This is a genomic window from Pseudomonas sp. SORGH_AS_0199 (genome assembly GCF_031453735.1).
Lineage (GTDB): Bacteria > Pseudomonadota > Gammaproteobacteria > Pseudomonadales > Pseudomonadaceae > Chryseomonas > Chryseomonas aestiva.
Genome location: NZ_JAVJAE010000001.1, coordinates 4,192,600 through 4,417,500 on the forward strand (window position 1 = coordinate 4,192,600; position 224,901 = coordinate 4,417,500).

The 224,901-nt window shown below is 66.2% G+C and carries 198 protein-coding genes, 2 rRNA genes, 1 other RNA gene and 5 pseudogenes (1 of these 206 only partly in view); 97 read left to right on the forward strand and 109 right to left on the reverse strand.

Annotation, left to right across the window (positions count from 1 at the left end):
• Positions 1–20: 20 nt before the first annotated feature.
• Complete coding sequence (locus QE444_RS19670; protein ID WP_187980031.1) at positions 21–1,367, reverse strand: tryptophan--tRNA ligase; 1,347 nt, start codon at positions 1,365–1,367, stop codon at positions 21–23.
• A 33-nt stretch (positions 1,368–1,400) separates the two neighbouring features.
• On the reverse strand, positions 1,401–2,036 hold the full coding sequence (locus tag QE444_RS19675; RefSeq protein WP_309741138.1) for an alpha/beta fold hydrolase: 636 nt from the start codon (positions 2,034–2,036) through the stop codon (positions 1,401–1,403).
• A 185-nt stretch (positions 2,037–2,221) separates the two neighbouring features.
• On the opposite strand from QE444_RS19675, the gene QE444_RS19680 reads away from it, so the two are divergent.
• From QE444_RS19680 to QE444_RS19700, 5 genes are all read left to right on the forward strand, one after another.
• Positions 2,222–2,662, forward strand: coding sequence for a YhcB family protein (locus QE444_RS19680; protein WP_064307427.1), 441 nt, complete (start codon positions 2,222–2,224; stop codon positions 2,660–2,662).
• Between the two features lie 131 nt (positions 2,663–2,793).
• The gene (locus QE444_RS19685) at positions 2,794–3,156 is read left to right on the forward strand and encodes an ArsC family reductase (RefSeq protein ID WP_133862670.1); all 363 of its coding nucleotides are present in this window, start codon (positions 2,794–2,796) and stop codon (positions 3,154–3,156) included.
• 73 nt (positions 3,157–3,229) lie between these two features.
• On the forward strand, positions 3,230–4,264 hold the full coding sequence (dapD, locus tag QE444_RS19690) for a 2,3,4,5-tetrahydropyridine-2,6-dicarboxylate N-succinyltransferase (RefSeq protein ID WP_158892591.1): 1,035 nt from the start codon (positions 3,230–3,232) through the stop codon (positions 4,262–4,264).
• 50 nt (positions 4,265–4,314) lie between these two features.
• Entirely contained in the window at positions 4,315–5,523 is a 1,209-nt protein-coding gene (locus tag QE444_RS19695; RefSeq protein WP_133862668.1) for an aminotransferase class V-fold PLP-dependent enzyme, read from the forward strand.
• Positions 5,520–5,918: a SufE family protein gene (locus tag QE444_RS19700; protein ID WP_187980032.1), complete on the forward strand. Its 399-nt coding sequence runs from the start codon at positions 5,520–5,522 to the stop codon at positions 5,916–5,918. The genes QE444_RS19695 and QE444_RS19700 overlap by 4 nt, the downstream gene beginning before the upstream one ends.
• Here QE444_RS19700 and tadA read toward each other — a convergent pair.
• A complete protein-coding gene (tadA, locus tag QE444_RS19705) occupies positions 5,915–6,418 on the reverse strand; it encodes a tRNA adenosine(34) deaminase TadA (RefSeq protein ID WP_187980033.1) in 504 nt (167 codons plus the stop codon). The genes QE444_RS19700 and tadA overlap by 4 nt on opposite strands.
• Before the next feature lie 251 nt (positions 6,419–6,669).
• Between tadA and QE444_RS19710 the strand changes: the two genes are divergently transcribed.
• Both QE444_RS19710 and QE444_RS19715 read left to right on the forward strand, forming a co-directional pair.
• Positions 6,670–8,892 (forward strand): ATP-binding protein, encoded by a 2,223-nt coding sequence (locus tag QE444_RS19710; protein ID WP_309741147.1) that lies wholly within the window; start codon positions 6,670–6,672, stop codon positions 8,890–8,892.
• 202 nt (positions 8,893–9,094) lie between these two features.
• Positions 9,095–9,682 (forward strand): LysE family translocator, encoded by a 588-nt coding sequence (locus QE444_RS19715; protein ID WP_309741150.1) that lies wholly within the window; start codon positions 9,095–9,097, stop codon positions 9,680–9,682.
• Here QE444_RS19715 and QE444_RS19720 read toward each other — a convergent pair.
• Positions 9,668–10,489 (reverse strand): AraC family transcriptional regulator, encoded by an 822-nt coding sequence (locus tag QE444_RS19720; RefSeq protein WP_309741151.1) that lies wholly within the window; start codon positions 10,487–10,489, stop codon positions 9,668–9,670. The genes QE444_RS19715 and QE444_RS19720 overlap by 15 nt on opposite strands.
• Positions 10,490–10,919: 430 nt before the next feature.
• On the opposite strand from QE444_RS19720, the gene QE444_RS19725 reads away from it, so the two are divergent.
• Positions 10,920–11,828: an AEC family transporter gene (locus QE444_RS19725; protein WP_273861356.1), complete on the forward strand. Its 909-nt coding sequence runs from the start codon at positions 10,920–10,922 to the stop codon at positions 11,826–11,828.
• Positions 11,829–11,967: 139 nt separating this feature from the next.
• Complete coding sequence (gene mqo / locus QE444_RS19730; protein WP_273861355.1) at positions 11,968–13,479, forward strand: malate dehydrogenase (quinone); 1,512 nt, start codon at positions 11,968–11,970, stop codon at positions 13,477–13,479.
• A 40-nt stretch (positions 13,480–13,519) separates the two neighbouring features.
• Here the strand turns inward: mqo and QE444_RS19735 are convergent, their stop codons facing one another.
• From QE444_RS19735 to QE444_RS19750, 4 genes are all read right to left on the reverse strand, one after another.
• Complete coding sequence (locus QE444_RS19735) at positions 13,520–14,401, reverse strand: NAD(P)-dependent oxidoreductase (RefSeq protein ID WP_309741155.1); 882 nt, start codon at positions 14,399–14,401, stop codon at positions 13,520–13,522.
• A 304-nt stretch (positions 14,402–14,705) separates the two neighbouring features.
• Positions 14,706–15,461 (reverse strand): molybdopterin-dependent oxidoreductase, encoded by a 756-nt coding sequence (locus QE444_RS19740; protein ID WP_187980039.1) that lies wholly within the window; start codon positions 15,459–15,461, stop codon positions 14,706–14,708.
• Entirely contained in the window at positions 15,448–16,074 is a 627-nt protein-coding gene (locus tag QE444_RS19745) for a cytochrome b/b6 domain-containing protein (RefSeq protein WP_133862660.1), read from the reverse strand. Before QE444_RS19745 ends, QE444_RS19740 begins: the two co-directional genes overlap by 14 nt.
• 63 nt (positions 16,075–16,137) lie before the next feature.
• Complete coding sequence (locus tag QE444_RS19750) at positions 16,138–16,749, reverse strand: hypothetical protein (RefSeq protein ID WP_017640014.1); 612 nt, start codon at positions 16,747–16,749, stop codon at positions 16,138–16,140.
• A gap of 120 nt (positions 16,750–16,869) precedes the next feature.
• Between QE444_RS19750 and QE444_RS19755 the strand changes: the two genes are divergently transcribed.
• The 3 genes from QE444_RS19755 (at position 16,870) to QE444_RS19765 (ending at position 24,199) form a co-directional block, all read left to right on the forward strand.
• Positions 16,870–17,541, forward strand: coding sequence for a heavy metal response regulator transcription factor (locus QE444_RS19755; protein WP_093254533.1), 672 nt, complete (start codon positions 16,870–16,872; stop codon positions 17,539–17,541).
• Positions 17,538–18,920: a heavy metal sensor histidine kinase gene (locus tag QE444_RS19760; RefSeq protein ID WP_273861353.1), complete on the forward strand. Its 1,383-nt coding sequence runs from the start codon at positions 17,538–17,540 to the stop codon at positions 18,918–18,920. The genes QE444_RS19755 and QE444_RS19760 overlap by 4 nt, the downstream gene beginning before the upstream one ends.
• Positions 18,921–19,060: 140 nt before the next feature.
• On the forward strand, positions 19,061–24,199 hold the full coding sequence (locus tag QE444_RS19765) for a DUF4011 domain-containing protein (RefSeq protein WP_309741160.1): 5,139 nt from the start codon (positions 19,061–19,063) through the stop codon (positions 24,197–24,199).
• Positions 24,200–24,869: 670 nt separating this feature from the next.
• On the opposite strand, the gene QE444_RS19770 is transcribed toward QE444_RS19765, so the two are convergent.
• Positions 24,870–26,225: an OprD family porin gene (locus tag QE444_RS19770; RefSeq protein ID WP_187980042.1), complete on the reverse strand. Its 1,356-nt coding sequence runs from the start codon at positions 26,223–26,225 to the stop codon at positions 24,870–24,872.
• Between the two features lie 153 nt (positions 26,226–26,378).
• Between QE444_RS19770 and QE444_RS19775 the strand changes: the two genes are divergently transcribed.
• Positions 26,379–27,317: a DNA/RNA non-specific endonuclease gene (locus tag QE444_RS19775; protein ID WP_309741165.1), complete on the forward strand. Its 939-nt coding sequence runs from the start codon at positions 26,379–26,381 to the stop codon at positions 27,315–27,317.
• Between the two features lie 139 nt (positions 27,318–27,456).
• On the opposite strand, the gene QE444_RS19780 is transcribed toward QE444_RS19775, so the two are convergent.
• A complete protein-coding gene (locus tag QE444_RS19780; RefSeq protein ID WP_309741168.1) occupies positions 27,457–28,638 on the reverse strand; it encodes an MFS transporter in 1,182 nt (393 codons plus the stop codon).
• A 95-nt stretch (positions 28,639–28,733) separates the two neighbouring features.
• On the opposite strand from QE444_RS19780, the gene QE444_RS19785 reads away from it, so the two are divergent.
• Complete coding sequence (locus QE444_RS19785) at positions 28,734–29,291, forward strand: TetR/AcrR family transcriptional regulator (RefSeq protein WP_309741171.1); 558 nt, start codon at positions 28,734–28,736, stop codon at positions 29,289–29,291.
• Between the two features lie 97 nt (positions 29,292–29,388).
• Here the strand turns inward: QE444_RS19785 and QE444_RS19790 are convergent, their stop codons facing one another.
• Together QE444_RS19790 and QE444_RS19795 are read right to left on the reverse strand one after the other, a co-directional pair.
• Positions 29,389–30,402 carry a YrzE family protein gene (locus QE444_RS19790; protein ID WP_133862652.1) on the reverse strand — a complete coding sequence of 338 codons (1,014 nt, stop codon included), beginning with the start codon at positions 30,400–30,402 and terminating at the stop codon, positions 29,389–29,391.
• 124 nt (positions 30,403–30,526) lie between these two features.
• On the reverse strand, positions 30,527–31,873 hold the full coding sequence (locus QE444_RS19795; protein WP_187980046.1) for an Nramp family divalent metal transporter: 1,347 nt from the start codon (positions 31,871–31,873) through the stop codon (positions 30,527–30,529).
• Between the two features lie 218 nt (positions 31,874–32,091).
• Here QE444_RS19795 and mntR point away from each other — a divergent pair, with 218 nt between their 5' ends.
• The 3 genes and pseudogenes from mntR to QE444_RS23700 form a co-directional block, all read left to right on the forward strand.
• Positions 32,092–32,541 carry a manganese-binding transcriptional regulator MntR gene (gene mntR, locus QE444_RS19800; protein ID WP_017640022.1) on the forward strand — a complete coding sequence of 150 codons (450 nt, stop codon included), beginning with the start codon at positions 32,092–32,094 and terminating at the stop codon, positions 32,539–32,541.
• A gap of 101 nt (positions 32,542–32,642) precedes the next feature.
• A pseudogene (locus QE444_RS23695) lies at positions 32,643–33,419 on the forward strand (PAS domain-containing protein); the annotation flags it as partial.
• Positions 33,420–33,518: 99 nt separating this feature from the next.
• Positions 33,519–33,956, forward strand: a pseudogene (locus QE444_RS23700) (methyl-accepting chemotaxis protein); the annotation flags it as partial.
• Positions 33,957–33,976: 20 nt separating this feature from the next.
• On the opposite strand, the gene QE444_RS19810 reads toward QE444_RS23700, so the two are convergent.
• Positions 33,977–35,137, reverse strand: coding sequence for an MFS transporter (locus tag QE444_RS19810; protein WP_309741184.1), 1,161 nt, complete (start codon positions 35,135–35,137; stop codon positions 33,977–33,979).
• Positions 35,137–35,670: an N-acetyltransferase family protein gene (locus tag QE444_RS19815; RefSeq protein ID WP_309741186.1), complete on the reverse strand. Its 534-nt coding sequence runs from the start codon at positions 35,668–35,670 to the stop codon at positions 35,137–35,139. Before QE444_RS19815 ends, QE444_RS19810 begins: the two co-directional genes overlap by 1 nt.
• A gap of 65 nt (positions 35,671–35,735) precedes the next feature.
• Between QE444_RS19815 and QE444_RS19820 the strand changes: the two genes are divergently transcribed.
• The 13 genes from QE444_RS19820 to QE444_RS19875 all read left to right on the forward strand — a co-directional run bounded on the left by QE444_RS19820 (position 35,736) and on the right by QE444_RS19875 (position 49,858).
• Positions 35,736–36,659: a LysR family transcriptional regulator gene (locus QE444_RS19820; protein WP_309741189.1), complete on the forward strand. Its 924-nt coding sequence runs from the start codon at positions 35,736–35,738 to the stop codon at positions 36,657–36,659.
• Between the two features lie 69 nt (positions 36,660–36,728).
• Positions 36,729–37,052 (forward strand): helix-turn-helix transcriptional regulator, encoded by a 324-nt coding sequence (locus QE444_RS19825; RefSeq protein ID WP_187980051.1) that lies wholly within the window; start codon positions 36,729–36,731, stop codon positions 37,050–37,052.
• A gap of 45 nt (positions 37,053–37,097) precedes the next feature.
• On the forward strand, positions 37,098–38,183 hold the full coding sequence (gene arsB / locus QE444_RS19830) for an ACR3 family arsenite efflux transporter (RefSeq protein WP_280305965.1): 1,086 nt from the start codon (positions 37,098–37,100) through the stop codon (positions 38,181–38,183).
• Complete coding sequence (gene arsC / locus QE444_RS19835) at positions 38,180–38,605, forward strand: arsenate reductase (glutaredoxin) (protein ID WP_187980052.1); 426 nt, start codon at positions 38,180–38,182, stop codon at positions 38,603–38,605. Before arsB ends, arsC begins: the two co-directional genes overlap by 4 nt.
• A 10-nt stretch (positions 38,606–38,615) precedes the next feature.
• A complete protein-coding gene (chrA, locus tag QE444_RS19840; RefSeq protein WP_273861347.1) occupies positions 38,616–39,791 on the forward strand; it encodes a chromate efflux transporter in 1,176 nt (391 codons plus the stop codon).
• 177 nt (positions 39,792–39,968) lie between these two features.
• Complete coding sequence (locus QE444_RS19845; protein ID WP_309741199.1) at positions 39,969–41,219, forward strand: hypothetical protein; 1,251 nt, start codon at positions 39,969–39,971, stop codon at positions 41,217–41,219.
• 146 nt (positions 41,220–41,365) lie between these two features.
• Entirely contained in the window at positions 41,366–42,043 is a 678-nt protein-coding gene (locus QE444_RS19850; RefSeq protein ID WP_187980055.1) for a type 1 glutamine amidotransferase domain-containing protein, read from the forward strand.
• Between the two features lie 413 nt (positions 42,044–42,456).
• Complete coding sequence (locus QE444_RS19855) at positions 42,457–44,403, forward strand: EAL domain-containing protein (protein ID WP_309741203.1); 1,947 nt, start codon at positions 42,457–42,459, stop codon at positions 44,401–44,403.
• 584 nt (positions 44,404–44,987) lie between these two features.
• Complete coding sequence (locus QE444_RS19860) at positions 44,988–46,274, forward strand: hypothetical protein (protein ID WP_309741206.1); 1,287 nt, start codon at positions 44,988–44,990, stop codon at positions 46,272–46,274.
• A 421-nt stretch (positions 46,275–46,695) separates the two neighbouring features.
• Positions 46,696–47,607, forward strand: a complete 912-nt coding sequence (locus tag QE444_RS19865; protein WP_309741209.1) for a hypothetical protein — start codon at positions 46,696–46,698, stop codon at positions 47,605–47,607.
• Positions 47,608–47,855: 248 nt separating this feature from the next.
• Positions 47,856–48,338 carry an HIT family protein gene (locus QE444_RS19870; protein ID WP_309741212.1) on the forward strand — a complete coding sequence of 161 codons (483 nt, stop codon included), beginning with the start codon at positions 47,856–47,858 and terminating at the stop codon, positions 48,336–48,338.
• 90 nt (positions 48,339–48,428) lie between these two features.
• The gene (locus QE444_RS23705) at positions 48,429–48,944 is read left to right on the forward strand and encodes a GNAT family N-acetyltransferase (RefSeq protein ID WP_405046450.1); all 516 of its coding nucleotides are present in this window, start codon (positions 48,429–48,431) and stop codon (positions 48,942–48,944) included.
• Between the two features lie 422 nt (positions 48,945–49,366).
• Positions 49,367–49,858 (forward strand): GNAT family N-acetyltransferase, encoded by a 492-nt coding sequence (locus QE444_RS19875; protein WP_309741215.1) that lies wholly within the window; start codon positions 49,367–49,369, stop codon positions 49,856–49,858.
• Positions 49,859–49,879: 21 nt separating this feature from the next.
• On the opposite strand, the gene imm45 is transcribed toward QE444_RS19875, so the two are convergent.
• The 3 genes from imm45 to guaB form a co-directional block, all read right to left on the reverse strand.
• Positions 49,880–50,233 carry an Imm45 family immunity protein gene (gene imm45, locus QE444_RS19880; protein ID WP_309741218.1) on the reverse strand — a complete coding sequence of 118 codons (354 nt, stop codon included), beginning with the start codon at positions 50,231–50,233 and terminating at the stop codon, positions 49,880–49,882.
• A 536-nt stretch (positions 50,234–50,769) separates the two neighbouring features.
• The gene (gene guaA / locus QE444_RS19885; RefSeq protein WP_263259443.1) at positions 50,770–52,347 is read right to left on the reverse strand and encodes a glutamine-hydrolyzing GMP synthase; all 1,578 of its coding nucleotides are present in this window, start codon (positions 52,345–52,347) and stop codon (positions 50,770–50,772) included.
• 227 nt (positions 52,348–52,574) lie between these two features.
• Complete coding sequence (gene guaB, locus QE444_RS19890) at positions 52,575–54,044, reverse strand: IMP dehydrogenase (RefSeq protein WP_059315777.1); 1,470 nt, start codon at positions 54,042–54,044, stop codon at positions 52,575–52,577.
• Between the two features lie 165 nt (positions 54,045–54,209).
• Here guaB and QE444_RS19895 point away from each other — a divergent pair, with 165 nt between their 5' ends.
• From QE444_RS19895 to QE444_RS19920, 6 genes are all read left to right on the forward strand, one after another.
• Positions 54,210–56,336 (forward strand): TonB-dependent siderophore receptor, encoded by a 2,127-nt coding sequence (locus QE444_RS19895; protein ID WP_309741223.1) that lies wholly within the window; start codon positions 54,210–54,212, stop codon positions 56,334–56,336.
• A gap of 294 nt (positions 56,337–56,630) precedes the next feature.
• A complete protein-coding gene (locus QE444_RS19900; protein WP_309741226.1) occupies positions 56,631–57,575 on the forward strand; it encodes an iron-siderophore ABC transporter substrate-binding protein in 945 nt (314 codons plus the stop codon).
• Positions 57,576–57,634: 59 nt separating this feature from the next.
• Positions 57,635–58,612, forward strand: a complete 978-nt coding sequence (locus tag QE444_RS19905) for a FecCD family ABC transporter permease (RefSeq protein WP_405046485.1) — start codon at positions 57,635–57,637, stop codon at positions 58,610–58,612.
• Complete coding sequence (locus tag QE444_RS19910) at positions 58,609–59,622, forward strand: iron chelate uptake ABC transporter family permease subunit (protein WP_309741231.1); 1,014 nt, start codon at positions 58,609–58,611, stop codon at positions 59,620–59,622. Before QE444_RS19905 ends, QE444_RS19910 begins: the two co-directional genes overlap by 4 nt.
• A complete protein-coding gene (locus QE444_RS19915; protein WP_187980062.1) occupies positions 59,604–60,410 on the forward strand; it encodes an ABC transporter ATP-binding protein in 807 nt (268 codons plus the stop codon). The genes QE444_RS19910 and QE444_RS19915 overlap by 19 nt, the downstream gene beginning before the upstream one ends.
• Before the next feature lie 145 nt (positions 60,411–60,555).
• The gene (locus tag QE444_RS19920) at positions 60,556–61,527 is read left to right on the forward strand and encodes a D-2-hydroxyacid dehydrogenase family protein (protein ID WP_309741235.1); all 972 of its coding nucleotides are present in this window, start codon (positions 60,556–60,558) and stop codon (positions 61,525–61,527) included.
• Positions 61,528–61,748: 221 nt separating this feature from the next.
• On the opposite strand, the gene QE444_RS19925 is transcribed toward QE444_RS19920, so the two are convergent.
• The 3 genes from QE444_RS19925 to QE444_RS19935 all read right to left on the reverse strand — a co-directional run bounded on the left by QE444_RS19925 (position 61,749) and on the right by QE444_RS19935 (position 64,784).
• Positions 61,749–62,636, reverse strand: a complete 888-nt coding sequence (locus QE444_RS19925; RefSeq protein ID WP_309741238.1) for an alpha/beta hydrolase — start codon at positions 62,634–62,636, stop codon at positions 61,749–61,751.
• A gap of 212 nt (positions 62,637–62,848) precedes the next feature.
• Positions 62,849–63,619 carry a sulfite exporter TauE/SafE family protein gene (locus tag QE444_RS19930; RefSeq protein WP_133863164.1) on the reverse strand — a complete coding sequence of 257 codons (771 nt, stop codon included), beginning with the start codon at positions 63,617–63,619 and terminating at the stop codon, positions 62,849–62,851.
• A 100-nt stretch (positions 63,620–63,719) separates the two neighbouring features.
• Positions 63,720–64,784 (reverse strand): SDR family oxidoreductase, encoded by a 1,065-nt coding sequence (locus tag QE444_RS19935; protein ID WP_309741242.1) that lies wholly within the window; start codon positions 64,782–64,784, stop codon positions 63,720–63,722.
• A gap of 166 nt (positions 64,785–64,950) precedes the next feature.
• Here QE444_RS19935 and QE444_RS19940 point away from each other — a divergent pair, with 166 nt between their 5' ends.
• The 4 genes from QE444_RS19940 to QE444_RS19955 all read left to right on the forward strand — a co-directional run bounded on the left by QE444_RS19940 (position 64,951) and on the right by QE444_RS19955 (position 69,187).
• Complete coding sequence (locus QE444_RS19940; RefSeq protein ID WP_309741245.1) at positions 64,951–65,883, forward strand: LysR family transcriptional regulator; 933 nt, start codon at positions 64,951–64,953, stop codon at positions 65,881–65,883.
• Positions 65,884–66,119: 236 nt separating this feature from the next.
• A complete protein-coding gene (locus tag QE444_RS19945) occupies positions 66,120–67,187 on the forward strand; it encodes an NAD(P)-dependent alcohol dehydrogenase (RefSeq protein WP_133863167.1) in 1,068 nt (355 codons plus the stop codon).
• 118 nt (positions 67,188–67,305) lie between these two features.
• Complete coding sequence (locus QE444_RS19950; RefSeq protein WP_133863168.1) at positions 67,306–68,166, forward strand: neutral zinc metallopeptidase; 861 nt, start codon at positions 67,306–67,308, stop codon at positions 68,164–68,166.
• Positions 68,167–68,185: 19 nt separating this feature from the next.
• On the forward strand, positions 68,186–69,187 hold the full coding sequence (locus QE444_RS19955) for an alpha/beta hydrolase (RefSeq protein ID WP_309741249.1): 1,002 nt from the start codon (positions 68,186–68,188) through the stop codon (positions 69,185–69,187).
• 2 nt (positions 69,188–69,189) lie between these two features.
• Here the strand turns inward: QE444_RS19955 and QE444_RS19960 are convergent, their stop codons facing one another.
• On the reverse strand, positions 69,190–71,379 hold the full coding sequence (locus QE444_RS19960) for an ATP-binding protein (RefSeq protein ID WP_309741251.1): 2,190 nt from the start codon (positions 71,377–71,379) through the stop codon (positions 69,190–69,192).
• 92 nt (positions 71,380–71,471) lie between these two features.
• Entirely contained in the window at positions 71,472–72,059 is a 588-nt protein-coding gene (locus tag QE444_RS19965) for an HAD family hydrolase (protein WP_133863171.1), read from the reverse strand.
• A gap of 100 nt (positions 72,060–72,159) precedes the next feature.
• Between QE444_RS19965 and QE444_RS19970 the strand changes: the two genes are divergently transcribed.
• The 6 genes from QE444_RS19970 to QE444_RS19995 all read left to right on the forward strand — a co-directional run bounded on the left by QE444_RS19970 (position 72,160) and on the right by QE444_RS19995 (position 78,738).
• Positions 72,160–72,903, forward strand: a complete 744-nt coding sequence (locus QE444_RS19970) for a haloacid dehalogenase type II (protein WP_280305930.1) — start codon at positions 72,160–72,162, stop codon at positions 72,901–72,903.
• Positions 72,904–72,957: 54 nt separating this feature from the next.
• Positions 72,958–73,584: a CatB-related O-acetyltransferase gene (locus tag QE444_RS19975; RefSeq protein ID WP_309741256.1), complete on the forward strand. Its 627-nt coding sequence runs from the start codon at positions 72,958–72,960 to the stop codon at positions 73,582–73,584.
• Positions 73,585–73,653: 69 nt separating this feature from the next.
• Positions 73,654–73,926 carry a hypothetical protein gene (locus QE444_RS19980; RefSeq protein ID WP_309741258.1) on the forward strand — a complete coding sequence of 91 codons (273 nt, stop codon included), beginning with the start codon at positions 73,654–73,656 and terminating at the stop codon, positions 73,924–73,926.
• A 31-nt stretch (positions 73,927–73,957) separates the two neighbouring features.
• Entirely contained in the window at positions 73,958–74,653 is a 696-nt protein-coding gene (gene tsaA, locus QE444_RS19985) for a tRNA (N6-threonylcarbamoyladenosine(37)-N6)-methyltransferase TrmO (RefSeq protein WP_133863175.1), read from the forward strand.
• A gap of 119 nt (positions 74,654–74,772) precedes the next feature.
• Positions 74,773–76,149: a nucleotide 5'-monophosphate nucleosidase PpnN gene (gene ppnN / locus QE444_RS19990; RefSeq protein ID WP_280305924.1), complete on the forward strand. Its 1,377-nt coding sequence runs from the start codon at positions 74,773–74,775 to the stop codon at positions 76,147–76,149.
• Between the two features lie 351 nt (positions 76,150–76,500).
• Positions 76,501–78,738 carry a bifunctional diguanylate cyclase/phosphodiesterase gene (locus QE444_RS19995; RefSeq protein ID WP_208692259.1) on the forward strand — a complete coding sequence of 746 codons (2,238 nt, stop codon included), beginning with the start codon at positions 76,501–76,503 and terminating at the stop codon, positions 78,736–78,738.
• On the opposite strand, the gene QE444_RS20000 is transcribed toward QE444_RS19995, so the two are convergent.
• Positions 78,735–79,421: a dihydrofolate reductase family protein gene (locus tag QE444_RS20000; protein ID WP_187980073.1), complete on the reverse strand. Its 687-nt coding sequence runs from the start codon at positions 79,419–79,421 to the stop codon at positions 78,735–78,737. The genes QE444_RS19995 and QE444_RS20000 overlap by 4 nt on opposite strands.
• A 137-nt stretch (positions 79,422–79,558) precedes the next feature.
• Entirely contained in the window at positions 79,559–80,338 is a 780-nt protein-coding gene (fpr, locus tag QE444_RS20005; RefSeq protein ID WP_007160677.1) for a ferredoxin-NADP reductase, read from the reverse strand.
• 120 nt (positions 80,339–80,458) lie between these two features.
• Here fpr and QE444_RS20010 point away from each other — a divergent pair, with 120 nt between their 5' ends.
• Positions 80,459–81,391, forward strand: coding sequence for a LysR family transcriptional regulator (locus QE444_RS20010; protein ID WP_187980075.1), 933 nt, complete (start codon positions 80,459–80,461; stop codon positions 81,389–81,391).
• An 18-nt stretch (positions 81,392–81,409) separates the two neighbouring features.
• Here the strand turns inward: QE444_RS20010 and QE444_RS20015 are convergent, their stop codons facing one another.
• Positions 81,410–81,847 (reverse strand): DUF4345 family protein, encoded by a 438-nt coding sequence (locus tag QE444_RS20015; protein WP_133863180.1) that lies wholly within the window; start codon positions 81,845–81,847, stop codon positions 81,410–81,412.
• Positions 81,848–82,031: 184 nt separating this feature from the next.
• On the opposite strand from QE444_RS20015, the gene pdxY reads away from it, so the two are divergent.
• On the forward strand, positions 82,032–82,925 hold the full coding sequence (gene pdxY / locus QE444_RS20020) for a pyridoxal kinase PdxY (protein ID WP_273861331.1): 894 nt from the start codon (positions 82,032–82,034) through the stop codon (positions 82,923–82,925).
• Between the two features lie 558 nt (positions 82,926–83,483).
• Here the strand turns inward: pdxY and dksA are convergent.
• A complete protein-coding gene (dksA, locus tag QE444_RS20025) occupies positions 83,484–83,888 on the reverse strand; it encodes an RNA polymerase-binding protein DksA (protein WP_280305917.1) in 405 nt (134 codons plus the stop codon).
• A gap of 192 nt (positions 83,889–84,080) precedes the next feature.
• On the opposite strand from dksA, the gene QE444_RS20030 reads away from it, so the two are divergent.
• The 7 genes from QE444_RS20030 to QE444_RS20060 all read left to right on the forward strand — a co-directional run bounded on the left by QE444_RS20030 (position 84,081) and on the right by QE444_RS20060 (position 91,355).
• Positions 84,081–84,785: a FadR/GntR family transcriptional regulator gene (locus QE444_RS20030; protein WP_044341678.1), complete on the forward strand. Its 705-nt coding sequence runs from the start codon at positions 84,081–84,083 to the stop codon at positions 84,783–84,785.
• Positions 84,786–84,807: 22 nt separating this feature from the next.
• Positions 84,808–85,701 carry an L-threonate dehydrogenase gene (ltnD, locus tag QE444_RS20035; RefSeq protein ID WP_158892799.1) on the forward strand — a complete coding sequence of 298 codons (894 nt, stop codon included), beginning with the start codon at positions 84,808–84,810 and terminating at the stop codon, positions 85,699–85,701.
• Positions 85,702–85,706: 5 nt separating this feature from the next.
• Positions 85,707–86,999 carry a 3-oxo-tetronate kinase gene (otnK, locus tag QE444_RS20040; protein WP_309741275.1) on the forward strand — a complete coding sequence of 431 codons (1,293 nt, stop codon included), beginning with the start codon at positions 85,707–85,709 and terminating at the stop codon, positions 86,997–86,999.
• Positions 86,996–87,634 (forward strand): aldolase, encoded by a 639-nt coding sequence (locus tag QE444_RS20045; protein WP_309741278.1) that lies wholly within the window; start codon positions 86,996–86,998, stop codon positions 87,632–87,634. Before otnK ends, QE444_RS20045 begins: the two co-directional genes overlap by 4 nt.
• A 139-nt stretch (positions 87,635–87,773) precedes the next feature.
• Complete coding sequence (locus QE444_RS20050) at positions 87,774–89,234, forward strand: SLC13 family permease (protein ID WP_133863186.1); 1,461 nt, start codon at positions 87,774–87,776, stop codon at positions 89,232–89,234.
• A gap of 15 nt (positions 89,235–89,249) precedes the next feature.
• A complete protein-coding gene (gene otnI / locus QE444_RS20055) occupies positions 89,250–90,029 on the forward strand; it encodes a 2-oxo-tetronate isomerase (protein ID WP_133863187.1) in 780 nt (259 codons plus the stop codon).
• Between the two features lie 357 nt (positions 90,030–90,386).
• Entirely contained in the window at positions 90,387–91,355 is a 969-nt protein-coding gene (locus tag QE444_RS20060; protein WP_309741283.1) for an IS110 family transposase, read from the forward strand.
• Between the two features lie 64 nt (positions 91,356–91,419).
• Here QE444_RS20060 and QE444_RS20065 read toward each other — a convergent pair whose 3' ends face one another.
• The gene (locus QE444_RS20065) at positions 91,420–91,971 is read right to left on the reverse strand and encodes a sugar ABC transporter ATPase (protein WP_133863188.1); all 552 of its coding nucleotides are present in this window, start codon (positions 91,969–91,971) and stop codon (positions 91,420–91,422) included.
• 105 nt (positions 91,972–92,076) lie between these two features.
• Here QE444_RS20065 and xseA point away from each other — a divergent pair, with 105 nt between their 5' ends.
• Both xseA and QE444_RS20075 read left to right on the forward strand, forming a co-directional pair.
• Positions 92,077–93,456 (forward strand): exodeoxyribonuclease VII large subunit, encoded by a 1,380-nt coding sequence (xseA, locus tag QE444_RS20070; RefSeq protein WP_273862348.1) that lies wholly within the window; start codon positions 92,077–92,079, stop codon positions 93,454–93,456.
• 73 nt (positions 93,457–93,529) lie between these two features.
• Positions 93,530–94,567, forward strand: a complete 1,038-nt coding sequence (locus QE444_RS20075) for a purine nucleoside permease (protein ID WP_309741286.1) — start codon at positions 93,530–93,532, stop codon at positions 94,565–94,567.
• An 11-nt stretch (positions 94,568–94,578) separates the two neighbouring features.
• Here QE444_RS20075 and QE444_RS20080 read toward each other — a convergent pair whose 3' ends face one another.
• Positions 94,579–94,758 (reverse strand): hypothetical protein, encoded by a 180-nt coding sequence (locus QE444_RS20080; protein WP_309741288.1) that lies wholly within the window; start codon positions 94,756–94,758, stop codon positions 94,579–94,581.
• 159 nt (positions 94,759–94,917) lie between these two features.
• On the opposite strand from QE444_RS20080, the gene QE444_RS20085 reads away from it, so the two are divergent.
• The 3 genes from QE444_RS20085 to QE444_RS20095 all read left to right on the forward strand — a co-directional run bounded on the left by QE444_RS20085 (position 94,918) and on the right by QE444_RS20095 (position 97,227).
• Positions 94,918–96,024, forward strand: coding sequence for an L-dopachrome tautomerase-related protein (locus QE444_RS20085; protein WP_273862344.1), 1,107 nt, complete (start codon positions 94,918–94,920; stop codon positions 96,022–96,024).
• A gap of 76 nt (positions 96,025–96,100) precedes the next feature.
• Complete coding sequence (locus QE444_RS20090; protein ID WP_187980086.1) at positions 96,101–96,922, forward strand: peptidoglycan DD-metalloendopeptidase family protein; 822 nt, start codon at positions 96,101–96,103, stop codon at positions 96,920–96,922.
• 98 nt (positions 96,923–97,020) lie between these two features.
• The gene (locus tag QE444_RS20095; RefSeq protein WP_173149536.1) at positions 97,021–97,227 is read left to right on the forward strand and encodes a hypothetical protein; all 207 of its coding nucleotides are present in this window, start codon (positions 97,021–97,023) and stop codon (positions 97,225–97,227) included.
• A gap of 246 nt (positions 97,228–97,473) precedes the next feature.
• Here QE444_RS20095 and QE444_RS20100 read toward each other — a convergent pair.
• Positions 97,474–97,692, reverse strand: a pseudogene (locus QE444_RS20100) (DUF6491 family protein); the annotation flags it as partial.
• Positions 97,693–97,804: 112 nt separating this feature from the next.
• Between QE444_RS20100 and QE444_RS20105 the strand changes: the two are divergent.
• The 3 genes from QE444_RS20105 (at position 97,805) to QE444_RS20115 (ending at position 101,157) form a co-directional block, all read left to right on the forward strand.
• Complete coding sequence (locus tag QE444_RS20105) at positions 97,805–99,085, forward strand: mechanosensitive ion channel family protein (RefSeq protein ID WP_173149538.1); 1,281 nt, start codon at positions 97,805–97,807, stop codon at positions 99,083–99,085.
• Between the two features lie 27 nt (positions 99,086–99,112).
• The gene (locus QE444_RS20110; RefSeq protein WP_309741296.1) at positions 99,113–99,781 is read left to right on the forward strand and encodes a glutathione S-transferase; all 669 of its coding nucleotides are present in this window, start codon (positions 99,113–99,115) and stop codon (positions 99,779–99,781) included.
• Positions 99,782–100,188: 407 nt separating this feature from the next.
• Positions 100,189–101,157 carry an IS110 family transposase gene (locus QE444_RS20115; RefSeq protein ID WP_309741299.1) on the forward strand — a complete coding sequence of 323 codons (969 nt, stop codon included), beginning with the start codon at positions 100,189–100,191 and terminating at the stop codon, positions 101,155–101,157.
• A gap of 87 nt (positions 101,158–101,244) precedes the next feature.
• On the opposite strand, the gene QE444_RS20120 is transcribed toward QE444_RS20115, so the two are convergent.
• Positions 101,245–101,676 (reverse strand): DUF4174 domain-containing protein, encoded by a 432-nt coding sequence (locus QE444_RS20120; protein WP_133862751.1) that lies wholly within the window; start codon positions 101,674–101,676, stop codon positions 101,245–101,247.
• 363 nt (positions 101,677–102,039) lie between these two features.
• Here QE444_RS20120 and leuA point away from each other — a divergent pair, with 363 nt between their 5' ends.
• From leuA to QE444_RS20135, 3 genes are all read left to right on the forward strand, one after another.
• Positions 102,040–103,710, forward strand: coding sequence for a 2-isopropylmalate synthase (gene leuA / locus QE444_RS20125; protein ID WP_133862752.1), 1,671 nt, complete (start codon positions 102,040–102,042; stop codon positions 103,708–103,710).
• Between the two features lie 140 nt (positions 103,711–103,850).
• Entirely contained in the window at positions 103,851–107,162 is a 3,312-nt protein-coding gene (locus tag QE444_RS20130) for an EAL domain-containing protein (protein ID WP_309741302.1), read from the forward strand.
• Positions 107,163–107,215: 53 nt separating this feature from the next.
• A complete protein-coding gene (locus QE444_RS20135; RefSeq protein WP_309741304.1) occupies positions 107,216–108,166 on the forward strand; it encodes an aldo/keto reductase in 951 nt (316 codons plus the stop codon).
• Positions 108,167–109,004: 838 nt separating this feature from the next.
• Here the strand turns inward: QE444_RS20135 and QE444_RS20140 are convergent.
• Positions 109,005–109,466: an Lrp/AsnC family transcriptional regulator gene (locus QE444_RS20140; RefSeq protein ID WP_133862755.1), complete on the reverse strand. Its 462-nt coding sequence runs from the start codon at positions 109,464–109,466 to the stop codon at positions 109,005–109,007.
• Positions 109,467–109,597: 131 nt separating this feature from the next.
• On the opposite strand from QE444_RS20140, the gene QE444_RS20145 reads away from it, so the two are divergent.
• Positions 109,598–110,746 carry an aminotransferase class V-fold PLP-dependent enzyme gene (locus tag QE444_RS20145; protein ID WP_309741306.1) on the forward strand — a complete coding sequence of 383 codons (1,149 nt, stop codon included), beginning with the start codon at positions 109,598–109,600 and terminating at the stop codon, positions 110,744–110,746.
• On the opposite strand, the gene QE444_RS20150 is transcribed toward QE444_RS20145, so the two are convergent.
• The 20 genes and pseudogenes from QE444_RS20150 to trmJ all read right to left on the reverse strand — a co-directional run bounded on the left by QE444_RS20150 (position 110,747) and on the right by trmJ (position 128,825).
• Positions 110,747–111,538 (reverse strand): amidohydrolase, encoded by a 792-nt coding sequence (locus tag QE444_RS20150; RefSeq protein WP_187980092.1) that lies wholly within the window; start codon positions 111,536–111,538, stop codon positions 110,747–110,749.
• Positions 111,526–112,674, reverse strand: coding sequence for a pyridoxal phosphate-dependent aminotransferase (locus QE444_RS20155; RefSeq protein WP_309741308.1), 1,149 nt, complete (start codon positions 112,672–112,674; stop codon positions 111,526–111,528). The genes QE444_RS20150 and QE444_RS20155 overlap by 13 nt, the downstream gene beginning before the upstream one ends.
• A 449-nt stretch (positions 112,675–113,123) precedes the next feature.
• Positions 113,124–114,611 carry a ribosome biogenesis GTPase Der gene (gene der, locus QE444_RS20160; protein WP_158892845.1) on the reverse strand — a complete coding sequence of 496 codons (1,488 nt, stop codon included), beginning with the start codon at positions 114,609–114,611 and terminating at the stop codon, positions 113,124–113,126.
• Between the two features lie 78 nt (positions 114,612–114,689).
• Positions 114,690–115,832 (reverse strand): outer membrane protein assembly factor BamB, encoded by a 1,143-nt coding sequence (gene bamB / locus QE444_RS20165; RefSeq protein ID WP_133862759.1) that lies wholly within the window; start codon positions 115,830–115,832, stop codon positions 114,690–114,692.
• Complete coding sequence (locus tag QE444_RS20170) at positions 115,832–116,473, reverse strand: tetratricopeptide repeat protein (protein ID WP_133862760.1); 642 nt, start codon at positions 116,471–116,473, stop codon at positions 115,832–115,834. Before QE444_RS20170 ends, bamB begins: the two co-directional genes overlap by 1 nt.
• 11 nt (positions 116,474–116,484) lie before the next feature.
• Positions 116,485–117,792, reverse strand: coding sequence for a histidine--tRNA ligase (gene hisS, locus QE444_RS20175; RefSeq protein ID WP_309741312.1), 1,308 nt, complete (start codon positions 117,790–117,792; stop codon positions 116,485–116,487).
• A gap of 24 nt (positions 117,793–117,816) precedes the next feature.
• Entirely contained in the window at positions 117,817–118,929 is a 1,113-nt protein-coding gene (ispG, locus tag QE444_RS20180) for a flavodoxin-dependent (E)-4-hydroxy-3-methylbut-2-enyl-diphosphate synthase (RefSeq protein WP_133862762.1), read from the reverse strand.
• 27 nt (positions 118,930–118,956) lie between these two features.
• On the reverse strand, positions 118,957–119,934 hold the full coding sequence (locus tag QE444_RS20185; protein WP_133862763.1) for a helix-turn-helix domain-containing protein: 978 nt from the start codon (positions 119,932–119,934) through the stop codon (positions 118,957–118,959).
• On the reverse strand, positions 119,931–120,701 hold the full coding sequence (gene pilW / locus QE444_RS20190) for a type IV pilus biogenesis/stability protein PilW (protein ID WP_133862764.1): 771 nt from the start codon (positions 120,699–120,701) through the stop codon (positions 119,931–119,933). The genes QE444_RS20185 and pilW overlap by 4 nt, the downstream gene beginning before the upstream one ends.
• A gap of 10 nt (positions 120,702–120,711) precedes the next feature.
• Positions 120,712–121,851 carry a 23S rRNA (adenine(2503)-C(2))-methyltransferase RlmN gene (gene rlmN, locus QE444_RS20195; RefSeq protein WP_273862940.1) on the reverse strand — a complete coding sequence of 380 codons (1,140 nt, stop codon included), beginning with the start codon at positions 121,849–121,851 and terminating at the stop codon, positions 120,712–120,714.
• Positions 121,852–121,944: 93 nt separating this feature from the next.
• Positions 121,945–122,376, reverse strand: coding sequence for a nucleoside-diphosphate kinase (gene ndk / locus QE444_RS20200; protein WP_158892855.1), 432 nt, complete (start codon positions 122,374–122,376; stop codon positions 121,945–121,947).
• A gap of 91 nt (positions 122,377–122,467) precedes the next feature.
• Complete coding sequence (gene iscX, locus QE444_RS20205) at positions 122,468–122,668, reverse strand: Fe-S cluster assembly protein IscX (protein ID WP_133862767.1); 201 nt, start codon at positions 122,666–122,668, stop codon at positions 122,468–122,470.
• An 11-nt stretch (positions 122,669–122,679) separates the two neighbouring features.
• Complete coding sequence (gene fdx / locus QE444_RS20210; RefSeq protein ID WP_133862768.1) at positions 122,680–123,018, reverse strand: ISC system 2Fe-2S type ferredoxin; 339 nt, start codon at positions 123,016–123,018, stop codon at positions 122,680–122,682.
• A 7-nt stretch (positions 123,019–123,025) separates the two neighbouring features.
• Positions 123,026–124,885 (reverse strand): Fe-S protein assembly chaperone HscA, encoded by a 1,860-nt coding sequence (gene hscA / locus QE444_RS20215; protein ID WP_187980096.1) that lies wholly within the window; start codon positions 124,883–124,885, stop codon positions 123,026–123,028.
• Between the two features lie 45 nt (positions 124,886–124,930).
• Positions 124,931–125,452 (reverse strand): co-chaperone HscB, encoded by a 522-nt coding sequence (hscB, locus tag QE444_RS20220; RefSeq protein ID WP_309741320.1) that lies wholly within the window; start codon positions 125,450–125,452, stop codon positions 124,931–124,933.
• 8 nt (positions 125,453–125,460) lie between these two features.
• Positions 125,461–125,784 (reverse strand): iron-sulfur cluster assembly protein IscA, encoded by a 324-nt coding sequence (gene iscA, locus QE444_RS20225; protein WP_133862771.1) that lies wholly within the window; start codon positions 125,782–125,784, stop codon positions 125,461–125,463.
• Between the two features lie 9 nt (positions 125,785–125,793).
• Complete coding sequence (gene iscU, locus QE444_RS20230; RefSeq protein WP_007162419.1) at positions 125,794–126,180, reverse strand: Fe-S cluster assembly scaffold IscU; 387 nt, start codon at positions 126,178–126,180, stop codon at positions 125,794–125,796.
• A gap of 27 nt (positions 126,181–126,207) precedes the next feature.
• Positions 126,208–127,422, reverse strand: coding sequence for an IscS subfamily cysteine desulfurase (locus QE444_RS20235; protein ID WP_309741325.1), 1,215 nt, complete (start codon positions 127,420–127,422; stop codon positions 126,208–126,210).
• 31 nt (positions 127,423–127,453) lie between these two features.
• Positions 127,454–127,952: pseudogene (iscR, locus tag QE444_RS20240) on the reverse strand (Fe-S cluster assembly transcriptional regulator IscR).
• Positions 127,953–128,036: 84 nt separating this feature from the next.
• Positions 128,037–128,825, reverse strand: coding sequence for a tRNA (cytosine(32)/uridine(32)-2'-O)-methyltransferase TrmJ (gene trmJ / locus QE444_RS20245; RefSeq protein ID WP_027598346.1), 789 nt, complete (start codon positions 128,823–128,825; stop codon positions 128,037–128,039).
• Between the two features lie 140 nt (positions 128,826–128,965).
• On the opposite strand from trmJ, the gene suhB reads away from it, so the two are divergent.
• A complete protein-coding gene (suhB, locus tag QE444_RS20250; RefSeq protein ID WP_133862774.1) occupies positions 128,966–129,781 on the forward strand; it encodes an inositol-phosphate phosphatase in 816 nt (271 codons plus the stop codon).
• A 94-nt stretch (positions 129,782–129,875) separates the two neighbouring features.
• Here suhB and QE444_RS20255 read toward each other — a convergent pair whose 3' ends face one another.
• The 16 genes from QE444_RS20255 to QE444_RS20330 all read right to left on the reverse strand — a co-directional run bounded on the left by QE444_RS20255 (position 129,876) and on the right by QE444_RS20330 (position 143,676).
• Positions 129,876–130,280 carry a ClpXP protease specificity-enhancing factor gene (locus QE444_RS20255; protein WP_133862775.1) on the reverse strand — a complete coding sequence of 135 codons (405 nt, stop codon included), beginning with the start codon at positions 130,278–130,280 and terminating at the stop codon, positions 129,876–129,878.
• An 11-nt stretch (positions 130,281–130,291) separates the two neighbouring features.
• Positions 130,292–130,906, reverse strand: coding sequence for a glutathione S-transferase N-terminal domain-containing protein (locus QE444_RS20260; RefSeq protein WP_158892870.1), 615 nt, complete (start codon positions 130,904–130,906; stop codon positions 130,292–130,294).
• Positions 130,907–131,138: 232 nt separating this feature from the next.
• Positions 131,139–131,804 carry a cytochrome c1 gene (locus QE444_RS20265; protein WP_187980099.1) on the reverse strand — a complete coding sequence of 222 codons (666 nt, stop codon included), beginning with the start codon at positions 131,802–131,804 and terminating at the stop codon, positions 131,139–131,141.
• On the reverse strand, positions 131,801–132,994 hold the full coding sequence (locus tag QE444_RS20270) for a cytochrome bc complex cytochrome b subunit (protein ID WP_309741332.1): 1,194 nt from the start codon (positions 132,992–132,994) through the stop codon (positions 131,801–131,803). The genes QE444_RS20265 and QE444_RS20270 overlap by 4 nt, the downstream gene beginning before the upstream one ends.
• A complete protein-coding gene (gene petA / locus QE444_RS20275; protein WP_187980101.1) occupies positions 132,991–133,569 on the reverse strand; it encodes a ubiquinol-cytochrome c reductase iron-sulfur subunit in 579 nt (192 codons plus the stop codon). Before petA ends, QE444_RS20270 begins: the two co-directional genes overlap by 4 nt.
• Positions 133,566–134,588 (reverse strand): UDP-N-acetylmuramate dehydrogenase, encoded by a 1,023-nt coding sequence (murB, locus tag QE444_RS20280; protein ID WP_309741337.1) that lies wholly within the window; start codon positions 134,586–134,588, stop codon positions 133,566–133,568. Before murB ends, petA begins: the two co-directional genes overlap by 4 nt.
• Positions 134,578–135,045 carry a low molecular weight protein-tyrosine-phosphatase gene (locus QE444_RS20285; protein WP_187981249.1) on the reverse strand — a complete coding sequence of 156 codons (468 nt, stop codon included), beginning with the start codon at positions 135,043–135,045 and terminating at the stop codon, positions 134,578–134,580. Before QE444_RS20285 ends, murB begins: the two co-directional genes overlap by 11 nt.
• Positions 135,046–135,051: 6 nt before the next feature.
• Positions 135,052–135,816 (reverse strand): 3-deoxy-manno-octulosonate cytidylyltransferase, encoded by a 765-nt coding sequence (kdsB, locus tag QE444_RS20290; protein WP_309741340.1) that lies wholly within the window; start codon positions 135,814–135,816, stop codon positions 135,052–135,054.
• Complete coding sequence (locus QE444_RS20295) at positions 135,813–135,998, reverse strand: Trm112 family protein (RefSeq protein ID WP_007162406.1); 186 nt, start codon at positions 135,996–135,998, stop codon at positions 135,813–135,815. The genes kdsB and QE444_RS20295 overlap by 4 nt, the downstream gene beginning before the upstream one ends.
• A gap of 14 nt (positions 135,999–136,012) precedes the next feature.
• On the reverse strand, positions 136,013–137,020 hold the full coding sequence (gene lpxK / locus QE444_RS20300) for a tetraacyldisaccharide 4'-kinase (RefSeq protein WP_309741350.1): 1,008 nt from the start codon (positions 137,018–137,020) through the stop codon (positions 136,013–136,015).
• A complete protein-coding gene (locus QE444_RS20305; RefSeq protein ID WP_133862784.1) occupies positions 137,017–137,457 on the reverse strand; it encodes a biopolymer transporter ExbD in 441 nt (146 codons plus the stop codon). The genes lpxK and QE444_RS20305 overlap by 4 nt, the downstream gene beginning before the upstream one ends.
• Positions 137,454–138,089: a MotA/TolQ/ExbB proton channel family protein gene (locus QE444_RS20310; RefSeq protein WP_059315847.1), complete on the reverse strand. Its 636-nt coding sequence runs from the start codon at positions 138,087–138,089 to the stop codon at positions 137,454–137,456. The genes QE444_RS20305 and QE444_RS20310 overlap by 4 nt, the downstream gene beginning before the upstream one ends.
• 48 nt (positions 138,090–138,137) lie before the next feature.
• A complete protein-coding gene (locus tag QE444_RS20315; protein WP_187980106.1) occupies positions 138,138–140,378 on the reverse strand; it encodes a DNA internalization-related competence protein ComEC/Rec2 in 2,241 nt (746 codons plus the stop codon).
• 104 nt (positions 140,379–140,482) lie between these two features.
• Positions 140,483–141,724, reverse strand: coding sequence for a lipoprotein-releasing ABC transporter permease subunit (locus tag QE444_RS20320; RefSeq protein WP_309741359.1), 1,242 nt, complete (start codon positions 141,722–141,724; stop codon positions 140,483–140,485).
• Positions 141,725–141,731: 7 nt separating this feature from the next.
• Positions 141,732–142,433, reverse strand: coding sequence for a lipoprotein-releasing ABC transporter ATP-binding protein LolD (lolD, locus tag QE444_RS20325; RefSeq protein WP_026083696.1), 702 nt, complete (start codon positions 142,431–142,433; stop codon positions 141,732–141,734).
• Complete coding sequence (locus QE444_RS20330; RefSeq protein WP_133862787.1) at positions 142,426–143,676, reverse strand: lipoprotein-releasing ABC transporter permease subunit; 1,251 nt, start codon at positions 143,674–143,676, stop codon at positions 142,426–142,428. Before QE444_RS20330 ends, lolD begins: the two co-directional genes overlap by 8 nt.
• A gap of 107 nt (positions 143,677–143,783) precedes the next feature.
• Between QE444_RS20330 and QE444_RS20335 the strand changes: the two genes are divergently transcribed.
• From QE444_RS20335 to QE444_RS20345, 3 genes are read left to right on the forward strand one after another with little or no spacing between them, the layout of a single operon-like run.
• Positions 143,784–144,335, forward strand: a complete 552-nt coding sequence (locus tag QE444_RS20335; RefSeq protein WP_133862788.1) for a PilZ domain-containing protein — start codon at positions 143,784–143,786, stop codon at positions 144,333–144,335.
• Positions 144,332–144,622, forward strand: a complete 291-nt coding sequence (locus tag QE444_RS20340; RefSeq protein WP_273862949.1) for a phosphodiesterase — start codon at positions 144,332–144,334, stop codon at positions 144,620–144,622. Before QE444_RS20335 ends, QE444_RS20340 begins: the two co-directional genes overlap by 4 nt.
• Before the next feature lie 8 nt (positions 144,623–144,630).
• Positions 144,631–145,347 carry a glycerophosphodiester phosphodiesterase gene (locus QE444_RS20345; protein ID WP_187980109.1) on the forward strand — a complete coding sequence of 239 codons (717 nt, stop codon included), beginning with the start codon at positions 144,631–144,633 and terminating at the stop codon, positions 145,345–145,347.
• Between the two features lie 305 nt (positions 145,348–145,652).
• On the opposite strand, the gene sthA is transcribed toward QE444_RS20345, so the two are convergent.
• Both sthA and QE444_RS20355 read right to left on the reverse strand, forming a co-directional pair.
• On the reverse strand, positions 145,653–147,047 hold the full coding sequence (gene sthA, locus QE444_RS20350) for a Si-specific NAD(P)(+) transhydrogenase (protein WP_133862791.1): 1,395 nt from the start codon (positions 147,045–147,047) through the stop codon (positions 145,653–145,655).
• Positions 147,048–147,257: 210 nt separating this feature from the next.
• Positions 147,258–148,700: a glyceraldehyde-3-phosphate dehydrogenase gene (locus tag QE444_RS20355; protein WP_158894588.1), complete on the reverse strand. Its 1,443-nt coding sequence runs from the start codon at positions 148,698–148,700 to the stop codon at positions 147,258–147,260.
• A 154-nt stretch (positions 148,701–148,854) separates the two neighbouring features.
• Here QE444_RS20355 and mfd point away from each other — a divergent pair, with 154 nt between their 5' ends.
• A complete protein-coding gene (gene mfd / locus QE444_RS20360) occupies positions 148,855–152,304 on the forward strand; it encodes a transcription-repair coupling factor (protein WP_309741366.1) in 3,450 nt (1,149 codons plus the stop codon).
• A 46-nt stretch (positions 152,305–152,350) separates the two neighbouring features.
• Here mfd and QE444_RS20365 read toward each other — a convergent pair whose 3' ends face one another.
• From QE444_RS20365 to QE444_RS20375, 3 genes are all read right to left on the reverse strand, one after another.
• Positions 152,351–153,091, reverse strand: coding sequence for an S-methyl-5'-thioinosine phosphorylase (locus QE444_RS20365; protein WP_187980110.1), 741 nt, complete (start codon positions 153,089–153,091; stop codon positions 152,351–152,353).
• A gap of 11 nt (positions 153,092–153,102) precedes the next feature.
• The gene (gene nagZ, locus QE444_RS20370) at positions 153,103–154,095 is read right to left on the reverse strand and encodes a beta-N-acetylhexosaminidase (RefSeq protein ID WP_187980111.1); all 993 of its coding nucleotides are present in this window, start codon (positions 154,093–154,095) and stop codon (positions 153,103–153,105) included.
• A gap of 80 nt (positions 154,096–154,175) precedes the next feature.
• Positions 154,176–154,886: a TetR/AcrR family transcriptional regulator gene (locus QE444_RS20375; protein ID WP_133862796.1), complete on the reverse strand. Its 711-nt coding sequence runs from the start codon at positions 154,884–154,886 to the stop codon at positions 154,176–154,178.
• A gap of 236 nt (positions 154,887–155,122) precedes the next feature.
• On the opposite strand from QE444_RS20375, the gene lexA reads away from it, so the two are divergent.
• Together lexA and sulA are read left to right on the forward strand one after the other, a co-directional pair.
• Positions 155,123–155,734 carry a transcriptional repressor LexA gene (gene lexA / locus QE444_RS20380; protein ID WP_133862797.1) on the forward strand — a complete coding sequence of 204 codons (612 nt, stop codon included), beginning with the start codon at positions 155,123–155,125 and terminating at the stop codon, positions 155,732–155,734.
• A gap of 181 nt (positions 155,735–155,915) precedes the next feature.
• Positions 155,916–156,416: an SOS-induced cell division inhibitor SulA gene (gene sulA / locus QE444_RS20385; RefSeq protein ID WP_158894147.1), complete on the forward strand. Its 501-nt coding sequence runs from the start codon at positions 155,916–155,918 to the stop codon at positions 156,414–156,416.
• 63 nt (positions 156,417–156,479) lie between these two features.
• On the opposite strand, the gene QE444_RS20390 is transcribed toward sulA, so the two are convergent.
• The 6 genes from QE444_RS20390 to fadB all read right to left on the reverse strand — a co-directional run bounded on the left by QE444_RS20390 (position 156,480) and on the right by fadB (position 163,844).
• Entirely contained in the window at positions 156,480–156,716 is a 237-nt protein-coding gene (locus QE444_RS20390) for a hypothetical protein (protein ID WP_007162387.1), read from the reverse strand.
• Between the two features lie 130 nt (positions 156,717–156,846).
• On the reverse strand, positions 156,847–157,365 hold the full coding sequence (locus QE444_RS20395; protein ID WP_187980112.1) for a DUF6586 family protein: 519 nt from the start codon (positions 157,363–157,365) through the stop codon (positions 156,847–156,849).
• Between the two features lie 58 nt (positions 157,366–157,423).
• Positions 157,424–160,030 carry a type I DNA topoisomerase gene (gene topA, locus QE444_RS20400; RefSeq protein WP_309741376.1) on the reverse strand — a complete coding sequence of 869 codons (2,607 nt, stop codon included), beginning with the start codon at positions 160,028–160,030 and terminating at the stop codon, positions 157,424–157,426.
• Between the two features lie 149 nt (positions 160,031–160,179).
• Positions 160,180–160,431 carry a DUF1653 domain-containing protein gene (locus tag QE444_RS20405; protein WP_309741378.1) on the reverse strand — a complete coding sequence of 84 codons (252 nt, stop codon included), beginning with the start codon at positions 160,429–160,431 and terminating at the stop codon, positions 160,180–160,182.
• Positions 160,432–160,502: 71 nt separating this feature from the next.
• Positions 160,503–161,681 (reverse strand): acetyl-CoA C-acyltransferase FadA, encoded by a 1,179-nt coding sequence (gene fadA, locus QE444_RS20410; RefSeq protein ID WP_133862801.1) that lies wholly within the window; start codon positions 161,679–161,681, stop codon positions 160,503–160,505.
• 15 nt (positions 161,682–161,696) lie between these two features.
• On the reverse strand, positions 161,697–163,844 hold the full coding sequence (fadB, locus tag QE444_RS20415; protein WP_309741383.1) for a fatty acid oxidation complex subunit alpha FadB: 2,148 nt from the start codon (positions 163,842–163,844) through the stop codon (positions 161,697–161,699).
• A 415-nt stretch (positions 163,845–164,259) separates the two neighbouring features.
• Here fadB and QE444_RS20420 point away from each other — a divergent pair, with 415 nt between their 5' ends.
• Positions 164,260–164,700: a universal stress protein gene (locus QE444_RS20420; RefSeq protein WP_007162381.1), complete on the forward strand. Its 441-nt coding sequence runs from the start codon at positions 164,260–164,262 to the stop codon at positions 164,698–164,700.
• Between the two features lie 18 nt (positions 164,701–164,718).
• Here the strand turns inward: QE444_RS20420 and QE444_RS20425 are convergent, their stop codons facing one another.
• Positions 164,719–166,635 (reverse strand): ATP-binding cassette domain-containing protein, encoded by a 1,917-nt coding sequence (locus QE444_RS20425; RefSeq protein WP_309741386.1) that lies wholly within the window; start codon positions 166,633–166,635, stop codon positions 164,719–164,721.
• A gap of 220 nt (positions 166,636–166,855) precedes the next feature.
• On the opposite strand from QE444_RS20425, the gene QE444_RS20430 reads away from it, so the two are divergent.
• The 5 genes and pseudogenes from QE444_RS20430 (at position 166,856) to phnE (ending at position 172,226) form a co-directional block, all read left to right on the forward strand.
• Positions 166,856–168,784: a transglycosylase SLT domain-containing protein gene (locus QE444_RS20430; protein ID WP_309741389.1), complete on the forward strand. Its 1,929-nt coding sequence runs from the start codon at positions 166,856–166,858 to the stop codon at positions 168,782–168,784.
• 198 nt (positions 168,785–168,982) lie between these two features.
• Positions 168,983–169,831 (forward strand): putative selenate ABC transporter substrate-binding protein, encoded by an 849-nt coding sequence (locus QE444_RS20435; protein ID WP_309741392.1) that lies wholly within the window; start codon positions 168,983–168,985, stop codon positions 169,829–169,831.
• Positions 169,828–170,637, forward strand: a complete 810-nt coding sequence (locus QE444_RS20440) for an ATP-binding cassette domain-containing protein (protein ID WP_309741395.1) — start codon at positions 169,828–169,830, stop codon at positions 170,635–170,637. The genes QE444_RS20435 and QE444_RS20440 overlap by 4 nt, the downstream gene beginning before the upstream one ends.
• A pseudogene (locus QE444_RS20445) lies at positions 170,631–171,443 on the forward strand (PhnE/PtxC family ABC transporter permease); the annotation flags it as partial. The gene QE444_RS20440 and the pseudogene QE444_RS20445, both read left to right, overlap by 7 nt.
• A 51-nt stretch (positions 171,444–171,494) precedes the next feature.
• Positions 171,495–172,226: a phosphonate ABC transporter, permease protein PhnE gene (gene phnE, locus QE444_RS20450; protein WP_252977325.1), complete on the forward strand. Its 732-nt coding sequence runs from the start codon at positions 171,495–171,497 to the stop codon at positions 172,224–172,226.
• Positions 172,227–172,411: 185 nt separating this feature from the next.
• Here phnE and selA read toward each other — a convergent pair whose 3' ends face one another.
• Positions 172,412–173,821, reverse strand: a complete 1,410-nt coding sequence (gene selA / locus QE444_RS20455; RefSeq protein ID WP_187980118.1) for an L-seryl-tRNA(Sec) selenium transferase — start codon at positions 173,819–173,821, stop codon at positions 172,412–172,414.
• A 276-nt stretch (positions 173,822–174,097) separates the two neighbouring features.
• On the opposite strand from selA, the gene QE444_RS20460 reads away from it, so the two are divergent.
• The 3 genes from QE444_RS20460 to QE444_RS20470 all read left to right on the forward strand — a co-directional run bounded on the left by QE444_RS20460 (position 174,098) and on the right by QE444_RS20470 (position 175,975).
• Positions 174,098–175,189 carry a hypothetical protein gene (locus QE444_RS20460; RefSeq protein ID WP_309741397.1) on the forward strand — a complete coding sequence of 364 codons (1,092 nt, stop codon included), beginning with the start codon at positions 174,098–174,100 and terminating at the stop codon, positions 175,187–175,189.
• A gap of 61 nt (positions 175,190–175,250) precedes the next feature.
• A non-coding RNA gene (locus QE444_RS20465) (sX9 sRNA) lies at positions 175,251–175,327 on the forward strand.
• Between the two features lie 123 nt (positions 175,328–175,450).
• Positions 175,451–175,975 (forward strand): ankyrin repeat domain-containing protein, encoded by a 525-nt coding sequence (locus tag QE444_RS20470; protein WP_280305824.1) that lies wholly within the window; start codon positions 175,451–175,453, stop codon positions 175,973–175,975.
• A gap of 143 nt (positions 175,976–176,118) precedes the next feature.
• Here QE444_RS20470 and QE444_RS20475 read toward each other — a convergent pair whose 3' ends face one another.
• The 7 genes from QE444_RS20475 to fdnG form a co-directional block, all read right to left on the reverse strand.
• Positions 176,119–177,042 (reverse strand): SdiA-regulated domain-containing protein, encoded by a 924-nt coding sequence (locus QE444_RS20475; protein WP_309741401.1) that lies wholly within the window; start codon positions 177,040–177,042, stop codon positions 176,119–176,121.
• A gap of 67 nt (positions 177,043–177,109) precedes the next feature.
• Positions 177,110–181,105 (reverse strand): Pls/PosA family non-ribosomal peptide synthetase, encoded by a 3,996-nt coding sequence (locus tag QE444_RS20480; protein WP_285388369.1) that lies wholly within the window; start codon positions 181,103–181,105, stop codon positions 177,110–177,112.
• A gap of 231 nt (positions 181,106–181,336) precedes the next feature.
• On the reverse strand, positions 181,337–183,598 hold the full coding sequence (katG, locus tag QE444_RS20485; protein WP_309741404.1) for a catalase/peroxidase HPI: 2,262 nt from the start codon (positions 183,596–183,598) through the stop codon (positions 181,337–181,339).
• A 494-nt stretch (positions 183,599–184,092) separates the two neighbouring features.
• Positions 184,093–185,010: a formate dehydrogenase accessory protein FdhE gene (fdhE, locus tag QE444_RS20490; protein ID WP_187980124.1), complete on the reverse strand. Its 918-nt coding sequence runs from the start codon at positions 185,008–185,010 to the stop codon at positions 184,093–184,095.
• Between the two features lie 192 nt (positions 185,011–185,202).
• The gene (locus tag QE444_RS20495) at positions 185,203–185,826 is read right to left on the reverse strand and encodes a formate dehydrogenase subunit gamma (protein WP_133862815.1); all 624 of its coding nucleotides are present in this window, start codon (positions 185,824–185,826) and stop codon (positions 185,203–185,205) included.
• A gap of 46 nt (positions 185,827–185,872) precedes the next feature.
• A complete protein-coding gene (fdxH, locus tag QE444_RS20500) occupies positions 185,873–186,832 on the reverse strand; it encodes a formate dehydrogenase subunit beta (protein ID WP_309741406.1) in 960 nt (319 codons plus the stop codon).
• A complete protein-coding gene (fdnG, locus tag QE444_RS20505) occupies positions 186,832–189,912 on the reverse strand; it encodes a formate dehydrogenase-N subunit alpha (protein ID WP_187980125.1) in 3,081 nt (1,026 codons plus the stop codon). Before fdnG ends, fdxH begins: the two co-directional genes overlap by 1 nt.
• A 493-nt stretch (positions 189,913–190,405) precedes the next feature.
• Between fdnG and QE444_RS20510 the strand changes: the two genes are divergently transcribed.
• The gene (locus QE444_RS20510) at positions 190,406–191,866 is read left to right on the forward strand and encodes a SulP family inorganic anion transporter (RefSeq protein ID WP_187980126.1); all 1,461 of its coding nucleotides are present in this window, start codon (positions 190,406–190,408) and stop codon (positions 191,864–191,866) included.
• A 60-nt stretch (positions 191,867–191,926) separates the two neighbouring features.
• On the forward strand, positions 191,927–192,772 hold the full coding sequence (locus QE444_RS20515) for a universal stress protein (protein WP_309741410.1): 846 nt from the start codon (positions 191,927–191,929) through the stop codon (positions 192,770–192,772).
• Here the strand turns inward: QE444_RS20515 and QE444_RS20520 are convergent.
• A complete protein-coding gene (locus QE444_RS20520; RefSeq protein ID WP_309742039.1) occupies positions 192,769–193,599 on the reverse strand; it encodes a DMT family transporter in 831 nt (276 codons plus the stop codon). The genes QE444_RS20515 and QE444_RS20520 overlap by 4 nt on opposite strands.
• Before the next feature lie 180 nt (positions 193,600–193,779).
• Here QE444_RS20520 and QE444_RS20525 point away from each other — a divergent pair, with 180 nt between their 5' ends.
• Positions 193,780–194,661, forward strand: a complete 882-nt coding sequence (locus QE444_RS20525) for a LysR substrate-binding domain-containing protein (RefSeq protein ID WP_309741411.1) — start codon at positions 193,780–193,782, stop codon at positions 194,659–194,661.
• Between the two features lie 5 nt (positions 194,662–194,666).
• Here the strand turns inward: QE444_RS20525 and arfB are convergent, their stop codons facing one another.
• The 5 genes from arfB to QE444_RS20550 all read right to left on the reverse strand — a co-directional run bounded on the left by arfB (position 194,667) and on the right by QE444_RS20550 (position 197,742).
• Positions 194,667–195,077 (reverse strand): alternative ribosome rescue aminoacyl-tRNA hydrolase ArfB, encoded by a 411-nt coding sequence (gene arfB, locus QE444_RS20530; RefSeq protein WP_133862845.1) that lies wholly within the window; start codon positions 195,075–195,077, stop codon positions 194,667–194,669.
• Positions 195,078–195,079: 2 nt separating this feature from the next.
• Positions 195,080–195,715, reverse strand: a complete 636-nt coding sequence (locus QE444_RS20535; RefSeq protein ID WP_309741412.1) for a DsbA family protein — start codon at positions 195,713–195,715, stop codon at positions 195,080–195,082.
• 1 nt (position 195,716) lies between these two features.
• Complete coding sequence (locus tag QE444_RS20540; protein ID WP_309741414.1) at positions 195,717–196,670, reverse strand: rhodanese-related sulfurtransferase; 954 nt, start codon at positions 196,668–196,670, stop codon at positions 195,717–195,719.
• A 123-nt stretch (positions 196,671–196,793) separates the two neighbouring features.
• The gene (locus QE444_RS20545) at positions 196,794–197,105 is read right to left on the reverse strand and encodes a BolA family transcriptional regulator (protein WP_282283092.1); all 312 of its coding nucleotides are present in this window, start codon (positions 197,103–197,105) and stop codon (positions 196,794–196,796) included.
• A gap of 100 nt (positions 197,106–197,205) precedes the next feature.
• Positions 197,206–197,742, reverse strand: a complete 537-nt coding sequence (locus tag QE444_RS20550; protein WP_133862822.1) for a DUF2059 domain-containing protein — start codon at positions 197,740–197,742, stop codon at positions 197,206–197,208.
• A gap of 172 nt (positions 197,743–197,914) precedes the next feature.
• Between QE444_RS20550 and QE444_RS20555 the strand changes: the two genes are divergently transcribed.
• The 3 genes from QE444_RS20555 to QE444_RS20565 all read left to right on the forward strand — a co-directional run bounded on the left by QE444_RS20555 (position 197,915) and on the right by QE444_RS20565 (position 200,705).
• Entirely contained in the window at positions 197,915–199,309 is a 1,395-nt protein-coding gene (locus tag QE444_RS20555; protein ID WP_187980129.1) for a class II fumarate hydratase, read from the forward strand.
• Positions 199,296–199,916 carry an NAD(P)H-dependent oxidoreductase gene (locus QE444_RS20560; protein WP_133862824.1) on the forward strand — a complete coding sequence of 207 codons (621 nt, stop codon included), beginning with the start codon at positions 199,296–199,298 and terminating at the stop codon, positions 199,914–199,916. Before QE444_RS20555 ends, QE444_RS20560 begins: the two co-directional genes overlap by 14 nt.
• A 228-nt stretch (positions 199,917–200,144) precedes the next feature.
• Entirely contained in the window at positions 200,145–200,705 is a 561-nt protein-coding gene (locus QE444_RS20565; protein ID WP_285388383.1) for an alpha/beta hydrolase, read from the forward strand.
• Between the two features lie 171 nt (positions 200,706–200,876).
• On the opposite strand, the gene QE444_RS20570 is transcribed toward QE444_RS20565, so the two are convergent.
• The 7 genes from QE444_RS20570 to QE444_RS20600 form a co-directional block, all read right to left on the reverse strand.
• Complete coding sequence (locus QE444_RS20570; protein ID WP_010795839.1) at positions 200,877–201,092, reverse strand: molybdopterin-binding protein; 216 nt, start codon at positions 201,090–201,092, stop codon at positions 200,877–200,879.
• A 23-nt stretch (positions 201,093–201,115) separates the two neighbouring features.
• Entirely contained in the window at positions 201,116–201,925 is an 810-nt protein-coding gene (gene ssuB / locus QE444_RS20575) for an aliphatic sulfonates ABC transporter ATP-binding protein (protein WP_273862968.1), read from the reverse strand.
• On the reverse strand, positions 201,922–202,710 hold the full coding sequence (gene ssuC, locus QE444_RS20580; RefSeq protein WP_133862827.1) for an aliphatic sulfonate ABC transporter permease SsuC: 789 nt from the start codon (positions 202,708–202,710) through the stop codon (positions 201,922–201,924). The genes ssuB and ssuC overlap by 4 nt, the downstream gene beginning before the upstream one ends.
• Before the next feature lie 11 nt (positions 202,711–202,721).
• A complete protein-coding gene (gene ssuD, locus QE444_RS20585) occupies positions 202,722–203,870 on the reverse strand; it encodes an FMNH2-dependent alkanesulfonate monooxygenase (protein WP_273862969.1) in 1,149 nt (382 codons plus the stop codon).
• Positions 203,871–203,893: 23 nt separating this feature from the next.
• Positions 203,894–204,859 (reverse strand): sulfonate ABC transporter substrate-binding protein, encoded by a 966-nt coding sequence (locus QE444_RS20590; RefSeq protein ID WP_273862970.1) that lies wholly within the window; start codon positions 204,857–204,859, stop codon positions 203,894–203,896.
• Positions 204,860–204,874: 15 nt separating this feature from the next.
• On the reverse strand, positions 204,875–205,462 hold the full coding sequence (gene ssuE / locus QE444_RS20595; RefSeq protein ID WP_208692342.1) for an NADPH-dependent FMN reductase: 588 nt from the start codon (positions 205,460–205,462) through the stop codon (positions 204,875–204,877).
• Positions 205,463–205,626: 164 nt separating this feature from the next.
• Positions 205,627–206,265, reverse strand: a complete 639-nt coding sequence (locus QE444_RS20600) for a peroxiredoxin (RefSeq protein ID WP_059315912.1) — start codon at positions 206,263–206,265, stop codon at positions 205,627–205,629.
• 297 nt (positions 206,266–206,562) lie between these two features.
• On the opposite strand from QE444_RS20600, the gene QE444_RS20605 reads away from it, so the two are divergent.
• Together QE444_RS20605 and mnmC are read left to right on the forward strand one after the other, a co-directional pair.
• Complete coding sequence (locus tag QE444_RS20605) at positions 206,563–206,778, forward strand: DUF6316 family protein (RefSeq protein WP_133862831.1); 216 nt, start codon at positions 206,563–206,565, stop codon at positions 206,776–206,778.
• A 55-nt stretch (positions 206,779–206,833) separates the two neighbouring features.
• Complete coding sequence (gene mnmC / locus QE444_RS20610) at positions 206,834–208,771, forward strand: bifunctional tRNA (5-methylaminomethyl-2-thiouridine)(34)-methyltransferase MnmD/FAD-dependent 5-carboxymethylaminomethyl-2-thiouridine(34) oxidoreductase MnmC (protein ID WP_309741434.1); 1,938 nt, start codon at positions 206,834–206,836, stop codon at positions 208,769–208,771.
• Here mnmC and QE444_RS20615 read toward each other — a convergent pair.
• The gene (locus QE444_RS20615) at positions 208,768–209,601 is read right to left on the reverse strand and encodes an aldo/keto reductase (RefSeq protein WP_309741436.1); all 834 of its coding nucleotides are present in this window, start codon (positions 209,599–209,601) and stop codon (positions 208,768–208,770) included. The two genes, mnmC and QE444_RS20615, sit on opposite strands and share 4 nt — an antisense overlap.
• Positions 209,602–209,768: 167 nt before the next feature.
• On the opposite strand from QE444_RS20615, the gene QE444_RS20620 reads away from it, so the two are divergent.
• Positions 209,769–210,752: a DctP family TRAP transporter solute-binding subunit gene (locus QE444_RS20620; protein WP_273862972.1), complete on the forward strand. Its 984-nt coding sequence runs from the start codon at positions 209,769–209,771 to the stop codon at positions 210,750–210,752.
• Here the strand turns inward: QE444_RS20620 and QE444_RS20625 are convergent.
• A complete protein-coding gene (locus QE444_RS20625) occupies positions 210,749–210,967 on the reverse strand; it encodes a hypothetical protein (protein WP_187980135.1) in 219 nt (72 codons plus the stop codon). The genes QE444_RS20620 and QE444_RS20625 overlap by 4 nt on opposite strands.
• A gap of 91 nt (positions 210,968–211,058) precedes the next feature.
• Here QE444_RS20625 and QE444_RS20630 point away from each other — a divergent pair, with 91 nt between their 5' ends.
• Positions 211,059–212,165, forward strand: a complete 1,107-nt coding sequence (locus QE444_RS20630; RefSeq protein ID WP_187980136.1) for an alpha/beta hydrolase — start codon at positions 211,059–211,061, stop codon at positions 212,163–212,165.
• 51 nt (positions 212,166–212,216) lie between these two features.
• Here the strand turns inward: QE444_RS20630 and QE444_RS20635 are convergent, their stop codons facing one another.
• From QE444_RS20635 to QE444_RS20655, 5 genes are all read right to left on the reverse strand, one after another.
• Positions 212,217–212,654: a DNA methylase gene (locus tag QE444_RS20635; protein ID WP_187980137.1), complete on the reverse strand. Its 438-nt coding sequence runs from the start codon at positions 212,652–212,654 to the stop codon at positions 212,217–212,219.
• Between the two features lie 78 nt (positions 212,655–212,732).
• Positions 212,733–213,158, reverse strand: a complete 426-nt coding sequence (locus QE444_RS20640) for a group 1 truncated hemoglobin (protein WP_187980138.1) — start codon at positions 213,156–213,158, stop codon at positions 212,733–212,735.
• A complete protein-coding gene (locus tag QE444_RS20645; RefSeq protein WP_187980139.1) occupies positions 213,158–214,009 on the reverse strand; it encodes a DUF3034 family protein in 852 nt (283 codons plus the stop codon). Before QE444_RS20645 ends, QE444_RS20640 begins: the two co-directional genes overlap by 1 nt.
• Positions 214,006–216,324, reverse strand: coding sequence for a bifunctional diguanylate cyclase/phosphodiesterase (locus QE444_RS20650; protein ID WP_273862977.1), 2,319 nt, complete (start codon positions 216,322–216,324; stop codon positions 214,006–214,008). Before QE444_RS20650 ends, QE444_RS20645 begins: the two co-directional genes overlap by 4 nt.
• The gene (locus QE444_RS20655) at positions 216,308–216,937 is read right to left on the reverse strand and encodes a methylamine utilization protein (RefSeq protein WP_133862847.1); all 630 of its coding nucleotides are present in this window, start codon (positions 216,935–216,937) and stop codon (positions 216,308–216,310) included. The genes QE444_RS20650 and QE444_RS20655 overlap by 17 nt, the downstream gene beginning before the upstream one ends.
• 264 nt (positions 216,938–217,201) lie before the next feature.
• Here QE444_RS20655 and lon point away from each other — a divergent pair, with 264 nt between their 5' ends.
• From lon to cmoB, 4 genes are all read left to right on the forward strand, one after another.
• Positions 217,202–219,592 (forward strand): endopeptidase La, encoded by a 2,391-nt coding sequence (lon, locus tag QE444_RS20660; protein ID WP_273862978.1) that lies wholly within the window; start codon positions 217,202–217,204, stop codon positions 219,590–219,592.
• A gap of 61 nt (positions 219,593–219,653) precedes the next feature.
• Entirely contained in the window at positions 219,654–220,043 is a 390-nt protein-coding gene (locus QE444_RS20665) for a protease inhibitor I42 family protein (protein WP_309741443.1), read from the forward strand.
• Between the two features lie 63 nt (positions 220,044–220,106).
• The gene (gene cmoA / locus QE444_RS20670) at positions 220,107–220,844 is read left to right on the forward strand and encodes a carboxy-S-adenosyl-L-methionine synthase CmoA (RefSeq protein ID WP_309741444.1); all 738 of its coding nucleotides are present in this window, start codon (positions 220,107–220,109) and stop codon (positions 220,842–220,844) included.
• Positions 220,841–221,809: a tRNA 5-methoxyuridine(34)/uridine 5-oxyacetic acid(34) synthase CmoB gene (gene cmoB / locus QE444_RS20675; RefSeq protein WP_133862843.1), complete on the forward strand. Its 969-nt coding sequence runs from the start codon at positions 220,841–220,843 to the stop codon at positions 221,807–221,809. Before cmoA ends, cmoB begins: the two co-directional genes overlap by 4 nt.
• Positions 221,810–222,297: 488 nt before the next feature.
• Here cmoB and rrf read toward each other — a convergent pair.
• Both rrf and QE444_RS20685 read right to left on the reverse strand, forming a co-directional pair.
• Positions 222,298–222,413, reverse strand: a 5S ribosomal RNA gene (rrf, locus tag QE444_RS20680).
• A 159-nt stretch (positions 222,414–222,572) separates the two neighbouring features.
• Positions 222,573–224,901, reverse strand: a 23S ribosomal RNA gene (locus QE444_RS20685); it runs 564 nt beyond the window's last position.

Below are 224,901 nucleotides of genomic sequence, written 5' to 3' on the forward strand. Positions count from 1 at the left end.
CCGGGGACCACGGGTGCCCTTTAGGACTCGGCCAGTTGTGCGAGCGCGGCCCTAGTGCGCTCGATCAGGGCATCGCGCGCGGCGGGGGAATCGCTGGCGACGCCCTCAGCCATCACCTGATCGTCCAGCAGCAGCTGGAAGCCGTTGCCCTCGCCTGCCACGACACTGGCCGGCGTCGCGACCAGCTGCTTGCTGGTGATGCCGGCGGTCTTGGCTTCGGCGAAGGGGATCGACAGCGCCAGTTCAGTGCCGTCGGCGTCGAGCAGGCGGAACCGGAAGCTATCGCCTTCACGGAAGCTGACGAAGCGAGCGGTCTTGCTGGCCTTCTTCTTGGTGCTGCCGGCAGCGACCTGGGTCTTGAGCGAGCGCAGGCCCACGGCTTCGCGCAGTTCGCCGAGGAAGGGCGTGGCATCGCGGCGGGCCTTGGCGGCGCCGGCCAGCAGGATGTCTTCCAGATCGTCGGGACGGGCGATCAGCGCCGCATAGCGCTCGCGGGCTTCGCCCAGCTCGGCATCCAGTACCTCGAACAGCTGACCCTTGGCTTCGCCCCAGGCCAGGCCATCCTGCAGGGCCGCGCGGAAGGCCGCGCTCTGCTCGGGGGTAGCGAAGGCCTGGTAGAGGGCGAAGAGATGGGCGCTGTCAGGATCCTTGGGCTCGCCGGGCAGGCGCGAGTCGGTGACGATCCGGGCGATGGCGTCCTTGAGCTGCTTGGCGCTGCCGAACAGCGGGATGGTGTTGTCGTAGCTCTTCGACATCTTGCGGCCATCGAGACCGGGCAAGGTGGAGACGCTTTCCTCGATGACCGCCTCGGGCAGGGCGAAATAGTCGCGCCCGTTGCCGAACAGGTGATTGAAGCGCTGACCGATGTCGCGGGCCATCTCCACGTGCTGGATCTGGTCACGCCCGACCGGCACGCGCAGGGCATTGAACATGAGGATGTCCGCGGCCATCAGCACCGGGTAGCTGTAGAGGCCCATGGTCACGCCCGCGTCGGGGTCTTCGCCCTGTTCCAGGTTGCGGTCGACCGCGGCCTTGTAGGCATGGGCGCGATTGAGCAGGCCCTTGCCCGCGACGCAGGTGAGCAGCCAGGTCAGTTCGGGGATCTCGGGGATGTCGGACTGGCGATAGAAGGTCACCCGCTCCGGATCCAGGCCGCTGGCCAGCCAGGTGGCGGCGATCTCCAGGCGCGAACGCTGGATGCGCGCGGGGTCGTCGCACTTGATCAGGGCATGGTAGTCGGCGAGGAAATAGAAGGAGTCGGCATCGGCGGCCAGACTGGCGCGGATGGCGGGACGGATGGCCCCGGCGTAGTTGCCCAGGTGCGGGGTGCCGGTGGTGGTGATGCCAGTGAGAATGCGAGTGGTCATGGAGGCGCTGGGAATCCGAGAGACTAACGAGGGTCAGGCCTGCAGGCGCGGCAGGACCAGATCTTTGAGTTCGACGAGTTTGCCATGGAAGAAATGACTGCACTCGGCGACGCGAAGCAATTCGTGCGGCTGTTCGAGCGCGGCGGACCAGACGTAGACCCGCTCGGGGGTCACCACCTCGTCGGCTTCGGGCTGGATCACCGTGAGGCGCGCCCGCTGTGGCAGGCGACCGTCGACCGCGAAACGCTCCACCGGCGGCGCCAGCATGAACAGCCGTTCCACCGCCACGCCTTCGCCTTCCAGGCGGCCGCCCAGGCAGGCGGCGACACAGGAACCGAAGGAGAAACCGCAGAGGGTCAGCGGCAGGTCGGGGTGGCGGTCGCGCAACCAGGCCACAGCGGCCGCGGCATCGTCGATCTCGCCTTCACCGCCGGCATGCACGCCGGTGCTGGCGCCGACGCCACGAAAGTTGAATCTGAGGGTCGCCTGGCCGGCGTCCCGGGCGATGCGCTGCAGGGTGGCGACCACCTTGTTCTGCATGGCGCCGCCATGGAGCGGATGGGGATGACAGAGCAGGACCGCGCCGGTGGCGGCATCCGGGCTCTGGTACAGCGCTTCCAGAGTGCCGGCGGGGCCCTCCAGCAGCAGGGTTTGTTCACGGGCTGACACGCTTGACTCCGTGATCCCGGACGAACAGTGCTCATCCAAGGAGTTGATTTTGATAGGGTCGATCCTGCGCGATGCCTGACTGCGGGGTATGATGACGCCCAGCGAATGGCAGATGACGCAACCCAGTGTACAGGCTCGCCGGTCTGCCGTTACCGTAAAGCAAAGCCGCTCATAGAGGAAGTTTCGTGGAACAGTCGCTCACTACCTGGTTGTTGCCCCTGATCGCGCTGCTGATCGGGGTCGGGATAGGTTTTCTGCTGGCGCGCCTGGTGCCGGGTGCCGCGCCGAGCCGCGTGCAGCGCCAGCTGGATGACCTGCAGAAGAAGTTCGACGACTACCAGCACGAGGTCACCAGCCACTTCAGCACCACCGCCGGCCTGGTGCGCAAGCTCACCCAGACCTACCAGGACATGCAGTCGCACCTGTCCGAAGGCGCCGAGCGTCTGGCCCAGGACGAGCTGACCCGTCAGCACCTGCTGGCCTCGCTGCACAGCGCCGAGCAGCGTTACCCCTCCAGTCGCGAGCGCATCGACGGTCCGACCGAAGCGCCGCGGGACTATGCGCCCAAGGGTGACGGCACCCCGGGCACCCTCGACGAAACCTACGGCGTGAAAAGCCGCGGTTGATCGCCAAGGCCGGGGACTCCCCGGCCTTCTGCTTTCCGGCGCCTGCCCTCGTCACTCGGGGCGCGACGCCCGGCCCTTTTCCGGCCCGTCATGGCATAATCTGCGGTTGCAGTCTTTCGCAGGAGAACGCCATGCCCGCAGCGGCCAGTGGCCTGAGCCTCTACGGCATCAAGGCCTGTGACACCATGAAGAAGGCCCGCCAATGGCTCGATGAGCATGGCCAGGCCTATCACTTCCATGACTACAAACAGAGCGGCATCGACCGCGAACGGCTGGCGGCCTGGTGCGCGGAACATGGCTGGGACAAGGTGCTCAATCGCGCCGGCACCACCTTCCGCAAGCTCGACGACGCCCAGAAGGCCGACCTCGATACCGCCAGGGCCATCGACCTGATGCTGGCGCAGCCTTCGATGATCAAGCGACCCGTGCTCGATCTCGGCGACCGTACCCTGCTGGGCTTCAAGCCCGAGCTCTATGCCGCGGCCCTGAACTGACTCCGCGGCCACCGCCCCCACTACCGCACATCTCGCACCGACCGGATCGGTGCCTTTGCAAAGGAACAGTCACATGTCGAATGCCCTCTTCAGTATCGCCTTCGGTGTCGGCACCCAGAATCGCCAGGACGCCTGGCTGGAAGTCTTCTATGCACAGCCTCTGCTGAATCCCCCGGCAGCGCTGGTCGAGGCGGTCGCGCCACTGCTGGAGTACCAGGGTGGCAACCAGGCCATCGCCTTCGCTCCGGCCCAGGCCCGCGGTCTGGCCGAAGCCCTCAAGGGCATCGATGCCGTGCAGTCGGCGCTGCTGACCCGCCTGGCGGAAAGCAACAAGCCGCTGGTGGCCACCCTGCTGGCCGAAGACGCCGCACCCGCTTCTACCCCCGAGGCCTACCTGAAGCTGCATCTGCTGTCCCATCGCCTGGTCAAGCCCCATGGGCTGAACCTGACCGGCATCTTCGCCCTGCTGCCCAACGTGGCCTGGACCAACCAGGGCGCCGTGGACCTGGCCGAGCTGCCGGCCGAGCAGCTGGAAGCCCGTCTGCGCGGCAAGCTGCTGGAAGTCTTCTCGGTGGATAAATTCCCCAAGATGACCGACTACGTGGTGCCGGCCGGCGTGCGTATCGCCGATACCGCCCGCGTGCGCCTGGGTGCCTATGTGGGTGAAGGCACCACGGTGATGCACGAAGGCTTCGTCAACTTCAACGCCGGTACCGCCGGCCCGGGCATGATCGAAGGCCGCGTCTCCGCGGGCGTCTTCGTCGGCAAGGGCTCGGACCTGGGCGGCGGCTGCTCGACCATGGGCACCCTGTCGGGCGGTGGCAACATCATCATCAGCGTCGGCGAAGGCTGCCTGATCGGGGCCAACGCCGGCATTGGCATCCCGCTGGGCGATCGCTGCACCGTGGAATCCGGCCTCTATGTGACCGCGGGTACCAAGGTCGCCGTACTGGATGACCAGAACCAGCTGGTACGGGTGGTCAAGGCGCGCGAACTGGCCGGTCAGAGCGACCTGCTGCTGCGCCGCAATTCGGAAACCGGCGCGGTCGAGTGCAAGACCAACAAGACCGCCATCGAACTCAACGAAGCGCTGCACGCGCACAACTGAGTCCACAACCGGGCAGCCCGCCTCACGCGGGCTACCCCGGAGCTGTCGCCATGTCGCTACCCTCTCCCTGGAGAGCCGAGTTTCCGGCTTTCACCGCCTTCGCCGCCGACGGCATCACCTACCTCGACAGCGCCGCCACGGCGCAGAAGCCCCAGGTGGTGCTGGATGCCCTGCTGGCCAGCTACAGCCTGGGTGCAGCCAATGTGCACCGCGCCCAGCACTGGGCCGCCGAGCGGACCACCGCTGCCTACGAAGGCGCCCGTGGACGGATCGCCGCCTGGCTGGGCGCGGCCGCGCCGCACGAGGTGGTGCTGACCCGCGGCGCGACCGAAGCCCTCAATCTGCTGGCCTATGGGCTGGAAGACGCCTGCGCGGCGGGTGACGAGATTCTCATCAGCGCCCTCGAGCACCATGCCAATCTGCTGCCCTGGCAGCAGCTGGCCCGGCGTCGGGGCCTTGAACTCAGGGTCATCCCGCTGACCCCGAGCGGTCATCTGGACCTGGAAGCCGCCGAGCGGCTGCTGGGCCCACGAACGCGCGTGGTCGCGGTCAGCCAGCTGTCCAATGTGCTCGGCACCTGGCAGCCACTGGCGGAACTCGCGGCCCTGGTACGGGCGCGCTCGCCGGCCTGGCTGGTGGTGGACGGCGCCCAGGGCGCGGTCCATGGCCGTCATCGCCCGGGCGACTTCGACGCCGACTTCTATGTCTTTTCCGGGCACAAGCTCTATGCCCCCGAGGCCATTGGCGTGCTCTGGGGCAAGGCCGCTGGCCTGGCGCGGCTCAAGCCCTGGCAGTTCGGCGGCGAGATGGTGCAGCACACCACCTTCACCGACGCCCGCTTCCATGCCGCGCCCATGGGCTTCGAAGCCGGGACGCCGCCCATAGGCGCGGCCATCGCCCTGGGCGCCGCGGTCGACTGGCTACAGGGTCAGGACGAGACGCTGATCCGCGGTCACGAGCAGGCGCTCAGTCTGAAGCTCCTGGCCGGGCTGGCCGCCCGCGACGGCGTCCAGGTGCTGGGTGAACCCCAGATCGCCCTGGCCAGCTTCCAGGTCGCGGGCATCGATGTCGGCGACCTCTCTCACCTGCTGGGTGAACAGGGCATAGCGGTGCGCGCCGGTCAGCACTGCGCCATGCCGCTGTTCCAGACCCTGCAGACCCCCGGTGCGCTGCGGGTCTCCCTTGGCCTGTACAACGATGCCGAGGACCTGCAGCGCTTTTTCACTGCCCTCGACAACGCCCTGGAGCTGCTGCGATGAATCTGCTTCCCGATGCGGCGGAAGCCCGCCGCGCCTTCATCATCGCCAAGGGCTGGGAAGCGCGCTCGCGACTGCTGCTGCAGTGGGCCGAGCGCCTGCCGGCGGTGCTCGCGGAACGCGACGAGGATCTGGTGCAAGGCTGCGAGAGTCGGGTGCGCCTGACCCATGAAGCCCAGGGTGATCGTCATTTCTTTCGCGCCAGCAGCGAATCCCGGGTGCTCAAGGGACTGCTCGCCGTGGTGCTGGTGCGCGCCAATGGCCTGACCCGCGAAGAGCTGGGCCGCCTCGACATCCACGGCTGGCTGAGCGAACTCGGGCTGGAACGGCAGCTGTCGCAATCGCGCAGCAACGGCCTGAACGCCGTGCTCACGCGGATGCGCGAACTGGCGGCCTAGCCTTCGCTGGCCGCGGGATTGCGCCGCGCGCGGAAGAATTCGGTCAGTACCTGGCCACAGGCCTCGGCCAGTACCCCGCCGTCCACCAGGACCCGGTGATTGAGAAAGTCCTGCTCGAAGAAGCGCCCGCGACTCTGGGCCATGCCGGCGCGTGGCTCGCTGGCGCCATAGACCAGCCGCTGGATGCGACTGTGGACGATGAGGCCGGCGCACATGCTGCAGGGCTCAAGCGTCACATAGAGCGTCGCGCCGGGCAGCCGGTAATTGGCCAGACGCGTGGCGGCATCGCGGATGGCCTCCATCTCGGCATGGGCGCTGGGATCGTGAGCACCGATGGGCCGATTGAAACCGCGGCCGATGACCTCTCCGTCGAGCACCACCACGGCTCCGACCGGCACCTCGCCCTGCCCGGCGCCCTGCTCTGCCAGGACCAGGGCCTCGCGCATGAACAGGTCATCCCGGCTGCGATCGATGATGGGCAAGGGGCGGAAGCGGGCCATGACTGAACTCTGCGCAAAGCGCCATGATACCGCCGTCAGCCCGGGAGGCCAGCCATGGGATCCGACACCAAGAATGAATCCTTCGGCAAAAAATGATCGCAATAATGGTTATCGGATACAGCCGATGCGAAACTGGTGCGAGGTCTGGGAGCCGTGCGTGATCGGCATCACATTCACAGCCATTCGGTGCTAAAGCTTTAACAGGACCGCCTTGGTGCGGTCCTATTCAAGAGTTCATCTGAGACAGTCGCATGATTGCTGCACCTTCCGGTCAGTCGCTGCAAAGCTGCGAAAGCGAGCCGATCCGCATTCCAGGCGCCATCCAGGCACACGGTTACCTCATCGCCTTCGATGAGGCGGAGTGGCTGACCAAGCATGTCAGCCGCAATCTGCCCGAGTTGCTGGGCAAGCCGCAGGTCGAGCTGCTGGGTCGGCCACTGCAGCAGGTGCTGCCGCTCGAGCTGTTCGAGCAGGTGCGGCAGGCGTTGACCCTGGAGCATCTGGAAGAAGCCAATCCGCTGAGCTGGACACGTCCGGTCCGCGACATGGACGTGATCCTGCATCGCAGCCGCGGCCTGGTGTTTCTGGAATTCGAGCCGGACGACCATGGCGGTGTCGAGCCCGCCGGGCTGGCGCGCGCCCTGGCCCGCCTGCAGCAGGCTCGCACCCTGCCTGAGCTGTGCGAAGGTGCGGTGCGCGAGGTGCGTGCCCTCACCGGCTTCGATCGGGTGGTGGTCTATCGCTTCGATGACGGCGGCGATGGCCAGGTGGTGACCGAGGACCGGGTCGACGACATCGACAGCTATCTGGGCATGCACTTTCCGGCGGCCGATATTCCTGCCCAGGCCCGCGCGCTCTATCACGAGAACTGGATTCGCAACATCCCCGACGCTCAGTACGAGGCGGTCCCGCTGGTACCGGCCTTTCTGCATGGCACCGGGCGGGATCCGATCGACCTCACCCACGCCGTGCTGCGCAGCGTATCGCCCATCCATTGTCAGTACGTGCGCAACCAGGGCCTGCGTGCGTCCATGAGCGTATCGCTGATCAGCGACGACAAGCTCTGGGGGCTGATCAGCTGTGGCCATCGCGAACCGCTCTATCTGCCCTTCCGTACCCGGATGGCCTGCCGCTCGGTCGGGGTGCTGGTGTCGCTGATGATTCGCGCGCTGGAAAACCGCCAGGTGCAACGCGAGATCGATGCGCGCGAGGCGCAACTGGCGGCGCTGATCCAGGGCATGTGCGACAGCCGTGGCGAGGTACTCAGTGGCCTCAGCGAAAGACCCACCGATCTCCTGGAGCTGGTGAATGCCGCCGGTGTCGCGGTGCTGGTGGAGGATGAGCTCAGCACCCTGGGCGAATGCCCGAGCGCGGAAGACATTCGCATCCTCGCCGCCTGGGTGACGGCCGAGATGGATGCCTCGGGCATCTATGCGACCCGCTGCCTGGCCGACGAACTGCCCGAGGCCCGTCGCTACAGCGATCGGGTCAGCGGCGTCCTGGCACTGGCGCTGCCCAAGCCGGTGCGCAATCTGGTGCTCTGGTTCCGCCCGGAGATCGTCACAACCGTGGTCTGGAGTGGTAATCCGGCCAAGCTTGAAGCCACGTCGCCCACGCCGGGCCCGGGACTCAACTATCCGCATCCGCGGCGTTCCTTCGATGCCTGGAAGGAACTGGTCCGCCTGCGCTCGGAGCGCTGGCGCCCGGCCGATCTGTTTGCCGCCAAGGACCTGCGTCGCTCGGCCATCGAGCTGGACCTGGCGCGCCAGGTCGAACGCGAACGCCAGGCGGTGCGCCTGCGCGACGAGATCGTCGCGGCGGTTTCCCATGACCTGCGCAGCCCCATCACCATCATCCTGATGAAGGTCGGGATACTGCAGCGCCAACTGGAAAAGCTGGCGCTGGGCGATGACCGCCTGCCCAGTTCGTTGCAGGTGATAGAGACCGCGGCCAACCGCATGAACGCCCTGATCAGCGACCTGCTGGACCTGTCGAAGATCGAGTCGGATCGCCTGGCACTGAACCTCAACCCGGCGCGCCTGGCGGACGTCTGCGCGCAACCCATCCTGCTGTCGCGGCCACTGGCGGAGATCAAGAACATCAGTCTGGAATACGCCGCCGATCCGGATCTCCAGGTGCTGGTGGAAGCCGAGCGCATCTTCCAGGTGCTGATGAACCTGCTGGGCAATGCCATCAAGTTCACCGCGCCAGGTGGTCTGGTGCAACTCAGCATGCGCCAGATCGGCAACCTGGCCGAGATCAGCGTGACCGACAACGGCCGCGGCATGAATCAGGCGCAACAGGCACGGGTATTCGAGCGCTTCTGGCACGTGCAGGAAGACAATCCCACCGGTCACGGCCTGGGACTGTACATCGCCAAGGGCATCGTCGAGGCCCACGGCGGTGAGTTGAGCGTCACCAGCGCCCTGGGTCAGGGCAGCACCTTCAGATTTACCCTGCCTATCGCACCCTAGCGCGCCAGGATCCGAGAAGAGAAAGCCCCGGTGGCCGACAGCGACGTTGAAACCACCGGGGGAGCGCTAAGCTCGCTGTAATGGACGTCAGCGAAACGCTGCGAATTCCCGCCTTTCGTCGGGTCGGAAGGGTCATTTTCTTCAATACCGCCAGGGGTCACCCTCGCTAGGTTCAGGTCTCCACAACTGTCGAGACCTTGCGATGACCCTGATCCTGTCCATGGCCGCCTTTGCCCTGGTGGCATCCCTTTCTCCTGGCCCGGTCAATCTGGTGGGCTTCAATACCGGCCTTGTCCATGGCTGGCGACCGGCCCTGTGGCATGTCGCCGGCGCCACCCTGGGCTTCGTCGTCCTGCTGCTGGCGGTCGGCCTCGGCCTGCACCAGATACTGGCCGCCTGGCCGGCGCTGCTCTGGATCCTGCGCGTGGCCGGCGCGCTCTTCCTGCTGTACCTGGCGTGGAAACTGGCACGGACCGCGGGAGACCTGGGCAGTGGCGCGGTGGCCGCCTGCCCGGGCTTTCGCGACGGCGCCCTGCTGCAGTGGCTCAATCCCAAGGCCTGGCTCGCCGCCGTGGCCGGGGTGGCGCTGTTCGTCGGCGAAGATCGCGGGCGCCTGATGCTGTTCGCCGGTCTTTACCTAGTGATCTGCTTCGCCTCCCTGGCCTGCTGGGCCGTGGCCGGCCAATGGCTGCGCGGCCATTCACCGTCGGCGGCCCGCCTGCGCCTGCTCAATCGCGCCCTCGCGGCGCTGCTGGTGCTGTGCGCCGCTTCGCTGCTATGGGAGGGCTGACGCGGCGCGGTACTGACCGGGGGTGGCCGCCACCAGGCGCTTGAAGGTGCGCTGCAGATGGGCCTGGTCAGCGAAGCCGGTGGCCAGGGCGACCTCGGCCAGGCCATCGCCCTGACGCAGGTGTTGCCGTGCCAGGCGAATGCGCCGGTCGATAAGGTAGGCATGGGGCGTCAGGCCATAGCGCCGGCGAAAGCTGCGAATCAACTGGGTGGGCGAGAGATCCGCCACCTGGCTGAGCTGGTCCAGGCTGACACCCTCGCTGCAGTGGGCATCGAGAAATTCGGCGGCGCGCCTCAGGCGGCGATCCTCGCGGGCCCGCGCTGCCGCGACCGGGGTACGCCCCAGGCGCGCCAGTACGGCCTCGAAATACAGCAGCGCCTGACTCTGGCGCTGCAGGGTAAAGCTATCCGGGTCGATCAGGCAGGCATGCAGGGCTTCCAGACCGGCGTACAGCTGGCCGTCACGGGACAGCTGTACGGCCAGCGGCTGGAAGTCGTCAGCCCCCGGGCGCTGCAGCTCGGCCAGCCAGCCGGCGTCCACGTGCAGCATGCGATAGCGCCAGGCGTCCTCGCCCTGCGGATTGCAGGCATGGACGTCACCGGGATTCATCAGCACCAGGGTGCCCGCCCCCACCAGTTCGCGGGTCGAGCCGTTGTGATAGCGACTGCGCCCACCCAGCACGGTACCTATGGAGAAGGTCTCGTGGGAATGCGGGGCATAGCAGAGCGCGCGGCCGTCCTGGATGGAACGGGCTTCGAGGAAGGGCAGCGCGGGATCGCGCCAGAAGCGTGAGGTGGTCGCTGTCATGCCGTCTCCTTGCACCGGGTATTTCCGCTGGACACCAGTATCCGGCCAGGCCAGCCAGCTTAGCGGACGCTCGCTTGCGCTGCACCCGGCTGGGCGGGTGGTCTTGCGCCGACTTCGGCGAAGACATGACGCGACCGCCTAGGGAATCCGACAAAGGTCTATATGCGACAAAATGTCGCACTAACAGATATAAACAAACGTTTCACTTTGCCCTCAGAGAAAGGGTAAACCCGCATTACAGAGCCCTTCAGGCGTAACGGCTGGTATCTCGAAGCTGGCGCTACCCGGAAAGAGGCCGCGATGAATCTATCAATCGAAGACCCGCATCTGGGCGGGCACAGGAGTTTCGGATGCCTTGCTGTTCATTCGATGATCCAACGCCATTCAGCCAGTCTTTCGCCGTGTCCCCGGCTCTCATGGGGCCTCGCTCATGATCGAGACCATTTCCGAGGCACTCGCCCCTATCATCTTCGTTACCTTACTGGGCTGGGGCGCCGGCCGCTGGAAGGTGCTGCCGCAGACGGCAAGCAAGCCCCTGGCAACCTTCGTGGTCACCTTCGCCCTGCCTATCGCTCTGTTCCTCGCCGCCGCCCACACCCGCCCCGAGCAGATCCTCAACCTGCCTTATGTCGCGACCCTGGCTACCGGACTCATCGGCGTCTGGCTGCTGGGCTTGCTACTGGGTCGCTACCGCGGTGGGCGGACGTGGCGTGAAGGAGCCATGCGAGGCATCACGGTGGCCTTTCCCAACATGGCCTATTGCGGGCCGCCGGTGCTGACCGCCGCCATCGGCCCCTCCGCCGTGCTGGCGGTGATCGTCGGCAACCTGATCTTCACCCTGGTGGTCATCCCGCTGTCGCTGCTGTTGTTGAGCGGCGGCGGGGCCCGCCAGGCGCTCGGCAAGGCGCTGCGCCAGCCGCTGGTGATCCTGCCGCTGCTGGGATTGCTCTGTGCGCTGCTGGGTATCCGCCTGCCCCAGTTGCTGGTGACGGCGACGGACGAGATAGGTCGGGCAGCCGGGGGCGTCGCGCTGTTCACCCTGGGCCTGATTCTGTCCGGCATCCAACCGCGTCTTGATCGCGACATCGGGCTCAATGTGGCCCTGAAGAACCTGCTGCAACCGCTGGTGATGCTGGGCGTCGGCCTGGCCGTGGGCCTGCAGGGCGGGCTGCTCCAGCAGGTATTCCTGCTCGGCGTACTGCCGGCGGCCACGGCGGCGCCCACGTTGGCGATGGCCCACGGCGTCTACACCGAGGACGCCGCGCGGAGCGTGCTGTTCAGCACCCTGGTCGCCATCCCGGGTATCGCCCTGGGTATCGCCTTGACCACCCTGCTCTAGCCCGTCGGGGGCTCGCGAGGCGCAAGCCGTGAGCCCCGGCAAATCAGAGCGGTTGCAGGAGCGCGCCATGACCTGTTGGCCGCTCGGCCGCCCAGTCGTATTGCGCCACCATCAAACCCCTGACCGCGAGGAACCTGGCATGTCGTTATCTTCCACGGATTCACCCGACGTCGTGTTGATCGGCGCCGGCATCATGAGCGCCACCCTGGGCACCCTGCTCAAGGAGCTCGACCCCAGCCTGAGCGTGACCCTGTTCGAGAGTCTGCACGATTGCGCCCAGGAGAGCTCTCAGGGCTGGAACAACGCCGGGACCGGCCATGCCGCCAACTGCGAGCTGAACTACACCCCACAGCGCGACGACGGCAGCGTCGACATCGCCAAGGCGCTCAAGGTGAACACCCAGTTCGATCTCTCGCGCCAGCTGTGGGCCCATCTGGTTCGCAAGGGTGCCATCCCCGATCCGCAGGCCTTCATCCACGCCTGCCCGCACCTGAGTTTCGTCTGGGGGGCGGAAAACGTCGCCTTCTTGCGTGAGCGCTATCGGACGATGAGCGCCCATCACTGCTATCACGGCATGGAATACAGCGAGGACGGAGCCCAGATCGCTCAGTGGGCACCGCTGATCATGGAAGGACGCGGTGCCGACGAGCCGGTTGCCGCCACGCGCATGGTGACCGGGACCGACGTCGACTATGGCGCCCTCACCCACCTGCTGGTGCGCCAGCTCAGTCAGCAATCCGGTTTCGCCGTGCACTATCACCAGCGGGTGGTGGACCTGGCGCGTACCGACAGCGGTCGCTGGCGGGTGACGGTGGAGGACGTCGAGCACGGTGGGCGGACGGAAGTCATCGCCCGGTTCGTCTTCATCGGCGCCGGTGGCGGCTCGCTGCCGCTGCTACAGAAGTCCGGCATTCCGGAAGGCCACGGCTTCGGCGGCTTTCCCATCTCCGGCATCTGGCTGCGCTGCGACGTCCCGGCACTGGCCGAACGGCACCAGGCCAAGGTCTATGGCAAGGCGCCCTCGGGCTCGCCACCCATGTCGGTGCCACACCTGGATACCCGTATCGTCGGCGGCCAGCGCTCGCTGCTGTTCGGGCCCTATGCGGGCTTTTCCTCGCGCTTTCTCAAGCACGGTGCCCTGACCGATCTCTTCACCTCGCTACGCCACGACAACATCCTGCCACTGCTGAACGTGGCCAAGGACAATGTGGACCTGACCGAATACCTGATTGGACAGATCTTCCAGAGCTCCAACCAGCAGTTCGCCATGCTGCAGCAATTCTTCCCCCTGGCGCTGAAGCGCGACTGGCAGGAAGCCGTGGCCGGGCAGCGGGTGCAGACCATCAAGCCCACCGGTCAGCACGGCCTGCTGAGCAAGAAGGGTGAACTGGAATTCGGCACCGAACTGGTGAGCGCCGCGGACAGATCCATCGCCGCACTGCTCGGCGCCTCGCCCGGTGCCTCGACGGCAGCGGCCATCGCCCTGGAAGTGCTGGAAACCTGCTTCCCGGAGCGTCTCACCGAAGACGCCTGGCTGCCGGCGCTGCGGCGCATTCTGCCGACCTATGGCATCGACCTGAAGTTCGATGCGGCAGCTTGCCGGCAGAGTCGCGCCGAAACCGCCAGGGTCCTGGGAATCGCTGACGTCTGAGGCGCCCTTGGCCGCACGCCTGGGCATGCGGCTAAGTCCGTCAGCGGGTGGCGGCGTCTTCGGCTTCTTCCAGCAGGATGTCGGCGGTGATCAGGTAATCGGCATCCGGATGCAGCTCGGCGCCCAGCGCCAGTTGCTGCGCCGCGGCGGCCAGGGTCGGCGCGCCCTGGAAGGTGGCGTTGAGTTCGGCCAGCAGGAGGCCCATGTCCTTGTGCATCAGCGCGGCCGGGAATTGCGGGGCGAAGTCGCCATCGCGCAGGGCCGCCAGCTTGCGCTGGTGATGGGGCGAGAGCACCGCCAGATCGCCGAACACCTCGAACAGCACCTCGGCATCCAGGCCGGCGCGGGTGGCATAGGCCAGCGCCTCGGCCAGGGCGGCGAGCCCGGCGCCCATCAGGCCGTTGATGGCCAGCTTGATGGCCGCGCCCTGCCCGGTCGGACCGACGTGGTGCACGGTCTTGCCCAGGACTTCGAGGATCGGCCGCGCCCGCTCCACCGCTTCGGGCTCGCCGGCGGCCAGGACCACCAGCTGCGCCTTTTCCGCTTCGGGCGTGCTACCGGACACCGGCGCCTCGACCACGGCGATACCGCGAGCCCGGCCGGCCGCTTCCAGACGCAGCGACAGCGCGGGCGAATTGGTGCTGGTGTTGATCAGCAGCCGACCGCTTTCCAGGCGGGCGAGGACGCCGTCGGGACCGAGTAGCACCTGTTCGAGAGTGGCGTCGTTGGGCAGGGAGACGATCACTGCCTCGGCCTGGGGCAGCAGGGTCGCCAGGGATTCCATCGGCGTGCCATGGCGCTCGCCGTCCTGCTGGTGTTCGGCATAGGCGCTGACCATATAACCGGCCTCGCGCAGGTTGGCGCCCATGCGCTGGGCCATGGCGCCGAAGCCGATGAAACCGATCGAGGGATGAGCGGACATGAGGGGAGCTCCCGGTAGAGGATGGTGGTATCTCGACTCCACCTCCAGGCCGGGGTTCCGCCACCAGAAGCTTGGGCAACGTCTCGCGAGCTAGAGCCAGACCAGGCGCAACGACCAACGGGAGTAACAGCCAAAGGCTGGCCCGAAGGGTGAGCGCCAGCGAATCAAAGACCTGAGGAAGCGGATCGGACCCGCGCTCGGGTTTACGAGTGGTAAATGAGCATTGCGACGGGGCCGCCTAGGCCGGGCTGGCGACCCAGGGTCTTTTCAACGCAGTTCGGCCGACGCGAAGCAGAGGTTGTCCCTAGATGCCGCTGAACCAGTTGTAGCCCTGGTCTTCCCAGTAGCCACCGGGATAGTCGTTGGTCACGAACAGCGCCTGGATGTGCTTGGGATTCTTGAAGCCGAGCTTGGTGGGTACCCGCAGCCGCAGCGGATAGCCGTAGTCCGGCGGCAGGGCCACGTCGCCGAAGTCCAGCGCCAGCAGGGTCTGGGGGTGCAGCGCCGAGGCCATGTCGATGCTGGAGTAATAGCGGTCGGCGCACTTGAAGCCGACGTACTTGGCGCTGGTGTCGGCGCCGATGCGTTCGAGGAAGGTGCGCAGGGGCACCCCGCCCCACTGGCCGATGGCGCTCCAGCCCTCAATGCAGATGAAGCGGGTGATGTCGGCGCGTTGCGGCAGGCGGCGCAGGTCTTCCAGGGTCCAGGCCTGCTTGTTGGCAACCAGGCCGGAGACCTCCAGGCGATAGTCGCTGAGGTCCACTTCCGGAACGTTGTATTCGGGGTAGAAGGCGTTGAAGGGGAAGGGATTGGTGATCTGGCTGGCGGCATAGGTCGGCGCCAGGCGCTCACGGCCGAACAGCCAGGCCTGCACCCGGTCGTTGAAGCGCGACATGGACCAGAGCACCTTGTCGACGCTGTCGCCGTCCTGCAGGTTGCAGCCGCTGAGCATGGCCAGGGCGCCCACCGTCAGACCCTGCTTGAGCAGCAGGCGTCGTTGCAGATTTTCCACCTGCCGCTGTTGCGCCGGCTCCAGGCGCAGGCGTTCACGCCGACTCATCGTTAACCTCCTCATGCGCCCGACCGGTGATCATCGGCGGCAGGGTGCGGGGTACCAGGATGACCAGGGCCAGGTGCACGACGACGAAGGCGCCGATGCCGGCCATGGCGAAGAAGTGCACGTAGCGGGCGGTGTCGAAACCGCCGAGCAGAGCGGCCAATCCCTGCAGCTGCACGGGTTTCCAGATGGCCAGGCCCGAGAGCACTACCAGCACCCCAAGGGCCAGCACGCCCCAGTAGAGCAGGCGTTGCACGGCGTTGTAGGTGCCCAGCCGATGACCCAGGCGCAGCCGTGCGGCGGCGACGAAATCGCGGCCGATGGCGCGTGGCGACAGCGGCAGGAAATCGCGCCGGAAGTGGCCGCTGAAAAGGCCATAGAGCAGATAGATCAGGCCATTCACCAGCAGCAGCCAAAAGACCGCCAGGTGCCAGGCGATGGCGCCGCCCAGCCAGCCGCCAAGGGTTGCCCAGGCGGGAAAGGTGAAGGGGAAAAGCGGCGAGGCGTTGTAGATCGCCCAGCCGCTCATGAACATGCAGGGCATCGCCAGGGCGTTGAGCCAATGGGTGAGGCGCACCGGCCAGCGGTGCACCAGACGCCGTCGCGAGGTGGTCATGACATTTCCCTCTTCACCGCGAGATGGAGGCGGTCGCCGTCAAACCAGGCGACCGCGTGGGGCTTACATGGGCGGGGTGAAACCGTCTTTACCGACAGCCACGCCCTTGGCGTGCTTGCCGTCTTCGGCGGGGAACAGCACCACCTTGGCGCCGGGCTTGAGCAGGCTGCGGTCGCCCTTCTCGACATAGGCGATGGGCACGTCTTCCGGCACCACCAGCTGCTTCTCGCCGCCCTTGTACTGCACGGTAAGGGTGCGGCCGTTGGCCTTCTTGAGTTCGCCCACGGTGCCGTTGGTCATGGTGCCGGTGCTGCCATCGGCGTTTTCCCAGCCGTAGTGGCCTTCGCCGGAGCCGCGCAGGCTGGCCTCGAACACCGTCACCTCCAGCGCCTTGAGGGTGCCGTCGGGCTGCGGCGTGGCGGCCGAGCCGATGAAGCTGTTGGCTTCGATGCGATCCAGGTTGGCCTTGGACACGGCGCGGTAGCTGGTCTTGTCATCCAGCATCAGGGTCTGGTGGGCACCGTTGCGGGTGGTGAAGGCCAGGGTGTCGCCCTGGACGCTGTCCACGGTGCCACGCATGGGCTTGACGGTGGGCATGGGCGCGGCCTGGGCCAGCAGGGCGCTGCTGGCGAGCAGCAGGGCAAGGGAACCGCGGAGCAGAGTCTGGGTACGCATGAAACCTCCTGGGATAGGGAATCGCCCCGCCACAGTGCGACGCGTGGGGGGTCAGCAAGATGACCGGCGAATGACAAAAATGTCACCCAGCGAAGCGACCGGAGGCCCTACCATGACGTCATGCATATTCTCCTCATCGAAGACGACCAGAAGACCGGCGAGTACCTGAAGAAGGGCCTCGGCGAATCCGGCTACGCGGTCGACTGGACCCAGCACGGCGCCGACGGCCTGCACCTGGCGCTGGACGGCCGTTACGACCTGGTCATCCTCGATGTGATGCTGCCCGGCATCGACGGTTGGCAGATCATGGAAGTCCTGCGCAAGAAGCTCGACGTGCCAGTGCTCTTTCTCACCGCCCGCGACGGTCTGCAGGATCGCATCCGCGGCCTGGAGCTGGGCGCGGACGACTACCTGGTCAAACCCTTCTCCTTCGTCGAGCTGCTGCTGCGCATCCGCACCCTGCTGCGCCGTGGCGTGGTGCGCGAGCCCGAGCACTTCCACCTGGCCGACCTGCAGCTGGACCTCCTGCGGCGACGGGTGACCCGCGGTGACGACCTCATCGTGCTGACCAACAAGGAATTCGCCCTGCTGCACCTGCTGCTGCGCCGTGAAGGCGAGGTGCTGTCGCGCACCCTGATCGCCGCCGAGGTCTGGGACATGAATTTCGACAGCGACACCAATGTGGTGGACGTGGCCATCAAGCGGCTGCGCGCCAAGGTCGACAACCCCTACCCGGTCAAGCTGATCCATACCGTGCGCGGCATCGGCTACGTCTGCGAGGTGCGGCCTTGAGCGCGCGGTCACCCTCGCTGATCCTGCGCGCCACCCTGGGTTTCGCCCTGGTGGCGCTGCTCGCCGTGGGCGGCGCGGGGGCCTTTCTCTACCACAGCCTGGAACGTACCGTGCTGGAGCGCGCCGACTACGCCCTGCTCGGCCGGCTCGCGCATTTTCGCAGCCTGCTCAGCGCCGACCTGTCGCTGGAAACCCTGGGCCGCAGTCCGCAGCTGTTCGCCAACATGCTGGGCAACGAGCAGGACGTCTTTCTCATCGGCACGCCGGGCGCCAAGCCGGTGATCGCCTCCAATCCGCTGCAGATCGCCCTCCCCGACCTGGCCGTGGTGCCACAGACACGACGACCGACACGGGCCGATCTGCGCGAAGGCCAGCTGGCCGACGGGACCCGCTGGCGCGCGGCGCGGGTCGCGGTCAACACCCCCGAAGGCCCGGTGGAACTGACCGCCGCCCATGTGCTGCGCAACGAGGACACCACCCTGGCCGATTTCCGGCTGGGGCTGCTCGGCGCCGTGACCCTGGCCTTCCTCGCCACCGCCGGGCTCGGCTATCTGCTGCTGCGGCGCGGCCTGGCGCCGCTGCGGCGCATCGCCCGCCATGCCGGCGGCATCACCCCGACCCGACTGGCCGCGCCCCTGGAGCTGGCCGATGCCCCGCGTGAACTGCAGCCGCTGGTGGAAAACTACAATGCCATGCTGGCGCGGCTGGCCGACGGCTATGGCCGGCTGGTGCAGTTTTCCGCCGACCTCGCCCACGAGATCCGCACCCCGATCAATGCCCTCATGGGCCATACCGAGGTCGCCCTGCGTCAGGTGCGCAGCAGCGAGGACTACCAGACGCTGCTGGCATCCAACCTGGAAGAGCTGGAGCGCATCTCGCGGCTGGTGGAGAGCATCCTCTTCCTCGCCCGCGCCGACGACGCCCAGGCGGTGCTGACCCCGCAGCCGCTGCAACTGGACGAAGAACTGGCGCGCATCGCCGACTATTTCGAAGGCCCGGCCGACGAGCGCGGCCTGCGCCTAGTGGTGGCCGGTGGCGGCCAGGTGGTCGCCGATCCGCTGATGCTGCGCCGCGCCCTGAGCAACCTGGTGGCCAACGCCATCCGCTACGCCGAACCGGATGGCGAGATCCGCCTGCAGGCGGAGGGCGAGCGTATTCGCGTCAGCAACACCGGCCCCGCCCTGGCGCCGGCGCATCTGCAACGGCTGTTCGACCGCTTCTATCGCGCCGATCCCTCCCGCCATCAACCCCATGATTCCAACGGCCTGGGCCTGGCCATCGTCGCGGCGATCATGCGTCTGCATGGCGGTCGTGCCGAGGTCGAGCAGAATGAACGGGGCATCCATTTCAGCCTGGTCTTCCCGACCCCGGCAGCCTGAACCGCGACCTATCGCTCAAACCACGCAACCGCCCGTCACCAAAGGACTTTTTCCGCTTGCCCAGGCGGGCTATGGGCTGCATCGACCCGCCCACTACTGTACATTCATCTACCTTAGGCAATAAGCAAGGGTGGTAGGCGATGAGCGTGGATGTCGAACTGGTGCTGGCCGGCAAGATCGGCTTCGCGGCGCACCAGAACGCGGTGCCCGTGCTGCGCGAATTGCGCCTCACCCACAGTGGCCAGGAAGCCCTCGCCGACCTCAGTCTGACGGTCACGGCCGAGCCGGCCTTCGTGGTCCCGCGCACCTGGCACCTGGAGCGCCTCGATCCCCAGGGCACCCTCTACCTCGATGATCGCGACCTCGAATTCGACGCCGCGCTGCTTGGCAGCCTGCAGGAGAGCCTGGTCGCCCAGCTGACCTTTACGGTGCGCCAGGGCGAGACGATCCTGCAGACGCGGCGCTATCCGGTCGAGTTGCTGGCACGCAACCAATGGGGTGGCGTGGACAGCATGCCGGAACTGGCGGCGGCCTTCGTCATGCCCAATGATCCGGCGGTGGATCGCCTGCTGGGCGCAGCCGCCGAGGTCTTGCGTCGCGCCGGCAAGTCCACGGCGCTGGACGGGTACGAGAGCGGCTCGCGGCGGCGCGTCTGGGAACTGGGCTCGGCGCTCTGGTCGGCGCTGTGCGGTCTGCAGCTGACCTATGCGGTGCCGCCCGCCAGCTTCGAGCGCCAGGGCCAGAAGATCCGCACGCCGGGCAGCATCCTCGACGGTGGCCTGGCCACCTGCCTGGATCTCGCCCTGCTCGCCTGCGCGGCGCTGGAACAGGCCGGCCTCAATCCACTGCTGGTCATCACCCGCGGCCATGCCTTCGCCGGGGTCTGGCTGCAACCCCAGGAATTCGCCCAGCTGCTCACTGACGACGCCGAGCCGGTGCGCAAGCGGGTGGCGCTCAAGGACCTGCTGGTCTTCGAGACCACCCAGGCCACCGCTTCGCCGCCGCCGTCCTTCAGTCAGGCCATGCAACTGGCCGAGCGGCAGCTGGACGACGAGACCTTCGTACTGGCCCTGGACGTCCGCCGTGCCCGCCTGCAACGCATCCGCCCGCTGGCGGTGCCCGGCCAGCCGGCCAGCAACGCGGACGGTCTGCTGCTGCCGGGCGAGGCCCTGGAAGAGGCCCCGCCGCTGCCGGCGTTCGACGTGGACGTCGAGGCGGCACCGACCACCCCGGTCGGGCGCCTGGCGCTGTGGCAGCGCAAGCTGCTCGACCTCACCACCCGCAATCGCCTGCTGCACGTGCCGGACAACGCCCGCAGCGTGCCCCTGCTCTGCCCCGAGCCGGCGGCGCTGGAAGATCGCCTGGCCGAGGGCCGGGCGCTGCGCCTGGTGCCGCTGCCAGACCTGGCGGTGAGCGGCCGCGACGCCGTGCTGCACGAGGCCCGCGAACACGAGAATCTCGACGACGAATACGCCCGCGGCGCCCTGGCCCGCGGCGAGGTGGTCGCCCCCCTGGATGCGACCAGGCTGGACGCGGCGCTGGTGGAACTCTATCGCCGCGCCCGCAGCGATCTCGACGAGGGCGGCGCCAACACCCTCTACCTGGCGCTGGGCTTCCTGCGCTGGAAAAAGGCCGCCGACGATCCCAAGCACTACCGCGCGCCGCTGATCCTGCTGCCGGTGCGCCTGGAACGGCAGAGCGCCGCCAGCGGCATTACCCTGCACCTGTTCGAGGACGAGCCGCGCTTCAACCTGACCCTGCTGGAGCTCCTGCGCCACGACTTCGACCTGGACATCCCCGGGCTCGACGGCCCGCTGCCCGGCGATGGCAACGGCATCGACGTGGACGGCATCTGGACCAGGGTGCGGCGTGCGGTGCGCGACCTGCCCGGCTTCGAGGTCAGCAGCGAATTGCTGCTGGGCCAGTTCTCCTTCGCCAAGTACCTGATGTGGAAGGACCTCACCGAACGCAGCGACCAGCTGCTGGAAAGCCCGCTGGTGCGCCACCTGCTGGAACGTACCGCGGAATCCGGCGCCTACCTGGGCGGCGGCAGCTTTCCCCGCGAGCGCGAGCTGGATCGCCAGGTCACCCCGGCCGAACTCTTCACCCCGCTGCCGGCGGATTCCTCGCAGCTGGCGGCGGTGCTGGCCTCGGCCGGTGGCCAGGATTTCGTGCTAGACGGCCCACCCGGCACCGGCAAGTCCCAGACCATCGCCAATATGATCGCCCACAACCTGGCGCTGGGTCGGCGGGTGCTGTTCGTCGCCGAGAAGCGCGCGGCGCTGGACGTGGTGTATCGCCGCCTGGAGGCCCAGGGGCTTGGCGAGTTCTGCCTGGAACTGCATTCGAGCAAGGCCTCCAAGGCCGAGGTGCTCAAGCAGCTGGAGCGCGCCTGGGATACCCGCGACGGCCTCGACGAAGAGGAATGGCTGGTCGAGGCCGCCGAGGTGGAACGCCTGCGCGATCGCCTCAATGCCGTGGTCGAGCGCCTGCACCGGCGCTGGCCCAACGGCCTGACCCTGCAACAGAGCATCGGTCGGGTACTGCGCGACGCCGCCCCCGATACCCCGCGCCTCGCCTGGTCCCAGGCCGACGCCCACGACGCCGAGGGCCTGGCCGAGTTGCGCAACGCCGTGCGGCGCCTGGCCCTGCACGCCGAGACCGGCCGCAGCCTGGCGGCGGATTTCGCGCTCTTGCCGGCCCATCCCTGGTCCAACGCCTGGCAGGATGCCCTGGTCAGCGCCGCCGAACGGCTGCGCGACACCCAACAGGCATTGCAGCAGGCGCGGCAACGCCTGCGCGATGTCCTCGGTCTGCCACTGGCGGACCAGGTGGCACCCCGTCGCCTGCTGGACTTCGCCGAGTTGCTGCAGAACGCCGCTGGCCAGGACCTGGCCTTCGCCTTCGGGCCTGGCGCTGCCGAGCGTCAGCGCCAGCTGGGGCGCGCCCTGGAGTTGCTGCGCGACTACCAGATGCTGGAGCGCGAGCTGTCGGTACCCTATGCCGCCGAAGCCTGTCGCCGTGTCGCCCTGACCCAGCTGGAAACCGCCTGGGACGCCGCCGGGCAGCGCTTCTGGATCTTCGCCAGCCGCGCCCAGCGACAGGTCACCCAGGATCTCGCCCGCCAGGGCGAAACCCAGGGTCAGCCCGATGTGGCTGCCGATCTGCCGCGGCTGCGGCGTCAGCGCACCCTGCTCACCGAACTGGACGAGTTGACGCCCACCCTGGCCGGCATCAGTGGCTGGCAGGGTGTCACCAGCGATCTCGACGCCCTGCTCGCGCGCCGCGTCCTGGCGGAAAGACTGAGCGCGGCGCTGCCGACCCTGGCGGAAACGCCCGAGCAGCTGCTGGCCCTGCGCCAGGCGGCAGCGCGCCGGTTGCAGCATCCCGAGGATCAGCCGGTGGACACCACCCTGGCCCCGGCCAGCGGCGCCTTCGCCGAGGCCCTCGACGCGGCCGAAGCCGCCCGCCAGGCATTCGCCACTCAGGCGGGATTGGCCGGTGACACCGCTGCCGCCGAGCTGGTGCGTACCGCTGCCGCGCTGCTGCGTCAGCCGGGTCGGCTCAAGGCCTGGTGCGACTGGCAGCGGGTCCGCGAAGAAGCCGATGCCCTCGGCCTGGCAACACTGATCGCGCGCGCCACGGCCGCTTCGGTCGAGGACCTGGCAGCCCTGTTCGAGACCGCCTATGCCCGCTGGTTCGCCGCCACCGCGCTGGACGCCGAGCCGCTGCTGCGCGATTTCGTCCCGGCCGAGCACGAGAGCGATATCCAGGCCTATCGCCGGCTGGACGATCGCCTGCAGACCCTGGCCGTGCGCCATATCCGCGCCCTGCTCTGCCACGGCCTGCCAGCGAAGAACGACGCGGCGCGTCAGGGCGGCGGCTTCGCCGTGCTCAAGCACGAACTGCAGAAGCAGCGCCGACACAAGCCGCTGCGCCAGCTGGCCCTGGAAATGGGCGACGCCCTGGCGCGACTGGCGCCCTGCATGCTGATGAGTCCGCTGTCCATCGCCCAGTACCTGCCGCCGGACGGCGGTCTGTTCGACCTGGTGATCTTCGACGAAGCCTCGCAGATCGCGCCCTGGGACGCGGTGGGTGCCATCGCCCGCGGCGTGCAGGTGGTGATCGCCGGCGACCCCCGGCAGATGCCGCCAACGCGCTTCTTCGACCGCGCCGCCGGCGAGGACGACACCGCCGAGGACCTGGAAAGCATCCTCGACGAATGCCTGGGCGCCGGCATCTACAGCCACAGTCTCAACTGGCACTACCGCAGTCGCCACGAGAGCCTGATCGCCTTTTCCAACCACCACTACTACGACGGCAAGCTCATCACCTTTCCTGCACCGGAGATCCGTCCGAGCGCGGTGGAATGGCGGCGGGTGGACGGCGTCTACGCCAAGGGCAAGGGCCGCCACAATGCCATCGAGGCCCAGGCCATGGTCGCCGAAGCGGTCAAGCGCCTGCTCGATCCGGCCTTTGCCGGCCTCAGCCTGGGCATCATCACCCTCAACAGCGAACAGCAGCGGCTGGTCACCGACCTGCTCGACCGCGCGCGCCAGCAGCACCCGGAGATCGAGGCGCACTTCGCCGAAGACCTGGCCGAGCCGGTGGTGGTGAAGAACCTGGAAACGGTCCAGGGCGACGAGCGCGACCTGATCATGCTCGGCATCGGCTTCGGCCCCACCGAGCCCGGCGCCAATACGATGTCGATGAACTTCGGTCCGCTGAACAAGGACGGTGGCTGGCGGCGCCTCAACGTCGCCGTGACCCGGGCGCGGCGGGAGATGCTGGTGTTCTCCTCCTTCGATCCGGGGCTGATCGACCTCAATCGCACCAATGCCCGCGCCGTGCGCGATCTCAAGCTGTTCCTGGAATTCGCCCAGCGCGGCCCCCAGGCCCTGGCGGCGGCGGTCAAGGGTTCACTGGGTGGGCACGACTCGCCCTTCGAGGAAGCCGTGGCCCAGGCGCTGCAGGCCAAGGGCTGGCAGGTGGTGCCGCAGATCGGCGTGTCGCGTTTCCGCATCGACCTGGGCATCGTCCATCCCGACCGCCCGGGCGACTACCTGGTCGGTATCGAATGCGACGGCGCCACCTACCACAGCGCCGCCACCGCCCGTGACCGCGACAAGACCCGCAGCGCCATCCTCCAGGGCCTCGGCTGGACGCTCCTGCGCGTCTGGTCCACCGAATGGTGGATCGACCGCGCGGGCGCGACCGAACGATTGCATGGGGAGATCGAGCGGCTGCTGGAGGCGTCGCGGACGAAGGGTTTAGGGTGAGGTCTGTTGGGCTTCGCTGCGCTCAACCCAACCTACCAGGCCCACACCCGTAGGTTGGGTTGAGGCGGCCTTATCGCCGAAGCCCAACGATCCGCGCTCGACCCTGGCGCCGTTGGTGGGGGCAACCCTCACCCCAGCCCTCTCCCGGAGGGAGAGGGGGCGATTGGGTCCGGCGCAGGTGGTGGCTTGCCCCCTGGTATCACGCTGCCAGGGCGTCCGTAGCGTGGAAAACCGCGCCGCGTTTTCCACTGATCAACGCACCTGAACGTGGATAAGGCTGCGCCGTTATCGACTCTACGCGACTACCCCCTCTCCCCTTGGGAGAGGGCTGGAGTGAGGGTATCCCGGACATGCCGATGGCCAAAGGACTGTTGGGCTTCGCTGCGCTCAACCAACCTACGAGATACCTGCTCACACCGAACTAACCCCCCTCTCCCCTTGGGAGAGGGCTGGAGTGAGGGTATCCCGGACATGCCGATGGCCAATGGACTGTTGGGCTTCGCTGCGCTCAACCCAACCTACCAGGCACCTGCTCACACCGAACTACCCCCTCTCCCCTTGGGAGAGGGCTGGGGTGAGGGCATTCCCGGGCATGCCGATGGCCAATGGACTGTTCGGCTTCGCGACGCTCAACCCAACCTAAAAGGCCCAACCTACGGAGCGCGATCAATTACAGGATATTCAGCGGGTACTCGGTGATCAGCCGGGTCTCGGCCACGGTGCCGCCGGTGCTCTGGCTGCCGGAATGCCAGGCCTGGCGCAGGCGGAAGCTCAAGTCCTTGGCCGGGCCGTTCTGCAGCACGTACTTGGCCTCCAGATCGGTCTCGTGTTCCTTGTCGCCGTCGCCATAGAGGCCGGCATAGGCCGAATCGGCGGCCACGTGGCTGCCGTCGATGCCGCTGCCGCGGGTATGCCGCACCATCAGGCTCAGGCCCGGCACGCCGTAGCTTTCCATGTCCAGGTCATAGCGGGCCTGCCAGCTGCGCTCGCCCGGACCGTTGAAGTCGGAGAACTGCATCGAGTTGCCGAGCAGGATGGAGTCACCGAAGGACCCCGGCACCGGCGCGCCGAAGACCGCGTAGTCGAAAGGCTGGTCGCCATGGATACGCTGGTGGATCAGGGTGAAGGTGTGGGCGCCGGTCTGGAAGGCGGCGGCCAGCGAGCCGGCGGTGTTGGCGATGCTGCCGGCCTTGGCGCTGCCGGCGTCCAGGGTGCGATAGAGGTTGGCGTCGAAGGTCAGGCTCTGCTCGGCCGCCAGCGGTACAACATAGTTGAGGTTGCCGTAGTACTGGTCCCAGACGTCTTCGAAGTGCCCGGCATAGAGCGAGGCGCTGAGGTGATCGCTGAACTTGTAGACGCCCCCGGCATAGCTGGCCGAGGCCGCTTCCACACCCGCGTAACCGGCGAAGATGCCGCCGTCCGAACCGGTGGTGCGCGGCGCCGTGGCGGCGGTGAAGTGTCCGCCTTCGAGCATCAGGTGATCGACTTCCTGACTCACCAGGCTCCAGCCACGGGCGGTCTGGGGAAACAGCCAGTTGCCGCCCGCCGCCAGCACCGGCGCCGTGGGTTGCTGGTCACCGTACTTGAGCACGGTGTTGGAGACGCGCAGCTTGACCGCCGCCCCGCCCTTGCTGAATTCGCTGCGCTGGCTGCCGTCGCCGTCCACCGGCATGTTCGGGGTATTGGCGTGGCCATCACCGCCATCCAGCTTGAGGCCCAGGTAGCCATAGGCATCCACGCCCACGCCCACGGTGCCCTGGGTGAAGCCCGAGGTGTAATTGAGCAGGAAGGCCTGGGTCCAGCTGCGCGGATCGCGACTGTTGCGCGCGGCGGCGCCATGACCGTCGCCTTCGTTCTGGCGCAGGTAGTAGTAGTTGCGCAGCAGCAGGGTCAGGTCACCGTCTTCGACGAAGCCCTTGGCATCGGACTGCTGACTGGCCAGGGCGGCGCCGCTGAGGAGCAGGCCGGGCACGCCGAGCAGCCAGGTACGCCGACGGGCAAGGGGGGAAAACAGCGATAGCTTCATGGGCGGTTCACTCGGGGATCTCGGTGGGAATCGTTAGGTCGCGAACGAGTTTGCCAGCTAGCGCCGGCGCATACCACTTCGCTGACCGTGGTCATCGTCCGGTCACCTTCCTGTGCTGCGCTGACGGTTCGCCCTCTGCGCCCGAGATAACTCATGCCCAGCCAGCCCTTTGCCGTCGATCTCGCCTATCGCCCGCGCCTCGCCGACCTGCGTCCCCTGTTGCCGGCGCAACCCGCCGGTTTGAGAAGCACCGAGCCGCGCATCACCCCCGCCGCCAGCCTGGCGGATCGCCAGGGTTACCAGGCCGACTTCCTGGGCGCCTTCCAGGTCCCCTGGCCCCGTCCGAGCGCGGCCCTGGCCGGCGACGTCTATCCGCTGCCCGCCTCCGGCGATCGCCTGGACTACACCCACTTCTCGGTCACGCTCTCGCGCAGCCGGCGAATGGCGCTCTGGGTCGGCGTCAATATCGACGGCGACCAGCACGTCGAGGTGCCCCGTAGCCGCGATGCCTGGGCCTACGACGGCCGGGTGCCGCTAGAGGCTCAGCTCGGCGAGGCGCTCTATGCCGACAACCTGCTCGACCGCGGCCACCTGGTGCGCCGCCAGGACCCCAACTGGGGCGCCGCCGCCACCCAGGCCAACCGCGACACCTTCCACTTCACCAACTGCGCACCACAGATGGCCGCCTTCAACCAGCGGACCTGGCTGGAGCTGGAGGACTATCTGCTCGACAACACCCAGCGCTGGCAGGCGTGCATCACCGTCTTCAGCGGCCCGGTCCTGCGCGCGGATGACCGCTCCTACCGCGAGGCCCGGATTCCCGAGGCCTTCTGGAAGGTGGTGGCCTTTCTCGGTGACGACGGCAAGCCCTCCGCCAGCGCCTATCTGATCGACCAGCGCCGCGAACTCGACGAGCTGTCCATCGCCTTCGGTCGTCTGCGCACCTATCAATGCAGCGTCCTGCGCATCGAGCAGCTGACCGGCATCGACTTCGGCCCGCTGCGCGACCATGACGGCTTTTCCAATGAGGAGCGGGCCACCGGCAGCCCCGTCGAGCGGGCCATTTTCGGTCCTACCGACATCCTGCTCTAAGGCTCGTCTGTAAAGTCGCCGAGCGAAGGTCAGGCAAGGCAAAAATCCGTGAGGAAGCGGAGTTTACAAATGGTAAATGAGCATTCCGAACGGATTTTTAACGCCGCATGACCAAGCACAGGCACTTTTCAGACAAAGCCTATCCCGGCTGCACGCAGGCGCGCGGCAGGCTGTTGCGCACGCCCAGCGCCGCCAGCAGGATCACCCCGCCCAGATAGAGTTCGGCGGCGCCGGCCAGGCCCAGCAGCGGCACCAGGGCGCTGACCGCCAGGGCGGGCAGGCAGAACGCCAGGTAACTGAGCACATAGAAGGCGGCCAGCAACCCGGCGCGCTGGGTCGGTTCGGCCAGCGGCAGCAGACTGCGGGTGGCGCCGAGAAAACCGCTGCCAAAGCCGACGCCGGTCACCAGGGTACCCAGGGCGAAGAAACCCAGCTGACCGCTGGCCACCGCCAACCAGAGCACGGCCGGACCGGCCACCAGGGTGACCGCGCCCAGGCGCAGCAGGCGCATGGGCGGCCAGCCACGCAGGCCGTGCAGACAGGCCGCACCGGTGAGCGTCAGACCGGCCACCACCACCCCGCCGACCAGGATCGACGTCGTACCGGTCGCCGCCTTGACCAGCCCCGGCATCAACGACAGATAAAAGCCGCCCACCGCCCAGACCGCCAGTTCCAGCGGCAATACCCGCCAGAGCATGACGCGAGCCTGGGGCGGCACCGCCAGCTGGGGACGCAAGGCGGCGAGCAGGCCCGGCCGGCACGGTACGCGATCGGGCAGGCGCAGCAGCGCCAGGCCCTGCAACACGAACAGCAGCAGGAACAGCCGATAGACCAGTTGCAGCGGCGCCGGCGCGAATTCCACCAGCAGACCGCAACCCAGCGCGCCGACCGCCATGCCGAGCAGGGGCGTCAGGCTGTTCAACCAGGGGCCGCGCTCGGCATCCACGTCCAGCAGCGCCGCACCCAGGGCACTGGTGGCGATCCCGGTCGCCAGGCCCTGCAGGGCGCGGGCAAGGACCAGATCAGCCAGACCGTGGGCCTGATGGAACAGCAGCATGGAGCCCGCTTCCAGCACCAGCGCCGCCAGGATCACCGGCCGGCGCCCCAGGTGATCGGACAGCCGCCCGCCCACCAGCAAGGCGGCCAGCAGGGCAAAGGCATAGACGGCGAACACCAGCGTCAGCCAGAAGGTGGAAAAGTCCCAGGCCTGCTGGTAGCTGGCATAGAGGGGGGTCGGCGCGCTGGACGCGGCGAGGAAGGTCAGCAGCACCGAGCCCAGCAGCGCCAGGCGTGCGGAGGAAGAGCCGTTCAGTGAAGACATGCCCACACCTTAAAGCTAATTAATTGCTTTAAAGCCTGAACCCTTCCTGCAGCAAAAGCAATGCGTTTGCGTTAAGAGCCGGGTATCCTGTCAGCATGACCAACAAGCAAGCCCGCCCCGGCGGCCGCAGTGCCCGCGTTCAACAAGCCATCCACGAGGCCGTCCTGGCGCTCCTGCAGGAGCAGCCCCGGGAAGCCCTCACCGTCCCCCTGATCGCCGCGCGCGCCGGGGTCACGCCTTCGACCCTCTATCGTCGCTGGGGCAACCTGCCCAGCCTGCTGGCCGACGTCGACCTGCAGCGCCTGCGCCCGGACCAGCCGCCGGAAGACACCGGTAGCCTCAGAGGCGATCTCGAACGCTGGCTGGAACACTATGTCGACGACCTTGCCTCCACCCCTGGCCAGGCCATGCTCAGGGACGCTTTGGCCGCCACCGATCCGGGATGCGCGGTGCGCTGCACCGAGCCGACCCGAGAGCGCCTGGAGCTGCTGCTCGAACGCGCCCACCGACGTGGCGAGCCGGCACCGCCCCTGGACGCCCTGCTCGACGGCCTGGTCGCTCCGCTGATCTATCGCACCCTGTTCGGCGCCGAACGCCCCGACCTGGCGCTGTGCCTGCAGCTGCTCGCCCGGGTACTGCGGCCAGACCGCTAGGAAAAGCACCGGCCCCTAAACGACGAGGCCCGGACTGTCGCCAGTCCGGGCCTCGTGCCTTGTCAGCGGGTCCCAGGGGATCCGCCAGAGGTTGCGCTTAGGCGGCGACCACCTTGTTGGCCGGCTGGGTACGACGACCCAGGGCACCACCGATGGCACCGACGATGCCACCGATCACCAGGCTGATCAGCAGGACCCAGCTGGCCTGGGAGACCTTGCGGGCAGCCACGTCAGCCGCTTCGCGGGCCTTCTGCTCGGCCTGGGCCTTGAGCTCCTGGTACTTGGCATAGGCCTGCTGGTAGGTCTGCTGGGCCTTGTCGACGATGGCATTGGCCTCGGCGTCGCTCTTGCCGGTGCGGGCCTTGATCAGGTTCACCAGAGCCTGACGGTCAGCGGCGTTCCAGGCCTGGTCGCCACGCTGCTTCAGACGATCCAGCAGGGCACCCAGCTGGTCATCGGTCTGCTGCGGATTGTTGGCGCTGTTCTGGGCAGTGTTCTTGGCATCCTGTTCGGCGCCCTGAGCCTGCTGCTGCAGATTCTCCGGCTGCAGCTCGGTCTTGCCGGTCTGGCGCAGCGCGGTTTCCAGTTCGTTCTGCAGATCACCCAGGTCGAGCTGGATGCCCTGCTGACGCAGTTGGTCCTGAACCTGGTTGGTCAGGGCCGGTGCCGCCTGGGACAGGCCGCTGCCGACCATCGACAGGCCACTGCCCGCCACGTTCAGACCGGTACGCACCACGCCGCTCACGGCACTGGACACCAGATAGACGCTGACCAGGGTCACGCTGGCCCAGACCAGGATGCCGTGCAGGGCGCCTTCGCGCTGCGCCAGGCGACCGGCGATCCAGGCGCCGACGAAGACCGAGACCACGGCGCTGACGCCGACCCAGATACCGGTGCCCTTGCCCAGGCCGGACAGCGGATTGGCTTCCTGTTGCGGATCGATGGAAGCCGAGCCGATGGCGGTGCCGAGCAGGCTCAGCAGCAGCGAAACGGTCAGGGCGATGACCACGCCGGCGATGATCGAACTCCAGGAAATGCGCTTCAGCAGAGGCGCGGTGGCGGTGGCCGTGGTGGCTGCATAGGCTGGGGTGTGACGGGCGTCATAGGACATGGCAAGTGCTCCGGGTGGTTATGGGAAGAACTTATTGTGGTAACGGATTGATACCGTCACGCTTTCGGAAGTTCCAAGACCCTTGTTCCAGAGCCCTCAGAGGTCGTAGGACCTCAGTTGTCCGCTATCCGAGCAGGATGTCGGCCAGCAGCTTCACATTGAGCACCACGATCAGCCCGGCGATCGCCCAGGCCAGCACCTGCGTGACCCGACCGATCACGAAGCTGCCCATCAGCTGGCGGTCCGAGACGAAGCGTACCAGCGGGATCACCGCGAAGGGCAGTTGCATGGACAGCACCACTTGGCTCAGCACCAGCAGCTTGGCCGTACCGCTCTCGCCATAGAGGCCGGTCACCACCACCACCGGGATCACGGCGATGCCCCGGGTGATCAGCCGCCGCGCCCAGTCGGGAATGCGCAGCGACAGGAAGCCCTCCATGACGATCTGGCCGGCCAGGGTCGCGGTGACGGTGGAGTTGATGCCCGACGCCAGCAGCGCCACCGCGAACAGCAGCGAGGCGATGCCGACGCCCAGCATCGGCGACAGCAGGTGGTAGGCGTCCTGGATCTCGGCCACGTCGGTGCGCCCGGCGCTGTGGAACACCGCCGCGGCGGTGATCAGGATGGCGGCGTTGACGAACAGCGCCAGCATCAGCGCCAGGGTACTGTCGGCCACCGCCCAGCGCAGGCCCATTCGCCGCCCGGCCTCGGTGCGCGGATAGGCGCGGGTCTGCACGATGGACGAATGCAGATAGAGGTTATGGGGCATCACGGTGGCACCGATGATGCCGATGGCCAGGTACAGCGCGGCCGGATTGGTGACGATCTCCGCCTTGGGCAGGAAGCCGTCGGCAATCGCCGCCAGTGACGGCTGGGCCAGCACCATCTGCACGCCGAAGCAGACGAAGATCAGCGTCAGCAGGGCGATGACGAAGGCTTCCAGCCAGCGAAAGCCGCGATTCATCAGCAACAGGATGAGAAAGACGTCCAGCGCCGTGAGGATGGCGCCCCACATCAGCGGGATGCCGAACAGCAGATTCAGCGCGATGGCGGTGCCGATCACCTCGGCCAGGTCGCAGGCGATGATGGCGATCTCGCAGGCGATCCACAACAGCAGGCTCACCGGCCGCGAATAGCGCGCGCGGCAGGCCTGGGCCAGGTCCAGCCCGGTGGCGATGCCCAGGCGTGCGGCCAGGGCCTGCAGCAGGATGGCCATGAGATTGGAGAGCAGGATCACCGACAGCAGCAGGTAGCCGAATTGCGAGCCACCGGCCAGGTCCGTGGCCCAGTTGCCCGGATCCATGTAGCCCACCGAGACCATGTAGCCGGGGCCGATAAAGGCCAGCAGCCGGCGCAGCCAGCTGCCGCCTTCGGGCACCGGCACGCTGGCATTCATCCGCCCCAGGCTGGGCCGGGCGGACGGCGCAGGCTCCTGCCAGGCAGGCTCGACGTAGCTGGCGGACTCTTTCATGGCGGACTCGTGCGGCAAGGTAGGACTACCCTTTGGAGAATTTAGCCTAGGCTAAAATTCACACATCCAGCAATAAAAAATCTCTATCTCATCCGTCGATAACGCCCATTGGCGAAGGAATCTTTGGTATTCGCTCGCAACTCGGTCAAAATGGCGCCCGCACGCGTCCTCTCGACGCGCCTCAGGTCTTTGCGTAGAAGGTCATTCAGGTGGGCAACATGACAAAGGACGACGAACTGCTGAATCGGTTGGTCGATCCATCCATTCATATGGAAGGTTTTCAACAGGTCCGCGAAGCCCATCGTCAGGAGCTGATCGAAGACTATGTCGAGCTCATTTCCGACCTCATCCGGGACGGCGGTGAAGCCCGTCAGGTGGATATCGCCGCGCGCATCGGCGTCGCCCAGCCGACCGTGGCCAAGATGCTCAAGCGCCTGGCCGCCGCCGGCCTGATCGTGCAGCGTCCCTATCGCGGCGTCTTCCTCACCCCCGAAGGCGAAGCCCTGGCCGAAGCCAGTCGCGCGCGCCACCACGTGGTGGAGACCTTCCTACTGACCCTGGGCGTGGACGCCGATACCGCACGGCGCGATGCCGAGGGCATGGAGCACCATGTCAGCGAGGCCACCCTGGCCGTCTTCCGCCGTTTCATCGCCAGCCGTCAGGCCTGACGCCTGCGGCTTTAGTCGAAAGTCGCTCAGCTTCCCTTAAGAAAATCCCGGCACCGTCGAAGTAGTGGAAGTCATACTTTCACTCCTCTCGGTGCCCTGCCATGTTCAATCGCCCCCTCAAGACCGAACTCGCCCAACTGCGTGCCGAAGTCGCCGAATTGCGTCAGTTGCACGCGGGCTTCGAAAGCCAGGCGCTCAGTCTTACCGTGGATGACCGTGGCAACATCGAGAAGGTCAACGAGCGCTTCTGCCGCGAGATGGGCTATCGCGCCGAGAACGTGGTGAGGCGTCCGCTGGATGCCTTCATTCCCGAATACGTCAAACAACTGCCCTGCTATCGCGATCTCAAGAGCGCGCTCAGCCAGGGCCAGCAGACCAGCGGCATGTATCGCCTGCTGCGGGCCAACGGCCAGGAAGCCTGGCTCTATGCCACCTGGCAGCCGCTGCGTGACGCCGATGGCTGCATCCACAAGACCATCTGCTACGGCAACGACCGTACCGAACAGGTGGAGACCTCCACCGAGCACTCCGGCCTGATCAACGCCCTGCTGAGATCCACCGCGGTCATCGAATTCAACCTGGCCGGCGAGGTGCTCACCGCCAACGACCGCTTCCTGCAGGGCATGGGCTATTCGCTCAAGCAGATCCAGGGCAAGCACCACCGCATGTTCTGCACCAGCGAAGAGAGTCACTCCGCCGACTACCAGGCATTCTGGGCACGGCTGAATCGCGGCGAATTCATCGCCAGCCGCTTCAAGCGCATCGACAGCCACGGTCGCACCGTCTGGCTGGAAGCCTCCTACAACCCGGTGCTCAACACCCGTGGCGAGCTGTACAAGGTGGTGAAATTCGCCACCGTCATCACCGCCCAGGTGGAACAGGAACAGGCGGTGGCTGAAGCCGCCAAGGTCGCCTTCGACATCTCCCAGCAGACCGATGAAAGCGCCCGTGAAGGCGCCGAGGTGGTGCAGGACACCGTCGCGGTGATGCGCAAGATCGCCGAGGAATTGCAGGTCGCGTCCAACGGCATCGAGGCCCTGGGCGAGCAGTCGCTGGTGATCAGCACCATCGTCAAGACCATCAGCGGGATCGCCGAACAGACCAACCTGCTGGCACTCAACGCCGCCATCGAGGCGGCACGGGCCGGCGAACAGGGCCGCGGTTTCGCCGTGGTGGCCGACGAGGTACGCCAACTGGCCGGCCGCACCAGCAAGGCCACCGAGGAGATCGTCGGGGTGGTGCAGCAGAACCAGCAACTGGCGCAGACCGCCGTGGCCAACATGGCGGCGAGCAAGCACCAGGCGGAACAGGGCCTGCAACTGGCCAACGCCGCGGGCACCCGCATCACCGAGATCCAGGACGGGGCCCAGCGTGTGGTCGGGGCGGTGGGGCAGTTCGCCCGCCGCCTGAACTAGCCCACGGACCGGCGCCCGCCTCAGGCCGGCGCCGGACGCCGCCACCCGAGCAGCCCCAGCGCCGCCAGGGTTACCCCCAGGCTGACCAGCAGGCACAGCCCGAGCAGGCCACGGTCACCCCAGCTCTCCCGTGCCAGGGCATAGCACCAGGGCGCGGCCGCCGAGAGCAGGAAGCTCGGCGCCAGCAGCTTGCCGGTCAGGCGCGCATAGAGCGCCCGATCGAACAACTCCAGCGGCAGGCTGGCCCGCAGCACCGCCACCAGGCCGTTGAGGGCGCCATAGAGAAAGACGAAGCCGGCGGTGAGACCGAGATGGCCTTCGCTCGCCAGCGCCAGGGCGAAACTCAGCGGCAGGCCGAGGCCCAGCACCAGATTGAGCTGACGCGCCGAAAGCCGCTGGCCGGAAGCCAGTTCCGCCAGCCGCGCGCAGACCTGGCCGATCCCCCACAGCGCCGCTACCCCCACCGGCACCCCGCGTTCGGCCAGCAGCGCCGGTAGATGGGCCGACAGCCCCGCCGACAGAAAGCCGATCAACGCCATCCCGGTGGCGAACAGCACGCCGGCCAGGCGCGGCGAGCCGCCCCCTGCCGCGGGCGGCAATTCGGCACCGGGCAAGCGCCCACGCACATTGGGCAGCGGCAAGAGCAGCAGCACGCCGGCCAGGGCGATGCTGGCATAGACCACCAGCCCCAGGCGCCAGCCCAGCACCTCCAGCAGCCAGTGCCCCAGCGGCCAGAACACCGCCGAGGCCAGCCCGCCGAGCAGGGTGATGCGCACCATCACCGCCCGCGAGCGCTCGCCGGCCAGGCGCGCCAGGGTGGCGAAGGCGGCGTCGTACAGCGACAGGCGCATGCCCACGCCCAGGGTCACCCAGGCCAGGTAGAACAGCGGCGCCGACTGGGCCGCCGCCAGGCCCAGGCAACCCAGGGCATCGAGCACCAGGCCGAGTTGCAGGGTGCGACAGCCGCCCAGGCGTTCGATCACCGCGCCGCTGAAGGGCGAGACCAGCCCCATGGTCAGCATCGCCAGGGAAAAGCCGCCATAGACCCAGCGCGCGTCCCAGCCCAGTCCCGCGGCCATCGCCGGGCCGTAGACACCCGGCAGATAGAAGGCCAGCCCCCAGGCCAGCAACTGCATCAGCCCCAGCTGCCAGATGGCGCGATCGCTCGGCATCGGCGTCATCAGCGCGTACCCGGGGTCCGCTCGCCCTCAGCCAGGCTACGTTGCATGAGGACCGTATCCACCCAGCGCCCATGCTTGAAACCCACCGCCTCGAAGGTGCCAACGGTGCGAAACCCCAGGCGCTGGTGCAGGGCGATGGAGCCCTGGTTGGCGCTGTCACCGATCACCGCCACCAACTGGCGAAAGCCCGCCGCCGTGCAGGCCGCGACGATCTCTTCCAACAGCCGCCGGCCGATACCCTGGCCACCCAGGCCGTCGCGCACATACACCGAGTCTTCCGCGGTATGGCGATAGGCCGGTCGCGGGCGATAGAGCACCGCATAGGCATAGCCCACCACCGCGCCGTCCCGTTCGGCCACCCGGTAAGGCAGCCCGGCCTGGCGCACCGCTGCCAGCCGGCGCTCCAGCTCGGCCAGGTCCGGCGGCTCCAGCTCGAAACTGGCGCAGCTGCGCAGCACGTGTTCAGCATAGATGGCCTGGATGGCCGGCAGATCGGCGGGGGTGGCATCGCGCAACTGCAGAGCGGTGTTCACGGGAGAGGTCCATTCGCGAGGTCGATGAAGCGATCATGCCGGGACGGCCAGCCAAAGATAAAGCTATGCTTGGTTATCACCGGTATAAGCGAAACCTTGGCATGGCCGACCTTAATCTCACCCAGCTGCAGACCTTCGTCCAGGTCGTCGCCACCGGCAGCTTTTCCGCTGCGGCCGATCGCCTGGGGCTGAGCCAGCCGGCGGTCAGCCTGCAGATCCGCCAGCTGGAACGGCGCCTGGGTCTCAAGCTGCTGGAGCGCCTGGGACGGGGACTCAAGCCCACCGCCGCGGGCAGTCTGCTGCTTGACCACGCCGAACAGATCCAGACGGCGGTGGACCAGGCCCTGCAGGCCCTGGCCAGCCATGGCGAGACGGTCAGCGGTCGGGTCGCCATCGGCACCGGCGCCACCGCCTGCATCCATCTCCTGCCGCCGCTGCTGGGCCAGTTGCGCCAGCGCTTTCCCCAGCTGGATGTGCGGGTCAGCACCGGCAACACCCTGGACGTCTTGCGGGCAGTGGAAGACAACCGCCTCGACCTGGGCCTGGTCACCCTGCCCGCCAGTGGCCGCAACCTGCAGGTGGAGCCGCTGCTGGAGGATGCCTTCGTCGCCCTGCTGCCGCCTGCCAGTCCGTTACCGACAGGTGCGCTAGCCCCGGCGGAACTGGCCGAGGCGCCGCTGCTGGCCTTCGAGACCGGCAGCAGCACCCGGTTGCTGATCGACGACTGGTTCCGCCGCGCCGGCCAGGCCAGCCGGCCAGTGATGGAGCTGGGCAGCATCGAGGCGCTCAAGGAACTGGTGGCCGCCGGCCTCGGCTACAGCCTGGTGCCCGGCATCGCCGTGGCCACCGAGCACCATCGCCACGGTCTGAGGGTCCAGCCGCTGGCGCCGCCCCTGACCCGCACCCTGGCCCTGGTGCTGCGCCGCGACAAACCCCTGAGCCGCCCGCTGCAGCAGGTGCTGGAAGCGCTCCGGCGGTTGCGTCGCTGAGCAGGGCTCGACCAGGCGGCCGCCACGGCTTATGATTCGATAATTCAACGATCATTGAATTATCGAATCATGCAGGAAGAACTCGCCGTATCCGCCCTCGCCGCCCTGGCCCATGCCCAGCGCCTGAGGGTCTTCCGCGCCCTGGTGGTCGCCGGCACGGCCGGCCTCATGCCCAGCCAGTTGGCCGACCAGCTCGAGGTGGCTCGCAGCAACCTCTCCTTCCACCTCAAGGAACTGGCCAATGCCGGTCTAGTCACGGTGGAGTCCCAGGGACGCAACCTGATCTATCGGGCGGCCTACGCGCACATGAATGCGCTGCTCGGCTATCTGACCGAGCACTGTTGCGCCGGCGGCGACTGCGTGGTCAGCGAATCGCCGCGCTGTGCCTGCTGATCCGCTGACCCGCACCCATCCACCGATCATCCGACCAGGCCCGCCATGCACAGTCCCCACGCCTGCCCACCGGCAGCACCCGCCATGAACACCTTCGAGCGTTACCTCAGCCTCTGGGTGGCGCTCTGCATCGTCGCCGGCATCGCCCTCGGCCAGCTGGCACCGGGCCTGTTCCGCTTCATCGGCCGGATCGAGCTGGCCCAGGTCAATCTTCCGGTCGGCCTGCTGATCTGGATCATGATCGTGCCGATGCTGCTCAAGGTGGATTTCAGCGCCCTCGGTCAGGTCCGCCAGCACTGGCGCGGGATCGGCGTCACCCTGTTCGTCAACTGGGCGGTCAAGCCCTTCTCCATGGCGCTGCTCGCCTGGCTGTTCATTCGGGAGCTCTTCGCGCCCTGGCTGCCGACCGAGCAGCTGGATAGCTACATCGCCGGACTCATCCTGCTGGCGGCGGCGCCCTGCACGGCCATGGTCTTCGTCTGGAGTCGACTCACCCAGGGCGATCCGCTGTTCACCCTGTCCCAGGTCGCACTGAACGACACCCTCATGGTGTTCGCCTTCGCGCCTATCGTCGGTCTGTTGCTGGGCCTGTCATCGATCGCGGTGCCCTGGGCCACCCTGCTGCTTTCGGTGATCCTCTACCTGGTGCTGCCGGTGATCCTCGCCCAGCTCTGGCGGCGCACGCTGCTGCGCCAGGGCCAGGCCGCCTTCGACAGCACCCTGGCCCGCCTGGGGCCCTTCTCGATGGGTGCCCTGCTGGCCACCCTGGTGCTGCTGTTCGCCTTCCAGGGCGAGGCGATCCTGGCGCAGCCGCTGGTGATCGCCCTGCTGGCCGTGCCCATCCTGATCCAGGTGCTGTTCAATTCGGCCCTGGCCTACTGGCTCAATCGCCTGGTGGGCGAGAGCCACAGCGTCGCCTGTCCGTCGGCGCTGATCGGCGCCAGCAACTTCTTCGAACTGGCGGTGGCCGCCGCCATCAGCCTGTTCGGCTTCCACTCGGGCGCCGCCCTGGCTACCGTGGTGGGGGTCCTTATCGAGGTACCGCTGATGCTGCTGGTCGTGCGCCTGGTGAACGGCTCGCGCGGCTGGTACGAACGCGGCGCCCTTTCCTCCCGTCGAGATCGCCCATGAACGACGCCGTCACGATCTACCACAACCCCGCCTGCGGCACCTCGCGCAACGTGCTGGGCCTGATTCGCAACAGCGGCGTCGAGCCGACGGTCATCCACTACCTGGAGACACCGCCCAACCAGGCGCAGCTGGAGCGGCTGATCGCCGACCTGGGCATGCCGGTACGGGAGCTGCTGCGCCAGCAGGGTACGCCCTACGCCGAGTTGGGCCTGGACGATCCGCGGCTGGATGACGCGGCCCTGATCGCCGCCATGCTCCAGCACCCTATCCTGATCAATCGGCCCATCGTGGTGACCGCCTTGGGTACGCGGCTCTGCCGCCCCTCGGAACGGGTGCTGGAGATCCTGCCCGAGCCGCAGCGCGGACCCTTCGTCAAGGAAGACGGCGAGGTGGTGGCTCCTTCTGCGACGCCGCGCGGCTGATCGGGCCGCCATGCGCGACATCGCCCGCGATAAGGACAGCGCCTGGCAGGTCTTCATGATCTTTCTGCGCCTGGGCTGCACCAGCTTTGGCGGGCCCATCGCCCACCTGGGCTATTTCCGCCAGGCCTTCGTCACCCGCCGCCAATGGCTGGATGAAGCCGCCTATGCCGAGCTGGTCGCGCTCTGCCAGCTGCTGCCCGGTCCGACCAGCAGCCAGGTCGGCATGGCCCTAGGACTGGGGCGCGCCGGCGGCTGGGGTCTGCTGGCAGCCTGGCTCGGCTTCACCCTGCCCTCCGCCCTGCTGCTGATCCTGTTCGCCCTGGGCCTTGGCCACTTTCCGGGATTGGCCGACTCGGGCGCGGTGCATGGCCTCAAGGTCTTCGCCGTGGCCGTGGTGGCCCAGGCGGTCTGGAGTATGGGCCGCAGCCTGTGCCCGGATACGCCGCGTCGCGTCCTGGCGCTGGTCGCCGCCGGCCTGGCGCTCTGGCTGCCCGGTTCGGCGGGGCAACTGCTGGGGCTGGGCCTGGCCGCCCTGGTCGGTCGCCTGGCACTGGCGCCGACCGCCACGCCGCCGGCCCTGGTCCTGCGAACCGGACTCTCCCGGCACCTTGGGGTCGTCGCCCTGCTGCTGTTCCTGCTGCCGCTGCTGCTATTGCCCGCCTGGAGCCACCTGGCCGAGGGTGTCTATCGAGCGGGGGCCCTGGTCTTCGGCGGCGGCCATGTGGTGCTGCCGCTGCTGCAGGCGGTGGTGGTGCCCGTCGGCCTGGTCAGCGATGGTCAGGTCATGGCCGGCTACGGCCTGGCCCAGGCGGTGCCCGGACCGCTGTTCACCTTTGCCGCCTACCTGGGTGCCCTGGTGCCCGCCACCCTGCCCGCCTGGCTCAATGGCCTGCTCTGGACCCTGCTGATCTTTCTGCCCGGCGCGCTCATCCTGCTCGCCGCCCTGCCCTTCTGGCAGACCCTGCGCCAGCACCCCGGCTGGCAACGCGCCCTGACCGGACTCAACGCGGGGGTGGTCGGCCTGCTGCTGGCGGCCCTCTACGATCCGGTCTGGACGGGAGGCATCCGCGGCCCGCTGGACGTCGCGCTGGCCGCGCTGGCCCTGGTGCTGCTCCTGAGCACCCGCTGGTCGCCCGTGCTGATCGCGCTATTGGTCGTTCTGGCCGCCTGGTTGTTGAACTTTTAGCGCACTACCGTTTAGCGGCGTGCCACTAGTGGCCCGATGAAATTGCGGCGTGGTTCGCTGTAGCTCCGTGGAAAGCTAGGCACTGTCGGCGTGACGTTCAGCTGTATGAAACGTCTTGCCCTGCGCGAGAACGTGTCCAGCGAGCGCTCGGCCTGACCTGCATTAAGGATGACCGCCATGACCTACAAGAATCCCCTGGACACCACCGCCCCCCTGTTCACCGCTGCCCTTGCCAAGGCGCCCCTGGCCGCCGCGCCCGCCAAGCCGGCCGGCACCTTTGATGGCGTTACCTACTACGCCTTCCAGAGCCAGCCGCGCCTTACCCTGGATATCAATGCCGCGCCCGAATACGTCGGCTTCGCCAAGACCTTCGACGCCAAGGGCCCGCACTATGCGGCCGGCTCGACCCTGAACGAACTGACCCTGACCGGTCATTGGGAAGACCAGATCACCCGCCTCGAAGGCCATACTCGCGGCGCCACCACCAGCGACAGCACCCTGGATTCGAGCATCGCCAAGCTGACCGTCAGCCTCACCGACGTGCCGACCAATCAGTTCAATGAAGGCGACATCATCACCCTGGACAACTTCGATGGCCTGCAGACCTTCGACGGCTCTACTTCCACTGCCGGCCTGTCGATTGACTTCCTGCATGGCTACACCGAAGGCGATGACTACACCTATGCCAGCCAGAGCGCCTTCCTGAAGAGCGTGATCACCGGCAGCGGCAAGGACTCGGTGAGTGTCAGCACCATCGCCGCCGCGGAACTGGATAGCGTCGCCTCCCTCGCCCACTCGCGGGTCAAGGCCATCACCGTCGATACCGGCGCCGGTAGCGATCAGATCAGCGCCCATATCCAGCAGGCTGATGTCACCATCAACGCCGGCGCTGGCAACGATTACGTGGACCTGCTGTTCACCAAAGGCGTGGCCGCCCACAACGCCAACCTGAGCGGCAGCTACGGTCACGGGGCCACCATTACCCTGGGCGAAGGGCCCGATTACCTGAGCCTCGAACCCAGTCTGGTCAACTTCGATGGCAGTAGCAGCGCCGCCGCCAACCGTTCCCTGGCCGCCAACCATGTGACGGTCACCGACTACAACGCGAACGATGACCACATCATCTTCGGCTTCGCGGTGTACGACGAGAAAGCCGTGGTCACCATCCAGGACGCCGCCCTGGCGAAGGCGACCAGCCTGTTCGCCGCGCTCAACACCGTGACCCAGTCCACCACCGGCCTGGTTAATGCCGCCGTCTTCCACTACGGCCAGGACACCTATGTCTTCCGGGACGCAGGCTACGAAGGCCAGGTCGACAACCTGGACTCGCTGATCAAACTGGTAGGCGTTCATAACCTCGATGACGTCGCCAGCACCGTCTCCGCTCGTGAGCGCTATGAGCCGGGCGGCACGCTTGGCTGGGGCTGATCGCCCCTGAATGCCACGGCCGCCCCAACCGGGCGGCTCGCCGGCCGCTTCTGTGAGGTACTCGTGTCTTACCACAAGAGCCGGGCACTCACGGCAGGAACCCAGGGTCTGTCTAGCGATACCCTTCCGAACACGAGGAACGCGCGATGAAGATCCTGATGGTCCTGACCTCCCACGACCAGCTCGGCGACACCGGCAAGAAAACCGGTTTCTGGCTGGAAGAATTCGCTGCCCCCTACTACGTCTTCAAGGATGCCGGTGCCGAGATCACCCTGGCCTCCCCCGCCGGTGGTCAACCGCCGCTGGACCCCAAAAGCGACGCCCCCGACGCCCAGACCGAGTCCACCGAGCGCTTCAAGAACGATCCCGAGGCGCAGCAGGCCCTGGCCAATACCGTCAAGCTCGCCAAGGTAGAGGCCGAGGACTACGACAGCCTCTTCTATCCCGGCGGCCACGGCCCGCTCTGGGACCTCGCCGAATCCCGCGACTCCATTGCCCTGCTCGAAGCCTTCGCCCAGGCCAACAAGCCCTTCGGCCTGGTCTGCCACGCCCCTGGCGTGCTGCGCCACGTCAAGGCCGCCGATGGCACGCCGCTGGTCAAGGGCCGCACCGTCACCGGTTTCACCAACAGCGAAGAAGCCGGCGTGCAACTCACCGACGTGGTGCCCTTCCTGGTGGAGGACGAGCTGAAGAAGCTTGGCGCCCGCTACGAAAAAGGCCCGGACTGGGGCGAGTTCGTAGTGGAGGACGGCAACCTGGTCACCGGCCAGAATCCGGCCAGTTCGGAAGCGGCGGCGGATGCCCTGCTGACCAAGCTGGGCTGAGCAACCCGAACCTGAAAAAGCCCGCCTAATGGCGGGCTTTTCGTTGAGGTCCATCACCACCAACCTGGCCGCTCCTGCGCGGGAGAGCTGAGCACAAGGCTGCGTCCCGTTCCCGACTACTCAGGCGGACCGGCCAGGTGCCCCTGTCTTCATCGCTGAACGACAACTGGAGGTCTACGCCAAGCGTTTGATCGCCGGCAACCGTCGAGGCTGTTCACCAGCGCTCGCCTCGCCTATAACTATGACGATTGGCAATTCGAACAAGATCAAAGTGCCATTAGTCGCCAAGGTTGCAGAAATCCAAGCGCCAGCCGACACCCTCCCATGAGCGCAGCCTTCAACCCTGCTCCGCCCAGGCTGGAAAGGATATCCGTGCAGTTGGTTACCTGGTCGTATTTTCAGAGCATTGCCCGATGAAGAGAATCCTGCTCGGCGTGCGCGTCCTGATGTCCGTGCCCAAGGACAATCCCGGCCTGGTCAAGGCGCAATACCTCGCGCTGTCGCGCCAGCTGCCGATGATGTACTTCATCCTGCTGACCAACACCCTGATGCTGGCCGGCACCCACTACGCCGTCGCGCCACGCTGGCTGGTGCTCTACTGCCCGTTGATCATGACCCTCTTCGGCGTGATCCGGGCGGCCGAATGGTTCCGCACGCGCAATCAGCCACGCAGTCCGGCGCAGATGCTGACGGCCTTGAAGCGCACCAACAGGCTCGCGCCCATCGTGGCCTCGGCCTTCACCGCCTGGGCGCTGGCACTGTTTCCCTATGGCGACAGCTATACCCAGGCGCATGTGGGCTTCTACATGGCGATCACCGTGATCGGCTGCATCTTCTGCATGATGCACCTGCTGCCTGCGGCCCTGGCCACCACCGCCGTGGTCAACACCGCCTTCGTGGTGTTCTTCGCCTCCACCACCATCAGCACCTTCGTGGCCACGGCGATCGACGTCCTGCTGGTGTCCATCGCCATGCTGGTCATCCTCAAGGCGCAATACGGTGACTTCACCCGCCTGGTGAACATGCAGGCGCAAACAGCCAAGCTCAGCGAGGAAAATCTCAAGCTCGCCAATCAGGACAGCCTGACCGGCCTCGCCAACCGCCGGCAGTTCTTTGCCCGCCTCGATAGCCTGCTGGCCGATGCGCGCGCGCAGGGGACCCGCCTGGCCGTGGGCCTGATCGATCTGGACGGCTTCAAGCCGGTCAACGATATCTATGGCCATAGCGTGGGCGACCGGCTGCTCTATCAGGTCGGCCAGCGCCTGAGCGGACGGCTCGACGAGGACGTCCACCTGGCCCGCCTGGGCGGCGACGAATTCAGCCTCATCATCACCCGGGTCTTGAACGACGAGCAGCTGCGGACCTTTGGCGAAAAGGTCTGCGCCAGCCTGCGCGAGCCCTTCCTGCTGGTGGACATGCCCATCCAGATCAGTGGCTCGCTGGGCATCGCGACCTTTCCCGACCAAGCCTTTACCGCCACGGACGTCTATGAACACGCCGACTACGCCCTGTACCAGAGCAAGCGCCACCGCCCCGGCACGGCCTGCCTGTTCAGCACCGCCCATCGCCAGCAACTCAATCGTGAAGGCCTGACCGAACAGGCCCTGCGCCGAGCCGACCTGGAGCGCGAGTTCTACATGGTCTTCCAGCCCATCGTGGACATCCACAGCAAGCAGACGGTGGCCTTCGAGGCCCTGGCGCGCTGGGAAAGCCCGGAGCTGGGCAACGTGCCACCGGGTGATTTCATCGCCACCGCCGAGCGCGTCGGCATGGTCAATCGCCTCACCCTGCCCCTGCTGAGCAAGGCCCTGAACGCGGCCGTGCGCTGGCCCACGGGCATCCGCCTGGCCTTCAACCTCTCCGCCCACGACTGCGGCTCGGAAGAGGCGGCCCAGCAGATCGTCGAACTGATCAAGCACAGCGGCTTCGACCCGGCCTGCCTCGACCTGGAAATCACCGAAACCGCCGCTATCCAGGACCTGCCCCAGACCCAGCGCGCCATCAGCCGCTTTCGCGAACTGGGCTGCGGCATCTCCCTCGACGACTTCGGCACCGGCTATTCCAGCCTCAGCCAGATCCACGCCCTGCCGCTGACCAAACTGAAGGTGGACCGCACCTTCGTCACCGACCTTCACCTCGACCCGGCCAGCTTTAAGATCGTCAAATCCCTGATCGCCCTGTGCCAGGACATGCAGCTGGAATGCATCGTGGAAGGGGTGGAGACCGCTGCGGAACTGGGGGCGCTGAAGAATCTAGGCTGTACTTGGGCCCAGGGCTATCTGTTCGCCAAGCCTATGCGCGCGAGTGATATCAGGGGTTGGTTGGAAGGGGAGCATTTGGCTGAGGTGTTGGCGGTTTGATTCGCAAAGGTATCAGGTGCGACGCGAGCTCTTGTCCAGGCAGCGACCTCTGGTTCAGCCACGCCCGTTCACAACCGTACCCCTCAACACCTTGCTCTGCTTGGGTTACTTAGGCACTCATGCCACTTCATTCAGAATCTTCAAGAAGTTTAGGTTAGGCCGTTGAGCATGGGCTTAACCCTGCAATCCTGAAGCCCCCGGAAAGCCGATAGAGACATACTCGCTTACGCGACACACTTGGCCCGCCGGGCCTAGAACATGAATACCGTGATGTGATCAGCCCATGGCTGCTGGCGACAAGAAGCGGACGTCGACAAGCGACCGCTATCGACCCAAAGCAGCCGTTAGCGTAGGGCGGCTAGCGGCTAGAAGCTGTCATGCCCGAAGTTTACCAAGATGATGACGAGGGCTCGCCCCTTCATTCCCTCAACATCTTCCAAGCTTTCAGCCTTGGTTGAAACGACGAACCTTTGATGTACGTTACTGGATAGCCGCGACCCCAAGGCATGAGCAGTTTCTATCAGATAGCCAATTGCAGCTTATTAGGCCAAAGGATAGGATGTGGGAATCATAAGGGAGGTGATATGAACGTACATGATGTATTTGGAATACAGCCCGCAGTGCAAGAGCATTCGTACATTGATCGAGGCAAACTCGACCAAGCACTACGTAAATTGCTAGATAGAAAACAGACCCATGTTGCTATTCGCGGCGCATCTAAATCCGGCAAATCATGGTTGCGACAGCGCGTTCTTGAAAATCCGATAGTAGTCCAATGTCGATTCAATTACACGACAGTCGACATATACAAAGATGCCCTTTCACGACTTGATATACAACTTGAGACTGAACGTACGAGCTCCAGTGCATTTGGAGGAAAAATCACGGCTTCGGGTGAAGCTGGCATGAAACTCTTAGCAAAGGTCCAAGGTGGCGGCGAAGCAAACTACTCCGAAGTCAACACCACGAAAAACCAAAGTGTTGGCAAGGACGCGACCGACTTAGAGTTTGTGGCTGCCCTGATCAGGGGGTCAGGCAGGACGCTCGTAATCGAAGATTTTCACTATCTTCCCGAGCTTGAGCAGAAAAAGTTCTCTTTCGATCTCAAAACGCTATGGGACTATCGAACGTTTGTGGTGGTGGTTGGAGTATGGATAAGTTCAAACATGCTTATCACCCTCAACACTGATCTTTCAGACCGAATAGAAGAACTATCAGTTACTTGGTCAGACGAAGAGTTGGGTAACGTGCTAGACAAAGGCTGCCTTGCCTTGAATTTGAGGATGAAGAGAGAGATCAAATCTCAGTTGGCGGAGATTTCCTACGGCAGCGTTGGCTTACTTCAGAAGCTCGCACTGCGATATATCGATGATGAGCTGGGTATCACCCAAGCAGCGCCCGAGGGCACTGAGATTGTTCTTGATGATGCCTCAAAGGTTCAGGACTCTGCTATGCACGTAGCAGACCAACTCAACCAGCTTTATCAAAATTTTGCTAGACGAGTTAGTGAAGGTATTAGAACACGCAGTAATGCGACGGGGATCTATGCCCATGCAATGGCGGCCATCATGGCCGCAGATGATAAATCTCTCACCGAAGGCTACAGCGCCAAGAGCATTCATGCTGTAGCTCATACCCGGCAGAGCCGTATTCAATTACCCAACCTGAAAACCGTGTTATTGAAGTTTCCTCAGCTCCAAGTAGACCAGGACGGCCGAGGACTGGTACTAGCGTATGACTCTCATAACGAGCTAATCAGCGTTGTAGACCGACAGTTGCTACTGTATCGAAGATTTGCCACCATCCGCTGGCCATGGGAAGAGATCATTGCAGAAGTGGGTGAAGCTGAAGGGGTGTACGAGGCAGAGTAAGGACCATGTCCCTTACTTTGCTGATGGGGCTTGTAGCTCAGCATACCCCTGATTGAATCGGTCTTACTTGCGTTGACGGTTTCGAAGAACCGCTTTTAGTCGATTTCAGCGGGTAACAACAGTCAGCCCTTGGCCGATTGATGTCTGTCGTGGAGGACAGAAATTGACGATTGATGTCTACGTATCAGATGGTTGCCGTGGGCGTATAGCCGCCAATTGTGACTAGAATAAAATAACCGAGAATGGCATATAGACACTCGTCTAATGAACGCAAAAATCGACTGCAATGTCGCCTTCAAGCTACTGAAATTAGCTTGAGATGCATTCAATCAAGAGGTCAGTAACTTTATGCAGCAAAATGCTTAAATCAAGATCTTGATTATATTGCCTGATTGAAAAACACATACAATTAAGGATTTCTATGTCAAATGCAAGTGAGACCAGAACAAAATTCAACAATGTTTGGCCTGCAAGTTTTTTGTTTCCTACGGAAGAATCCGTAACTCAACGTCTTGCGAAGCATAATTTGGCATCTGTCTTTCTTCCGATTCAGGTAAAACACTCCGACAATCACAACTTCCAGACATTTCTTTCGCACTGTATCGATTCGCTGGATTATCTGCCTCTCCGTCCTGATTTTTCGTTTGATCAAGTATGGAAAGCGCTTGATGCGGAATTTTTCCGAGTGAAGGCCATCCCTGGAACTCCTGCTAATCAATCTAGATTTTCCGCATTCTCACTACATGTATCAAATAGCAGCTTCACTTCAAGGTCGCATCATAACTTAGCCGCATATATCCCTTTGCAAACTTGCGAGTTCTTTGCGAAAAGGATTCTCGACAGCACCTCCAACCCAAACGAGCATTCCGAAGCCTTTACCAAAAGAGTGAAAAGCACGTTGGGCGCGGGACTGCTTAGTGATATCCACAATAAATACGACAGTGGATGGCTTACTCCGAGCAAAAGAGCTGAAACCCAAAGGAAACTTGGAGGGCTGCTCAAGATTATAATATCCGAAAGAGAAGTCACAGTGGGTGCGAACACATACCAGCTCTCTGCCGATGAAGTTTCTCATCTAATGATAAGTACAATTCTCCCGCAATTTAGAAATGAGCGCTTTCATGGAAGTGTACGCCCTCCATTTAGGTCAAGTAAAGCGACACTTAAGACATATGCCCACGCTTACTTTTTATTTATGTATGCATATTCTTTGATGTGCGAAGTGTTTCTATATCGTCAGTTTGATGTAGTGCAAGCAGCAGATGTGCTCGCATCTACGAAAAATAATCTCGATAGATTTCTCAAGGTTTTTGGCGACCAGTTGCAGGCTTGAAAATTACAAATTTAAATGAGTAGTTTCCGAAGAATGATGAGCTCAATTGGATGGGAGCTCAACGGGGTAATAAACGTCGCTAGCGTGCGCTTCATCTAAATCAGGTTTGAATCGACGCTACTTTTGTAGACACATTGAATGACCGTTTAGGGCCGCTAGCGGCCCTATGGCACCGGCGGCTTTTGGCCGAAAACAGACATTGATCTGTCGCAATGCTACCCTCGGTCGGATGCACTCAAGGCAGGCCCATGGACATACCGTCAAACTTCATCATTTATCAATCCAAGCACTGGATTCTCAACCACCGGATGGATAGTGCGTTGGCGGGCTACCTGATGCTCAGCGCAAAACAGTTGACCAATTCCCTGTCAGCGCTGCCGATCGAAGCGCAAGCAGAGCTGGGTGTGTTGCAGGCGCGAATCCAAAATGCCATCGAAGCTCATCTTCAGCCCAAACACCTGTATTTTGGTCGCTTTGGGCATGATGCGGGTTACTCCATTCACTTCCACTTCATCCCGGTGTATGACTGGGTGGAGGCCTTATTCTGGCTGGACGAAAGGTACAGGCTACTTCAAACCTTCGGCTCCATCGATAGCGCGCTACTGCAAACAGACGGGGCAGAACTGATGCTGTTTGTCTGGCGGGAATTTTGTGAACGCGCTGTGCCGCCACCGATACAAGGCCCCTGTGTTGATGAAGTTATCGCCGCCTTGCGCAGTGCTTTTGATTAAATGCGGTCGCGGACCCAGAAGGTCAGGAGACTGCTAAGCTATTACTCAATATTAGGCGCCCAGATGTGATCTTCAGTTAGCCATGTACCGATGACTATTGACGAGGTAAATTTGGAAGTTCGGCAAATCACCCTAAGTGACATTAAAGGATTTCACTCGCTTTTTTGTGAAGTGAACGCCGAAGGCAGTTACTCGGCTCGATCAAATCCGCCCCCGCTAGAGGTAATAGAGCGAGCAATAATGCAAGCGGTAAAAAAATGCTGGCCTGTATACGTTATAGAACATCATGGTCAAATAGTGGGTTCGGCGGAGGCCTACCCGGAAAGCTGCTGCCGACCTGGCGGTAGCGATAGCATCGGTGTTCTGGGGATGCAAGTGAAACGGGAATATCGCCGCAATGGCCACGGCTCAGCTCTCCTTTCGGCAGTAATTGAGCATTGTCGAGGTGCGGGCTTCACTTCGGTGGACCTCAGTGTCTTTGAGTCAAACAAGCCAGCCAGATCACTTTACGAAAAGCTTGGTTTTACCCGCCTGGAAGACCTTCCGCCGTGCACTCTGGCGTGCGGCAAGATTGAGCAGCCCATTAAAATGCGATTAGCGCTCTGACCAATATTCAGATCGCTCGGCTCAGGGCTGACAATGTCAATGTGTGATGCCTAGACGATTATGAATATACGTAATTCCGAAGCAATTGATGATTGTGAATTGCCCCTAATTTCATAGACACTGCTATGCCCCTGTGCTCGACGAGACGTTAGAGCAAACGCTGATAGCAGCCTGTTTGGCCGGTATCTGCCCCCCGCCAACGGCAGCTTTGGTTCGTTTTCGGACACTCCAGATGAAGCTCATCGATCGGCGGCTGGTATCGTCCACTCTTATGTGTACCGGTTTTTCCGGCTGCTGAAAAAACATGCTTAGGCGTGTCCCCAAGCTTTCGATATCCTATCCCTGCTGCGCGAAGCGTCGCCACTGCGCTCGTGAATGCCAAAAATTTTTATCTTCGATACCTATCCCAAAACGAGACGCTGATGATCGAACCACAAGGACGTATCGAGCTTTCCGGCCTTGAATGCCGACCTCTTGGGCCAGATGACGCCGAGATGATTGACTTGCACCGTCAAACAATGTTCCTTGAAGCTGGAGGAGATCCGGACAAATTACTAGTTATGGCTGGACATTTTCTCCCATGGCTGGAGGAGCGGCTGGATGACGGTCGGTACTACGGATTTGCACTCTGCGATGCCGATCAGGTTGTAGGAGCTATCGGTCTCATGACCATCGACTGGCCACCCCATCCATCGCACCCAACCATGGATCAGCGTGGCTACGTGCTCAATGTATTTGTCGAGCCGACCTACCGTCGTCGGGGCCTGGCTTCTGCTTTGATGCAAATCGCTGAGGCTGAGTTTGCTAGAAGAGGAATCACCTACGCCGTGCTACACGCAACTCAGGTTGGAAAGCCCGTGTACGAGCAAATAGGCTGGGTGGGAACCTCGGAAATGGCCAAATCCATAACTTAATAATGGCCGCTTTTGGCCGTCCTATGCCAACCCATGGGCGCTAATACTGACCCCTGGCTCATAGCCCTCAAAGACGGCTACCTGCGATACATCGCAGTCTGGATAGATCCACTTGGCCCAGTTTGTTATCACCCATTCCTTGCTCAGCCCACACGTACCATGGTTGCTCTCGACAGGTAGACGAACCAGGGTCAAGCCAGCTTTATAGCCGGTGGTAACCATCAATCCAAGACGGCGGTCTTCTTCCAGTGTTTCGAAAACCATGAAATCCACCGTTGCTTCGTACGGGTATTTCCCAGGGGCCCTAAACACGCTTCCACGCTGAAAAGCATCGCTGGCGCAATCGATAAGCTTTGTCACTGGCTTCCACTCCATCCTGCGGACGATAGATTGTGCCCTATAGGACGCGCCCCAACCTATTTGGCCCGGGTAGCCGAAAAGCTGCGTTAGCAGGGGGCACTGTGCTCCACGCTCCTAGTTAGCGTTCAGACCGGCCAGCACGAACCTGAGGAGCGCCGCTACTACCACAGCCTGGGCCTCCAGATGGCGGACCCGACAGGCTTTGCCGAATCTCGGTGCAGGCCGTGCTTGGCTGCTAGCCGCCCTTCGCGAATGGCTGCTATGGGTCGATTCCTGCCGGTCAAGACCTACCCGTGGGGTTAGTCACATCCGATGCAAATGGCTGGTCAAGTCAGATGCAACTTTCCACCTAAGAGTCTAGACACTCCTGTGGCGCGCTCGACGTATGATCGCTGGCCGTGCGGCGCAATTCGTAGAGCCTGCCAGGATTCACCCTCATCAAAAAGCCAAAAGCCAAAAACCAAAAACCAAAAACCAAAAACCAAAAGCCCGCAATTACGCGGGCTTTTGGTTTCTTCTGCTAGACGTACCGGTCTATGCCGGACGCGGGATCACTCCCACTCAATCGTCGCCGGCGGCTTGCTCGAGACGTCGTAGGTGACGCGGGAGATGCCGTCGATTTCGTTGATGATGCGGTTGGAGACCTTTTCCAGCAGCTCGTAGGGCAGATGGGCCCAGCGGGCGGTCATGAAGTCGATGGTTTCCACCGCGCGCAGGGCGACGACCCAGGCGTAGCGGCGGCCGTCGCCGACCACGCCGACGGATTTCACCGGCTGGAAGACGACGAAAGCCTGGCTGACCTTGTGGTACCAGTCGGCCTTGCGCAGTTCACTGATGAAGATATCGTCGGCGCGACGCAGCAGGTCGGCGTATTCCTTCTTCACTTCGCCGAGGATGCGCACGCCCAGGCCCGGACCCGGGAAGGGGTGGCGGTAGACCATGTCGTAGGGCAGCCCCAGTTCCAGGCCGATCTTGCGCACCTCGTCCTTGAACAGTTCGCGCAGCGGCTCGACCAGCTTGAGGTTCATCTCCTCGGGCAGGCCGCCGACATTGTGGTGGGACTTGATGACGTGGGCCTTGCCGGTCTTGGCGCCGGCCGACTCGATGACGTCGGGGTAGATGGTGCCCTGGGCCAGGAACTTGATGTTGTCGAGCTTGCTGGCTTCGGCGTCGAAGACGTCGATGAAGGTGCGGCCGATGATCTTGCGCTTCTTCTCCGGGTCGGCTTCGCCTTCCAGGTTGGTCAGGAAGCGCTGCTCGGAGTTGGAGCGGATCACCTTGACGCCCATGTTCTCGGCGAACATGGCCATCACCTGGTCACCCTCGTGCAGGCGCAGCAGGCCGTTGTCGACGAAGACGCAGGTCAGCTGCTCGCCGATGGCCTTGTGCAGCAGGGCCGCGACCACAGAGGAGTCGACGCCGCCGGAGAGGCCCAGCAGCACGTTGGCGCTGCCGACCTGGGCGCGCACCTGGGCGATGGCGTCCTCGACGATGTTGGCCGGGGTCCAGAGGGCTTCGCAGCCGCAGATGTCCTTCAGGAAGCGCGAGAGGATGCGCCCGCCCTGCTTGGTGTGGGTCACCTCGGGGTGGAACTGCACGCCGTACCAGCCGCGCTCGTCGTCGCCCATGGCGGCGATGGCGCAGCTCGGGGTGCTGGCGACGATGTGGAAGCCTTCCGGCAGCTTGCCGACCTTGTCGCCATGGCTCATCCAGACGTCCAGGCCGAGCACGCCGTCGTCGTCGAGGTGGTCCTGGATGCCTTCGAGCAGGCGGCTCTTGCCGACCACGTCGACCTTGGCATAGCCGAATTCACGGATGTTGGAGCCTTCGACCTTGCCGCCGAGCTGCTCGGCCATGGTCTGCATGCCGTAGCAGATGCCGAACAGCGGTACGCCCAGGTCGAACACCGCCTTGGGTGCGCGCGGGCTGCCGGCCTCATGGACCGACTCGGGCCCGCCGGCGAGGATGATGCCGCGCGGAGCGAAGGCGCGGATGTCGGCGTCGTCCATGTCGAAGGGGTGCAGCTCGCAATAGACGCCCAGTTCGCGCACGCGGCGGGCGATGAGCTGGGTGTACTGGGAGCCGAAGTCGAGGATGAGGATGCGGTGGGCGTGGATGTCTTGGGACATGGCCAGGTCTCGATAGCGCTAGGTTCAGACGATTCGGGGCTGTAAGACAGCCCCGAATCGCAACGTAAGAACTAAGAGCCTGTTAGAAGTCCGCTGCGCGTCGGCCAAACCGCGTTGAAAATGGCTTCGGAATGCTCATTTACCCTTTGTAAACTTCGCTTCCTCAGCCATTTTCGCCTTGTTTGTCACTAGCTCGCGGCGCTTTTAACAGGCTCTTGAATCAGGAATCAGCTAACGCGGTAGTTAGGCGCTTCCTTAGTGATCTGCACGTCGTGGACGTGGGATTCGGCCATGCCGGCGCCGGTGATGCGCACGAACTGCGGTTTGGTACGCATCTGCTCGACGGTGGCGCAACCGGTGTAGCCCATGGAGGCACGCAGGCCGCCCATCAGCTGGTGGATGATCGCCGCCAGCGGGCCCTTGTAGGGGACGCGGCCTTCGATGCCTTCCGGGACAAGCTTCTCGGCGCCGGAGGCGGAGTCCTGGAAGTAGCGGTCGCTGGAGCCCTGGGTCTGGGACATGGCGCCCAGGGAGCCCATGCCGCGATAGGACTTGTAGGAGCGGCCCTGGAACAGCTCGACCTCGCCCGGGGCCTCTTCGGTACCGGCGAACATGGAGCCCATCATCACGCAGTAGCCACCGGCGACGATGGCCTTGGACAGGTCACCGGAGAAGCGGATGCCGCCGTCTGCGATCAGCGGCACGCCGGTGCCTTCGAGGGCGGCGGCGACGTTGGCGATGGCGGAGATCTGCGGCACGCCGACACCGGCAACGATGCGGGTGGTGCAGATGGAGCCCGGGCCGATGCCGACCTTGACCGCGTCGGCGCCGGCGTCAGCCAGGGCCTTGGCGGCTTCGGCGGTGGCGATGTTGCCGCCGATCACCTGCACCTGCGGATAGGTTTCCTTGACCCAGCGCACGCGCTCGATCACGCCCTTGGAGTGGCCGTGGGCGGTGTCGACGACGATGACGTCGACGCCAGCGGCGACCAGGGCGGCCACGCGCTCGGGGGTCTCGGAACCGGTACCGACGGCGGCACCGACGCGCAGGCTACCGGCGTCGTCCTTGCTGGCGTTGGGGTAGGCCTTGGCCTTCTCGATGTCCTTGACGGTCATCATGCCCTTGAGGGCGAAGGCTTCGTCGACGATCAGCACCTTCTCGATGCGGTGCTTGTGCAGCAGCTCGCGGACTTCCTGCTTGTCGGCGCCTTCGCGCACGGTGACCAGGCGATCCTTGGGGGTCATGACTTCGCGCACCGGCACGTCGAGACGGGTCTCGAAGCGCACGTCGCGGGAGGTGACGATACCCACCAGGTCACGGCCGGAGATCACCGGGACACCGGAGATGTTGTGCAGGCGGGTCAGGTCGAACAGATCGCGCACGCTGGCGTCGGCGTCGATGGTGATGGGGTCCTTCACCACGCCGGCCTCGAAGCGCTTGACCTTGCGGACTTCCGCGGCCTGCTGCTCGACGGTCATGTTCTTGTGGATGATGCCGATGCCGCCTTCCTGGGCCATGGCGATGGCCAGACGGGACTCGGTCACGGTGTCCATGGCGGCGGACACCAGGGGAATGTTCAGCTCGATGCCACGGGTCAGGCGGGTCTTGAGACTGACGTCTTTCGGCAGGACATCCGAATAGCCGGGGATGAGGAGAACATCGTCGAACGTCAGGGCTTCTTGGCTGATGCGCAGCATGGCGGGCGCTCCCGGGCGGGAAAATTTAGGAGCGCGACATTATACCTGCGCTTGGGGATGGGCGGCAACGCACTCGGACACCAACGGTAAGAGGATTCGATTTACGTGAGAATGACTATCAACATAGAATCGCCGCCACTTTACCCGCCCCTGCCGAGAACGCCCTTGAACACGCCGCCCAGAGCCCTTCGCCGTTTCGCGCCCTTCGCCTTCAGCACCCTGGCCCTGGCAACCAGTTCGGGCCTGCTGGCCGCGGAAAACGCCAGTCTCGCCCCCATGGACATTTCCGCCACGGCCAGCGAGGCGGACGACAGCTATCGGGCGGCTACCGCTTCCACGGCGAGCAAGAGCGATGTGCCGATCAGGGAAGAGGCGCAATCGGTGCAGACCGTGACCCCGCAGCTGATCCAGGACTACGAGGTGCGGACCCTGGACGACGCCTCGAAATTCGTGAGCGGCGTGACCCAGGGCAACACCCTGGCCGGGACCAAGGATGCCTTCGTCAAACGCGGCTTCGGCAGCAACGCCGATGGCTCCATCTTTCGCGATGGGGTGCGCTCGAATCTGTCGCACAACTTCGACGCCACCGCCGAGCGCGTGGAAGTCCTGAAGGGCCCCGCCTCGCTGCTCTATGGCGCCCTGGAGCCCGGCGGTCTGATCAACGTGGTCAGCAAGCAGCCGCAGTACCAGCAACGCACCACCCTGAGCGGCTCGGCCTATAGCGAAGGCGGCGGCAATCTCGGCATCGACACCACCGGCCCCCTGGGTGACAGCGGCTTCGCCTATCGGCTGATCGCCGAGCGCCAGAGCGAAGACTATTGGCGCAACTATGGCGTGGATCAGCACAGCCTGGTGGCGCCGTCGCTGTCCTGGACCGGCGAGCGCGCCAGCCTGACCCTGGCCTATTCCTATAACGATTACACCGGCCCGGTGGATCGCGGGACGGTGTTCGTCAATGGGCATCCCAGCAGCGCCAGCTACGACAAGCGCCTCGACGAGAAATGGTCCGAGAGCAAAGGCATCACCGAGACGGCTAGCGCTCGCTACGAGTACCAGCTCAGTGATGACTGGAAGACGCGGCTGATCTACGCCTGGAACAACGACAGGTACAGCCTGGACTTCGCCCAGCCGGTCTCGTTGGCCGCGAATGGCAATCTGCTGCGGACGGCCAATGGCGCCCATTACGATTACGAGACGACGTACGCCAGTTGGGACTTCATCGGCCGGCAGGATCTGCTGGGCCAACGCCATGATCTGCTAGTGGGCCTCGATCACGAGGATAACGACCAGTACCGTGGCAACACCTACCGCAACAACAATGCGTCGCGCCGCAACATCAATATCAACGCGCCGGTGTACGGCAGCCTGGCAGCACCCAGCCTCCTGAGCACGACCCAGAGCGATCAGGACAGCAGCCTGGAATCCACTTCGCTGTACTTCAAGGACAACTGGCACCTGAACGATCGCTGGATCCTGGTGCTGGGCGGCCGCTACCAAAGTTTCAAGCAGTACAGCGATCAAGGCCTAGGCCGGGATTATGTCGTCAATCTGGACAAGCGCGATCACGCGGCCCTGCCGCTGGCCGGCGTGGTGTTCCAGGCCACCGATACCCTGTCGCTATACGGTAACTACAGTCGATCCTTCGTACCGAACACCACCGTCGACGACCGCGGCAACACCTTCGATCCCGAAGAAGGCCGCAGCTTCGAGGTGGGTGCCAAGTACGACCTGACGCCTGGTCTGAATCTGAACGTGGCGCTGTACGACATCCAGAAGAAGAATGTGGTGACCACCAGCAACGTGGCGGGTGTGAGCGTGAGCGAAGCCGCCGGCAAGGTCGGCTCGCGGGGCCTCGAAGTGGACCTCACCGGCCATCTGGCCGAGCGCTGGGACATGATTGCCACCTACGCCTACGATCATACCGAGGTGCTCGACGATCCCAGCAACGAGGGCAAGCGCCTGCCCCAGGCACCCAAGCACAGCGGCAGTCTCTACCTGACCCACCACCTGCTGGTCCCCTCCAACCTCGGTGGCTGGCACCTCGGCGGCGGCGCGCGCTACGTCGGAGAGCGGGCCGGCGATGCGGCCAACAGCTTCTACATGAGCAGCTACACCGTGGCCGACGCCTTCCTGCGCTGGGACCTGCCGGTGACCGGCTACCAGACCCGCCTGCAGCTCAACGTCGACAACCTGTTCGACAAGCAGTACTACCCGTCGAGCGCCAACAGTCCGCTGCAGGTGGCGGTGGGCGAGCCGCGGACGGCGCGGCTGAGTGCCACGGTGAGCTTCTAAGCCAGCGGCCTGCCCTCACCCCAGCCCTGTCCCAAGGGGAGAGGGGGCGGATCGAAACGTGCAACACAGTGGAAAACGCTTCGCGGTTTTCCACGCTACGCCCAAGTTTGCATCACCTGTAGGAGCGGCCCATGGCCGCGATCCGATAGCAGCCTGCGCTCACACCAAAGGGAGAGGGACCGGCCCGGCGTCCTTAGCGGATGCCAGGCCCGTAGCGATGCTCTATCCTAGCCGCCCCGCTCGGGGCCTCGGCCCGCCTGACGGGGCTCTTTCAGTCTTCAGCCAGTCGCCTTCATGCTCGATCGTCGCGCCTTTCTCCAGCTCGCCACCGGTACCGTCCTGCTCGCCGGCCTGTCCGGTCGGGTGTCCGCGCGTGCAGCGGTCGTCGATGGCGAGTTCCCGCGGCAGGTGGAGCATGTGGTGGGCAGCACCCTTATCCCCCGCCAGCCCCTGCGGGTGGCCGTGATCTCCACCGGCCAGCTGGACGCCGCCCTGAGCCTGGGCGTGATCCCGGCGGGCACCACCCGGGTGGACAATCGCGAACTGGCCCCCGGCTATCTGCGCAGCGCCCTTGCCGGCCGCGCCGGCGAGCTGGACGCCATGGTCGATCTGGGCAGTCGCCAGGCGCCGGATCTGGAAGCCCTGGCGCGCCTGGCGCCGGATCTGATCGTGCTCAACCGCACCGTGCTCAAGGCCGGCGGCCTGGAGCTGTTTTCGCGCATCGCCCCCACGGTGGTGGCGCGCGGCACCGGTGGCAACTGGCGGCCGGACTTCCTCGTGCTGGCTGATGCCCTGGGGCGGCGCCAACAGGCCGAGCGCCTGTTGGCGGACCTGGATCGGGATCTCGCCGGCATCACGCAGCGCCTGGGAACTCAGCCGCCCTCCGCCTCGCTGCTGTTTTCCAGCGGCGCCCGGCTGCGTCTGATGGGCGCGGATTCCTTTGCCGGCGGCTTGCTGCAGGCCATGGGCGTGACCCGCCCGGCGGCGCAGCGCTTCAAGGGCACCTCGCGGGATGTCAGCGCCGAGTTGCTGGATCTGGCCGACGCCGACTGGCTGTTCTACGCCGAGCAGGGCACCGCCCTGGCCAGCCTGGAGCGGCAACCGCTGTGGCCGCGGCTGACTGCGGTGAGTCAGTCCCGGGCCGTTCGCGTGGATACCGACGCCTTCTATCTCAACGCCGGGCCCCTCGCTGCCCGCCAGGTGATCGGCACGGTCGCCGGCGCCCTGGGGATGACATGACCCCGCCGGCCCGCCCCGCGCCTCTTGCGCAACGGGCATCCGCCGCCCGCGGTGGCCTGGTGCTGGTCCTGCTGCTGAGCGTCCTGGCGCTGGCGGTGGTGGCGAGTCTGGGCATAGGCGCACGGTCGCTGTCGGCGGCGCAGATCCTGCACCTGCTGGTTGCGCCCGATGACTCCACCGAGGCCGTGGTGCTCTGGGAGCTGCGTCTGCCGCGTACCCTGCTCGGGCTGCTGGTGGGCGCCGCCCTAGGCCTGGCCGGCGCCCTGATGCAGGCGTTGACGCGCAATCCCCTGGCCGACCCCGGACTGCTGGGCATCAATGCCGGAGCGGCCTTCGCCGTGGTGGCCGGGTTGTCGCTGGCAGGGCTTGACGACGCCCCGACGCGCCTGGCCTGCGCCCTGCTGGGGGCAGGCCTGGCCGCCGGCCTGGTCTATCTGCTCGGTGGCAGCGCTCCGGCCCGTGGCCAGCCGCTGCGACTGATCCTGGCCGGCATCGCCCTCAGCGCCAGCCTCAACGCCTGCACCGGCATCATCACCCTGTTCGACAGCGCGGTGTTCGACAGCTACCGCTTCTGGGCGGTGGGCGCCCTGAGCGGCCAGACGCCGGGTGGCGCCCTCGGCATCCTGCCGCTGCTGCTGATCGGCCTGCTGCTGGGCCTGCCCCTGGGGAGCCGTCTCAATGCCCTGGCCCTGGGCGACGACCTCGGTCGCGCCCTCGGCGCCCGCCCCGGACAACTGCGGCTGCTCGCCTTCGTCGCCATCGTGCTGCTGTGCGGCGCCGCCACTGCGGTGGCCGGACCCATCGGCTTTCTCGGCCTGGTAGTGCCCCACGCCCTGCGCCTGCTGGTGGGCGCCGACTGGCGCTGGATCCTGGCACTGGCCCCGCTGGCCGGGGCCAATCTGCTGTTGCTGGCCGACACCCTGGGCCGCCGCGTGGCCCTGCCGGGCGAGCTGGAGGCGGGAATCGTCTGCGCCCTGCTCGGCACCCCGGTGCTGCTCGCGCTGATCATCCGTTCCACCCGGCGGGTGCGCCCTTGAGTCGTCATCGCTTCGCCCCCCGCCGCTCGGCGCGCTTCAAGGCCTGCCTGTTGCTGCTCCTGCTGGCGGCCATCGGCATCTGCGCCCTGACCCTCAGCGGCGGTGCCTTCGCCCCGGCGCCGCACCGGGTGGCGGCCACCTTGCTCGGTCGGGGCGACGCCCTGGCCAGTCTGATCCTGCTGGAGCTGCGCCTGCCGCGACTGCTGGCGGCCTTTGGCGTCGGCGCGGCCCTGGGTGCCAGTGGCGCCATCTTCCAGCGGCTGGCGCGCAATCCCCTGGCCAGTCCGGATCTGGTGGGCTTCACCGTCGGCTCGGCCAGCGGTGCGCTGATCACCCTGCTCTGGCTGCAACTGGGCGGCGCGGCGCTGATGCTGGGCGCCCTCAGCGGCGGGCTGCTGGCCGCGGTACTGGTCGCTGGCCTGGCGGCTCTGGCGGGTATCCGTGGCGAGCGGATGATCCTGCTGGGCATCGCCGTCAGCGCCCTGCTCGCTTCGCTCAACGAATACCTGCTGACCCGCGCCGAGCTGGATGAAGCCCAGGAGGCCCGGCTCTGGCTGTTCGGCAGCCTCGACATGCTGACCTGGAGTCGCACCCTGACCCTGCTCGCCGGTTGCCTGCTGCTCCTACCGCTGGCCGCCTGGCTGGCGCGGCGGCTGCGCCTGCTGGAGCTGGGCGACGACCTGGCCCGCGCCCTGGGCCTGGCCGTGCTGCCCAGCCAGAATCTGCTGCTGGCGGTCGCCGTGGCCCTCGCCGCCCTGGCCATCGCCACCGCCGGCCCCATCGGCTTCGTCGCCCTGGCGGCGCCCCAGCTGGCCCGCCGCCTGACCCGCAGCGCCGATCTCGGCATCCTCGCCCCCGCCCTGCTCGGCGCCTGCCTCACCGCCCTGGCCGACCTGCTGGCCCAGCGGCTGCTGGCGCCCTTCCAGATTCCGGTCGGGCTGCTGACCGGCGCCCTGGGCGGCCTCTATCTGATCTTCCTGCTGAGCCGCGAATGGCGGCGGACCCCATGAGCCAAGACGCCCCCTCCAGTCGCCTCGCCGCCCACCGCCTCACCGTGGGCTACGGCGGCCAGCCGATCTGCGCCGACCTCGATGTGCGCCTGCCCGATGGCCGCTTCACCGTCATCATCGGCCCCAACGGCTGCGGCAAGTCGACCCTGCTGCGCAGCCTGGCGCGGCTGATCCGCCCCAGCGCCGGCGAGGTGCGCCTGGACGGCCGGCTGATCCAGGACCTGCCGACCCGCGAGGTGGCCCGCCGTATCGGCCTGCTGCCGCAGAGCGCGGTGGCGCCGGACGACATCCTGGTCAGCGACCTGGTGGCCCGCGGGCGCCATCCCCATCGCCAGGCCTTCGCCGGCTGGACGGAGGCCGACGAGCGCGCGGTGCAGCACGCCCTGGAAGCTACCAATACCCTGGCACTGGCCGAGCGCGCGGTGGACAGCCTTTCCGGCGGCCAGCGCCAGCGGGTGTGGATCGCCCTGGCGCTGGCCCAGGAGACCCCGCTGCTGCTGCTCGACGAGCCCACCACCTTTCTCGACATCGCCCACCAGGTGGAGCTTATGGAGCTGCTCTGCCGGCTCAATCGGGAGGGTGGCCGCACCCTGGTGGCGGTACTGCACGACCTCAACCAGGCCTGTCGCTACGCCGACCACATCATCGCCCTGCGCGCCGGCCGCATCCTCGCCGAAGGGCCACCCGCGGAGATCATCACCCCCGAGCTGATCGAGGCGCTGTACGGCCTCAGGTGCGCGGTGATCGAGAATCCCCTGGCGGGCACGCCGCTGGTGATTCCCTATTAGCCGCAGGCCCCGGAAAACGCTGCGCGGTTTTCCAGGCTACCGCTAGGGTGGACAAGGGCGCCGCCTCGTCCACCGTTGCACCCCATCTTGTCGGACGACCCCGCAGGTGCTCCACTGGCGATCCAGAACAACAACGGAGCCCGCCATGCATATCGTCATCCCGGACGACTACCAGCACGTCGTCGAAACCCTGGATTGCTACCCCCTGCTCCAGCGCGCCGGGCATCAGGTGACGCTCTATCACGACGCCGAGCGTGATCCCAAGGTGCTGGTGGAGCGCTTCCGCGATGCCGATGCCCTGGTGCTGACCCGCGAGCGCACCCGTATCGACGCCGAGCTGCTGGCGCATCTGCCACGCCTCAAATTGATCAGCCAGACCGGCAAGGCCACCGCCCACCTCGATGTGGCCGCCTGCACCCACCGGGGAATAGCCGTCTGCGAAGGCAGTGGTTCGCCGGTCTCCACCGCCGAGCTGACCTGGACGCTGATCCTCATGGCCCGGCGCAAGCTCAAGCCGGCCATCGACGCCCTCTATGCCGGACGCTGGCAGGTCAACCTGGGCGAACGGCTGGATGGGCAGCTCCTCGGCATCTGGGGCTACGGCAAGATCGGCCAGCGCCTGGCGCGCTACGGGCAGGCCTTCGGCATGCCGGTGCTGGTCTGGGGCAGCGAGGCCTCGCGCGCCCGCGCCGAAGCCGACGGCCATCGCGCGGCGCCCAGTCAGGCGGCCTTCTTCGCCGAGGCCGATGTCATCAGTCTGCACCTCAGGTACAGCGAGCGCAGCCGCGGCTGCGTACGCGCCGAGGACCTGGCGCGGATGAAGAAGAGCGCCCTGCTGGTCAACACCGCCCGCGCCGGCCTGATCGAACCCGGCGCCCTGCTCACGGCGCTGGAACGGGGGCATCCCGGCCAGGCGGCGCTGGATGTCTTCGAGCAGGAGCCGGTGGCGCCGGACGATCCCCTGCTCGCCCATCCCCAGGTGCTCTGCACCCCGCACCTGGGGTACGTGGAAAAGCACAGCTACGAACTCTATTTCGGCGAGGCCTTCGCCAACCTGGTGGGCTTCTTCGCCGGCGAACCGACGGGGCTGGCCAATCCGGAGGTGTTGGGGCGGTAGGCTTGGGGGCGCGTGGATAAGGCTGCGCCGTTATCCACTCTACGCAGCGCTCTGTTGGGCGCAGCGAGGCCTGACAACTGCACCCTCACCCCAGCCCTCTCCCAGAAAGAGAGGGGGAAAAGCGGTGTACACCTCGCAGGTTGGGTTGAGCGCAGCGAAGCCCACCATTGTCCAGGCTTGAGCGCTGTTGGGTTTCGACGATGAAGCCGTCTCAACCCAACCTACGACAACCGCTCCCTTATCGCAGCGGCGAAGGCGGCGGGGGCTTCCTGGGGGATGTTGTGGCCGCAGCCGGGTAGCACCTCGTAGCGGAAGGGTCCGCTGAAGTGCTGCGCCACCCTGGCCTCCCCCTGCACCGTGGTGACGCCATCGTCGGCACCGGCCAATACCGTGGTGGGCACGGGGATGGGTGGCTGCGCCGCCAGCCGGCGCTCGGTCTCGGCATAGGCCGGAGCGTCCGGGGCCAGGCCGTAGCGGTGGCGATAGGAGTGGATCACGGTGTCGACGAAGTCGGGATTGTCGAAGGCCGCAGCGGTAAGCGCATAGGTGGCATCGCTGAAGCGCCAGCTGGGTGACCACAGCGACCAGAGCAGTCGACAGAAGTCGCGGCGATGTTCCGCCAGGCCGGCGCGCCCTCGTTCACCGTGGAAATAGTACTGGTACCAATAGCGCAGCTCCGCCGCCGGCTCGGCCGGCTGGGTCGCCGCGGCGGCGATGTCCTGGATCGGATAGCCGTCGCCCAGCACCAGCCCCGCGACCCGTTCGGGCCAGAGGGCGGCGACGATGCCGGCGGCGCGGCCACCCCAGTCGTAACCGGCCAGGGTCGCCCGCTCCAGGCCCAGGGCATCGAGCAGCGCCAGGACGTCATGGGCCAGGGCCGCCTGCTGGCCGGAGCGCGGGGTATCGGCGCTCAGGTAGCGGGTGGCGCCGTAGCCACGCAGAAAGGGGACATAGACCCGGCAGCCAGCGGCGGCCAGTTCATCGGCCACCTCGGCGTAGGCGTGGATGTCGTAGGGAAAGCCATGCAGCAGCAGGACCGGCGCGCCGCCGTCCGGTCCCTGGACCTGATAGGCCACGTCCAAGACGCCGGCCTGGATGGAGGTGAGCATCAGAGTTCTCCGCAAAGGGTGTTGTAGAGCGGAGAGGTGGGTGGGCCTGGGAGTTCCCAAGGTGGCCACTTCGCGTGGAAAACGCTGCGCGGTTTTCCACCCTACCGGGCTACGGCGTCTGAGAGCATCGCGGCCATGGGGCGCTCCTACAGCGAAGGGTGACTCCGTAGGAGCGGCCCATGGCCGCGATCGACATGACCATGACAGGTCCGCTACCCCGCCAGATACCGCCCGATCAGGGTCACGCCCGAGACCAGCACCAGCCAGGTCACCAGGCGGGTGAAGCGTTCGCGGGACAGGCGGCGTTGCAGGTGGCGGCCGATCCAGCCGCCGAGCAGCATGGCGGGCAGCAGGCAGACCGCGAGGAGCAGCAGGCGGCCGTCGCTGTAGGCGCCGGCGATCAGCAGCAGGACGATGCGGATGGAGGCGCTGCAGCCGATGAGAAAACTCTGGGTGCCGCGGATGGCGTTCTTGTCTTCCAAGCGACCGTTGAGATAGAGCGCATAGAGAAAGCCGCCGCTGCCGAACAGGGCGCCACAGAGGCCCCCAACCCCGCCCGCCGGGATCGACCAGGCTGGCGCCAGCTGGCGAAAGCCCTTGGGGGTGAGCAGGCTGTAGGTGGAATAGACGACCACGAAGAGGCCCAGCCAGAGCATCAGCAGCCGGGCATCGGTGCGCATCAGCAGGTAGGTGCCCAGGGCCGCGCCGAGCAGCAGCATCGGCAGCAGCCGTCCGAGTTCGCGGCCGGCGATGGCGCGGCGATCCGGCAGCCAGTTGTGGAAGGAGGCGAGGAAATCCAGCATCACAAGCAAGGGCACGATGCGCGACAGGGGCATCCAGCTGGTGAGCAAGGGACCGGCGACCAGGGCGCTGCCAAAGCCGGCGACGCCAAAGATCAGATAGGCCAGGACCACGATGGCTTCGATGAACAGCCAGTCGATGGGGCTGAAGGCGGGAATCAGGGCAGCGAGGGTTTCGAGCATGGGGCGCATCCTGCGACAGAAAGCTCATTCTGCGCCCCGGAAACAGCCGGTGAAAACCGCCGGCTGCCCGCGTTCACGGCAACCGGCGATCCAGAGCGCCTCAGGGAATCAGGCGCTGGGCCCGCAGCCGGGTGAAGAGGTCGAGAAAGCTCGCCCGGGTGTCGCGATAGCCGAAGAAGCCCAGGTCACGACTCTTGGTCATGTCGTTGAGGCACTCGATCTCGCGGCCCAGGTCGGCGTCGCTGTGCCACCAGGAGGCCAGCTTGTCGACGTCGGCTTCCACCAGGTCGTGCTCCTCGGCGAGCTTGCGCCACTGCGCCGGCGCCACGTCCTTCAGCCGCGCTTCCAGCGGCATGGGCTGCTCGGGATAGGGTGCCGGCTCCAGGTCGAAGCAGGCGGCGATCTCGCCCCACAGCCAGCGCCAGCGAAAGACGTCGCCGTTGACGGTGTTGAACGCCTGGTTGCGCGCGGCCGGCGCCAGGGCGGCCCATTCCAGCTGCTCGGCGAGCAGACCGGCGTCGGTGACGTCGGTGATGCCGTCCCACTGGGTACGGGAACCGGGGAAGACGAAGGGCTGGCCAGTGGCCTTGCACAGGGAGGCATAGACCGCCAGGGTCAGGCCCATGTTCATGGCGTTGGTGCCCTTGGCCTGGCCGATCATGCTGTGGGAGCGGTGCACGCTCCAGCCGAAGCCGTGCCGCTCGGCGGCGGCGAAGAGGATGTCTTCCAGGGTGTAGTAGAAGTTGGCGCCGGCCTGGCGCGGCTCGCTTTCACGGAAAGGCGTCTCGGCCTTGCCACTGCCGTATTCCTCGAAGGAACCCAGGTAGTGCTTGGTACCGGTGACCAGCGCCAGGTGCTGCAGCGGCGCGCCGTCCAGGGCCTGGCAGAGGTTGTCCATCATGGCGCCATTGGCCTCGACGTTTTCCTTCTCGGTGGCACGCCGGGTCCAGGTGCAGAAGAACACATGGCTGATCGGCAGACCGGCCAGGGCCTGGCGGGTGGACGCGGCGTCGAGCAGGTCGGCGGCGACCGGGATGACGCCTTCCTGCGCCACCGGCTTGCGTGCCAGACCGTAGACGGTCCAGCCTGAGGCGACCAGGGTGTTGGCCAGGTTGTAGCCGGAAATGCCGGTCACGCCGACGATGAGAGCGGTGCCCTTGCGCATGAAACCTCCAGATAGGGGTGAGAGACGGCCTGCGACGGTCGCAGGCGCTGTAGATAAGGGAGTGCCTTGTCTCAGGGTTGATTCCAGCCTATTGGAGAATTAACGGCGTATCCTGGGTATAAATTCCTGTTTAACAGGAATCAGATTCCGCAATCGGGAGCCAGCCTTGTATTCCTCCGAACGCCTCAAGGGCCTCGACGTCTTCGTCACCGTGGCCGACCTCGGCAGCTTCACCGCGGCCGGCGAGCGCCTCAATCTCACCGGCTCGGCCATCGGCAAGAGCGTGGCCCGCCTGGAAAGCCGCCTGGGCGTGCGGCTGTTCCAGCGCACCACCCGCCGCCTGACCCTGACCGAGGCCGGCGCCAGTTTCTATCGCACCTGCACCGGGGTGCTGGCCGAGCTGGAACAGGCCGAGCTGGGGCTGACCGCTCAGGAGGGCGAGCCCCATGGCCGGGTGCGCATCGACCTGCCCGCCTCCTATGGCCGCCTGCATGTGCTGCCACTGATCCTGGAGCTGCTGCATCGCTATCCGCTGTTGCAACCGGATCTGTCGCTGTCGGATCGCTTCGTCGATCCGGTCCACGAGGGCATCGACATCCTGGTGCGCATCGGCGGCTCCGACGCCTGGCCGGCCAGCCTGGGGCATCGGTTCCTCGGCACCCAGCGCCAGGTCTTCTGCGCCGCTCCGGCCTATCTCGCCCAGCATGGCCGACCCCGGACCCCGGCGGAGCTGGTCGATCACCAGTGCATCGGCTTTCGCCAGGCCGACGGCCTGATCAGCCCCTGGCAGTTGCGCGGCGAGCAGCCGGGCGACAGCGAACGCTGGGTGTTCCAGCCGCGCCTGGTGGTGGGTGATGGCGAAGGCGAGGTGCTGGCCGCCCTGGCCGGGCATGGCATCGCCCAGCTGCCGACCTGGCTGATCGCCGAGCACCTGGCCACTGGCGCCCTGGTCGATGTGCTGCCCGAGCATGCCGTCGACGGCTCGCCGATCAACCTGGTATGGCCGCGCAGTCGCGAGACCCTGCCCCGGGTCCGGCTGCTGCTCGACCACCTGGCCACGCGCCTGTTGCCTACCGTGGCGCCGCGGATGTCCCGCTAGGCACGACCGGTCGACGGCTGCGGCGCACCAGCCCGTGCGCTACGGGAACATCGTCCCAGACACCCCGGTCGTAAAACCTCGTACCCCTGCCTGACCCGAGTTCCATCGATGGGCGGCATGACGAATATCGAGACGATCGATTGGCGCCGCCGTGCCTGGCTGCGCAGGATCGATGGTTTGCTAGCTGGCCAGGCCCGCCTGGCCGCCCCTGTTCCACCACCTAGATGAGGTATCTCATGAGCCAAGCCCAAGGCTACGCTGCCCAGTCCGCCGACCAGCCCCTGGCGCCCTACTCCTTCGAGCGGCGCGAACCCGGCGCCCACGACGTGCAGATCGACATCCTCTTCTGCGGCGTCTGCCATTCGGACCTGCACACCGCACGCAACGAGTGGAACAACACCCTCTTCCCCTCCGTGCCCGGCCACGAGATCGTCGGCAAGGTGACGGCGGTCGGTGCCCACGTGAAGAACTTCAAGGTCGGCGACAGCGTCGGCGTCGGCTGCATGGTCGACAGCTGCCAGCACTGCGCCCCCTGTGATGCCGGCGAAGAATCCTATTGCGAGAACGGCTTCACCGGCACCTACAACGGCAACCTCTACGGCGGCAGCGAGAACACCCAGGGCGGCTACTCCGACCACATCGTGGTCAACGAGAAGTTCGTGCTCAAGGTGAGCCACACCGAGAACCTGGCCGCCGTGGCGCCGCTGCTGTGCGCCGGCATCACCACCTATTCGCCGCTGGCCCACTGGAAGGTCGGTCCGGGCAAGAAGGTCGGCATCGTCGGCCTGGGTGGCCTGGGCCACATGGGCGTGAAGATCGCCCATGCCATGGGTGCCCACGTGGTGCTCTTCACCACCAGCGCCAACAAGAAGGACGACGCCCTGCGCCTGGGCGCCGACGAGGTGGTGGTGTCGAAGAACGAAGACGAGATGGCCGCCCACGCGAACAGCTTCGACTTCATCCTCAACACCGTGGCCGCGCCGCACAACCTGGACGCCTTCCTCACCCTGCTCAAGTGGGACGGCACCATGACCCTGGTCGGCGTACCCGCCGAGCCGCACCCGGCGCCCAGCGTGTTCAACCTGGTGATGAAGCGCCGCCAGCTGGCCGGTTCGCTCATCGGTGGCATCCGCGAGACCCAGGAGATGCTGGACTTCTGCGCCAAGCACGGCATCGTCTCGGATATCGAGCAGATCGCCATCCAGGACATCAACGAAGCCTATGAGCGCATGCTCAAGAGCGATGTGAAGTACCGCTTCGTGATCGACATGCAAAGCCTCAAGCAGGGCCAGACCGCGGCCTGATCCCGCGCTCCGCTCCGCCGTCAACGCCCGCGCCCGTCGCGGGCGTTGTCATTTCCGGTAACGCATTTTTGGCGTGCCCTGCGGTCCTAGCGATGACGACAATCACGAGGCGGCCGCCATGCAGTGGGACAAGGGACAACGTAGCGACAACGTGCAACAGGCCAGCGGTGGACGCGGCATGAAGATCGGCGGCGGCCTCGGGCTGGGTGGCGTGGCCCTGGTGGTGGTGTTCGGCCTGCTCAGCGGCCAGAGTCCGACGCAGATCCTCGGCAACCTGATCAGCCTCAGCGGCCAGAGCGCGCCGAGCCAGCAGGAGACCACCGCGCCGGCCGACAATCGCCAGGTGGACTTCGTCCGCGTGGTGCTGGGCGAGACCGAAAACACCTGGACGCGCATCTTCCAGGCCCATGGCGAGCAGTATCAGCCGCCCAAGCTGGTGCTGTTCAACGGCCAGGTGCAGTCCGGTTGCGGTGGCGCCACCGCGGCCAGCGGTCCCTTCTATTGCCCGGTCGACAGCAAGGTCTACCTGGACCTCACCTTCTTCCAGGAACTGCAGCAGCGCTTCGGCGCCGATGGCGATTTCGCCCGTGCCTACGTGATCGCCCACGAGGTCGGCCACCATGTGCAGAACCTCACCGGCACCACCAGCAAGATGGAAGCGGCGCGCCGTCGCGGCATTCCCACCGAGGGTGCCACCGGATTGTCGGTGCGCCTGGAATTGCAAGCCGACTGCTATGCCGGGGTCTGGGCCAACGATGCCCAGAAGCGGCTGAACTGGCTGGAGCCGGGTGACCTGGAGAAGGCGCTGAACGCCGCCAACGCCATTGGCGACGACCGCCTGCAACGCCAGTCCCAGGGCCGCGTGGTACCGGATTCCTTCACCCATGGCAGCTCCGCGCAACGGGTCAAGTGGTTCCGCGCGGGCTTCGACAGTGGCAAGGTGGAGAGCTGCGACACCTTCGCCGCCAAGACGCTCTGACCTCTACCGGGAGCCCTCGATGCGTCGCCTGCTCGCGCTGTGCCTGGCCCTGGCCTGGGGCTCCGCCCTGGCGGCGCCTCGTGAGGGGGTCGCCCGCATCGTCAGCGACCGGCTACCGATCGGCCAGGCGCAGGCTACCCTGCAGCTGTCGGCGGACTGGAGCCAGCCCCATCCGGAAATCCGCCGCGCCCTGGTGATCGTGCATGGCCGTCTGCGCAATGCCGCGACCTATTTCCGTTCCGGCGAGACGGCCACGGCGGCGGCCGGCGCCGCGGCGGACACCCTGGTGATCGCCCCACAGTTCCTCAACGAAACGGATGTCCAGCGGCATCAGCTGCCGGACACCCTGCTGCGCTGGCAGGGCAATGCCTGGATGGGTGGCGAACCCGCCCTGGGTCCGCAGCCGCTGAGCAGCTTCGCCGTGTTCGACGCCCTGCTCGCACGGCTGGCGGAGCGCCGGTTGCTGCCCAATCTGCAGGAGGTGGTGATCGCCGGGCATTCCGGCGGTGGCCAGGTGGTGCAGCGCTATGCCGTGCTCGGTCAGGGCGAGCGCGCCCTCGCCGCCCGCGGCATCCGCCTGAAATACGTGGTGGCCAATCCGTCGTCCTATGCCTATTTCGATGCCCGCCGTCCGGATGCCCAGGGCCAGCCCGGGCCCTTCGCCGACGCCGCCAGCTGCCCGGATTTCGACACCTGGAAATACGGCATGCAGGGCCTGCCGGCCTATGCCGAAGGACGCCCGGCGGCGAGCCTGGAGCAGCACTATGCGGGACTCGACCTCACCTATCTGCTGGGCGCCGAGGACACCAATCCCAACCATCCGGCGCTGGACAAGGGCTGCGCCGCCGAGGCCCAGGGTCCCTATCGCCTGGCCCGCGGGCTGAATTACTACCGTTACCTGCAAGGCCGTCATCCGGGGCTGCGCCAGCGGCTAGTCGAGGTCCCCGGCGTCGGCCACAACGGCGACGCCATCTTCACCTCGCCCGCCGGACGCCGGGCGCTGTTCGGCGCCGACGACTAGCCTCAGCGCTCCAGGGCCGCAGGCGCGTCCAGCAGCTCCTGCACCTGGGCGACCAGGGCCTCCAGGGTGAAGGGTTTGCCCAGCAGCGCCATGCGCTCGCCGACCAGGGGCACGGGCGGTTCGTTGCCCGCCGCATAACCGGTGATGAAGAGAATCGGCAGGTGGGGTCTGAGGGTACGGCCCGCCCCGGCCAGCAAGCGGCCGTTCAACCCCGGCAATCCGACATCGGTGATCAGCAGGTCGAAGCCCTCGCCTTCGCGCAGCGCCGCCAGCGCCGCTTCGGCATCGACGGCGTCGCGATAGCGCCAGCCGAGGTCGACGCACAGCTGCGCCAGCAACTGGCGAATGACCGCATCGTCTTCCACCAGCAGCACCCGCACATCGGGCAGCGCACGGGCGGTCGGGGCGCTGGCCATGGCAAGGGACGCCTGGACGGCCAGGGCCGGATGGCGCGGCAGCAGCAGCCTCACCTGGCAGCCCTGCCCCGGCGCGCTGGTCACGCTGACCTGGCCACGGGACTGGCGGACGAAGCCATAGATCATGGACAGCCCCAGGCCCGAGCCCTGGCCCACCGGCTTGGTGGTGAAGAAGGGCTCGAAGACCCGTTCCAGCACCGCTGGCGTCATGCCCACGCCATCGTCGCCCACCTCGATCAGCAGGTAGTCGCCCGCCGGCAGCGCCGGATCGGCGTCGGACTGCACCCAGTTGCGTGCGCGGATGGTCAGGTTACCCCCCGCCGGCATGGCATCGCGGCTGTTGATGGCCAGGTTGAGCAGGGCATTTTCCAGCTGGTGCGGATCGGCATCGACCAGCCAGAGTTCGGCGTCCAGTTCGAGCTGGCAGCGGATCTGCGGCCCCAGGCTGTGCCGCAGCAACTCCTGGAAATCGCCGATCAGCCGGGTGACATCCACCGCCTGGGGATTGAGCGTCTGGCGGCGGGAAAAGGCCAGCAACCGATGGGTCAGACTGGCGCCTCGGCCCACCGACTGGGTGGCGGTATCGAGCAGACTGCAGACCCCGTTCAGCGCCTCCGGCGCCAGGCGGCGGCGCATGAGATCCAGGCTGGCCTGGATGCCGGCCAGCAGGTTGTTGAAGTCATGGGCGATGCCGCCAGTGAGCTGACCCACGGCTTCCATCTTCTGCGCCTGGCGCAGCAGCTCCTCGGCCTGGGCGCGATTCTGCATCTCTTCGCGCAGCTGGCGATTACGCTCCTCCAGTTCGGCGGTTCGTGCCCGCACCTGGAGCTCCAGGGTGGCGCGTTCGCGGCGCAGGGCTTCCTCGGCCTCGCGGCGGTCATCGATGTCTTCGCTGGTGCCATACCAGCGGATCACGGCGCCCGCTTCATCGCGCCGCGGATAGGCACGGGTGCGCAGCCAGCAGTGGCTGCCATCCGCCACCCGTACCCGGTGCTCCCGGTCGTAGGCCTGACCGGCGCTGCGCGCGGCGTCCCAGGCCTGCCGGGTCGTCCGGCGGTCGTCCGGATGCAGCAGCGCCCAGAAGCTCTCGGCTTCCAGTACCGGCTGGCCGGTCAGCTGCTGCCAGCGCGGCGAGAAAACCATGCGCCGACCACCGGGATCGCAGGTCCAGGTGTATTGGGGATTGAGTTCCACCAGGTGCCGATAGTGGTCTTCACTCTCGCGCAGCAGCAGATCCGCCTGATGGCGCTCGATGGCCAGGGCGGCGGTCTCGGTGACCAGGCGGAAGGCGTCGCGCTCGGCGGCCAGGGGGCGTCGCGGCTCGAGGAAATAGTTGGCGAAGGTGCCCAGCAACCGACCATCCAGGGCCAGCAGCGGCATCGACCAGCAGGCGCGCAGGCCATAGCGCAGCGCCAGGTCGCGAGCGCCAGCCCATAGCGGATCGCAGGCGATATCCTCGACATAGACGGCTTCGCGGCGGTAGGCGGCGGTGCCACAGGAGCCCGCCAGCGGGCCGATCTCCAGGCGACCGAGATCGCGGCTGTAGGCGTCCGGCAGACTCGGCGCGATGCCGTCCTGCAGATAGCGACCATCCTCGCTGAGCAACAAAATGCAGGCATGCAGGCGGACCTGGGCCAGGGCCTCCACCCGCTGCAGCAGCGCGTGCAGCACCTGGGTCAGGGGCAGCCCGGTGGCAAGGCTTTCCAGCGTCTGCCGCTCGTACTGGCGCAGATCGCCGGAGAACGGCTGATCGCTCGAAAGCGTGTGGAGGCTCATACGGCTGGCACGACCTGGACCCGAAGTCGGCATCTTAGCCAGCGACCCGGTAAACAACAGACTATTTACGCCTAACGGGCAGATTTCCAGCGTCAGAGCGCCGCCAGGATCTCCGCGCAGGTGTCGAAGCGCTGGTCACGCGCCGCCGGCCAGGGATCGCCCGGCTGATTGACCTGCAGGGTGTGGCAGCCCACGGCCCGTCCGCACTCCAGGTCGTAGCGGTGATCGCCGACCATCACCAGCCGGGCCGGCGCCACCTGCCAGAGGTCGGCCAGCCGCAGCAGGCCACCCGGATCGGGCTTGGGCGCCGCCTCGTCGCGCCCCAGCACGGCTGGCGGATCGAAGCAGTCCTCCAGGCCGATGGCGGCAAGGGTCAGCAGCGCCAGATCCCGGGCATTGCGGGTGAGGATGCCCAGCGGGCGACCCTCTTCGTGCAGGCGACGGATCAGGGCCACCGCACCCGGTGCCGGGCGGGCGGCGACGGCCAGTTCGCGTTCGTGCTCGAACAGCCAGGCGTGCTTGGCCTCGCGCTCGGTGGCCGGCAGCTCGGCCAGGTGGTGGAGGATGTCGGCCTGCTCGGGAATGCCCAGGTGCCGGCGAATGGCGGCGAAGTCGTGTACCGCCAGGGTCAGGGTGCCGTCCAGGTCGAACACCCAGTGGCTGAGGTGACGCAGTGTCATGCAGGGATCCTTTGGCGAGAGGTGACCTTCGGGCACTCCGGGGGAACCCCGGTCATGCGTGCTCCGTCTGGTGGAGACAACCTTCCGCAGGAGTCTACCCATGACGACGACCGTTCGGGCGCTACTTTTCGATGTCTTCGGCACCGTGGTGGACTGGCGCGGCAGCCTGGTCGAGGGCCTGCAGGGGCTGTCGGCCAAGCATGGCGTCCGGGGCGACTGGGAGCGGCTGGCCGATGCCTGGCGCGCCGAAGCCTACGAGGCCATCCTGCCGCAGATCGCCGCGCGCAGCCTGCCCTGGCTGCCCCTCGACGAGGTCCATCGCCTGGCGCTGGACGAATTGCTGCCACGCCATGGGCTGGTCGGCCTGACCACCGCCGAGGTGGCCTGGATCAATCGCCTCTGGCACCAGCTGACCCCCTGGCCCGATGCCGTGCCGGGTCTCGCGCGGCTGCGCCAGGGCTATCCGGTCTGCGCCCTCTCCAATGGCAACGTCAGCCTGCTGCTGGACATGGCCCGTCATGCCGGACTGCCCTGGGACATGCTGTTTGGCGCCGACCTCTTCCAGCGCTACAAACCGGCCGCTGAGGTCTACCTGGGTGCCTGCGCCCTGCTCGACCTGCAACCGGAACAGGTGATGCTCTGCGCCGCCCACAACGGCGACCTGCAGGCGGCCAAGGAGCTTGGGCTGGCCACCGCCTTCATCCAGCGCCCCCGGGAAAAGGGCCCGGCCGGTGGCGAGGTGTCCAGCGGCGGCTGGGATCTGGAAGCCAGTGATCTCCAGGATCTCGCCGACCAGCTGGGCCTACCGGTGCTCGCGGGCGATCAACCTGACCCCGACGATTGAGCGCGGCCCGGGCGCTTCGGTATCCTGCCGGATACTTTTCGCCAGGGCATCGCCATGAGTTTTCTCGACAAGCTGCGCAAGAAACGTGAACGCCAGGCCCTGGCCGCCCTGCCCCGCCTGCATCAGCGCACGGCGCGCCTGCGCCGCGAGTTGCCCGACTACGAGATCGGCGCCGGCACCTATGGTGCGCCAAAGGTGTTCGATCTCAAGGAAGGCGCCACCCTGCGCCTGGGTCGCTACACCTCCATCGCCGAGGGCGTGCGCATCCTCCTCGGCGGCCTGCACCGGCTGGACTGGGTGACCACCTATCCCTTCCCCGCCTTCGTCGACGATCTGGCCCATATCAGGGACTACGGCGGCACCCGCGGCGACGTGGTGATCGGCAGTGACTGCTGGATCTGCACCGATGCGCTGATCCTCTCCGGCGTCACCATCGGCCATGGCGCCGTGGTGGCCGCCGGTGCCGTGGTCACCCGCGACGTACCGCCCTATGCGGTGGTGGGCGGCAATCCGGCGCGCTTCATCAAGGGGCGCTTTGCCGAGGCCACCTGCCAGGCGCTGCTCGACATCGCCTGGTGGGACTGGCCCGAAGCCGAGATCCTGGCTGCCGGCGAACACCTGTGCAGCGCCGATATCGACGGCTTCATCGCCTACGCCCGAGCGCGCCACCCGGCGCCCTGAATCCGGCGCCCGGAACTCGGGACGCCTTCCAGGGCTCACCTTCATTAGTCAATCTTTTGAAGGTTTTCCATGGAAGCACTCGATCTGCTGCAATGGCCGGCGATGGCCATCACCCTGCTCGCCGCCTGGCTGGTGGCCTCCCAGCGCCAGGGCCGGCGCAACCTCGGCTTCTGGGTGTTCCTGCTGAGCAACGGCCTGTGGATCGCCTGGGGCCTGCAGGCCGATGCCTATGCCCTGATCGTGCTGCAGCTGGGCCTGGCGGCGATGAATCTGCGCGGGGTGCGCCGCAACGCCGGCGAGGCGTCGGCCGCGGCGGTCGCGGAGGCTTCGGGCAGGGCATAATGACCGGCCCTGCGTCAGACGGCCCCGCCCCATGCAGTACAGCGTCACCCCCATCGGCCACGTCCGCTCCTGCTTCAAGGAGAAATTCGCCATTCCCCGGCAACCCGCGCTAGCCCCGGCCGCCCGTGGCGTGCTGGAACTGCTGCCGCCCTTCGACCGGCCCGAGGCGGTGGAGGGCCTGGCAGGCGTCAGCCATGTCTGGCTGCTGTTCCTCTTCCACCAGGCGCTGGAAAGCCAGCCGCGCCTGCGGGTGCGGCCACCGCGCCTGGGGGGCAATCGCTACCTGGGCGTCTTCGCCACCCGCGCCACCCACAGGCCCAACGGCATCGGCCAGTCGGTAGTCCGCCTCGACGGCCTGGAACCGGGGCGGCTGCTGCTCTCGGGGATCGATCTGCTCGACGGCACCCCGGTGCTGGACATCAAGCCCTATGTCCCCTACGCCGACAGCCCGCCGGGCGCCCACAACGCCATCGCCGAGGCGCCGCCGCCAGCCCTGGCGGTGGGCTGGGCGGATGCGGCGCGGGTGCAGGCCGAGGCCCATGGCCAGCGCCTGGGCGAGCCCCTGGCCGAGCTGATCGAGCAGTGCCTGGCCCAGGACCCCCGGCCGGCCTACCAGGTGCCAGCGCCCGAGCGCCGCTACGGGGTGCGCCTCTGGGATGTGGAGGTGCACTGGCACTATCCGACCGCGCACCAGATCCGGGTGCTGGACGTGACCGCGGCGTCCTGACGCCGCCCGGTTTGCATTCCGGCGGCCAAGGCCCCAACAATGACATTGCCGGATCGCATGAGGCGATCCGCACCCGGCTACGGCCGCCGTTCGGCCGTATCACCGATAGGGAAGCATCTATGGCTCCAAGCAGACAGGTCATCAACGCTCAGGTCAGCCCCAAGGGCAGCCTGGAGACCCTTTCCCAGCGCGAGGTCCAGCAGCTCAGCGCCGCCGGCTCGGGCAACCTCTACCAGCTCTTTCGCCAGTGCGCCCTGGCCATCCTCAACACCGGCGCCCACAGCGACAACGCCAAGACCATCCTCGAGGCCTACCAGGACTTCGAGATCCGCATCCATCAGCAGGACCGCGGCGTACGCCTGGAACTGATCAACGCCCCGGCCGACGCCTTCGTCGACGGCGAGATGATCGCCAGCACCCGCGAGATGCTGTTCAGCGCCCTGCGCGACATCGTCTACACCGAGAGCGAACAGAGCAGCCTGCGCATCGATCTGGAAAGCTCCGAAGGCATCACCGACTACGTCTTCCACCTGCTGCGCAACGCCCGCACCCTGCGCGCGGGCGTCGAGCCGAAGATGGTGGTGTGCTGGGGTGGTCACTCCATCAGCACCGAGGAATACAAGTACACCAAGAAGGTCGGTCACGAACTCGGCCTGCGCAGCCTGGACATCTGCACCGGCTGCGGCCCGGGCGTGATGAAGGGGCCGATGAAGGGCGCCACCATCGCCCACGCCAAGCAGCGCCTGCAGGGCGGTCGCTACCTGGGCCTTACCGAGCCGGGCATCATCGCCGCCGAGGCGCCCAATCCCATCGTCAACGAACTGGTGATCCTGCCCGACATCGAGAAGCGCCTGGAGGCCTTCGTCCGCGCGGGTCACGGCATCATCATCTTCCCGGGCGGCGCCGGCACGGCGGAGGAGTTCCTCTACCTGCTGGGCATCCTCATGCACCCGGACAACCAGGACATCCCCTTCCCGGTGGTGCTCACCGGGCCGCAGAGCGCCGCGCCCTACCTGGAGCAGCTGCACGCCTTTATCGGCGCCACCCTGGGCGAAGCCGCCCAGCGCCACTACCAGATCGTGGTCAACGATCCGGTCGAGGTGGCCCGGCAGATGGCCCAGGGCCTCAAGGCGGTCAAGCAATTCCGTCGCGAGCGCCACGACGCCTTCCACTTCAACTGGCTGCTCCGTATCGAGGAAAGCTTCCAGCGCCCCTTCGATCCCACCCACGCGAACATGGCCGCGCTGCAGCTGACCCATGCCGTGCCGCCCCATGAGCTGGCCGCCAACCTGCGCCGCGCCTTTTCCGGCATTGTTGCCGGCAACGTCAAGGCCAAGGGCATCCAGCTGATCGAGGAGCGCGGGCCCTACGAGATCCATGGCGATCCCGACATCATGCGTCCGCTGGATCGGCTGTTGCAGGCCTTCGTCGAGCAGCACCGCATGAAGCTGCCGGGTGGCGCGGCCTACGAGCCCTGCTACCGCGTGGTCAGCTGAATCCTTTCACGTCGACTCTTTCTGGCCGGTTTCCCGCTTCCATGACCGTTCGTCAGCACCCTGTTCGACGAACGGTCATTATGCTAGCCAGGTGATATCAAAAAGTCCCTAGCTAGCTATCCAGAGCGCTTCGCTGACCTGCGTCTTCTGGGTGGCGAAGTGACTTTTCCGCTCCAAAAACACCTCGCGCGCTAACTGCATGACGCTGGCCTCAAGCCCCTCTTCACCACGCCGATAGGGCAAGGCAAGCTAACCTCAGAGCGCAGGTTGCCGTGGTGAAACCTACCCGGACGGAGATCCCGCCGGGCCGTCTTCCTCCAGCCGCGCCAGACTTCCTGCCGAGGCCACGGAATGAACAATTGGCTGGGACTCGACTTCCTTGTCGCCCCTCTTGCCCAGGAGCAGGTGCACCTGCACGGCCAGCATGATGGCTGGCTGGTGACGCTCGCCTATCTCGTCGCGGTCAGTGCCTGCTACGTCACCCTGGTGTTCGCCGAGCGCATCGGCCAGACCCGTACCCTGGCGCGGCGCCGTGCCTGGAGTCTGATGGGCGCCCTGAGCTTTGGCTTTGGCGTCTGGGGCATGCACTTCATCGCCATGCTGGCCTTCACCGTGCCCACCCGGGTGCACTACGACCTCTTCATCACCGTGGCCTCGCTACTGATCGTGGTGCTGGCCGGACTCATGGCCATGCCCGCCCTCAGTCAGCCCGACCTCACCCTGGGTCAGCGGCTCAAGGCCGGCACGGTGCTGAGCCTGGGCATCGTGCTCATGCACTACACCGGCATGGCCGCGGTACACACCGAGGCGGTGGTGCTCTATCGCCCGCTACCCTTCCTGTTGTCGATCGGCATCGCCGTAGGGGCCAGCTTCGCCGCCCTGCAACTGATCCAGATCTTTCGCCGCCACTACACCGGCATCTATCGCTGGCTGCGCATTGCCACCGCCCTGGTGATGGGCCTGGCCATCGCCGCCATGCATTTCACCGGCATGTGGTCCATGGTGCTGATCGCCCCCGCCGAGACCGAAAGCACCCTGCAGGGCGCCAGCAATTCCTGGCAGCTCGGCGTCGGCATCGCCATCATCGCCCTGCTCCTGGGGATCGGCGGCCTGGGCGCGGCCTGGGCGGATCGCCAGCTGCAGCGCAAGGAAAACGACCTGGAGCGGGTCAATTCCCTGGTCGGCCAGCTCGACGAAGCCCGCGCCTCGCTGCAACAGGCGGCGCACTACGATCCCCTCACCGACCTGCACAATCGCCGCGCCTTCAACCAGGCCTTCGCCGAGATCCTCGAACGCCACGCCCAGCAGGGGCGCAGCCTGGGGGTGATGTTTCTCGACATCGATCACTTCAAGCGCATCAACGACAGCCTCGGCCACGACGCTGGCGACCAGTTGCTGGTGGCCATGGCCAGGATCATTCGCGACGCGGTGCGCGAAGGCGATCTGGTGGCCCGCTTCGGCGGCGACGAATTCTGCATCCTCGCCAGCCTCGCCGGCCCCGACGAGGCCCGGCACCTGGCCCAGCGCATCCTGGAGCGGCTGCGCAATCCGGTCACCATCGGCAACCGCACCCTGGTGATGACCACCAGCATCGGCATCAGCCTCTATCCCCGCGACGGCGGCTGCTGCGAAGAACTGCTCAAGAGCGCGGATCTCGCGCTCTATCTGTCCAAGGGCAATGGCCGCAACACCTACAGCTTCTTCGACGAGACCCTGCGCGAGAAGATCTCGCTGCAACTGGAGCTGGAAGCCGAATTGCGCGAGGCGCTGGTCGAGGAACGTGGTCTGCAGCTCTACTACCAACCGATCCTCGACGTCGCCAGCGGCCAGCTGGACAAGGCCGAAGCCCTGATCCGCTGGGATCATCCGCGCCTGGGCATGCTGGCGCCCAACTGCTTTCTCGGCGTGGCCGAGGCCAACGGCTTCATCGAGGAGCTGGACGCCTGGGTGCTCAAGCGCGCCTGCCAGGACCTGGCCGAGCTGAGCGCCGCCGGCCTGGCGGACCTGCGCATCGCGGTGAATTGCTCGGCGCTCAGCCTGAGCAACGACGCCCTGCCCGGGCAGATCGCCTGGCGCCTGGACGACCACCGACTATCGCCGCGACGGCTGGAGCTGGAGGTCACCGAGAACGCCCTGGTCAAGAACGTCCAGCCCACCGCCGAATTGCTGCAGCGCATCCGCGACCTGGGCGTGACGGTGTCCATCGACGACTTCGGCACCGGTTACTCCTCGCTGGCCTATCTCAAGCGCCTGCCGATCGACACCGTGAAGATCGATCGCTCCTTCGTCACCGGGCTGGCCGAGGGCAATGCCGATCACCAGATCGTCCAGGCCATCATCGGCATGGCCCGACCGCTCAAGCTCAAGGTCACCGCCGAGGGCGTCGAACACCTGGAGCAGCTACGGCTGCTGTGCGCCCTGGGCTGCGACTTCATCCAGGGCTACCACATCAGCCGCCCGGTGCCCCTGGCCCAGGTGCCCGAGGTGATCGCCCGCTATGCCAGCGGGGTCTGTCCGTTGCAGGCCCAGGCAGAAGCCCAGGCGGAAGCGGATGCCGACGCCCTGGCCCTGGCCAAGGCGCTCGGCTAGCCGCGGCGATAACGCAGCCAGACGCTGCCGTCGTCCTGGGCTTCGGCCGCGTCCAGCTTGAGGTAGAGCGGCTGTTGCCAGGCCTGCTCGGCGATCTCGAAGGAGGCCGGATGGGCACCGCGGCCATCCACCAGCGGGATGATCAGCACGCTGATCTCGTCCACCAGGCCGGCGGCGACAAAGGAGCCGCTGACGTGGGGGCCGCCCTCCACCACCAGTCGCTCGATGCCCAGTTCGGCGTTCAGCAGCTCCAGCACGGCGCTCAGATCCAGTTCGTCCTTGCCGCCGAAGACATAGGAGGCGTCGATGTTCTGCAGGTGCGTCAGGTAGTCGTCGCTGACCCCTTCGGTGAGCACTGCCACCACATGGGAATCCAGGGCCTCATTCTTCTTCCAGGCCACCTTGCCCTGGGGATCGATGGCGATGGCGTACTTCGCGGCGTCGCGCCGGGCGAAATGGTGGGTACGCGGGATGGGCGCCTGGGCGACGCCGGTGGGATAGCCCTCGCCGTGGGCGATCTCTTCCATGGTCACCCGGCCACAGGCCCAGGCGTCGAATTCGAAGCGCTCGGCCAGGCGCTCGTAGGTGGCATCGGCCTGTTTCTTGACAGCGCGGTCCCAGCCGTCGGTGAGGGCGTGACCGTCGACCGACGACATCATATGGCAGATCACATAGGGCTTCATGGGGGCTCCCGGCAATGGCGTGTCGCCATGACACGCCTTGCAGCAACCGACCGGTCCGGCGCCGGGGGAGTTCAGCCCACCGGGCCGCGGAAACGAAAAACCCGCCGGAGGGCGGGTTTTCGGGGAGCCGGGTCGCGTTACTTCTCGACGAAGGCGCGCTCGATCAGGTAGTCGCCCGGATCGCCCATGCGCGGCGAGATGGTCAGGCCGAATTCGTTCAGCACGGCGCTGGTCTCGTCCAGCATGCTCGGGCTGCCGCAGATCATGGCGCGGTCGTCCTGCGGATTGATCGGCGGCAGGCCGATGTCCGCGAACAGCTTGCCGCTGCGCATCAGGTCGGTCTGACGACCCTGGTTGCGGAATTCCTCGCGGGTGACCAGGGGGTAGTAGATTAGCTTCTCGCGGACCAGGTCGCCGATGAATTCGTGCTCCGGCAGGGTCTTGGTGATGAAGTCGGCGTAGGCCAGCTCGTTCACGTAACGCACGCCGTGGACCAGGATCACCTTCTCGAAGCGCTCGTAGGTCTCCGGATCCTGGATGGTGCTCAGGAAGGGCGCCATGCCGGTGCCGGTGCTCAGCAGATAGAGGTGCTTGGCGGGCTTCAAGTCACTGAGGATCAGGGTGCCGGTGGGCTTGCGGCTGACCATCAGGTTGTCGCCTTCCTTGAGGTGCTGCAGGCGCGAGGTCAGGGGGCCGTCCGGCACCTTGATGCTGAAGAACTCCAGGTGCTCTTCATAGTTGGGGCTGGCGATGCTGTAGGCACGCATCAGCGGACGACCGCCTTCGGTCTCCAGGCCGATCATCACGAACTGACCGTTCTCGAAACGCAGGCCCGCATTGCGGGTGGTCTTGAAGCTGAACAGGGTGTCGTTCCAGTGATGAACGCTCAGGACGCGCTCGGTGTACAGGTTGCTCATCGATGACTCCAGGAAAAATCGGTACAGCCCGGGGCTGGATAGAAATTGCGCGACAGTTTATAGAGGGGGAAAATATCCGTGAAATGAATAATTCGAATATAGGTTATCCAAAAGGCAGATATGAGATTCACGTTGCGTCAACTCGAGGTCTTCGTCGCCGTGGCCCGCCAGGAAAGCGTTTCCCGGGCGGCCGAGGCGCTCAGTCTGTCGCAGTCGGCCACCAGTACCGCCCTCGGCGAACTGGAACGGCAATTCGACTGCCGGGTGTTCGACCGCGCCGGCAAGCGTTTGACACTCAACGCCCTGGGCCGCCAGTTGCTGCCCAAGGCGGTGGCCCTGCTCGATCGCAGCGCCGAGGTGGAAAACCTGCTGCGCGGCAAGACCGGCTTCGGCTCCCTGGAGGTCGGCGCTACCCTTACCATCGGCAACTACCTGGCCACCCTGCTGCTGGGCGACTTCATGCAGCGCCATCCCGACTGCCGGGTGCGGCTGCACGTGCACAACACCGCCAGCGTGGTGCAGCGCATCGCCAACCATGACATCGACCTCGGCCTGATCGAGGGCGACTGCCAGCATCCCGATCTGGAGGTGCAACCCTGGATCGAGGACGAACTGGTGGCGTTCTGCGCGCCCGGACACGCCCTGGCAGGCAGACAGGCCGCTCAGGCCGAGCTGGAAGCCCAGGCCTGGATCCTGCGCGAACAGGGCTCCGGCACCCGCCTGACCTTCGACCAGGCCATGCGGCACCATGCCCAGCCACTGGACGTGCGCCTGGAACTGGAACACACCGAGGCCATCCTGCGCGCGGTGGAGTCGGGGCTGGGCATCGGCTGCCTGTCGCGGCTGGCGCTGCGCGATGCCTTCGCCCGCGGCACCCTGGTGCCCATCGCGACGCCGACCCTGGATCTGCGTCGCCAGTTCTGCTTCATCTGGCACAAGCAGAAGTACCAGACCGGGGCCATGGTCGAATTCCTCGACCTCTGTCGCCAACTGACCCTGGGCCTGAGCCGCAGCGATCAGATCGACACCGCGCGGCCCCGTCCCGGACGCTAGCGGCTGGCGCCGGTCCGCTTACTGGCCCTGGTAGAGGCGGCGATTCTCCAGCTCCCGCTGCTCGTGGCGGCGGTGGGCGCGCAGCGCCAGCAGCGCCAGGATGCCGATCACCAGGCGATAGCCCTGGGAATAGAGATCCAGCTCGGCGGTGGCCGACTCGCCCAGTACGCCGCTGATCAGCCGCACCACGAACAGCGTCAGCTGCACGAAGGCCACCAGCAGCAGGCCGGCCGACAGCCATTCCGCTCGGCGAAAGGCCAGCACGGCGAACAGCGCCAGGGCGAATTGCATGCCGCCGTACCAGACCCGCGCCTCGGCCACCGACGCAGAATCCATCAGTACCATGCCGCGGGCATTGGCCATCTCGTAGGGATAGAACCAATGCGCCAGGGCGAGGCCAAACCAGACCAGGGCCTGCAGACCCAACACCAGACGTGCGAAGCGAAGCTCGGACATTCCCCGTTTCTCCTTGGGGCTAGAGACGAATGACAGCCGCTCCAGTGTAGCCAGCGCCGGGAGCGATCTGCACTGCCGATGCAGACCGCCACAGGCGGGTTAGGGTTCGCCGGAAGGGCTGGGGTAAGCTGCAGGCCTCCACCCTTCCGGCTCCTGCCCCGAGCCCGCCGCCCGAGAGATCGCCATGCCCGCCGCCCTGCCCGCCCAGCCGCCGCTGGTGCTGTCCATCCAGTCCCATGTCGCCTACGGCCACGTCGGCAATGCCGCCGCCACCCTGCCGCTGCAACTGCTCGGCCTGCAGCCGGTGGTGGTCAACACGGTGCAATTCTCCAATCACACCGGCTACGGCGAATTCAAGGGCCAGGTCTTTCCGCCCGAACACATCCACGACGTGCTCGACGGCCTGCGCGCCCGCGGCGTGCTGGAACGCTGCGTGGCCGTGCTCTCCGGCTACCTGGGCGACGCCGCCATCGGCGAGGTGATCCTCGGCGTGGTGCAGGAGATCCGCCGTCAGCGCGGCGACCTGCAGTATCTCTGCGATCCGGTGATGGGCGACGTCGGCCGCGGCATCTTCGTGCGCCCCGGCATCCCCGACTTCCTGCGCCGCCGCGCCATCGAACAGGCCAGCCTGATCACTCCCAACCAGTACGAATTCGAGCTGCTGCACGGCCAGCCACTGGCCGACACCGCCGACGCCGTGAACGCCGCCCGGCTGCTGCTCGGTCGCCGCGGCCAACCGGGCCCCACGACCATCGTCATCACCAGCCTGCGCACCCCGGACCTGCCCACCGACGTCCTCAGCACCCTGGTGGTGGAGGCGGCGGATGCCTGGCTGGTGCAGACGCCCTACCTGGACCTGCAGCCGCTGCCCAATGGCATGGGCGACGTCTTCTCCGCGGTGCTGCTGGGCCAGCTGCTCAACGGCCAGTCCACACCCGCCGCGGCGTCCCATGCGGTCAGCGCCCTCTACGCCCTGGTCGCCCGCACCGGCCCCGGCAGCCGCGACCTGCCGCTGATCGCCGCCCGCGAGCAGATCGTGCGGCCAGGCGAATTGTTCGAAGCGCAGCGGCTTTCGTAGGTCGGGTCGAGCGCCAGCGAAGCCCAAGGGTGCCGGGCGCTGTTGGGCTTCGACGATGGGGCTGTTTCAACCCAACCTACGGGTTCGCTTTGCCTCTTCTCCCCCTGGGAGAGGGCTGGGGTGAGGGTAACCCCTGAACGCGTGGAAAACGCTGCGCGGTTTTCCACCCTACCCGCCTGTTGGGCTTCGACGGTGGAGCTGTCTCAACCCAACCTACGGGTGCGCTTTGCCCCCTCTCCCCCTGGGAGAGGGCTGGGGTGAGGGTAACCCCTGAACGCGTGGCAAACGCTGCGCGGTTTTCCACCCTACCCGCCTGTTGGGCTTTGACGATGGAGCTGTCTCAACCCAACCTACGGGTGTACTTTGCCCCCTCTTCCCCTGGGAGAGGGTTGGGTGAGGGTAACTCCTGAGCGCGTGGCAAACGCTGCGCGGTTTTCCACCCTACCCGCTCTGTTGGGCTTCGACGATGGGGCTGTCTCAACCCAACCTGCGGGTCCGCTTTGCCCCCCTCTCCCCCTGGGAGAGGGTTGGGGTGAGGGAAAGCCCGGCTACCGCTGCTCACGACGACTGCAGATGCCGCTCGCGCTGCTCCTGGCGCTCCTTGGCTTCTACGCTGAGGGTCGCAGTAGGCCGCAACAGCAGGCGGGCAAGGCCTATGGGTTCGCCGGTCTCCTCGCACCAGCCGTAGTCGTCGCGGGCCAGGCGCTCCATGGCTTCGTCGATCTTGTCCAGCAGCTTCTTTTCCCGTTCCAGCTGGCGCAGTTGCCACTGGCGTTCCCGCTCGGCATTGCCGACATCGGCCGGATCGCCGTGGGTGTCCAGGCCGCGCAGGTCCTCCACCTGCTCGTCGATCAGGCGTTGCAGGTCGCCACGCTGGGTCAGCAGCAGTCGACGAAAGAATTCCCGCTGGACCTCGTTCATGTAGTCCGCGGCAGGTTGTGCCAGGAGTTCTTCAGAAGTCATGAGGCAGCCCTCAACCGGTAAATGTTATATTATAACACTTATCAGTGGCTCTAGCTTGCATCTGCCAGTCGTAGAACCCATCACAAAAATTCCGTAGTGCCTCCGCCAAAACCACTACACAACGGCAAAAGCCTGTGCGAAAGTAGCGTCACAACCTGTATGACAACCTTACAACCACATAAGCAGGTCTCCATGTTCGCCAAGGTTCCCGCCAATGTGCTGAGCGACAGCGTCGCTCAGCAGCTGCTGGACAAGATCGAAGCCGGCGTCTTCGCCCCCGGCAGCAAGATTCCCAGCGAAGCCCTGCTCTCCGAAGCCTTCGGTGTCAGCCGCACCGTGGTGCGCGAGGCCATCTCGCGGCTGAAGAACGAAGGCGTGCTGCAGCCCCAGCAGGGGCGCGGCATCTTCGTCACGGCCCACGCCAGCATCCGCCCGCTGCGCATCGACGCCGACGAAGCCAGCCTGCCCGGCAGCGTCTTCCACCTGCTGGACCTGCGCCGCGCCATCGAGGCCGAGATCGCCTCCGAAGCCGCCATCAATCGCAGCGAGACCGATCTGGTGGCCATCGACGAGGCCCTGGCCGCCATCGACGAAGAGGTCGCCGACGGCCATGACGGGGTACGGGCCGACGTGGCCTTCCATCGCACCATCGCCCAGGCCACCGGCAATCCCTACTTCATCAGGACCCTGGAATTCGTCAGCCAGTACCTGGAGACGGCCACGCGCATCACCCGCACCAACGAGGCGCGGCGCGAGGACTTCTCCCGCCAGGTGCATGAAGAACACCAGGCCATCGTCGCCGCCATCCGCCTCGGCGATCCCCTGGCCGCCGCCAACGCCGCCCGCCAGCACATCTACAACGCCGCCCGCCGCCTGCGGCAGGCCGGCTTCGCCTGACCTTTTTACGGAGAACAACAAGATGCAAGACAACGTCGGTGTCATCGGTCTCGGGGCCATGGGTCTGGGCGTCGCCCGTTCGCTGCTGCGTGCGGGTTTCGCCGTGCATGCCTGTGACGTGCGCGCCAGCGTGCTGGAAAGCTTCGCCAGCGAAGGCGGCGTAGCCTGCACCTCGCCTGCGGCCCTGGCCGACAGCTGCGACATCCTCATCACCGTGGTGGTCAATGCCGAGCAGACCGAAGCCGTGCTGTTCGGTGAAGGCGGCGCCGCCTCTGCCCTGCGTCCGGGCAGCCTGGTGATCGCCTGCGCCACCGTGGCCCCGGCCTACGCCGTCGAGCTGGGCGAGCGCCTGGCCGAGCGCGGCATCCTGCTGCTGGACGCCCCGCTCTCCGGGGGCGCCGCCAAGGCCGCCAGTGGCGAGATGACCATGATGACCTCCGGCACTGCGGAAGCCTATGCCAAGGGCGAGGCGGTACTGGCCGCCATGGCCGGCAAGGTCTATCGCCTGGGCGATGCACCCGGCCAGGGTTCCAAGGTCAAGATCATCAACCAGCTGCTGGCCGGGGTACATATCGCCGCCTCCGCCGAGGCCATGGCCCTCGGCCTGCGCGAAGGCGTCGATCCGGACGCCCTCTACGAGGTCATCACCCACAGCGCCGGCAATTCCTGGATGTTCGAGAATCGCGTACCGCACATCCTCAAGGCCGACTACACCCCGCTGTCCGCCGTGGATATCTTCGTCAAGGACCTGGGCCTGGTGCTGGATACCGCGCGCACCTCGAAATTCCCGCTGCCGCTGTCGGCCACCGCCCACCAGATGTTCATGCAGGCCTCCACCGCAGGCTTCGGTCGTGAAGACGACTCGGCAGTGATCAAGATCTTCCCGGGCATCGAGTTGCCCAAGGCCGCGGAGTGAAACCCATGAGCCAGACCGAGACCCGCCCGCTGCTGGGCTGCATCGCCGACGACTTCACCGGCGCCACCGATCTCGCCAACATGCTGGTACGTGGCGGCATGCGCACCGTGCAGGTGATCGGCGTGCCCGCGGCCGACGCCGAACTCGAAGCGGCCGACGCCGTGGTAGTGGCGTTGAAATCCCGCACCACGCCGGCCGCCGAGGCGGTGAGCGAATCCCTGGCCGCCCTCGCCTGGCTGCGCCAGCGCGGCTGCCGGCAATTCTTCTTCAAGTACTGCTCGACCTTCGATTCCACCGCCGCAGGCAACATCGGCCCGGTAGCCGAGGCCCTGCAGGAGGCACTGGACTGCGATTTCACCCTGGCCTGCCCGGCCTTCCCGGAAACCGGGCGTACCCTGTTCCGCGGCCACCTGTTCGTGCAGGACCAGCTGCTCAGCGAGTCCGGCATGCAGCACCACCCGCTGACGCCCATGGGCGACGCCAACCTGGTGCGGGTGCTGCAGGCGCAGAGCCGTGGCAAGGTAGGGCTGCTGCGCTACGATCAGGTCGCCAAGGGCCCCGAGGCCGTGCGCGCGGCCATCGCCGAACTGCGTACTTCGGGTCATCGCCTGGCCATCGCCGATGCCCTGTCCGACGCCGATCTGCATACCCTGGGCGCGGCCTGTGCCGAGCTGCCCCTGGTCACCGGTGGTTCGGGCATCGCCCAGGGCCTGCCGGAGAATTTCCGCCGCGCCGGCCTGCTCCAGGCCCATGACGCTGCCGCCCTGGCGCTGCCCGCCGGTGGCGAAGCCGTGCTGGCCGGCAGCGCGTCCCAGGCCACCAATGGCCAGGTCGCCGCCTGGCTGGAAGCCGGTCGCCCGGCCCTGCGCCTGGACCCGCTGGCCCTGGCCCGGGGTGACGACAGTATCGACGCCGCCCTCGCCTGGGCGCGTGAGCAGGGCCAGGCCGTGCTCATCTATGCCACCAGTCCCGCCGACGAGGTCAAGGCCATCCAGCGCGAGCTGGGCGTGGCGCGCGCCGGTGAACTGGTGGAACGCGCCCTCGGCCTGATCGCCCGCGGCCTGTTCGACCAAGGCGTACGCCGCCTGGTGGTGGCCGGCGGCGAAACCTCCGGCGCCGTGGTCCAGGCCCTGGGCGTACAGGCCCTGCGTATCGGCGCCCAGATCGATCCGGGCGTGCCGGCCACCCTCGGCCAGGTGCAGGGCGACCCCCTGGCCCTGGCGCTCAAGTCCGGCAACTTCGGCAGCCGCGACTTCTTCGCCAAGGCGTTGCGCCAGCTGGCAGGAGAGCAGGCATGAGCGTCGAAGCCCGTCTGCGCGAAGAGATCTGCACCGTCGGCGCCAGCCTCTATGCCCGCGGCTACACCGTGGGCAGCGCCGGCAACATCAGCGCCCGCCTGGAAGACGGCTGGCTGATCACCCCCACCGACGCCTGCCTGGGTCGCCTGGATCCGGCGGCCATCGCCAAGGTCGGCCTGGAAGGCGACTGGGTCTCCGGGGACAAGCCATCCAAGACCCTGGCCCTGCATCGCCAGGTCTACGACCGCAATCCCGGCGTGGGCGGCGTGGTGCACACCCACTCCACTCACCTGGTGGCCCTGACCCTGGCCGGCGTCTGGTGCCCGGACGACATCCTGCCACCCATCACCCCCTACCAGGTGATGAAGGTCGGCCATATCCCGCTGATCCCCTATGCCCGCCCCGGCGCCGCCAGCGTCGCCGAGCAGGTGGCGCAACTGGCCAACCGGGTAAGGGGCGTGATGCTCGAACGCCTCGGTCCGGTGGTCTGGGAAAGCAGCGTGAGCAAGGCCAGCTTCGCCCTGGAGGAGCTGGAAGAAACCGCGCGGCTGTGGCTGCTCAGCGAACCGCGCCCGGCGCCGCTCGATGCCGCCGCGCTGGCCGAACTGGCGGAGACCTTCGGCGCCGTCTGGTGACCTGAAGCCCGCGCTACCGCAACACCCCCACGATGGCCCTCGCCGGCCGTCGCGGGATCGGCTTGCCCTGGAAAAACAACAATAGCGAGGAAAGTGCCATGTCCCACGTCGTCAGCCCTACCCGCCCGGAGTTCCGCTCATGAGTCCGTTGCTGCTGGTCCTCATCGCCGCGGCGGGCATCGCCCTGCTGCTGTTCCTGGTTCTCAAGTACAAATTCCAGCCCTTCGTGGCGCTGATGCTGGTGAGCATCCTGGTGGCCCTGGCCGCTGGCGTGGAACCGTCCAAGCTGGTCGCCACCATCGAAGGCGGTATGGGCAAGATCCTCGGCCACATCGCCATCATCATCGCCCTGGGCGCCATGATCGGCCGCATCATCGAACTCTCCGGCGGTGCCGAGGCCCTGGCCAAGACGCTGATCGAGCGCTTCGGCAACAGACGCACGCCGCTGGCCCTGACCCTGGCCGGCTTCCTGGTCGGCATCCCGGTGTTCTTCGAAGTCGGCGTGATCGTGCTGATGCCGCTGGCCTATGGCATCGCCCGCACCGCGCGCAAGCCGCTGATCGTCTTCGCCCTGCCGATGTGCGCCACCATGCTCACGGTGCACGCCATGCTGCCGCCCCACCCGGGCGCCGTGGCCGCCGCCGGCCAGCTGGGCGCCGATCTGGGTCGGGTGCTGCTGTTCGGCCTGCCGATCACCGCCGTACTGGCCCTGATCGGCTGGTGGGTGGCCGGGCGCATGACCCGTCGTCACTACCCCATGACCGACGACATCCGTAGCGACGTCTATGGTCCGCAGATCACCGACACCCACCTGCAGCAGTGGGGCCGCGGCCAGGACATGGCCCCCGGCCTGCCCAGCCTCGGCGCCGCCGCGGTCAAGGTCGACGAGACCCCGGCCGGCCTCGCCGCCGGCCTTCCGCCCGCCCCGGCCCCCGGCTTCGGCCTGGTGGTGACCCTGATCCTGCTGCCCATCGTGCTGATCCTGCTGGGCACCCTGGCCACCAGCTGGCTTCCGGCCGGCAACCTGCTGCGCGACATCTTCACCGTGATTGGCGCGCCCCTGGTGGCGCTGCTGATCGACACCCTGCTGTGCGCCTATGTGCTGGGCTTCCGCCGCGGCTGGTCGCGCGAGCAGGTCTCGGACGTCATCGGCTCGGCGCTGCCCGGCGTGGCCATGGTCATCCTCATCGCCGGGGCCGGCGGCGTCTTCGGCAAGGTGCTGGTGGACACCGGCATCGGCGCGGTGGTCTCGGAGCTGCTGCGCGCCACCGGCCTGCCGGTGCTGGCGCTGGGCTTCGTGCTGACCCTGCTGCTGCGCGCGGTCCAGGGTTCCACCACCGTGGCCCTGGTCACCACCGCCGGCATCCTCGGCCCGCTGATCGCCACCCTGGACCTCTCGGCCAACCACATGGCCCTGCTCTGCCTGGCCATGGGCGCCGGTGGCCTGGCCGTGTCGCACATCAACGACGCCGGCTACTGGATCTTCACCAAGCTGGTCGGCCTGAGCGTCGCCGACGGCTTGCGTACCTGGACCGTCCTGACCACCCTGCTGGGGTGCCTGGGCTTCGCCATCACCCTGCTGCTCTGGCCCTTCGTCTGATCTGGGAGACAAGCCATGCCCCGTTTCGCCGCCAACCTCAGCATGCTCTACCCCGAGCATGCCTTCCTCGATCGCTTCGCCGCCGCCGCGGCGGATGGCTTCCAGGCCGTGGAATACCTCTTTCCCTATGAGCACAGTGCCGCCGAGATCAAGACACGCCTGGACGCCGCGGGCCTGACCCAGGTGCTGTTCAACGCCCCGCCCGGTGACTGGGCCGCGGGCGAACGTGGCCTGGCCGCCCTGCCCGGTCGCGAAGCCGAATGCCGCGCCGGCATCGACCGCGCCCTGGACTACGCCGCCGTGCTGGGCAATCGCCTGGTGCATGTGATGGCCGGCCTGCTGCCCGCCGGAGTCGACCGGGCCCGCGCCCGCGACACCTACCTGGGCAACCTGGCCCATGCTGCCGAACAGGCGGCCAAGGCCGGGGTGACGATTCTCATCGAGCCGATCAACCCGCGCGACATGCCCGGCTATTTCCTCAATCGCCAGGATGACGCCCAGGCCATCCGCCAGGCCATAGGCGCTGACAATCTGAAGGTGCAGTTCGACTGCTACCACTGCCAGATCGTCGAGGGCGACGTCAGCAAGACCTTCGAGCGCGACTTCGCCGGCATCGGCCACGTGCAGATCGCCGGGGTACCCGATCGCCACGAACCGGATCTGGGCGAGCTGCACTATCCCTATCTGTTCGAGCGCTTCGACGCCCTCGGCTACGACGGCTGGATCGGCTGCGAATACCGTCCGCGGGGCGATACCTCGGCGGGGTTGGAGTGGTTGCGCAAGCTCAGGGCCTGAGTCCCTGTTGGGCTTCGACGATAGAGCCGTCTCAGCCCAACCTACGATCAGGTTTGTAGGGTGGACAACGGCGCAGCCTTGTCCACCGTCAGGCACCTAGGCCCGGTGGAAAACGCTGTGCGGTTTTCCACCCTTGTATCTCGACGACAGCCTCCTCAGGGGGCATAGTCCCCGACTGATCATCGGGGGAGGATGGCAGGCCGTGTCCACCCTTAAGCCTTTGAGCTTGCAACGTAGATAGGCTGCCTCCTCCACACCCATCCCCGAGTCCGAACGGTATCTAGAGCCTCCAGAGCTCGTATTGCACAAGGTTGGACGGGATGACGTGATCGTGTCGCATCTGAAGGAGGAGACATCATGGCCGTAATCGGTGTTGATATCGCCAAGCGCAGCTTCGATCTGGCGGTCCTGCAATCCAATGGCAAGCACCGGACCAAGGGCAGGCTGAGCAACGATCCGTCAGGCTTCGCGGTCTTTGCCGACTGGCTGCAGCAGCATGCCGAGCCAGGCGCTTGGATCGTGATGGAGGCCACGGGCACCTATCACGAAGCGCTCGCCGAGCATTTCCATGCGCTGGGCTACCGAATCGCCGTGCTCAATCCGGCACAGATCGCTCGCTATGCGCAAAGCCAGTTGCAGCGCAGCAAGACGGACAAACTCGACGCCAAGCTGATCGCCACCTATGGCCAGCGGCATGAAGACAGCCTGCGGGCCTGGCACCCGGAGCCTGTGTCCATCCGCACGCTTCGCGCGCTGACCCGGCGCCTGGAGGATCTCCAATCGCTACGGCAGATGGAGCTCAATCGGCTCGAGGTCAGCCCGGAAAAGGTCCAGGACTCGATTCGAGCGGTCGTGCAGCGGCTCGATGAGCAGATCGCCTGGACGCTCGAACAGATCAAACGGCATATCGACGATGACCCGGACCTGAGCGGCAAACGTGATCTGCTGGTGAGCATAGACGGCATCGCCGACAAGACCGCCGCCCTGATCCTGGCGGAGCTCGGCGATATCGGTCGCTTCGCCGATGCCCGCGCCGTGACCGCCTTTGCCGGTTTGAACCCACGCCTACAGGAATCAGGTCTTTACCGCGGCCATACCGGCATCTCGCGCATGGGATCGGTCCGCTTACGAAGTGCGCTATACCTACCCGCCGTCGTGGCGCTGACCTACAACCCGGCTATCAAGGCGCAAGCCGAGCGTCTGAAAACCAGAGGGAAGAAAGGTAAACAAACCGTCTGCGCCGCCATGCGCAAGCTGCTGACCATCGCCTATGGCGTGCTCAAATCGGGCAAGCCTTTCGACCTTGCTTTAGCGATTGCACACTGAGGGGCGAAGACGGTATCTACGGGGCTATCGCGGACCGCCATGGCCGCGCTAAAAACGCTCGCCTCTACACCTCCACCACCGCCAACGGCTGCCCCAGGCGTCTGCGGAATTCCTCCAGGAAGGCCGGGGCGAAGGCCCGCGCCGGCCAGTGGTTGAAGATGAAGCCCAGGTCGGAAAAGGCGCAGGGCTGGGGGAAATCGAAGCCGTTGATGTCGTCTTCGTGAGCGCATTCCGGGCAGGCGAAGTTGTCGCTTTCCGCCGGCATCCAGACTTCCAGGTGCTCGAACAGCGCCTCGCCAATCTCCCGGCGGCAGGCGGGGCAGCGGGCGCGGCCTTGGAAGCCGGCCAGCGGGGTGAAGATGCAGCGTTCGGTGACGATCTCCAGGCCGCCGTCGGCGAAGTCGCGCGGATCGTCCATGCCTGGCGCCAGGCGCAGCACCTCGGTCAGTCGCGGCCCCGGCGCATGGCCACGCCGGCCGCGACTGGGCAGGCAGGGCGAGGCCTCGGCCCTGACCACGCCGCTGGCGGCGAGCCAGCCAAGAATCTCCACGGCGGTGCGCTCCACCCGCGGATGGCTGGAAATGCGGGGAGCGAGGATGGTCTGGCGCAGGGTCATGGAACACGCGTCTCGAAGGAAGGGGCGCGCAGCTTAATGGGCTGCTCGCCGCGCGCCCAGAGCTGCTGCTAAGGTGAGGCCGACGAAAGCCACAGAAAGCGCCCCATGTTCAAGGACCCCTTCGCCCGCCTCGGTCTCGATCGCGAGGTGCTCAGCGTCAGCCAGCTCAACAGCCGCGCCCGGGTGCTGCTGGAAGATGTCTTCGCCCAGGTCTGGGTCGAAGGCGAGATCTCCAACCTGGCCAAGCCCGCCTCGGGCCACCTCTATTTCACCTTGAAGGACGGCCAGGCCCAGGTGCGTTGCGCGCTGTTCCGCCAGCACGCCAGCCGGGTGCGCCAGGCGCTACGCGACGGCCTGGCGGTCAAGGTGCGCGGCAAGGTCTCGCTGTTCGAAGGCCGCGGTGACTACCAGCTGATTCTCGACAGCGTCGAGCCGGCCGGCGACGGCGCCCTGCGCCTGGCCTTCGAGGCGCTCAAGGAGCGCCTCGCCGCCGAAGGACTGTTCGCCGCCGAACGCAAGCGCGCACTGCCCGCCCATCCGCAGCGCATCGGCATCGTCTCCTCGCCCACCGGCGCGGTGATCCGCGACATCGTCAGCGTGTTCAAGCGACGGGCGCCCCAGGTCGAACTGACGCTGATCCCCACCGCGGTGCAGGGCCGCGAGGCCACCGCCCAGATCGTCCGCGCCCTGCAACTGGCCGATCGCCAGGGCTTCGATGCGCTGATCCTGGCGCGCGGCGGCGGCTCCCTGGAAGACCTCTGGTGCTTCAACGAAGAACCCGTGGCCCGCGCCCTGGCCGCCTGCCAGACCCCGGTGGTGAGCGCCGTGGGGCACGAGACTGATGTCTCCATCGCCGACTTCGTCGCCGATGTCCGCGCGCCCACTCCGTCGGCGGCGGCGGAATTGCTCGCGCCTCATAGCGCCGACCTGCGCCAGCGCCTGGACGGCCTGCATCGCCAACTGCTCTTGCGCATGCGCGAACGGCTGGCCCGCGAACGGCTGCGCCTGGACGCCTGCAGCCGGCGCCTGCGGCATCCAGGCGAGCGCCTGCGCCAGCAGGCCCAACGGCTGGACGATCTGGATCTGCGCCTGCGCCGCGCCTATGTCATCGCCCAGAATCGCCGCCGGGATCGCCTGGCGCACCTGGACACCCGGCTGGCCGGCCAGCATCCCGGGCGCCAGCTGGCCCTGCTGCGCCAACGGCTGGAGCAACTGGCCGAACGCCTGCCGCGGGTCATGCAGCGGCAGCTGAAGGAGCGTCAGCAGCGCCTGGCCGGTACCGTCCAGACCCTGCAGATCGTCAGCCCCCTGGCCACCCTGGGTCGCGGCTACAGCATCCTGCTCGACGAACGCGGTCACGCCGTGCGTGCCGCCGCCGAGGTCGCCAATGGGCAGAAGCTCACTGCCCGGCTCGCCGAGGGCGAATTGGCGGTGCGGGTACTGGACAATCACCAAGAACCCACCACTCTGTCTCTGTTGGACTAATCGGTCCAACCCGGACCGATGGTGGCATGCATCTTGAACCCTCGGTCAGGATTTCCCCCTACCGAGGCCCTCCATGCACTCCCTCCTACGCGCGTCCCTGCTCCCCCTCACCACCGCCCTGCTGGCCGGCGCGGCCCAGGCCGCGACCCCGCCCGCCGCGCCGCTGCAACCCAAGGTCATGCTCGTGGCGATGTTCGCCCCCGAGGCCCAGACCTGGATCGATCGCCTCAAGCTCAGCCACAAGGTCGCCGTCGACGGTCTCTCCGCCGACTATCCCGATGTGCTCTGCAATGAGGCACGGGTGTGCCTGATGACCACCGGAATGGGGCATGCCAATGCCGCCGCCTCGACCCTGGCGCTGACCCTGTCGCCCAAATTCGACCTCAAACACACCTACTTCCTGGTCGCCGGCATCGCCGGTATCAGTCCCAAGGAAGGCACCCTGGGCACCACCGCCTGGGCGCGCTATCTGGTGGACTTCGGCATCCAGTGGGAGCTCGATCCCCGTGACGTACCCAAGGACTGGCCCACCGGTTACCTGGGCATCAATACCCGCGGGCCTGGCGAGAAACCTCCGCTGGATTACAAGACCGAGGTGTTCGAACTCAATGTGCAGCTGAGAGACAAGGCCTATGCCCTGTCTCGCCAGGCCGAGCTGACCGAGAGCGCGGAGTCCAAGGCCTGGCGCCAGACCTACGACTACGCCCCGGCCAACCAGCCGCCGGTCGTGACCCGTTGCGACACCCTGGCCGGCGATACCTGGTATTCCGGCACCCGCCTCGCCGAGCGTGCCGAGGAATGGACCCGCCTGGTCACCGACCGCCAGGGCCGCTACTGCACCACTCAGCAGGAAGACAACGCCACCTACGAAGCGCTGCTGCGCGCCAGCCGCCTGGGCAAGGTCGACCTGCAACGGCTGGCGGTGGTCCGCGCCGGCTCCGACTTCGACCGTCCGGCCAAGGGCGCCTCCGAGGTGGCCAATCTGCTCGACTACGCCAAGCAGGGCGGTTTCGCCCCGGCTTTGGAAAATCTCTATCGCACCGGCAATCCGCTGGTGCAGGAGATCGTCGAGCACTGGGACGTCTGGGAAAAGGGCGTGCCGGCGAGCTGAGACTCCGAGCCCTACCGGCGGGGCTGCTCCACGGTCCGCTCGGGTGACTGGGCGGCCGGATCGCTACCCGGCGCGCTTTTCTGTACCACCTCGCTGCGCTGGGTTGAAGGCGTTTCCGGTGACTTGTCGCAACCGGCGAGCAGGGCACCGAGGGTCAGCAGCGCCAAGCTGCTGGCAAGAGTACGAGGCATGGTCTTCTCCCTGGGGTTTGAAGAAGGACCCCGGGATTTCCCCGGGCGTTCCCGCCCAGGTCACCGCCAAGCCGGCGGTCGGCCCTGGCGATCTTCCAGGTGGATGGCGCAGTCTTACCTGCAGGACCGGCTTCTCCGGTCACCTATCAGGAATCCGCCATGCCCAGACCTGCCCTTTCCCGCCTCGCCCTGGCCACCCTGCTGAGTGCCCTACCCCTGGCACCCGTCGCCCTGGCCGCCGAATCCGGCGCCAAACTGGAAAAGGTCGCCAGCTTCGATCACCAGGTCACCGGCGTGACCGTCAGCGAGAGCGGACGGATCTTCGTCAACTTCCCGCGCTGGACCGAAGACAGCGAGGTCTCGGTGGCCGAACTCAGGCCCGACGGCAGCCTGGTGCCCTATCCGGACCCGGCCTGGAACGGCTGGCGCAATGCCAAGCGCGACGAGCTGACCCCGGGCAATCACTGGGTCTGCGTGCAATCCGTGGTGGCCGACGGTCGTGGCAGTCTCTGGGTGATCGACCCGGGCGCTCCCGCCCAGGCGCTGGTGGTGCCCGGCGCACCCAAGCTGGTCAAGATCGACCTGGCCAGCAATCAGGTGAGCAAGGTCTATGCACTGGACGAGAGCGTGGCACCCCAGGGCAGCTACCTCAATGACGTCAGATTCAGCCCGGATGGCCGCCACGCCTATATCACCGACTCCGGTGCCCGCGGCGCCCTGGTGGTGCTGGATCTGGAGAGCGGCAAGGCCCGCCGCGCCCTAGATGGCGATCCGAGCACCCAGGCCGAGAAGGGCGTCAAGGTCAAGGCCGATGGCGAGCCGCTCGTGCGTCCGGATGGCCGTGGCGTGGAATTCTCCGCCGACGGTATCGCCCTCTCCCCGGCCGGCGACTACCTCTACTGGCAGGCGGTCAAGGGCAATACCCTCTACCGCATTCCTACCGCGGCGTTGCAGGGCGACGAACTCGGCAGCCTGCCGGCCAAGGTGGAAAAGGTCGGCGAGAACGGTCCGGCCGATGGCCTGCTGATGGACCCGCAAGGGCGCCTCTATGTCAGCGCGGTGGAAGAGCATGCGGTGAAGATCCGCGAGAACGGCCAGCTCACCACCCTGGTGCAGGACAAGAAACTGGTCTGGCCGGACACCTTCGGCCGTGGTCCGGATGGCACCGTCTATGTCACGGATTCGCGTATCCCCGAGATGAGCTTCTTCGATCCCAAGCAGAAGCCGGCGCTGGAAACCGTGCTCTACAAGATCGTCCCCAACTGACCAAGGGGGCCTGGGGCACCTTGCCCCGGGGCCCTCGCCTGCTCCAGCATGGGCGTTTTCGCCACCGGATGCGCCCATGCCCCGCCTGTTCGCCCTGCTCTGCTGCCTGCTGCTGACCCTGCCCGCCCATGCGGGCACCTACCTGCAACGCCTGCTGGACAAGCCCGTGCCGGGCGGCGTCGCCGTGGTCCCCATTCCGGGTGACGCCGCGCCGCGGGTGCGCTACCAGGGCAAGCCGGTGCTGGTGGTCAAGGATGGCAACGGCTGGGTGGCCATCGTCGGCATCCCCCTGGGCACCGCCGCGGGTCGCCAGCCGCTGGAGGTCGCCGGCGCCGCGCCCCAGGCCTTCACGGTCGGCAGCCGGCACTACGCCGAGCAGCGCATCACCCTGAAGAACCAGCGCCAGGTCACGCCCAACCCGGAGGACCTCAAGCGCTTCGAGCGCGAACTGGCCGAACAGCAGGCCGCCTACCGGCTGTTCTCGCCGAACCAGCCCAGCAACCTGCTGCTGGACAAGCCGGTGGAGGGTCCGCTCTCCAGCCCCTTCGGCCTGCGCCGCTTCTTCAACGGCCAGGAACGCAACCCGCATTCAGGGCTGGACTTCGCCGTGCCCGCCGGCACGCCGGTCAAGGCCCCGGCCGCTGGCAAGGTGGTACTGGTGGGTGACTACTTCTTCAATGGCAAGACGGTGTTCGTCGATCACGGCCAGGGCCTGATCAGCATGTTCTGCCACCTCTCGCGCATCGATGTCCAGGTCGGCCAGGAGGTCCCGCGCGGCGGCGTGGTCGGCCGCGTCGGCAGCACCGGCCGCGCCACGGGTCCGCATCTGCACTGGAACGTCAGTCTCAATGACGTGCGGGTCGACCCGAGCATCTTCATCGGCGCCTTCAAGCCCTGACCGGCAGCAAACAATTGGTTGCAGTCGGGGGCATTGCCAGGCGTCCGGCGCTGGCTTAAAAGGGACGCCCTCCTCTGGCCCGACCTGGAACCGCCGCCATGACCCCAAGACCTCGCTTCGGCAGCGCCCTCGGCAGCATCCTGCTGGTCACCGCGGCCTGCTACCTGCTGGTAGGCTTCTCCCAGGGCTTCGTGCTGTCGGCCTGGTCCTGGCGCACCTGGGTGGTGTTCGCCGTCATGGTGACGATCTATCCGGTCGGCCTGTTCGGCGGCTGGTGGAAGAAGCGCGAGCCGGTGGAGCGCTAGGCCGCTCGCAGGCAATACGGATCGCCGGCCACAACCGGATTCCGGGCTGTGCGAGCTGGTCAGCCCTGCGCCACTCAGCGCACGGGATCGAGGCGATACAGGCCGCCGATGGGGCACTCCATCCGGCTGCCCCGGGCATCGGTGGACACCAGGAAGTCGCCCGGACGCAGGCCGGCGGCGCGCGAGCGATAGCCGAGGCGATTGCCCGGCGGCCAGGTTGCGACAGGGCACGGCGAAGTCCACCAGATAGGCGCGGCCCAATCCCGTCCCCAGCGCCAGGTGCCGGGTATCCAGGTAGTGCCAGCCGGAGAGGTCGAAGCCCAGAATGGTGTCCATGGCCGCACCCTGCCGATAGCCGAGTTCGGCCAGGCGATCGTCCAGGGTCGGCGGTCCGAAGGGACGCCCGGCGCAACCGGCGAGCAGCAGCACGGCGACGAGGGTAAAAAAGGCAGGGAGGACGCGCATGGAAATTTTCCTGGAAGGGCTGAACCTTGGACCGACCCCGGGCGCCGAATACGGCAAGCGGGGCGCAGCTTTGCTAACGTGGCGTCCGTAGTATCCCGTCAAGAGACCCCCTATGCCCACGGCCCTGACCAACCTGATCGACGACCTCGAAAAACACCCGCAACTGCTTACCCTGGTCGCCTGCCTCGGCCTGCTGCTGGCAGCCTGGGTGCTCAACTGGATCGTCAAGCGCATCCTGGTGCGCGGCTTCTATCGCCTGCTGCGCAGCACCTCCTTCGGCCAGGATCACGAACTCAATCACCACCGCGTCATCGGTCGGCTGGCCAACATCGTCCCGGCCCTGGTGCTGTCGATCGGCATCGAACTGGTGCCCGGGCGTCCCGAGGCCCTGGTCACCGTGGTGCAGAACGTCTGCAGCGCCTTCATCGTGCTGACCATCGCCCTGGCCCTGGGCAGCGCCCTGAACGTGGTCAACGTGCTCTATTCGCGCCGGCCCTCGGCGCGGCTCAAGCCGATCAAGGGCTATGTCCAGGTCAGCAAGATCGTCATCTACGCCATCGCGGTCATCCTGATGATCGCCACCCTGATCGATCGCTCGCCGCTGATCCTGCTCTCCGGCCTCGGCGCCATGGCCGCGGTGCTGCTGCTGATCTTCCAGGACACCCTGCTCTCCCTGGTGGCCAGCGTGCAGATCTCCAGCAACGACATCATCCGCGTCGGCGACTGGATCGAGATGCCCCAGCTCAACGCCGATGGCGACGTCATCGACATCGCCCTGCACACGGTCAAGGTGCAGAACTTCGACAAGACCATCACCACCATCCCCACCAAGAGATTCATCACCGACTCCTTCCGCAACTACCGCGGCATGCAGGAAGCCGGTGGCCGACGGATCAAGCGCGCGCTCAACATCGACCAGAACAGCGTGCACTTCCTCAGCGACGCCGAGCGCGAGCACCTGCACCGCTTCAACCTGCTGGACGACTACCTCACCGCCAAGGAGCAGGAACTGGCGGACTGGAATCGCAAGCTGGAAAAGCGCGGCCAGGAGCCGGTCAACACCCGCCGGGTCACCAACCTGGGGACCTTTCGCGCCTATGTCGAACGCTACCTGCGCGCCCATCCCGGGGTGCATCAAGGCATGACCCTGCTGGTCCGCCAGATGCCGCTCTCCGGCGAGGGTCTGCCGGTGGAGATCTACTGCTTCACCAACACCACGGTGTGGGCGCAATATGAGGGCATCCAGGGGGACATCTTCGATCACCTGCTCTCCATCCTCCCGGAATTCGGCCTTCATGTGTTCCAGCACCCGAGCGGACGCGACTTCCGCGGGCGGCTGGAACCGCGCGAGGCCATGACCTCCCTCGGCGAACCGGGCACCCCGGCGCCCTGATCGCCCGCCCCGGCCTAAGGAAAGACCATGATCGTCGTCCACCACCTGAACAACTCCCGCTCCCAGCGGGTGCTCTGGCTGCTCGAAGAGCTCGGCATCGAGTATCGGGTGCAACGCTACGAGCGAGCGGCGGGTGGCCTGTTCGCCCCGCCGGAGTTGCGCAAGGTGCATCCGCTGGGCAAGTCGCCGGTGATCGTCGACGGTGAGCTGACCCTGGCCGAATCCGGCGCCATCGTCGACTACCTGGCACGGCGCTACGGGCCGCAACTGCTGCCCGCCCAGGACAGTCCGGAGTTCGTGCGCTACACCTACTGGCTGCACTACGCCGAAGGCTCGGCCATGACGCCGCTGCTGCTCAAGCTGGTGTTCGACCGCATCGCCACCTCGCCCATGCCCTTCTTCGCCAGGCCCATCGCCAAGGGCATCGCCGCCAAGGCCACCGCGAGCTTCATCCAGCCGCAACTGGACCTGCACCTGGGCTACCTGGAAAGCCAGCTGGGCGCCAGCGGCTGGTTCGTCGGCGACCGCTTCACCGCGGCCGACATCCAGCTCAGCTTCCCGCTGGAAGCCGCCGCCAGCCGCGCCGGCCTGGACAACGGCAAGCGCCCCAAGCTGGTGGACTTCCTCAAGCGCATCCATGCCCGTCCGGCCTACCAGCGCGCGCTGGAACAGGGCGGGCCCTACGTCTACGCCTGAAGCTGGGTCTGTTGGGCCGCGCTAAACGCTCAACCCAACCTAGGGTCCTGCGCCTCCTCTCCCTCGGGGAAAGGCTGGGGTGAGGGGAAACTCCAGCCCCGTAGCGTGGAAAACCGCGCCAGCGTTTTCCACTGACGGCCCGGTGCCTTAGCCGCGTGGACAAGGCTGCGCCGTTGTCCACCCTTGTATCTCGACGACAGCCTCCTCAGGGGGCATAGTCCCCGACTGATCATCGGGGGAGGATGGCAGGCCGTGTCCACCCTTAAGCCTTTGAGCTTGCAACGTAGATAGGCTGCCTCCTCCACACCCATCCCCGAGTCCGAACGGTATCTAGAGCCTCCAGAGCTCGTATTGCACAAGGTTGGACGGGATGACGTGATTGTGTCGCATCTGAAGGAGGAGACATCATGGCCGTAATCGGTGTTGATATCGCCAAGCGCAGCTTCGATCTGGCGGTCCTGCAATCCAATGGCAAGCACCGGACCAAGGGCAGGCTGAGCAACGATCCGTCAGGCTTCGCGGTCTTTGCCGACTGGCTGCAACAGCATGCCGAGCCAGGCGCTTGGATCGTGATGGAGGCCACGGGCACCTATCACGAAGCGCTCGCCGAGCATTTCCATGCGCTGGGCTACCGAATCGCCGTGCTCAATCCGGCACAGATCGCTCGCTATGCGCAAAGCCAGTTGCAGCGCAGCAAGACGGACAAACTCGACGCCAAGCTGATCGCCACCTATGGCCAGCGGCATGAAGACAGCCTGCGGGCCTGGCACCCCGAGCCTGTGTCCATCCGCACGCTTCGCGCGCTGACCCGGCGCCTGGAGGATCTCCAATCGCTACGGCAGATGGAACTCAATCGGCTCGAGGTCAGCCCGGAAAAAGTCCAAAACTCGATTCGAGCGGTCGTGCAGCGGCTCGATGAGCAGATCGCCTGGACGCTCGAACAGATCAAACGGCATATCGACGATGACCCGGACCTGAGCGGCAAACGTGATCTGCTGGTGAGCATAGACGGCATCGCCGACAAGACCGCCGCCCTGATCCTGGCGGAGCTCGGCGATATCGGTCGCTTCGCTGATGCCCGCGCCGTGACCGCCTTTGCCGGTTTGAACCCACGCCTACAGGAATCAGGTCTTTACCGCGGCCATACCGGCATCTCGCGCATGGGATCGGTCCGCTTACGAAGTGCGCTATACCTACCCGCCGTCGTGGCGCTGACCTACAACCCGGCTATCAAGGCGCAAGCCGAGCGTCTGAAAACCAGAGGGAAGAAAGGTAAACAAACCGTCTGCGCCGCCATGCGCAAGCTGCTGACCATCGCCTATGGCGTGCTCAAATCGGGCAAGCCTTTCGACCCTGCTTTAGCGATTGCACACTGAGGGGCGAAGACGGTATCTACACGGCGTCCGGCTGGTCTCGGAAAACCCCCTCTCCCCCCGGGAGAGGGCTGGGGTGAGGGTCCTGCCCTACCGCCGCATCGGCATCCGGTCGACCGTGCCGAACAGCGCCTTGAGCGACCACCCCTGCTGCTCTCGCACCTTGACCCCGCCGTCCTTGCCGACCAGATAGAGCGTCGCCGGCTGGCCGGTACGGGCGTCCAGCGCCTTGAGCAGCGCCCGGGTCTGCTCCGGCCGCAGCGGCTCGTCGTTGCGACTACCAGCGTCGCCCACCACCGTATAGAGCACCATCTCGCGCTCGACGAAGGCTTCGCGGTTGGCCGGCTGCGCCAGTTCCTCGCGGAGCTTCGCGACCTGGGGATCATTGGCCGTCGGCGCGACCAGGATCAGTGGTCGCGTCTTCCAGCGTTCCGCCTCCAGAGGGTTGTCAGCCGCCTGGGCCGTCGAGGCCAGACCGGCGACCAGGGTGGTCGCCAGGCCTACCAGTGCGAGAGTCTTCATGGACGCCTTCCTTTCGTTCGGTTGCCGGGAATCGTCCAGCATTGACCCCGGCCCGGCGCCAGGGGTCGCTTCGGCGATCTCGGGTTACACAAAAAACACCTCTCCTCCCATTTATAAATCACCAATACACAGCCACAACCGGCAATAAATCTCCACCAAAACCCCTTATGCGAACATTCCTGCCAATTTTAAAAAGAACATTGCGAGACCTGCCCTCGGCGGACTAACGTTAGCGCCATGCACAACGCCCATACCCTCATCCTCCTCCGGCAGCACCGCTGCCTGCGACTGGTCAGTCCACGACTGCGAAGCTCGACCGCGTTCGCTTCGTAAGTCCCGACCCCGCCCAAGGAAAGAATCCCCATGACCATGCTCAAAGATCCCTCGCAGAAGTACCGTCCCTTCACGCCCGTCGCCCTGCCCGACCGTACCTGGCCGGACAAGGTCATCGACAAGGCGCCGATCTGGCTGTCCACCGACCTGCGCGACGGCAACCAGTCGCTGATCGAGCCGATGGATGCCGAGAAGAAGATGGCCTTCTTCAAGTGCCTGGTCGCCGTGGGCCTGAAGGAGATCGAGGTGGGCTTTCCCTCCGCCTCCCAGACCGACTTCGACTTCGTCCGCGAGCTGATCGAGGGCGGTCATATCCCCGACGACGTCACCATCCAGGTGCTGACCCAGGCCCGTGACGACCTCATCGAGCGCACCTTCGAATCGCTCAAGGGCGCCAAGCGCGCCATCGTCCACTACTACAACGCCTGCGCGCCGAGCTTCCGCCGCATCGTCTTCGGCCAGGACAAGGCCGGTGTCAAGGCCATCGCCGTGGCCGCCGGCCAGACCATCGTGCGCCTGGCCGCCGAGCGGCCGGAGACCCAGTGGGGCTTCGAGTATTCCCCCGAGGTGTTCAGCTCCACCGAGACCGACTTCGCCGTCGAGGTGTGCAACGCGGTGATCGCGGTGTTCGCACCGACCCCAGCCAACAAGCTGATCCTCAACCTCCCGGCCACCATCGAGTGCGCCACGCCCAACAACTACGCCGACCAGATCGAGTGGTTCGGTCGCCACATCGACCGCCGCGACAGCGTGCTGATCAGCGTCCACACCCATAACGATCGCGGCACCGGCGTGGCCGCCTCGGAACTGGCGGTGATGGCCGGCGCCGATCGCGTCGAAGGCTGCCTGTTCGGCAACGGCGAGCGCACCGGCAACGTCTGCCTGGTGACCCTGGCGCTCAATCTCTACACCCAGGGCGTCGATCCCGAGCTGGACTTCTCCGACATCGACGCCGTGCGCAAGACCGTCGAGGAGTGCAACCAGCTGCCGGTGCACCCGCGTCACCCCTATGTCGGCGACCTGGTCCATACCGCCTTCTCCGGCTCCCACCAGGACGCCATCCGCAAGGGCTTCGCCCAGCAGAAGCCGGACGCCCTCTGGGAGGTCCCCTACCTGCCCATCGACCCGGCCGACATCGGCCGCGACTACGAGGCGGTCATCCGCGTCAACAGCCAGTCGGGCAAGGGCGGCATCGCCTTCCTGCTGGAGCAGGAATACGGCATCAGCCTGCCGCGTCGCATGCAGATCGAATTCAGCCAGGTGGTGCAGCGCGAGACCGATCGCCTGGGCCTGGAGATGAGCGCGGCGCAGATCCATGCCCTGCTCGAACAGGAATACCTGCAGGCCAAGAGCCCCTACGCTCTGGTCAGCCACAAGCTGCGCGAGGAAGATGGTACCTCCACCGTCGACATCAAAGTCGCCGTCGAGGGTCGTACCGAGCATTGGCACGGCACCGCCAAAGGCCCGCTGGAAGCCCTGGTCGCCAGCCTGCCCCAGGCGGTGGAGATCATGGACTACCACGAGCACTCCATCGGCGCCGGCGCCAACGCCAAGGCCGCCTCCTACATCGAGGTCCGCCTGGAAGGCCAGCGTCCGCTGCATGGCATCGGCATCGACGAGAACATCACCACCGCCAGCTTCCGCGCCCTGCTCAGCGCCCTGAACCGCGCGGTCACCCAGGCCCAGGCCAAGGCCGCCTGACGCTGACGTTGGTCAAGCCCAAGGGAATACCGACCGGTATTCCCTTTTTTTATGGCCAACCAGCGGAGATACTCCCCACTTCCTCGGGATCGTCTCGTCTGCCCGGCACCTGCCGGCCGAGCAGTGTGTCTGGATAGGCAATGACTTCCACTCTGTCGCGAAATACCTCTCCGCTGCGTGACGCCACCGCGCTGGCACTGCTGTTCCTGCTCAGCTCGGTCCTGTGCATCCTCTTCACCCGCCAGGCGTCCACCACCGTGGCCACCCTCTGGCTGCCCAATGGCCTGGCGATCGCCTGGCTGCTGCGCTCGGCGCCCCGCCGCTGGCCGCTGCAACTGCTGGCGATCTGGCTGGCCGGCACCCTGGCCGAGCTGCCCTTCAGTGGCCAGCCGGCCATCGGCGCGCTCTATTCCCTACCCAATCTGGCCGAGATCCTGTTCGGCACATGGCTGCTGCACGATCGCATCCTCCATCCCGAACGCAATGTCGCGGCCATGGGCCGCCTGCTGTTCTACGGGGTACTGGTGACACCCCTGGCCGGCACCGCTCTGGGAACGCTGATCGCCGCCCAGCAGGGCAATCCTGAGCTGCTGCGGGTCGCCTTGCACTGGTACCTCGGCGACGCCCTCGGCCTGCTGGTGGTGATGCCCCTGGCCTTTCTCCGCCGTCCGCTGCAGTGGCAGCAGTTCAGCCGCCAGGGCGCCCGCGAATTCGTCGTCCTGCTGCTGATCAGCCCCGGGCTGGTGCTCGCCCTGCTGGCCTACGTGCCCTATCCCTTCGTCTACGTCTCCACCCTGCTGCTGCTGATGACCCTGAGGCTCAGCGCCGCGGGTACCGCAGTGGTGGGCGGCCTGAACATCCTGATCTTCACCTACCTGGTGGCCCACGGTTATCTGCTCGGTGTCCGCGGCGCCTCCCTGGTACAGGAAGCCCTGACCTACATTCCCGTGGCCCTGATGCAGATTCCACCGCTGCTGCTGGCCGCTGCAGTGCAGCAGAGCAGTCATCACAACCAGCGCCTGGCGCGCAACGAGGCGCGCTTTCGCCATGCCCTGAGCGCCGCGCCCTATGGCATGGCGCTGCTGTCGGTAGAGGGCCGCCTGAGCCAGGTGAACCTGGCCCTGGAGGCCATGCTCGGCTATCCGCGCCACAGTCTCGACGGCCGCTTGCTCAAGGAGTTGATCGCCGACGCCGAAGAGTCCCTGACGATCGAGGAAGGCGAACAGACCCGCCGTCTGCTGCACCGCGACGGCCAGGGGCTGTGGATGCAACTGGCACTGTCGCCCGACCATGACGACGGCGACCTGCTCACCGGCTATCTGCTGCAGGCCCGCGACATCGACGCCCAGCGCCGCGCAGAGGCGACCAACGCCAGGCTGCGCGAGCGGCTGCAACTGGCCATCCGTGCCAGCAACGTGGGGATATGGGAATGGGACACCCGCAGTCCGGGCTTCAATGCCGACGCCCGGCTGCGCGATCTCTATGGCATCGCCCCCGACAATCTCAGCCGGGACATGGACTTCTGGCTCACCTTCATCCACCCGGACGACAAGGCGCGCTCGCTGGAGGTGTTCGAGAAGGCCGTCAGCGAGTCGATGTTCTACACCTTCAACTTCCGCATCAACCGTGGCGGTCCCGGCGGCGAGGTCCGCCATATCCGTTCCGAGTTGATCTCGGTGGTCGAGGCCGACGGTCATGTACGCCTGGTCGGCAGCAACCGCGACGTCACCGAGCACCACCAGCTGACCACGGCGCTCTACGAGGAAAAGGAACGGCTGCAGGTCACCCTGGCCTCCATCGCCGACGCCGTGCTGACCACCGACATGGACGGCCGCATCCTCTTTCTCAATCCGGTCGCCGAACAGCTGACCGGCTGGTCGCTGGCGGATGCCCAGGGTCGACCCCACGAAGAGGTCTTCCGTATCCACGACAGCCAGAGCGACGAGGTGCTGCCCAGTCCGGTGACCCGCTGCCTGCGCGAGCAGACCATCACCTCCCTGGACGAAGGCGCGGTGCTGCTCAGCCGCCAGGGCGAAAGACACGAGGTGCAGGACTCCGCCGCACCGGTACGCACGGTGGATGGCCACATCATCGGCGCGGTGCTGGTGTTCCAGAACGTCACCCATGCCCGCAACCTGCAGCGCGAGCTGAGCTACAACGCCTCCCACGACGCCCTTACCGGTCTCTACAACCGCCTGAAGTTCGAGCAGGAGCTGGACGCCGCCTGGCAGCAGGCCCAGGCCGGCACCACCCAGCATGCCCTGTGCTTCATCGACCTGGACCGCTTCAAGGTGGTCAATGACTCCGCCGGCCATGCCGCCGGCGACCTGCTGCTGCGCGAACTGGGCACCCTGCTGCGCGATTCCCTGCGTGGCTCGGACGCGGTGGCGCGCATCGGTGGCGACGAATTCGCGCTGCTGCTGCGCGACTGCGACCTGGTACAGGCCGAGGCCGTCGCCGAAAAACTCATCGCCAGCATAGGTGCCGTGCGCTTCAACTGGCAGAACCGGATCTACGACGTCGGCGCCAGTGCCGGCATCGTCGCCATCACCGCCGAGACCCGCAGCCCGGCCGAATTGATGAGCCAGGCCGACGTGGCCTGCTACACCGCCAAGCACGCCGGGCGCAATCGCGCGGCGCTCTATCGCGCCGGCAGCGAGGACGTGGAGCGCCAGCACCGCGAGATCCTCATGGCCAGCGGCCTGCGCGAGGCCCTGGAGCAGCACCGCTTCGAGCTCCACGCCCAGACCATCGTCCCCACTCGCGCCACCGGCAGCACCGCGCAGCACGTCGAGCTGCTGCTGCGCCTGCGCGATATCCAGGGTCAGCTGATCTCGCCGGCCACCTTCATCCCGGCCGCCGAGCGCTTCGGCCTGATGAGCAGCATCGACCGCTGGGTGGTGCGTCAGGTGCTGGTCGAGCTGGTGCCCTGGCTGCAGGAACGACCCGAGCTGCACGTGGGCATCAACCTTTCGGGCAACAGCCTGAGCGATCCCGACTTTCTGCCCGAATTGCTGGAGCTGATCGCCGCCTCGCCGCTGGATCCGCAGCGCCTGCTCTTCGAGCTGACCGAGACCGCGGTGATCAACAAGCTCTCGGTGGCCTCCGCGCTCATCAGCCAGGTCCGCGAACGCGGCTGCCGCATCGCCCTGGACGACTTCGGCGCCGGCCTCAGCTCCTTCGCCTACCTCAAGCACTTCCGCGTCGACTACGTGAAGATCGACGGCAGCTTCATCCGCACCCTCGATCAGGATCCGCTGGATCGCGCCATCGTCGAGTCCATCAACCAGGTCGCCCATCACCTGGGCGCCGAGACCATCGCCGAATTCGTCGAATCCCAGGCCACCTTCGAATTGCTCGGCACCATCGGCGTCGACTACGCCCAGGGCTACGCCCTCGGCAAACCCCTCCCCCTGCGGGAGTGGCCGGGGTCATCACGCCTCGAACCTTGAGCCGCGGCCATCGGTCGTAACCTGCATGACGCCCCCAACCGGATGAGGATTCCATGCACACACGTACCCTTGGCCACTCAGACCTCCAGGTGCCGCCACTCTGCTTCGGTGGCAACGTCTTCGGCTGGACGCTGGACGAAGCCCAGTCCTTTCGCATGCTGGACGCCCTGCTCGAGGCAGGCCTGACCTTCATCGACACCGCCGACGTCTATTCGCGCTGGGCACCGGGCAACAGCGGTGGCGAATCCGAGACCCTGCTGGGCAAATGGTTCGCCCGCAGCGGCAAGCGCGACCAGGTGATCCTGGCCACCAAGTTGGGCATGGACATGGGCGAAGGCCGCAAGGGCCTCAAGGCCAGCTATGTGCAGCAGGCGGTGGAGGCTTCGCTCAAGCGCCTGCAGACCGATCGCATCGATCTCTATCAGGCGCATTGCGATGACGAGGATACCCCGCTGGAGGAAACCCTGGGCGCCTTCGCCCGGCTGGTGGAGCAAGGCAAGGTACGGGTGATCGGCGCCTCCAACTACAGCGGCCAGCGCCTGCGCGAAGCGACCAGGATCGCCGAACGCCTGGGCGTGCCGTCGTACCAGAGCCTGCAGCCCCACTACAACCTGCATGCGCGCCAGGATTACGAGACCGACCTGGAACCGGTAGTCGAGGAACTCGGTCTGGGCGTGATCAGCTACTTCTCCCTGGCCAGCGGCTTCCTGACCGGCAAGTACCGCACCAAGGACGATCTGCAGGGTTCACGCGCGGAGATGGTCAAGCGCTACCTGGACGAACGCGGCATGGCCATCCTGGCCGGCCTCGACGAAATCGCCGAAAAGCACGACGCCACCCCGGCCCAGGTCGCCCTGGCCTGGCTGATCGCCCGCCCCAGCATCACCGCGCCCATCGCCAGCGCCACCTCCCAGGCCCAACTCGACGACCTGGTGGCCGCCACCCGGCTGCAGCTACCGGCCGATGACATCACCCTGCTGAATCAGGTCAGCGCCTATCGCTGAGGTGTCGCGACCACGGACGTGCACCGAGCAGCCCCCTCTCCCTTTGGGAGAGGGTTGGGGTGAGGGAGATCCCACGCAACCGATATCGAGCGCCCGCTCGGACAACCCCCTCTCCCTTCGGGAAAGGGCTGGGGTGAGGGTGGCTCCAGCAGCCGATATCAAGAGCGGAAAAGGCTGCGCCGTTTTCCACGCTACGCATCAGTCACCTCTGCAGCCGCTGATGATCTACCTGGCCGCCAAAGCCCAGCGCCCGCTCACACACCCCCACCCTCTCCCTCCGGGAGAGGGCTGGGATGAGGGTGATCCCACGCAGCCGATATCAAGAGTGGAAAAGGCTGGGCCGTTTTCCACGCTACGCATCAGCCACCTCTGCAGCTGCTTGATTATCTACCTGGCCGCCAAAACCCAGTGCCCGCTCGGACAACCCCCTCTCTCTCCGGGAGAGGGCTGGGATGAGGGTGATCCCACGCAGCCGATATCAAGAGTGGAAAAGGCTGCGCCGTTTTCCACGCTACGCATCAGTCACCTCTGCAGCCGCTGATGATCTACCTGGCCGCCAAAGCCCAGCGCCCGCTCGGACAGCCCTCTCCCTCCGGGAGAGGGCTGGGGTGAGGGTGATCCCACGCAGCCGATATCAAGAGTGGAAAAGGCTGGGCCATTTTCCACGCTACGCATCAGTCACTTCTGCAGCTGCTTGATCATCTACCTGCCCGCCAAAACCCAGCGCCCGCTCGGACAACCCCCTCTCCCTCCGGGAGAGGGCTGGGGTGAGGGTGATCCCACGCAGCCAATGTCCCTGTGGAAAAGGCTGCGCGGTTTTCCACGCTACGGCCCTGCCCTACCGCACATAATCCAGCGGCAAGGCCGTGCTGTATTTGATCTGCTCCATGGCGAAGCTGGAGCTGACGTCCAGCAATCCGGGCACCTGGATCAGGCGCTTGTAGACGCCATCGTAGGCGGCGATGTCCGGGACCACGATACGCATCAGGTAGTCGGTGTCGCCGGCCATGCGATAGAGCTCGACCACCTCCGGAATGGCCGCCACCGCCTCGTGGAAGCGCTGCAGCCAGTCCATGGCGTGCTGGTTGGTGCGCACCGAAACGAACACCGTCACCCCCACGTTGAGCTGCCGGGGATCGAGCAGCGCCACCCGGGCGCGGATGACCCCCTGCTCCTCCAGCTTCTGGATCCGCCGCCAACAGGCGGTGGTGCCCAGGCCGATGCGCTCGGCGATATCGGCCACCGGTCGGGTGCTGTCCTGCTGCAAGATCTCGAGGATGGCGCGATCGAAGCGATCCATGAAATGGCTTTCTCCAGAAAAGCTATTTAAGAGAATTCTATTCTCCTGAAAACGCCAATAAGAGATAAAAAAGCAAATTTCTTCACGAGCGTGAGCGTTAGCCTAGTTTCACTCAAACGCGCGAGGCCGCCATGGACGCTTATCCCCTGTATTTCGATTACGCCGCCACCACCCCTGTCGACGATGTCGTCATCGAAGCCATGCTGGGTTGCCTGGGTCGGCAGGGCGTCTTCGGCAATCCCGCCTCTCGCGGCCATGCCTTCGGCAACGACGCCCAGCGCGCCGTTGACACCGCTCGCCAGCAGGTCGCCGATCTGGTCGGCGCCCGGCCCGAGCAGCTGGTCTGGACCTCCGGTGCCACCGAGTCCAACAACCTCGCGCTGCTCGGCGTGGCTCGCCGTCGCGGGCGCGGCCATCTGATCACCAGTTGCCTGGAACACCGGGCGGTGCTCGATACCGCGGCCCAACTGGAAGCCGAGGCCTTCACCGTCACCTACCTGACGCCTGATGCGGCAGGTCTGATCACCCCCGCCGCCGTCGAGCAGGCCTGGCGGGCGGACACCTGCCTGGTCTCGCTGATGGTGGTGAACAACGAACTGGGCACCCTGACCGACATCGACGCCATCGGCCGGCTGGTCCGCGCCCGTGGCGCCCTCTTCCACGTGGACGCCGCCCAGGCCACCGGCAAGGTCGCCCTCGACCTGACCGGCCTGGAAGTCGATCTGATGTCCTTTTCCGCGCACAAGACCTATGGGCCCAAGGGCATCGGCGCCCTCTATGTGGGTCCGCGTGCCGAGGGTGCCCTGCAGGCGCAGATCCATGGCGGCGGCCACGAGCGCGGGCTGCGTTCCGGCACCCTGGCCACCCATCAGATCGTCGGCATGGGTACCGCCTTCGCCCTCGCCGGCCAGGCCATGGCGCGGGAGAACGAGCGACTCGGCCAGCTGCGCGAGCGGTTCCTGACCGGGGTGCAGACGCTGCCCGGCATGCAGCTCAATGGCTGTGCCCGTCAGCGCATTCCCCATACCCTGAATCTGACCTTCGCCACGCCGCTGGACACCGCGTCATTGCAGCGCCAGCTGGCCTTCTCGACCACCTCGGCCTGCAGTTCGGCCAAGGCGGCGCCCTCCCATGTACTGCTGGGTCTGGGGCTCACCCCTGAACAGGCCGCACGCAGTTACAGATTCAGCCTGGGCCGCTACACCACCGCGGCGGACGTGGACCGGGCCGTCACCCTGATCCACCAGCACGCCGCCCAGCCAGCGCCCTTCTGGGCCTGATCAGTCCAGGCGGAAGGCATCGGCATCGCGCTGCGCCGGAAAGCGCTCGCGATAGGCTGTGAGGGCGGCAGCCGAGAGCGTCGTGTGGAAGATGCCGGCTTCCGCGCCGGCCTCGATCAGGGGTTCACCCTGGAAGTCCAGCACCTGGCTGTCGCCCGCATAGGGATGGCCATTGCCGTCGCTGCCGAGGCGATTCACCGCGGCGACATAGCAGAGGTTCTCGATGGCCCGCGCCGGCAGCAGGCGATTCCAGTGCCCGCGCCGCGGCGCCGGCCAGTTGGCGACATAGAGCAGCAGGTCGGTATCGTCCTGGGCGCGACTCCACACCGGGAATCTCAGGTCGTAGCAGATCAGCGGGCGGATTCGCCAACCCTTGAGGGTCACCCGCAGCCGCTGCTCGCCCGGGGCATAGTGCTCGTGCTCGCCGGCCATGCGAAACAGATGGCGCTTGTCATAGTGCTGCAACTCGCCATCCGGCGTCGCCCACAGCAGGCGATTGCGGTGCTGCCCATCCGCGTCCCGCACGATCAGGCTGCCGGTGACCACCGCGCCGAGACGCTGCGCCTGTTCTCGCATCCAGACCGCTGTCGGCCCATCCGCGGGCTCGGCAAGGGCTGCCGATCCCATGGAAAAGCCGGTGGTGAACATCTCCGGCAGGATGATCAGATCGGTCTCGCCGACTTCCGTCAGCAGCGCCTCGAAATGGGCACGGTTGGCGGCCGGGTCGTGCCAGGCCAGTTCGCTCTGCACCAGCGCCAGGCGCAGGTCCCGGGTGGGTGTCAGATCGCGCATAGCCGCTCCGCTGCCTGCCGCAGGGTGTCTTCGCGCTTGGCGAAGCAGAAGCGCACCAGACGCAGGTCCGCAGGCGCCGTCTGATAGAACACCGACAGCGGAATGGCGGCGACGCCATGCTCGCGGGTCAACCACTCGGCCATGGCCACGTCGTCCAGATCCGGGCGAATGGCGGAATAGTCGACCACCTGGAAATAGGTGCCGGCGGCGCGCTGGAAGCTGAAGCGCGAGTTACCCAGCAGATCGCAGAAGAGATCGCGCTTGGCCTGATAGAAGGCCGGCAGCTCGCTGAGGTGTTCGGGATGGGCGGCCATGAAATCGGCCAGGGCGCCCTGGATCGGCGTCACCCCGCAAAAGCTCACGTACTGGTGCACCTTGCGCAACTCGGCCGACAGCGCCGGCGGCGCCACCACATAGCCGGTCTTCCAGCCGGTGACGTGATAGGTCTTGCCGAAGGAGCTGACCACGAAGGCGCGAGCATAGAGTTCGTCGTGGGCGATGACGCTGGCATGGCGCTCGCCGTCATAGACCAGGTGCTCGTAGACCTCATCACTGACCAGGTAGAGATCGCGCCCGCGGATCAGCGCGGCCAGGCGGTCCAGGTCGGCGGCGCTGACCAGGGCCCCGCTGGGATTGTGCGGAGTATTGAGCACGATGGCGCGGGTGCGCGGACTCAGGGCGGCTTCCAGTGCCGTCCAGTCGATACCGAAGCCCGGCAGCGCCAGGGGCACGTGCACGCAGCGCCCGCCCGCCAGTTGCACCGAGGGTTCGTAGCTGTCGTAGCAGGGATCGAAGACGATCACCTCGTCGCCTGGTCGCACCAGGGTCTGGAGAGCGCAGAACAGGCCCTGGGTAGCCCCGGGCACGATGGTGACCTCGGCCTCGGCATCCACCTCTCGACCATAGAAGCGGGCGACCTTCGCCGCCACCTGCTGGCGCAGCGCCGGCAGTCCGGTCATGGGTGCGTACTGGTTGTGACCAGCCGCGACATGGCGACCGACCGCCGCGAGCAGCTCGGCCGGGCCGTCGAAATCGGGAAAGCCCTGGGACAGATTCAGCGCACCGGTCTGGGCGGCGAGCTGGGACATGCGGGTAAAGATGGTGACGGCGAGGTCGGGAAGCTTGCTCTGGATCATCGCGCGGGCATGGGTCTGGCTGGAAGGAGATCGGCAGACTGCGATTTTTTGCGCGAGAGGGCAAGTCTTGCCGGGCCAACGCCTGGGCGCAGCGGTCAATTCAGGCATCCCCTCGCCCTTGGGGAGAGCGCCAGGGTGAGGGCAAGCGCGTGGCCTTTTCCTTGAAGCGCCGGCGCGGGGCAGGCCCTCACCCCAACCCTCTCCCAGAGGGAGAGGGGGTCGGCCAGTGCCCAAGGAGGCCGCCGCGCCAAGCCGGGAGGCTACCCCGTAGCGTGGAAAACGGCGCAGCCTTTTCCACTGATGAATCCGCGGGGACGCCCTCACCCCAACCCTCTCCCAGAGGGAGAGGGGGCAGTTCGGTGCGCGAGGGGCACCTTCACCCCAACCCTCTACCAAAGAAAAAAGGGGGCTCCCCTGAGCCCCCTTTCCCTGCGCAACGTCCTGCCGGTCTACCGGCGCTTGTCCTTGCGCTTCTTCTCGGCCTTCTTGTGGTGGCTCATCAACCGGCGCTTCTTGTTGACCTGGCGCTCGGTCAGGGTGTTCTTCTTGCCCTCGAAGGGGTTCTCGCCACCGCGGTACTCGATACGGATCGGCGTACCCACCAGCTTGAGCACCCGGCGATAGGTCTTTTCCAGATAGCGGGTATAGGACTTGGGCACCGCATCGGTCTGGTTGCCGTGGATGACGATCAGCGGCGGGTTGGCACCGCCCAGGTGGGCATAGCGCAACTTGATGCGCCGGCCACTGACCATTGGCGGCTGGTGCTCCTGCACCGCGTCCTCGAGGATCTGGGTCAGGCGGCTGGTCGGCCAGCGGGTGGTGGCCGAGGCGAAGGACTGCTGCACCGACTTGTACAGATGGCCCACGCCGGTGCCATGCAGCGCCGAGATGAAGTGGATGTCGGCGAAGTCGACGAACAGCAGCCGGCGTTCCAGTTCGGTCTTGACGTAGTCGCGCTCGCCGGACTCCATGCCGTCCCATTTGTTGAGGGCGATCACCAGGGCACGCCCGGTCTCCAGCACGAAGCCGAGCAGGTTGAGGTCGTGCTCGACCACGCCTTCGCGGGCGTCCATGACGAAGATCACCACATTGGCGTCCTGGATCGCCTGCAGCGTCTTGACCACCGAGAACTTCTCGACCGCTTCGAAGACCTTGCCGCGGCGGCGCACGCCGGCGGTGTCGATCAGGGTGTAGCGTTCTTCGTTGCGCTCGAAGGGGATATAGATGCTGTCGCGCGTGGTGCCGGCCTGGTCATAGACGATCACCCGCTCTTCGCCGAGCATGCGGTTGACCAGCGTCGACTTGCCGACGTTGGGCCGGCCGATCACGGCGATCTTGATGCCGGTGGTCTCGTCGATGCCCTGCACGCGACGGAAGACGTCACCGCCCTCCTCCGCGGCCGCGCGCACCTGCTCCTCGGTGAGCTCCTCGACCTCGACCTCATCCTTGGGAAAGACGCCCAGGGCGTCTTCCAGCAGGTTGTTCACGCCGCGCCCGTGGGCCGCCGCGATGGGATAGGCGTCGCCGATGGCCAGCGGGCTGAATTCCGCCCGGGCGATATCCGGGTCGACGGTATCGACCTTGTTGGCCACCAGGAAGGTGCGCTTGTTTCGCTTGCGCAGGTGCTCGGCGATCATCTGATCGGCGACGGTCATGCCTTCGCGGGAGTCCACCAGGAACAGCACCGCATCGGATTCTTCGATGGCCTGCAGCGACTGCTCGGCCATCTTCAGGTCGATACCTTCCTCGTCACCGGAGATACCGCCGGTGTCGACCACGATGTAGGTGCGTCCCTGCCACTTGGCTTCGCCGTACTTGCGATCGCGGGTCAGGCCGGCAAAGTCGGCGACGATGGCGTCCCGGGTCTTGGTCAGGCGGTTGAAAAGCGTGGATTTGCCGACGTTCGGCCGCCCCACCAGGGCAATTACGGGAACCATGCGGCTCTCCCAGAGCAGAAAACACGATGGCCGCTACCGAACTTCACGGTAGCGGCCATCGGTTGAGGATAATAGTTTCTAGCGCAGACGATAGGCGACGAGTTTACCGCCATTGCCGTAAACATAGAGCATGTCGCCGACGACCAGTGGCCGTACCCGGACGCCGTCACCGTCGACCTTGGTGCGACCGACGAAACGCCCATCGACCTGGCTCAGCAGGTGGATGTAGCCGGCGTAGTCGCCCACCACCACGTTGCTCGACCAGACCACCGGGCCGGTGAGCTGGCGACGGGCCAGATCGGCATTGGTCCAGAGCGAAGAAGTCGAGGATTCCTCGACGGCTTCCACGGTGCCGTTGTCCAGGCTCAGGTAGACGTTGCCGAAGCCTTCGGCCACGCCGTCGTAGCTGGAGGCGTCCCGCTGCCAGAGGATCTGGCCGTTGGCCGGATTGAGCGCGGCCACGCGGCCGTTGTAGCTGACCACATAGAGGGTGTCGCCCGACAGCGACAGACCACCGTCCACGTCAACGATCCGCTCCAGTTCGGAACGGCCCTTGGGCACGGCGATCTGCTGTTCCCACAGCGGCAGGCCGCGCTGCACGTCCAGGGCGACCACCTTGCCGCTGGCGAAACCGGCCATGACCACCTGGTTGGTGACCAGGGGCGCACCGGTACCGCGCAGACTCAGCACCGGCTGGGTGTCTTCGTAGATCCAGCGACGGGTACCACTGCCCAGCTCGAAGGCCTGCAGCTTGTCATCCTGGGACTGCACCACCACCACGTCGTTGTTGACCACCGGGGCGGACAGCACTTCGCTGGACGCCTGGGCGCGCCACTTCTCGTCGCCACTGGCACTGTCGAGGGCGATCACCTGGCCACGCAGGGTGCCGACCAGCACCAGGCCGGAGCCGACCCCCACCCCACCGGACACCGGCAGGTCCAGGTCCTTCTTCCACAGCACCTGGCCGGTCTCGCGATTCATCGCCATGACCCGGCCATCGGCATCGGCGGCGAAGATCGTCTGGCCGTCCACAGCCGGTACCAGGCGGTTGTATTCCTTGCCCTGGCCGTCGCCCACCGAGCGACTCCAGACTTCATCCAGCCGGACTTCGGCCTTGATGTCCTTCAGCTCGGCCGGCGGCAATTCCTTCTTGCCGGTGCTGCTGCACCCGACGACCGCAAGGGCGAGACCCAGTACCGCGATAGGCTTCCAGCGCAACATCAGGCGTCTCCTTTGGCGAGATCATCGAGTTTCATCTGCAGCACGCCTTCGGCTGCATCGTTGGGCAGCGCGGCGCGGGCTTTTTCATAGGCGGCGCGGGCCTCGGTCGGCTTCTTCAGCGCCACCAGCAGGTCGCCACGCAATTCTTCACGATTGGCGACATAGGCCTTGGGTGCCTCGCCATCCAGCAGCTTGAGGCCTTCTTCGGCCTTGCCCTGGGCCGCCAGCACCCGGGCCAGACGCTGACGCGCCAGCTCGCCGAGTTCGGCGTCGTGGGGCTTGTCCACCACGGCCTTGAGCTCGGCGGCGGCGTCGTCCAGGCGATTGTTCTCCACCGCCACCTTGGCGACGAAGAGACTGCCGTACTGGGCGTAGGCGGTACCGGAATAATCCTGCTTGAGCTTGCCGTAGGTATCGGTCACCCGTGCGGTGTCGACCTTGCCGCCGGGCGCCAGAGCGGCTTCCACCAGCTGCTGATAGAGCACCGAGGCGCCTTGCGCCTGGTTGTTCTGATAGCGCTGCCAGCCCTGCCAGCCCAGTACCGCCACCAGGGCGATGACGCCACCGGCCAGCAGCGGCTTGCCATTACGCTGCCACCAGGCCTTGGCGACCACCAGATTGTCGTCGTCGATGGAACTCAAATCCGTTCTCCTCAATTCCCGCGACCGGAACCGGCCGGGGGCAAAATCTCGTCCAGACGGGCGGCCAGGGCCGCGAAGTCGACCTTTTCCTGGGGCGCGTCGCCACGCAGCGGCTTGAGTGCCACCTGTTGCGTAGCCAATTCGTCGTCGCCCAGGATCATCGCCCAGAGCGCGCCGCTCTTGTCGGCCTTCTTGAACTGGCTCTTGAAACTGCCGGCGCCGGCGTTGACCAGCAGCCGCAGGTCGGGACGGGCGTCGCGCAGCTGCTCGGCCAGCTTGAGGCCGGCCAGTTCGGCCGCCTCGCCAAAGGCGCAGAGATAGAGATCGGCGGGGCGCTGCAGATCACCGGGCAGCCGCTCCAGGGTTTCCAGCAGCAGCACCAGGCGCTCGACGCCCATGGCGAAGCCGACACCTGGGGTGGGCTTGCCGCCGAACTGGGTGATCAGGCCGTCGTAACGGCCACCGGCGCAGACGGTGCCCTGGGCACCCAGCTTGTCGGTGACCCACTCGAAGACGGTACGGCCGTAGTAGTCCAGGCCACGTACCAGCTTGGGATTGATCTGGTAGCGGATGCCGGCGACGTCCAGGCGGCCTTTCAGGCCGTCGAAGTGGGCGCGGGATTCGTCGTCCAGATAATCCGCCAGGGTCGGGGCGTCCTGCAGCAGCGCCTGGGTCTGGGCGTTCTTGCTGTCGAGGATGCGCAGCGGATTGGTGGTCAGGCGGCGCTGGCTGTCTTCGTCGAGCTGCTCGAAGCGGTCCTGCAGATAGGCCACCAGGGCTTCGCGATAGCGCACGCGATCGGCACTGGAACCCAGGCTGTTGAGCTGCAGGGTGACGGCGTCGGTCAGACCCAGGCGCTGCCAGAGGCGCGCAGTGAGCACGATCAGCTCGGCGTCGATGTCCGGACCGGGCAGGTTGAAGACCTCGACGCCGATCTGGTGGAACTGGCGATAGCGGCCCTTCTGCGGCTTCTCGTAGCGGAACATCGGCCCGGCGTACCAGAGCTTCTGCACCTGGCCACCGCCGGTCATGCCGTGTTCGAGCACGGCCCGCACGCAACCCGCGGTGCCTTCCGGCCTCAGGGTCAGCGACTCCTCGTTGCGGTCGAGGAAGGTGTACATCTCCTTGTCGACCACGTCGGTGCCCTCGCCAATGCCGCGGGCGAAGAGTTCGGTGAACTCCATGATGGGCAGACGAATCTCGTGGTAGCCATAGCCGTCGAGCAGCGTCGCGAAGGTACGTTCCAGGTAGCGCCAGGCCGGAGTCTGCTCCGGCAGGATATCGTTCATGCCACGGATGGCTTGCAGGGACTTGCTCACGAAAGGGCCTTATTCCTTGATCTTTCAGCTGCGCGCGATGAGTGCGGCATCCGCTTCGGCCTTTTCGGCCGCCTTGCGGCGGATGAGCCCTTCCAGCTCGTCCACCAGATTGTCGTTGTTCAGCTTGGAGGCCGGCTTGCCGTCGATGTACACCAGGTTGTTCGGCGACCCCCCGGTCAGGCCGACGTGGGCCTCCTTGGCTTCGCCGGGGCCGTTGACCACGCAGCCGATCACCGCGACGTCCAGGGGGACCAGCAGGTCCTCCAGGCGCCCTTCCAGCTCGTTCATGGTCTTGACCACATCGAAGTTCTGCCGCGAGCAGCTCGGGCAGGCGATGAAGTTGATGCCCCGCGAACGCAGGCGGAGGGATTTCAGGATGTCGAAACCGACCTTGATCTCCTCGACCGGATCGGCCGCGAGCGAGATGCGGATGGTGTCGCCGATGCCTTCGGCCAAGAGCATGCCCAGACCCACGGCGGATTTCACCGTACCCGAGCGCAGGCCACCGGCTTCGGTGATGCCCAGGTGCAGCGGCTGCTCGATGCGGGTGGCCAGCTGGCGATAGGCGGCCACGGCCATGAAGACGTCACTGGCCTTCACGCTCACCTTGAAGTCCGGATAGTCCAGCTTCTCCAGGTGGTCGACGTGGCGCATGGCCGACTCCACCAGGGCTTCCGGGGTGGGCTCGCCGTACTTCTTCTGCAGGTCCTTTTCCAGCGAACCGGCGTTGACGCCGATGCGGATCGGGATGCCGCGCTCGCGGGCCGCGTCGACCACCGCCCTGACCCGGTCTTCGCGACCGATGTTGCCCGGGTTGATGCGCAGGCAGTCCACACCCAGCTCGGCGACGCGCAGGGCGATCTTGTAGTCGAAGTGGATGTCGGCCACCAGCGGCAGGCTGACCCGCTGCTTGATGCGACCGAAGGCTTCGGCGGCGTCCATGTCGGGCACCGAGATGCGCACGATGTCGGCACCGGCGTCCTGCAGGCGCTGGACCTGGGCCACGGTGGCATCGACGTCGCAGGTTTCGGTGTTGGTCATGCTCTGCACGGCGATGGGGGCATCGCCGCCGACCGGCACCGAGCCGACCCAGATCTTGCGGGACAACCGACGTTTGATGGGCGATTCGCTATGCATGCTGGTTTCCCATGGGGTCGCCGGACGTCATTGTCCGGCCTGACCGAGTTTGATGCGGGCGGTCTCGCCCTTGGTGTAGGGCGCGAGGTCGACGACCTGGCCGTTGTAGGAGATCTGGGCACCGCGGGCGAAACCGAGACGGATGTTCACCGGTGCCTTGATCGAGGCGTAATCCAGGCTCTCGCCGCCCTTCTTCACGCCACTGAAGAGGATCTTGCCGGTACCGTCGCTGACCTGCGTCCAGCAACTGGCGGTGAACCGGATGTTCAGGCTGTCGCTGCCGGCGACGGGCGCCGCGGCAGGCGCGCTGGCCGGCGCGGCAGGGGCGGCAGCGGTGGGCGCCGTGGGAGCAGGCGTGGTCGAACCCGTTACCGGGGCCGGGGTGGGCGCTGCGGTAGGTGCCGTCATGGCGGCGACGGCATTGGCATCCGGCATCGGCGTGCCCACCGGGGAAGGCACGGTGGTCGCCGGCTGCTGGGCGGCGACCGGGGGCTGTTCTTCCGGCTCGTCGATGGGATGGATCTCGGTCTTGCCGTCGGCACCCTCGACCTCGACATGCTCCATGCTCACGGCACTGGCGCTGGAGGCCTGGCGACTGCGCTCCTGCCACCAGAACAGGCCCATGGCGATGATCAGCACCACCAGGATGAAACTGACGAACCTCAGGACATTGCGCGACAGCCGCACCGGCTCGTCGAGACGCCCCAGGCTGTGCACGGTGCTGCCCTTGGCATCGGTGCCGGTATAGCCGTCGAAGGTACGCACCAGCTCGATCTGGTCCAGGCCGAGCAGCTTGCCATAGGCCTTGGTGTAGCCGCGGGCAAAGGTGTGCCCCGGCATCTGCTGATAGTTGCCGGACTCGAGCTGCTCGATGATGCGCTCGCTGAGATTGAGATTCTGAGCGACCTGGGCCTGGCTCCAGCCAAGCTCCAGCCGCTTCTGACGCAAGATCTCACCGGGATTGCCCCGTCCGGCGTGTACCGCTTCGGATTGCACTGCGGTCATTTCTGCTCCGACTGAAGTTGACGATATTCAGGTGAGTTCGGGTAGAGGCGCTTCAGCTGCAGAGCGTAACTCGCGGCGGTGTTGCGATCATTGAACACCTCGGCAAGACGGATCCCGAGCAGCAGGCTGCGGGCATCCTGGGGGCTTAGCTGGCTGAAGGCCTGGTAATAGCTCCGGGACGGCACGTAATCGCGCGTCTGGTAGGCCAATTGAGCCAATTCGAACAGGGCCCTGGGCTGATTGCGATCCAGCCGCAGGGATTTTTCCAGATTTTCCTTGCCCAAGTCGACCTGATTGAGTCGCAGGGCGGTCAGGCCGAGATTCTCGAACACCCGGGCGCGCTCCGGATAGAGGCTGTCCTCGGCGGCCTGGGTAAAGCGTTCGTAGGCATCCTTGTAGCGCCCCTGCTCATAGAGGAAGCTGCCGTAGTTGTTGAGGATGCGGGCATCGTGGGGCCGCTCGCGCAGGGCCAGGCGGTATTCCTGATCGGCCAGGTCGGTTTCGCCCTGGGCCTGGAACACCAGTCCGAGCGCGGCATGGGCGTCGGCGCTGGACGAATCCAGCTCCAGGGCCTTCTTCAGCGGCACCTTGGCCTGTTCGGTATTGCCCTGCTGGACATAGCCGAGGCCGAGCTGGATATAGGCATCACGGGCCTGCATCCGTCCCTGGCGGGTATCCATGGGGTTGCGATCACCCTCGGTCACGCAGCCGGCGAGGCCACCGACCAGCAGGGCGAGCGCGACAGCCGCAAAGCGCGTGATCGCCATGGTCGCGCCCTCAGCCCTGGAGCGGCGTTACGGTTTCGGCACCGTCGAGCTGGCGAACGGCGATATAGCGCTGGCTGCGGCGGGTGCGGTCCATGACCTGCCCCACCAGCTGGCCACAGGCGGCATCGATGTCGTCACCGCGGGTGGTCCGTACCGTGACGTTGAAACCGGCCTGCACCAGCAGCTCTTGGAACCGGCGGGTGGCGTTCTTGCTCGGCCGCTCGTACCCGGAGTGCGGGAAGGGATTGAAGGGAATCAGGTTGATCTTGCAGGGTACGTTGCGCAGCAGCTCGATCATCTGCAGCGCGTGCTCGGGCAGGTCGTTGACGTCCTTGAGCAGGGTGTACTCGATGGTCAGGACGCGCTTCTCGCCCAGTTGCCGGATGTATCTCTGGCAGGCGTCGAGCAGCATGGCCAGCGGATACTTGCGGTTGATCGGCACCAGCTCGTTGCGCAACTCGTCGTTGGGCGCGTGCAGCGACAGTGCCAGGGAGACGTCGATGTGCTTGGCCAGCTCTTCGATCATCGGCACCACGCCCGAGGTCGACAGGGTGACCTTGCGCTTGGAGATGCCGTAGCCGAGGTCGTCCATCATGATGCGCATGGCGGCGACGACGTTGTCGAAGTTCAGCAGCGGCTCGCCCATGCCCATCATCACCACGTTGGTGATGGCGCGGTCGATCTTGGCCGGTACGCTGCCAAAGGACTTGTTGGCGATCCACACCTGACCGATCACCTCGGCGGCGGTGAGGTTGCTGTTGAAGCCCTGCTTGCCGGTGGAGCAGAAGCTGCAGTCCAGCGCGCAACCGGCCTGGGACGACACGCACAGGGTGCCGCGGCCATTCTGCGGGATGTAGACGGTCTCGACGCAGCTGCCGGAGGCGACGCGGATCACCCACTTGCGGGTGCCGTCGCGGGAGATGTCTTCGCTGACGATCTCGGGGCCACGGATTTCCGCGGCGGCCTTGAGCTTTTCCTTGAGCGCCTTGCCCAGGTTGCTCATGGCGTCGAAATCGTCGATGCCGAAGTGATGGATCCACTTCATGACCTGGCCGGCGCGAAAGCGCTTCTCCCCGATGGACTCGAAGAACGACTCGAGTTGCGGCTGGGTCAGGCCCAGCAGATTGACCTTATCGGTGGCTGTGGTCATGGGATCACCTCGACGAAATCTGTTTGAAACCCGCGCAAGGCGCGGGCGGTGCCAGGAAGGCGGGCTGGCCGCTTCCCTGGCCGGCGCTCATCCTTAGCGGACGCGCTCGCAGACTTCGGTGGCTGCGAAGAAGTAGGAGATCTCGCGAGCGGCGGACGCTTCCGAGTCCGAACCGTGGACGGCGTTCTCGTCGATGGAGACGGCGAAGTCGGCGCGGATGGTACCGGCGTCGGCCTTCTTGGGATCGGTGGCGCCCATCAGCTCACGGTTCTTGGCGATGGCGTTGTCGCCTTCCAGCACCTGGACCACGACCGGACCGGAGGTCATGAAGGAGACCAGATCCTTGAAGAAGGGACGCTCTTTGTGTTCGGCGTAGAAGCCACCGGCTTCGCGCTCGGACAGCTGGACCATCTTGGCAGCGACGACGCGCAGGCCAGCCTTCTCGAAGCGGGTGACGATCTCACCGACGACATTCTTGGATACGGCATCGGGCTTGATGATCGACAGGGTACGTTGAACAGACATGTGAACTCCGAATGTGGGAATAGAGCAAAAACGAAACCCGCGGATTATACGCGGGTCCCGGTGAAAAGCGTAGCGCGGTACGGGCGATGCGTCAGGCGGACTCTTCGATCCAGGCGGCCTGGATGGCCTCCAGCACCTTCTCGCCACCCCGCTGGGGATCGTCGTCGAACTCCGGCAGCTCCACGACCCAGTTGCGCAACTTGACGAAATTCACGTAGCGCGGATCCACGTCGGGATGGGTGTCGTTGAGTTCGATGGCGATATCCAGCACATCGGTCCATTTCAGTGCCATGACAGCTGTCCTCAGTGACCTTCGGAAACCTGGTTGATGGTGTAGCGCGGAATCTCCACCACCAGGTCTTCGCTGCCTACTACCGCCTGGCAGGACAGGCGCGAACGCATCTCCAGACCCCAGGCCTTGTCCAGCATGTCGTCTTCGAGCTCATCCGAGGGCGCGAGGGAATCGAAGCCTTCCTGGACGACCACGTGGCAGGTGGTGCAGGCACAGGACATCTCGCAGGCGTGCTCGATGTCGATGCCGTTGCGCATGGCCGCGGCGATGATGGTTTCGCCTTCGCTGGCTTCGAAGACCGCCCCCTCGGGGCAGTGCTCGGCGTGGGGCAGCAGGGTGATCTGCGGCATGATGGAACTACTCCTCGATATCGTTGAGACGACGACCCGCCAGGGCCGCCTTGACCGAGGCGTTCATCCGCCGGGCGGCGAAGGCATCGGTTACGTGAGAAAGACGCTTGGTCTGGTCTTCGAGCGCCTGGAGGTCGGTGGCGTCCAGCAGCTCGGCCAACTGACCGATTTCCAGCTCGATCACCTGACGCTCCTCGGCGTCCAGCAGACGCTCGCCGTCGGCGGCCAGCGCGGCGGTGACCGCCTCGATCAGCCGCCGGGCCTCGACCTGCTGCTCGCGCAGCGCGCGGGCCTGCATGTCGTCACCGGCATGACGGAAGGAGTCCTGCAGCATGTTGGCGATCTCGCCATCGGTCAGGCCGTAGGACGGCTTGACCTGGACGCTGGCTTCCACGCCACTGGACAGCTCGCGGGCGCTGACGCCGAGCAGGCCGTCGGCATCGACCTGGAAGGTGACGCGGATCTTGGCGGCACCGGCGACCATGGGCGGGAAACCGCGCAATTCGAAACGGGCCAGGGAGCGGGCGTCCTTGACCAGTTCGCGCTCGCCCTGCAGCACATGCACCAGCATGGCGGTCTGGCCGTCGCGATAGGTGGTGAAGTCCTGGCCCCGCGCCACCGGAATGGTGGTGTTGCGCGGAATGATCTTCTCCATCAGGCCGCCCATGGTCTCGAGTCCCAGGGACAGCGGGATGACGTCCAGCAGCAGCAATTCTTCGCCAGCGCGGTTGCCGGCCAGGGAATCGGCCTGCAGGGCGGCCCCGATGGCGACCACGCGATCCGGATCGATGTCGGTGAGCGGGGTGCAGTCGAACAGCTCGCCCACGGCTTCACGGACATAGGGCACGCGGGTGGAACCGCCGACCATGACCACGGCGGCGATGTCCGCCGGTTCCACTTCCGCATCGCGCAGGGCGCGGCGACAGGCCTTGAGGCTGCGCGCGACCAGCGGCGCGATGAGTTCCTGGAAGGTGCTGCGTTCCAGCACGCCCGACCAGTCGCCATGACCGACCTCGACGCGCTCGGCAGCGGACAGGGCTTCCTTGGCGGCGCAGGCACTCTGCAGCAGGCGCCGCTGGGTGCCCGGATCCAGATCGCTGGACAGCCCGGCCTGCTGGACGATCCAGCTGGCGATGGCGTGATCGAAGTCGTCACCGCCCAGGGCGCTGTCGCCACCGGTGGCCATGACCTCGAAGACACCGCGGGTCAGGCGCAGGATGGAGATATCGAAGGTACCGCCGCCCAGGTCGTAGATGGCGACCACGCCCTCCTCGCCCCGGTCCAGACCATAGGCCACGGCGGCCGCGGTAGGCTCGTTGAGCAGGCGCAGGACATTCAGGCCGGCAAAGCGGGCGGCGTCCTTGGTGGCCTGGCGCTGGGCATCGTCGAAATAGGCCGGCACGGTGATGACCGCACCGACCAGTTCGCCACCCAGGGTCGCCTCGGCCCGCTCGCGCAGCACCCGCAGGATGTCGGCGGAGACCTCCACCGGACTCTTGCGCCCGGCAGCGGTATCGATGAAGGGCATTTCCGATTCACCGGCGACGAAGCGATAGGGCAACTGCTCGCCCAGTTGCTTGACGTCGGCGATGCCACGCCCCATGAGGCGCTTGACGGAAAGGATAGTGTTGAAGGGATCCTGGGCGGCAGCGGCCTTGGCGCCCGCCCCCACTTCCACGCCAGCGGCGGTGTAGCGCACGGCGGACGGCAGGATCACCTCGCCCTGCAGATCGGGCAGGGTCTCGGCCACGCCACTGCGGACGGCGGCCACGAGGGAATTGGTGGTGCCCAGATCGATACCCACCGCCAGCTTGCGCTGGTGCGGCTTGGGCGCCATTCCGGGTTCGGCTATCTGCAATAGAGCCATTGGCTAGTCGGCTTATGGTTGTCGGTGCCTGAGCGACACCTGTGATTAATCGTCCAGACGCTCTTCGAGCTGGCGGATTTCGCTGGCCAGCTTGTCGAGAAACTGCATGCGACGGACCAGGCGCTCGGCAGGCTCACGCTGGGCGGGGTCCTGCCAGATCGCGGCGAAGGCCTGTTCGATGTCGCGCTGCGCATCCTTGAGCCGCTGGCGAAAGGCGGGGATGCCCGCGTTGTCGCCCGCGTCCTGCAGGTCCTCCAGTTCCTCGCGCCACTGCAATTGCTGCATGAGGAAGTCGGTGTCCTGGATGGTCGCTTCGAGCGGCATCTCGTGCCCTTCGAGCTCCAGCAGATAGCGCGCGCGGCGCGACGGGGCGCGCAGCACGTGATAGGCCTCGTTGAGCTCGGCCGAGCGCTCCAGCGCCTGGCGACGCTCACGCTCCGGCGCATCGGCGAACCGATCCGGATGGACCGTGCGCGCCAGATCGCGGTAACGCGAGGCCAGGCCCGCCTGGTCGATCTCGAAGGCGGGCCTGATCTCGAACAGCGCGAAGTGACAGGGCTTACCCATGGCCGGCCTCAGATGTTGAAGCTTTCGCCGCAGCCACACTCGCCACGCACGTTGGGATTGTTGAACTTGAAGCCCTCGTTGAGGCCTTCACGCACGAAATCCAGCTCGGTGCCGTCCAGGTAGACCAGGCTCTTGGGGTCGATGATGACCTTGACGCCATGGCTCTCGAACACCTGGTCCTCGTGCGCGAATTCATCGACGAATTCGAGCACGTAGGCCAGTCCCGAGCAGCCCGTGGTACGAACGCCCAGGCGGATGCCCTCCCCCTTGCCGCGCCCCTCGAGGGAACGCTGCACGTGGCGGGCGGCGGACTCGGTCATGCTGATCGCCATGGTTCCTCCTTAGAGCAGGCCTTTCTTCTGCTTGTAGTCGCTGACCGCCGCCTTGATGGCGTCTTCGGCGAGTACCGAGCAGTGGATCTTCACCGGCGGCAGAGCCAGTTCTTCGGCGATCATGCTGTTCTTGATCGACGCCGCTTCCTCGATGCTCTTGCCCTTCATCCACTCGGTGGCCAGGGAGCTGGACGCGATGGCGGAGCCACAGCCATAGGTCTTGAACTTGGCGTCTTCGATGATGCCCTGCTCGTTGACCTTGATCTGCAAGCGCATCACGTCGCCGCAGGCCGGGGCGCCGACCATGCCGGTGCCGACATCGGGATCGGCCGCGTCGAACTTGCCGACGTTGCGCGGATTTTCGTAGTGGTCGATGACCTTTTCACTGTATGCCATGGTTCAATCCTCGCTTATCAGGGTGGGTCAGTGGGCTTGCCACTCGACCTGACTCAGGTCTACGCCTTCTTTGAACATGTCCCACAGCGGAGACAATTCGCGCAACTTGTTGACGGCTTCGGTGACCTTGCTCGCGGCGTAGTCAACGTCTTCTTCGGTGGTGAAGCGACCGAAGGTGAAGCGAATGGAGCTGTGCGCCAGCTCGTCGTTGCGGCCCAGGGCGCGCAGGACGTAGGACGGCTCCAGGGACGCCGAGGTACAGGCCGAACCGGACGAGACCGCCAGATCCTTGAGCGCCATGATCAGCGACTCGCCTTCGACGTAGTTGAAGCTCAGGTTCAGGTTGTGCGGCACACGATGGATCAGGCTGCCGTTCAGGTAGACCTCTTCCAGGCCTTCGAACTGCCGGTAGAAGCGATCGCTCAGTGCCTTGATGCGGGTATTTTCCTGGACCATCTCTTCCTTGGCGATGCGGAAGGCTTCGCCCATGCCGACGATCTGGTGGGTCGCCAGGGTACCCGAACGCATGCCACGCTCATGGCCCCCACCGTGGGTCTGGGCCTCGATACGCACACGCGGCTTGCGACGGACGTAGAGGGCGCCAATGCCCTTGGGACCGTAGGTCTTGTGCGCCGAGAAGGACATCATATCGACCTTGAGCTTTTCCAGATCGATCTCGACCTTGCCGGTGGACTGGGCCGCGTCGACGTGGAAGAGCACGCCACGGGAGCGAGTCAGCTCGCCGATGGCGGCGATGTCGTTGACGGTACCGATCTCGTTGTTGACGTGCATGATGGACACCAGGGTGGTGTCGTCACGCAGGGCCGCCTCGACCATGTCGGGGGTGATCAGGCCATCTTCGCCCGGCTCGAGATAGGTGACCTCGAAGCCTTCGCGCTCGAGCTGGCGGGTGGTGTCCAACACCGCCTTGTGCTCGATCTTGGAGGTGATCAGGTGCTTGCCCTTGTTCTGGTAGAAGTGCGCGGCGCCCTTGATGGCGAGGTTGTCGGACTCGGTGGCACCGGAGGTCCAGACGATCTCGCGCGGGTCGGCGTTGACCAGTTCGGCCACCTGACGACGGGCGTTTTCCACGGCTTCCTCGGCCTTCCAGCCGAACAGGTGGGAGCGCGATGCGGGGTTGCCAAAGTTGCCGTCCACCAGCAGGCACTCGCTCATCTTCTGAGCGACGCGCGGATCGACGGGCGTGGTGGCGGAATAGTCTAGGTAGATCGGCAATTTCATCGGTTACTCCTAATCAGACGGGCGTCTCTGCTCAGTCGATGGTGGACGCTTCGATTTTTTCGACCGCTAAGGGCGATTGCTTGCTGGCACAGGCCTTGGTGTCCTGACGCTTGGCCACCTGCTGGATCTCGTTGCGGGCGACCAGGTCGGCCAGGGTGATGCCACTCAAAAAGGTGTGGATCTGATCGCTCAGGTCGCACCAGAGGTGGTGGGTCAGGCAGGTATCACCCTGGTGACAGCCCCCACCGCCCTGACAGCGGGTGGCATCCACGGATTCGTTGACGGCATCGATCACCTGGGCCACATGGATACCGCCCATGTCGCGCGCCAGCTGATAGCCGCCGCCGGGGCCGCGTACGCTGTTGACCAGCGCACCGCGGCGCAGCCGGGCAAACAGCTGCTCCAGATAGGACAGCGAAATGCCCTGCCGCTCGGAAATGTCGGCCAGCGACACCGGGCCCCGCTGGGCGTGCAGCGCCAGGTCGAGCATGGCGGTTACGGCATAGCGGCCTTTTGGTGGTCAGTCTCATGACGAACTCGAGCGGGTTGCATCGGATGACTTCGATTATCGGATTCCCGACAAAAAAGGTCAACTATAAAACCAACCAAATCACTCAGGCATTATCTATCGGCGGGATAGTCCGCGGGTGGGATTCACCGCGGGCGGCCTTCTGGGTTTCGGTCAGGATGCCACGCAGGATATTCATCTCCAGCTTGCTGATGCCGGCCCGGCCATAGAGGCGCCGCAAGCGACTCATCAGGTGGCGCGGCTTGGCCGGATCGAGGAAGCCGATCTCCACCAGGGTCTGCTCCAGGTGCTCGTAATAGAGCTCCAGCTCTTCCACCGTCACCGGCTGGGTGTTAAGCATGGCGGTGGCCTCGACCTTGTTCATCTTGGTCGGCTGGTTCTGCGCCGCCAGCCAGGCCATGCGCACCTCGTACACCAGCACCTGGACCGCCGCAGCGAGATTGAGGGAGCCGAACGCCGGATCGGAGGGGATGTGCACGTGGTAGTGGCAGCGCTGCAACTCTTCGTTGGTCAGGCCGGCATACTCGCGCCCGAATACCAGGGCCACCTCGCCGCCCTGCTCCACCTGGGCCAGGGAGGTGGTCGCGCATTCCCGCGGATCGAGCAGCGGCCAGGGGATGCGGCGGTCGCGGGCACTGGTGCCCAGCACCAGGCTGCAGCCGGTCAGGGCTTCTTCCAGGGTGTCGACCACAATGGCGGCGTCGAGCACGTCATTGGCCCCGGAGGCGCGGGCATTGGCCTCGCCACTGGGAAAGTCCTCGGGATCGACCAGATAGAGGCGCGACAGGCCCATGTTCTTCATTGCCCGGGCGGCACCGCCGATGTTGCCGGGATGGCTGGTATTGACCAGAACGACGCGGATGTTATTCAGCACGTGGCTATCCTCGAGCGGACGCGGGAAATCGGCGCCGTATACTACGCCCACACGCGCCCGCTGGCCACGAATACCCCTTCCAGCGCCGCGAAGTCTGCTATCATTGCCGGCTTTCCTTATACAACCCAGGTGATTTATCCATGCAGCCCATGCTGAACATCGCACTGCGCGCGGCCCGCAGCGCCGGTGAACTGATTTTCCGTTCGATTGAGCGCCTGGACGTGATCGCCGTCGATGAAAAAGGCGCCAACGACTTCGTCTCCGAAGTCGACCGAGCCGCCGAGCAGACCATCCTCGCCACCCTGCGCAAGGCCTACCCCACCCATGGTTTCTACGGTGAGGAATCCGGCTACCTGGCGGGCGAAGGCGAAGGCGCCGACTACGTCTGGGTCGTCGATCCGCTGGATGGCACCACCAACTTCCTCCGTGGCGTCCCGCACTTCTCGGTAAGCATCGCCTGCAAGTACAAGGGCCGCCTGGAACACGCCGTGGTGCTGGATCCAGTGCGCCAGGAAGAATTCACCGCCAGCCGTGGCCGCGGCGCCGCCCTGAACGGCCGGCGCATCCGCGTCACCAATCGGCGCAGCCTGGAAGGCGCCCTGCTGGGTACCGGCTTCCCCTTCCGCGCCAATGACGTCGACCACCTGGACAACTACCTGGGCATGTTCCGCAGCCTGATCGGCCAGACCGCCGGCATCCGCCGCGCCGGTTCCGCCGCGCTGGACTTGGCCTATGTCGCCGCCGGTCGTTTCGACGCCTTCTGGGAAATGGGACTGTCGGAATGGGACATGGCCGCAGGCGCTCTGCTGGTCCAGGAAGCCGGTGGCCTGATCGGTGACTTCAATGGCGGCCACGACTTCCTCGAGAAGGGCCACATCGTCGCCGGCAACCCCAAGTGCTTCCGTGGCCTGCTGACGCAGATCCAGCCGCACCTGCCGGCCTCGCTCAAGCGCTGAGTTCACCTGGCTTACGAAAAAGCCCCTGCCGGCAGCGCCGACAGGGGCTTTTTCCTGCCTGCCGCAGCGAGACTCCGCGGCAGGCCGTCAGGGCTCACTTGACCACTTTCAGACTCGGCCGCGCCGGTGCCGGCTTGGGTGCCTCGGGCTTGCTGCCGCCGCTGTCGGGACCCTGGTCATCCGGCGGGGTGGGCTCGCTGTCGAAGACCATGCCCTGGCCGTTCTCGCGGGCATAGATGGCCAGGATGGCGCCGATCGGGACATAGAGGTTGTAGGCCACGCCGCCGAAGCGACCGTTGAAGCTCACGGCTTCGTTGTCCATGTGCAGGTCACGCACGGCACTGGGCGAGGCGTTCAGCACGATCTGGCCGTCGTTGGCATAGCCCGGCGGCACGCGCACCTCGGCGTAGTCGGCATTGACCAGCAGATGGGGCGTGCAGTCGTTGTCCACGATCCACTCGTAGAGCGCGCGGACCAGGTAGGGGCGACTGGAATTCATGGGGTTCTCCTCTAGCGCATCTCACGCTCGGTGACCGAAAGACTGGATCGGAAACTGTCGCGCGCGAACATGCGATCCATGTAGTCCTGCAGCGGCTTGGCGGCCCGGGGCAATTCGATGCCCAGGCGCGGCAGTCGCCACAGGAGGGGGAGCAGGCAACAGTCCACCAGGGAAAAGTCGTCGCTCAGGAAAAAGGGTTTTTCCGCGAAGATCGGCGCCACGCCGGTCAGGCTCTCGCGCAATTCCTTGCGCGCGGCTGCGAGGTCGGCGCCCGGCGCCGCCTGCAGGATGGCGTCCACCAGGGTGCACCAGTCGCGCCCGATGCGGTGCATCAGCAGCCGCGACTGACCGCGGGTGACCGGATAGGCCGGCAACAGCGGCGGGTGCGGATAGCGCTCCTCGAGATACTCCATGAGCACCTCGGTGCCATAGAGCACCAGGTCGCGATCCATCAGCGTCGGCACGGTGCCATAGGGATTGTGCTCGGCCAGCTGCCGCGGGCATTCGCCACGGCGTACGGCGATCAGCTCGCACTCGACGTTCTTTTCCGCCAGGATCAGGCGGATCCGGTGGCTGTAGTGATCCTCGGGATCATGGAAACAGGTCAGGCGGGTTATGGCGCCCATGGGTCCCTCCCCCGTTGGGGGCGAAGCTGCAAAGGCGGGATTATCTCGCACCTTGCCGCCCGAGACCTAGGCTTTGTCTAAAAACTGCCTGCACATCGGTGATGCTGCGTTAAAAATCAGCTCGGAATGCTCATTTACCCTTTGCAAACTCGAGCGCGAGCCCGGTCCGCTTCCTCGCTGATTTTTGCCCTGCCTCACCTTCGCTCGGCGACTTTTCAGACAAGCCTCCGTCTCATCGCTCACTGTCGGGCAATCGCCGCCAGAATTCGCGCTTAAGCCAGAAGGCCAGGACGGCGAACAGCAGCAGATAGCCCAGCACCCAGGGCGCGAGGCGCCAGGCCAGACTACGTTCCGGCGCCGCCGAATAGCCAAGGTAGGCAACCAGATCCTCGACGGTGCGGGCGAATTGTTCGGGCGTCTGGGCGCCACTGTCCGGCTCCAGACGCAGCACGCAACGTCCCGCGCTGCAGTCGCGCACCTGGCGGCCGCGCAAGGCGGCCAGAACATCGGGCATGCGGGTGCCGGGCGCCCTGAGGTTGTCGACCCCGAGTGGCCGCCCGGGCGCCACGTAGAACTCCTGCAGGAAGGCGCGCAGCCAGGCCTCGCCGCGCACCGCGGCGATCAGGGTGAGATCCGGCGGCACGCTGCCGAAGGCACGCCGGGCATCCTCGGGCTTGAGCAGGCCGAGCATGGGCGCGCTGGCGGTGCGTCCGGGCGCCCAGCTGGCGAGGTCCAGGTGGAGATCGGCGGCGACCCGGTCGAAGCGCTGGTATTCCTGGCCATGACAGGCCAGGCAATAGCGGCCGAAGCTGATGGCCCCAGCCCGGGGATCACCGTCGGCACCGATGGCCAGACCGCTGCACAGCAGAAGCAGGCCCAGCAGCAGCCCGCGACTCATGACCGGGACTCCACTGGCGCACGCGGACGACCCAGCCGGCTGTACCAGGGCATGCCCAGCAGGCCGATGAAATAGACACCCGCGGCCAGGCGCGCCAGCCACAGGCGCCCATCGGTCAGCGCGACCACGCCCAGTATTCCCAGGGCGACAAAGGCCAGGCAGACCAGGTACAGCCCCAGCCGCCCCGGCCAGGCCTTGTGGCGGATCGAGCGGGCCGCACTGCGATCCAGCCAGGGCAGCACGAACAGCAGGGCGATGGCCAGAGCCGCCAGGCCGAGGCCGCCGGCCTTGCTCGGCACCGCCCGCAGCAGCGCATAGAAGGGCGCCAGGTACCAGGGCGGGGCGATGTGCGCGGGGGTCACCAGCGGATCGGCCGGCTGCTGGTTGGCCGGCTCCAGCACCAGCCCGCCCAGGTCCGGCGCCAGCAGTACCACGGCGAGAAACACCAGCAGGAAGACTGCCAGACCACAGAGGTCCTTGAGCGTCAGATAGGGATGGAAAGGCACCCCGGCTGCACCTCGGACATCGCGCTCGTCACCCTCGGGGTTGTTCGAGCCGGTCTGGCGCAGGGCGACGACGTGCAGGCTCACCAGCGCAAGGATCAGCAGCGGCAGCCCGACCACATGCAGGGCCTGGAAGCGCCTCAGGGTGGCGTCGGACAGCACCACCCCGCCGCGCAGCAGATCGGCCAGGCTCGGGCCTACCAGGGGCAGCGCCTCGACCGCGCTCAGAGACACCTGGGCGCCCCAGTAGGAGAGTTGCCCCCAGGGCAGCAGATAGCCAAAGAAGGCCTGGGCCAGCAGGAGCAGGTAGAGCAGCACGCCAAAGCTCCAGACCAGCTCGCGCGGCGCCCGATAGGAGCCATAGAGCAGGCCGCGCAGCATGTGCAGGTAGAGGCAGACGAACAGCGCCGAGGCGCCCACCGCGTGCAGGTAGCGGATCAGCCAGCCGAAGGGCACCTCGCGCATGAACAGCTGGACCGAGGCGAAGGCGCCCTTCACCGTCGGCTCATAGCCGAACAGCAGCCAGAGTCCGGTCAGCACCTGCAGCGCCAGGATGAAGAGCAGCAGCGAGCCGAACAGGTAGAAGACGTTGAGATTGCGCGGCACCCGGTAGTCACTGAAGTGCCGGCGCCAGAAGGCGCCCAGGGGCAGCCGTCGCTCCAGCCAGCCGGGCTCGTCGTTGCTCATGTCGCGCCCTCCCCGTCGCTGCCGATCACCAGCAGATTGTCGCCGCGAAAATGATGGGGCGGCACGGCCAGATTCAGCGGTGCCGGCTGGTCGCGATAGACCCGCCCGGCGAGATCGAAGTGGGAGCCATGGCAGGGACAGAGATAGCCCCCGTCCCGGTCCGCCGCGCCTGGTGCCAGGGAGGGAATGCAGCCCAGATGGGTGCAGATCGCGGTGACGACGAAGATGTCCGGCCGCCGCGATCTCAGGCGCGGATCGACATAGGGTGGCTGGCTGGATTCCCGGGAATCCGGGTCGGCCAGCCCTGCCTCGTCGGCCAGCAGGCGGGCCTGGTCCGCCGCGCTGCGGCGCAGGACGCAGACCGGCTGGCCGCGCCATTGCACCGTGAGTTGCTCGCCTTCGCGCAAGGCCTGGAGATCCACCTCGACCGGCGCCGCCGCCACCTCCGCCGACCGACTGGGCCGCAGGGCGCAGACGAAGGGCACGCTGCCCGCCACCAGGCCCAGACCGCCGACGGCGGAGGTGGTGGCGATCAGCAGGCGACGGCGTTGGGCATCGGGGGCGTCAGCGGTCACGTCAGGCTTCCCGGCTCCATCTCCAGCGTCACGCCGAAGCGCTCGCGCACCGAGGCGCGGATGCGCTCGGCCAGGGCCAGGACGTCGCGACTGCGGGCGCCACCGAAGTTGACCAGCACCAGCGCCTGGGCGGCATGCACCCCCACGGCGCCGTCGCGATGGCCGCGCCAGCCGGCCTGATCGATCAGCCAGCCAGCGGCCAGCTTGACGCTGCCATCGGCCTGCGGATAGGTCGGCAGGCTCGGATAGCGCTCATGCAGAGCTGCGGCCTCGCCAGCGGTCACCACTGGATTCTTGAAGAAGCTGCCGGCATTGCCCAGCACCGCCGGGTCGGGCAGCTTGCTCTGGCGAATGCTGCAGATGGCCGCGCTGACGGCTTCGGGCGTTGGCTGCGTGACGCCCGCCGCGGTGAGCGCCTGGCGTACCGGACCATAGTCCAGCACCAGCTGCGGCTTGCGACTGAGCCGGAAGCGTACCCGCAGCACGATCCAGCGCCCGGCCTCGGCCTTGAAGCGACTCTCGCGATAGGCGAAGGCGCAATCGGCCGGGCCGAGGTCATGGAGCTCGCCGCTGTGGCGATCGAGTGCCGTGACCCCGGCGCATCTGTCCTTCAATTCGACGCCATAGGCGCCGATGTTCTGGATCGGTGAGGCGCCCACGGTGCCTGGGATCAGGCTGAGATTTTCCAGCCCGTACCAGCCATTGGCCAGGGTGGCCATGACGAAGGGATGCCAGGGCTCGCCGGCTTCGGCTTCCACCAGCAGGGCATCGCCCTCCTCCGCCAGCAGACGGATGCCGCGGGACGTCAACCGCAGCACCAGACCCTCGACCCGTTCGGGCAGGACCAGGTTGCTGCCACCGCCCAGCACCCGCAGGGGCACGTCCAGTTGCCGGGCCAACGCCAGGGCCGCGCGGGCCTCGGCGTCGCTGGCGGCTTCCAGATAGCGATCGGCTTGCGCCACCAGGCCGAAGGTGTTGAGGCCTTGCAGGGGGACCTGCTGTTGCAGCTCAGCGACCATGACGGGCAGCCACCTCGGCGACCAGGCCATCGCAGGCGCTTTCCAGCAGGTCGAGGACCCGCTCGAAGCCGGCTGCACCGCCGTAATAGGGATCCGGCACCTCGTCCACCGCCAGGCCCTGGCGCGCCAGGAAGAGTTCGGGCACGGCGCCCTCATCCGGGCGCAGCTGTTCCAGCCAGGCGAGGTTGTCCTGGTCCATGGCCAGGATCAGGTCGAAACGCTGGAAATCATCCTCGGCGACCTGACGCGCGCGCAGGTCACCGATGGCATAGCCGCGACCCGCCGCGGCCTGGATGGCACGGGGATCCGGGGCCTTGCCGACATGCCAGTCGCCGGTGCCGGCCGAATCCAGCTCCACCACCTCGGTCAGGCCGGCGGCGTCCAGCTTGGCCCTGAGGATGCCTTCGGCGGTGGGCGAACGGCAGATGTTGCCCATGCAGACGAACAGGATGCGCAGGGTCATCTAGGCTCCCAGCAGGCGTCTGACGCGCTCGAGATCTTCTCGGGTATCCACGCCGGCCTGGGGCGCTTCCAGGGCATCGGCGACATGGATACGCACGCCGTGCCAGAGGGCGCGCAATTGCTCCAGGGCTTCGGTCTCTTCCAGGGCGCAGGGACCCCAGCTGACGAAGTCGGCGAGGAAGCCGGCGCGATAGGCGTAGATGCCGATGTGGCGGCGATAGGGAAAGCCCTGGGGCAGCTGCGCGCGATCGCCGGCGAAGGCATTGCGCGCCCAGGGCAGCGGCGCCCGGCTGAAGGTCAGCGCCAGGCCGTTCAGGTCGGTGCTCACCTTGACCACATTGGGATTGAACAGGCTGTCGACGTCCGCGATCGGCTCGGCCAGGGTGGCCACGCCGGCTTCGGGATGGGCAGCGAGATTATTGGCCACCTGGTCGATCACCGCCGGTGGTATCAGCGGCTCGTCGCCCTGGACGTTGACCACCAGGGCGTCAGCGGCCAGGCCGAGCAGCTCGGCCACCTCGGCCAGGCGATCGGTGCCCGAAGCATGATCGGCACGGGTCAGCAGGACACGCGCGCCAAAGCCTTCGCAGGCACGCAGGATGTCGTCGTGGTCGGTCGCCACCACCACCTGCTCGGCGCCACTGCGCCGGGCCTGCTCCCAGACGTGCTGGATCATCGGCTTGCCGGCGATGTCGAGCAGCGGCTTGTTGGGCAGTCGGGTGCTGGCGAGCCGCGCCGGGATGACGACGGTGAACGCGGTGCTCATTTGTCCAGACGCTCATCCGTGGTGATGATGCGCGCCTCGCTTTCCAGCATCACCGGGATGCCGTCGCGAATCGGGAAGGCCAGGCCGGCGGCCTTGCTGATGAGCTCGGTCTTGTCGTCGCTCAAGATCAGCGGGCTCTTGGTCAGGGGGCAGGCGAGGATGTCCAGCAGCTTGAGATCCATGGGCGAAGATTCCGTCAGTGAGAGTGTTCGGGCAGGAGCCGGTCGAGACGCCCATCCAGCCAGGCGACGAAAGCGGCCGAGGGCTGGGCGTCCACCGCCAGGTACCACCAGTCGGCGGCGGCGAAGGACCGGCACTTGACCGCGTCCTTCTCGGTCATCACCAGCGGCAGCGCCGGGGTGAAGGCCAGCTCTGCCGCGCTGTAGGTGGCGTGATCGGCGAAGGCATGGGGCAACGGCTGCCAGTGTAGTCCTTCGAGGGTGGCGAAGAAACGGCCGGGGTTGCCGATGCCGGCCAGGGCGTGCAGGCGCTGCCCCGGGGGAAAGAAATCCAGCGATCGCGTCTCGCCGCTGCGCAGATTGACCAGGGCGCTGGGCTGCAGGGTCAGGCCGTAGCCGTCGGCAGGATCGACAGTGGCGCCGTTGTGGATCACGGCGTCCACCTCGGCCAGCCGCTCCAGGGGTTCGCGCAGCGGCCCGGCAGGCAGGCAGCGGCCATTGCCGAAGCCGCGCGCCGCATCGACCATCACCAGTTCCAGGTCGCGGGCCAGGCGATAGTGCTGCAGGCCGTCGTCGCTGAGAATGACATCGAGCCGCTCCTCGGCGAGCAGGCGTTCGACGGCGCGCCCACGATCGGGATCCGTGACCAGGACCACCCCGGTGCGCTGCACGATCAGCAGCGGCTCGTCGCCGGCGACGGCGGCGGTGTCGGTGGCCCGCACCCGCCAGGGTAGACTCGGCGGCGTGGCGCCATAGCCCCGGCTGACCACCCCGACCCTCAGCCCACGCGCGCGCAGGTGGCCGATCAGCCAGAGGATCATGGGCGTCTTGCCGGTACCGCCGACAGTGAGATTGCCCACCACGATGACCGGCACCGGCGCGCGATGGATGCTGCCCTGCCCCGCCAGGAAACGCTGGCGCTTGCGCCGAGCGATCTGGCGATAGAGGGCTTCGAGCGGCGTCAGCAGGCCCAGGGCCGGATGCCCCTGGTACCAGGCGCGAACCAGGCGCTCGCCCAGGCTCACGGACGCTTCGCCTGGGCCTCGAGGGTGGTGATGCGCAACTGGCTGAAACCCAGCTTGCCGGCAGCGTCCATGGCCATGACCACCGACTGGTGGGTCGCGCGGCCATCGGCGGTGATCACCAGCGGCAGGCTGTTGTCGCCGCCGGATTCACGCTGCAGCGCGGTGGTCAGGCCGGTCAGGTCGTTGCGCGCCAGGGTCTGGCCGTTGAGCGCCATCTGGCCTTCGGCGGTGATGCTGATTTCCAGGGTCTTGGCCTGGTTGGCGGCCGCCGCGGCGCTGTCGGCCTCGGGCAGTTCGATCTTCAGCTGGCTGGGCTTGCTGAAGGTCGCGGTCACCACGAAGAACAGCAGCAGGACGAAGATGACGTCGATGAAGGAGGCCAGGTTGATATAGACCTCTTCGCGGGCGGCGCCCCCGGCGCGGCGACGGAATTTCACGCCGGAGCCCCTTCGCGGACGTCCACCTCGCGATCGCCGTGGAGGATGTCCACCAGCTTGACCGCTTCCTGCTCCATTCCGACCACCAGCTCATCGACCCGGCGCAGCAGGTAGCGATGGAAGAACACCGCGGGAATCGCCACCAGCAGGCCGGTGGCGGTGGTGACCAGCGCCTTGGAGATGCCGCCGGCGAGGATGGGCGCATTGGCCATGCCGTCGTTCATGAAGGCGCTGAAGATGTCGATCATGCCGAACACCGTGCCGAGCAGGCCCATCAGGGGTGCCAGGGCGGCGATGCTGCCGAGGGTGTTGAGATAGCGTTCGAGGTCGTGCACCACGCGGCTGCCGGCTTCCTCGATGGCTTCCTTCATGATGTCGCGGCCATGACGGGAGTTGGTCAGGCCCGCGGCGAGGATGTCGCCCAGGGGCGATCCGGCGCGCAATTCGCGCAGCCGCTCGGCATTGAGCTGCTTGTCCTGGATCCAGCGCCAGACCTGGGCGAGCAGCGTCGGCGGTGCCACCCGGCTGCGTCTCAGGGTCCACAGCCGCTCGGCGATGATGGCCGTGGCCAGGATGGAACTGAGGATGATCGGCAGCATCATCCAGCCGCCAGCTTTGACCATTTCGAACACGAGAGCGTTACCCCTGCCGCAAAATGCGGCCACTCTAGCACGAACGCCTCAGGGTGTCGGCGGGCCTATCCGCCACCAATGCCGCACCTGGCGCTGCCCGTGCGGTACCTCCCAGCGACCCAGGGTCCAGCTCAGGGCGCCCAGCGCGGCGGTGTCGTAGGGCAGCACGCCGCGCTCGCGATAGCGCGCCAGCACCTGGGGATGGGGATGGCCATAGCGATTGTTCAGCCCCCGGGAGATCAGTACGCCGCGCGGCTGGACGGCGTCGATGAAGGCGGCGCTGGAACCGCTGCGACTGCCATGGTGCGGAGCTACCAGCCACTCGGCTGCCAGCGGCACCCCGCTGGCCACCAGCTCGGCTTCACGGCGGGCATCGATGTCGCCGGTCAGCAGCAGGCGCTCGCCCCTCGCGGCGACGCTGAGCACGCAGGAGGAGGCGTTGGAATCCGCCGCGGGGTGCCACCAGGTGGTGAAGACGACCTCGTTCCAGCGCCACTCGGCCCCATCCGTGCAATCCCGCGCGTGCAATTCCGGCTGGAGCCGACCCGCCTCGCCGCTGAGTACCTGTCCTGGCGGCAGTCCTCTGGCCACGGCCGGCGCACCGCCGGCGTGGTCGGCATCGGCATGACTGAGCAGCATGACGTCCAGGGTGTCGATGCCAAGGGCCTGCAGGTTGGGCAGGACGACCCGGGCGCCGCTGTCATAGCTGCCCTGGCGCGGCCCGGCGTCGTAGAGCAGCGCATGGTCGCGGGTGCGCACCAGCACCGCCAGGCCCTGCCCCACGTCCAGCACGGTGATCCGCGCCAGCCCCGCCGCGGGTACCGGCGACGGGGGAAACAGCCCCGGCAGCATCAGCAGCACGCCGAAGCCTCGTAGCGGCACACCCGCGGGCAGTAGCGCCAGCAGCGCCCCCAGCCCCGCCAGCCACAGCGCCCAGGCGGGCGCGAGGACCGGCTGCCAGGCTGCAGCCAGGTGCGCCAAGCCGCTCAGCAGCCAGAGCAGCCCCTGCAGCAGGCCACCCGCCAGCAGCAAGGCCGGCGTCCCCAGCGGCGACCAGAGCAGGGACAGCAGGGTCCCCGCCAGCGCCAGGGGCACGATGGCCAGGTCCATCAGCGGCACGGCCAGGGCATTGGCCAGCGGGCCGCTCGGACTCAGGGGCAGGCCCAGCGCCAGGAGCAGCGGCGCCAGGCCCACGGCCATGCACCACTGAGCGCGCCCGAGGGTGAGCCACCAGGGCAGTCGGCCCAGGCGGCCGGCAAAGCTCCACAGCAGCAACAGCACGGCGCCAAAGGACAGCCAGAATCCGGGCAGCAGACTGACCAGCGGATTGGCGGCCAGCACCAGTGCCAGGGCCAGCAGGACCGCGTCCGCCAGCCGCACCTGCTGGCGCCCGAGTTGCCAGAGCAGGCCCAGGGTGACCATGACGCAGGCCCGCTGCACCGGCACCTCGAAGCCGGCCAGCAGTCCGTAGCCCAGTGCGGTGGCGATCGTCAGCACCGCCGCGGACAGACGCCAGGGCAGTTGACGCGGCCAGAGGCCACGGCGTGCCAGAAGGACCACCCCGGCATAAACGCCTAGGGCGATCAGGCCGATGTGCTGCCCGGAGATCACCATCAGGTGCACGGTGCCGGTGTCCTGGAACAGCTGCCACTGGGCAGTGGTGATACCCGAGCCGTCGCCCACCACCAGGGCGGCGAGCAGCCCACCCTGCCCCGCCGGATCCCGCGTCTGCAGGTATTGCCGGATGCCGTCGCGCCAGGTCGCCAGGCCACTGGCGGCGGCCAGGCGCTGGCCATCCTTGACGCTGCCGGTGGCGCCTATGCCCTGGGCCAGCAGCCAGGCTTCGCGATCCTGCCCGAGGGGGTTGACCAGACCCGCGGGGCCGCGCAGCTCCGCGGCCAGGCGCCAGCGTTCGCCGGCCAGTGGGCGCGGCCCGCCGTGCCAGCTCAGGCGGATCCGCGCCGGCAGCTTCAGCGCGCGGCGGCTGGTTGCCCCGGCGAGCACGAAACCCACCGAGTCGGCCTCCACCGTGGGCAGGCCGCTGATCTCGCCGTCGATCCACAGCACCCGCTGCTCCAGCGTCGGATCCAGGCGATCGTCCAGCGCCCAGTGACCATTGAGCAGCGCCCAGGCCAGGCCCAGCCCGAAGGCACCGAGCGCCAGGAAGCGGGTGAACAGGAGCACCAGGGCCACCGCCGCGAGGGCCGCCAGCAGGGATAGCGACGGCAGTGTGGCGAAGGCGCGCAGGAGCAGCACGCCCAGGGCGAAGGACAGCAGGGCGGCGCGCATCAGGACTCCATCCTTGGAGAGCCAAAAGAGCTTCGGAAGCGCGGATTAGAGCAGCTTGGACGCCGTAGGGCCAGGGGCGTAGCGCCGCCTGGCCCGGCAGGAGATCAGTCGTAGCGCAGGGCTTCGGCCGGTGAGGTGCGCGAGGCGCGCCAGGCGGGATAGAGGGTCGCCAGGAAACTCATGCTCAGGGCGGCCACGGCGATCAGCACCACGTCTTCCAGCTCCAGCCGCGACGGCAGGTTGCTGATGAAGTACATGTCACCACCAAACAGCTTGTGGCCGACCAGACGCTCCAGGGCGGCGATCCAGCTGCTGACGTTGAGTGCCGCGATGACGCCCAGCACGCCGCCGATCAGGGTACCGACCAGGCCGATCACCGTGCCCTGCACCATGAACACCGCCATGATCTGCCCGGGCGTGGCGCCCAGGGTGCGCAGGATGGCGATATCGGCCTTCTTGTCGGCCACCACCATGATGAGGGTGGCGATGATGTTGAAGGCGGCCACGGCGACGATCAGCAGGAGCAGCAGGCCGATCATGGTCTTTTCCATCTGCATGGCCTGGAACAGACTGCCCTGGGAGATCGTCCAGTCACGCGCCTGGTAGCCGTCGCCGAGGGCCTTGGCCACGTCGCGGGAGATGCGCGGCGCCTGGAACAGATCGTCCAGCGCCAGGCGGATGCTTTCCACCTGGCCCGGCTGCCAGCCCTTGAGCGGGGCGGCATCGGCGACGTTGATCAGGGCCAGGGAGGCATCCAGCTCGGCGCCGACCTTGAAGGTACCGACCACGGTGAAGCGCCGCAGCCGCGGGGTGATGCTGCCGGCGGCGCCGACCTCGGGGATGATCACCGTGACCTGGCTGCCCAGCTCCAGCTGGAAGCGTCGCGCGGCGATCTCGCCCAGCACGATGCCGAATTCACCGGGCTTGAGGGCGTCGAGACTGCCCTGGGTCATGCGTTCGCCGACGATGGACACGCGCTTTTCCTGGGCCGGATCGATGCCGTCCACCAGCAGCGGCTGCATGCGACCCCGTACCGAAAGCATGCCCTGCAACTGGGTATAGGGCACCGCCGCCAGCACATGGGGCTGCTGCTCGGCCTTGGCCGCCAGCGGGCGCCAGTCGTCCAGCGGCTGGGCACCACTGATGAAGGCATGGGGCACCATGCCGAGGATGCGGCCGCGCATTTCTTCCTGGAAGCCGTTCATCACCGACAGCACCAGGATCATGGCCAGCACGCCCAGCGCCAGGCCGAACATGGAAACCAGCGAGAAGAAGGAGATGAACGACTTGCGCCGCTTGGCGCGGGTGTATCTCAGGCCGATGAACAGCGAAAGCGGTCTGAACATGGCGACCTCAGACCTGCCGGGCCGGCGTGGCGTCGACCAGATGGCCTTCGTCCAGGCGCAGCATCCGATCCATCTGGCCAGCCAGCACCTGATCGTGGGTCACCACCAGGAAGGCGGTGCGCAGCGAGGTGGACAGTTCCAGCATCAGGTCCTGGATGCCATGGGCGGTGTGCTGATCGAGGTTGCCGGTGGGTTCGTCGAGCAGTACCAGCTTGGGCTGGTTGACCAGCGCCCGGGCGATGGCCACGCGCTGGCGCTCGCCACCGGACAGCTCGGCCGGCTTGTGGCCCAGGCGATGACCGAGACCGACCCGCTCCAGCAACTTGGCGGCGCGCTCGCGGGCTTCGCCGATGGAGGCCTTGCCGATCAGCAGCGGCATGCAGACGTTTTCCAGGGCGCTGAATTCGGGCAGCAGGTGGTGGAACTGGTAGACGAAGCCCATGGCGCGATTGCGCAAGAGGCCACGGGCCTTCTCGTTCAGCGCCGACAGCTCTTCGCCATCGAGCCAGACACTACCGCTGCTGGGGGTGTCGAGGCCGCCGAGCAGATTCAGCAGGGTGGTCTTGCCCGACCCCGAACTGCCGACGATGGACACCCGCTCGCCCGGTTGCAGGGTCAGCTGGACATTGCTCAGCACCTCGACGGTCTGGGGGCCTTCCTCGTAGCGCTTGCCCAGGTCCTGGCAACGCAAAACGGCTCGATCATTCATAACGCAGGGCCTCGGCGGGTTGGGTACGGGCGGCGCTCCAGGAGGGATAGAGCGTGGCCAGGAAGCTCAGGGCGAAGGACGCGCCGCAGACCAGCAGGACGTCGTGCAGCTGCAGCTGCGCCGGCAGGTAGTCGATGAAATACACCTCGGCGTTGAGGAACTGGTGCCCGGTGATCCGTTGCACCCAGGCCAGGGCGGCACTGACGTTGAGCGCGGCGAGCACGCCCAGCAGGCAGCCGATGGCGGTGCCGATGACGCCGATGAAGGTCCCCTGGACCATGAACACCGCCATGATCTGCCGGGGCGTGGCGCCCAGGGTGCGCAGGATGGCGATGTCGGATTTCTTGTCGGTCACCACCATCACCAGGGTGGAGACGATGTTGAAGGCGGCCACGGCGACGATCAGCAGCAGCAGCAGGCCGATCATGGTCTTTTCCATGCCGATGGCCTGATAGAGATTGCCGTGGGTACGGGTCCAGTCGCGGGCGTACCAGTCCTTGCCCGGCAGCTGGCGAGCGATGTTCCAGGACACGTCCGGCGCCTGGAACAGGTCGTGCAGCTTGAGGCGTACGCCCTGCACCGCGTTCGCCGGCCAGCGCTGCAGCCGCGCGGCGTCTTCGATGTCGATCAGGCCCACCGAGCCGTCCAGCTCGCCGGCGCCGACGCTGAAGATGCCCACCACGGTGAATCTCTTCATGCGCGGAAACATGCCGGCGGGGGTCACGGCCACTTCCGGGGCGATGTAGGTGAGCTTGTCGCCAACCTTCACGCCCAGTTTCTCGGCGGCCAGGGAACCGATGATGATGCCGAATTCACCCGGCTTGAGGTCGTCGAGCCGGCCCTCGCGCATGAAGCTGGGGATGATCGAGACCTTGGGTTCCTCGGCCGGATCGATGGCGTTGAGCAACACCGTCTGCACCGCCTTGTCGTGGGCCAGCATGCCCTGCAACTGGGTGAAGGGCGCCACCGCGGCCACCTGGCTGTTCTGCAGCGCCAGCTCGCGCACGCTGCGCCAGTCAGGCACCGGCTGGTAGGACTCCACCGTGGCATGGGGAATCATGCCGAGGACGCGATCGCGCATCTCGCGATCGAAGCCGTTCATGACCGACAGCACCACGATCATGACGACCACGCCGAGGGCCAGGCCGATCATGGAGGTGAGCGAGATGAAGGAGACGAAATGGTTGCGGCGCTTGGCGCGGACGTAACGCAGGCCAAGGTAGATCGGCAGGGGTCTGAACATAGGCTCGCTTGCACGGCGGAAAGACGTAGGCGCCCTGCGGGTTGGACGGCGACACCGTGCCGGCTCGCCGGCTACACTCGGGGCCATCACCCACGGAGCGGCCCGACATGACCACCCCAGACGCGCGTGAACGGCGGGAATACTATCGCATCACCGACCGTATCGCACTGCAAATCAGCCCTGCCGACGGGGTCCCCGGCGAGACCGCGCCCTTGTTCGCACTCCTGAGCGAACTGCATCAGCTGGAATTCGAATCCCGTCACCTGCTGCGCAATCTGGACGAGCGCGACCGCGCCGTTACCGCCTGCCTGCGCCTGGTGAACAAGCGCCTGGACCTGCTCGGCCAGGCCTTTACCTGGAATCTGCTGCACGACAGCGGCGCCACCCGCGACGTGGTGCTGTCCGAGGGCGGCCTGGCCTTCGTCGATGCCGAGCCCTACACCCTGGGCACCCGACTCGACCTGCGCATGGCATTGCCGCCCCAGGGCCTGGGCCTGCAGGTGCTGGCGGAGGTGACCGGTTGCCAGGCCGTGGCCGGCGGGTACGAGATCGGCACCAGCTTCATCGACCTGGAAGACGCCCAGCGCCAGTTGCTGGCGCGCCATGTCCTGCGTCAGCAGGCCCGGGTACGCCGCGCCGACCGTGGAGACGAGGCGTGAAACGCCCCTGGCTGGCGGCCCTGCTGCTCGGTACCGCCCTGCCCGGCTGGGCCGAGACCCTGCAGATCCCGCTGGGCCAGCAGGGCGATGGCAGTACCCCGCTGCCCCTGCGCGGCGACAGTCGCAGCCAGGTTCTGGAGCGCTTCGGCCTGCCCGACCAGGAGCATCCTCCGGTCGGACGCCCGGCGATTCGCCGCTGGGACTACAGAGATTTCAGCGTCTATTTCGAAAACGATCGGGTGCTGGACGCGGTCCGTGAACCGCGGCGCCCGGTCCCGTCACCCTAGGAGCCCCCATGACCCTCATTTACGGACACCGCGGTGCCCGCGGCGAAGCCCCGGAAAATACCCTGGCCGGTTTCGAGCTGTGCCTGGAGCTGGGCGTCCGGCGCTGCGAACTGGATCTGCACCTCTCCCGGGACGGCGAGCTGGTGGTGATTCATGACCCGACCCTGAAACGTACCACCGGGCGAGGCGGCAAGGTCAGCGAAAAGGCCGTCGCCGATCTGGTCGCCCTGGATGCCCGCCAGGGCGGCCCGGTCTGGCCACGCCCCTGCCCAATTCCGACCCTGCGCGAATTGTTCGAGAAGTGCGCCTTCGACCACTGGCAGCTGGAGGTGAAGAGCGCCTCGCGGGTGCGGGCGGCGCAGACCGTCAGGGCCATCGCCCAGCTGGTCGAGGAATTCGGCCTGCAGGACAGGATCACCGTGACCAGCGCCTCGCGCGAGGTCCTGCGCGCCCTGCAGCGCGATACGCCGCATCTGGCGCGTGGGCTGGTGGCAGAGTACGCCTGGCTGGATCCGCTCAAGGTGGCCGCTCACTACGACTGCCACCTGCTGGCGCTGAACTGGACGCTGTGCACCCCGGAGCGGCTGCTCAAGGCCCAGCGCCAGGGCTTGCATGTCTCGGTCTGGACGGTGAACGACGCCAGCCTGATGCGCCGCCTGGCCGACTTCGGCGCGGACAGCCTGATCACCGACTTCCCGAGCCTGGCGCGACGGACGTTGGGGTAGGCGCTGGCGCAGGTCGAAGCCCGGGACGTGTTGGGCTTCGCTGCGCTCAACCCAACCTACGAAAGCCAAATCTGGCCATCGCGGCCATGGGCCGCTCCTACAGGCACGAACGTTACCGTAGGAGCGGCCGCATCGGCAGACCGCCGTGGCCGCGATATAAGCCGACGCAGAACCGTAGCGTGGAAAACGGCGCAGCCTTTTCCACTGGAGGCTGCTACGGGGGTACCCTCACCCCAGCCCTCTCCCGAGGGGAGAGGGGGCTAGCCGAGCGGACATTTGCCTCCGTCCGCCCAACCTAGGCCGACTCAGAACAGCCGATTCAACCCATCGAAGGCCGCCACCCGGTAGGCCTCGGCCATGGTCGGGTAGTTGAAGGTGGTGTTGACGAAATAGCGGATGCTGTTCGCCGCACCTTCCTGGTTCATGATCGCCTGGCCGATGTGCAGGATCTCCGACGCCTGGTCGCCGAAGCAGTGCACGCCCAGCACCTGCAGGGTCTCGCGGTGGAAAAGGATCTTCAGCATGCCCACCGGTTCGCCGGAGATCTGCGCCCGCGCCATGCTCTTGAAGAAGGCCTTGCCAACCTCGTAGGGCACCTTTTCCTGGGTCAGCTCGCGCTCGGTCTTGCCCAGCGAACTGATCTCGGGAATGGTGTAGATGCCGGTGGGGATGTCGTTGACCACCCGCCCGTTGTTGTCGTGCAGGATGTTGTCCGACGCCGAACGCCCCTGGTCGTAGGCGGCACTGGCCAGACTCGGCCAGCCGATGACGTCGCCCGCCGCATAGATGTTGGCGACCGAGGTCCGGTAGTTCTCATCGACGGTGACCTGGCCCCGGCTGTTGACCGAGATGCCCACGTTCTGCAGGCCCAGCTGGTCGGTGTTGCCGGTCCGGCCGTTACACCACAGCAGGGCATCGGCGCGTAGCTTCTTGCCGGACTTCAGATGCAGGACGACGCCGTTTTCCTGGCCTTCGATGCGCTCGTACTCCTCGTTGTGGCGAATGAGCACATTGTTGTTCTGCAGGTGATAACTCAGGGCGTCGGAGATTTCGTCGTCGAGGAAGCTGAGCAGCTGGTCGCGGTTGTCGATCAGGTCCACCAGCACGCCGAGGCCGCTGAAGATGGAGGCGTATTCGCTGCCGATCACCCCGGCGCCGTAGATGATCAGCCGGCGCGGGGTATGGGTCAGCGACAGGATAGTGTCGCTGTCGTAGATGCGCGGATGGCTGAAGTCCACGTCCACCGGGCGATAGGGACGCGAACCGGTGGCGATGACGACCTGCTTGGCCACCAGGCGCTCCAGGTCACCGCGCAGGTTGACGATCTCGATGGTGTTGTCGTCGGCGAAGCTGGCGGTGCCGAAGAACAGGTCGACCCGGTTGCGCGCGTAGTAGCCGGTACGAGACGACACCTGCCGGGCGATCACCCGCTCAGCGCTGCGCAGCACGTCGGGAAAGGAGAACCAGCGCGGCTCGCCGATGGAGCGGAACATCTCGTTGGTGTTGAACTGGATGATCTGCTTGACCGAATGGCGCAGGGCCTTGGAGGGAATGGTGCCCAGGTGGGTGCAGTTGCCGCCGACCACCTGGCGATTGTCCACCACCGCCACGCGGCGGCCATTCTTGGCGGCGTTCATCGCCGCGCCCTCACCGGCCGGTCCCGAACCCAATACCACCACGTCGTAGCTATAGACCGCCATGCTTTCTCCTCAGAAGGTTAGCCGTCCGCAGGCGACGGCTGGAGCCGGACCGCCTCATGCGAGGCCGGATCCGACGCGAGATCGCCCCCAGGGGGCTGCGACCTCTTGTCACGGGCCGCTATTGTGGCGCAAAACCCGGTCAAAACGAAAACGGGAGCCGCCTGGGCTCCCGTTTTTTCTTGCAAGTCAGCCTCGCCTAGCGCGCAAGACTCAGGCCGGGAAGGCCGGCGGATTAACCCCCGCCATCTCTTCCAGCACCCGCACGACCTGGCAGCTGTAACCGAACTCGTTGTCGTACCAGACATAGAGGACGACACGGTTGTCGCTGACGATGGTGGCACCGGCATCGACCACGCCCGCATGACGGGAGCCGACGAAGTCGCTGGAGACCACTTCCGGCGAGTTCACGAAATCGATCTGCTTGTGCAGCGGCGAGTGCAGCGCCATTTCGCGCAGGTACTCGTTGATCTCGTCCTTGCTGGTGCCGTTTTCCAGGTTCAGGTTGAGGATCGCCATGGAAACGTTGGGCGTCGGCACGCGGATGGCGTTGCCGGTCAGCTTGCCAGCCAGTTCCGGCAGGGCCTTGGCCACGGCCTTGGCGGCGCCGGTCTCGGTAATCACCATGTTCAGCGCGGCGCTGCGGCCACGGCGATCGCCCTTGTGGAAGTTGTCGATCAGGTTCTGGTCGTTGGTGTACGAGTGCACGGTCTCGACGTGACCGTTGACGATGCCGTACTTGTCGTTGACCGCCTTCAGGATCGGCACGATGGCGTTGGTGGTGCAGGAGGCCGCGGTGACGATGGTGTCTTCGGCGGTGATGGTGTCATGGTTGATGCCATGCACGATGTTCTTCAAGCTGCCCTTGCCGGGTGCGGTCAGCACCACGCGGGAGACGCCCTTGCACTTGAGGTGCTGGCCCAGGCCTTCGGCATCGCGCCATCTGCCGGTGTTGTCGACCACGATGGCATCCTGGATGCCGTACGCGGTGTAGTCGACGGTGGTGGGATCGTTGGAGTAGATCACCTTGATCAGGGTGCCGTTGGCGCACAGGGTGCTGTTGGCTTCGTCGACGGTGATGGTGCCGTCGAAGGAACCGTGCACGGAATCGCGACGCAGCAGGCTGGCACGCTTGACCAGGTCGTTGTCGGCGCCCTTGCGCACGACGATGGCGCGCAGGCGCAGGCCGTCGCCGCTACCCTGGTGCTCGATGAGGATGCGCGCCAGCAGCCGGCCGATACGACCGAAGCCGTAGAGCACGACGTCCTTGCCCTTGCGCTGCTCGACGCCCTGCTTGCCGACCACGGCGGACAGCTCGCTGCGCAGGAAGTCCTTGAGGTCGCGACCGGCGGCTTCGGCCTTGAACTTCAGGCTCAGGCGGGCCAGGTCGATGGAGGCGGCGCCCAGTTCCAGCTCGCTCAGGGCCTTCACCAGCGGGTAGGTGTCCTGCACGGACAGCTCGACGTTGTCGATCTGGCGGGCGAACCGGTGGGCCTTGAGAATGGAGATCACCGAACGGTTGACCAAACCGCGACCGTAAATCGAGGTCACAACATTGTTGTTACGGTACAGCTGACCAATCAGGGGAATCATGGCCTCGGCGAGCGCTTCGCGATCGATCCATTCTTCAAGGCACTGCTCAGGCTTCTGACTCACGACAAATCCTTCCCTATGTAGGAGCTGAAAAAAGGAACTACATTATGACCGCGCTGCCTCTCCCAGGCAATCTACGCGCGTCGCTGCACTGACAGCGCGAAAGCCCGGTCGTTACAATCCCAACCCTCCCGAAATCCACCGGAGTTCCGCCCGCGTGTCAGTTTTGCGTACCCCGTCAATTCCTGAAACCGCCGGCCGCCAGCAGTGGGGCAATCTGCCCGGCGCCGCGCTAGCCCTCGCCATCGCTGAAGCCGCCAAGGCCGCGACTCGCCGCTTCACCCTGCTGATCACCCAGGACAGCCAGACCGCTGATCGCCTGGAGCAGGAACTGCGCTTCTTCGCCCCCGGGTTGCCGGTGCTGAATTTTCCCGATTGGGAGACGCTGCCCTACGATGTCTTCTCGCCGCATCAGGACATCATCTCCCAGCGCGTCGCGACTCTTTATAGGCTGCCGGAGCTCTCCCACGGTATTTTGGTAGTCCCTCTGGCGACCGCCCTACACCGCCTGGCACCCACCCGTTTCCTGCTCGGCAGCAGCCTGGTGCTGGACGTCGGCCAGCGGCTGGACGTGGAAGCCACCCGCGGACGGCTGGAAGCAGCCGGCTATAGATATGTGGATACGGTGTACGAACATGGCGAGTTCGCCGTGCGAGGCGCCCTGATCGATCTCTTCCCCATGGGCAGCAACCTGCCCTACCGCATCGACCTGTTCGACGACGAGATCGAGACGCTGCGCACCTTCGATCCGGAAACGCAGCGATCCATCGACAAGGTCGACAGCATCCGCCTGCTGCCGGCGCGGGAATTTCCGCTGCATAAAGAAGCCGTGACCGGCTTTCGCGCGCGATTCCGCGAGCGCTTCGACGTGGACTATCGCCGCTGTCCCATCTACCAGGACCTGGCCAGCGGCATCACGCCGGCGGGCATCGAGTACTACCTGCCGCTGTTCTTCGATGAAACCTCGACCCTCTTCGACTATCTGCCGGCCAACACCCAGGTGTTTTCCCTGCCCGGCATCGAGCAGGCCGCCGAGCAATTCTGGACCGATGTCCGCAATCGCTACGAAGACCGCCGGGTCGATCCGGAGCGGCCGCTGCTGCCGCCGGCCGATGTCTTCCTGCCGGTTGAAGACTGCTTCGCCCGCCTGAAGAACTGGCCGCGGGTGGTCATTGGCGCGGACGACCTGGAATCCGGCGTGGGCCGTGAGCGCTTCGCCGCCCGCGCCCTGCCGGACCTGGCCATCGACGCCAAGGCCAGCCAGCCGCTGGCGGCCCTGGAGCACTTCATCACCGACTTCCCCGGCCGGGTGCTGTTCACCGCGGAAAGCGCCGGTCGCCGCGAAGTGCTGCTGGAGTTGCTGGCCCGCCTGAATCTGCGCCCCGGCCAGGTCGAGGGCTGGGCGGCCTTCCAGGCCAGCGCCGAGCGCATCGCCATCGCCCTGGCGCCACTGGACGAGGGCCTGGTGCTGGATGACGCCGGCGTCGCCCTGATTCCGGAAAATCCGCTGTTCGGCCAGCGCATCATGCAGCGCCGCCGCCGCGAGAAGGGTCGCGATGCCGGCGAGAACGTCATCAAGAATCTCACCGAGTTGCGCGAAGGCGCGCCGGTAGTGCACATCGACCATGGCGTTGGCCGCTACATGGGCCTGATCACCCTGGAGCTGGACGACCAGCCCCAGGAATTCCTCCTGCTCGAATACGCCGACGACGCCAAGCTCTATGTGCCGGTGGCCAGCCTGCACCTGATCGCCCGCTATTCAGGCACCGACGATGCCCTCGCGCCGCTGCACAAGCTGGGTTCCGAGACCTGGCAGAAGGCCAAGCGCAAGGCCGCCGAACAGGTGCGCGACGTGGCCGCCGAACTGCTCGACATCTATGCCCGCCGCGCCGCGCGCAAGGGCTATGCCTTCAGGGACCCGGCCGTCGACTACGCCACCTTCTCCGCCGGCTTCCCCTTCGAGGAGACGCCGGACCAGCAGGCCGCCATCGAGGCGGTGCACAAGGACATGCTGGCGGGCACGCCCATGGACCGCCTGGTCTGCGGCGACGTGGGCTTCGGCAAGACCGAGGTGGCCATGCGCGCAGCCTTCATCGCCGTGCACGGCGGTCGCCAGGTGGCGGTGCTGGTCCCCACCACCCTCCTCGCCCAGCAGCACTACAACAGCTTCCGCGACCGCTTCGCCGACTGGCCGGTACGGGTCGAGGTGATGAGCCGCTTCAAGTCGGCCCAGGAAGTCGCCGCCGCCGCGCGGGAGCTGGCCGATGGCAAGATCGACATCATCATCGGCACCCACAAGCTGTTGCAGGGCGATGTGAAGTTCAAGGACCTGGGCCTGGCCATCATCGACGAGGAGCACCGCTTCGGGGTGCGTCAGAAGGAACAGCTGAAGTCGCTGCGCAGCGAGGTGGACATCCTCACCCTCACCGCCACGCCGATTCCGCGCACCCTGAACATGGCGGTGGCCGGCATGCGTGATCTGTCCATCATCGCCACGCCCCCGGCCCGCCGACTTTCGGTGCGCACCTTCGTCATGGAGGAACAGAACGCGGTGATCAAGGAAGCCCTGTTGCGCGAGCTCCTGCGCGGCGGCCAGGTGTACTTCCTGCACAACGAGGTCAAGACCATCGAGAAGCGCGCCCGCGAACTGGCCGAGCTGGTGCCCGAGGCCCGCGTCGGCATCGGCCACGGGCAGATGCGCGAACGCGATCTCGAACAGGTGATGAGCGACTTCTACCACAAGAGATTCAACGTGCTGGTGGCCTCGACCATCATCGAGACCGGCATCGACGTGCCCAATGCCAACACCATCATCATCGAGCGCGCCGACAAGTTCGGCCTGGCCCAGCTGCACCAGCTGCGCGGCCGGGTCGGGCGCAGTCACCACCAGGCCTACGCCTACCTGCTCACGCCGCCACGCAAGGGCATGACGCCGGATGCCGAAAAGCGCCTGGAAGCCATCGCCGGCGCCCAGGACCTGGGGGCCGGCTTCATCCTGGCGACCCACGACCTGGAGATCCGTGGCGCCGGAGAGTTGCTCGGCGAAGGCCAGAGCGGCCAGATCCAGGCGGTCGGCTTCACCCTCTACATGGAAATGCTGGAGCGCGCGGTCAAGGCCATCCGCAAGGGCGAGCAGCCCAACCTAGAAAAGCCCCTGGGGGGCGGTCCGGACATCAACATGCGCGTCCCCGCGCTGATCCCGGAAGACTACCTGCCCGATGTGCATGCGCGGCTGATCCTCTACAAGCGCATCGCCTCGGCAGCGGACGAAGAGGCCCTCAAGGAACTACAGGTGGAGATGATCGACCGCTTCGGCCTCCTGCCGGAACCGACCAAGAATCTGGTGCGCCTGACGCTGCTCAAGCTGCGCGCGGAAGGCCTGGGCATCGTCAAGGTGGATGCGGGCCCCCAGGGCGGGCGGCTGGAATTCGCCGCCGATACCCAGGTGGATCCACTGGTGCTGGTGAAGATGATCCAGGCGCAGCCGAAGAAGTATCGGCTGGAGGGCGCGACCCTGTTCAAGTTCCAGGTACCGATGGAGCGGGCGGAAGAGCGCTTCAACGTCCTGGAAGCCCTGTTCGATCGCCTGACGCCCGCCGCCAGCTGATCGAAGAGCCGCTCGCCGGGTATCCCCGGGAGCGGCTCGGTCGCCATCAGCCCGTCAGCACCTCGGCCAGCACCTGCCGCACCTCGTCGATGCCGCTGGCCAGGACCGCTTCGATCTCGGCCATGGTGATTTCCCGCTGCACCTTGCCGGCCGCCGGATTCACTACCAGCGCCAGGCAGGCATAGGGCAGGCCCAGTTCGCGCGCCAGGGCCGCTTCCGGCATCCCGGTCATGCCGACGATGTCGCAGCCGTCGCGTTCCAGCCGGACGATCTCTCCTGCCGTTTCCAGACGTGGCCCCTGGGTGGCGGCATAGACGCCATGGTCGCTGTGCGGCAGCTGCAGCTTGCGCAGCGCATTCAGCAGCTGCTGGCGCAGGGGCTCGTCGTAGGGAAAGCTGAAGTCGATGTGGGTGACATGCGCAAGGTCCGCGCCCTCGAAGAAGGTATGGCCGCGCCCCCAGGTGTAGTCCACCAGCTGGTGGGGCACGCACAGATGGCCACTGCCCATGGCGGCATGGATGCCACCCACGGCATTCACCGCGACGATGGCCTCGGCGCCGGCTTCCCTGAGCGCCCAGAGATTGGCGCGGTAGTTGACCTGGTGCGGCGGAATGCGGTGCGGATGGCCATGGCGGGCCAGGAACAGCACCGGTAGGCCGGCATAGTGGCCGCGCTGCACGGGCGCCGAGGGCGCACCCCAGGGCGTCTCGAAGGTCTGGGCCTGGTCCAGCTCCAGGCCGGCGAGCGCGGTGAGACCGGTGCCGCCGATGATGGCGTAGGTAGTCATGGAAACGTCCTTTAGATGAGTTCAGCCTGGCGCAACCGCCGCAGGGCAAGACTCCACTGCGGTTGCTGGCGGTAATCGAGATCGACGAGGCGGCGGGCTCTCATGCTGGCCAGTCGTGGCGCGGGCGAGACGCCCAGCTGCTGCACCCGGGTCAGGGCCAACTCGGCCGCTGCGCGGTCATTGCACACCAGCCCCATGTCGCAGCCGGCGGTGAGCGCCGCCTCGACGCGCTGGCCGGCATCGCCCGCGACGTGGGCACCCGCCATCGACAGGTCGTCGCTGAAGATCACGCCCCGGTAATCCAGCTCGCCGCGCAGGATGTCCTGCAGCCAACGGCGGGAAAAGCCGGCCGGCTGGGGATCCACCGCTGGATAGATGACGTGAGCGGGCATCACCGCTCCCAAGGTCGGCAAGAGAGCCTGGAACGGGCGCAGATCGGTGCGCAACAGGGTGTCCAGATCGCGCTCGTCGGTGGGAATGGCATAGTGGGAGTCGGCTTCGGCCCAGCCGTGGCCGGGGAAGTGCTTGCCGGTGGCGGCCATACCGGCGTCGCCCATGCCCGCGATGAAGGCACTGCCCAGCTCGATCACCTGGTCGGCACTGCCAAAGGAACGGGCGCCGATGACCTGGCTGCGCCCATGGTCGACGTCCAGCACCGGGGCGAAACTGAAGTCCAGCCCCACCGCCAGGATCTCGGTCGCCATCAGCCAGCCGCAGAGGCGGGCGAGTTCCGCGCTGTCCGCGCGCCCGCCCAGCTGCCCCATGGCCGGCAACCGCACCACGTCGCGGCGCAGGCGCTGCACGCGACCGCCTTCCTGGTCCACGGCCAGCAACAGCTCCGGCCGCACCGCGCGAATGGCACGGCACAGTTCCCGTACCTGCCCCGGGGTTTCGATGTTGCGGGCGAACAGGATCAGTCCGCCCACCTCCGGCTGGCGCAGCAGCTGGCGATCCTCGGCGGTGAGCCAGGTGCCAGCGATATCGACCATCAGAGAGCCTTGCATGGGTACCTCGTCCGAATGCTCCGGCGCACGGCGCCGTGAAAGGGACGCAAGCTTACCCCAGGCACCGCCGGCCTCGCAGCCTAGTAGCTCTCGGCCGTCTCCGCGACCACCGGCCGCCGTGGCCGATACTGCGCCTGAGCCAGCTCCGGCGCGTGCATCGCCGTGGGGGCGCGCATTCCGCTGGCGAGGAAGGGCACCATGAGTCGCAGTACCTGATCGGTATGGGTATCGACGCCGAAATCGTTTTCGCCGATCGCCCGCAGCGCCTTGATGCCGGACATGCTGAACACCGCCGCGCCCAGCATGAAGTGGGCGCGCCAGAACAGCTCCAGCGGCGGGATCTCGGGCACGGCTCGATTCACCAGCAGCAGGAAGCGGCGGAAGGCGCGGCCGTAGGTCTGTTCCAGGTACTTGCGCAGGTGGCCCTGGCTCTGGCTGAAGGCCAGGCCCAGCAGACGCATGAATACCGAGAGGTCATTGCCATGCCGCGGCTTGATGGCCAGGGAGTGATCCACCAGCAGATTCAACAGCGCCTCCAGGCTCACGTCCTCGCCATGCTTCGGCTGCCACTGATCGAGGTCCCGCTCCAGGTTGAAACAGAAGGGATCGAGAAATCGCGAGAACACCGCCTGGATCAGGGCCTTCTTCGAGCCGAAGTGATAGTTGACCGCGGCCAGGTTGACCCCAGCTCGCGTGGTGATGAGTCGCAACGAGGTTTCGGCAAAGCCGCGCTCGGCGAACAGCTGCTCGGCCGCATCCAGAATGCGTTCAACGGTATCCGACTGCGCCATGACCTTCCCCGATAGATGAATTTCCGTTTGAAACATATGTTTCAAACGCTACCGAAGTCAATCGCGGGCTCGTCTGCGAACAGCCATGCGAAGCCCTGGAAGGCACGTCATTCCGTCATTTGAACGCTATCTACAGTGAATTCGGCCTGTCGTCCGAAGCCAGGGGCAGCGGCCTTGCCTAGCACCCGGAGTTACTGTATATAATCACAGCATCATTAGACGACGCGACGTGCATCATGCTGAAACTGACACCGCGACAAGCCGAGATCCTGGCCTTCATCAAGCGTTGCCTCGAAGCCAATGGCTTTCCGCCTACCCGCGCGGAGATCGCGCAGGAGCTTGGTTTCAAATCGCCGAACGCGGCCGAGGAGCACCTCAAGGCCCTGGCACGCAAGGGCGCCATCGAGATGACGCCGGGCGCCTCTCGGGGTATCCGCATTCCGGGTCTGGATGCCACGCGCAAAGCCGACGAGAGCCTGCCGGTTATCGGTCGGGTTGCTGCGGGCGCGCCCATCCTGGCCGAACAGAACGTCGAAGAGAACTGCGCCATCAATCCGGCTTTCTTCCAGCCACGTGCCGACTACCTGCTCAAGGTCAAGGGCATGAGCATGAGAGACGTCGGCATCCTTGATGGCGACCTCCTGGCCGTCCACGTGACCCGTGAGGTGCACAACGGCCAGATTGTCGTGGCCCGGGTGGGCGACGAGGTTACCGTGAAGAGATTCAAACGCTCGGGCAATCAGGTCACTCTGCTGGCAGAGAATCCCGAGTTCGCCCCTATCGAAGTCGATCTTTCCACCCAGGAATTCGCCATCGAAGGGTTAAGCGTTGGCGTCATCCGCCGCTAACGTCTAAGGCTGGCCCTCGGGCCAGCTTTAATCACGCCTTTTGCCTTACGCCGAAGTCTTGATCGGGGATATCTGTTCGCGCTCCGGAAAGCGTTCAAGACCAGGCTGAGCACAGTGACGTCATGTATCCGTGGTACATGACCTCAAGTGGATTTGATCGAGTAGCCTCCAGGAGGTCGCCATGCAATTTCCCCTGATGTTCGATGCACCGCGCTCGTCCGTTCAAGAGCTGGATCTGGCACCCGAGCTCCTGCTGCAGGAGCTGACTGCCTTTCTGCCCAAGCCTGGCAGGCCGGCACGAGAGCTGCCGGCCGCCCCACTGCCGGACACTTTCAGCGAGATGTCCCTGCACGGTAGCCAGGAGCAATGCTTGCAATTGCTGGCTCCCATCCTGCGCCAGCTGAGCGACAAGGACGATGCCCGCTGGCTGACCCTGGTCACGCCACCGTCGCTGCTCAGCAACGCATGGCTGCGCAGTACCCATCTGAATCCGGAGCGCGTGCTGCTGCTGCAGACGCCGAGCGCGGCCAAGACCCTGCAACTGGCCTGCGAGGTGTTGCGCAAGGGACAGAGTCATACGGTGATCAGTTGGCTGCACGACCTGAGCGATGCGGGCAAGCAGCAACTGGCACGCGCCGCGGCCCAGGGCAACAGCCAGAGTCTGAACGTCAGATTCGCGTAGGCAGCAGGCAGAAAGGGATGTAGCGGCGGCATTCCCGCGAGGAATGCCGGATCGGGCGGAGAGTCAGTGCAGGACGCGGGGTTGATCGTCACGCTGAAGACTGTCGCCTTCCGCCAGGCGACCCGCCATCTGCACGCCCAGGTTGAACATGGCCTTGGCCACCTCTATCTGCTGTCCATGCAGGAAATCCTTGGCATCGCTGGAAAACTCAAGGGTAACGAGGGCTTCCTCGTCGTCCGCACGGCGCAACACGATGCGACCATCGGAGAGTTCAACGATTTCCAGGTAGGCAGTAGTCATTCAGTATCTCCACAGCTAAGCGGATAGTGTAACAGCGTGGGGTCTGAGAGGCCGACTTGCCTGAGCCTTTTTCGACGGTCTGCAAGGCCAGCATCCTGACGGCCTTGGATGAGTTGCCAATGGAACGGGTCTACCACTCGGTCATGGCACCGCGGAATCTGAGCGCCGTCTGCTTGAGGCTTTCGCGCCAGGCTTCCACTTCTTCAAGACCCAGCTCCGGCTCGGCCGGTTCCAGGCTGACCGCCTCGATCAGGGCCAGCGTCGGGTCCTGCTTGGGCCGTCGTGGCGCCTGGGGCGGCTGCAGCAGCCGCTGGTATTCGGCGATCAGCCGTGCCAGCCAGGTCTCCGAATTGCCAGCCAGCTCCACCAGCTCACCCATTTCCGGGCTGGGCGCTTCGTTCAAGGCTTCGGGTGAGAGCAGGATGGCGAGCGATGTGGCCTCCATGGTGGGATGACGGTAGAAACCCGCCACTTCCTGACAGAGCGCCAGCAGGGCGCCATGCAGATGAAACAGGCAGGCCTCACGCTCGGCCATGATGCGGCCCTGGCTTTGCGCGGAAGGTGCCGCCTGAGCCGAGCGCCAGCTGTCCAGCGCCAGACCGGCGAAATAGAGCTTCTGGTTGGTGCGGGTGTAACGCTCGTTGGCCATGCCCTTCTCCTCGGGCCGGCTCACGCCGACCGCCTGTCTCACGCCGAAGCCAGAGGCCCTAGCGCTTCTCTTCGACCTGCCACTTCTTGCCGTCGTAGAAGGCCTTCCAGCCGGTGGGCTTGCCCTCGACCTCGGTCTGCACGTACTGCTCCTTGGTCTTGCGGCTGAAGCGGATCACCGCCGGGCGACCCTCGCCATCCTTCACCGGAGCACTGAGCAGATAATGGTACTTGGGATCGATCTCGTCGCGATGGGGCAGCAATTCGCTGACCAACGGCGCACGGGTTTCGCGATTCTTCGGGAAGCCGCTGGCCGCCAGGAACAGACCCGAAGCGCCATCACGCAACACATAGGTGTCGTCGACCTTTTCGCAACGCAGCTCCGGCATGGGTACGGCGTCCATCTTCGGCGGCGCCGGCTCACCGTTCTTGAGCAGCTTGCGGGTGTTCTTGCAGGCCGGGTTGGTACAGCCGAAGAACTTGCCGAAGCGGCCGGTCTTGAGCTGCATCTCGCTGCCGCACTTGTCGCATTCCAGCGACGGGCCTTCGTAGCCCTTGATGCGATAGCTGCCTTCCTCGATCCCGTAGCCCGGGCAATCCGGGTTGTTGCCGCAGACGTGCAGCTTGCGATGCTCGTCGATCAGATAGGCATCCATCGCGGTGCTGCAGATGGGGCAGCGATGCTTGCCACGCAGGACCAGAGATTCAGATTCGCCCTCGTCGTCTTCGGCTATCTCGTCGCCGGGCACCAGGTTGATGGTGGCCTTGCAGCGTTCCTTGGGCGGCAGGGCGTAACCGGAGCAGCCCAGGAAGACGCCAGTGGAGGCGGTACGGATCATCATTGGCCGGCCGCAGAGCTGGCAGGGAATGTCCGTCAGGGTCGGCTGATTGGCGCGCATGCCCTTCTCGCCCGCTTCGGCGTATTCCAGCTTCTGCTTGAAATCCCCATAGAATTCGTCGAGCAGATTCTTCCAGTCCCGTTCGCCCTGGGCGACGTTGTCCAGATTGCCTTCCATGTTGGCGGTGAAGCTGAAATCCATCAGGTTGGCGAAGCTTTCGTTCAACCGGTCGGTAACGATGTCGCCCATCTTCTCGGCATAGAAACGGCGATTGTGCACCGTCACGTAGCCGCGATCCTGGATGGTGGAAATGATGGCGGCATAGGTCGAGGGCCGGCCGATGCCGCGCTTCTCCAGCTCCTTGACCAGGCTGGCTTCGGAGAAGCGGGCCGGCGGCTTGGTGAAGTGCTGGCTCGGATCGAGCTTGACCAGGCCGAGGTCCTCGCCCTGCTTCATCTCGGGCAGGACGTCATCGTCGCCCGGCTTGCTCTGCTGCGGCAGGACCCGGGTATAGCCGTCGAACTTGAGGATGCGGCCACGGGCACGCAGCTCGAAGTCACCCGCCGCGGCAGTCACGGTGGTGGACAGGTATTCGGCTGGGGGCATCTGGCAGGCCAGGAACTGGCGCCAGATCAGTTCGTACAGACGCTCGGCATCACGCTCCATGCCCGACAGGCTGTTGGGCTTGACGTTAATGTCGGATGGGCGGATGGCCTCGTGCGCTTCCTGGGCGCCTTCGCGGCTGCCGTAGACATTGGCTTTTTCCGGCAGGTACTGCTTTCCGAATTCGCTCTCGATGTAACCGCGGGCCATGGCGATGGCATCGCCCGACAGGTTGGTCGAGTCGGTACGCATGTAGGTGATGTAGCCGGCCTCATAGAGACGCTGGGCCATCATCATGGTCTTCTTCACCCCGAAGCCCAGGCGATTGCTCGCGGCCTGCTGCAGGGTGGAGGTGATGAAGGGTGCCGAGGGCCGGCTGCTGGTCGGCTTGTCTTCGCGCTTGGCGATGCGATAGGCAGCCTTCTCCAGCTTGGTCAGGGCGGCCCTGGCCTGGGCTTCGTTCAGCGGCTTGAAGGCTTCACCCTTCTCGCGCACCACTTCGAAGCGCACCTGGGCCTTTTTCGGCGTGGCCAGGTCGGCGTGGATTTCCCAGTATTCCTCGGGGACGAAGGCGCGGATCTCGCGCTCACGCTCCACCACCAGCTTGACCGCGACGGACTGCACCCGACCGGCGGACAGGCCGCGGGCGATCTTCGACCACAACAGCGGCGAGACCATGTAGCCGACCACGCGGTCAAGGAAGCGGCGCGCCTGCTGGGCGTTGACGCGATTGATGTCCAGTTCGCCGGGCCGGGAGAAGGCCTCCTGGATGGCCTTCTTGGTAATTTCGTTGAAGACCACGCGCTTGTAGCGCGAGTCGTCGCCGCCGATGGCTTCCCGCAGGTGCCAGGCGATGGCCTCCCCTTCGCGGTCCAAGTCGGTCGCGAGATAGACGGTGTCGGCGTCCTTGGCCAGGCGGCGCAGTTCCTCGATCACCTTTTCCTTGCCGGGCAGGATCTCGTAGTGCGCCTTCCAGCCGTGTTCGGGGTCGACGCCCATGCGGGTGAAGAGCTGGCGCCGGGCCTTTTCCTTGGGTGACAGCGCGGGCGCCTCGGCGGCGGTCTTGCGCGTCTTGGCGGCGGGCTCCTTGGCGGTGCCGGCGCCGCTGGTGGGAAGGTCGCGGATATGGCCGATGCTCGACTTCACCACGTACTGGTTACCCAGGTACTTGTTGATGGTCTTGGCCTTGGCCGGGGATTCCACGATGACCAGCGATTTACCCATGGGAGAGTCAGATTCCTGCTTGAAGGCGGTAAGCGAGCGAAAGGCGAGCGCCGGAACGGCGGATGGAGGACCAGACCGATTTCAGTCTGGTGCGCCGGGGGCGGTCGGCCAACGCGGCACCGCTATATATAGTGGCGATGTCGGCAAGGTCAAGGCTGCGGCGTGGCATCCAGACCCAAGGGAGCGGCTTCGACGCTGATCAGCGCGAAGCGCGGCACCTGCTCGCCATCCACCTGGACGCTCTGGCGAAACATGCTCAGGGGACGCGCCCAGAGACCATATTCACCATACAACGCCTGATAGATGACCAGCTCTTCTTCGGTCTCGGAATGCCGGGCCAGACCCAGCACCCGATACTGCTGACCCTTGTAGTGCCGGTAGAGTCCCGTCTGCAATGCCATGTTCCACCTCGAAAAAAGAAAACCGGGGCAGCCCTGGGGCGCCCCGGTCGGATGACGCACGCTGCGGCGGATCAGCGCAGGCGTTCGAACACCGTGGTGATGCCCTGGCCGAGACCCACACACATGGTGGCCAGGCCGAAGGTGCCGTCATTCTGTTTCATGACATTTAACAGCGTGCCTGAAATTCTGGCGCCAGAGCAACCGAAGGGATGACCCAGGGCGATGGCGCCCCCGTGCAGATTGACCTTTTCCTCCATCTTGTCGAGCACCTTGAGGTCCTTCAGTACTGGCAGGGCCTGGGCGGCGAAGGCTTCGTTGAGCTCGATGAAATCGATGTCGGCGATGGTCAGGCCGGCGCGTTTGAGAGCCTTCTGGGAAGCCGGGACCGGACCGTAGCCCATGATCGCCGGATCCACGCCGGCGACGGCCATGGAGCGGATCCTGGCCAGCGGCTGCAGGCCCAGGTCCTGGGCGCGTTGGGCCGACATGACCAGCATGCAGGAAGCGCCGTCGGTGATCTGCGAGGAAGTGCCTGCGGTCACGGTACCACCCTTGGGGTTGAACGCCGGCTTCAGGGCCGCCAGGCCTTCGAGGGTGGTTTCCGGACGGATGGTCTCGTCCTGGCTGAAGACCTTGAGGAAGCCGTTCTCATCATGACCTTCCAGGGGAATGATCTCGTCCTTGAACTTGCCTTCCTGGGTGGCCTTCCAGGCCAGCTGGTGCGAGCGGTAGCCGAACTGGTCCTGGGCCTCGCGGGTGATGCCGTGCATCTTGCCCAGCATTTCGGCGGTCAGGCCCATCATGCCGGAGGCCTTGGCGGCGTGCAGCGACAGCTGGGGGTTCGGGTCGACGCCGTGCATCATGCCGACATGGCCCATGTGCTCCACGCCGCCGACGACGAAGACGTCGCCGTTGCCGGTCTGGATCGCCTGGGCGGCGGTGTGCAGGGCGCTCATGGAAGAGCCGCACAGGCGGCTTACCGTCTGGGCGCCGCTGGTGTGGGGAATGCGGGTCAGCAACGACGCCATGCGGGCGATGTTCCAGCCCTGCTCCAGGGTCTGGTTGACGCAGCCCCAGATCACGTCTTCCACCTCGGCCGGATTGACCTGGGGATTGCGGTCGAGGACCGCGTCGATCAGCCGCGCGGACAGGGTCTCGGCGCGGGTGTTGCGGTGCATGCCGCCCTTGGAACGGCCCATGGGCGTGCGGGCGAAGTCGACGATGACGACGTCTCTCGGATTCAGACTCATTTCTTTACTCCAGGCTCAACCGAAGAAGCGTTGGCCAGCGGCGGCCATTTCGCGGAGTTTGGGGGTCGGGTGGTACAGCGGCCCGAGGTCGGCGTACTGGTCGGCCATGGCGACGAATTCGGCCACGCCCAGGCTGTCGATGTAGCGCAGCGCACCGCCCCGGAAGGGCGGGAAGCCGATGCCGTAGATCAGCCCCATGTCGGCTTCGGCGGCGCTGTCGACGATACCGTCTTCCAGGCAGCGCACGGCTTCCAGGCACAGCGGCACCATCATCCGCTCGACGATCTGCTCGTCGGTGAATTCACGCTGTTCGTAGGTGACCGGTGCCAGTACCTCGGCCACGGCCGGATCGGCGACCTTCTTCGGCTTGCCCTTCTTGTCGGTCTCGTAGACATAGAAGCCCTTGCCGTTCTTCTGGCCGAAGCGCTGGGCTTCGTAGAGGGCGTCCACCGCGGTCTTGCGGCTTTCCTTCATGCGCTCGGGGAAGCCCTCGGCCATGACGTCGCGGGCGTGGTGGGCGGTGTCCATGCCGACCACGTCCATCAGGTAGGCCGGACCCATGGGCCAGCCGAATTTTTCCATCAGCCGATCGACGCGCTGGAAGTCGGCGCCCTGGGCCAGCAGCGCGGCGAAGCCGCCGAAGTACGGAAAGAGGATGCGGTTGACCAGGAAGCCGGGGCAATCGTTGACCACGATGGGGTTCTTGCCCATCTGGCGGGCGTAGGCCACAGTGGTGGCGATGGCCCTTTCACTGGTTTTCTCGCCGCGGATCACCTCGACCAGGGGCATCATGTGCACCGGGTTGAAGAAGTGCATGCCGCAGAAGTTTTCCGGACGCTTGAGCGCCTGGGCCAGCAGGCTGATGGAGATGGTAGAGGTATTGGAGGTGAGGATGGCGTCTTCGCGCACCTGGCCCTCCACTTCCGCCAGCACGGCCTGCTTGACCTTGGGATTCTCGACCACGGCCTCGACCACCAGGTCGACACTCTTGAAATCCCCATAGGACAGGGTCGGCCGGATGCGATTGAGCGCCTCGGCCATCTTCGCCGGCTCCAGTCGGCCCTTCTCGACGCGCTTGTTGAACAGCTTGCTGGCTTCGCTCAGCCCCAGCTCCAGGGCTTCGTCGCGAATATCCTTCATCAGGATCGGGGTGCCCTTGAGCGCGGACTGGTAGGCGATGCCGCCACCCATGATGCCGGCGCCCAGCACGCTGGTCAGCCTGACCGGCGCAGCCTGTTTCTCCAGCACCTTGGCCTTGCGCTTGAGCGCCTGGTCATTGAGGAACAGGCCGACCAGGCTGGCGGAGACCGAGGTCTGGGCCATCTTGGCAAAACCGGCGCCTTCCACTTCCAGAGCCTTGTCGCGGCCGTAGTTGGCGGACTTCTGGATGGCCTTGATGGCTTCCAGCGGCGCCGGATAGTGCGGACCGGCCTGGCTCGCGACGAAGCCCTTGGCCGATTCGAAGGCCATCATGGCCTCGATGGCATTGAGCTGCAGCTTTTCCAGCTTGGGCTTGCGCTTGGCACGGTAGTCCAGCTCGCCGGCGGCGGCGCGGCGAACCAGGTCCAGGGCGGCATCGAACAGGTGCTCGGGGGCGACCACGGCATCGGCCACGCCGACCTTGAGAGCGGTGGCGGCGTCGTTTTCCTTGCCGGAAGCGATCCACTCGATGGCGTTGTCGCTGCCGATCAGGCGTGGCAGGCGGACGGTGCCGCCCCAGCCCGGATAGATGCCCAGCTTGACTTCCGGCAGGCCGATGCGCGCCGCGGTGCTCAGCACCCGGTAGTCGGCGGCCAGGGTCATCTCGCAACCGCCACCCAGGGCGATGCCGCCCACGGCGGCCACGGTGGGCACCGGCAGGTCTTCGAAGTCGTTGAAGATGCGGTTGATCTCGGCGATGCCGGCCTGCAACTCTTCGGTCGGCCGGCCGAACATCTCGACGAATTCGGTGATGTCGGCGCCGACGATGAAGACGTCCTTGCCGCTGGTGACGATGACGCCGCGCAGGCCGGCGTGGGCTTTCAGGGCATCCACGGCCTGGCGAAATTCACGCAGGGTGATGGCGCTGAACTTGTTGACCGATTCGCCTTGGAGGTCGAAGCGAAGTTCGGCGATGCCGTCCTCCACGTCGCGCACCGAAAGGGCTTTGCCTTCGAAAATCATCAGCGGGTCTCCCTTGAGTCCTGGTCGCAAGGCGGGCGGCAGCTTCGGGTGGAAGCCGAAAATCGCCAGCCCCGATATTGTTCTGTGGAGGGCACCGGCCGGGCCGGGGCGAAAATTCATACAACCGTTTGAACGGTTCGCACAACCTTCTGGCAAAAGCGGGCGCTTGTCAATTGGGACGCACGGGGAAAGCGTGGTCGGGGGTTCGAGTGGTGAGAGCTTGAGCTTGGCGCGCTTCTGTGCAAGATAGCCGTGGAGCTATCCCCGACTCCTGGAGTCGAAACTACAAGTGGGCAAGCGTCTGCCTGAACAGTTGCCGAGCGACAGCCGGTTCTGTCCGGGCAGCACCTGAAGCCTGCGAATCGAGCGCCAGCCACGGTACGGTCTGGCGCCCCATCATGAAGGAGAGATGTGTATGGCCTACCAACACATATTGGTTGCCGTCGACCTGACCGAAGATTGCCAACCGGTGATCCGTCGCGCCGTGGCCCTGGGTCAGTGCTGTGGCAGCAAGGTGTCGCTGGTGCACGTGGTCGAACCCATGGCCATGGCCTTTGGCGGTGACGTGCCCATGGATCTGTCGTCGCTGCAGCAGCAGCAGATCGAGCAGGCGCGCGAGCGGCTGGATGGCTTCACCACCCAGTACGCCGAGTTGGCTGGCAATTGCGTGCTGGCCTATGGGCAGCCGCGCCAGGAGATCCACCGCATGGCCAAGGAGCAGGGCTGCGACCTGATCGTGGTCGGCAGCCATGGTCGTCACGGCCTGGCGCTGCTGCTGGGCTCGACGTCCAACGACCTGCTGCACGGCGCGCCCTGCGATACCCTGGCGGTGGCTTTGAAGAAAGACAAGGCCTGATCCCGCGGCCGGGCTGGATTACTCCAGTTCGGCCCAGCGCTCGATGAGCCGATCCAGCTCGGCCTGCAGCGCGTCCATGCGGGCGAGCTTGGCCTGGGTGACTTCGCCCGGCAGCTGGTAGAAGCCGGGATCGGCGATGGCGGTCTGCAGGGCTTCCAGCTCGATTTCCGCGGTTTCTATGGCGCCTGGCAGGGCGTCCAGCTCGCGCTGCTCCTTGTAGCTGAGCTTGCGCTTGGCCGGTGCGGCTGCAGCAGCGACCGGGGCCGCCGCGGGTGCGGGCTCGGTCTTGGCAGCCGCTGGCGCTGCTTTGCCGTCCTCGCGGGTCTGCACGCCGAGCAGGCGCGGCGAGCCGCCCTGGCGTAACCAGTCCTGGTAGCCACCGACGTATTCCCGTACCCGCCCTTCTCCTTCGAACACCAGGGTGCTGGTCACCACGTTGTCGAGGAAGGCCCGGTCGTGGCTGACCATCAGCACGGTGCCCTCGAAACTCAGCAGCACTTCTTCGAGCAGTTCCAGGGTCTCGACGTCGAGGTCGTTGGTCGGTTCGTCCAGCACCAGCAGGTTGGCTGGCTTGCTGAACAACTTCGCCAGCAGCAGGCGCGCGCGCTCGCCACCGGACAGTGCCTTGACCGGTGTACGGGCCCGTTGGGGGCTGAACAGGAAGTCGCCCAGGTAGCTCAGCACATGGCGATCCTGGCCGTTGATGGTGATGAATTCGCGACCCTCGGCGAGGTTGTCGATCACCGTCTTTTCCGGCTCCAGTTGCAGGCGCAGCTGGTCGAAGTAGGCGATCTCCAGCTTGGTGCCGTACTGGATCTTGCCGGTGGTCGGCTGCAGGTCGCCCAGCAGCAGCTTGAGCAGGGTGGTCTTGCCGGAGCCGTTGGGACCGAGCAGACCGATGCGATCGCCGCGCTGGATCAGCAGGGTCAGGTCACGGATCAGGGGTTCGCCACCGGGATGGGCATAGCTCATGTGCTCGGCGAGGATGACCTGCTTGCCGGACTTGTCGGCCGTCTCCAGCAGGAGGTTGGCCTTGCCCTGGCGCTCACGGCGCTCGCTGCGCTCGTTGCGCATGGCCTTGAGGGCGCGGACACGGCCTTCGTTGCGGGTACGACGGGCCTTAATGCCCTGGCGGATCCACACCTCTTCCTGGGCCAGGCGCTTGTCGAACAGGGCATTGGCGGTCTCTTCCGCCGCCAGTTGCTGCTCCTTGTGCACCAGAAAGCTGGCGTAGTCGCCCTGCCAGTCGATCAGGTTGCCGCGATCCAGTTCGAGGATGCGGGTGGCCAGGGCCTGGAGGAAGGCGCGGTCGTGGGTGATGAACAGCACGGCGCCGGGATAGCCGCGCAAGGCGTCTTCCAGCCAGGCGATGGCGCCGATGTCCAAGTGGTTGGTGGGTTCGTCGAGCAGCAGCAGATCCGGCTCGGCCACCAGTGCCTGGGCCAGCAGCACGCGCCGCCGCCAGCCGCCGGAGAGTTCGGCGAGGGTCTTTTCCGCCGGCAGCTGCAGCCGGCTCAGGGTGCTGTCCACCAGTTGCTGCAGGCGCCAGCCATCGCGGGCCTCGATCTCCTGTTGGACGTGCATGAGCCGCTCCATGTCCAGTTCGCCGCTGGTGTCCTGGGTCAGGTGGTGGTACTCGGCGAGCAATTCGCCGACACCGGCCAGACCGGCGGCCACCACGTCGAACACCGAGCGGTCGTCGGCGCGGGGCAATTCCTGCGGCAGTTCGCCGATCTTGATCGCCGGGGCGCGCCAGACCTCGCCGTCGTCCGCCTGTTGCTCGCCCTTGACGATGCGCAGCAGGCTGGATTTGCCGGTGCCGTTGCGGCCGATGATGCATACCCGCTCGCCCCGTTCGATCTGCCAGGACACCCCGTCCAGCAAGGGGGTGACGCCAAAGGCCAGGGATACGTTGGTGAACTTGAGCAGCGCCATGGGTTTCTCCGCGAAAAAGGCCAGCCAGTCTAGCAGAGACGCCTACCCCGGCGCCGGTCGGTGCGAGCCGGCGAAACGCCCGGACCGCCCGACGGCAGGCCATGGCCGACGCTTTCGCCACCTGCCGCCGGCACGTAAGCTAGACTGCCCCGTGACGGTCGGCCGCCTGCCCTGAGCCTGGCGCGCCGCCCCCTCCGCATCCAGCTTTTACGGAATTCCCATGCGCGGTCGCCTGTTCGTCATCCTGCCCCTGCTCCTCGCTCCCCTGATCGGCTCCACCACCTCGCAAGCCGCTCCCCTGGAGCAGCAGCGGCAACTCTACGACCAGGCCAAGGCGGCGCTGGACCGCGGTGATGCCAGCGTCTACCTGGCCAATCGCGGCGAATTGCGGACCTATCCGCTGGAGCCCTATCTGGCCTACGACGAGCTGATCAAGCGCGTCCCCGGTGCCAGCGATGCCGAGATCGAGGGCTTTCTCGCCGAGCATGGCGATCTGCCGCAGTCCAACTGGCTGCGCCTGCGCTGGCTGCGCAGCCTCGCCGATCGCGGCGACTGGAATCGCTTCGAGAAATACTATTCGCCGGACTTCAACTTCACCGAACTGGACTGTCTGCACGGCCAGTACCTGATCGCCCAGGGCAATGCCAGCGAGGGCTTCAAGCTGGCGGAGAAATACTGGCTGGTGGGCAAGGCCCAGCCGACCACCTGCGACGGCCTGTTCCAGGCCTGGGCAGCGCGCGGCCAGCTCACCGAGGAGCGGGTCTGGGAGCGCGCCAAGCTGGCCGCCGACAAGGGTGAATACGGCCTGGTGCGCACCCTGTCCGCCCAGTTGCCGACGCTGTCCGGCCAGGCCCAGCGGCTGATCGACGTGGCCCAGAAGCCGCAGCAGATCGCCAATGTCCAGGCCTTCGCCCCGGCCAGCGAGAGCCTTGCCGACGTGGTCGGCCTGGGCCTGCGCAAGCTGGCGCGCCAGGACCCGGAACAGGCCATGGGCCTGCTCGACGTCTACAGCCAGCGCATGCCCTTCACCCGCGATGAAAAGGTCGCCATCGCCCGCCAGATCGGCCTGACCCTGGCGAAGAATTTCGATCCGCGCGCGCTGGCGCTGATGGAGCGCTATGACCCCGAACTGCGGGACGACGACGTCAGCGAATGGCGTGCCCGGCTGCTCCTGCGCCTGGGTCGCTGGAGCGATGCCCACGCCCTGATCGAACGCTTTCCGCCGAGTCTGGCCAAGGCCAATCGCTGGGAATACTGGCGGGCCCGCACCCTGGAGCTGATGCAGCCGCAGAGTCCGGCGGTGCTGCGTGAATACGCCGAGGTCAGTCGCGAGCGCGACTACTACGGCTTCCTTGCCGCCGACCGCAGCAAGGCGCCCTATCAGCTCAACAACAAGCCGCTGATGCTCAGCGACGCCCTCAAGCGCAAGGTGCGCAATACCCCTGGCGTGCAGCGCGCCCTGGAATTCATCGCCCGCGGCGAACCGATCAACGCCCGCCGCGAGTGGTTCTATGTCAGCCGCCACTTCAACCGCGACGAACTCGTGGCCCAGGCGCGCATGGCCTATGACATGCAATGGTATTTCCCGGCAATCCGCACCATCAGCCTGGCCAAGTACTGGGACGACCTGGACATCCGTTTCCCCATCGCCTATCGCGAGAGCTTCGTGCGCGAGGCCCAGACCCGCGGTCTGCACAGCAGCTGGGTGTTCGCCATCACCCGCCAGGAAAGCGGCTTCATGGCCGATGCGCGCTCCGGGGTGGGCGCCATGGGCCTGATGCAGCTGATGCCGGCCACCGCCAGTCATACCGCCAGCAAGTTCGCCATTCCCCTGGCCTCGCCACAGCAGGCGCTGACCCCGGAAAAGAACATCCAGCTGGGCACCGCCTATCTGTCGATGGTCCATGCCCAGTTCAACGGCAACCGGGTATTGGCCTCGGCGGCCTACAACGCCGGCCCGGGGCGGGTGAAGCGCTGGCTGACGGGCGCACGCCACCTGGCCTTCGACGTCTGGGTGGAAACCATTCCCTTCGATGAGACGCGGCAATACGTGCAGAACGTGCTGGCCTACGCAGTGATCTACGGCCAGAAGCTCAATGCGCCGCAACCCCTGGTCGACTGGAACGAGCGCTTCTTCGACGAGACCTGAGCGCTCGCCGGCCCGCCCTGATACCACCGCAGCGGACTCGGACGCCTGTTCGTGTCCGCTGCACAGTGACCGCCTAGAGCCCCTGCGTCACCCGACGGCAGCATCCTGCCAGGCCTTAGGCCCCGTGACAGCTGCGCAAAACAGCGCCACCCCCTATACTGCAGCCCCTTTTTTTCCGCTATTGAACCGGAGAAACCCATGCTCAAGCGTTCGCTGGCCCTGGCAGCAGGCCTGGCCCTGTCCCTGACGTCCCTGCTCTCCCACGCCGCCGCCGAATTGCGCGTCTCGGCCATTCCCGACGAGGCGCCCACCGAGCTGATCCGCAAGTTCAAGCCGCTGGGTGAATACCTGGAGCAGCGCCTGGGCATGCCGGTGAAATTCGTCCCGGTGTCCGACTATGCCGGCGTGGTGGAAGCCATGGCCTCGGATCGCCTGGACCTGGCCTGGTTCGGCGGCTTCACCTTCGTCCAGGCGCAGCGCAAGGCGCCGATGACCCCCCTGGTGCAGCGCGAAGAAGATCAGAAGTTCACCAGCAAATTCATCACCGCCGACCCGGCTGTGAAGACCCTGCAGGACCTCAAGGGCAAGACCTTCGCCTTCGGTTCGGTCTCTTCCACCTCGGGCAGCCTGATGCCACGCTACTTCATGCAGCAGGAAGGCATCGTCCCCGAGCAGTTCTTCTCGCGGGTGGCCTATTCCGGCGCCCATGACGCCACCGTCGCCTGGGTCGCCGCGGGCAAGGCCGATGCCGGTGTGCTCAACGCCTCGGTGTGGAAGAAGCTGGTCGACGCCGGCAAGGTCGATACCAGCAAGGTCCGAGTGATATCCACCACCCCGCCCTACTACGACTACAACTGGACGGTGCGCGGCAGTCTGGATCCGCAACTGGCGGCCAAGATCAAGCAGGCCTTCCTCGACCTGGATCCGGCCAAGCCGGCAGACAAGGCGATCCTCAACCTGCAGGCGGCCAGCCGCTTCGTGCCGACCTCGCCGGACAACTACAAGAGCATCGAGGCTTCCGCCCTGGCAGCCGGCCTGCTCAAGTGAGTCTCGCCCTCAGGGGCGTGACGCTGGTACACGCCGACGGCTCGCCCGCCCTGGCCGATCTCGACCTCAGCCTGCAACAGGGTGAGCAGGTCGCGCTGATCGGCCCGTCCGGGGCGGGCAAGACCAGCCTGTTGCGCCTGCTGGCCACCGGGCTGCGACCGGTCGCAGGTGAGCTGGAGCTGCTCGGCCAGGAGCCCTGGAGCCTGGGCAACCGGGAGCGGCGCCAGTTGCGTGCCCGCATCGGCCTCATCCATCAGGCGCCGCCCTTGCCGGCGCGCCAGCGCGTGATCACCGCGGTACTGGCCGGACGCCTCGGCCAGTGGTCGCTGGCGCGCAGCCTGGTCAGCCTGGTGCATCCCCTGGATCGTGACGGCGCCGCCGCCGCCCTGGCGCCGCTGGATCTCGCCGATCGCCTCTATTCCTCCTGCGATCAGCTGTCCGGTGGCCAGCTGCAGCGCGTCGGCATCGCCCGGGCGCTCTATCAGCAGCCGCAGCTGCTGCTCGCCGACGAACCCGTGTCGGCCATGGACCCGGTGCTGGCCGGCCATACCCTGGAGGTGCTGAGCGACGCTGCGGCGCGCCAGGGCACCACCCTGGTAACCAGCCTGCACAATGTGGAGCTGGCGTTGCAGCGCTTTCCACGCATTCTCGGCCTGCGGGCCGGCCGCTTGCTGTGGGACAAACCCGCGAGCGCCGTCACCCCGGCCGATCTCGCCGCGCTCTATGCCAACGAGGGGCTGAGCGCCACACTGGCGCCCGCCGCACCGGCCCCGGCCGAGACGCCGCTCGACCTGCCGCGATGCTGACCTCGCCCCGCCAGGACCCGGCCGCCCGGCCCCGTCTGCTGCTCACCCTGCTGGCCCTGCTGCTGGCCTGGCCGACGCTGCGCCTGGCGGAATTCGATCTCTTCGGACTCTTCACCGGCGACAACGCCCGCACCATGGGCAACTTTCTCGCCGGCTTCTGGCCACCCGCCCATGACGCCGACTTTCTCGCCGTGCTCGGGCGCGCCACCCTGGAAACCCTGGCCATCGCCACCCTGGGCATGGCCCTGGCGGCGCTGATCGCCCTGCCCGCCGCTCTGCTCGCCACTCGCGTGCTGTCGATCTCCGCCCTGCCCCGCGGCGGACGTCCAGGCCGCTTGCCGCGCCTGCTCCGCGGACTGGTCCGCGGGGTGCTGATCGTCCTGCGCAGCGTGCCGGAGATCGTCTGGGCGCTGCTGTTCGTCCGCGCCGTGGGCCTGGGTCCCACCGCCGGGGTGCTGGCCATCGCCATCACCTACGGCGGCATGCTGGGCAAGGTCTATGCGGAGATCTTCGAATCGGTCGATCCCCGCCCGGCGCGGGCTCTGCTGCTGCAGGGCGCCGGTCGCCTGCAGGCCTTCGTCTATGGCGTGCTGCCCAATGCCGCGGGCGAGATGATTTCCTACAGCGTCTACCGCTGGGAATGCGCCATCCGCGCCTCGGTGGTGATGGGCTTCGTCGGTGCCGGCGGTCTCGGTCAGCAGGTGGACCTGTCGCTGCGCATGTTCGCCGGTGGCGAGGTGGCCAGCCTGCTGCTGACCTTCCTGGTGCTGGTGCTGCTGGCCGATGTGCTCAGTCGCCTGCTGCGCCAGGTGGAGCGCAGTCAGGGCGGCGGCCGCGGCGCTCTGACGGTGCTGGCCATGGGCGCCGCCCTGGTGGCGTCCGCCAGCTACCTGGGTACAGCCTTCGGCGAATTGCTGAGCGTTCGCGCCCTGGCGCAGATGGGCAGCTTCCTGGCCGATTTTCTCAAGCCGGACTTCTCGGTTACCCAGCTATTGGCCGTGGCCCACGGCGCGGTGGAGACCCTGGCCATGTCGGCCCTGGGCACCCTGCTCGCCGGGCTGCTCGGCATCCTGCTGGCGCTGCCGGCGGCCGGTCGCCTGGGCCTGGGCGCCCTGGCGCTGGCGCGGCTGCTGCTCAATGCCCTGCGCGCCGTGCCGGAACTGGTCTGGGCGGCGCTGATGGTGCTGGCCGCCGGCCTGGGACCCAACGCCGGGACCCTGGCCCTGGCCCTGCACACCGCTGGGGTACTCGGCCGGCTGTTCGCCGACGCCCTGGAAAACACCCCCAAGGCGCCCGCCGAGGCCATTCGCCTGGCCGGCGGTGGCGCGCTGGCGGCCTTTCTCTACGGCACCCTGCCGGCGGTCTGGCCACAGTTGCTGGCCTACCTGCTCTATCGCTGGGAAAACAACATCCGCATGGCCAGCATCCTCGGCTTCGTCGGCGCCGGCGGCCTGGGGCAGCAGCTGTACTTCAGCCTGAGCCTGTTCCAGCAGGCCCAGGCCGCCACCGTGATCCTCGGCATGCTGGTGCTGGTGCTGGGCGTGGATCTGCTGAGTAACTGGGCCCGGCAGCGCTGGGTCGTTCGTTAGAGCCTATTCAAAGGCTGCTGCGCGTCGGCCAAACGGCATTGAAAAGACCCTGGGTCGCCAGCCCGGCCGGAATGCTCATTTACTACTCGTAAACTCGTTCGCGAGCCCGGTCCGCTTCCTCAGGTCTTTTCGCGGGGCCGCCGAGGCCTTGTTTGGCTCTAGCTCGCGAGCCTTTGAACAGGCTCTTAGCGAATCTCCGGCAGCAGCAGCGCTGGCAACTGCGCCAGAAAGGCGGCTTCGTCGTCGAGCTGGCGCAAATCCAGCCAGAGCGCATCGGCGTCGATGCGCCCCACCACCGGAATGGGTAGCTGGCGCAGGCCCTCTTCCAACTGCCGCAGGGCGCGCCCACGCAGGCGCTTGCTGACCTGGGGACGACAGCACAGCGCCGCCCCGGGCAGCCGTGCCACCGGCTGGGCGCCACTGCCGATCATGCCCAGCGCCGGCTCCACGCTGACCGCATAGGTCGCGCCCAGCACGGCGGCGAAGGCCGGCAGCAGCCGCTCGGCCTGGGTGGTGATGGCCTCGGCCGGGCGGGATAGCAGGCGCAGGCTGGGCAACCGTTCGGCCAGTCGATCCGGATCGCGATAGAGCGCCAGGGTCGCTTCCAGGGCGGCCAGGGTCAGCTTGTCGACCCGCAACGCCCGCTTGAGCGGATTCTTCTTGATCCGCTCGATGAGGTCACGGCGACCGACGATGAGGCCGCACTGCGGGCCGCCGAGCAGCTTGTCGCCACTGAAGGTCACCAGGTCCGCGCCATCGCGCAGCGCCTGTTGCACCGTGGGCTCGGCGGGCAGCCCCCAACGGGTCAGGTCAACCAGGGTGCCGCTGCCGAGGTCTTCCAGCAGGGGGACGTTATGGGCGCGGGCAATGGCGGCCAGCTCCGTCGTGGCCACGCTGGCGGTAAAGCCCTGGACGCTGTAGTTGCTGGTGTGCACCCGCATCAGCAGCGCGGTACGCGGGCCGATGGCGGCTTCGTAGTCGCGGGCATGGGTGCGGTTGGTGGTGCCCACCTCCACCAGCTTGACCCCGGCGCGGGCCATGATGTCGGGGATGCGAAAGGCACCGCCGATCTCGATCAGCTCGCCGCGGGACAGCACCCCTTCCTTGCGTGCGCCTATGGCATGCAGGGCCAGCAGAACGGCCGCGGCGTTGTTGTTGACCACGGTCACCGCCTCGGCGCCGGTGAGTTCGCGCACCAGGTCGGCGACCAGGTCGTCGCGATCGCCGCGCTTGCCGGTGGTTAGATCGAATTCCAGATTCATCGGCTGACGCGCGGCCTCGGTCACCGCGGCGATCGCCTCTTCCGCCAACAGCGCCCGTCCCAGGTTGGTGTGCAGCACCGTGCCGGTGAGATTGAACACCCGCCGCACCCGCGGCTGGCTATGCAACGCCAGGCGCTCGCCCAGGCGACCGGCCAGCACGCCCTCCTCCACCTCCACGGCGGTCAGGGTGCCGGCTCTCAGGGCGTCGCGCAGATCGTCCAGCAGCGAACGATAGCCGCCAAGGACCAGCTCGCGACCGTGGCGCTCCTCCAGCGGACGCGAAGCGGGATGGCGCAGCAGGCGGTCGATGGACGGCAGGCGAATGGCGGTCATGGGAGCCTCTTGATCGATTCGACCCCCAGTGTAGCCCGAACTCGCGGCGGGTCGACCAGGGCGCGCCGCGCTGCCGCAGGCCTGGCCCGTCCCGGCGTGGGGTGGCCGAACCCGGACCCGGGGCGTCCGGAAATGACCCCCGGGTTCCCGGTTTGCCGCGTGCCAGAGCCCGTCCTAGGATGGTTTTCGCGGGCTTTTCCCAGGCGCCTAGCGTGGTCCTGGCGTGGAAGGCCCTGGCCACCGCGTCCACCTCACGACAATAACAAAGGTGCCGTCATGTCCAAGAAAACCTCCCCCTGGGCCAGCGATGGCCTGCTCGACAACAGCGACATCGTCAGCCTCGGCAACTTCACCTACCTGCACACGCTGAAGAGCGCCGCGGTCACGCCGCTGGCGCAGACCAGTTCGGCCAGCACCCCAACCGTCAGCGAATTCCTCAACGGCGCCATCAGCGAGTACGTGCTGGGTGGCACGCCCGACGGCATGCGGCCCTTCCTGGTCGATGGCCAGCAGCTGACGCTGCACAACTCGCTCAATGGCGCGACGGCCCACACCTGGATCACCGCCGAGAACCAGGTGCTCATCAGCTATGCCGGCACTACTAGAGGCGAGAATCTGCTGATCGATCCCCTGTCCACCGCCGGTGGTCTGCTGAGCGATCTGCAGATCCTCGGCCAGCAGGTCTCCAGCGCCCAGCACCAGTCGCTGGACTTCGCCCACCAGGTGATCGAGGCGGCGGCCAAGCAGGGCTATGGCACCCAGGACATCTTCGTCACCGGCCACTCCCTGGGCGGCATCTCGGCGGCCTACGTCGCCCAGCAGACCGGTCTCGGCGGCATCAGCTTCGAGGCCTCGGGCATTCCCCGCGATGCGCACGCGGCGGGTCACGGAGGCAACTTCGTCAATGTGGTCACCCTCGGCGATCCGGTGGCCAACTACAGCTCCGACATCCGCGGCGAGCAGCCCTTCGCGCCCAGCTTCGTCAGCCAGGCCGAGGGCGGCGGCAGCCTGCCGCACTATGGTTCGCTGTTCCTGATCGGCGCCCAGGCCGACCAGCACGACCTGACCCAGGCGGCAGCCAAGGTCGGCCACCTGTTCAGCGGCGACAACGGTGGCCAAGTCAATCCGCTAGGGGCCGCCCTGCATCCAGTCAGCGTGGCCGCCGGCATCGCCGAAGCGGCGCGCCTGATCGCCGAATTCCATCTGCCGGCCGCCGAATACACCAACCTCGGAGTGACCCCTACCGGTGGTTTTCTCGACACCCTGCCCGCGCAGATCGGTACGGCCCATGGCCCGGTGCTGATGGTCGGCAACTACAGCGTGGCGGAGTTGCAGGCCTTCGCCGAGACCCACGCGACCTTCGGCTGAGAGCCGCTTATAAAACTACTGCGCGTCCGCCATACAGGCACGTGCGGTGCTCGGAATCCTCATGTACTACTCTCGTACACTCCTGTTCCTGCGCGCCGCACACACCTGTCTGACAACCGCTCGCGACGTTTTATAACCGACTCACGCTTTTGCGGCGGCCTTGTTTCGCCGCCGCGAGAGAACTCCCCCCTGCCGTTCGGGTCTGCCCTCCTATCGTCCGGGATCCCGAGGGTCCCGCCCGCCTTAGTCCAGGAGAGCACCATGACCGCAGACGGTCCCCAGCGCATGACCGATGAAGAAGCCCAGGAATTCGCCACCGAGGTGTTCAACCTCGCGCGCACCGGCAATGCCGAGGTGCTGGCCCTGGTGCTGGAGAAGGGGCTGACGCCCAATCTGCGCAATCACAAGGGCGACAGCCTGCTGATGCTGGCCAGCTACCACGGCCACCTGGAGGCCAGTCGCGTCCTGCTGGAGCACCGGGCCGATTCGAATCTGGCCAACGACATGGGCCAATCGCCCCTGGCCGGCGCGGCCTTCAAGAACAACCTGCCGATGGCCGAACTGCTGCTGGAGCACGGCGCCGCCGTGGAGGGCGCCATGCCCGACGGCAAGACCGCACTGATGATGGCGGCCATGTTCAATCACGTGCAGATGGTGGAACTGCTGGTCGCCCGGGGCGCCGATCCCAAGGCCCGGGACGCCGCCGGCAACACCGCGCTGAGCGTGGCCCGCGCCATGGGCGCCAAGGATACCCCTGCCGTGCTGGAGCGGCTGGGCGGCGTCTGATCAGAGCCTATTCAAAGGCTCGCGAACTAGAGACAAACAAGGCGAAAAAGCCTGAGGAAGCGGAGTTTACGAGTGGTAAATGAGCATTCCGAAGGCATTTTCAACGCGGTTTGGCCGACGCGCAGCAGACTTTGAACAGGCTCTTAGCGCTTCTGGTAGCGATAGAACAGGTTAGGCTCGCTGACCACATAGAGGTTGCCGGCGGTATCCAGGGTGACGCCTTCGGGCTGGCGGATCCGCCGTGACAGGCCACCAAAGGGCGCCACCAGGGAACGGGTATCCAGGGTATGGCCCTGGTCGTCGAGTTCGATCAGCACCCGCGATTCGTCGCTGAGCAGCAGCAGGTGGCCGGTGCGGCGATCGACATGGACCGCGGACAGGTCACCGGTGCTGGGCGCCTGGTTCAGCCAGGCCTGGCGATCAATGATGCGCAGGGCGAAGTCGCCGTCGAAGCTCCTGAGCAGGCCACGGATTTCATAGAGCTTGCGCGGCGAGTGCTCCTTGACCACGAACAGGCGATCGCGGGCGGCATCGTAGTCCAGCCCCTCGAAGCCCTGGTTGGCGCGGGGGAAGAGATCCAGGGTCAGGCTGCGATAGTCCTTGCGGCGGAGCACGTCGTCGCCCTCGGGGATGCCTACCAGGGTCAGGGCGTTGGCGCCCTCTTCCGCCAGCAGCAGGCGGTCGTCTCCCAGATAGGTCACGCCTTCGACGTCGTCGAAGCCCTCCAGGCGATGGCGTTGCAGCAGCTCGCCGTCCCGGCTCAGGGCCAGCAACTCCGGCGGATTGTTGACCACCGCCCAGAGGCGATCCCGCTCCGGGTCATAGCTGAGGTCGGACAGATTCTCGCTGACGCCGGCCACCGGCTTGGCTTCCACCGCCACCCGGTAGCGACCGAGCTCCAGGGAGGTTCGGGGTTCGCTCTGCCACTGCTGGCCGAGCCAGAACAGCAATTGACTATCCAGATGGCTGCTGCGCAGGCCCTGGGTCACCCCCAGTGCCAGCAGCAGCGCCAGGGCCAGCAGCCAGCCGGTCCGTCCAATCCTGATCCGTCGTACCCACGCCGTCATCGCCTTGCCCCGTCATTGTTGTACGGGGCGGAGTATCCGGGCCTGTCTTTATGGTTGTGTGACAGTCCTAGCGCCGGGGCTGAACGGGGTTGCCCTCCCAGCGCGAGCGACCCGGCAGGGTTTCGCCCTTCATCACCAGCGACAGCGGACCCAGTTCCACGTCGTCGCCGACGCGGGCGCCATAGAGCACCACGCTGCGCGGCCCCAGGTTGACCCCGGCTCCCAGCTCGACTTCGCCCACCTTCATCACCCGGTCTTCGAACAGGTGGGTCTGGGGCCCGGCCAATGCATTGAGTTCGCCATGGTCACCGAGGCGCACGCAGTCGAATTCGGTGAGGTCGGTGGTATCCAGGTAGGTGCCGCGCCCCAGGCGGGCGCCGAGCAGGCGCAGCGCCAGCGGCAGCCAGGGCGTACCGCGCAGGGTGCCGAGCAGATTGGGCACCGCCAGGGTTTCGTAGAGGCTGGTGATGGCTTCGCTGCGCCAGACGAAGAAGGTCCACATGGGCGCCGAGCGCGGGCGATAACGACCGACCACCAGCCACTTGAGCCCCAGCACCACCAGGAAGCTGGCCAGGGCGAAGGCGCTGCCGGCCAGCAGGGTCTCGCCGAGCAGTTGCAGCCAGGCGCCGGCCTGCCACAGCGGCACCAGGGCTTCGGCGATGGCGCAGCCGGCGGCGACGGTGAAGCCGGTGGGCAGCACGATGCGCAGGGCCTCGATCAGGCCACGCGCCACCCGGCGCCAGGGTGCCGGGCGGAAGGTCAGGCTTTCCGGGTAGCCGGTCAGGGTCTCCCGCGCCGGCAGCCGGACCGCCGGCGAGCCGAGCCAGGTTTCGCCCTGGCGCAGGGGCACGCCTTCGTCGAGCCGCCCCAGGACACCGATCAGGGCGTCTTCGGGGAGGTGGCAGCCGTCGGCGACATAGGCGCCGTTGCCGACGAAACTGCGGCGGGCGATGGAGGTGCGTCTGAGGGTCATCCAGCCCTGGGCCACCTGTTCGTCACCGAGCATCACGGCATCGGCGATAAAGGTCTCGGCGCCCAGTTCCAGCAGCGAGGAGACCGGGCCCTGGGCGGTGGAGATCTCGGCATCACGGCCGACCCGGGCACCCAGCAGGCGATACCAGAGCGCCGAATAAACGGTGGCATAGAGGCCCTGCAGACTCTGCAGCGCCGACTCCTGGATCAGGTTGGCCAGCCACTTGCGCCAGTAGAAGAGGCTGTCGATCGACCACTGGCCTTCTTCCAGCCGCGGCAGGATCAACCGCCGTGCCAGGGCGCAGCCAAGCAGGGTCAGGGCGACGCTGACCATGCCCAGCGGCAGGGCCAGTACGCCGTATTGCAGGGCATCGAGCAGCAGCGAAGAGGTGTGCCACCAGGGCAGTCCACCAAAGCTTTCCAGTTCGTCGATCAGCAGCGCCAGGGGAAACAGCGGCATGAAGAACAGCACCGAGACCACCAGGCCACTGAGGGCATAGAGCCCTTTCAGCACGGCACGCTGGGCGCGGGATACCGGAGCCGGCGGCAGGACGCGGGCACCGGCGGCGCCCTGGTCATGGGCCGGCGCGCCGCCCCAGTTGCGTCCGGCCGGGATGCGCTGGCCGCTGCGCAGGGCGGATTGGGCCTGCAGGCGCGCACCGTCACCGAGGGCGGTGTCGCCTTCGAGGATGGCATAGGAGCCGACCTGGGCTTCGCGACCCAGGGTCACGGCGCCGAGCAGCAGTTCGCCGCGCAGCACCCGGGCGTTTTCGAAGTTGACGCCGTTGCCCAGGCTGGCGCCCTGCCCCAGGGTCAGCAACTCGGGGACGCGCAGGGTCAGGGTGCCGACGAAGGCCTCGGCGCCGACCTGGGCGCCCAGCAGCCGTAGCCAGCCACGGGCCAGGGGCGAACCGCTGAGCAGGTAGGCCGGCGCCAGGGCGAGGAAGCGCTCACCCAGCCACCAGCGATAATAGGTCAGGCCCCACAGCGGATAGCGACCGGGCTGCAGGCGACCGGTCAGACGCTTGCCCAGCAGGGCCACGGCGAATTCCAGGCCGATGGCCAGAACGAACAGACTCAGGGCGGTCAGCATGGCCAAGGGCAGCGCGGTACCGGAATGGATCAGCAGCGGGAAGGCCAGGAAGGGTGCCAGCCAGCGGCCCAGGCGCAGGGTCAGGAGCGGCGGCAGGGCCACCGCCTGGGCCAGGCCACAGCGCCAGCGTCGCCAGCGGCTGGGCGGCGCCCAGGCCTCGGTGGCCGTCGCCGTGCCCGCCTCGGCGGCATCCGCCTCCAGGGCGTCGGCAATGGCGCCCAGGGTGCGGCCGGCATAGACCGCCTTGACCGTGGCGCTGGCATAGCGCGGGTCCTGGCGCAGGCGCGAGACCAGGCGGGCGGCGAACAGCGAGTGCCCGCCCAGGTCGTCGAAGAAATCCATCTCGGCGTGCAGGGGCTGACCGGGAAACAGCTCGGCGGTGGCCGCCAGCAGCGCACCCAGGGCGCCACTGGCCGGAGTGACCGGCGCCACTACGGCAATGGCCAGGGGCCGGGCTCGCAGTTGCTTGCGGTCGATCTTGCCGGAGTTCAGCCGCGGCATCTCGCCGAGCCACTCGAAGCGACTGGGCACCATGTACAGCGGCAGGCAGCCGGCCAGCTCGGTCCGCAGCAGGTCGCTGCGCGGCAGCGGACCGCCATCGCCGACCAGGAAGGCCACCAGCTGCTCCACGCCGCCTTCTTCGCGCAGCACCACGGCCACGGTCCCGACGCCGGGTTGCCGCGCCAGGGTGGCTTCGATCTCGCCCAGCTCGACGCGATAGCCGCGGATCTTCACCTGGTCGTCGACCCGGCCCAGGCAATGCACCTGGCCGTGTTTGTCGACCCGTGCCAGGTCACCGGTGCGATAGAGCTTGCGGTCGTGGCTGCCGGTGCTCCAGGGATTGGGCAGGAATTTCTCGGCGGTCAGTTCGGGACGCCCCAGGTAGCCATCGGCCACGCCGGGACCGGTGATGCAGAGTTCACCCACCTGATCGCGTGGCAGCAGCGCCAGCGGCAGGCTGGCATCGGCGTGCACCACCAGCAGGCTGTAGTTGGGCAGCGGCCGGCCAATGGTCACCGGCTCGCCCGGTTGCAGTTGCGCCAGACTCGCCGAGACAGTGGCCTCACTCGGGCCATAGGTGTTGAACAGCCGCCGCTGCGGCCGACTCCAGCGCGCCACCAGGGGCTCGGGGCACATCTCGCCGCCGAGGTTGATCAGGCGCAGGCTGGGGACGTCTTCCGGCAACAGCGCCAGCAGGGTCGGCACCACGTGCAGCACGCTGATGCGATTGGCGGTCAGGGCGCGGGCCAGGGCCTCGGGGTCGGCGGTGATCTCCCGCGGCGCCAGCCAGAGGGTGGCGCCCACCAGGTAGCTGATCCAGATCTCTTCGAAGGACATGTCGAAGGCCACCGAGAAACCCTGGTAGACCCGATCGCCGGCCTCGATGCCGAGCAGCGAATTCTCGCTGCGCAGGAAGTGACAGATGCTGTCCTGGCGGATGCCGATGCCCTTGGGCTTGCCGGTGGAGCCGGAGGTGTAGATCAGGTAGGCCAGGTGGTCCGGAGAGACCTGGCCACGCCGGCGCAGGGTCTCGCCCTGGGCCAGGCCGACGCTCAGCTCGTCGGGGGTCCAGCAGCCGAGCCCGGGCCGCGCCAGCAGATCGGCGAAGGGCGCCCCGGTGATCACGCCCACCGCCTGGGCATCTTCCAGGCAGAGGGCCACGCGATCGGCCGGGGTTTCGGCGTCGCAGGGCAGCCAGGCGGCGCCGGTCTTGGCGATGGCCAGCTGCATCACCAGCAGCTCGATACCGCGCGGCAGCCAGAGGCCGACCACGCGGCCAGGCCCGGCACCAGCCGCCAGCAGTCGCGAAGCGGCGCGGTCGGCCCAGGCGTTCAATTCGCCGTAGCTCAGGCTGCGCTCGCCTTCGAGCAGGGCGGGCCGCTCCGGCGCCCGCGCCGCGGTGGCCTCGAACAGATCGGCGAGGACTTCATCGCGGCACAGATCGGGGCGGATGGGGCCTTCGACCAGACTGAGGGAGAGTTCGGCAAGCGCTTCCATGGGGACAGCCTCTGGGTGTTTGGCGCAGTGTGTATCTCCCGGGTTACGCGCTCCTTAAGGGGCGCTTAGGGTTTGCTTAAGGGTTGGAAGACTGCAGCGTCCGGACGCCGGAACCGCTCTAAAATGCGCCTTTCCAGCGATCCGCCATTGATCGGCGATGGACGGCGGTGCGCTGGCGAGGCCAAAAAAAAACGCCTCCCGAAGGAGGCGTTTTCAGTTACCGCTCAGTGATCAGCGCAGATCGAAACGATCCAGCTCCATCACCTTGGTCCAGACCTTGACGAAGTCCTTGACGAACTTCTCCTGGGCGTCGGCACTGCCATAGACCTCGCTCAGCGCCCGCAGCTGGGCATGGGAGCCGAACACCAGGTCGACCCGGGTGCCGGTCCACTTCACCGCACCGGTCTTGCGATCACGACCTTCGAAGGTGGCCTTGTCCGGACCGGTGGCCTTCCATTCGGTAGCCATGTCCAGCAGGTTGACGAAGAAGTCGTTGGTCAGGGTCTGCGGCCGCTGGGTGAAGACGCCGTGCTTGGCGCCGCCCACGTTGATGTCCAGCACGCGCAGGCCGCCCAGCAATACCGTCAGTTCCGGCGCGCTCAGGTTCAGCAGGTGCGCCTTGTCCACCAGCAGGAATTCCGGCTTGACCTTGAATTCCCCGCCCACGTAGTTGCGGAAGCCATCGGCCCAGGGCTCCAGGTGCCCGAAGGAATGGACATCGGTCTGCTCCTGGGAGGCATCCACGCGACCCGGGGTGAAGGGCACGCTGACCGAATGGCCCGCCGCCTGGGCGGCCTTTTCCACCCCGACACTGCCGGCCAGCACGATCAGGTCGGCGATGGAGACCTGCTTGCCCTGGCTATTGAAGTCACGCTGGATGCCTTCCAGCACGCCCAGCACCTTGGCCAGTTGCGCCGGCTGGTTGACCTCCCAGTCCTTTTGCGGCGCCAGGCGCAGACGGCCGCCATTGGCCCCGCCGCGCTTGTCGGAACCGCGGAAGGTGGAGGCAGCCGCCCAGGCGGTGCCGACCAGTTCGGACACGCTCAGGCCGGACGCGGCCAGCTTGTCCTTGAGCGCCTTGACCTCGGTCTCGCCCTGGGGCGCGCCTGCGGCCTTGGGCAGCGGGTCCTGCCACAGCAGTTCTTCGGTGGGGGTTTCCGGGCCCAGGTAGCGGGCCAGCGGCCCCATGTCCCTGTGGGTCAGCTTGAACCAGGCACGGGCGAAGGCGTCGGCCAGCTGGTCCGGATTTTCCAGGAAGCGGCGGGAGATCTTCTCGTAGGCCGGATCGAAGCGCAGTGCCAGGTCGGAGGTCAGCATGGTCGGCTGATGACGCTTGCTGGGATCGTGGGCATCGGGCACGGCATTGGCGCCAGCGCCGTCTTTCGGCCGCCACTGGTGGGCACCGGCCGGACTCTTGAACAGCTCCCACTCGAACTTGAACATGTTCTCGAAGTATTCGTTGCTCCAGCGGGTGGGCGTGGAGGTCCAGGTCACTTCGAGGCCGCTGGTGATGGTGTCGGCGCCCTTGCCGGTGCCGTAGCTGTTGTGCCAGCCGAAGCCCTGCTGTTCCAGGTCGGCCGCTTCCGGCTCAGCGCCGACGTTGGTCGCCGGGCCTGCGCCGTGGGTCTTGCCGAAGGCGTGGCCGCCGGCAATCAGGGCGACGGTTTCCTCGTCGTTCATGGCCATGCGGCCAAAGGTTTCGCGGATGTCATGGGCCGAGGCCACCGGATCGGGATTGCCGTCCGGACCTTCGGGGTTCACGTAGATCAGGCCCATCTGCACCGCGCCCAGGGGATTTTCCAGGGTGCGCTGCGGATTGTCGTTGCGACTGTGCTCCACCGGATGCTGCTCGGGCTGGGCGGTCAGCACACCGTCACCGGGCTGCTCCATCTGCTTGTGCGCGCCATAGCGCACGTCGCCACCCAGCCAGACGGTTTCCGAACCCCAGAACACCGCATCGTCCGGTTCCCAAACGTCCTGGCGACCGCCGGAGAAGCCGAAGGTCTTGAAGCCCATGGATTCCAGGGCGACGTTGCCGGTGAGGACGATGAGGTCGGCCCAGGATATCTTGCGGCCGTACTTCTGCTTGACCGGCCAGATCAGCCGGCGCGCCTTGTCCAGGCTGACGTTGTCCGGCCAGCTGTTGAGCGGCGCGAAGCGCTGCTGACCCTGACCGGCGCCGCCACGGCCGTCACCGACGCGATAGGTACCGGCGCTGTGCCAGGCCATGCGCACGAACAGCGGGCCGTAGTGGCCGAAGTCGGCCGGCCACCAGTCCTGGGAATCGGTCATCACGGCGCGCAGGTCGGCCTTTACCGCTTCCAGGTCGAGGCTCTTGAATTCGGTGGCGTAGTCGAACTCTTCGCCCATGGGATCGGAGAGTGAGGAATGCTGGTGCAGGAAGTTGAGATTGAGCTGGTTCGGCCACCAATCCTTGTTGGTGGTACCACCGCCGGCGGCGTGATTGAACGGGCACTTGGATTCGGTCGACATCTTCTTGGCTACCTCAGGGTCTTGTTCATCCGGTTGTCAGCCGCGACAGCAGCACGGCCTGCAGAAGGCGTGGTTCCGGTCGCGTCGGCCTAGGGGCTCGACAGGCGTTGAGGCCGGCGTCGAGCCGGCTCCGGGTAGAGCCCCACCATGGGCGAAGCGGACGTTGCGGTCATTGTTATCCCCTCATCAGATGGGCACACCGACGAAGCGGCGCAGTCTCCATACTAGACGGCTTCGCCACCCGGTGTGATAGAAGGTTTTGTGCGCCTCGATAGACTGACTCTGCAAGATGACCCCGGGGTGACAGGCTGCTGCAAGCCGATTCCTGGCGCGATAAGCAACGTTGGCGACCGCTTTGCAGAGGTTCGCGCGGCCTGGCTTAGTGAAGCGGAATCGAGGGCGCGCGTCGGCACTGGCCAGGGCGAGGCAGTCCGCCATATGCGGAAACAGAAGGAGCGGCGACTACCCTGCCCCGGGCGGTCGCCGTGCCCGGTCTAGCCCGGGGCGAACAGCAGATTGGGCGCGTGGCGCTCGTAGCCTTCTTCCGCCAGGCGCACGTCCAGCGCCAGGCTGGCGAGATCGGCGGACAGGGGTTCGCTGCGGGCGTCGTGGTCGCGATAGAGGTGCTTGAGATAGGTCTTGCAGTGGGCGCAGGTCTCGGCGCGTAGCGGAGCCTTCTGGGCGTTGGCGTCGTCGGTGCTCAGGGAGTAGTAGCCCAGGCCCTTGCCCGTCTCGCAGTGGCTGCACTTGACCCGCACGAAGTGCCACTCGCAGGCGCACAGCGAGCAGGTGAGGTATCTCAGGCCATTGGCCTTGCCCAGGTGATGGATGATGCCGGCCATGGGCGGCGCACCGCAGCAGGGGCAGGACGTCTGACTACCCTGTTCGCGCAGGGCGCTGAAGTCACTGCGCTGCAGCCAGTGGGTCCAGGCCACCTGCAGGGCAGCGCCAAGAAAGGGCACCACGCCAGCGGGCACCAGCTCGTAGCTGCCGGCCAGCAGGGCGATGGCCCAGGCCTTGCGCTGGCCGGCATCGGCCTGGCGCAGTTCGTCCAGGGCGGCCTGTACCGGCGCCTGCGCAAGCTTGAGGGTCTCCAGCAGGGCATCCAGCGCGGGCAACCAGTCCCCCTCGCGAACCAGGGTGTCGTAACCCAGGGGTGGCAGACCATGCTGCAGACTCTGGGCGCTGCGCGCCTCGTCCAGCGGCAGGGGGGCGAGACGGTCGAAGACCCCTTGCTGGGCTTCGCACAGGTCGGCCATCAGCAGCAGGTAGTCACTCAGCGCATTGCCGGCGGCCAGCAGGCGCAGGCGGTCGGCGCGATAGCCGAACAGCTCGCCACCGGGCAGCAGGATGAAATCGGGATTGACGGCCGCGGCTTCGATTTCGCCGGGCTCGAGGATCTGGCCCGCCATGGCAGGGCTCCTTAGCAAAACGGTGGAAGATGGAGGATTCAGGATAGCGGGCGGGTTGGGATGATGGGCACCCTGCCCCTCACCCCAACCCTCTCCCGGAGGGAGAGGGGGTCAGATCGGTGCGCGGGGGAAATCATGCGCACCTATCCGTAGGTTGGGTTGAGCGTAGCGAAGCCCAACGATAGAGACCGCTCACTTCTTCTCGCGGGTGACCTTCTCGTACCACAGCGAGTGGTGCTTCTTGGCCCAGGCCCGGCTCACCCAGCCGGTCATCATCGCGGTCACCGAGCCCTTGATCCAGATCCCGGCATAGATGTGCACGATGATCGACAGCACCAGCACGAAGGCGGCCACGGCATGGGCCAGGGCGCCCAGGCGGATCACCGGGATGGGGAACAGGTGGGCGAAGTACTGCCGCCAGATGACCACGCCGCTGACCAGCAGGACCAGCATGCAGGCCAGCAGTACCCAGAACAGGATCTTCTGCCCAGGGTTGTACTTGTCGATCGGCGGCAGCTTTTCCTCGCGGTTGTTCAGCACATCGTTGATCTGCTTGAGCCACTGGGCGTCTTCACGACCGATCTTGTTGTGCCGCCAGAAGCGGATCACCAGGAAGGCGAAGAACAGGAACATCGCCACACCCATGAAGGGATGCAGGATGCGCGTCCAGGTGCCGCCACCGAACAGGTTCGACAGCGGGAACAGCGCGGGGTGGAACAGCGCCAGTCCCGATAGCCCGGCCATGAAGAACAGGATCGCCACGATCCAGTGGTTGGTCCGCTCGTTGGCGTTGTAACGCTGGATTTCAGGTTTCATCTCGATCTCCCAGGACGCCCCCGGCCAAACCGGGGGCGTACCCCTGCTAGGGCTGCTTGTCGTGCGGATCGAAGATCTGCACGGACGGACTCAGCTGCTTGACCTCGCCCCTGGACGCATCGCCCTCGGGACGAGGCGGCGCCTCGACCACCTCGTCGTCGTCATCGGTCCGGTTCGGGCCGACGCGCACGTAGTGGAAGAAACCGGCCAGCACCGCCGCGCCCATGGCAAACAGCGCCAGGGGTTTGGTGAAGCCCTTCCACAGGCCCACGGTGGGGCTGATGGTCGGGTCCTTGGGCAGGTGGTTGTACAGCTGCGGCTGGTCGGCATGGTGCAGCACGTACATGACGTGGGTGCCCCCTACCCCAACCGGGTCGTACAGCCCGGCGTTCTCGTAGCCGCGGCTCTTGAGATCGACGATGCGCTCGGCGGCGTGCTCCTTCATGGCGTCCTTGGTACCGAAGACGATGGCGCCGGTCGGGCAGGTCTTCACGCAGGCCGGCTCCAGGCCGACCCCGACCCGGTCCGAACACAGCGAGCACTTGTAGGCCTTGTTGTCCTTCTTCGAGATCCGCGGGATATCGAAGGGGCAACCGGCGATGCAGTAGCCGCAACCGATGCAGTGGTCCTGGTTGAAGTCGACGATGCCGTTGGCGTACTTGACGATGGCCCCCGGACTCGGACAGGCCTTGAGGCAACCCGGCTCGGCGCAGTGCATGCAGCCGTCCTTGCGGATCAGCCACTCCAGCTTGCCGGCCTCGTCCTCGTGCTCGGTGAAACGCATCAGCGTCCAGGAGTCCGCGGTGAGGTCCGCCGGGTTGTCGTAGGTACCGTGGGTGTGGCCCACCTCGTCGCGCAACTCGTTCCATTCCGAACAGGCGACCTGGCAGGCCTTGCAGCCGATGCACTTGGACACATCAATCAGCTTGGCCACTTCCGCCTGGGTGCGCACCGACGTATAGGCCGTGGTGGTCGCGGAGCGGGCGTAGATATCCTGGCTTGCCATCACGCTTTCTCCACGTTGACGAGGAACGACTTGAACTCGGGCGTCTGGGTGTTCCCGTCACCCACGAAGGGGGTCAGGGTGTTGGCCAGGTAACCCATCCGCGCCACGCCGGAGAAACCCCAGTGGATGGGGATGCCGACGTGGTGCACCGTCTCGCCGTTGACCTGCAGCGGACGGATCCGCTTGGTCACCACCGCCTTGCAGACGATGTGGCCGCGCTTGGAGGTGACGCGCACGAGATCACCCGCGGCGATGCCCTTCTGCTTGGCCAGCACCTCGCCGATCTCGACGAACTGCTCCGGCTGGATGATGGCGTTGAGACGGCAGTGCTTGCTCCAGTAGTGGAAGTGCTCGGTCAGGCGGTAGGTGGTGGCCGCATAGGGGAAGTCCTTGCGATCGCCGAAGTCCGCCCAGTCGTCCTTGAGCACCCGCGCCGCCGGGCTGTTGAGCGCCTTGCGGTTGTTGGGGTGCAGCGGGTTGACACCGATGGGCGTCTCGAACGGCTCGTAGTGTTCCGGGAAGGGCCCCTCGGCCATCTTGTCCAGGGCGAAGAAACGCGCCACCCCTTCCGGGTTCATGATGAAGGGACTCATGCCGTCGGCCGGCTTGGCGTCGATCTTGTAGTCGGGCACATCGGTGCCGCCCCACTTCTGCGCCTTGTCGTTCCACCACACCAGCTTCTTGCTCGGGTCCCAGGGCTTACCGTTGAGGTCCGAGGAGGCGCGGTTGTAGAGGATGCGTCTGTTGTTCGGCCACGACCACGCCCAGCCCAGGGTCTGCCCCATATGGAACGGATCGCTGTTGTCGCGCCGCGCCATCTGGTTGCCCTGCTCGGTCCAGGCGCCGCAGAAGATCCAACAACCCGAGGCGGTGCTGCCGTCGTCCATCAACTGGCCGAAGCCGGCGAGTTGCTGACCGGCCTTGGCCGAGACCGCGCCCTTGGCATCCAGCACATCGGTGACGGCGTAGCCGTTGAACTCCTTGGCGAGTTCTTCCGGCGCCGGCTCCTCGGGCTTGGCGTAGGGCCAGGACAGCCCCAGGATCGGATCGGGGAAGGCCCCGCCATCCTTCGCATAGGCCTCGCGCAGCTTGAGGAACAGCTCGGACATGATGGCGATGTCGCTGCGCCCTTCGCCGGGTGCCTCGGCGCCCTTGAAGTGCCACTGCAGCCAGCGGCTGGAGTTGACCAGGGAGCCGTCTTCCTCGGCGAAGCAGGTGGTGGGCAGGCGGAACACCTCGGTCTGGATCTCGGCGGTGTTCACATCGTTGTGCTCGCCGTGGTTGCGCCAGAACTCGGAGGTCTCGGTGGCCAGCGGGTCCATGATCACCAGCCACTTGAGCTTGGACAGCCCGCGCATCACCTTGGCCTTGTTGGGGAAGGCGGCGATGGGGTTGAAGCCCTGGCAGACATAGCCGTTGACCTGGCCCTTGCCCATCATGTCGAAGTAGCGCAGGACGTCGTAGCCGGCACCGGTGACATCGACCTTGGGCAACCAGTGGTAGCACCAGTCGTTGTCCTTGGTGGCCTTGTCGCCGTACCAGGCCTTCATCAGGCTGACGTGGAACTTGCCGTAGTTCTGCCAGTAGCTCATCTGCCCCGGACGCAGCGGTTTGCTGGCGCGGCGGGCGATGAAGGCGTTGTAGTCCTGCTCGCCGTCGCCGCCGATGGTCAGGTAGCCGGGCAGCTGGATCGACAGCAGGCCCAGGTCGGTGAGGCCCTGGATGTTGGAGTGACCGCGCAGGGCGTTCATGCCGCCACCCGGCAGGCCGATGTTGCCCAGCAGCAGCTGAACCATGGCGCCGCAGCGGATGATCTGTGCCCCGATGGAGTGCTGGGTCCAGCCCAGGGCATAGAGGATGGTCATGACGCGACCGGGCGCCGAGGTCTCGGCGATTTCGGCCCAGACCTTCTGGATCGCGTCGGTCGGCGTGCCACAGGTCTGGCTGGCCACTTCCAGGGTGTAGCGACTGTAGTGCTGCTTCATCAGCTGGAAGACGCAGCGCGGATCCTGCAGGGTCGGATCGATCTTGACGAAGCCGTCGTCGCCGATCTGGTAGCCCCAGTTCACCTTGTCGGTGTAGGTGCGCTTCTCGGCGTCATAGCCGTTGTACAGGCCGTCCTCGAAGGTGAAGCCTTCCTTCACCAGGAAGCCGGCGTCGGTGTAGTTGCGGACGTACTCCTGCTGAATCTTGTCGTGGGTGATCAGGTAATTGATCAGCCCGCCGAGGAAGGCGATGTCGCTGCCGGTGCGGATCGGCGCGTAGTAATCCGCCACCGAGGCGGAACGGGTGAAACGCGGATCGACCACGATCAGCCGGGCGTTGTTGTGCGCCTTGGCCTCGGTGACCCATTTGAAGCCGCACGGATGGGCTTCAGCGGCATTGCCGCCCATGATGAGGACGAGATTGGCGTTCTTGATGTCGCTCCAATGATTCGTCATCGCTCCACGGCCAAACGTCGGGGCAAGACCTGCCACCGTCGGGCCGTGTCAAACGCGCGCCTGGTTGTCGAAGGCCAGCAGGCCCAGACTCCGTGCGATCTTGTGCGTCAGATAACCGGTTTCATTGGAGGACGCCGAGGCGGCCAGGAAGCCTGTGGTCAACCAGCGATTGACCGTCTGGCCCTTGTCGTTGGTGGCGATGAAGTTGGCATCGCGGTCTTCCTTCATCAGGGTAGCGATGCGCCCGAGCGCCTCGTCCCAGCTGATGCGGGTCCACTCGTTGCTGCCGGGCTTGCGGACTTCCGGGTACTTGAGGCGATTGGGGCTGTGGATGAAATCCAGCAGGCCGGCGCCCTTCGGGCAGAGGGTGCCGCGATTGACCGGATGGTCGGCGTCGCCCTCGATGTGAATGATGTTCTGGGCCACGTTCTTGGCCCGGTCGCCCATGCTGTACATGATCAGGCCGCAGCCGACCGAGCAATAGGGACAGGTGTTGCGGGTTTCCACGGTGTGCGCCAGTTTGAAATGGCGCACCTGGTCGGCAAAGGCGGCTGTGGGAGCCATGCCTAACGCCGCCAGGCTGGATCCCGCAAGGCCGACTCCAGCGACCTTGAAGAATTGCCGACGGTTCATATCCACGATTCTTATCCTCGTTCAGGCTGGGTCCGGTGCGTAGCCGAACCCTGCACAGAGAGTAACCCAACAGCCTGGCTTATCGAGCGCTCAGCTGTTGTCGCCGATCAATGGAAGTCGGCCTTCCGTCCCCTGATCCGCCGCGGCCTGACGAATGGCCTGGGATCCCGCACGGCCGGGTACCCTCCGTTGGCAGCGGATCATCGTCGGCCAGCCGCCGCTCACCGAGCGGGTGCGCAAGTCCAGGGCCTGGCGAAAGGTAGCCAGTAGAGCGGTCCGGCGATCCTGGCGACTCGGCAGCTCCGGAAAGTCATGCTAAGCTGGCTAACTTTCCTCGCGATGCCTGCGGACCCCTTCACCATGTCCAAGCACCTGCCGACGCCGCCATAGCGCCACCCCTCCCCTGGTGACGGCCCCTGCGGTCTGTACCCGAGTCCTGCTGCCCTGTCGTCTCTCCGCGATCGCGCCCCGCCGTGCTGTCGCCCGTTCTGGATACGTCATGAAAAGTGTCTCTCCCCGCGCCGACATCCTGGCCGGTCTCACCACGTCCTTCGCGCTGGTGCCCGAGTGCATCGCCTTCGCCCTGGTTGCCCATCTCAATCCGCTGATGGGGCTCTATGGGGCCTTCTTCATCTGTACTCTCACCGCCCTCTTCGGTGGCCGCCCCGGCATGGTCTCCGGCGCCGCCGGCTCCATGGCGGTGGTCATCATCGCCCTGGTGGTGCAGCACGGCGTGCAGTACCTGCTGGCCACGGTGGTGCTCGGCGGCCTGCTGATGATCGCCTTCGGCCTCTTGCGCCTGGGCAAGCTGATCCGCATGGTGCCGCACCCGGTCATGCTGGGGTTCGTCAACGGCCTGGCCATCGTCATCGCCCTGGCCCAGCTAGAGCACTTCAAGCAGGGCGAGACCTGGCTCAGCGGCACGCCGCTGTACCTGATGATCGGTCTGACCGCCGTGACCATGGCCATCATCTGGCTGCTGCCGCGGCTGACCCGCGCCGTGCCGCCGGCCCTGGCCGCCATCCTCGGCGTGGGGCTGGCGGTGCATTTCCTCGACCTGCCCACCCGTACCCTGGGTGACATGGCCCATATCGCCGGCGGCCTGCCGCGCCTGGCGCTGCCCGACATCCCCTGGAGCCTGGAAACGCTGCAGATCATCCTGCCCTATGCGGTGCTGATGGCCCTGGTCGGCCTGCTGGAGACCCTGCTGACCCTGAATCTCACCGACGAGATCACCGAGAGCCGCGGCCTGCCCAATCGCGAGTGCGTGGCCCTGGGCGCGGCCAACATGGCTTCGGGGCTGTTCGGCGGCATGGGCGGTTGCGCCATGATCGGCCAGACCATGATCAACCTGAGCTCGGGCGGCCGCGGCCGGCTGTCGGGGGTGGTCGCCGGCGTGCTGATGCTGCTGTTCGTGCTGTTTCTCTCGCCGCTGATCGAACGCATTCCGCTGGCAGCGCTGGTGGGCACCATGTTCGTGGTCGCCCAGCAGACCTTCGCCTGGGCCTCGCTGCGGGTGCTGCACCGGGTACCGCGCAGCGACATGCTGATGATCATTGCCGTCACCGTGATCACCGTCTTCGCCGACCTCGCCACCGCGGTACTCTGCGGCATCGTCCTGGCCGCGCTCAACTTCGCCTGGCAGCACGCCCGCCGGCTCTATGCCGACAGCCATCTGGAGGCCGACGGCAGCAAGAGGTACCAGGTGCACGGCACCCTGTTCTTCGCCTCCACCGCCACCTTTTTGAACCAGTTCGATCCGGCCGGCGACCCCGCCAGGGTCGTGGTGGACTGCCGCCACCTGAGTTTCGTCGACTACTCCGCCGTGGCCGCGCTGCGCACCCTGCACGAACGCTATGCCAAGGCCGGCAAGCGGGTGCGGGTGCTGCACCTGTCCCAACGCTGCAAGCAGCTGCTGCGCCGCGGCGGCATGACGGACGACCTCGCCCTCGGCGATTGAACCCGCAACGGCGCGCCCGGGTCTCTCCCAGCAATGTCCTGCTCCTGGAGACCCGCGGCCATGCCCAAGATCCTCGCCTGCCTCGACGGCTCGGCCGTCAGCGCCGCCGTCTGCGACTTCGCCGCCTGGGCCGGCACCACCCTGGATGCCCCGCTCACCCTGCTGCACGTGCTGGATCAGCGCCGCTATCCGCGGCCGGGCCAGGCCACGCCGCCCCTGCTGGTCAACCGCGAACACCTGCTGACCGAGCTGGCGGCGCTGGATGCCCAGCGCGGCACCCTGGCGGAAGACCAGGGTCGGCTGCTGCTCGATGCGGCCCAGCTGCGGGTGGAGGAGCAACAGGCGCGCTGCGCCGGGGCCGTGCTCCAGCATGGTGACCTGATAGGTTCGCTGGAAAGTCTGCAGGAGGATTTCGACCTCATCGTGCTGGGCCGTCAGGGCGAGGACAGTCCACCCAAGCGGCTGATCGGCCGCCACCTGGAAAGCGCCATCCGCCTCCTGCATCGCCCGCTGCTGGTGGCCGGCCACCTGTTCGTCAAGCCCAGCGGCGTGCTGCTGGCCTACGACGACAGCAACAGCGCGCGCAAGGCGGTGACCTGGGTGGCCAACTGCCAGCTGTTCGACGACCTGGCCTGCCACCTGGTGACCGTCGGCCGCGACCGCGAAGAACGCCGCGCCGCCCTCGCCCGCGCCGCCGACGAACTCAGGGCCCGGGGCCGCACGGTCACCACCGCCATCACCGACGGCGACGTGGAACTGGGCCTGGAGCGCTATCGCAAGCAGCACGGCCTGGAGCTGGTGGTGATGGGCGCCTTCGGCCACTCCCGCCTGCGCCACTTCTTCATGGGCAGCAACACCCGCAACATGCTGGAAGCCGCCGGCAGTGCGCTGATCGTGGTGCGCTAGCGCATGACGGCACGGCTCCGCCCTCGTTGCATCAGGGTGATCCCCAGCAGGATCACCCCGGCAGCGGACAGCTCGCGCAGGCCCACCGCCTCCCCATGAGCCCAGCCGATGACCAGGGCTACCGCCGGGGTGAGATAGGTCGCCGACGCCGAGGCGACGGCACCCAGGCGCTCGAGCAGGGCGTAATAGAGCAGAAAGGCCATTCCGGTACCCAATACCCCCAGCCCGAGTGTCACTCCGGCCAGTGCCCGCGGGTGCAACAGCAGCTCGCCCATACCCGAGGTATCGGTCACCAGCAGCAGCAAGGCCAGGGCAAGCCCCATTTGCCAGGTCACCAACGCCAGAGCCGGGAGGCCATGGGGTGCAAGGAATCGACAGACATAGACATAGGAGCCGCCGAATAGCGCTGCTGCCCCCAGCATCCAGAACACCCCCCGCTTATCCAACGGGGCCGCTCCGCCCTGCCAAGGCGCGATCAGCACCACCACGCCAACAAAGCCCAGCAACACGCCCCAGAGCATCGCTGCGCTGGTGCGCTGCGAGCGTAGGAACACCAGACTGGTCAGGGTGGTAAACAAGGCGATGGTGCCGCCCAGCACTCCAGCGACGGCAGAAGGCAGCCGTTCGGTACCCTTGGCGATGGCGAAGTAATAGAACGCGGTGGCGAACAGTGCCATCACCAAGAAGTGCGGCAACAAACGCAGCTGCTCTCTTTTGAGTGCGCCTCGCCGCCAGGCCACCAGCACCAGCGGTACGAAGCCACAACAAACCCGCAGCAGCGTCATCTGTGCCGGTGAGATGAAGCTGGCAGCCAGCTTCATGTAGATGAAGTTGGAGCCCTAGAATAGGCCAAGCGCCGCGAACATCATGACGTTAAGACCCATTATTTCCTCCTGGCAACCGGCGCCGAGTCGTGGAATAAAGGTCTCTATCTACCGAATTTCCGCTGATTCCTGGCACGCTATCCTCTGCGCACAGCCAATAGAAAAAACAGGGTCAGGAAGATCATGACGGTCAGCCACCGCCTCCCCCCGTTGAAAGCGCTGCAGGCCTTCGAAGCTGCTGGGCGGCGAGGCAGCTTCCAGGCAGCCGCCCTGGAGCTATCCGTCACTCAGGCAGCAGTCGCCCAGCAGGTACGCCAGCTAGAGGAGCGCTTGGGTTTCCCGCTGTTCCTGCGTCAGCGCCGAGGCGTTCAACTGAGTGAACGCGGTCGCGCCTACTTCCAGGATGTGCAACGCGCCTTTGCCCTGCTCCGTGAAGCCACCGATACACTGCTGTCGCGCAGGCGGGTGATCACCGTAAGCGTGACGCCTACGTTTGCTGCCAAATGCCTGATTCCACGATTGCCGGCTTTTGCCCAAGCCCACCCCGACCTCGATTTACGGGTGCAGGCCAGTGACGTCCTGGTGGACTTCGCCCAGGATGGCGTGGATCTGGCAATACGCCTTACTCGCCGCCCCGTACAGCGAGGCATGACGGCAGACTTCCTCTTTGCCGAGCTGATCGTGGTGGCCAGCCCTACGCTGATCGGCGCAGGTAAACTGCCGCTGGATGCGGCGGAGCTGGCCCGTTATCCCCTGCTCGACGACGGTCAGGCTAACTGGTTGGCTGTACTGGATGGGCAGCCCGTACTCCAGGCCTTGCATATGAACCAGGCCGCCCTGGCCATAGACGCGGCCCTGGCCGGTCAAGGGGTGGCCATGGTCAATCGGCGCTTCGTGCGCGAGGCCCTCGACAGCGGTCAACTGCTCCAGGTACTGGCCGAGTCCGTCCAGAGCGACTGGAGCTATTACCTGGTCATGCCGACGCGAAGCCGCACGGACGCTGCTCTACTGACGGTTGGCGAGTGGCTGAAGACGCTGGCAAGCGACACCTTGGCGTCGGTCTGATGCGCCTAGAAATCCACCCGCCCGCGACTGGCCTTGAGGCCGCTGCGGCGCGACTTGCCTTCCAGGCGGCGCTGCTTGGAGCCGTAGGTGGGCTTGGTCGGACGCCGCGGCTTTTCCTGGACATTGGCCGTGGCGATCAGCGTGGCCAGGCGTTCCAGGGCGTCGGCGCGATTCTGCTCCTGGGTACGGTATTGCTGGGCCTTGATCACCACCACGCCGTCGCGGCTGATGCGCCCGTCGCGCAGCGCCAGCAGGCGCTCCTTGAGCGCTTCCGGCAGCGAAGACGCCTGGATGTCGAATCTCAGGTGGACGGCGCTGGAAACCTTGTTGACGTTCTGCCCACCCGCACCCTGGGCGCGAACCGCGGTGAGCTGGATTTCCTGCTCGGGCAGCGTCAGACGCTCGTCGATGACCAGACTCACGCCAGGTGCGCGCCGCGGCTGAGCCAGGCGTCCAGCAGCGGTTCCAGTTCGTCCAGCGGCTGGTAGCCGTTGGTGACCAGCGCCAGCTGACCATCACGCTCGGCCAGCAGCGTGGGGAAGCCGGCGATACCCAGATTCAGCGCCCAGTCGAAGTCGGCCTGGGTCGCCTGGTGTGCCGGCTCGCCGTCGAACAGCGGCGCGAATTCGATGCGCGGCAGGCCACAGGCTTCGGCCAGTTCCACCAGCAGCGCCGGCTGGGTGACGTCGCGGGCTTCGACATAGAAGGCCCGCTGGATACGCTTGGCCAGTGGCCAGACCGCCTCTTCGTCGAGCTGGCGAGCGGCGACCAGGGCGCGGCAGGCCGGCTCGGTGTCGTACACCAGGCCTTCCGGCGGCCCTTGGTCCAGGGCGAAGGGCTGGCCGGTGGTCTCCTGCACCGCCTGCCAGTAGGCCAGGGTGCGCACCCGGCTGGCGGTACCCTGGGCCACCCGCTCGCGACGCAGGCCGCCCACCACCAGGTGCAGCGGAATGCCCTGGGCGGCCGCCCGCTCGGCCAGGCGCTCGACCACCGGCGCGAAGCCCCAGCACCAGGAGCACATGGGGTCCATCACATAGAGCAGGCGATCGGGCATCCTAGACCTCCTCGGGGCTGGGCATGGCGTTCAGCCGCGGATCGCGGCCGATGGGATGGGGTTCGTTGCGCAGGCGCGCCAGCTCGATCTGCTTCTGCCGCTCGCGGGCGCCGGCGCGGGTCTTTTCCGACAGCGAATCCCAGCAGTGCGGGCAGCTGATGCCGGGGCTGTAATGCGCTGACTGCATGTCTTCCGGCGAGACCGGCGTGCGGCAGGCATGGCACTGGTCGTAGACCCCTTCGGCGAGGTCATGGGTCACGGTCACCCGGTTGTCGAAGACAAAGCACTCGCCTTCCCAGCGCGACTCCGCTGCCGGCACCTCTTCGAGGTACTTGAGGATGCCGCCCTTGAGGTGGAAAACCTCGGGAAAGCCTTCCTGCAGCATGAAGCTCGACGCCTTCTCGCAGCGGATGCCGCCGGTGCAGAACATGGCGACCTTCCTGTGCCGGGCCGGATCGAAGTGCTCGCGGATATAGGCCGGGAAATCGCGAAAGCTCTTGGTCTGGGGATCGATGGCACCCTTGAAGCTGCCGATGCCCACCTCGTAGTCGTTGCGGGTGTCGATCACCAGCACCTCGGGATCGTCCACCAGGGCGTTCCAGTCCCGGGGTTCGACATAGGTACCCACGCGGCGGTTGGGATCGACGCCGGGTACGCCCAGGGTGACGATCTCCTTCTTCAGCTTGACCTTGGTGCGATAGAAGGGCTGCTCGGTGCAGTAGGATTCCTTGTGGTCGATGTCCACCAGGCGCGCATCTGCGCGCAGCCAGGCGAGCACGGCGTCGATACCTTCGCGGCTGCCGGAGACGGTGCCGTTGATGCCTTCCTCGGCCAGCAGCAGGGTGCCCCTGACGTCATGCGCCAGCAGGGTTTGCAGGAGGGGTTCACGCAATTGGACGTAGTCGTCCAGGGTGACGAACTTGTATAAGGCCGCCACGACAATCTTGTCGGTCATCTTCGGGTTCCCAGGGGTCGCCCTCGCAAAGGGCGGACCGGTTAGACGAAAACGCCGGCAAGTAAGCCGGCGCCGATCAAATTTTAACCAATACGGACTGCCGCTGAACAGGGCTCGCCGGGCTCAACCCGCCAGGTCGTGCGTGCTGCCGCCGCGGCAGGTGGGCGAATCCGGTGCCTGGCCCTGCGCCGCCCACTCTTCGGGGGTATAGGTGTGCAGCGCCAGGGCATGGAACTGGCCCATGAGTTCGCCCAGGGTGCCGTAGACCTTCTGGTGGCGCTTCACCGCGTTGAGGCCGGCGAAGTGTTCGCTGACCACCACCGCCTTGTAGTGGGTCTCCTGGCCGCGGCTGTGCATGTGGCTTTCGTCCAGCACCTCCAGGTGCTCGGGTTGCAACAGGCCCAGGCTGGACTGGATACGTTCGCGCATGCTCATGGGGATACCTCGACTGTGAGAAGCGTCATTCTAGCGAGCCTGGGCGCCGCCCGGAAACGACAAAGCCCGGAACGGGTCCGGGCCTTGTGGTAAGGCTGAATCAGCGCTTGGCGGGCGGGGGTGCGTTCTCGGCACCGGCCGGCGGCTTCACGCCCAGCTCCTTGTCCATCTCGGCGAGGATGCCGTTGACCTTGGGCACCGCCTGCTCCAGCTTGGCCTGGGTCAGCTGGGCGGACTGCGCCGACAGGCGCGGCAGGGTGGCGATCATCTTCTTGCCCAGATCGGACTGGTAGAACTTGATCAGGCCCTCCAGCTCGTCTTCGGTGAAGTTGTCGGTGTACAGCTTGACCATCTCGGGCTTGATCTTTTCCCAGCCGATGGTGCTGTCCAGCGCCTGGTTGGCGCGGGCGGTGTAGCTTTCCAGCACGGCTTTCTTGGCCGGCGACTTGGCCTGCTCGAAGTGCTGGGCGAAGAGCTGCTGGACCTGGGCGTAGACCGGCGTGGTCAGCTTGTCGGCGTTGGCCAGCTTGAGAAAGCGCTCCGCGTCGGCCGCGTGGCTCTTGGCGTCGGCCAGGGCGAAGCTGCTGGCGCTGGCGAGCACAACGACGGCGCCAAGCGTACGGAGGGTCTTCTTCATGGGCATCCTTCAGGAGGCTGAAAATGGACCGCGAGTGTGCCACAGAGCGGCTGAACCTGGCCTGAACTTATCGACGACGGTCGCGCATTTGAGAACACTTCCCATTTGGGAACCCTGGCGCTAACCTGCTGCCCAAGTTAGCTGGACCCACACCTTATAAGCGGAGACCGCCATGAGCCGTACCGAAACCGATAGCATCGGCCCCATCGAAGTAGCCGACGACGTCTACTGGGGCGCCCAGACCCAGAGGTCGCTGGAAAACTTCGCCATTGGCAATCAGCAGATGCCGCTGGCGGTGGTGCATGCCCTGGCGACGGTGAAGAAGGCGGCCGCGCGGGTCAACCTGCGTCTTGGCGAATTGCCGGAAGACGTCGCCACCTTGATCGAGAAGGCCAGCAGCGAGATCCTCGACGGCTTCCACGATGACCAGTTTCCGCTGGTGGTCTGGCAGACCGGCAGCGGCACCCAGAGCAACATGAACGTCAACGAGGTCATCGCCGGACGCAGCAACGAACTGGCCGGCAATGGCATGGGTGGCAAGCAGCCGGTCCATCCCAATGACCACGTCAATCGCGGCCAGAGCTCCAACGACTGCTTCCCCACCGCCATGCACATCGCCACCGCTCTGGCGGTGCAGAACGACCTGCTGCCGGCTATCGCCGAGCTGTCCGGCGGCCTAGCGCTGCAATCGGCGCGCTACCAGAACCTGGTCAAGACCGGCCGCACCCACATGATGGACGCCACCCCGGTGACCTTCGGCCAGGAGCTGTCGGCCTTCGTCGCCCAGCTGGACCTGGCCGAGCGCGCCATCCGCAACGCCCTGCCGGCGGTCCTGGAACTGGCCCAGGGCGGCACCGCAGTGGGCACCGGCCTGAACGCGCCCAAGGGCTTCGACGAAGCCATCGCCAAGGAAATCGCCGAACTCACCGGCCTGCCCTTCGTCACCGCGCCGAACAAGTTCGCCGCCCTCGCCGGCCATGAGCCGCTGGTGGCCCTGCACGGTGGTCTCAAGACCCTGGCCGTGGCGCTGATGAAGATAGCCAACGACCTGCGTCTGCTGGGTTCCGGTCCGCGCGCGGGCTTCGCCGAGGTAAAGCTGCCGGCCAACGAGCCGGGCAGTTCCATCATGCCGGGCAAGGTCAACCCGACCCAGTGCGAGGCGCTGTCGATGCTGGCCTGCCAGGTGATCGGCAATGACGTCACCGTCGGTTTCGCCGCCAGCCAAGGCCATCTGCAGCTCAATGTCTACAAGCCGGTGATTGCCCACAACGTGCTGGAATCCATCCGCCTGCTGGCCGATGGCAGTCGCAACTTCAACACCCATTGCGTCACCGGCATGGAGCCGGACGAGCACAAGATGGCCGAACACCTGGAACAGGGGCTGATGCTGGTGACGGCGCTCAATCCGCACATCGGCTACGACAAGGCCGCCGAGATCGCCAAGAAGGCCTACGGCGAGAACAAGACCCTGCGCGCCGCCGCGCTGGAGCTCGGCTATCTGACCAATGCGCAGTTCGACGAGTGGGTCCGTCCGGAAACCATGTTGGAAGCCGGTGGCCGTGGCTGAGGCTCGCGGCGCCACGCCGCTGGAGGGCGATGGCCGGCGCCTGCTGGTCATCCAGGGCAATCCCAAGCGCACCAGTTTCTGCCAGTCGCTGGCCGACGCCTATGTCCTAGGCGCCCAGGCCAGCGGTCAGGTGGTGCGTCAGCTGAAGCTGGCCGACGCCCAGTTCGATCCGGTGCTGCGCGAAGGCTATGACCTCTCCCAGACCCTGGAGCCGGATCTGCTGGAAGCCCAGCGGCAGATCCACTGGGCCGAGCACCTGGTATTCATCTACCCGGTGTGGTGGAACGGCCTGCCGGCGGTACTGGCGGGTTTTCTGGAGCGAGTGCTGCAACCGGGCTTCGCCTTCGCCCAGCGCGACCAGACTTGGGGCGGCGAGCCCCTGCTGACCGGCCGCAGCGCCGAGTTGCTGGTCACCTCCGACACCCCGCCCTCCCCCTGGCAGCGCCTGCGCAACCAGGCGCCCCATCGCCAGGGCATCCAGGAAGGCCTGGAAGCCTGCGGCATCCAGGTGCTGCAGGTCCACGAGTACTCGCCGGTGCGAGCGGCGGACGAGGAACAGCGGCTGCGCTGGTTGCAGGAAGTGGAGCGGTTGGGACGGAACGAATAGTCCACCTAAGGGCCTTGGTAGGTTGGGTTGAGCGCCAGCGAAGCCCAACAGCACTTCGACATTGGCCCTGTTGGGCTTCGACGATGGCGCCGTCTGAGCCCAACCTACGGGTCTACCGCGGCCAACCCCGACTCAAGCTCCGAGCATAACCAAAGCGCCTTTTATTCTTTCTCCTGCGGATCATCCATCGGCACTATCGGCTCTCCCTTTCGTCCGCGGAGCTCCGCCATGACCCGCTATCTCATCCTTCCTGGCTGGCAAGGTTCCGGCCCTGATCATTGGCAGACTCACTGGCAGCGCCTGCTGCCTGACGCCCATCGCGTCGAGCAGGACGACTGGCAGCGTCCCGATCCGCAGCTCTGGGTCGCCGCGCTCGACAGAGCCATCGCCCAAGCCAATGCGCCGGTGGTGCTGATCGCCCATAGCCTGGGCTGCGTGACCGTCGCGCGTTGGGCGGCCAGTGCCCCGGTGGCCCGTCGGCAGCGGGTGCTGGCGGCCTTGCTGGTGGCGCCGGCCGACGTCGAGCGCCCGGGTTGCCCGGCGGAGCTGGTGGGTTTCGCGCCCTTGCCACAGGAGCCGCTGCCCTTTCGTTCGCGGATAGTGACTTCGGACAACGATCACGCCATCAGTCTCGCCCGGGCCGAAGCCCTGGCACGCGACTGGGATAGCGACCTGGACATCCTCCCGGGTGCCGGCCATATCAACACCCGCTCCGGGCATCGGCAGTGGGAAGAAGGCCTGATCCACCTGGCGAAGCTGGGGTCGAGCCAGGGCCTGCACGTCGCCTGATCCCCGCTCTTCCGAATCTTTCATAACGCCCCGGTCCCAGGCGCTTCCCTGGCTCAGCCGGGGCGCTGGTGTGTCTGCCACGGGCAGCGGCTTGCCTTCTCGAGCCCAACATCTCAAGGCCAAAACAAAAAACCCGCCACCAGGGCGGGTTTCCTCACCACCAGGGCTGCATCACAGCTTGGCGATGGACACCTCGGTGGATTTGACGAAGGCGATCACCTCGCTGCCCACCACCAGTTCCAGCTCCTTGACCGAGCGGGTGGTGATGACGGAGGTGACGATGCCGGCGGCGGTCTGGACGTCGATCTCGGAAAGAACCGAGCCTTCGATGATTTCCTTGATGGTGCCCTTGAACTGGTTGCGAACGTTGATGGCCTTGATGGTCATGGCAGAACTCCTCGGATGAGCGATCAGTAGGCCCAACGCAGTTGCGTGGGCAGGGGTTGCACGATTTCGGGTAGATCGGGATTGAGCGGTTGCTGCAGCACCCGGGCCAGTACCTCGGCTTCCAGGCGCGCCAGTTGGGCATCGCCGGCGGCCCGGGGGCGCGCCAGGTTGACGTCGAGATCCAGACCGACATGGCCGTCTTCGATGAGCACCACGCGGTCGGCCAGGGCTACCGCCTCGCCTACGTCATGGGTCACCAGCAGCACGGTGAAGCCGTGGCGCTGCCAGAGGCCTTCGATGAGCTGCTGCATCTCGATCCGGGTCAGGGCATCCAGGGCGCCCAGCGGTTCGTCCAGCAGCAGCAGGCGCGGCTGGTGGATCAGGGCGCGGGCCAGGGCCACGCGCTGCTTCTGGCCGCCGGATAGTGCCGAGGGCCACTCCTGGGCGCGATCGGCCAGGCCGACCGCCGCCAGGGCTTCCAGGGCGCGCGGTTTCCAGTCGCCCCTGAGGCCCAGGCCGACGTTGTCGATGATGCGTTTCCAGGGCAGCAGGCGCGCATCCTGGAACATCAGCCGGGTGTCCTCGCGGTGCTCCGCCAGGGGTTCGTCCTGCCCCAGCAGGGTGCCGCCACTGGCGCGGTCAAGACCGGCCACCAGGCGCAGCAGGGTGCTCTTGCCGCAGCCACTGCGGCCCACCACGGCAACGAACTGGCTAGCCGGGATCTGCAGATCGATCCCGTGGAGCACGGTGCGCTCGCCAAAGGTCTTCACCACCTGTTGCAGCTTCAGGGCGATGCCCCGCGAGAGCGGCGGAACGGCTTGCAGACTGGTCATGCGTGGGCTCCCTTCTGATAGGCCGGGTGCCAGCGCAGCCAGGCACGTTCCAGGCCGCGGGCGGCGAGATCCGCCAGCTTGCCGAGGATGGCGTAGAGCAGGATGGCCAGCACCACGATGTCGGTTTGCAGGAATTCCCGGGCGTTCATCGCCAGGTAGCCGATGCCGGAGCTGGCGGAAATGGTCTCGGCGACGATCAGCGTCAGCCACATCAGGCCGAGGGCGAAGCGCACCCCCACCAGGATGGCCGGCAAGGCGCCCGGCAGCACCACGTGCCAGAACAGCCGCGCCCCGGAGAGGCCGTAGCTGCGGGCCATCTCCACCAGCGCCGGATCGACGTTGCGGATGCCGTGGTAGGTGTTGAGGTAGATGGGAAAGAACACCCCGAGGGCCACCAGGAACAACTTGGCCGACTCGTCGATGCCGAACCAGAGGATCACCAGCGGGATCAGCGCCAGGTGCGGCACGTTGCGCACCATCTGCAGGGTGCTGTCGAGCAGGCGCTCGCCCCATTTCGACAGCCCGGTGATGAAGCCCAGCGCCAGGCCGATGCTGCCGCCGATGGCGAAGCCGATGCCGGCGCGCCAGCCGCTGATGGCCAGGTGTTGCCAGAGCTCGCCGCTCTTGACCAGACTCCAGCCCGCTGCCAGCACCGCCGCCGGCGACGGCAGGATGCGACTGGACAGCAGGCCGCTGCTGACCGCCAGCTGCCAGGCGACGATCAGGGCCACCGGCACCACCCAGGGCGCCAGGCGCTGCAGTTGACGTTCGATCGTGCTGTTCATGCCTGCCTCCCTCAGCTCTGCGCCGCTTTCTGCGGCAGGATGTCGTTGGCCACCATCTCGCCGAAGGGACTCACGTAATTGGCGCCTTCGACCTGGGTCGGCCGCTTGACCGGCAGGTGCGGGAACAGCAGTTCGGCCACCCGATAGGATTCTTCGAGGTGCGGATAGCCGGAGAAGATGAAGGTGTCGATGCCGAGGGCGGCATATTCCTTGACCCGCGCGGCCACGGTGGGACCGTCGCCGACCAGCGCGGTCCCGGCACCGCCACGCACCAGGCCGACACCGGCCCAGAGGTTGGGCGCGATCTCCAGCTTGTCGCGACGGCCCCCGTGCAGGGCCGCCATGCGCTGCTGGCCGACGGAATCGAAGCGGGCGAAGGCGGCCTGGGCCTTTTCGATGGTGGCGTCGTCCAGATTGGCGATCAGCCGGTCGGCGGCCCGCCAGGCCTCTTCATTGGTCTCGCGGACGATCACGTGCAGGCGGATGCCGAAGCGCACCGTGCGGCCCTGGGCCGCGGCCTTGGCCCTGACCGCCTCGATCTTCTCGCGCACCGCGTCCAGGGGCTCGCCCCAGGTCAGGTAGAGCTCCACCTGCTCGGCGGCGAGGTCCTGGGCGGCATCGGAGGAGCCGCCGAAGTACAGCGGCGGGCGCGGTTGCTGCAGCGGCGGATAGAGCAGCTTGGCGCCCTTCACCTGGATGTGCTTGCCGTCGTAGTCCACCGTCTCGCCTTCCAGCACGCGACGCCAGATGCGGGTGAATTCCACCGAGGCTTCGTATCTTTCGCTGTGGGACAGGTGCAGGCCGTCACCGGCCAGTTCGTCCGGATCGCCGCCGGTGACCAGGTTGAACAGCGCCCGGCCGCCGGAGAGGCGATCCAGGGTGGCCGCCTGCCGCGCTGCCACGGTGGGCGAGATGATCCCGGGGCGCAGGGCTACCAGGAACTTGAGTTTCTGGGTGACCGGGATCAGCGAGGCGGCCACCAGCCAGGAATCCTCGCAACTGCGGCCGGTGGGGATCAGCACCCCGCCGAAGCCCAGGCGGTCGGCAGCCTGGGCGACCTGGCTCAGGTAGCCGTGGTCGACGGCGCGGGCGCCTTCGGCGGTACCCAGGTAGCGGCCATCGCCGTGGGTCGGCAGGAACCAGAAGATATCGAGACTCATGGGGCTTTCTCCAGCAGGCGAAATCAGGGTTTGGCGGCAGCGGTCTGCAGACTGGCGGGCGGGGTCCACACCACGTCACGGATGACCAGCGGCTTGGGAATCAACTTGAGGGCGGTGAAGGCGTCGGCGATCTTCTGCTGCTGCGCGGCGACCTCGGGACTGATGAAGCGGGCGCCATAGCCCTGGCGCCTGACCACCCGCTCGGCGGTGTCCAGCGGCAGGTTCAGCAGCGGCGCCACCTGGGCGGCGACCTGGTCCGGGTGGGCCTTGGCCCACTCGCCCACCGAGCGCACCTCGTCGACGATGGCGCCGACCTGCTCGGGATGAGCCTTGGCGAAGCTGCGGGTAGCCAGATAGAACTGGTGGTTGTCGGCCAGGCCGGTGGCATCGGTCAGGGTGCGCGCCTGCAGTTGCGTCTCGGCAGCGGCCTGGTAGGGATCCCAGATCACCCAGGCGTCCACCGCGCCGCGCTCGAAGGCGGCCCGGGCATCGGCGGGCGGCAGATAGACCGGCTGGATGTCGCGGTAGGGAATGCCGGCCTTGGCCAGCGCCTGAACCAGCAGGTAATGGACGTTGGAGCCCTTGTTCAGGGCGATCTTCTTGCCCTTGAGATCGGCCAGCGACCGGATCGGCGAATCCTTGGGCACCAGGATGGCTTCGCTGGTGGGCGCCGGCGGCTCGTGGGCCACATAGACCAGATCGGCGCCGGCGGCCTGGGCGAACACCGGTGGCGTCTCCCCCGTCACGCCAAAGTCGATGCTGCCGACGTTGAGGCCTTCCAGCAGCTGCGGGCCACCGGGGAATTCGGTCCATTGCACCTTGACGCCGTCCTTGGCCAGGCGCTGCTCCAGGGTGCCGCGGGCCTTGAGGGTGATCAGGGTGCCGTACTTCTGGTAGCCGATGCGCACCGTCTCTTCCGCCTGGGCCAGGCCGGCGGCCAGGGTCAGCAGGGAAACGGCGAGCAGCGAGCGCGAGAAGGAGAACTGCATGACTAAGGCTCCTGGTCAGATGCCCCAGCGCGCCTGGCCGATGCGATCGGCCAGCAGCTCGGGGGTCAGGGGTTGGGGACGCCGCACCAAGGCCGCGTGAAATTGTTCGAGGGATTCGTGCAGGCGCTGCTCCAGCGCCGGGGTCAGGGCGACCCCGGTCTCGGTGTAGCTGACCTGGCTGTCGTCGGCGAAGACGCCGTTGAGGATTTCCTGGGCCTTGAGCGCCGAGAGCACCGGCTTCAGCGCGTAGTCGATGGCCAGGAGATGACCGCTGGAGCCGGCGGTGGCCAGGGGCAGCACCACCTTGAGTGCCAAGGCGCGTTCGGGCAGCAGGTCCAGCAGCGTCTTGAGGGCGCCGGCCAGGGAGGCCTTGTAGACCGGGGTGGCGATCACCAGGCCATCGGCGGCCTGCAGCTGGGCGATCAGTTCCACCACTGGCGGGCTGTCGAAACGGGCGCCGATGAGGTCGGCGGCGGGAAAGTCCTGGATGCGCCAGCGGGACAGTTCCACGCCGCGCCCCTGCAGCCAGTTCGCTGCCAGATCCAGCACGCCGCTGGAGCGCGAGCGCGCTGCCGGACTGCCTGCCAAAGTCACCACCTGCATCGCCGTCTCCTGGAGAAAAAAGAGCGGTATCGCGCCGCTCGAAAAAGGAATGAGCGGACCTTAGCAGCGGGTGTTTATTCCCTAAAAATACCCTTTCGGCACTTGGTTATAACCAGAAAAACAAAACCCCGGCTTGAGCCGGGGTCGGGTTGTCGCAGGAAATTTCAGCGATTGGGCTGGGGCGTCAGGCGCAGATAGGGTTTCACCGCGGTGTAGCCCTTGGGGAAACGCCGCTTGAGTTCTTCCTCGTCCTTGAGCGACGGCACGATGACCACGTCGTCGCCATCCTTCCAGTTGCCCGGGGTCGCCACCTTGTGGTTGTCGGTGAGCTGCAGGGAATCGATCACCCGCAGGATCTCGTCGAAGTTGCGCCCGGTGCTGGCCGGATAGGTGATCGACAGCCGCACCTTCTTCTGCGGATCGATGATGAACAGTGAACGCACGGTGAGGGTGTCGTTGGCGTTGGGGTGAATCATGTCGTAGAGGGTCGAGACGCTGCGATCGGCGTCGGCCAGGATCGGAAAGCCCACGGCGGTGGCCTGGGTTTCCTCGATGTCCTTGATCCAGCCCTGGTGCGATTCCAGACCGTCCACCGAGAGGGCGATCACCTTGACGTCGCGCTTGGCGAATTCGTCCTTGAGCTTGGCGGTGAGGCCCAGTTCGGTGGTGCAGACCGGGGTGAAGTCGGCCGGATGGGAGAACAGTACGCCCCAGCTGTCGCCCAGCCACTCGTGGAAGCGGATGCGACCCAGGCTGGAATCCTGTTCGAAATCGGGGGCGATGTCGCCCAGACGGATGGTCATTGGCAGTTCTCCTGATGCAGGTAGGGATAGCGGCACTATGCCGCCCACCAGAGCGGGCGGGAAAGATCGGATCACGCTGTGGTTATAACGCGAAAGCCGACCCCTCTTGGGCCATCCCCCGGTCGCGACGCCACGTGCCGCGTGATCATCCTCACAATTCCGTCGCGCTTTTTCCACCCGGGCGCAGCGCCCGCTAGGGTGCTACACCTAAGGAAGATCGACGGACCGCAATTCGGCCGAGCGGGGCAACCCGCAGCGCTCGCCATGGTCTGTTGGCAAGACGAGGAGGAGATTCTCATGTTCGGCAAACGCAATGACGACCCTGGTGCCACCACCCATTTCCGTAGCGAGCGCGTCAGCGTGGTCAACGGCCAGTTCTTCTTCACCACCCGCGAAGGCACCCTGGAAGGCCCCTTCTTCAGCCGCGAGGAAGCCCTCAACCAGATCGATCGCTATGTCGAACGGCTGCAAACCTCTCAGGGCCTGATGCGCCAATCCGTCAGCAACGTCTGACCGCCTGCGCTCGATCCTTTAGACTGCGCGCCCTGAATGCCAGGCCGCGCCGCTCATGACCGACTTCCAGCACGCCCAGCTCGACTGGGACGCCTCCGGGCAACCGCTCTCCCGCACCTATGGCGATGTCTACTTTTCCCGTGCCAGCGGCCTGGAAGAGACGCGCTACGTCTTCCTGCAGCAGAATCGCCTGTCCGAACGCTTCACCGCGCTGGCCGCGGGAGAGGTCTTCACCATAGGCGAGACGGGCTTCGGCACCGGCCTCAACTTCCTCTGTGCCTGGCAACTCTTCGCCGCCTTGGCTCCAAAGGAAGCACGCCTGCATTTCGTCAGCGTCGAGCGCTTTCCACTGACCGCCGCCGATCTCGCCCAGGCACTGACCCTCTGGCCGGAACTCGCCCCCTACAGCGCGGCGCTGCAGCGGCAGTACCAGGCCATCCATCCGGGCTTCCAGCGCCTGATCCTGGACGACGGGCGCGTCACCCTGACCCTGCTGGTCGGCGATGTGCTGGAGCGCCTGCCCGAACTGGATGCCCGGTGCGACGCCTGGTTCCTGGACGGCTTCGCCCCGGCCAAGAATCCCGAGATGTGGACGCCCGCGCTGTTCGCCGAACTGGCGCGGCTGTCCCACGCCGGCACCACCCTGGCGACCTTCACCTGTGCCGGCTTCGTCCGCCGTGGCCTCAACGAGGCCGGTTTCGCCATGGCCAAGGTGCCCGGCTTCGGCCACAAGCGGGAAATGCTGGCCGGCGCGCTGGAACGCCCGGTCACTCCTGCCGCCGTACCCTGGTATGCCCGCCCACCGCGCCCCCGGGGCCCGCGCACGGCGCTGGTCATAGGCACCGGCCTGGCCGGTTGCGCCACCGCCGCCAGTCTCGCGCGCCGCGGCTGGCAGGTCCGGGTCGTCGAGCGCCACGGGGCGCCCGCCCAGGAAGCCTCCGGCAATCCCCAGGGGGTGCTCTATCTCAAGCTGTCGGCCCATGACACCCCGCTCAGTCGGCTGATCCTCGACGGCTTCGGCCTGACCCTGCGCGAGCTCCAGGCACTGCCTCCGGGTGCCGCCTGGTCACCCTGTGGAGTGCTGCAACTGGCGCTGACGGACAAGGACGCCCAGCGGCAGGCGCAATTGGCGGCGCACTTCCCCGCCGATCTGCTGCAACCGCTGGATAGGGAAGCCGCCAGCAACAGGGCCGGCATCGCTCTGACAGCGGGTGGCCTGTTTTTTCCGGAAGGGGGCTGGGTGCATCCGCCCGCCCTGTGCGCGCACTGGCTGACCCATCCGAACATCGAGCTGGTCACCCATACCGAGGTGACCGCTCTGCAACAAACCGAGCATGGCTGGCAGGCCCGCACCCAGGGTGAGTCACTGGTGGCGACGGTGGTCGTGGTGGCCAGCGCCGCCCAGGCCAGGACGCTGCTGCCTGAGCTGCCGCTCAAGGCGATTCGTGGACAGTTGTCCGCGCTGCCGGAAACCCCGGACAGCCAGGCGCTGGCGACCGTGGTCTGCGGCGAAGGCTATCTTGCTCCGGCGCGGGAGAGTCGGCATTGCCTGGGCGCCAGCTTCGTCTTCGACCGGGACGACACCGAACCCAGCCAGGCGGAACACCAGAGCAATCTGCAGCTGCTCGCCGAGCTGTCGCCCGAGCTGGCCGCCAGCTACCAGGCCGAGGCACTGGACGGTCGGGTGGCCTTTCGCTGCACCTCGCCGGACTATCTGCCCCTGGTCGGGCCGGTCGCGGATGAAGTCGCCTTCGCCCAGCAGTATCAGGCGCTAGCCTACGACGCCCGCCAGGTACCCGAGCAGGCGGCGCCCTGGCGTACGGGACTCTATGTGAATCTGGCGCACGGCTCGCGTGGCCTGGTCACCACCCCGCTGGCCGCCGAACTGCTGGCGGCCTGGCTGGAAGACGAACCCCTGCCGGTGGCCCGACGGGTGGCCGAAGCCTGCCACCCCACTCGCTTTCCCCTGCGCCGGCTGATCCGCGGCGGCTAGATGATCGCCAGCGGCGTCTTGCTTTGCGGCGGCGGAAAGGCACCGTCGAGCAGCGCGAAGTCTTCTTCGCTCAGGCGCAGATCCAAGGCCCGCGCATTCTCTTCGAGATGTCCGGCATCGCCCGCCTTGGGAATGGCGATCACGCCCGGCTGACGCAGCACCCAGGCCAGGGCGATCTGCGCCGGGGTGGCCTGATGCCGCTCGGCCAGGGTTGCCAAGGTGGGGTGCCGCAAGAGATCGCCGCCCTGCCCCAGCGGACAATAGGCCATCACCGGCATCTGCTGACGCTGGCTCCAGGGCAGCAGGTCATGCTCGATGCCGCGCTGTTCCAGGTTGTAGAGCACCTGGTTGGCGCTGCAGCGATTATCGTTCAATTCGAGCATGTCGCTGGTGTCGAGATTGGACACGCCCCAGTGGCGGATCTTGCCTTCGTCGCGCAGCTTCTCCAGCGCCATGACCGTCTCGATCAGCGGCACCTGGCCGCGCCAGTGCAGCAGATAGAGGTCGATGACATCGGTGCCCAGGCGCTTCAGGCTGCGTTCGCAGGCCAGAGGCACCCCGGCTTCGGTGGCATTCTTCGGATAGAACTTGCTCACCAGGAACACCTCGTCCCGCCGACCGGCGATGGCTTCGCCAACCAGTTCCTCGGCGCGGCCTTCGCCATACATCTCGGCGGTGTCGATCAGGGTGAGCCCCAGGTCCAGGCCCTGACGCAGGGCGCTGACCTCCTGGCGATGCAGGTCGGCGTTCTCGCCCATGCGCCAGGTTCCCTGGCCCAGCGCCGGAACGGTAGTGCCATCGGGCAAACGAACGGTTTGAGCGGTATTCATGGACGCATCCTTCTCTTGGGGTGTGGACGTTGGAACGCCAGCGCGACGCCGATTCTCCCGGTCATCCGCCAAACGGCAGCCAACGCCTCCCCACAGGCCCTGCGACCTGACGTCGCACTGGTAAAGTACGCCTATAAGGATTCCAAGAATAACCACCAGGACCTGCCATGAAACCGTCGATCCTGGGCCTTTGCGCCCTGCTCTCTGCTGCCCTGCCCATGACCTCCAGCTACGCTGATGTCATTACTCTGAGGTTTTCCCATGTGGTGGCACCGGAGACCCCCAAGGGCAAGGGTGCTCAGCTGTTCCAGCAACTGGTGGCGCAGCGCCTCGCCGGGCAGGTCCAGCTGGAGGTGATGCCCAGCGGCACGGCCTTCACCGACGCCAACGAACTCCAGGCGCTGCAGGACGGCAAGGTCGACATCCTGGCGCCGGCGATCAGCAAGCTCACCGAACTCAGTCCCAAGCTCAAGCTGTTCGACCTGCCCTTCCTGTTCGAGAGTCGCGCGGCCCTCGATCACTTCCAGGCCCGCCCCAGTGGTCGCCAGCTGCTGCACAGTCTGGAGCCGGCCGGCATCATCGGCCTGGCCTACTGGCCCAACGGCCTCAAGCAGCTGGCGGCGCGCAAACCCTTGCGCGAACCCGGCGATGCCAGGGGGCTGGTATTCCGCATCCAGAATTCCGACGTCCTGCAGAGCCAATTCGAGGCCCTCGGCGCCACGGCGGTCAGGCTGCCCTTCAACCAGACCCTGCAGGCGCTCACCACGGGCACCGTCAATGCCACCGAGAACACCTGGTCCAACTACTGGAGTCAGCGCCTCGATCAGCAGCAGCGCTATTTCACCGAAAGCAATCACGGCGCCCTGGACTACATGCTGATCGTCAAGGCGGATCGCTGGCGCACCCTGCCCTTCGCCGTACGCAGCACCCTGGAGGAAATCATCGACCAGGTGACCTTCGAGGTGAAGAAGCAATCCGAGGCGGAAAATCAGCGCGATCGCGCGCGCATCGCCGCCGCGGGCGGCAGCGAGATCATCACCCTCACCCCCGAGCAGCGGACCCGCTGGCGCGAGGCCATGCGCCCGGTGTGGCAACGCTACGAAGGCGAGCTCGGCGCCTCCCTGCTCAAGGCTGCCGAGACCTCGAACTAGAAGCGCTGTTGCGGCGGTACGGCCCAGCGGCGCAATGGCAGATTGCCCGGCTCGCGACACTGCAGATCGCGAAAGGGCCCCGCGACCCTGACCCAGCCCGCGCCCGGCGGCGTCTGGGTACAGAACTCCTGGCCATCCGTGTTGCTGCGCCAGCGCCAGTAGGCCGCCGGCTCGGCGAAGGCGTGGGTACCCACCAGTCCCAGCAGGAAGATCACCAGGGTCCTGCCGGCGGTTCGCTGGAACCTCTCGCGCGATAAGCATGTCGGTTTAAGGGTAGTCCCCTCGAATTCGCACAGGATCTTCGCCATGCCGCTGTCCGTCTTGCGTAGCAAACCCACCCTCCTCGCCCTGGCCCTGGTTGGCGCCGGCCTCGCCCTGACCGGCTGCGCCCGCGATCCGGAAAAACGTTCGCTGGGTGCCGAAGCGGTCAGCAATGCCAAGAGCATGGCGCGTACCGATGCCGACATGCAGAAGGTGCTCGACAGGTACGCCAGCTTCGATCCCAAGGCCGTGGAAAAACTCACCGCCCAGCAGGCCCGCAAGCAGCCTACCATCGCCGATGCGGTCAAGGGCGTCCTGCAGGACGAAGGTCGTCCCACCCAGCCCGAAGCCCTGGTGCCCGGCGTGACCAGCGTCGACCGCGCCGTCGACGGCGCCGCCGGTGTGCTGCCGGCCCGTATCTACACCCCCGAAGGCCAGGGTCCCTTCCCGGTCATCCTGTATTTCCATGGCGGCGGCTGGGTGTTCGCCGATCGCAACGTCTACGACGCTGGCGCCCGCGGTCTGGCCAAGCAGGCCAATGCCATCGTGGTGTCGGTGGACTATCGCCAGGCGCCCGAATACAAGTTTCCCGCCGCCCATGACGACGCCCTGGCGGCCTATCGCTGGGTGACTACCCATGCCGCCTCGCTGAATGGCGATCCGCAGCGCCTGGCCCTGGCCGGCGAAAGCGCCGGGGGCAACCTGGCGGTGGCGACCGCCGTGGCGGCGCGCAAGGCTGGTCTCACCGCGCCCAAGCACGTGCTGTCGGTCTATCCGGTGGCCCAGACCAACACCCATACCCAGTCCTATGAACAGTATGACGACGCCAAGCCGCTCAACCGGCCGATGATGCTGTGGTTTGTCGAGCAGGTGACCCGTACGCCCGCCGACCTCAAGGATCCACGCCTGGATCTGACCCGGGCCGACCTCGCCGGCCTGCCGCCGGTAACCATCGTCAATGCCGAGATCGATCCCCTGCGGGATGACGGTGGCTTCCTGGAAACCGCCCTGCGCCAGGCCGGCGTGCAGGTGGAGCGCAAGGTCTATCCGGGCGTTACCCACGAGTTCTTTGGCACCGCTGCCGTGGTGCAGAAGGCCAAGGACGCCCAGGCCTACGCCGGCAGCCGGCTCAAGGCCGACCTGGGCAAGTAACGGCGGCTCGCTCGTCCTGACCATCGCCGGCCCCGTGCCGGCGGTGTGCATTCAGTCAGGAAATAATAGCGGCCCTGCTTCGCGCATGAAGATCTCACAGGTCTTGGGCCCGACCCCTTTCAGCCGCTGTAGACGCGCCTCGAAATCCGCACGGTCCGAACTGGCGTCGCGCAATCTCACGAAGCTGCCGCCATACTCCTCCTGTAGATGGAGACAGACGTCCAGCAGACGCGTGGCCGTGCTCTCGTCATAACGCCGGTAATGCCCTTCGCCGAGATAGCCGACCAATTGCCGCCAGCTCAGATTGAGCAGCTTGCGCGGCGTGTCGCGACCATAGGTGCGATAGAGCACCGTCCAGGCCTGGGCGGCGATACCCTGGGAGATGCGTTTGCCGAACAGGTAGCTCGCCAGGAACCAGCCAAACAGCGCCGATTCGTCGTCCACCTCCAGCGTCAGGCCGAGATCGGCCGCCGAAGTCGTCTTGCTCAAGCCGTATCCCTCGCGTAGGCGTCTTGCCTAGGAAGGCTCTCCACCGCCTGGGGTTCGACATCGGCGACGGCCGGCAGACTACTGGCGTATCACCTGGCCGCGCTGTGGGGCCAGGCGTGCCAGCAGGGCATTCTGCGCCCGCTCCGGAACGTCCTCACGCTGCATGGCCAGTTGCAGGTCTTCCACCAGGGCATTGAAGTCGGCGGGTTGCAGATTCAGACCGCGATGACTTTCGGCCATGCTCGCCCCTTCATAGCGGCAGGGACCGCCCGCATCGACGCAGAATTTCTGGATGAGCAGACTGCGCAGTCGCGCGATATCGACGTTGGCGAAGTAGTGCCGGATCCGCCCGTCACGCGCCACATTGAGCAGCATCCCCTCGACGATCCGGGTGATGCCGGGCTGGCCACCCAGCTCCTGATAGAGCCGATCACCCGTCGGCGGCTGAGGCGTGCACCCCAGCATCAGCAGCAGCGCCGCCAGTACCAGCGTTTTCCCCTGCATCAGTAGCTCCCCTGCAGCGACAGATAGAGACCCTGCTGATCGTCCAGGGTGGCGATCTCGCCCAGCCAGGCATAGGCCAGCACCAGCGACAGGTGCTTGTTGGGGAAGTAACCGACGAAGGTATCCACCCAGTCGCTCTCCCGGGTGAAGGACAGATTCTGCGGCTTCTCGCGATACTCCATGCCTACCGCCCAGCGCGGATTGAAGAACACCGCGGCCGAGCCTTCCTTGAGCCACTGACGGCTGTCGTTGCGGTCACCACCGAAGCCCAGCAGCCCCATCTCGTTGGCGCGGCTGTACCTGAGACCGACGTTGAGCAAGAGGTTGTAGCCGAAGGCACCGCCCAGCAACAGCCGACTGGCGCCCAGGTAGCCCTCGACATCGCTGTCGCGCCGCGCGCCCACGGCAGCGGGAATGCCGAAATCCCGTTGATGCTTGTATTGCACCCCCACGGCTAGCTGCGGCAGCCGGTCGTAAATCAGATCGCCCGCCAGGCGCACCTTGGCGCCGACGATGTCCTGGCTGAGGCTGTCTTCCTCAAGCTTCATCAAGCGGCGCAGGGTCGGCATGTCCAGGCGCTGGCGGGCATAGGACACTTCCACCCGATTGTCGTAGGCCACCGCCACGCCGGCCGCATCGAGCCGGTAGTCACCGGTCCACACCCGGGTGGCAAAGGCCGTGGCGCCGGGCTGGCCGCTTTCGCCATAGCCACCGATCACCGCCCAGGGCGTGATACCGCCGCCCGCCGCGCCTTCCAGACTGCTGGCGCCGCCGGTGGCCAGCAGCTTGCCGCCGTCGGCCTGGGCAGCGGTTGCCAGCAGCAGGCCAGCCAGCAGCCAGCCGTGCTTCATGACAACGCCTCCAGCACCGGCTGGCTCTGCCGCTCCATCCAGGCCTCGAATTCCGCGGCCGGCACCGGGCGGCTGATGTAGTAACCCTGGATCACATCGCAGCCCCAACTGCGCAACAGCGCCAGGGCCCGGGCTTCCTCGACCCCCTCGGCGACCACTTCCAGGCCCAGGTTGTGGCCCATCTCGATGGTCGAGCGGACGATGACGGCGTCATCGTTGCCCGGCGCCAGTTCCTTCACGAAGGACTGGTCGATCTTCAATTCGTCCACCGGCAGCCGCTTCAGGTGCGCCAGGGAGGCATGCCCGGTACCGTAGTCGTCCACCGACAGCCGGATGCCCAGCACGGACAGCTGCGTCAGCAGCGCGATGGCCGCCTCGGGATCGTCCATGATGGCGCTCTCGGTAATCTCGAAGGTCAGCTGCCGCGCCGAGACGCCGGCGTCATCGAGCCAGCCCATGACGCGCTCGGGCAAGCGGGCATCGGCCAGGTCGACCGCCGAAACGTTCACCGATACCTTTACCTCGCGATCCTGGGTCTGCCAGAGCGCCAGCTGCCGGATAGTCGCCTGGATTACCCAGCGGGTGAGTCCGGCCATGCTGCCACTGTGCTCGGCCAGGGGAATGAATTCACCCGGCGAGACCATGCCCAGCTCGGCATGGCGCCAGCGCAGCAGCACCTCGGCCTGGTGCGGCCCATTGCCCTGCAGGGCCACCTTGGGTTGGAACACCAGCATCAATTCACCCCGTTCGCCCGCCAGCGGCAGGTCGTGGACCAGTTGCAGACGCCGCTGCTGGGCCGCATCCCGACCTTCATCATAGACCCGGAGGCGATCCGGCACCTGGCCGGCATCGAGCATGGCACTGCGCGCGCGCTCGATCAGCAGGGTCGGATCATCGCCATGGCGGGGATACTCGACGACGCCGATCCGGCAACTCAGCCGAAACAGCTGGCCTTCCCATTCGATGGGTTCGGCCAGTGACAGGCGCAGTTGCTCGGCCAGACCCACCGCGCCTTCCAGGCCGACGCGACAGAACTGCACGAGAAATTCGTCGCCTACCGGGCGCGACACGCAGCCGCGCCCGGCCAGCAGCACCTGGGCCCGCTCGGCCACCATCCGGAGGATGCGATCACCCCCGGCGACCCCGGCGCTTTCGTTGATCGCCTGGAAGCCATCCAGCCCCAGGTACAGCAGCGACACCTGGGACTGGGTGGCGATAAAGACCCGCAGTCGCTCCTCGGCCAGGATGCGATTGGGCAGACCGGTCAGGGCGTCATGCAGGGCATTGTGGTTGAGCCGCTGCTCGCGCTCGGCGATCCCCTGGCGCATCTCTTCGAGCACCTGTGCCAGCCGGCCGAATTCGTCACGGCGCTGGACCTCCACCTTGACCCCATAATCTCCCTGACCGATGCGCCATGACATCACCGACAGCTGCCGCAGCGGCTGGGCCAGGTTGCGCGCAAGCCAGAGCGCACCTAGCAAGGCCGCCAGCAGGGCACCGCCGGCGATCAGCGCCAGTTGCCTGAGCAGGGGTTCGAACTCGGCCATGGCCACGTCGAGCGAACGCAGCAGATAGACCTGTACCGGATGATCGGCGGTCCCGAGGGTCAGCCGCTTGACCTGATAGAGCCGGCCGCCCAGGGTCAGCTGCCAGATGTCGCTGCCCTGGGGTGAAGTCGCCAGCTCATGCAGCAGCAGCCGTCCCTCCTGCTCCGGCAGGGTACTGGCCATCAGCGCGGCTTCGCCGAGAAACACCACGTCCAGATTGATCAGCGAGCGAAACTCCTCGGCCATGGTCTGATCCATGGCGAAACTCATCACCACCTGGGCGATGGGCACAGGGGCACGGACCGGCACCGTGACCCGCAACTGCGGCAGGCCGGTACCGGCCAGCACGCAACTGCCGTCATTGCCCGACGCCATGGCAACGGGCAGACGCTCGCCTTCGCTATGCGCCGCCACGGTGCTGGCGATCAGCCGGCCGTCCAGATCCAGCAGGTAGGTATCGCCCGCGCCCACCCGGGCGCCGTGGTTGGCCAGCACCGACCTCAGCGTCGGCACATCGCCACTGGCCACGGCGTCGCGAAAGCCGAAATCGGCGGCGAGCACTCGCACGGCATCGTTCAGCCGGCGGCAGCGGCCGTCCAGCACCTGGCGGAATACCCGCGCCCCGGTGTCGAGCTGGTCATAGGACTGGCGCACGGCACTGGCCTCGGTGGCAGCCTTGACCGTCAGATAGACCAGGGTGATGACCACCAGCATCAGCAGGAAGAGGCTACCGGCGATGCGGGTCTGGAAACTATGGATGAGCTTCATCGTGCGTGGCCTTGTGGAAGGCATCCTCGAAAGCCGAGCTCGCCGGTTCCGCAGGCTGCGGCTTCGGCTGGACCGCCAGCTGGAGTTTCAGGGTCACCGGCTTGCCCGCCACGTCCAGCGCAGGCTGGGCAACCTCCTGCTTGTCGCTGAGGTCGGGATGCCAGAGCGCCAGCTGATAATGACCGTCCGGCGCCTCCAGTCGGGCGCGACCCTGACTGTCGGTCACCGCGGAGCGCCCGGCGGTGGTCACGTAGACGTAACCCACCATCCAGTCATGGATGTTGCAGCCCACCACCACCACGCCGGGCTGGTCGAACACCACCGGTGTGCTGGGAAGCCCGTGGTAGAGCGGCAGTTCGAAGCGCTTGGGACTGGAAAAGGAATACACCTGATGGCGAATGTCATCGGTATTGGGAAAGCTCACCGCCGTCCCGGTGGCCACCGCCAGGACATGGGGGACGAATCGCCGATTCTGCTGATCAATGGCCGCGGGCTGCCGCTCGGGCACCAGGCCCTGGCCCGACAGCATCACCACGGCATCGGCCAGGGGCGCCCCCTGACCATCGACCACCTGCACCGCGACCTCGGCCGCTTGCGCAGCTCCCAGGCCCAAAGCCAACCATCCCGCTACCAACCAATGCTTATTCACCCGCTGCTCTCCACCACGCGCCCTGGGAAACTCTCGCCGGCTTCGCGGCGTGACTTCAGCTTTAGCGGCAGTGCCGGAGGAATCTTTATCGTCGCGGTGGCCAGGCTCGGTCCCGGTCGTCGCACTTCGAGCGGTACCCGGCGGTCAAGAAGGACAGGTCTTTGCCTGCGTTGAAAAAGCGCCACCCTCGCCCCATGTTGGCCTCACATCCAAGCCCAAGGTACGCCAATGAGCGATCAGGACAATCAAGCGGATATTCTCAGCGAAGAAGCCGGTCAGACCGGCCTGGTCCTGCCTGGCCAGAATCTTCCCGACAAGCTCTACGTCATTCCCATCCACAACCGGCCCTTCTTCCCGGCCCAGGTCCTGCCCGTCATCGTCAATGAAGAGCCCTGGGCGGAAACCCTGGAACTGGTGGCCAAGACCGACCACCACTGCCTGGCGCTGTTCTACATGGAGCAGCAGCCCGGCGATGCCGAGGGTTTCGATCCCGACCAGCTGCCGCAGCATGGCACCCTGGTGCGCATTCACCATGCCACCCGTCAGGACGGCAAGCTGCAGTTCGTCGCCCAGGGCCTGTCGCGGGTGCGCATCCGCGGCTGGCTGCGCCGGCAGCGCCCGCCCTACCTGGTGGAGGTCGAGCACCTGCGCCCCAACCCCGATCCCAGCGACGAGGTGAAGGCCTACGGCATGGCGCTGATCAACGCCATCAAGGAGCTGCTGCCGCTCAATCCGCTCTACAGCGAAGAGCTGAAGAACTATCTCAATCGCTTCAGCCCCAATGACCCCTCGCCGCTGACCGACTTCGCCGCCGCCCTCACCACCGCGCCGGGCGACGAACTGCAGCAGGTGCTCGATACCGTGCCCATGCTGCAGCGCATGGAAAAGGTCCTGCCGCTGCTGCGCAAGGAGGTCGAGGTCGCCCGCCTGCAGAAGGAGCTGTCCGCCGAGGTCAATCGCAAGATCAACGAGCGCCAGCGCGAATTCTTCCTCAAGGAGCAGCTCAAGCTGATCCAGCAGGAGCTGGGCATCACCAAGGACGATCGCAGCAGCGACATCGAAAGCTTCCGCCAGCGTCTGGAAGGCAAGAGCCTGCCCGAAGCCGCGCAGAAGCGTATCGAGGACGAGCTGAACAAGCTGTCCATCCTCGAGACCGGCTCGCCGGAATACGGTGTCACCCGCAACTACCTGGATTGGGCCACCGATCTGCCCTGGGGCGTCCACGGCCAGGACAAGCTCGACCTCAAGCACGCGCGCAAGGTACTCGACCGCCACCACGCCGGGCTCGATGACATCAAGAATCGCATCCTCGAATTCCTCGCCGTGGGCGCCTTCAAGGGTGAGGTGACCGGCTCCATCGTGCTGCTGGTGGGTCCGCCCGGGGTGGGCAAGACCAGCATCGGCAAATCCATCGCCGAATCCCTCGGCCGCCCCTTCTATCGCTTCAGCGTGGGTGGCATGAGGGACGAAGCCGAGATCAAGGGGCACCGGCGCACCTATATCGGTGCCATGCCCGGCAAGCTCGTCCAGGCGCTGCGCGACGTCAAGGTGATGAATCCGGTCATCATGCTCGACGAGATCGACAAGATGGGCCAGAGCTACCAGGGCGATCCGGCCTCGGCGCTGCTGGAGACCCTGGATCCGGAGCAGAACGTCGACTTCCTCGACCACTACCTGGATCTGCGCCTGGACCTGTCCAAGGTGCTGTTCGTCTGTACCGCCAACACCCTGGATTCCATCCCCGGCCCCCTGCTGGACCGCATGGAGGTCATCCGCCTTTCCGGCTACATCGCCGAGGAGAAGCAGGCCATCGCCAAGCGCCACCTCTGGCCCAAGCAGCTGGACAAGGCCGGGGTGCCCAAGGATCGCCTGACGCTTACCGACAGTGCCCTCAAGGCCCTGGTGGAGGGCTATGCCCGCGAAGCCGGCGTGCGCCAGCTGGAGAAGCAGCTGGGCAAGCTGGTGCGCAAGGCGGTGGTCAGGCTCATCGAGGATCCCAAGCTCAAGGTCAAGATCGGTGCCTCGGATCTCGAGGACTACCTCGGCATACCGCCTTTCCGCAAGGAGCAGGTGCTGTCCGGAGTCGGCATCATCACCGGCCTGGCCTGGACCAGCATGGGCGGCGCCACCCTGCCGATCGAGGCGACGCGCATCCATACCCTGAATCGCGGCTTCAAGCTCACCGGCAAGCTGGGTGACGTCATGAAGGAATCCGCCGAGATCGCCTACAGCTACGTCACCGCGCACCTCAAGGACTTCAAGGGCGATCCGAATTTCTTCGACCAGGCCTTCGTCCACCTGCACGTCCCCGAAGGCGCCACGCCCAAGGACGGCCCCAGCGCCGGCGTCACCATGGCCTCCGCCCTGCTGTCGCTGGCCCGCAACCAGGCGCCGAAGAAGAACGTGGCCATGACCGGCGAGCTGACCCTCACCGGTCAGGTACTGCCCATCGGCGGGGTACGCGAAAAGGTCATCGCCGCGCGACGGCAGAAGATCAGCGAACTGATCCTGCCGGAGCCCAATCGTGGTGACTTCGAAGAGCTGCCCGCCTATCTCAGGGAAGGGCTGACCGTCCACTTCGCCAAGCGCTTCGCCGACGTGGCCAAGGTGCTCTTCTAGTCTGACCGGCCAATCTCTTGGGGTATGCTCTGCGTTTTGCCGTCATACCCCGGAGGTTTTCATGTCCAACCGTCTTCTGTTCTGCGGCTGTCTGCTCCTGGCCGGCTGCAGTACCCAGCCGAGTGGCAACCTCATCCTGGGCGACGACAGCGACTGCACCCCGCTGGCCATGCACACGGGCCAGGAACTGACCCTGACCCTGCCCAGCGATCCCACCAGCGGCTATCGCTGGAGCATCCTCCAGCGTAGCGACAACCTCAGGCAACTCGGCCCGGAAGTCTTTCGCGAACAGCGCCAGGATCAGGGCGGCATCGGCAGCGCCGGTCAGTCCCTCTGGCGCTTCCGCGCCCAGAGCGCCGGCAGCGCCCATCTCGAACTCCAGGCCCGCCAGCCCTGGGATGCCGAAGCCGAGCCCCAGGCACGCTTCGACTGCCGTATCGAAATCCGCTGAAGCCACGTCCTGCAGTGCCTGCCGGGGGTACAATGCCCCCTTTCGATTTTCCAGGTACCGCCCATGAGCGAAGCCGACCGCCTGTTCGCGTCGCCGCAGCCTCCTGCCGACTTCACCTTCAACGAAGACGTGGTGCGCGTCTTTCCCGACATGATCAAGAGATCCGTGCCGGGCTATCCCACCATCGTCGAGAATCTTGGCGTCATCGCGGCGCGTTTCGCCCAGCCCAACAGCCGCCTCTATGATCTCGGCTGCTCCCTGGGCGCCGTGACCCAGGCCCTGCGCCGTCATGTCCGCGCCGAGGGTACCCGGGTGGTGGCCATCGACAATTCCACCGCCATGGTCACCCGCTGCCGCGAATACCTCAGCGCCCAGGATTCGATGCACGAGGAGTTGCTGCCGGTCGAAGTGGTGGAAGGTGACATCCTCGAGGTTCCGCTCGCAGCGGCCTCGGTGATCGCGCTCAACTTCACCCTGCAGTTCATCGCGCCGGAGCAGCGCCTGGGCCTGCTCAGCCGTCTGCGCAACAGCCTGCTGCCAGGAGGAGCCCTGCTGCTGTCGGAAAAGATCCGGTTCCCGGACGCTCAAACCCAGGCATTGCTCAACGGCCTGCACCTGGACTTCAAGAGAGCCAATGGCTACAGCGAACTGGAAATCGCCCAGAAACGCACCGCGCTGGAAAACGTCATGCTCACCGACACCCTGGCCGAACACCGGGCACGCCTGCAGGCCGCCGGTTTCACCACCGTCGAACCCTGGTTCCAGTGCCTCAACTTCACCTCCCTGATCGCCCTGCCATGACCCAGCCCCCTTACCTCGCAGACCTGCAACAGGCGCTAGCGGATACCCCGCTGGCCATCTGGTCCCAGTCCCTCGAAGCCGTCCTGGCCGCCAAGTACGCCCGTGGCCATGGCGATCTGCAGCGCTGGCAAGCGGGTATCGATGCGCTCCCCGAAATCGCTGTAGCAGCTGTCGACCTGCATGAGGCCGTGCGCCTCGCCGGCGCTCCTACCGCTGAGCAGCACCAGGTCCTGCGCGAGGCACTGCTGCAACTGCGGCCCTGGCGCAAGGGGCCCTTCCAGTTGTTCGATCTCCATCTGGACACCGAGTGGCGCTCCGACTGGAAGTGGGACCGGGTCGCCCCCCACCTGGATCTGCAGGGCAAACGCGTCCTGGATGTCGGCAGCGGCAACGGCTACTACCAGTGGCGCATGCTCGGTGCTGGAGCCAGCCTGGTCCTGGGCGTCGATCCCAACTGGCTGTTCCACTGCCAGTTCCAGGCCCTGCGGCGCTATCTGCCCGACCTGCCGACCTGGCACCTGCCACTGACCCTGGAAGAACTGCCCGCACTGGACGGCGGCTTCGATACCGTCTTCTCCATGGGCGTGCTCTACCATCGGCGCTCGCCCATCGACCACCTGCTGGACCTGAAGAACTGCCTCGACAGCGGCGGTGAGCTGGTCCTGGAAACCCTGGTCGTTGAGGGCGATGCCACCACCGTCCTGGTTCCCGAAGACCGCTATGCCCAGATGCGTAATGTCTGGTTCCTGCCCTCCGCGGCCGCGCTGCAACTCTGGCTGCAACGCGCAGGCTATCGTGACATCCGCCTGGTGGACCTTACCCCCACGACCGTAGACGAACAGCGCTCCACCGAATGGATGGGCTTCCAGTCGCTACCGGACTTCCTGAACCCGGAAGATCCCAGCCTGACCGTCGAAGGCCTCCCCGCCCCCCTGCGCGCGACCCTGATCGCCCGCAAACCCTGAACGCAAAAAGCCCGGCACATGCCGGGCTTTTTCTTGCTCGCGTAACGTTGTAGGGGGATTGGGCTGAGCCTGGCGAAGCCCAACCTCCGGAAGCCCCCCTCACCGCCTTGCCGCCGTTCGCTTGATCCCTGCAGCAGATCTCATCGTTGGGCTTCGCTGCGCTCAGCGCCAACCTACGATGATTCTGTGCCGTGCTTCCAACACAACAGCCCGGCGCAGCCGGGCTGTTGGGGCTCTTGGGCTCTTGCGGACGTAAAGCGGCACCTGCCTAGCAGGCACTACTCCAATGCCGCCGCCGCGCCCTTTTGGTCCCCTCTCCCCCCGGGAGAGGGCTAGGGTGAGGGCAACCTCAGCCACGCGGCTTCAGGCGTCCGCTAGCCAATTAGCTGCTCCCAGTCCTCAAGCCCCTGACGCCCGGCCAAACTTTTCCCGCCGCAAAGACAACACCCCCGCCAGAGTGAACTGAGCGGGGGTGCTGGGTGTTAGGCGCTTGACGATGACCTACTCTCACATGGGGAAACCCCACACTACCATCGGCGATGCATCGTTTCACTTCTGAGTTCGGGAAGGGATCAGGTGGTTCCAATGCTCTATGTTCGTCAAGCAATTCGGTTGGCTGACCAGGCGATAGAGCTGCCTGGCTGGCCCAATTGGGTCTGTGATCGAAGTAGACAACTCGTCTTGGGTCTTGCGAACCCACGCGCCCGTTTTCGGCGTCGTCTTCCTCACGCTCTGACACGCGGTCAGATTGTTTGGGTGTTATATGGTCAAGCCTCACGGGCAATTAGTATCGGTTAGCTCAACGCCTCACAGCGCTTACACACCCGACCTATCAACGTCGTAGTCTTCGACGGCCCTTCAGGAAGCTCAAGGCTCCAGTGAGATCTCATCTTGAGGCAAGTTTCCCGCTTAGATGCTTTCAGCGGTTATCTCTTCCGAACGTAGCTACCCGGCAATGCCACTGGCGTGACAACCGGAACACCAGAGGTTCGTCCACTCCGGTCCTCTCGTACTAGGAGCAGCCCCTCTCAAATCTCAAACGTCCACGGCAGATAGGGACCGAACTGTCTCACGACGTTCTAAACCCAGCTCGCGTACCACTTTAAATGGCGAACAGCCATACCCTTGGGACCGGCTTCAGCCCCAGGATGTGATGAGCCGACATCGAGGTGCCAAACACCGCCGTCGATATGAACTCTTGGGCGGTATCAGCCTGTTATCCCCGGAGTACCTTTTATCCGTTGAGCGATGGCCCTTCCATACAGAACCACCGGATCACTAAGACCTACTTTCGTACCTGCTCGACGTGTCTGTCTCGCAGTCAAGCGCGCTTTTGCCTTTATACTCTACGACCGATTTCCGACCGGTCTGAGCGCACCTTCGTACTCCTCCGTTACTCTTTAGGAGGAGACCGCCCCAGTCAAACTGCCCACCATACACTGTCCTCGATCCGGATAACGGACCAGAGTTAGAACCTCAAGATTGCCAGGGTGGTATTTCAAGGATGGCTCCACGCAGACTGGCGTCCACGCTTCAAAGCCTCCCACCTATCCTACACAAGCAAGCTCAAAGTCCAGTGCAAAGCTACAGTAAAGGTTCACGGGGTCTTTCCGTCTAGCCGCGGATACACTGCATCTTCACAGCGATTTCAATTTCACTGAGTCTCGGGTGGAGACAGCGCCGCCATCGTTACGCCATTCGTGCAGGTCGGAACTTACCCGACAAGGAATTTCGCTACCTTAGGACCGTTATAGTTACGGCCGCCGTTTACCGGGGCTTCGATCAAGAGCTTCGCTTGCGCTAACCCCATCAATTAACCTTCCGGCACCGGGCAGGCGTCACACCCTATACGTCCACTTTCGTGTTTGCAGAGTGCTGTGTTTTTAATAAACAGTCGCAGCGGCCTGGTATCTTCGACCGGCATGAGCTTACGGGGTAAACCCTTCACCCTCACCGGCGCACCTTCTCCCGAAGTTACGGTGCCATTTTGCCTAGTTCCTTCACCCGAGTTCTCTCAAGCGCCTTGGTATTCTCTACCCGACCACCTGTGTCGGTTTGGGGTACGGTTCCTAGTTACCTGAAGCTTAGAGGCTTTTCCTGGAAGCATGGCATCAACCACTTCTCCTTCTAAAAGAAGGATCGTCATCAGCTCTCGGCCTTAACTGTCCGGATTTACCTAAACAGTCAGCCTACCACCTTAAACTTGGACAACCAACGCCAAGCTGGCCTAGCCTTCTCCGTCCCCCCATCGCAGTAACTAGAAGTACGGGAATATTAACCCGTTTCCCATCGACTACGCCTTTCAGCCTCGCCTTAGGGACCGACTCACCCTGCGTCGATTAACGTTGCGCAGGAACCCTTGGTCTTTCGGCGTGCGAGTTTTTCACTCGCATTGTCGTTACTCATGTCAGCATTCGCACTTCTGATACCTCCAGCAAGCTTCTCAACTCACCTTCACAGGCTTACAGAACGCTCCTCTACCGCATCACCAAAGGTGATACCCGTAGCTTCGGTGCCTGGTTTGAGCCCCGTTACATCTTCCGCGCAGGCCGACTCGACTAGTGAGCTATTACGCTTTCTTTAAAGGGTGGCTGCTTCTAAGCCAACCTCCTAGCTGTCTAAGCCTTCCCACATCGTTTACCACTTAACCAGGACTTTGGGACCTTAGCTGACGGTCTGGGTTGTTTCCCTTTTCACGACGGACGTTAGCACCCGCCGTGTGTCTCCCATGCTCGGCACTTCTGGGTATTCGGAGTTTGCATCGGTTTGGTAAGTCGGGATGACCCCCTAGCCGAAACAGTGCTCTACCCCCCAGAGTGATACATGAGGCGCTACCTAAATAGCTTTCGAGGAGAACCAGCTATCTCCGAGCTTGATTAGCCTTTCACTCCGATCCACAAGTCATCCCCTGCCTTTTCAACGGAAGTGGGTTCGGTCCTCCAGTCAGTGTTACCTAACCTTCAACCTGCTCATGGATAGATCGCCCGGTTTCGGGTCTATTCCCAGCGACTAAACGCCCTATTAAGACTCGCTTTCGCTACGCCTCCCCTATTCGGTTAAGCTCGCCACTGAAAATAAGTCGCTGACCCATT

Bases quoted from the DNA above. Each gene is read 5' to 3' on its own strand.
- QE444_RS19865 (WP_309741209.1), top strand. From the start codon at position 46,696: ATGTCAAATGCAAGTGAGACCAGAACAAAATTCAACAATGTTTGGCCT.
- QE444_RS19955 (WP_309741249.1), top strand. From the start codon at position 68,186: ATGCGTCGCCTGCTCGCGCTGTGCCTGGCCCTGGCCTGGGGCTCCGCC.
- QE444_RS19670 (WP_187980031.1), bottom strand. From the start codon at position 1,367: ATGACCACTCGCATTCTCACTGGCATCACCACCACCGGCACCCCGCAC.
- QE444_RS20545 (WP_282283092.1), bottom strand. From the start codon at position 197,105: ATGAGCATGCGCGAACGTATCCAGTCCAGCCTGGGCCTGTTGCAACCC.
- QE444_RS19780 (WP_309741168.1), bottom strand. From the start codon at position 28,638: ATGTCTTCACTGAACGGCTCTTCCTCCGCACGCCTGGCGCTGCTGGGC.
- QE444_RS19980 (WP_309741258.1), top strand. From the start codon at position 73,654: ATGGAAGCACTCGATCTGCTGCAATGGCCGGCGATGGCCATCACCCTG.
- QE444_RS20510 (WP_187980126.1), top strand. From the start codon at position 190,406: ATGAAAAGTGTCTCTCCCCGCGCCGACATCCTGGCCGGTCTCACCACG.
- leuA (WP_133862752.1), top strand. From the start codon at position 102,040: ATGACCATGCTCAAAGATCCCTCGCAGAAGTACCGTCCCTTCACGCCC.
- QE444_RS20640 (WP_187980138.1), bottom strand. From the start codon at position 213,158: ATGCAGGGGAAAACGCTGGTACTGGCGGCGCTGCTGCTGATGCTGGGG.
- fdxH (WP_309741406.1), bottom strand. From the start codon at position 186,832: ATGGCAAGCCAGGATATCTACGCCCGCTCCGCGACCACCACGGCCTAT.
- QE444_RS20555 (WP_187980129.1), top strand. From the start codon at position 197,915: ATGAGCCGTACCGAAACCGATAGCATCGGCCCCATCGAAGTAGCCGAC.
- QE444_RS20060 (WP_309741283.1), top strand. From the start codon at position 90,387: ATGGCCGTAATCGGTGTTGATATCGCCAAGCGCAGCTTCGATCTGGCG.
- QE444_RS19950 (WP_133863168.1), top strand. From the start codon at position 67,306: ATGCAGTGGGACAAGGGACAACGTAGCGACAACGTGCAACAGGCCAGC.
- QE444_RS20605 (WP_133862831.1), top strand. From the start codon at position 206,563: ATGTTCGGCAAACGCAATGACGACCCTGGTGCCACCACCCATTTCCGT.
- hscA (WP_187980096.1), bottom strand. From the start codon at position 124,885: ATGGCTCTATTGCAGATAGCCGAACCCGGAATGGCGCCCAAGCCGCAC.
- QE444_RS20000 (WP_187980073.1), bottom strand. From the start codon at position 79,421: ATGAAGCCCTATGTGATCTGCCATATGATGTCGTCGGTCGACGGTCAC.
- QE444_RS19915 (WP_187980062.1), top strand. From the start codon at position 59,604: ATGGCGGCGGACCCCATGAGCCAAGACGCCCCCTCCAGTCGCCTCGCC.
- QE444_RS20390 (WP_007162387.1), bottom strand. From the start codon at position 156,716: ATGACTACTGCCTACCTGGAAATCGTTGAACTCTCCGATGGTCGCATC.
- QE444_RS19770 (WP_187980042.1), bottom strand. From the start codon at position 26,225: ATGAAGCTATCGCTGTTTTCCCCCCTTGCCCGTCGGCGTACCTGGCTG.
- QE444_RS19900 (WP_309741226.1), top strand. From the start codon at position 56,631: ATGCTCGATCGTCGCGCCTTTCTCCAGCTCGCCACCGGTACCGTCCTG.
- QE444_RS20115 (WP_309741299.1), top strand. From the start codon at position 100,189: ATGGCCGTAATCGGTGTTGATATCGCCAAGCGCAGCTTCGATCTGGCG.
- QE444_RS20265 (WP_187980099.1), bottom strand. From the start codon at position 131,804: ATGAGTCGCGGGCTGCTGCTGGGCCTGCTTCTGCTGTGCAGCGGTCTG.
- hscB (WP_309741320.1), bottom strand. From the start codon at position 125,452: ATGGGTAAGCCCTGTCACTTCGCGCTGTTCGAGATCAGGCCCGCCTTC.
- QE444_RS20235 (WP_309741325.1), bottom strand. From the start codon at position 127,422: ATGAAATTGCCGATCTACCTAGACTATTCCGCCACCACGCCCGTCGAT.
- QE444_RS20050 (WP_133863186.1), top strand. From the start codon at position 87,774: ATGAGTCCGTTGCTGCTGGTCCTCATCGCCGCGGCGGGCATCGCCCTG.
- QE444_RS20405 (WP_309741378.1), bottom strand. From the start codon at position 160,431: ATGGCATTGCAGACGGGACTCTACCGGCACTACAAGGGTCAGCAGTAT.
- QE444_RS20515 (WP_309741410.1), top strand. From the start codon at position 191,927: ATGCCCAAGATCCTCGCCTGCCTCGACGGCTCGGCCGTCAGCGCCGCC.
- cmoB (WP_133862843.1), top strand. From the start codon at position 220,841: ATGACCCAGCCCCCTTACCTCGCAGACCTGCAACAGGCGCTAGCGGAT.
- topA (WP_309741376.1), bottom strand. From the start codon at position 160,030: ATGGGTAAATCGCTGGTCATCGTGGAATCCCCGGCCAAGGCCAAGACC.
- QE444_RS20075 (WP_309741286.1), top strand. From the start codon at position 93,530: ATGCACTCCCTCCTACGCGCGTCCCTGCTCCCCCTCACCACCGCCCTG.
- QE444_RS20480 (WP_285388369.1), bottom strand. From the start codon at position 181,105: ATGGAAGCGCTTGCCGAACTCTCCCTCAGTCTGGTCGAAGGCCCCATC.
- QE444_RS20105 (WP_173149538.1), top strand. From the start codon at position 97,805: ATGCCCACGGCCCTGACCAACCTGATCGACGACCTCGAAAAACACCCG.
- ndk (WP_158892855.1), bottom strand. From the start codon at position 122,376: ATGTCTGTTCAACGTACCCTGTCGATCATCAAGCCCGATGCCGTATCC.
- QE444_RS19820 (WP_309741189.1), top strand. From the start codon at position 35,736: ATGCTTGGTTATCACCGGTATAAGCGAAACCTTGGCATGGCCGACCTT.
- bamB (WP_133862759.1), bottom strand. From the start codon at position 115,832: ATGTTGCGCTGGAAGCCTATCGCGGTACTGGGTCTCGCCCTTGCGGTC.
- murB (WP_309741337.1), bottom strand. From the start codon at position 134,588: ATGGTCGCTGAGCTGCAACAGCAGGTCCCCCTGCAAGGCCTCAACACC.
- QE444_RS20650 (WP_273862977.1), bottom strand. From the start codon at position 216,324: ATGAAGCTCATCCATAGTTTCCAGACCCGCATCGCCGGTAGCCTCTTC.
- QE444_RS20375 (WP_133862796.1), bottom strand. From the start codon at position 154,886: ATGGCGCAGTCGGATACCGTTGAACGCATTCTGGATGCGGCCGAGCAG.
- kdsB (WP_309741340.1), bottom strand. From the start codon at position 135,816: ATGAGCACCGCGTTCACCGTCGTCATCCCGGCGCGGCTCGCCAGCACC.
- QE444_RS19710 (WP_309741147.1), top strand. From the start codon at position 6,670: ATGATTGCTGCACCTTCCGGTCAGTCGCTGCAAAGCTGCGAAAGCGAG.
- QE444_RS19920 (WP_309741235.1), top strand. From the start codon at position 60,556: ATGCATATCGTCATCCCGGACGACTACCAGCACGTCGTCGAAACCCTG.
- ppnN (WP_280305924.1), top strand. From the start codon at position 74,773: ATGGCTCCAAGCAGACAGGTCATCAACGCTCAGGTCAGCCCCAAGGGC.
- QE444_RS19860 (WP_309741206.1), top strand. From the start codon at position 44,988: ATGAACGTACATGATGTATTTGGAATACAGCCCGCAGTGCAAGAGCAT.
- QE444_RS20255 (WP_133862775.1), bottom strand. From the start codon at position 130,280: ATGAATTCCAGTCGCCCCTACCTGGTCCGCGCGCTCTACGAGTGGATC.
- QE444_RS20495 (WP_133862815.1), bottom strand. From the start codon at position 185,826: ATGAAACCTGAAATCCAGCGTTACAACGCCAACGAGCGGACCAACCAC.
- QE444_RS20600 (WP_059315912.1), bottom strand. From the start codon at position 206,265: ATGACCATCCGTCTGGGCGACATCGCCCCCGATTTCGAACAGGATTCC.
- sulA (WP_158894147.1), top strand. From the start codon at position 155,916: ATGCAATTTCCCCTGATGTTCGATGCACCGCGCTCGTCCGTTCAAGAG.
- suhB (WP_133862774.1), top strand. From the start codon at position 128,966: ATGCAGCCCATGCTGAACATCGCACTGCGCGCGGCCCGCAGCGCCGGT.
- QE444_RS19715 (WP_309741150.1), top strand. From the start codon at position 9,095: ATGACCCTGATCCTGTCCATGGCCGCCTTTGCCCTGGTGGCATCCCTT.
- tadA (WP_187980033.1), bottom strand. From the start codon at position 6,418: ATGGCCCGCTTCCGCCCCTTGCCCATCATCGATCGCAGCCGGGATGAC.
- QE444_RS19855 (WP_309741203.1), top strand. From the start codon at position 42,457: ATGAAGAGAATCCTGCTCGGCGTGCGCGTCCTGATGTCCGTGCCCAAG.
- QE444_RS20470 (WP_280305824.1), top strand. From the start codon at position 175,451: ATGACCGCAGACGGTCCCCAGCGCATGACCGATGAAGAAGCCCAGGAA.
- QE444_RS19745 (WP_133862660.1), bottom strand. From the start codon at position 16,074: ATGACCACCTCGCGACGGCGTCTGGTGCACCGCTGGCCGGTGCGCCTC.
- ispG (WP_133862762.1), bottom strand. From the start codon at position 118,929: ATGCATAGCGAATCGCCCATCAAACGTCGGTTGTCCCGCAAGATCTGG.
- QE444_RS20145 (WP_309741306.1), top strand. From the start codon at position 109,598: ATGGACGCTTATCCCCTGTATTTCGATTACGCCGCCACCACCCCTGTC.
- QE444_RS19965 (WP_133863171.1), bottom strand. From the start codon at position 72,059: ATGACACTGCGTCACCTCAGCCACTGGGTGTTCGACCTGGACGGCACC.
- QE444_RS19925 (WP_309741238.1), bottom strand. From the start codon at position 62,636: ATGCTCACCTCCATCCAGGCCGGCGTCTTGGACGTGGCCTATCAGGTC.
- QE444_RS19700 (WP_187980032.1), top strand. From the start codon at position 5,520: ATGAATCTGCTTCCCGATGCGGCGGAAGCCCGCCGCGCCTTCATCATC.
- QE444_RS20565 (WP_285388383.1), top strand. From the start codon at position 200,145: ATGACCCGCTATCTCATCCTTCCTGGCTGGCAAGGTTCCGGCCCTGAT.
- QE444_RS20460 (WP_309741397.1), top strand. From the start codon at position 174,098: ATGTCCAAGAAAACCTCCCCCTGGGCCAGCGATGGCCTGCTCGACAAC.
- QE444_RS20315 (WP_187980106.1), bottom strand. From the start codon at position 140,378: ATGCGCGCCGCCCTGCTGTCCTTCGCCCTGGGCGTGCTGCTCCTGCGC.
- QE444_RS19720 (WP_309741151.1), bottom strand. From the start codon at position 10,489: ATGACAGCGACCACCTCACGCTTCTGGCGCGATCCCGCGCTGCCCTTC.
- katG (WP_309741404.1), bottom strand. From the start codon at position 183,598: ATGTCGACCGAATCCAAGTGCCCGTTCAATCACGCCGCCGGCGGTGGT.
- dapD (WP_158892591.1), top strand. From the start codon at position 3,230: ATGTCGAATGCCCTCTTCAGTATCGCCTTCGGTGTCGGCACCCAGAAT.
- der (WP_158892845.1), bottom strand. From the start codon at position 114,611: ATGGTTCCCGTAATTGCCCTGGTGGGGCGGCCGAACGTCGGCAAATCC.
- cmoA (WP_309741444.1), top strand. From the start codon at position 220,107: ATGAGCGAAGCCGACCGCCTGTTCGCGTCGCCGCAGCCTCCTGCCGAC.
- imm45 (WP_309741218.1), bottom strand. From the start codon at position 50,233: ATGGAGTGGAAGCCAGTGACAAAGCTTATCGATTGCGCCAGCGATGCT.
- QE444_RS20620 (WP_273862972.1), top strand. From the start codon at position 209,769: ATGAAACCGTCGATCCTGGGCCTTTGCGCCCTGCTCTCTGCTGCCCTG.
- nagZ (WP_187980111.1), bottom strand. From the start codon at position 154,095: ATGCAAGGCTCTCTGATGGTCGATATCGCTGGCACCTGGCTCACCGCC.
- QE444_RS20525 (WP_309741411.1), top strand. From the start codon at position 193,780: ATGACGGTCAGCCACCGCCTCCCCCCGTTGAAAGCGCTGCAGGCCTTC.
- rlmN (WP_273862940.1), bottom strand. From the start codon at position 121,851: ATGACCACAGCCACCGATAAGGTCAATCTGCTGGGCCTGACCCAGCCG.
- QE444_RS20065 (WP_133863188.1), bottom strand. From the start codon at position 91,971: ATGACCCTGCGCCAGACCATCCTCGCTCCCCGCATTTCCAGCCATCCG.
- QE444_RS20540 (WP_309741414.1), bottom strand. From the start codon at position 196,670: ATGACCGACAAGATTGTCGTGGCGGCCTTATACAAGTTCGTCACCCTG.
- phnE (WP_252977325.1), top strand. From the start codon at position 171,495: ATGGGCGCCGCCCTGGTGGCGTCCGCCAGCTACCTGGGTACAGCCTTC.
- QE444_RS20130 (WP_309741302.1), top strand. From the start codon at position 103,851: ATGACTTCCACTCTGTCGCGAAATACCTCTCCGCTGCGTGACGCCACC.
- QE444_RS20110 (WP_309741296.1), top strand. From the start codon at position 99,113: ATGATCGTCGTCCACCACCTGAACAACTCCCGCTCCCAGCGGGTGCTC.
- QE444_RS19810 (WP_309741184.1), bottom strand. From the start codon at position 35,137: ATGACGCCGATGCCGAGCGATCGCGCCATCTGGCAGCTGGGGCTGATG.
- QE444_RS19790 (WP_133862652.1), bottom strand. From the start codon at position 30,402: ATGTCCTATGACGCCCGTCACACCCCAGCCTATGCAGCCACCACGGCC.
- QE444_RS19725 (WP_273861356.1), top strand. From the start codon at position 10,920: ATGATCGAGACCATTTCCGAGGCACTCGCCCCTATCATCTTCGTTACC.
- ssuD (WP_273862969.1), bottom strand. From the start codon at position 203,870: ATGAGTCTCGATATCTTCTGGTTCCTGCCGACCCACGGCGATGGCCGC.
- QE444_RS20435 (WP_309741392.1), top strand. From the start codon at position 168,983: ATGCTCAAGCGTTCGCTGGCCCTGGCAGCAGGCCTGGCCCTGTCCCTG.
- QE444_RS19685 (WP_133862670.1), top strand. From the start codon at position 2,794: ATGCCCGCAGCGGCCAGTGGCCTGAGCCTCTACGGCATCAAGGCCTGT.
- QE444_RS20010 (WP_187980075.1), top strand. From the start codon at position 80,459: ATGAGATTCACGTTGCGTCAACTCGAGGTCTTCGTCGCCGTGGCCCGC.
- QE444_RS20090 (WP_187980086.1), top strand. From the start codon at position 96,101: ATGCCCCGCCTGTTCGCCCTGCTCTGCTGCCTGCTGCTGACCCTGCCC.
- pilW (WP_133862764.1), bottom strand. From the start codon at position 120,701: ATGGCGATCACGCGCTTTGCGGCTGTCGCGCTCGCCCTGCTGGTCGGT.
- QE444_RS19825 (WP_187980051.1), top strand. From the start codon at position 36,729: ATGCAGGAAGAACTCGCCGTATCCGCCCTCGCCGCCCTGGCCCATGCC.
- guaB (WP_059315777.1), bottom strand. From the start codon at position 54,044: ATGCTGCGCATCAGCCAAGAAGCCCTGACGTTCGACGATGTTCTCCTC.
- QE444_RS20085 (WP_273862344.1), top strand. From the start codon at position 94,918: ATGCCCAGACCTGCCCTTTCCCGCCTCGCCCTGGCCACCCTGCTGAGT.
- QE444_RS20095 (WP_173149536.1), top strand. From the start codon at position 97,021: ATGACCCCAAGACCTCGCTTCGGCAGCGCCCTCGGCAGCATCCTGCTG.
- QE444_RS19740 (WP_187980039.1), bottom strand. From the start codon at position 15,461: ATGAGTCGGCGTGAACGCCTGCGCCTGGAGCCGGCGCAACAGCGGCAG.
- QE444_RS20260 (WP_158892870.1), bottom strand. From the start codon at position 130,906: ATGGGCGCCATAACCCGCCTGACCTGTTTCCATGATCCCGAGGATCAC.
- QE444_RS20665 (WP_309741443.1), top strand. From the start codon at position 219,654: ATGTCCAACCGTCTTCTGTTCTGCGGCTGTCTGCTCCTGGCCGGCTGC.
- selA (WP_187980118.1), bottom strand. From the start codon at position 173,821: ATGACCGCCATTCGCCTGCCGTCCATCGACCGCCTGCTGCGCCATCCC.
- arsC (WP_187980052.1), top strand. From the start codon at position 38,180: ATGAACGACGCCGTCACGATCTACCACAACCCCGCCTGCGGCACCTCG.
- QE444_RS20420 (WP_007162381.1), top strand. From the start codon at position 164,260: ATGGCCTACCAACACATATTGGTTGCCGTCGACCTGACCGAAGATTGC.
- QE444_RS19995 (WP_208692259.1), top strand. From the start codon at position 76,501: ATGAACAATTGGCTGGGACTCGACTTCCTTGTCGCCCCTCTTGCCCAG.
- QE444_RS20335 (WP_133862788.1), top strand. From the start codon at position 143,784: ATGACCACCCCAGACGCGCGTGAACGGCGGGAATACTATCGCATCACC.
- QE444_RS23705 (WP_405046450.1), top strand. From the start codon at position 48,429: ATGACTATTGACGAGGTAAATTTGGAAGTTCGGCAAATCACCCTAAGT.
- QE444_RS20630 (WP_187980136.1), top strand. From the start codon at position 211,059: ATGCCGCTGTCCGTCTTGCGTAGCAAACCCACCCTCCTCGCCCTGGCC.
- QE444_RS20155 (WP_309741308.1), bottom strand. From the start codon at position 112,674: ATGATCCAGAGCAAGCTTCCCGACCTCGCCGTCACCATCTTTACCCGC.
- ssuB (WP_273862968.1), bottom strand. From the start codon at position 201,925: ATGACCAGTCTGCAAGCCGTTCCGCCGCTCTCGCGGGGCATCGCCCTG.
- QE444_RS20080 (WP_309741288.1), bottom strand. From the start codon at position 94,758: ATGCCTCGTACTCTTGCCAGCAGCTTGGCGCTGCTGACCCTCGGTGCC.
- QE444_RS19785 (WP_309741171.1), top strand. From the start codon at position 28,734: ATGACCAACAAGCAAGCCCGCCCCGGCGGCCGCAGTGCCCGCGTTCAA.
- lexA (WP_133862797.1), top strand. From the start codon at position 155,123: ATGCTGAAACTGACACCGCGACAAGCCGAGATCCTGGCCTTCATCAAG.
- otnK (WP_309741275.1), top strand. From the start codon at position 85,707: ATGAGCCAGACCGAGACCCGCCCGCTGCTGGGCTGCATCGCCGACGAC.
- xseA (WP_273862348.1), top strand. From the start codon at position 92,077: ATGTTCAAGGACCCCTTCGCCCGCCTCGGTCTCGATCGCGAGGTGCTC.
- fadA (WP_133862801.1), bottom strand. From the start codon at position 161,681: ATGAGTCTGAATCCGAGAGACGTCGTCATCGTCGACTTCGCCCGCACG.
- QE444_RS20615 (WP_309741436.1), bottom strand. From the start codon at position 209,601: ATGAATACCGCTCAAACCGTTCGTTTGCCCGATGGCACTACCGTTCCG.
- QE444_RS19750 (WP_017640014.1), bottom strand. From the start codon at position 16,749: ATGCGTACCCAGACTCTGCTCCGCGGTTCCCTTGCCCTGCTGCTCGCC.
- pdxY (WP_273861331.1), top strand. From the start codon at position 82,032: ATGCCCGCCGCCCTGCCCGCCCAGCCGCCGCTGGTGCTGTCCATCCAG.
- QE444_RS19755 (WP_093254533.1), top strand. From the start codon at position 16,870: ATGCATATTCTCCTCATCGAAGACGACCAGAAGACCGGCGAGTACCTG.
- dksA (WP_280305917.1), bottom strand. From the start codon at position 83,888: ATGACTTCTGAAGAACTCCTGGCACAACCTGCCGCGGACTACATGAAC.
- QE444_RS19850 (WP_187980055.1), top strand. From the start codon at position 41,366: ATGAAGATCCTGATGGTCCTGACCTCCCACGACCAGCTCGGCGACACC.
- QE444_RS20295 (WP_007162406.1), bottom strand. From the start codon at position 135,998: ATGGATCTCAAGCTGCTGGACATCCTCGCCTGCCCCCTGACCAAGAGC.
- mntR (WP_017640022.1), top strand. From the start codon at position 32,092: ATGACAAAGGACGACGAACTGCTGAATCGGTTGGTCGATCCATCCATT.
- QE444_RS19695 (WP_133862668.1), top strand. From the start codon at position 4,315: ATGTCGCTACCCTCTCCCTGGAGAGCCGAGTTTCCGGCTTTCACCGCC.
- fdhE (WP_187980124.1), bottom strand. From the start codon at position 185,010: ATGGCGGGCCAGATCCTCGAGCCCGGCGAAATCGAAGCCGCGGCCGTC.
- QE444_RS20045 (WP_309741278.1), top strand. From the start codon at position 86,996: ATGAGCGTCGAAGCCCGTCTGCGCGAAGAGATCTGCACCGTCGGCGCC.
- mnmC (WP_309741434.1), top strand. From the start codon at position 206,834: ATGACCGACTTCCAGCACGCCCAGCTCGACTGGGACGCCTCCGGGCAA.
- QE444_RS19960 (WP_309741251.1), bottom strand. From the start codon at position 71,379: ATGAGCCTCCACACGCTTTCGAGCGATCAGCCGTTCTCCGGCGATCTG.
- chrA (WP_273861347.1), top strand. From the start codon at position 38,616: ATGCGCGACATCGCCCGCGATAAGGACAGCGCCTGGCAGGTCTTCATG.
- QE444_RS20320 (WP_309741359.1), bottom strand. From the start codon at position 141,724: ATGTTCAGACCGCTTTCGCTGTTCATCGGCCTGAGATACACCCGCGCC.
- QE444_RS20475 (WP_309741401.1), bottom strand. From the start codon at position 177,042: ATGACGGCGTGGGTACGACGGATCAGGATTGGACGGACCGGCTGGCTG.
- QE444_RS20030 (WP_044341678.1), top strand. From the start codon at position 84,081: ATGTTCGCCAAGGTTCCCGCCAATGTGCTGAGCGACAGCGTCGCTCAG.
- QE444_RS19875 (WP_309741215.1), top strand. From the start codon at position 49,367: ATGATCGAACCACAAGGACGTATCGAGCTTTCCGGCCTTGAATGCCGA.
- QE444_RS19765 (WP_309741160.1), top strand. From the start codon at position 19,061: ATGAGCGTGGATGTCGAACTGGTGCTGGCCGGCAAGATCGGCTTCGCG.
- QE444_RS19975 (WP_309741256.1), top strand. From the start codon at position 72,958: ATGAGTTTTCTCGACAAGCTGCGCAAGAAACGTGAACGCCAGGCCCTG.
- fdx (WP_133862768.1), bottom strand. From the start codon at position 123,018: ATGCCGCAGATCACCCTGCTGCCCCACGCCGAGCACTGCCCCGAGGGG.
- QE444_RS20330 (WP_133862787.1), bottom strand. From the start codon at position 143,676: ATGTTCAGACCCCTGCCGATCTACCTTGGCCTGCGTTACGTCCGCGCC.
- QE444_RS20645 (WP_187980139.1), bottom strand. From the start codon at position 214,009: ATGAAGCACGGCTGGCTGCTGGCTGGCCTGCTGCTGGCAACCGCTGCC.
- QE444_RS19930 (WP_133863164.1), bottom strand. From the start codon at position 63,619: ATGCTCGAAACCCTCGCTGCCCTGATTCCCGCCTTCAGCCCCATCGAC.
- QE444_RS20120 (WP_133862751.1), bottom strand. From the start codon at position 101,676: ATGAAGACTCTCGCACTGGTAGGCCTGGCGACCACCCTGGTCGCCGGT.
- iscX (WP_133862767.1), bottom strand. From the start codon at position 122,668: ATGGCACTGAAATGGACCGATGTGCTGGATATCGCCATCGAACTCAAC.
- QE444_RS20140 (WP_133862755.1), bottom strand. From the start codon at position 109,466: ATGGATCGCTTCGATCGCGCCATCCTCGAGATCTTGCAGCAGGACAGC.
- QE444_RS20590 (WP_273862970.1), bottom strand. From the start codon at position 204,859: ATGCAGTTCTCCTTCTCGCGCTCGCTGCTCGCCGTTTCCCTGCTGACC.
- guaA (WP_263259443.1), bottom strand. From the start codon at position 52,347: ATGTCCCAAGACATCCACGCCCACCGCATCCTCATCCTCGACTTCGGC.
- lolD (WP_026083696.1), bottom strand. From the start codon at position 142,433: ATGAATGATCGAGCCGTTTTGCGTTGCCAGGACCTGGGCAAGCGCTAC.
- QE444_RS20365 (WP_187980110.1), bottom strand. From the start codon at position 153,091: ATGACTACCTACGCCATCATCGGCGGCACCGGTCTCACCGCGCTCGCC.
- QE444_RS19845 (WP_309741199.1), top strand. From the start codon at position 39,969: ATGACCTACAAGAATCCCCTGGACACCACCGCCCCCCTGTTCACCGCT.
- QE444_RS19795 (WP_187980046.1), bottom strand. From the start codon at position 31,873: ATGAAAGAGTCCGCCAGCTACGTCGAGCCTGCCTGGCAGGAGCCTGCG.
- iscA (WP_133862771.1), bottom strand. From the start codon at position 125,784: ATGGCGATCAGCATGACCGAGTCCGCCGCCCGCCACGTGCAGCGTTCC.
- QE444_RS19945 (WP_133863167.1), top strand. From the start codon at position 66,120: ATGAGCCAAGCCCAAGGCTACGCTGCCCAGTCCGCCGACCAGCCCCTG.
- QE444_RS19970 (WP_280305930.1), top strand. From the start codon at position 72,160: ATGACGACGACCGTTCGGGCGCTACTTTTCGATGTCTTCGGCACCGTG.
- iscU (WP_007162419.1), bottom strand. From the start codon at position 126,180: ATGGCATACAGTGAAAAGGTCATCGACCACTACGAAAATCCGCGCAAC.
- ssuC (WP_133862827.1), bottom strand. From the start codon at position 202,710: ATGAACAGCACGATCGAACGTCAACTGCAGCGCCTGGCGCCCTGGGTG.
- otnI (WP_133863187.1), top strand. From the start codon at position 89,250: ATGCCCCGTTTCGCCGCCAACCTCAGCATGCTCTACCCCGAGCATGCC.
- QE444_RS20135 (WP_309741304.1), top strand. From the start codon at position 107,216: ATGCACACACGTACCCTTGGCCACTCAGACCTCCAGGTGCCGCCACTC.
- sthA (WP_133862791.1), bottom strand. From the start codon at position 147,047: ATGGCGGTCTATAGCTACGACGTGGTGGTATTGGGTTCGGGACCGGCC.
- QE444_RS20570 (WP_010795839.1), bottom strand. From the start codon at position 201,092: ATGACCATCAAGGCCATCAACGTTCGCAACCAGTTCAAGGGCACCATC.
- QE444_RS20150 (WP_187980092.1), bottom strand. From the start codon at position 111,538: ATGCGCGATCTGACACCCACCCGGGACCTGCGCCTGGCGCTGGTGCAG.
- QE444_RS20270 (WP_309741332.1), bottom strand. From the start codon at position 132,994: ATGAGCAACGACGAGCCCGGCTGGCTGGAGCGACGGCTGCCCCTGGGC.
- tsaA (WP_133863175.1), top strand. From the start codon at position 73,958: ATGCAGTACAGCGTCACCCCCATCGGCCACGTCCGCTCCTGCTTCAAG.
- ssuE (WP_208692342.1), bottom strand. From the start codon at position 205,462: ATGCAGGTGGTGACTTTGGCAGGCAGTCCGGCAGCGCGCTCGCGCTCC.
- QE444_RS20535 (WP_309741412.1), bottom strand. From the start codon at position 195,715: ATGCCCGATCGCCTGCTCTATGTGATGGACCCCATGTGCTCCTGGTGC.
- QE444_RS20015 (WP_133863180.1), bottom strand. From the start codon at position 81,847: ATGTCCGAGCTTCGCTTCGCACGTCTGGTGTTGGGTCTGCAGGCCCTG.
- mqo (WP_273861355.1), top strand. From the start codon at position 11,968: ATGTCGTTATCTTCCACGGATTCACCCGACGTCGTGTTGATCGGCGCC.
- QE444_RS20550 (WP_133862822.1), bottom strand. From the start codon at position 197,742: ATGAAGAAGACCCTCCGTACGCTTGGCGCCGTCGTTGTGCTCGCCAGC.
- QE444_RS19775 (WP_309741165.1), top strand. From the start codon at position 26,379: ATGCCCAGCCAGCCCTTTGCCGTCGATCTCGCCTATCGCCCGCGCCTC.
- QE444_RS20425 (WP_309741386.1), bottom strand. From the start codon at position 166,635: ATGGCGCTGCTCAAGTTCACCAACGTATCCCTGGCCTTTGGCGTCACC.
- QE444_RS19870 (WP_309741212.1), top strand. From the start codon at position 47,856: ATGGACATACCGTCAAACTTCATCATTTATCAATCCAAGCACTGGATT.
- fadB (WP_309741383.1), bottom strand. From the start codon at position 163,844: ATGATTTTCGAAGGCAAAGCCCTTTCGGTGCGCGACGTGGAGGACGGC.
- QE444_RS19935 (WP_309741242.1), bottom strand. From the start codon at position 64,784: ATGCGCAAGGGCACCGCTCTCATCGTCGGCGTGACCGGCATTTCCGGC.
- ltnD (WP_158892799.1), top strand. From the start codon at position 84,808: ATGCAAGACAACGTCGGTGTCATCGGTCTCGGGGCCATGGGTCTGGGC.
- arsB (WP_280305965.1), top strand. From the start codon at position 37,098: ATGCACAGTCCCCACGCCTGCCCACCGGCAGCACCCGCCATGAACACC.
- QE444_RS20395 (WP_187980112.1), bottom strand. From the start codon at position 157,365: ATGGCCAACGAGCGTTACACCCGCACCAACCAGAAGCTCTATTTCGCC.
- QE444_RS20430 (WP_309741389.1), top strand. From the start codon at position 166,856: ATGCGCGGTCGCCTGTTCGTCATCCTGCCCCTGCTCCTCGCTCCCCTG.
- lon (WP_273862978.1), top strand. From the start codon at position 217,202: ATGAGCGATCAGGACAATCAAGCGGATATTCTCAGCGAAGAAGCCGGT.
- QE444_RS20185 (WP_133862763.1), bottom strand. From the start codon at position 119,934: ATGACCGCAGTGCAATCCGAAGCGGTACACGCCGGACGGGGCAATCCC.
- fpr (WP_007160677.1), bottom strand. From the start codon at position 80,338: ATGAGCAACCTGTACACCGAGCGCGTCCTGAGCGTTCATCACTGGAAC.
- QE444_RS19735 (WP_309741155.1), bottom strand. From the start codon at position 14,401: ATGTCCGCTCATCCCTCGATCGGTTTCATCGGCTTCGGCGCCATGGCC.
- QE444_RS20345 (WP_187980109.1), top strand. From the start codon at position 144,631: ATGACCCTCATTTACGGACACCGCGGTGCCCGCGGCGAAGCCCCGGAA.